At 42.8% G+C, this 230,686-nt stretch carries 209 protein-coding genes, 1 tRNA gene, 7 pseudogenes and 1 riboswitch (2 of these 218 only partly in view); of the genes and pseudogenes, 101 read left to right on the forward strand and 116 right to left on the reverse strand.

Going from position 1 to position 230,686, the window contains the following annotated elements:
• Positions 1-109: the final stretch of a winged helix-turn-helix transcriptional regulator gene (locus F941_RS07305; RefSeq protein WP_005009612.1), read on the forward strand. The gene continues 374 nt to the left of window position 1, outside the view; only the last 109 of its 483 coding nucleotides appear in the window; its start codon lies off the left edge, out of view; the stop codon is at positions 107-109.
• Between the two features lie 31 nt (positions 110-140).
• Here F941_RS07305 and F941_RS07310 read toward each other — a convergent pair whose 3' ends face one another.
• From F941_RS07310 to tusD, 4 genes are read right to left on the reverse strand one after another with little or no spacing between them, the layout of a single operon-like run.
• Complete coding sequence (locus F941_RS07310) at positions 141-452, reverse strand: TusE/DsrC/DsvC family sulfur relay protein (protein WP_005009615.1); 312 nt, start codon at positions 450-452, stop codon at positions 141-143.
• Between the two features lie 20 nt (positions 453-472).
• Positions 473-769: a hypothetical protein gene (locus tag F941_RS07315; protein WP_005009616.1), complete on the reverse strand. Its 297-nt coding sequence runs from the start codon at positions 767-769 to the stop codon at positions 473-475.
• Positions 770-781: 12 nt separating this feature from the next.
• Positions 782-1,132: a hypothetical protein gene (locus F941_RS07320; protein ID WP_005009618.1), complete on the reverse strand. Its 351-nt coding sequence runs from the start codon at positions 1,130-1,132 to the stop codon at positions 782-784.
• Positions 1,133-1,176: 44 nt separating this feature from the next.
• The gene (gene tusD, locus F941_RS07325; RefSeq protein ID WP_005009619.1) at positions 1,177-1,545 is read right to left on the reverse strand and encodes a sulfurtransferase complex subunit TusD; all 369 of its coding nucleotides are present in this window, start codon (positions 1,543-1,545) and stop codon (positions 1,177-1,179) included.
• An 840-nt stretch (positions 1,546-2,385) separates the two neighbouring features.
• Between tusD and F941_RS07330 the strand changes: the two genes are divergently transcribed.
• Positions 2,386-3,276 (forward strand): alpha/beta hydrolase, encoded by an 891-nt coding sequence (locus tag F941_RS07330; RefSeq protein WP_005009620.1) that lies wholly within the window; start codon positions 2,386-2,388, stop codon positions 3,274-3,276.
• A 48-nt stretch (positions 3,277-3,324) separates the two neighbouring features.
• Here F941_RS07330 and F941_RS07335 read toward each other — a convergent pair whose 3' ends face one another.
• Entirely contained in the window at positions 3,325-3,666 is a 342-nt protein-coding gene (locus F941_RS07335) for a hypothetical protein (RefSeq protein ID WP_005009621.1), read from the reverse strand.
• Positions 3,667-4,052: 386 nt separating this feature from the next.
• Between F941_RS07335 and F941_RS16210 the strand changes: the two genes are divergently transcribed.
• The 6 genes from F941_RS16210 to F941_RS07360 all read left to right on the forward strand — a co-directional run bounded on the left by F941_RS16210 (position 4,053) and on the right by F941_RS07360 (position 8,422).
• Entirely contained in the window at positions 4,053-4,340 is a 288-nt protein-coding gene (locus F941_RS16210) for a hypothetical protein (protein ID WP_081400537.1), read from the forward strand.
• A 98-nt stretch (positions 4,341-4,438) separates the two neighbouring features.
• Positions 4,439-4,515: transfer RNA gene (locus tag F941_RS07340), tRNA-Met, on the forward strand.
• Positions 4,516-5,216: 701 nt separating this feature from the next.
• Complete coding sequence (locus F941_RS16825) at positions 5,217-5,339, forward strand: hypothetical protein (RefSeq protein ID WP_018572489.1); 123 nt, start codon at positions 5,217-5,219, stop codon at positions 5,337-5,339.
• Between the two features lie 556 nt (positions 5,340-5,895).
• Positions 5,896-6,909 carry a 3-oxoacyl-[acyl-carrier-protein] synthase III C-terminal domain-containing protein gene (locus F941_RS07350; protein WP_005009626.1) on the forward strand — a complete coding sequence of 338 codons (1,014 nt, stop codon included), beginning with the start codon at positions 5,896-5,898 and terminating at the stop codon, positions 6,907-6,909.
• Between the two features lie 101 nt (positions 6,910-7,010).
• A complete protein-coding gene (locus F941_RS07355) occupies positions 7,011-7,454 on the forward strand; it encodes an Sbal_3080 family lipoprotein (protein WP_005009628.1) in 444 nt (147 codons plus the stop codon).
• Between the two features lie 608 nt (positions 7,455-8,062).
• On the forward strand, positions 8,063-8,422 hold the full coding sequence (locus F941_RS07360) for a NirD/YgiW/YdeI family stress tolerance protein (protein ID WP_005009631.1): 360 nt from the start codon (positions 8,063-8,065) through the stop codon (positions 8,420-8,422).
• Between the two features lie 121 nt (positions 8,423-8,543).
• Here F941_RS07360 and F941_RS07365 read toward each other — a convergent pair whose 3' ends face one another.
• Together F941_RS07365 and F941_RS07370 are read right to left on the reverse strand one after the other, a co-directional pair.
• Complete coding sequence (locus F941_RS07365; RefSeq protein ID WP_005009632.1) at positions 8,544-9,746, reverse strand: alpha/beta hydrolase family protein; 1,203 nt, start codon at positions 9,744-9,746, stop codon at positions 8,544-8,546.
• A gap of 504 nt (positions 9,747-10,250) precedes the next feature.
• Positions 10,251-11,126, reverse strand: a complete 876-nt coding sequence (locus F941_RS07370) for a YncE family protein (protein WP_005009634.1) — start codon at positions 11,124-11,126, stop codon at positions 10,251-10,253.
• A 622-nt stretch (positions 11,127-11,748) separates the two neighbouring features.
• Between F941_RS07370 and F941_RS07375 the strand changes: the two genes are divergently transcribed.
• From F941_RS07375 to F941_RS07410, 7 genes are all read left to right on the forward strand, one after another.
• Complete coding sequence (locus F941_RS07375; protein ID WP_005009640.1) at positions 11,749-12,162, forward strand: hypothetical protein; 414 nt, start codon at positions 11,749-11,751, stop codon at positions 12,160-12,162.
• 502 nt (positions 12,163-12,664) lie between these two features.
• On the forward strand, positions 12,665-14,635 hold the full coding sequence (locus F941_RS07380; protein ID WP_005009642.1) for a BCCT family transporter: 1,971 nt from the start codon (positions 12,665-12,667) through the stop codon (positions 14,633-14,635).
• A gap of 280 nt (positions 14,636-14,915) precedes the next feature.
• Entirely contained in the window at positions 14,916-15,923 is a 1,008-nt protein-coding gene (locus F941_RS07385) for an NAD-dependent epimerase/dehydratase family protein (protein ID WP_005009644.1), read from the forward strand.
• Positions 15,924-16,269: 346 nt separating this feature from the next.
• The gene (fumC, locus tag F941_RS07390) at positions 16,270-17,664 is read left to right on the forward strand and encodes a class II fumarate hydratase (RefSeq protein ID WP_005009645.1); all 1,395 of its coding nucleotides are present in this window, start codon (positions 16,270-16,272) and stop codon (positions 17,662-17,664) included.
• Positions 17,665-18,019: 355 nt separating this feature from the next.
• Positions 18,020-18,946, forward strand: a complete 927-nt coding sequence (locus F941_RS07400; protein WP_005009647.1) for a phosphotransferase family protein — start codon at positions 18,020-18,022, stop codon at positions 18,944-18,946.
• A gap of 268 nt (positions 18,947-19,214) precedes the next feature.
• Complete coding sequence (locus tag F941_RS07405) at positions 19,215-19,706, forward strand: hypothetical protein (RefSeq protein ID WP_005009648.1); 492 nt, start codon at positions 19,215-19,217, stop codon at positions 19,704-19,706.
• A gap of 336 nt (positions 19,707-20,042) precedes the next feature.
• A complete protein-coding gene (locus F941_RS07410) occupies positions 20,043-20,645 on the forward strand; it encodes a nitroreductase family protein (protein ID WP_005009651.1) in 603 nt (200 codons plus the stop codon).
• A gap of 159 nt (positions 20,646-20,804) precedes the next feature.
• Here F941_RS07410 and F941_RS07415 read toward each other — a convergent pair whose 3' ends face one another.
• The 4 genes from F941_RS07415 to F941_RS07430 form a co-directional block, all read right to left on the reverse strand.
• Positions 20,805-22,004, reverse strand: coding sequence for an MFS transporter (locus F941_RS07415; protein WP_005009653.1), 1,200 nt, complete (start codon positions 22,002-22,004; stop codon positions 20,805-20,807).
• Positions 21,997-22,407 carry a MarR family winged helix-turn-helix transcriptional regulator gene (locus F941_RS07420; RefSeq protein WP_005009655.1) on the reverse strand — a complete coding sequence of 137 codons (411 nt, stop codon included), beginning with the start codon at positions 22,405-22,407 and terminating at the stop codon, positions 21,997-21,999. The genes F941_RS07415 and F941_RS07420 overlap by 8 nt, the downstream gene beginning before the upstream one ends.
• A gap of 312 nt (positions 22,408-22,719) precedes the next feature.
• Positions 22,720-23,274 (reverse strand): thermonuclease family protein, encoded by a 555-nt coding sequence (locus F941_RS07425; protein ID WP_005009658.1) that lies wholly within the window; start codon positions 23,272-23,274, stop codon positions 22,720-22,722.
• A 233-nt stretch (positions 23,275-23,507) separates the two neighbouring features.
• Positions 23,508-24,425 carry a LysR family transcriptional regulator gene (locus F941_RS07430; RefSeq protein ID WP_005009660.1) on the reverse strand — a complete coding sequence of 306 codons (918 nt, stop codon included), beginning with the start codon at positions 24,423-24,425 and terminating at the stop codon, positions 23,508-23,510.
• 99 nt (positions 24,426-24,524) lie between these two features.
• On the opposite strand from F941_RS07430, the gene F941_RS07435 reads away from it, so the two are divergent.
• The 5 genes from F941_RS07435 to F941_RS07455 all read left to right on the forward strand — a co-directional run bounded on the left by F941_RS07435 (position 24,525) and on the right by F941_RS07455 (position 29,509).
• Entirely contained in the window at positions 24,525-25,766 is a 1,242-nt protein-coding gene (locus F941_RS07435; protein WP_005009662.1) for an acyl-CoA dehydrogenase family protein, read from the forward strand.
• Between the two features lie 178 nt (positions 25,767-25,944).
• Entirely contained in the window at positions 25,945-27,066 is a 1,122-nt protein-coding gene (locus F941_RS07440) for a phosphotransferase family protein (protein ID WP_005009663.1), read from the forward strand.
• Positions 27,063-27,761: a histidine phosphatase family protein gene (locus F941_RS07445; protein ID WP_005009664.1), complete on the forward strand. Its 699-nt coding sequence runs from the start codon at positions 27,063-27,065 to the stop codon at positions 27,759-27,761. The genes F941_RS07440 and F941_RS07445 overlap by 4 nt, the downstream gene beginning before the upstream one ends.
• Positions 27,762-27,783: 22 nt before the next feature.
• The gene (locus F941_RS07450; protein ID WP_005009665.1) at positions 27,784-28,527 is read left to right on the forward strand and encodes an SDR family oxidoreductase; all 744 of its coding nucleotides are present in this window, start codon (positions 27,784-27,786) and stop codon (positions 28,525-28,527) included.
• Between the two features lie 139 nt (positions 28,528-28,666).
• Positions 28,667-29,509, forward strand: coding sequence for a bifunctional transcriptional activator/DNA repair enzyme AdaA (locus F941_RS07455; RefSeq protein WP_026253331.1), 843 nt, complete (start codon positions 28,667-28,669; stop codon positions 29,507-29,509).
• Positions 29,510-29,594: 85 nt separating this feature from the next.
• On the opposite strand, the gene F941_RS07460 is transcribed toward F941_RS07455, so the two are convergent.
• The gene (locus F941_RS07460; RefSeq protein ID WP_005009667.1) at positions 29,595-30,344 is read right to left on the reverse strand and encodes a hypothetical protein; all 750 of its coding nucleotides are present in this window, start codon (positions 30,342-30,344) and stop codon (positions 29,595-29,597) included.
• A 266-nt stretch (positions 30,345-30,610) separates the two neighbouring features.
• On the opposite strand from F941_RS07460, the pseudogene F941_RS07465 reads away from it, so the two are divergent.
• Positions 30,611-31,321 (forward strand): annotated as a pseudogene (locus tag F941_RS07465) (SGNH/GDSL hydrolase family protein).
• A gap of 666 nt (positions 31,322-31,987) precedes the next feature.
• Positions 31,988-33,292, forward strand: a complete 1,305-nt coding sequence (locus F941_RS07470) for an NAD(P)/FAD-dependent oxidoreductase (protein WP_005009670.1) — start codon at positions 31,988-31,990, stop codon at positions 33,290-33,292.
• 210 nt (positions 33,293-33,502) lie between these two features.
• Here F941_RS07470 and F941_RS07475 read toward each other — a convergent pair whose 3' ends face one another.
• Positions 33,503-34,474 carry a hypothetical protein gene (locus F941_RS07475; RefSeq protein WP_005009673.1) on the reverse strand — a complete coding sequence of 324 codons (972 nt, stop codon included), beginning with the start codon at positions 34,472-34,474 and terminating at the stop codon, positions 33,503-33,505.
• 617 nt (positions 34,475-35,091) lie between these two features.
• On the opposite strand from F941_RS07475, the gene F941_RS07480 reads away from it, so the two are divergent.
• The gene (locus F941_RS07480) at positions 35,092-35,676 is read left to right on the forward strand and encodes a uracil-DNA glycosylase family protein (RefSeq protein ID WP_005009675.1); all 585 of its coding nucleotides are present in this window, start codon (positions 35,092-35,094) and stop codon (positions 35,674-35,676) included.
• Between the two features lie 19 nt (positions 35,677-35,695).
• Here F941_RS07480 and F941_RS07485 read toward each other — a convergent pair whose 3' ends face one another.
• Together F941_RS07485 and F941_RS07490 are read right to left on the reverse strand one after the other, a co-directional pair.
• A complete protein-coding gene (locus F941_RS07485; protein WP_005009677.1) occupies positions 35,696-36,181 on the reverse strand; it encodes a pyridoxamine 5'-phosphate oxidase family protein in 486 nt (161 codons plus the stop codon).
• Positions 36,182-36,341: 160 nt separating this feature from the next.
• Complete coding sequence (locus F941_RS07490; protein ID WP_005009680.1) at positions 36,342-37,205, reverse strand: DMT family transporter; 864 nt, start codon at positions 37,203-37,205, stop codon at positions 36,342-36,344.
• Positions 37,206-37,476: 271 nt separating this feature from the next.
• Here F941_RS07490 and F941_RS07495 point away from each other — a divergent pair, with 271 nt between their 5' ends.
• Positions 37,477-38,868 (forward strand): aminotransferase-like domain-containing protein, encoded by a 1,392-nt coding sequence (locus F941_RS07495; RefSeq protein WP_005009681.1) that lies wholly within the window; start codon positions 37,477-37,479, stop codon positions 38,866-38,868.
• 21 nt (positions 38,869-38,889) lie between these two features.
• Here F941_RS07495 and F941_RS07500 read toward each other — a convergent pair whose 3' ends face one another.
• Entirely contained in the window at positions 38,890-39,327 is a 438-nt protein-coding gene (locus F941_RS07500) for a hypothetical protein (RefSeq protein WP_005009682.1), read from the reverse strand.
• Between the two features lie 132 nt (positions 39,328-39,459).
• On the opposite strand from F941_RS07500, the gene F941_RS07505 reads away from it, so the two are divergent.
• The gene (locus tag F941_RS07505; protein WP_005009683.1) at positions 39,460-40,098 is read left to right on the forward strand and encodes a class I SAM-dependent methyltransferase; all 639 of its coding nucleotides are present in this window, start codon (positions 39,460-39,462) and stop codon (positions 40,096-40,098) included.
• A 4-nt stretch (positions 40,099-40,102) separates the two neighbouring features.
• Here the strand turns inward: F941_RS07505 and F941_RS07510 are convergent, their stop codons facing one another.
• Complete coding sequence (locus tag F941_RS07510; RefSeq protein WP_018572502.1) at positions 40,103-41,656, reverse strand: phospholipase D family protein; 1,554 nt, start codon at positions 41,654-41,656, stop codon at positions 40,103-40,105.
• Between the two features lie 129 nt (positions 41,657-41,785).
• Here F941_RS07510 and F941_RS07515 point away from each other — a divergent pair, with 129 nt between their 5' ends.
• From F941_RS07515 to F941_RS07525, 3 genes are all read left to right on the forward strand, one after another.
• Complete coding sequence (locus F941_RS07515) at positions 41,786-42,907, forward strand: S-(hydroxymethyl)glutathione dehydrogenase/class III alcohol dehydrogenase (RefSeq protein WP_005009685.1); 1,122 nt, start codon at positions 41,786-41,788, stop codon at positions 42,905-42,907.
• Positions 42,908-43,175: 268 nt separating this feature from the next.
• Complete coding sequence (locus tag F941_RS07520; protein ID WP_005009687.1) at positions 43,176-44,198, forward strand: flavin reductase family protein; 1,023 nt, start codon at positions 43,176-43,178, stop codon at positions 44,196-44,198.
• 22 nt (positions 44,199-44,220) lie between these two features.
• Positions 44,221-45,390, forward strand: a complete 1,170-nt coding sequence (locus F941_RS07525; protein WP_005009688.1) for a fatty acid desaturase family protein — start codon at positions 44,221-44,223, stop codon at positions 45,388-45,390.
• A 94-nt stretch (positions 45,391-45,484) separates the two neighbouring features.
• On the opposite strand, the gene F941_RS07530 is transcribed toward F941_RS07525, so the two are convergent.
• Positions 45,485-47,083, reverse strand: a complete 1,599-nt coding sequence (locus tag F941_RS07530) for an ATP-binding cassette domain-containing protein (RefSeq protein WP_005009691.1) — start codon at positions 47,081-47,083, stop codon at positions 45,485-45,487.
• Between the two features lie 700 nt (positions 47,084-47,783).
• Here F941_RS07530 and F941_RS07535 point away from each other — a divergent pair.
• Complete coding sequence (locus F941_RS07535) at positions 47,784-48,839, forward strand: 3-deoxy-7-phosphoheptulonate synthase (protein WP_005009693.1); 1,056 nt, start codon at positions 47,784-47,786, stop codon at positions 48,837-48,839.
• Positions 48,840-49,102: 263 nt separating this feature from the next.
• Positions 49,103-50,290: a PilT/PilU family type 4a pilus ATPase gene (locus F941_RS07540; protein WP_005009695.1), complete on the forward strand. Its 1,188-nt coding sequence runs from the start codon at positions 49,103-49,105 to the stop codon at positions 50,288-50,290.
• 110 nt (positions 50,291-50,400) lie between these two features.
• Here F941_RS07540 and F941_RS07545 read toward each other — a convergent pair whose 3' ends face one another.
• Positions 50,401-51,579: an MFS transporter gene (locus F941_RS07545; RefSeq protein ID WP_005009697.1), complete on the reverse strand. Its 1,179-nt coding sequence runs from the start codon at positions 51,577-51,579 to the stop codon at positions 50,401-50,403.
• Between the two features lie 288 nt (positions 51,580-51,867).
• On the opposite strand from F941_RS07545, the gene ygiD reads away from it, so the two are divergent.
• Positions 51,868-52,725, forward strand: a complete 858-nt coding sequence (ygiD, locus tag F941_RS07550) for a 4,5-DOPA-extradiol-dioxygenase (RefSeq protein ID WP_005009700.1) — start codon at positions 51,868-51,870, stop codon at positions 52,723-52,725.
• A 74-nt stretch (positions 52,726-52,799) separates the two neighbouring features.
• Here the strand turns inward: ygiD and gcvH are convergent, their stop codons facing one another.
• The 4 genes from gcvH to F941_RS07570 form a co-directional block, all read right to left on the reverse strand.
• Entirely contained in the window at positions 52,800-53,174 is a 375-nt protein-coding gene (gene gcvH / locus F941_RS07555) for a glycine cleavage system protein GcvH (protein ID WP_005009703.1), read from the reverse strand.
• Positions 53,175-53,259: 85 nt separating this feature from the next.
• Positions 53,260-54,288, reverse strand: coding sequence for a helix-turn-helix transcriptional regulator (locus F941_RS07560; protein WP_005009705.1), 1,029 nt, complete (start codon positions 54,286-54,288; stop codon positions 53,260-53,262).
• A 174-nt stretch (positions 54,289-54,462) separates the two neighbouring features.
• Positions 54,463-54,912, reverse strand: a complete 450-nt coding sequence (locus tag F941_RS07565) for a MaoC family dehydratase (RefSeq protein WP_005009707.1) — start codon at positions 54,910-54,912, stop codon at positions 54,463-54,465.
• A gap of 1 nt (position 54,913) precedes the next feature.
• Entirely contained in the window at positions 54,914-56,770 is a 1,857-nt protein-coding gene (locus tag F941_RS07570) for an ABC transporter ATP-binding protein (RefSeq protein ID WP_005009709.1), read from the reverse strand.
• 178 nt (positions 56,771-56,948) lie between these two features.
• Here F941_RS07570 and F941_RS16070 point away from each other — a divergent pair, with 178 nt between their 5' ends.
• The gene (locus tag F941_RS16070; RefSeq protein WP_005009710.1) at positions 56,949-57,155 is read left to right on the forward strand and encodes a hypothetical protein; all 207 of its coding nucleotides are present in this window, start codon (positions 56,949-56,951) and stop codon (positions 57,153-57,155) included.
• 448 nt (positions 57,156-57,603) lie between these two features.
• Positions 57,604-57,849, forward strand: a complete 246-nt coding sequence (locus F941_RS16075; RefSeq protein WP_026253333.1) for a hypothetical protein — start codon at positions 57,604-57,606, stop codon at positions 57,847-57,849.
• Between the two features lie 125 nt (positions 57,850-57,974).
• On the opposite strand, the gene F941_RS07580 is transcribed toward F941_RS16075, so the two are convergent.
• Together F941_RS07580 and F941_RS07585 are read right to left on the reverse strand one after the other, a co-directional pair.
• Entirely contained in the window at positions 57,975-58,238 is a 264-nt protein-coding gene (locus F941_RS07580) for a Txe/YoeB family addiction module toxin (protein WP_018572507.1), read from the reverse strand.
• Positions 58,222-58,485: a type II toxin-antitoxin system Phd/YefM family antitoxin gene (locus F941_RS07585; RefSeq protein ID WP_005009713.1), complete on the reverse strand. Its 264-nt coding sequence runs from the start codon at positions 58,483-58,485 to the stop codon at positions 58,222-58,224. The genes F941_RS07580 and F941_RS07585 overlap by 17 nt, the downstream gene beginning before the upstream one ends.
• A gap of 361 nt (positions 58,486-58,846) precedes the next feature.
• On the opposite strand from F941_RS07585, the gene F941_RS07590 reads away from it, so the two are divergent.
• A complete protein-coding gene (locus F941_RS07590) occupies positions 58,847-59,077 on the forward strand; it encodes a hypothetical protein (protein WP_005009726.1) in 231 nt (76 codons plus the stop codon).
• Between the two features lie 3 nt (positions 59,078-59,080).
• Positions 59,081-59,326, forward strand: a pseudogene (locus F941_RS16885) (hypothetical protein); the annotation flags it as partial.
• 275 nt (positions 59,327-59,601) lie between these two features.
• On the opposite strand, the gene F941_RS07595 reads toward F941_RS16885, so the two are convergent.
• Together F941_RS07595 and F941_RS07600 are read right to left on the reverse strand one after the other, a co-directional pair.
• Positions 59,602-60,057, reverse strand: coding sequence for a GNAT family N-acetyltransferase (locus F941_RS07595; RefSeq protein WP_005009727.1), 456 nt, complete (start codon positions 60,055-60,057; stop codon positions 59,602-59,604).
• Between the two features lie 197 nt (positions 60,058-60,254).
• The gene (locus F941_RS07600) at positions 60,255-61,457 is read right to left on the reverse strand and encodes a benzoate/H(+) symporter BenE family transporter (RefSeq protein ID WP_005009730.1); all 1,203 of its coding nucleotides are present in this window, start codon (positions 61,455-61,457) and stop codon (positions 60,255-60,257) included.
• A 109-nt stretch (positions 61,458-61,566) separates the two neighbouring features.
• On the opposite strand from F941_RS07600, the gene pdxR reads away from it, so the two are divergent.
• From pdxR to F941_RS07620, 5 genes and pseudogenes are all read left to right on the forward strand, one after another.
• Entirely contained in the window at positions 61,567-63,048 is a 1,482-nt protein-coding gene (gene pdxR, locus F941_RS07605) for a MocR-like pyridoxine biosynthesis transcription factor PdxR (RefSeq protein ID WP_005009732.1), read from the forward strand.
• A 102-nt stretch (positions 63,049-63,150) separates the two neighbouring features.
• On the forward strand, positions 63,151-63,321 hold the full coding sequence (locus F941_RS16715) for a hypothetical protein (protein WP_228128312.1): 171 nt from the start codon (positions 63,151-63,153) through the stop codon (positions 63,319-63,321).
• Between the two features lie 67 nt (positions 63,322-63,388).
• Positions 63,389-63,592, forward strand: a complete 204-nt coding sequence (locus F941_RS16720) for a hypothetical protein (RefSeq protein ID WP_026253334.1) — start codon at positions 63,389-63,391, stop codon at positions 63,590-63,592.
• Positions 63,586-63,900 (forward strand): annotated as a pseudogene (locus tag F941_RS07615) (hypothetical protein); the annotation flags it as partial. The gene F941_RS16720 and the pseudogene F941_RS07615, both read left to right, overlap by 7 nt.
• Before the next feature lie 616 nt (positions 63,901-64,516).
• Complete coding sequence (locus F941_RS07620; RefSeq protein WP_005009735.1) at positions 64,517-64,786, forward strand: hypothetical protein; 270 nt, start codon at positions 64,517-64,519, stop codon at positions 64,784-64,786.
• A 143-nt stretch (positions 64,787-64,929) separates the two neighbouring features.
• Here the strand turns inward: F941_RS07620 and F941_RS07625 are convergent, their stop codons facing one another.
• The 5 genes from F941_RS07625 to F941_RS07645 all read right to left on the reverse strand — a co-directional run bounded on the left by F941_RS07625 (position 64,930) and on the right by F941_RS07645 (position 69,879).
• Positions 64,930-65,466 carry a DUF2058 domain-containing protein gene (locus tag F941_RS07625; RefSeq protein WP_005009737.1) on the reverse strand — a complete coding sequence of 179 codons (537 nt, stop codon included), beginning with the start codon at positions 65,464-65,466 and terminating at the stop codon, positions 64,930-64,932.
• Between the two features lie 14 nt (positions 65,467-65,480).
• On the reverse strand, positions 65,481-66,155 hold the full coding sequence (locus tag F941_RS07630) for a YoaK family protein (protein ID WP_005009739.1): 675 nt from the start codon (positions 66,153-66,155) through the stop codon (positions 65,481-65,483).
• Positions 66,156-66,191: 36 nt separating this feature from the next.
• Positions 66,192-67,388 carry a serine/threonine transporter SstT gene (gene sstT / locus F941_RS07635; protein WP_005009740.1) on the reverse strand — a complete coding sequence of 399 codons (1,197 nt, stop codon included), beginning with the start codon at positions 67,386-67,388 and terminating at the stop codon, positions 66,192-66,194.
• Between the two features lie 176 nt (positions 67,389-67,564).
• Complete coding sequence (locus F941_RS07640) at positions 67,565-69,301, reverse strand: SulP family inorganic anion transporter (RefSeq protein ID WP_005009741.1); 1,737 nt, start codon at positions 69,299-69,301, stop codon at positions 67,565-67,567.
• A gap of 254 nt (positions 69,302-69,555) precedes the next feature.
• Positions 69,556-69,879 (reverse strand): ArsR/SmtB family transcription factor, encoded by a 324-nt coding sequence (locus tag F941_RS07645; RefSeq protein ID WP_005009742.1) that lies wholly within the window; start codon positions 69,877-69,879, stop codon positions 69,556-69,558.
• A 287-nt stretch (positions 69,880-70,166) separates the two neighbouring features.
• Here F941_RS07645 and cysK point away from each other — a divergent pair, with 287 nt between their 5' ends.
• The 4 genes from cysK to F941_RS07665 all read left to right on the forward strand — a co-directional run bounded on the left by cysK (position 70,167) and on the right by F941_RS07665 (position 74,714).
• The gene (gene cysK / locus F941_RS07650; RefSeq protein ID WP_005009743.1) at positions 70,167-71,165 is read left to right on the forward strand and encodes a cysteine synthase A; all 999 of its coding nucleotides are present in this window, start codon (positions 70,167-70,169) and stop codon (positions 71,163-71,165) included.
• Positions 71,166-71,319: 154 nt separating this feature from the next.
• The gene (locus F941_RS07655) at positions 71,320-74,001 is read left to right on the forward strand and encodes a heavy metal translocating P-type ATPase (RefSeq protein ID WP_005009745.1); all 2,682 of its coding nucleotides are present in this window, start codon (positions 71,320-71,322) and stop codon (positions 73,999-74,001) included.
• A gap of 1 nt (position 74,002) precedes the next feature.
• The gene (gene cueR / locus F941_RS07660; RefSeq protein ID WP_005009747.1) at positions 74,003-74,413 is read left to right on the forward strand and encodes a Cu(I)-responsive transcriptional regulator; all 411 of its coding nucleotides are present in this window, start codon (positions 74,003-74,005) and stop codon (positions 74,411-74,413) included.
• 106 nt (positions 74,414-74,519) lie between these two features.
• Entirely contained in the window at positions 74,520-74,714 is a 195-nt protein-coding gene (locus tag F941_RS07665; RefSeq protein ID WP_005009750.1) for a heavy-metal-associated domain-containing protein, read from the forward strand.
• Between the two features lie 124 nt (positions 74,715-74,838).
• On the opposite strand, the gene F941_RS07670 is transcribed toward F941_RS07665, so the two are convergent.
• Complete coding sequence (locus F941_RS07670; RefSeq protein ID WP_005009752.1) at positions 74,839-75,447, reverse strand: TetR/AcrR family transcriptional regulator; 609 nt, start codon at positions 75,445-75,447, stop codon at positions 74,839-74,841.
• 596 nt (positions 75,448-76,043) lie between these two features.
• Between F941_RS07670 and F941_RS07675 the strand changes: the two genes are divergently transcribed.
• From F941_RS07675 to F941_RS07690, 4 genes are all read left to right on the forward strand, one after another.
• Positions 76,044-77,822 carry an acyl-CoA dehydrogenase C-terminal domain-containing protein gene (locus F941_RS07675; RefSeq protein WP_005009754.1) on the forward strand — a complete coding sequence of 593 codons (1,779 nt, stop codon included), beginning with the start codon at positions 76,044-76,046 and terminating at the stop codon, positions 77,820-77,822.
• 96 nt (positions 77,823-77,918) lie between these two features.
• Positions 77,919-79,088 (forward strand): thiolase family protein, encoded by a 1,170-nt coding sequence (locus F941_RS07680; protein ID WP_005009756.1) that lies wholly within the window; start codon positions 77,919-77,921, stop codon positions 79,086-79,088.
• Positions 79,089-79,198: 110 nt separating this feature from the next.
• The gene (locus tag F941_RS07685; protein WP_005009757.1) at positions 79,199-80,698 is read left to right on the forward strand and encodes a succinate CoA transferase; all 1,500 of its coding nucleotides are present in this window, start codon (positions 79,199-79,201) and stop codon (positions 80,696-80,698) included.
• A 280-nt stretch (positions 80,699-80,978) separates the two neighbouring features.
• Complete coding sequence (locus F941_RS07690) at positions 80,979-81,323, forward strand: hypothetical protein (protein WP_005009758.1); 345 nt, start codon at positions 80,979-80,981, stop codon at positions 81,321-81,323.
• Between the two features lie 104 nt (positions 81,324-81,427).
• Here the strand turns inward: F941_RS07690 and F941_RS07695 are convergent, their stop codons facing one another.
• A complete protein-coding gene (locus tag F941_RS07695) occupies positions 81,428-82,141 on the reverse strand; it encodes an HAD family hydrolase (protein WP_005009759.1) in 714 nt (237 codons plus the stop codon).
• 260 nt (positions 82,142-82,401) lie between these two features.
• On the opposite strand from F941_RS07695, the gene F941_RS07700 reads away from it, so the two are divergent.
• The 4 genes from F941_RS07700 (at position 82,402) to uca (ending at position 88,693) form a co-directional block, all read left to right on the forward strand.
• A complete protein-coding gene (locus tag F941_RS07700) occupies positions 82,402-83,295 on the forward strand; it encodes a LysR family transcriptional regulator (protein ID WP_005009761.1) in 894 nt (297 codons plus the stop codon).
• A 223-nt stretch (positions 83,296-83,518) separates the two neighbouring features.
• A riboswitch (guanidine-I (ykkC/yxkD leader) is annotated at positions 83,519-83,628 on the forward strand.
• A gap of 31 nt (positions 83,629-83,659) precedes the next feature.
• Complete coding sequence (locus F941_RS07705; RefSeq protein WP_005009762.1) at positions 83,660-84,394, forward strand: urea amidolyase associated protein UAAP1; 735 nt, start codon at positions 83,660-83,662, stop codon at positions 84,392-84,394.
• A 15-nt stretch (positions 84,395-84,409) separates the two neighbouring features.
• Positions 84,410-85,078, forward strand: coding sequence for an urea amidolyase associated protein UAAP2 (locus F941_RS07710; protein WP_005009764.1), 669 nt, complete (start codon positions 84,410-84,412; stop codon positions 85,076-85,078).
• Positions 85,079-85,081: 3 nt separating this feature from the next.
• Complete coding sequence (gene uca, locus F941_RS07715; RefSeq protein WP_005009766.1) at positions 85,082-88,693, forward strand: urea carboxylase; 3,612 nt, start codon at positions 85,082-85,084, stop codon at positions 88,691-88,693.
• A gap of 40 nt (positions 88,694-88,733) precedes the next feature.
• Here uca and F941_RS07720 read toward each other — a convergent pair whose 3' ends face one another.
• On the reverse strand, positions 88,734-89,882 hold the full coding sequence (locus F941_RS07720) for a HEPN/Toprim-associated domain-containing protein (protein WP_005009768.1): 1,149 nt from the start codon (positions 89,880-89,882) through the stop codon (positions 88,734-88,736).
• A 130-nt stretch (positions 89,883-90,012) separates the two neighbouring features.
• On the opposite strand from F941_RS07720, the pseudogene F941_RS16725 reads away from it, so the two are divergent.
• A pseudogene (locus F941_RS16725) lies at positions 90,013-90,286 on the forward strand (type II toxin-antitoxin system Phd/YefM family antitoxin).
• A gap of 9 nt (positions 90,287-90,295) precedes the next feature.
• Here the strand turns inward: F941_RS16725 and F941_RS07725 are convergent.
• Positions 90,296-92,242, reverse strand: a complete 1,947-nt coding sequence (locus F941_RS07725; RefSeq protein ID WP_005009771.1) for an esterase/lipase family protein — start codon at positions 92,240-92,242, stop codon at positions 90,296-90,298.
• 135 nt (positions 92,243-92,377) lie between these two features.
• Positions 92,378-93,469, reverse strand: a complete 1,092-nt coding sequence (locus F941_RS07730; protein WP_026253337.1) for a zinc-binding metallopeptidase family protein — start codon at positions 93,467-93,469, stop codon at positions 92,378-92,380.
• Between the two features lie 429 nt (positions 93,470-93,898).
• On the opposite strand from F941_RS07730, the gene F941_RS07735 reads away from it, so the two are divergent.
• The 4 genes from F941_RS07735 to F941_RS07750 all read left to right on the forward strand — a co-directional run bounded on the left by F941_RS07735 (position 93,899) and on the right by F941_RS07750 (position 98,844).
• Positions 93,899-94,354, forward strand: coding sequence for a CopG family ribbon-helix-helix protein (locus F941_RS07735; protein WP_005009784.1), 456 nt, complete (start codon positions 93,899-93,901; stop codon positions 94,352-94,354).
• Entirely contained in the window at positions 94,351-96,162 is a 1,812-nt protein-coding gene (atzF, locus tag F941_RS07740; protein WP_005009787.1) for an allophanate hydrolase, read from the forward strand. Before F941_RS07735 ends, atzF begins: the two co-directional genes overlap by 4 nt.
• Positions 96,159-97,181, forward strand: coding sequence for an ABC transporter substrate-binding protein (locus tag F941_RS07745; protein ID WP_005009789.1), 1,023 nt, complete (start codon positions 96,159-96,161; stop codon positions 97,179-97,181). The genes atzF and F941_RS07745 overlap by 4 nt, the downstream gene beginning before the upstream one ends.
• 268 nt (positions 97,182-97,449) lie before the next feature.
• Entirely contained in the window at positions 97,450-98,844 is a 1,395-nt protein-coding gene (locus F941_RS07750; protein WP_005009792.1) for a methylenetetrahydrofolate reductase C-terminal domain-containing protein, read from the forward strand.
• A 10-nt stretch (positions 98,845-98,854) separates the two neighbouring features.
• Here F941_RS07750 and F941_RS07755 read toward each other — a convergent pair whose 3' ends face one another.
• Both F941_RS07755 and F941_RS07760 read right to left on the reverse strand, forming a co-directional pair.
• Positions 98,855-99,523, reverse strand: a complete 669-nt coding sequence (locus tag F941_RS07755; protein ID WP_026253338.1) for an epoxyqueuosine reductase QueH — start codon at positions 99,521-99,523, stop codon at positions 98,855-98,857.
• A 148-nt stretch (positions 99,524-99,671) separates the two neighbouring features.
• Positions 99,672-100,112, reverse strand: coding sequence for an Rrf2 family transcriptional regulator (locus F941_RS07760; RefSeq protein WP_005009797.1), 441 nt, complete (start codon positions 100,110-100,112; stop codon positions 99,672-99,674).
• Between the two features lie 108 nt (positions 100,113-100,220).
• Here F941_RS07760 and F941_RS07765 point away from each other — a divergent pair, with 108 nt between their 5' ends.
• Positions 100,221-101,108 carry an NAD(P)/FAD-dependent oxidoreductase gene (locus tag F941_RS07765; protein WP_026253339.1) on the forward strand — a complete coding sequence of 296 codons (888 nt, stop codon included), beginning with the start codon at positions 100,221-100,223 and terminating at the stop codon, positions 101,106-101,108.
• A 129-nt stretch (positions 101,109-101,237) separates the two neighbouring features.
• On the opposite strand, the gene F941_RS07770 is transcribed toward F941_RS07765, so the two are convergent.
• The 5 genes from F941_RS07770 to F941_RS07790 all read right to left on the reverse strand — a co-directional run bounded on the left by F941_RS07770 (position 101,238) and on the right by F941_RS07790 (position 105,382).
• On the reverse strand, positions 101,238-101,567 hold the full coding sequence (locus F941_RS07770; RefSeq protein ID WP_005009806.1) for a DMT family transporter: 330 nt from the start codon (positions 101,565-101,567) through the stop codon (positions 101,238-101,240).
• 59 nt (positions 101,568-101,626) lie between these two features.
• Positions 101,627-102,508 (reverse strand): ABC transporter ATP-binding protein, encoded by an 882-nt coding sequence (locus tag F941_RS07775; RefSeq protein ID WP_005009808.1) that lies wholly within the window; start codon positions 102,506-102,508, stop codon positions 101,627-101,629.
• A complete protein-coding gene (locus tag F941_RS07780; protein ID WP_005009809.1) occupies positions 102,508-103,452 on the reverse strand; it encodes an ABC transporter permease in 945 nt (314 codons plus the stop codon). The genes F941_RS07775 and F941_RS07780 overlap by 1 nt, the downstream gene beginning before the upstream one ends.
• Before the next feature lie 187 nt (positions 103,453-103,639).
• A complete protein-coding gene (locus tag F941_RS07785; protein WP_018572517.1) occupies positions 103,640-104,341 on the reverse strand; it encodes an SIR2 family NAD-dependent protein deacylase in 702 nt (233 codons plus the stop codon).
• A 105-nt stretch (positions 104,342-104,446) separates the two neighbouring features.
• Positions 104,447-105,382, reverse strand: a complete 936-nt coding sequence (locus F941_RS07790; protein WP_005009813.1) for a LysR substrate-binding domain-containing protein — start codon at positions 105,380-105,382, stop codon at positions 104,447-104,449.
• A gap of 245 nt (positions 105,383-105,627) precedes the next feature.
• Here F941_RS07790 and F941_RS07795 point away from each other — a divergent pair, with 245 nt between their 5' ends.
• The 3 genes from F941_RS07795 to F941_RS07805 all read left to right on the forward strand — a co-directional run bounded on the left by F941_RS07795 (position 105,628) and on the right by F941_RS07805 (position 109,790).
• Positions 105,628-106,848 carry an acyl-CoA dehydrogenase gene (locus tag F941_RS07795; protein WP_005009817.1) on the forward strand — a complete coding sequence of 407 codons (1,221 nt, stop codon included), beginning with the start codon at positions 105,628-105,630 and terminating at the stop codon, positions 106,846-106,848.
• A 242-nt stretch (positions 106,849-107,090) separates the two neighbouring features.
• Positions 107,091-108,506 carry an MFS transporter gene (locus F941_RS07800; protein WP_005009819.1) on the forward strand — a complete coding sequence of 472 codons (1,416 nt, stop codon included), beginning with the start codon at positions 107,091-107,093 and terminating at the stop codon, positions 108,504-108,506.
• A gap of 54 nt (positions 108,507-108,560) precedes the next feature.
• The gene (locus F941_RS07805; RefSeq protein WP_005009820.1) at positions 108,561-109,790 is read left to right on the forward strand and encodes a CaiB/BaiF CoA transferase family protein; all 1,230 of its coding nucleotides are present in this window, start codon (positions 108,561-108,563) and stop codon (positions 109,788-109,790) included.
• Between the two features lie 91 nt (positions 109,791-109,881).
• On the opposite strand, the gene F941_RS07810 is transcribed toward F941_RS07805, so the two are convergent.
• The 13 genes from F941_RS07810 to F941_RS07870 form a co-directional block, all read right to left on the reverse strand.
• Positions 109,882-110,271, reverse strand: a complete 390-nt coding sequence (locus tag F941_RS07810; RefSeq protein WP_005009821.1) for a hypothetical protein — start codon at positions 110,269-110,271, stop codon at positions 109,882-109,884.
• A 124-nt stretch (positions 110,272-110,395) separates the two neighbouring features.
• Entirely contained in the window at positions 110,396-111,175 is a 780-nt protein-coding gene (pcaD, locus tag F941_RS07815; protein ID WP_005009822.1) for a 3-oxoadipate enol-lactonase, read from the reverse strand.
• 67 nt (positions 111,176-111,242) lie between these two features.
• Positions 111,243-112,448: a 3-oxoadipyl-CoA thiolase gene (pcaF, locus tag F941_RS07820; protein ID WP_005009823.1), complete on the reverse strand. Its 1,206-nt coding sequence runs from the start codon at positions 112,446-112,448 to the stop codon at positions 111,243-111,245.
• A 207-nt stretch (positions 112,449-112,655) separates the two neighbouring features.
• A complete protein-coding gene (locus F941_RS07825; RefSeq protein WP_005009824.1) occupies positions 112,656-113,306 on the reverse strand; it encodes a 3-oxoacid CoA-transferase subunit B in 651 nt (216 codons plus the stop codon).
• Positions 113,307-113,324: 18 nt separating this feature from the next.
• Entirely contained in the window at positions 113,325-114,011 is a 687-nt protein-coding gene (locus F941_RS07830) for a 3-oxoacid CoA-transferase subunit A (RefSeq protein ID WP_005009825.1), read from the reverse strand.
• A 19-nt stretch (positions 114,012-114,030) separates the two neighbouring features.
• Positions 114,031-115,260 (reverse strand): benzoate/H(+) symporter BenE, encoded by a 1,230-nt coding sequence (gene benE / locus F941_RS07835; protein ID WP_005009826.1) that lies wholly within the window; start codon positions 115,258-115,260, stop codon positions 114,031-114,033.
• Between the two features lie 54 nt (positions 115,261-115,314).
• Entirely contained in the window at positions 115,315-116,100 is a 786-nt protein-coding gene (gene benD / locus F941_RS07840; protein WP_005009827.1) for a benzoate diol dehydrogenase BenD, read from the reverse strand.
• 18 nt (positions 116,101-116,118) lie between these two features.
• Positions 116,119-117,135 (reverse strand): benzoate 1,2-dioxygenase electron transfer component BenC, encoded by a 1,017-nt coding sequence (benC, locus tag F941_RS07845; protein ID WP_005009828.1) that lies wholly within the window; start codon positions 117,133-117,135, stop codon positions 116,119-116,121.
• 90 nt (positions 117,136-117,225) lie between these two features.
• A complete protein-coding gene (gene benB, locus F941_RS07850) occupies positions 117,226-117,735 on the reverse strand; it encodes a benzoate 1,2-dioxygenase small subunit (RefSeq protein ID WP_005009830.1) in 510 nt (169 codons plus the stop codon).
• A complete protein-coding gene (gene benA / locus F941_RS07855; RefSeq protein WP_005009833.1) occupies positions 117,732-119,129 on the reverse strand; it encodes a benzoate 1,2-dioxygenase large subunit in 1,398 nt (465 codons plus the stop codon). Before benA ends, benB begins: the two co-directional genes overlap by 4 nt.
• An 81-nt stretch (positions 119,130-119,210) precedes the next feature.
• On the reverse strand, positions 119,211-120,131 hold the full coding sequence (catA, locus tag F941_RS07860; RefSeq protein WP_005009835.1) for a catechol 1,2-dioxygenase: 921 nt from the start codon (positions 120,129-120,131) through the stop codon (positions 119,211-119,213).
• A gap of 125 nt (positions 120,132-120,256) precedes the next feature.
• Positions 120,257-120,547: a muconolactone Delta-isomerase gene (gene catC / locus F941_RS07865; RefSeq protein ID WP_005009837.1), complete on the reverse strand. Its 291-nt coding sequence runs from the start codon at positions 120,545-120,547 to the stop codon at positions 120,257-120,259.
• Positions 120,548-120,573: 26 nt separating this feature from the next.
• A complete protein-coding gene (locus F941_RS07870; RefSeq protein WP_005009839.1) occupies positions 120,574-121,683 on the reverse strand; it encodes a muconate/chloromuconate family cycloisomerase in 1,110 nt (369 codons plus the stop codon).
• Between the two features lie 113 nt (positions 121,684-121,796).
• Between F941_RS07870 and F941_RS07875 the strand changes: the two genes are divergently transcribed.
• The 3 genes from F941_RS07875 to F941_RS07885 all read left to right on the forward strand — a co-directional run bounded on the left by F941_RS07875 (position 121,797) and on the right by F941_RS07885 (position 125,903).
• The gene (locus tag F941_RS07875) at positions 121,797-122,720 is read left to right on the forward strand and encodes a LysR family transcriptional regulator (RefSeq protein WP_005009840.1); all 924 of its coding nucleotides are present in this window, start codon (positions 121,797-121,799) and stop codon (positions 122,718-122,720) included.
• Positions 122,721-123,091: 371 nt separating this feature from the next.
• Entirely contained in the window at positions 123,092-124,465 is a 1,374-nt protein-coding gene (locus tag F941_RS07880) for an MFS transporter (protein WP_005009841.1), read from the forward strand.
• 130 nt (positions 124,466-124,595) lie between these two features.
• A complete protein-coding gene (locus F941_RS07885; protein ID WP_005009842.1) occupies positions 124,596-125,903 on the forward strand; it encodes a DcaP family trimeric outer membrane transporter in 1,308 nt (435 codons plus the stop codon).
• A 126-nt stretch (positions 125,904-126,029) separates the two neighbouring features.
• On the opposite strand, the pseudogene F941_RS16220 reads toward F941_RS07885, so the two are convergent.
• Positions 126,030-126,638, reverse strand: a pseudogene (locus tag F941_RS16220) (GntR family transcriptional regulator); the annotation flags it as partial.
• 202 nt (positions 126,639-126,840) lie between these two features.
• On the opposite strand from F941_RS16220, the gene F941_RS16515 reads away from it, so the two are divergent.
• The 5 genes from F941_RS16515 to F941_RS07910 all read left to right on the forward strand — a co-directional run bounded on the left by F941_RS16515 (position 126,841) and on the right by F941_RS07910 (position 135,018).
• Positions 126,841-127,002 carry a hypothetical protein gene (locus F941_RS16515; protein ID WP_167571628.1) on the forward strand — a complete coding sequence of 54 codons (162 nt, stop codon included), beginning with the start codon at positions 126,841-126,843 and terminating at the stop codon, positions 127,000-127,002.
• 344 nt (positions 127,003-127,346) lie between these two features.
• Positions 127,347-128,975 carry a long-chain-fatty-acid--CoA ligase gene (locus tag F941_RS07895; RefSeq protein ID WP_005009851.1) on the forward strand — a complete coding sequence of 543 codons (1,629 nt, stop codon included), beginning with the start codon at positions 127,347-127,349 and terminating at the stop codon, positions 128,973-128,975.
• A 217-nt stretch (positions 128,976-129,192) separates the two neighbouring features.
• The gene (locus tag F941_RS07900; RefSeq protein ID WP_005009852.1) at positions 129,193-130,080 is read left to right on the forward strand and encodes a DMT family transporter; all 888 of its coding nucleotides are present in this window, start codon (positions 129,193-129,195) and stop codon (positions 130,078-130,080) included.
• Positions 130,081-130,271: 191 nt separating this feature from the next.
• Positions 130,272-132,440, forward strand: coding sequence for a glycerol-3-phosphate 1-O-acyltransferase PlsB (gene plsB, locus F941_RS07905; protein WP_005009854.1), 2,169 nt, complete (start codon positions 130,272-130,274; stop codon positions 132,438-132,440).
• Between the two features lie 376 nt (positions 132,441-132,816).
• Complete coding sequence (locus F941_RS07910; protein ID WP_005009862.1) at positions 132,817-135,018, forward strand: OsmC domain/YcaO domain-containing protein; 2,202 nt, start codon at positions 132,817-132,819, stop codon at positions 135,016-135,018.
• Positions 135,019-135,098: 80 nt separating this feature from the next.
• Here F941_RS07910 and F941_RS07915 read toward each other — a convergent pair whose 3' ends face one another.
• Entirely contained in the window at positions 135,099-135,731 is a 633-nt protein-coding gene (locus tag F941_RS07915; RefSeq protein ID WP_005009867.1) for a TetR/AcrR family transcriptional regulator, read from the reverse strand.
• A 114-nt stretch (positions 135,732-135,845) separates the two neighbouring features.
• On the opposite strand from F941_RS07915, the gene F941_RS07920 reads away from it, so the two are divergent.
• From F941_RS07920 to F941_RS07935, 4 genes are read left to right on the forward strand one after another with little or no spacing between them, the layout of a single operon-like run.
• Positions 135,846-136,850, forward strand: coding sequence for an HlyD family secretion protein (locus F941_RS07920; RefSeq protein WP_005009869.1), 1,005 nt, complete (start codon positions 135,846-135,848; stop codon positions 136,848-136,850).
• A 6-nt stretch (positions 136,851-136,856) separates the two neighbouring features.
• Positions 136,857-138,632: an ATP-binding cassette domain-containing protein gene (locus F941_RS07925; RefSeq protein WP_005009871.1), complete on the forward strand. Its 1,776-nt coding sequence runs from the start codon at positions 136,857-136,859 to the stop codon at positions 138,630-138,632.
• 1 nt (position 138,633) lies between these two features.
• Positions 138,634-139,761, forward strand: coding sequence for an ABC transporter permease (locus F941_RS07930; RefSeq protein ID WP_005009874.1), 1,128 nt, complete (start codon positions 138,634-138,636; stop codon positions 139,759-139,761).
• Positions 139,762-139,767: 6 nt separating this feature from the next.
• A complete protein-coding gene (locus tag F941_RS07935) occupies positions 139,768-140,883 on the forward strand; it encodes an ABC transporter permease (RefSeq protein WP_005009890.1) in 1,116 nt (371 codons plus the stop codon).
• Between the two features lie 153 nt (positions 140,884-141,036).
• On the opposite strand, the gene F941_RS07940 is transcribed toward F941_RS07935, so the two are convergent.
• A complete protein-coding gene (locus tag F941_RS07940; protein WP_005009892.1) occupies positions 141,037-141,735 on the reverse strand; it encodes a DUF1826 domain-containing protein in 699 nt (232 codons plus the stop codon).
• A 530-nt stretch (positions 141,736-142,265) separates the two neighbouring features.
• On the opposite strand from F941_RS07940, the gene F941_RS07945 reads away from it, so the two are divergent.
• The 3 genes from F941_RS07945 to F941_RS07955 all read left to right on the forward strand — a co-directional run bounded on the left by F941_RS07945 (position 142,266) and on the right by F941_RS07955 (position 147,150).
• On the forward strand, positions 142,266-143,429 hold the full coding sequence (locus tag F941_RS07945; RefSeq protein WP_212749848.1) for an efflux RND transporter periplasmic adaptor subunit: 1,164 nt from the start codon (positions 142,266-142,268) through the stop codon (positions 143,427-143,429).
• Positions 143,426-146,530, forward strand: coding sequence for a multidrug efflux RND transporter permease subunit (locus F941_RS07950; protein ID WP_026253342.1), 3,105 nt, complete (start codon positions 143,426-143,428; stop codon positions 146,528-146,530). The genes F941_RS07945 and F941_RS07950 overlap by 4 nt, the downstream gene beginning before the upstream one ends.
• A 77-nt stretch (positions 146,531-146,607) precedes the next feature.
• Positions 146,608-147,150: a GNAT family N-acetyltransferase gene (locus F941_RS07955; RefSeq protein ID WP_005009898.1), complete on the forward strand. Its 543-nt coding sequence runs from the start codon at positions 146,608-146,610 to the stop codon at positions 147,148-147,150.
• Between the two features lie 40 nt (positions 147,151-147,190).
• Here the strand turns inward: F941_RS07955 and adeS are convergent, their stop codons facing one another.
• The 15 genes from adeS to F941_RS08035 form a co-directional block, all read right to left on the reverse strand.
• The gene (adeS, locus tag F941_RS07960) at positions 147,191-148,297 is read right to left on the reverse strand and encodes a two-component sensor histidine kinase AdeS (protein ID WP_018572520.1); all 1,107 of its coding nucleotides are present in this window, start codon (positions 148,295-148,297) and stop codon (positions 147,191-147,193) included.
• Entirely contained in the window at positions 148,287-149,015 is a 729-nt protein-coding gene (gene adeR / locus F941_RS07965) for an efflux system response regulator transcription factor AdeR (RefSeq protein WP_005009903.1), read from the reverse strand. Before adeR ends, adeS begins: the two co-directional genes overlap by 11 nt.
• A 953-nt stretch (positions 149,016-149,968) precedes the next feature.
• Positions 149,969-150,610 carry an ATP-binding cassette domain-containing protein gene (locus F941_RS07975; protein ID WP_005009906.1) on the reverse strand — a complete coding sequence of 214 codons (642 nt, stop codon included), beginning with the start codon at positions 150,608-150,610 and terminating at the stop codon, positions 149,969-149,971.
• Between the two features lie 4 nt (positions 150,611-150,614).
• Entirely contained in the window at positions 150,615-151,298 is a 684-nt protein-coding gene (gene modB / locus F941_RS07980; RefSeq protein ID WP_005009911.1) for a molybdate ABC transporter permease subunit, read from the reverse strand.
• A 45-nt stretch (positions 151,299-151,343) separates the two neighbouring features.
• The gene (gene modA, locus F941_RS07985; RefSeq protein WP_005009912.1) at positions 151,344-152,105 is read right to left on the reverse strand and encodes a molybdate ABC transporter substrate-binding protein; all 762 of its coding nucleotides are present in this window, start codon (positions 152,103-152,105) and stop codon (positions 151,344-151,346) included.
• A gap of 44 nt (positions 152,106-152,149) precedes the next feature.
• Positions 152,150-153,376: a molybdopterin molybdotransferase MoeA gene (locus F941_RS07990; protein WP_005009913.1), complete on the reverse strand. Its 1,227-nt coding sequence runs from the start codon at positions 153,374-153,376 to the stop codon at positions 152,150-152,152.
• Positions 153,376-154,299, reverse strand: coding sequence for a bifunctional molybdenum cofactor biosynthesis protein MoaC/MoaB (moaCB, locus tag F941_RS07995; RefSeq protein WP_005009914.1), 924 nt, complete (start codon positions 154,297-154,299; stop codon positions 153,376-153,378). The genes F941_RS07990 and moaCB overlap by 1 nt, the downstream gene beginning before the upstream one ends.
• A gap of 60 nt (positions 154,300-154,359) precedes the next feature.
• Positions 154,360-154,902: a molybdenum cofactor biosynthesis protein MoaE gene (locus tag F941_RS08000; protein WP_005009915.1), complete on the reverse strand. Its 543-nt coding sequence runs from the start codon at positions 154,900-154,902 to the stop codon at positions 154,360-154,362.
• A 4-nt stretch (positions 154,903-154,906) separates the two neighbouring features.
• Positions 154,907-155,173, reverse strand: coding sequence for a MoaD/ThiS family protein (locus tag F941_RS08005; protein ID WP_005009916.1), 267 nt, complete (start codon positions 155,171-155,173; stop codon positions 154,907-154,909).
• Position 155,174: 1 nt separating this feature from the next.
• Positions 155,175-156,227, reverse strand: coding sequence for a GTP 3',8-cyclase MoaA (moaA, locus tag F941_RS08010; RefSeq protein ID WP_005009917.1), 1,053 nt, complete (start codon positions 156,225-156,227; stop codon positions 155,175-155,177).
• 226 nt (positions 156,228-156,453) lie between these two features.
• The gene (mobA, locus tag F941_RS08015; protein WP_005009918.1) at positions 156,454-157,080 is read right to left on the reverse strand and encodes a molybdenum cofactor guanylyltransferase; all 627 of its coding nucleotides are present in this window, start codon (positions 157,078-157,080) and stop codon (positions 156,454-156,456) included.
• Entirely contained in the window at positions 157,077-159,869 is a 2,793-nt protein-coding gene (locus F941_RS08020) for a nitrate reductase (protein ID WP_005009919.1), read from the reverse strand. The genes mobA and F941_RS08020 overlap by 4 nt, the downstream gene beginning before the upstream one ends.
• A gap of 236 nt (positions 159,870-160,105) precedes the next feature.
• The gene (gene nirD / locus F941_RS08025) at positions 160,106-161,734 is read right to left on the reverse strand and encodes a nitrite reductase small subunit NirD (RefSeq protein WP_005009920.1); all 1,629 of its coding nucleotides are present in this window, start codon (positions 161,732-161,734) and stop codon (positions 160,106-160,108) included.
• Between the two features lie 138 nt (positions 161,735-161,872).
• On the reverse strand, positions 161,873-164,419 hold the full coding sequence (nirB, locus tag F941_RS08030; RefSeq protein WP_005009921.1) for a nitrite reductase large subunit NirB: 2,547 nt from the start codon (positions 164,417-164,419) through the stop codon (positions 161,873-161,875).
• Between the two features lie 47 nt (positions 164,420-164,466).
• Positions 164,467-165,846, reverse strand: coding sequence for an MFS transporter (locus tag F941_RS08035; protein WP_005009923.1), 1,380 nt, complete (start codon positions 165,844-165,846; stop codon positions 164,467-164,469).
• A 437-nt stretch (positions 165,847-166,283) separates the two neighbouring features.
• Between F941_RS08035 and F941_RS08040 the strand changes: the two genes are divergently transcribed.
• Both F941_RS08040 and F941_RS08045 read left to right on the forward strand, forming a co-directional pair.
• Complete coding sequence (locus F941_RS08040; protein ID WP_005009924.1) at positions 166,284-166,871, forward strand: ANTAR domain-containing response regulator; 588 nt, start codon at positions 166,284-166,286, stop codon at positions 166,869-166,871.
• A 3-nt stretch (positions 166,872-166,874) separates the two neighbouring features.
• On the forward strand, positions 166,875-167,864 hold the full coding sequence (locus tag F941_RS08045; RefSeq protein ID WP_005009925.1) for an ABC transporter substrate-binding protein: 990 nt from the start codon (positions 166,875-166,877) through the stop codon (positions 167,862-167,864).
• A gap of 80 nt (positions 167,865-167,944) precedes the next feature.
• Here F941_RS08045 and F941_RS08050 read toward each other — a convergent pair whose 3' ends face one another.
• From F941_RS08050 to F941_RS08105, 12 genes are all read right to left on the reverse strand, one after another.
• The gene (locus F941_RS08050; RefSeq protein WP_005009926.1) at positions 167,945-168,790 is read right to left on the reverse strand and encodes a DUF4116 domain-containing protein; all 846 of its coding nucleotides are present in this window, start codon (positions 168,788-168,790) and stop codon (positions 167,945-167,947) included.
• Positions 168,791-168,860: 70 nt separating this feature from the next.
• Positions 168,861-169,889, reverse strand: a complete 1,029-nt coding sequence (dmpG, locus tag F941_RS08055; protein WP_005009928.1) for a 4-hydroxy-2-oxovalerate aldolase — start codon at positions 169,887-169,889, stop codon at positions 168,861-168,863.
• Position 169,890: 1 nt separating this feature from the next.
• Positions 169,891-170,859 (reverse strand): acetaldehyde dehydrogenase (acetylating), encoded by a 969-nt coding sequence (locus F941_RS08060; RefSeq protein WP_005009935.1) that lies wholly within the window; start codon positions 170,857-170,859, stop codon positions 169,891-169,893.
• A gap of 11 nt (positions 170,860-170,870) precedes the next feature.
• Positions 170,871-171,665, reverse strand: coding sequence for a 2-keto-4-pentenoate hydratase (locus F941_RS08065; RefSeq protein ID WP_005009936.1), 795 nt, complete (start codon positions 171,663-171,665; stop codon positions 170,871-170,873).
• A 164-nt stretch (positions 171,666-171,829) separates the two neighbouring features.
• Positions 171,830-172,366 (reverse strand): VOC family protein, encoded by a 537-nt coding sequence (locus F941_RS08070; protein WP_005009937.1) that lies wholly within the window; start codon positions 172,364-172,366, stop codon positions 171,830-171,832.
• Between the two features lie 11 nt (positions 172,367-172,377).
• Entirely contained in the window at positions 172,378-172,593 is a 216-nt protein-coding gene (locus F941_RS08075; RefSeq protein ID WP_005009939.1) for a ferredoxin, read from the reverse strand.
• A 36-nt stretch (positions 172,594-172,629) separates the two neighbouring features.
• A complete protein-coding gene (locus F941_RS08080) occupies positions 172,630-173,127 on the reverse strand; it encodes an aromatic-ring-hydroxylating dioxygenase subunit beta (protein ID WP_005009942.1) in 498 nt (165 codons plus the stop codon).
• Positions 173,128-174,534, reverse strand: a complete 1,407-nt coding sequence (locus F941_RS08085; protein WP_005009944.1) for an aromatic ring-hydroxylating oxygenase subunit alpha — start codon at positions 174,532-174,534, stop codon at positions 173,128-173,130.
• Between the two features lie 100 nt (positions 174,535-174,634).
• Positions 174,635-175,579, reverse strand: coding sequence for a VOC family protein (locus F941_RS08090; protein ID WP_005009945.1), 945 nt, complete (start codon positions 175,577-175,579; stop codon positions 174,635-174,637).
• Between the two features lie 157 nt (positions 175,580-175,736).
• Entirely contained in the window at positions 175,737-177,230 is a 1,494-nt protein-coding gene (locus tag F941_RS08095) for an NAD-dependent succinate-semialdehyde dehydrogenase (protein WP_005009946.1), read from the reverse strand.
• Between the two features lie 24 nt (positions 177,231-177,254).
• Complete coding sequence (locus F941_RS08100; RefSeq protein ID WP_005009947.1) at positions 177,255-178,274, reverse strand: dihydrodipicolinate synthase family protein; 1,020 nt, start codon at positions 178,272-178,274, stop codon at positions 177,255-177,257.
• A gap of 105 nt (positions 178,275-178,379) precedes the next feature.
• On the reverse strand, positions 178,380-179,381 hold the full coding sequence (locus tag F941_RS08105; protein ID WP_005009954.1) for an ornithine cyclodeaminase family protein: 1,002 nt from the start codon (positions 179,379-179,381) through the stop codon (positions 178,380-178,382).
• A 231-nt stretch (positions 179,382-179,612) separates the two neighbouring features.
• Here F941_RS08105 and F941_RS08110 point away from each other — a divergent pair, with 231 nt between their 5' ends.
• The 4 genes and pseudogenes from F941_RS08110 to F941_RS16895 all read left to right on the forward strand — a co-directional run bounded on the left by F941_RS08110 (position 179,613) and on the right by F941_RS16895 (position 181,996).
• Positions 179,613-180,533, forward strand: a complete 921-nt coding sequence (locus F941_RS08110; protein ID WP_005009956.1) for a DUF4747 family protein — start codon at positions 179,613-179,615, stop codon at positions 180,531-180,533.
• A 1-nt stretch (position 180,534) separates the two neighbouring features.
• Complete coding sequence (locus F941_RS08115) at positions 180,535-181,335, forward strand: hypothetical protein (RefSeq protein WP_005009958.1); 801 nt, start codon at positions 180,535-180,537, stop codon at positions 181,333-181,335.
• A gap of 432 nt (positions 181,336-181,767) precedes the next feature.
• Positions 181,768-181,884, forward strand: a pseudogene (locus F941_RS16890) (hypothetical protein); the annotation flags it as partial.
• A 22-nt stretch (positions 181,885-181,906) separates the two neighbouring features.
• A complete protein-coding gene (locus F941_RS16895) occupies positions 181,907-181,996 on the forward strand; it encodes a hypothetical protein (RefSeq protein WP_154649290.1) in 90 nt (29 codons plus the stop codon).
• A gap of 86 nt (positions 181,997-182,082) precedes the next feature.
• Here the strand turns inward: F941_RS16895 and F941_RS08125 are convergent, their stop codons facing one another.
• From F941_RS08125 to F941_RS08135, 3 genes are all read right to left on the reverse strand, one after another.
• A complete protein-coding gene (locus F941_RS08125) occupies positions 182,083-183,000 on the reverse strand; it encodes a LysR family transcriptional regulator (RefSeq protein WP_005009960.1) in 918 nt (305 codons plus the stop codon).
• A 68-nt stretch (positions 183,001-183,068) separates the two neighbouring features.
• A complete protein-coding gene (locus F941_RS08130; protein WP_005009961.1) occupies positions 183,069-184,298 on the reverse strand; it encodes an NAD(P)/FAD-dependent oxidoreductase in 1,230 nt (409 codons plus the stop codon).
• Positions 184,295-185,101, reverse strand: a complete 807-nt coding sequence (locus F941_RS08135; RefSeq protein WP_005009963.1) for an alpha/beta fold hydrolase — start codon at positions 185,099-185,101, stop codon at positions 184,295-184,297. Before F941_RS08135 ends, F941_RS08130 begins: the two co-directional genes overlap by 4 nt.
• A 198-nt stretch (positions 185,102-185,299) precedes the next feature.
• On the opposite strand from F941_RS08135, the gene F941_RS08140 reads away from it, so the two are divergent.
• From F941_RS08140 to F941_RS08170, 7 genes are all read left to right on the forward strand, one after another.
• Positions 185,300-186,277: a VOC family protein gene (locus tag F941_RS08140; RefSeq protein ID WP_005009965.1), complete on the forward strand. Its 978-nt coding sequence runs from the start codon at positions 185,300-185,302 to the stop codon at positions 186,275-186,277.
• Between the two features lie 41 nt (positions 186,278-186,318).
• Entirely contained in the window at positions 186,319-187,293 is a 975-nt protein-coding gene (locus F941_RS08145) for an alpha/beta fold hydrolase (protein ID WP_005009967.1), read from the forward strand.
• 13 nt (positions 187,294-187,306) lie between these two features.
• Positions 187,307-187,735 (forward strand): lipocalin-like domain-containing protein, encoded by a 429-nt coding sequence (locus F941_RS08150; RefSeq protein WP_005009969.1) that lies wholly within the window; start codon positions 187,307-187,309, stop codon positions 187,733-187,735.
• Positions 187,736-187,849: 114 nt separating this feature from the next.
• Positions 187,850-188,680 carry an alpha/beta fold hydrolase gene (locus tag F941_RS08155; protein WP_005009970.1) on the forward strand — a complete coding sequence of 277 codons (831 nt, stop codon included), beginning with the start codon at positions 187,850-187,852 and terminating at the stop codon, positions 188,678-188,680.
• Between the two features lie 16 nt (positions 188,681-188,696).
• Complete coding sequence (locus F941_RS08160; protein WP_005009973.1) at positions 188,697-189,839, forward strand: FAD-dependent monooxygenase; 1,143 nt, start codon at positions 188,697-188,699, stop codon at positions 189,837-189,839.
• 97 nt (positions 189,840-189,936) lie between these two features.
• Complete coding sequence (locus tag F941_RS08165; protein WP_005009974.1) at positions 189,937-191,136, forward strand: MFS transporter; 1,200 nt, start codon at positions 189,937-189,939, stop codon at positions 191,134-191,136.
• Between the two features lie 378 nt (positions 191,137-191,514).
• Positions 191,515-191,946, forward strand: coding sequence for a DUF2147 domain-containing protein (locus tag F941_RS08170; RefSeq protein WP_005009977.1), 432 nt, complete (start codon positions 191,515-191,517; stop codon positions 191,944-191,946).
• 56 nt (positions 191,947-192,002) lie between these two features.
• Here F941_RS08170 and F941_RS08175 read toward each other — a convergent pair whose 3' ends face one another.
• From F941_RS08175 to F941_RS08195, 6 genes and pseudogenes are all read right to left on the reverse strand, one after another.
• Positions 192,003-193,127, reverse strand: a complete 1,125-nt coding sequence (locus F941_RS08175; RefSeq protein WP_005009982.1) for an FAD-dependent monooxygenase — start codon at positions 193,125-193,127, stop codon at positions 192,003-192,005.
• 152 nt (positions 193,128-193,279) lie between these two features.
• Positions 193,280-194,101 carry an MFS transporter gene (locus F941_RS08180; RefSeq protein WP_409360573.1) on the reverse strand — a complete coding sequence of 274 codons (822 nt, stop codon included), beginning with the start codon at positions 194,099-194,101 and terminating at the stop codon, positions 193,280-193,282.
• A pseudogene (locus F941_RS16675) lies at positions 194,101-194,385 on the reverse strand (MFS transporter); the annotation flags it as partial. The pseudogene F941_RS16675 and the gene F941_RS08180, both read right to left, overlap by 1 nt.
• Before the next feature lie 204 nt (positions 194,386-194,589).
• Entirely contained in the window at positions 194,590-195,810 is a 1,221-nt protein-coding gene (locus F941_RS08185) for a multidrug effflux MFS transporter (protein ID WP_005009985.1), read from the reverse strand.
• Between the two features lie 92 nt (positions 195,811-195,902).
• Positions 195,903-196,706 carry an SDR family oxidoreductase gene (locus F941_RS08190; protein WP_005009988.1) on the reverse strand — a complete coding sequence of 268 codons (804 nt, stop codon included), beginning with the start codon at positions 196,704-196,706 and terminating at the stop codon, positions 195,903-195,905.
• A 73-nt stretch (positions 196,707-196,779) separates the two neighbouring features.
• A complete protein-coding gene (locus F941_RS08195) occupies positions 196,780-197,754 on the reverse strand; it encodes a SphA family protein (protein WP_005009991.1) in 975 nt (324 codons plus the stop codon).
• 291 nt (positions 197,755-198,045) lie between these two features.
• Here F941_RS08195 and F941_RS08200 point away from each other — a divergent pair, with 291 nt between their 5' ends.
• Positions 198,046-199,482 (forward strand): amidase, encoded by a 1,437-nt coding sequence (locus F941_RS08200; RefSeq protein WP_005009993.1) that lies wholly within the window; start codon positions 198,046-198,048, stop codon positions 199,480-199,482.
• Positions 199,483-199,590: 108 nt separating this feature from the next.
• Here the strand turns inward: F941_RS08200 and F941_RS08205 are convergent, their stop codons facing one another.
• From F941_RS08205 to F941_RS08255, 11 genes are all read right to left on the reverse strand, one after another.
• Positions 199,591-200,361, reverse strand: coding sequence for an OmpA family protein (locus tag F941_RS08205; protein WP_005009994.1), 771 nt, complete (start codon positions 200,359-200,361; stop codon positions 199,591-199,593).
• Between the two features lie 2 nt (positions 200,362-200,363).
• Positions 200,364-201,323, reverse strand: coding sequence for a type VI secretion system-associated protein TagF (tagF, locus tag F941_RS08210; protein ID WP_005009999.1), 960 nt, complete (start codon positions 201,321-201,323; stop codon positions 200,364-200,366).
• Between the two features lie 40 nt (positions 201,324-201,363).
• The gene (tssM, locus tag F941_RS08215; protein ID WP_005010000.1) at positions 201,364-205,224 is read right to left on the reverse strand and encodes a type VI secretion system membrane subunit TssM; all 3,861 of its coding nucleotides are present in this window, start codon (positions 205,222-205,224) and stop codon (positions 201,364-201,366) included.
• A 21-nt stretch (positions 205,225-205,245) separates the two neighbouring features.
• Complete coding sequence (locus F941_RS08220) at positions 205,246-206,481, reverse strand: hypothetical protein (RefSeq protein ID WP_228128313.1); 1,236 nt, start codon at positions 206,479-206,481, stop codon at positions 205,246-205,248.
• Between the two features lie 209 nt (positions 206,482-206,690).
• A complete protein-coding gene (tssG, locus tag F941_RS08225) occupies positions 206,691-207,686 on the reverse strand; it encodes a type VI secretion system baseplate subunit TssG (RefSeq protein WP_005010004.1) in 996 nt (331 codons plus the stop codon).
• Positions 207,650-209,458, reverse strand: coding sequence for a type VI secretion system baseplate subunit TssF (gene tssF, locus F941_RS08230; RefSeq protein ID WP_005010011.1), 1,809 nt, complete (start codon positions 209,456-209,458; stop codon positions 207,650-207,652). Before tssF ends, tssG begins: the two co-directional genes overlap by 37 nt.
• A gap of 11 nt (positions 209,459-209,469) precedes the next feature.
• A complete protein-coding gene (gene tssE / locus F941_RS08235) occupies positions 209,470-209,946 on the reverse strand; it encodes a type VI secretion system baseplate subunit TssE (RefSeq protein ID WP_005010013.1) in 477 nt (158 codons plus the stop codon).
• Positions 209,947-210,015: 69 nt separating this feature from the next.
• The gene (locus F941_RS08240; protein ID WP_005010014.1) at positions 210,016-210,519 is read right to left on the reverse strand and encodes an Hcp family type VI secretion system effector; all 504 of its coding nucleotides are present in this window, start codon (positions 210,517-210,519) and stop codon (positions 210,016-210,018) included.
• Positions 210,520-210,570: 51 nt separating this feature from the next.
• Entirely contained in the window at positions 210,571-212,055 is a 1,485-nt protein-coding gene (gene tssC / locus F941_RS08245) for a type VI secretion system contractile sheath large subunit (RefSeq protein WP_005010015.1), read from the reverse strand.
• The gene (tssB, locus tag F941_RS08250) at positions 212,048-212,551 is read right to left on the reverse strand and encodes a type VI secretion system contractile sheath small subunit (RefSeq protein WP_005010018.1); all 504 of its coding nucleotides are present in this window, start codon (positions 212,549-212,551) and stop codon (positions 212,048-212,050) included. Before tssB ends, tssC begins: the two co-directional genes overlap by 8 nt.
• Positions 212,552-212,564: 13 nt before the next feature.
• Positions 212,565-213,257, reverse strand: a complete 693-nt coding sequence (locus F941_RS08255) for a hypothetical protein (RefSeq protein WP_005010020.1) — start codon at positions 213,255-213,257, stop codon at positions 212,565-212,567.
• A gap of 358 nt (positions 213,258-213,615) precedes the next feature.
• On the opposite strand from F941_RS08255, the gene tssH reads away from it, so the two are divergent.
• From tssH to F941_RS08285, 6 genes are all read left to right on the forward strand, one after another.
• Entirely contained in the window at positions 213,616-216,288 is a 2,673-nt protein-coding gene (gene tssH / locus F941_RS08260; protein WP_005010023.1) for a type VI secretion system ATPase TssH, read from the forward strand.
• A gap of 21 nt (positions 216,289-216,309) precedes the next feature.
• The gene (tssA, locus tag F941_RS08265) at positions 216,310-217,434 is read left to right on the forward strand and encodes a type VI secretion system protein TssA (protein ID WP_005010025.1); all 1,125 of its coding nucleotides are present in this window, start codon (positions 216,310-216,312) and stop codon (positions 217,432-217,434) included.
• A gap of 5 nt (positions 217,435-217,439) precedes the next feature.
• Complete coding sequence (gene tssK, locus F941_RS08270; protein ID WP_005010028.1) at positions 217,440-218,804, forward strand: type VI secretion system baseplate subunit TssK; 1,365 nt, start codon at positions 217,440-217,442, stop codon at positions 218,802-218,804.
• A gap of 6 nt (positions 218,805-218,810) precedes the next feature.
• The gene (gene icmH / locus F941_RS08275; protein WP_005010030.1) at positions 218,811-219,617 is read left to right on the forward strand and encodes a type IVB secretion system protein IcmH/DotU; all 807 of its coding nucleotides are present in this window, start codon (positions 218,811-218,813) and stop codon (positions 219,615-219,617) included.
• Positions 219,618-219,794: 177 nt separating this feature from the next.
• Entirely contained in the window at positions 219,795-220,244 is a 450-nt protein-coding gene (locus F941_RS08280; protein WP_228128314.1) for a hypothetical protein, read from the forward strand.
• Positions 220,241-221,218 (forward strand): M15 family metallopeptidase, encoded by a 978-nt coding sequence (locus F941_RS08285; RefSeq protein WP_005010037.1) that lies wholly within the window; start codon positions 220,241-220,243, stop codon positions 221,216-221,218. The genes F941_RS08280 and F941_RS08285 overlap by 4 nt, the downstream gene beginning before the upstream one ends.
• Before the next feature lie 27 nt (positions 221,219-221,245).
• Here the strand turns inward: F941_RS08285 and F941_RS08290 are convergent, their stop codons facing one another.
• The 8 genes from F941_RS08290 to F941_RS08325 form a co-directional block, all read right to left on the reverse strand.
• A complete protein-coding gene (locus F941_RS08290; RefSeq protein WP_005010048.1) occupies positions 221,246-222,010 on the reverse strand; it encodes an alpha/beta fold hydrolase in 765 nt (254 codons plus the stop codon).
• 147 nt (positions 222,011-222,157) lie between these two features.
• A complete protein-coding gene (locus tag F941_RS08295; RefSeq protein ID WP_005010052.1) occupies positions 222,158-223,030 on the reverse strand; it encodes an MBL fold metallo-hydrolase in 873 nt (290 codons plus the stop codon).
• Complete coding sequence (locus F941_RS08300) at positions 223,030-223,452, reverse strand: DUF6691 family protein (protein WP_005010053.1); 423 nt, start codon at positions 223,450-223,452, stop codon at positions 223,030-223,032. The genes F941_RS08295 and F941_RS08300 overlap by 1 nt, the downstream gene beginning before the upstream one ends.
• On the reverse strand, positions 223,449-223,868 hold the full coding sequence (locus F941_RS08305; protein ID WP_005010054.1) for a YeeE/YedE family protein: 420 nt from the start codon (positions 223,866-223,868) through the stop codon (positions 223,449-223,451). Before F941_RS08305 ends, F941_RS08300 begins: the two co-directional genes overlap by 4 nt.
• A 328-nt stretch (positions 223,869-224,196) precedes the next feature.
• Entirely contained in the window at positions 224,197-224,925 is a 729-nt protein-coding gene (locus F941_RS08310) for an ATPase (protein WP_018572534.1), read from the reverse strand.
• 41 nt (positions 224,926-224,966) lie between these two features.
• On the reverse strand, positions 224,967-225,212 hold the full coding sequence (locus tag F941_RS08315; RefSeq protein WP_005010070.1) for a hypothetical protein: 246 nt from the start codon (positions 225,210-225,212) through the stop codon (positions 224,967-224,969).
• 368 nt (positions 225,213-225,580) lie between these two features.
• Positions 225,581-225,943 (reverse strand): hypothetical protein, encoded by a 363-nt coding sequence (locus F941_RS08320; protein ID WP_005010071.1) that lies wholly within the window; start codon positions 225,941-225,943, stop codon positions 225,581-225,583.
• On the reverse strand, positions 225,933-226,274 hold the full coding sequence (locus tag F941_RS08325) for an immunity protein Imm33 domain-containing protein (protein WP_005010072.1): 342 nt from the start codon (positions 226,272-226,274) through the stop codon (positions 225,933-225,935). Before F941_RS08325 ends, F941_RS08320 begins: the two co-directional genes overlap by 11 nt.
• 241 nt (positions 226,275-226,515) lie before the next feature.
• Between F941_RS08325 and F941_RS08330 the strand changes: the two genes are divergently transcribed.
• Positions 226,516-227,112 carry a LexA family protein gene (locus F941_RS08330; protein WP_005010073.1) on the forward strand — a complete coding sequence of 199 codons (597 nt, stop codon included), beginning with the start codon at positions 226,516-226,518 and terminating at the stop codon, positions 227,110-227,112.
• 112 nt (positions 227,113-227,224) lie between these two features.
• Here F941_RS08330 and F941_RS08335 read toward each other — a convergent pair whose 3' ends face one another.
• Positions 227,225-227,710, reverse strand: a complete 486-nt coding sequence (locus F941_RS08335; RefSeq protein WP_005010079.1) for a hypothetical protein — start codon at positions 227,708-227,710, stop codon at positions 227,225-227,227.
• 377 nt (positions 227,711-228,087) lie between these two features.
• On the opposite strand from F941_RS08335, the gene F941_RS08340 reads away from it, so the two are divergent.
• The 4 genes from F941_RS08340 to accC form a co-directional block, all read left to right on the forward strand.
• The gene (locus tag F941_RS08340; RefSeq protein ID WP_005010081.1) at positions 228,088-229,374 is read left to right on the forward strand and encodes a Y-family DNA polymerase; all 1,287 of its coding nucleotides are present in this window, start codon (positions 228,088-228,090) and stop codon (positions 229,372-229,374) included.
• A gap of 261 nt (positions 229,375-229,635) precedes the next feature.
• Positions 229,636-230,091, forward strand: coding sequence for a type II 3-dehydroquinate dehydratase (aroQ, locus tag F941_RS08345; protein WP_005010082.1), 456 nt, complete (start codon positions 229,636-229,638; stop codon positions 230,089-230,091).
• A gap of 18 nt (positions 230,092-230,109) precedes the next feature.
• Complete coding sequence (gene accB / locus F941_RS08350) at positions 230,110-230,529, forward strand: acetyl-CoA carboxylase biotin carboxyl carrier protein (RefSeq protein WP_005010083.1); 420 nt, start codon at positions 230,110-230,112, stop codon at positions 230,527-230,529.
• A 17-nt stretch (positions 230,530-230,546) separates the two neighbouring features.
• Positions 230,547-230,686 carry the beginning of an acetyl-CoA carboxylase biotin carboxylase subunit gene (gene accC / locus F941_RS08355; protein ID WP_005010084.1) on the forward strand. The gene runs 1,225 nt beyond the window's last position, so 140 of the gene's 1,365 nt are visible here — the first part of the coding sequence; the start codon lies at positions 230,547-230,549; the stop codon falls past the right edge of the window.

The following is a 230,686-nucleotide window of genomic DNA, read 5'->3' on the forward strand; positions in this document are numbered from 1 at the left end:
GGTTATGGTCTGTTCCGAATGCCGGGAAGAGGTCCATGCCAAACAGGTTAAGCCGGTTTTTACCCGAAGCTATTACAATCTGATAAATTCTGAGCAAAAACAGGCTTAGCTTGAAATATTTAAATACCTAAGTGGATGCTTTATAAGCAATTTGCAGGTTTTGGAACACCTGCCAAACGGCTGAGATGGCGTGCGACTAAGCCTGTTTTAAATTTATCCTGCAGAAGGGCATTGTCTATTTCAGGGCTGACCGTTTTCATTAAAAACTTAATCAGCGGGCGGGTGGCGGGTGAATGGCCAAATTGCTGATAAAACTGACGGACGGCCTGCAGCACTTCAAAATGCCAAGACGTCAGCTCCAACTCTAAAGTTTTTGCCAGTTCTTGCGCAACAGCTTCATTCCAAATGGTGTAATCGACTAAATGACCATCTTGGTCGAGTTCTAAGTTCATTTCTAAAACCGATATTTAATTTATTTAATAGAAATACAGCGGGTAAACTGCAGGCACAGCGCTGCGAATTGTTCATAATTAATCAGCTGAATATTCTCTGGAGCTAAATTCAGCAGCGGCTGTTCACATTCCAGCACGTAGCAGTGTTGCAATGCCTGAATCGCCTCATGCGCTGCATGCATGACCGATTCGCCCATGAGAACGACCTGATTGCCGCTGGTATAGAGTTGCTGCAATTTAGAAAGCGCCAATGGAGCAGCAGCATAGCTGGCTTGTATAAGATATAAAGTATTTTCTGAGGGCTTTTTGCCGGACATATATTTCACCGCTTACCAGAACAGAACATGGTCAAATTGTTGAATGAGCGCGGCATTAAACTCCGTGAACTCAAGCTCTTGTGCTGAATGTTGAACAAAGGGATTGTCTTTATGCTGTTCTTCAATCAGCACAGGCGTCAGATCATAGAATTCAAAACTGTCGACCATATTCGATGCGATCTTAAATGCATGTTTCAATTGATTAAATTCAAGCTCAGATGCCAGCAGGCTTAATGCGCCATCTTGCAGTAAAACCTTGACCTCACAGCCAAATGTCGCCAGCACCATTGTGGCAGACAAGCTTTCATGCACCTGCAGGCTGGATAAGTTCGGCTGGGTTAAGATAACAAGTACAGTATTCACACAATCAACCTTTTAAATGCTGCAAATTTTAGGAAATATAGATCTTAAAATTGAATTAAACGCTGCGAGGATTGAACCGCATCGGCCAGTTCACCAAGGCCAACCAGCTCAAAGCCTTCGGCAAGATTATGCTGTTGAATATTGTGCCGCTGGGCATTTTCCTGATCCGTAATTCCGCGGGCCAATGCCGCGCTGACGCAAACCGGCAAACGAATAGCAAGTTTCTGCCATTCTGAAGTCAGTTGGCGCTGATCATCCGGCACCCATTGCAGGGCATTGGCTGTAGCAACAGCATCTTGGTAGAAGAATACACGGAACTCTTCTTCCCTGTTTTGCAAAGCCTGAGCTAGACCTAAAGCATGCCAGGCATGAATAGAAGTAGGTGAGGAGGTTATCAGTAATAAAGTGCTCATTTGAAATTCACTGCGGAAACTGGCAATTGCAGTTGTCTTGTCCAGATTTCATAAGAAAAAGGCATTATACAATGATTTTGGGCGGCATCTAAATAATTCGGTGCTTTATGTGGGAATTGGTTTTTAAATAAGTATTTAAAAACAATAAATTATAATATTTTTTAAATTAAAGAACTCCTTTTTTATCTGCACAGAATTCTCTAGGTTTTCTTTCATTTTCTACTTTATTGATCAACTAAAATACAGTCTGCACCTAACTGCGGCACATTTTTGCTGCCGGTGAGATACAGGCAAGATAACTTACTTTTATGGCCATGAGGATTGGGTTATTTAAATTATTTTTGTACTTTTGATTTATATTCGGCAAAAGAAAGCCATGCAACAGTAGGGCTGATTGATAAATACAGACCCTAATTTAGTGGACTCCGTTCCAAAAATAAAACCCTATATAAAATAGGGTGAGATAGGTGTTACTTAGTTATTGCAGGTTTGCTTAGCCTGCAAACCTTAGACACAGCATAGCTGGATAAGATGACAGAATCGTTAAAAGATAGATGAGCAGGGCTATTTTTTCTTTGTATAAAAAATTATAAGCAGGACAATGATCAGTAAAATGATGGCTGTAATGAATGTATATTCAAGCATAAATTACTCCAATAAAAATTGCCTATAAATAATATGGTACTCGCCCGAGTAAATGATGAATAGAAGAAAATGGTTACGCTTTGATATTGAGGTAAAGTTATTAATTATCATTTGATAATGATAATTAATAACTTGTAGTATGTGGCAACTGACTTAGAAATTAACTGAACAATGACTCTTTGCTTAAAAAATATAATGGCCTATTCATTGGCTGCCGTTTTTGCCATGGGGATGAATGTTGCGACACATGCAAAACCGGAAATCAAACCGCTTGGCGCCAATATTGCAGAATTGGGCTCCGAATATTACAGTTTCAAAGTCAAAGAGTTTGCATCAAACGATAAGCAGCGGATATACAAAGTTTGGCTAGGTATCCCCAAGACCAATCAAAATATTCAACAAAAGTTGCCTGCTGTATTCATGCTGGATGGCAACGCAGTGATGTCTCATCTGAATGATCCACTACTGAAAGCCTTAACTGAAAATGATTCGCCTGTGTTGGTTGCTATAGGCTATAAGACAAACTTGCCGTTTGAATCTGCTTCGAGATCCTTAGACTACACGCCAGCAGATATGGCTGCAGGTAAACCGGAACCTGATCCGCGAAGCCCTGAGCGCATGAGCGGCGGCAGTGCGGAATTTAGAAAGGTGCTTTTAAATAACATTGCACCGTGGGTAGAGCAAAACGTTAAATTGGATGCCAATAAAAGAGCTGTATGGGGTCATTCATATGGTGGCCTATTTGTATTGGACAGCTTGCTGGCAGGGGATTATTTCAGTCATTATTTTGCAGCAAGTCCATCACTGTCATGGGCCGATAATAGAATGATGGATAAAATTCATGCTGTTAAAATTAAAGCGCCGACTGAGAAGCATGTATTGCTGATGGAAGGCGATGTTTCAATGAATGATGGCGAAAAGCAAAGTTCAAATTTTGATATGAACGGCATTGATAAAAACAGAAAAATACTATCGAATTTTGATGAGCAGGGTATTGATGCAAAATTTTTGATTTATCCCAACTTAAAGCATGGCCAAGTATTCAAAGCATCCCTTATGGATGTGCTGCTGAATAAATTGCATTAATCTTTAAAAACGAGAAATTCTCGGTTTTTTTATCAAGTGAATTAACCTTTAACTGCAGCCGATGTTTAATTTTTCTTTGTAGTAGTTCACTGCCATATCCAGGTCATTCAGTAGCTTTGTTTCTGTGTAGTCATGAGGCTGCAGCTGCAACAAAGCAGGCATATAATAGTTTTTATATTCTGCAGGGTAATCTTTGCAGATTATATTGATTTGCTCTGCTTTAGGTGTGTTTGGGTTATCGAGCCTATCCAGATAGTTGCCGATAATCACATCTGATTTTTCGAATTGGGTTTTAGCGGTGCGATTTTCTGCGGGATTCTCAGCCTGTTGCTTTTGGCAGCCGGTGATTGTCAAAGTAATGAGCAGAGTGCTGAGTATTTTTATTTTCATGGTTTTGTCTTGCTGTTATTGATGAATGAATTATAAAGACAAATAGGTAAAAAACCTACATAGAGTGGATTTTGTTTGGAATGCAGCATTAAAGCCGCTGTATATATTCTCCAGGCCTTCTATTATAAAGCGAGGCTGGCTATCTCCAACTTGAGTCATAATAATGTTAAGTAAAATTGCTTTATAGAGACATTCTCGATTCATAATATCTGGATCATTGGTTTTTAAATCAACCTTTCTGCGAATAACTCTATCTTCAGGCTAAAATTCAAACGATCTTGAATAAGGCTGACGTGATTGTCAGCAGCGCCTCGCCCCGCGAAGCTTTTGAGCTTTTTAACTGATTAAAATGGTATAATGGGCTTGTCGTTCAAGTACCTTATTCTATGTCTGAAATCTATAAATACCTATGTACTCAAATGAGTACATTTGGGTCATTGCCAACACATAAAGTTTTTGTAAGCAGCGTGGGCAGGAAGACAAAATTAGTTTTCGCCGATAATACGTTTGTGTATGGCACCGTTTCTGATTGGGCTTTAAGCCACTCTGGCCTTGATTCAAGAAAGTCGGTATGGTCGGAAGAGCCTAAATTATTTTTGGAAAATGAAAAAAGAAGATTGAGTTCATACAAAGCTTTACATCCAAGCTTTATAACAGAAGCGGGAGTTGGTTAATTTTAAGACACTTTTTATTTAATTTATGCCGTAAATGGCTATATTTCAAATAAAGTTTGCTTTGTTCGTGCGAAGGGCGTATAAAGGCACCTCGTTGATGCGGGATGGAGCAGTCTGGTAGCTCGTCGGGCTCATAACCCGAAGGTCGTTGGTTCAAATCCAGCTCCCGCTACCAACGAAAAAAATTTAAAGTTTATATACCCGTCTTCCCATAAGATGGGTATTTTTTTGCCTGCTGTTTTTACCCTTTAATCGGTTTAAAAATGAATTCGGCTGGCCCCAGATTCAAATTCCCTCGAATTTGATGCCTTTAAAAAAGTGAAATTAACCCTATTAATTATTTAGGGAGGCTAGATAGCCCATCTAATGATAATTCCTCTCATATCCCATAATCGAGATTAAGGAGAAAGCTATGATCTATTTCCTTCGTAAATTATTTTGCATTCATGAATATGAATTTGATTACGATCCTGACTGCGGATATATACAAATATGCCGTAAATGTGGAAAAAATGATTAATTAGATTAATTAAAAAGTTCTCCAGTTTGCCGGACGTATTACGGCACAAAGACCCTGCTTAAATCTAGATATTGGCGGGGTTTTTCTTTTTCAGGTTAATGGTGATTGTCATAAATTATGAAAAAAATTAGGAATTTATTATATGGAAGTGGTGGAGATGATTTGATATATTTAAGATTCAAAAAATATAAATAAAACGACTTATAATATTATGAAATATTTATATAAAAAAAATATTCTTTGTGGGATAGTCATCATTTTTTGTTTAGTCTCAATCTTTGAATATATTTCTGCTAGAGTCCATTCTAATCGAATTGATAGTGTGCTTTTTTATGATCAAAGTTTGGAATCCGAATATGGAAAAATACGAAGGTATAAAATCAAAAAATGGTCGCGCACTTTTGATGATTTTGGTACACATTGGCTGCATTATCAGCTTTATCTATATGGCGATAAAAGGAATGGCCAAGTATGGCTAACCATGGAAAAAAAGCCTGATCAATCAAAATTTACTTATAAGATTGAGTGATTTCTGAATAGAACCGCCTTCGGGGCGTTTTTTTAATGGGCGCAATTCATGAATAAAAATGATTATTTTTGGGAAAACCAACAAACAAGCCATTGCCAACAGCCAAAAAAATACTTAGAAGCCGAAGAAATCTTATTGCAGCAATAAGACAAATATTTAAATGGCCATGAAGGTAAATTTCAATTCAAATCTACAGCATCAGAAGAAGGTCCGCGATAAGCTTGGGCGCAAGTTGGATGACGCGTCTAGGTTCATTTATGTGGCGCATTTCAGTTTGACGGCATTCAACGTCATTGTCTGAGCCCGATCCTATCATCCAGCAGCGATGCCATTGCACGGCAGCATCAATTTATATTTTAAACTGTACAAGGCGCCGTGCGAATTGCATATTTTTTTGAGTGTATTTTTATACTGGGTCATCTGTATGAGATTGGTTTTTAATACTTGAAAATTACTCTAAATTCGATATAAATAAATCTCAATTAATCAGAACCATAAGAAGTAAAATGAATATTATTTATGAAACTAAAGGGGGAGAAAAACCCTCTCTGAATATTGCTGCAGTGGATATTTATCATCCTGAAATGATCCGTGATAATGACTACTATCTTGAACGATTCAAAGAAAATGAGAAGATGCCGGAATTATTAAAAAAAGTGGGCCGGGATAAGAGATATGTAATAGGCGATGCTGAAGAAAATGCGCTTACCATGGCAATTAGCGCTGCAGAAAAAGTATTGAAAAAGCATAATATTCAGAATGGCGATATTGATATTATTATTTTCGCATCAACAACGCTGGAATACTTATCTCCAACCAATGCATTGTGGCTGCATTCAGCTTTAAAAATCAAAAAAGATTGTGTGTGTTTTGATGTCAATGCGAACTGTTTGGGTATGTTTCTAGCTTTAGAGCAGGCGTCAGTTTTACTTCAGTCTAAAGAGGCTTATAAGCGTGCTTTAGTGGTCGGTGCTGACCAATTGAGCAAGATTGGCAGTGAGGATACGCCAATCCCTTCAAGTATCGTCGGTGATGCTGCTGCTGCGCTTATTTTGGAAAAAACAGCAGATGAATCTGGATCAGGCATGATCGATCGCACCTATCAAACAGACAGCAGTTTCAAAGATACTATTGTTTGGCCTCCGAAGGGCTTTTCTTGCGGTGAGAGTGCAAATGAAAAAATTCATTGGGCTGCATTTAGCGGAATCGAAAGTGTAGAGTTTGCGGCCGAAGCGCTTGATGAATTATTAGATAAGCACAATCTGCAGCTGGAAGATATTTCATGCTTTTTGCTTTCTCAGTTTACAAAGATGAATATTGATATTCTTCAAGAGAAAAAGAATATCCCTTGGGAGAAAATTGAATATGTTGGGGATCAGTATGGGTATACAGGGGCGAATAGCCTATTTATAGCTTATGCAAGCAGGCTGAATAAGGGAATGCTTAAAAAAGGGGATCTTATTGTTTTGTGGACACTGGGTGCTGGATACCAAGCTGGGCTTATGCTGTGGAAGCTGTGATTCATAATATATTAAAAGCGCCTTAGGGTGCTTTTTCTGTTAGCTATATATACTTTTAATCATAAAATAAGTATTTTATCGCCTTGTTTTAAGGGGGTAACATGAAAAAATTATTAACATCAGGCGCACTTGCCATTGCGGTCACTGGCTGCACATCAATCCAAGTAAATAACAGTGAAGGCTTTCAACCTCAAAAGATTAAACAGATTTGCGTAATCACAAATCCTAAAGTCACTATAGACGGGTTTGATCAGTCTGTAGCGCGCAGTTTTGCTCGATATAAGATTAATGCGCGCTTCTATCCTGAAAACTCAAAACCGGCTTTCTGTGAAACAACAATGAATTATACAGCTTTGCGCTCTTGGGATTTTGTGACTTATATGAGCTACGCTAAGTTTACATTGATGAATGAAGGCCGAATTGTATCGGAAGCTGAATTCGCACTGAAAGGAAAAGGCGGCTTGGCTTTAAATAAATGGCGCAGCACCGATACTAAAATTGATGAACTGGTTGATCAGCTTGTTGGACAAAGGAAGCCGAGCTGATTCTAAAGAACTGACCGCCCGAGTGGCGGTTTTTTATTGCCTGCAGGAAAGTGATATGACCACACAAACCAGCCGTTAGTCATCGAAAGTGATTCGCGGAATGCTGCAGTATTAAATGTCATATGAAAGCATTTGTACGCGGTTATAGCGGCGCTGCTTATGCAAAGAAGAGTTGCAGTATAAAATTGGTGAATGCTTATAAAAGACTTTCAACTAAAAATTTGAATTATCTGGTTCGAGCTAAAAAGTATTCAATAATAAATTTTGCATAAATCCAACACATGAAAAATCCTGTTTTGATAGTGTAGAGTTTTAATTAAACATAGGCCTAAATATGAAAGCACTCGCGATTAAGTAAAGTAGCAGCAATTGAATTATCAGCGTGTCAAAAAAATGATCGCAATGATGAAAATAAGGAAGAAACGATAATACCTCATACCCTAGATAAAGATTGATATAAGCCTGCAATATGGGCTTTATATATGAAACCTTTTAAATTAATGCATTTTCTACACTTGAAAATGCGAGATAAAGTACCTAAGTATCAATTAAGCAATGAGTTGACTTATAAATTATTAATTTGAGAAGCCTAAAATGGAGTCGAATAAATGAAAAAATTACTTTTAGCTGCAATTACTGGTATTTCTTTATTGAGTGGTGCCGCATATGCGAAGTCAGATGCAGTAATTTTAAAAGAAGCTGAAAAAAATGTGGTCACCATTGCCCAAGCAAAAAAATTAGCTGATGAAACTGGCGTGACTTTAAAAGGAACAATCTCAAAACATATTTCAGGTGATGATTTTGAGCTTAAAGACTCAACAGGTACGATCATCTTAGATGTAGATGACGATCTATGGCGCCCTTTAAAATTAAAAGCTGGTGATCGTGTTCATGTTGTTGGTGAGGTTGATACTCATCGAGTAAAGCCTACAGATATTGATGTCATCCATATCGAACGAGTTAAGTAGATTTTATCTGAGCAATTTAAAGTCCAATTGATAAGCTGATGTATGAATCAAAGCCATTCTAGGTTTTTTAAGACTAGAATGGCTTTATTCTTGAGGGTTGCTAATCCTTCAATTTACAGCCTCATTTAGCGCTGCAGGTATTTACAGGTTTGCCTTGCTCAACGGAGTTGATAAAGTCCCCAATCAGGAATTCACTTTGTCTTAAAGAGTCACGATGATCTCCATTCTTGACAGGGTGAAACGCCATCGGCTTTCGCTCTTTACATACTTGTTGATAGTAAGCATAGGTTCCGCGGTAATCGACTAGCTGATCTTTATCGCCTTGTACAAGTAAAAGAGGCACATTGGGTGTCATATTATCAATAGACTGTTTTTTTAAATAATTTGTCAAAGGCGTCAAATTAGCATTAGATTTGAAAACAGTTTTAGGCGCTTCTTTTAGATCAGATTGCAATTCAGATAAGCAGCGTTTACGGGCATAGTCCAGGACTTTTTCCATTTCTGGGCTAACTAAATTTGTCGGTGTGATAGAGGGATCTGCCGCTTCGGCACCAAGAAGAACGATAGGAAAAAATGCCGCAACACTTGGATCAATTTTAGTTTGGGTTGCCACATATTCAGCAATTCCTTCATATTGATAGCCGCCTGGAGCCAGCGCAATTGCACCGCGCAGATTCAGCTCAGGAGCATCTTTCGGGCCAAATGCTGCAACAGCAAGAGATGCTGCACCACCTTGGCTATGGCCCATGACATACCAATTTTTACTGAATTGATAAGGCTTTAAAAGGTGGGTTGCGCGGACAGCATCCACTACAGTATGCAACTGGCTTTGTGCATTCATATAAGGATGCCCGCCAGGAGTGCCTAAGCCTTGATAATCAGGTGCAACAACGGCATAACCGCGCGCCAGCCACGCATTTAGCGCTTTGGCAGCTATTTGCTGATAGACATGAACGGGTCCGCCGGCAAAGTCATTAGAAGGCGCACAAGTATCTGCTACACCGGTTGTTCCATGAGCCCAAGCGAGGACTGGCCAGCCGCCCTTAGGCGCTTTTCCTTTAGGCAGTAAAATAAATCCTGAAGCCACGATTGGTTCAGACTGTACGCCGCGGCTGCGGTAATTGATTAAGAATCGCTGTGAGGCATTGGTAAATAAATCAGTATCTTGTGCTTGTATAGATAAGATTGTACCTGGCGCTTTAGCGGGAAGATCTAAGATTTGATTTGTACTGTTATTGGAGAGTGCAGGTGAGGCAATTGCGTATGTTGAACCTAAAAATATGCAGCTCACTGCTAATTTGAGAATAAAATGCTTAGTTTTCATCGTTGGCATTGACTCCTTTTTTATGTAATTTTAATGTATCAGCTTTATGCAGGTGCCTTAAATTAATTGCGAATAAAATTTGTAAATTAAATAAAAATAGATGCATAGCGTATTGTCTTTGCCTTAGGTTCTGCCAAATTTATAAATTGTATTTTGAACATTAGAACCTGGTTGGTGATTTTCCTGATTTTATATCAATGCATACAATCGTATTTTTTTTCTTCTTCTTCGCATACTTCTGATTAACCTCTAGCAGTACACAGTTTTATGCAAGAGCATTATTAACTCGGTTTAAAATTTTCAATCGAATAAATGTGCATAAACCGTATTTTTCATTTCAGGAGTTACGGCGTGAAAATGATTCAATTATTGGGAGCTTCTGCATGGTGATGATCTGGCCGTCAATTTGAACTGTATTTTAGAGCTAGACGTTCGTTCTAAGTGGTCTTTTAATAAAAAGTGGTTTAGAAATAAGGGTTTCTAAACCACACTCATCAAAATGTATTAATAAATAACCATACCTGTAAGTGATTCTCCGCCAGAATAAATCACATCTTTTTTAAGAGTATCTAAATTGATGCGATATACGCAGCCAGAAAGGTCCGAAACAAAAATATGAGAGTCCTTTAATACTAAGCCGATAGCTTCTTTGAAACCATTTGCCAGTATTTTATGATTTTCTAATCCTTCATCTGTAATGTTTGCACAATTTAAAGTGTTGCCATTGGGTTCACTGCCTCTGTCCGTCCAGTACAGAATTCGGTTTGCTCTATCTATCTCTAAATCAATTGGCTCTGGCAAATCAGAAAGCAATGTCAAAATATCACTGCGGTTTAAAGCATTTTCACCTAAAGGGATATTGAGGCCAGCCCGGAAAATCCTGCCTTTACCGCCTTTTTTAGGCCCTTTTTGTGTCCAATAAATATGGTCACGGTCTTTATCAATGGCTATGCCGACACACTGGTCGTGGCTATTCTTTGGATAGTTGGGGGAATCATCGCGTTCAACCAGTTTCTCCAGCTGGCTGCCATCGGTTTTTGCACGGCAGACGTTGGCGCCTTCACGGTCGCACCAGTATAAATACTGTGTTTTTAGGTCAAGTCGTAATTGTTTTGGAGTATATATTTGTCCATTGCCGATCAGCAGTTCTCTTGCACTGCCATCCAGATTTGAACGGTAGATTGCACCGTCAGGGTGGGAGAAGTCTTCGCCATTGCGGTTCGGCCCCATATCCGTCCAATACAAGTATCCATTGGCTTTATCCATCTGCAAGCCATCCGCATGGCCAGCTTGTTCAATGGTATATTCTATTTCACCACTGGAAGTATGAATGAAAATAATTTTTTGCTGAAGAATATCTAATACTGCCAGTTTTCCCACGTCTATTCCATTGTAAATATTTGTATATTATAAATTTAGCACTATATTGATGGTTTTCAAAACCATGAGATGGACCATGTAAAATGCTCTGAGTCATAGCTTCTGAGTTAAATTGGAAGTCTGCTGAATAAGTAAAAGCATATAGGCTATAAACATTTCATCATATTCTTTGCCCGAACCCCAATTGTAAAAGAATTCCGCAAATGGGTACGCGATGTACGTTTAAAATAAGTCCTGTAACAGCAAATCGATGCATGTGCAAAGCTCAATTCAGAGTAGCAAGCCTGATTTCTCAAAGAAATCATCTGACCGGCATTGTAAGACATACTATGTTTTGCCAAACATGGCGCAGAATACATAGCTCAGCATTCACGAAACTGAATCCTTAACTGATTTATATGCTGCACGGCCATATGCTCGAATTAAAAATACCTCCGCATAAACGATACAGATTGCTGAAGTAAAAATAGACCGCCTTTAGATGGTTCTTTAGTAAGTCGATAACAAATGAATATGGAAAAAGAGCCTAATACTAAATACGATATGAATAATAAATCGTTGATGAAATTTATAATTTCAGGTGATTTTTAAATATATATTAGGTTGAGAAAGGCAATCAGAGATGAAAAAAATAACTTTAGTGGGTTCAATAATCTTGGCTTTGTCTACAGCCGCGCTGAGTGCATTTGCCGCGCCTGTCAAACCCATTCAATTTGCGAAAGGCGCTATTGGCACTACCGTTGCAGGCTCATTTAAGGGTTATGATGATGTTCAGTACAGTTTGCGGGCTAAGGCGGGGCAGACTTTAAATTATAAGCTTACAAGTAATGGTAATCTTGCTCAAATTAACATATATGCTCCGGGTGATAAACCAGGTGCAGCAGAAGCTTTAGTGATTGGATCTGCAACAGGTACAGCAGGACAGCTCAAATTGCCAGAATCCGGCAATTATTTGATTCAGATCTATCAAATGCGAAATACTGCACGCAATAATAGAACAGTAAACTATAAATTGCATATGGGGGTAGACCGTTAAATCGGTCTGCGAAGAAGGAATGAGAAAAAACAGCTCAAGCTTGACTTGATCAACAGGCTAAGGCGATCCAGCTTGCTAGAAAAGGCCACCTTCGGGTGGTTTTTTTACAACTGTGCATTTAGAAAAATTTAGAAAAAATCATCAAATATCTGATAAAAATCACAATAAGATTTCAGAAAACACGTATGAATGTAAGATATTGATAAATAAAATAAAAATATAGATTTTATCTTGCTTTGATATGATCCTTAATTTGATTTATTGCTTAAAATTAAATTATGTATCTAAAAATATGATAACATGTACAGATTCTAAGCAGTGGCTTTGATTGAGTCAGGCTCACTTTTTTCATTTTATCTAGGCGAATATTTTAAATATTTGTCTAAAAATGAGAATAAAAGCGATAGCACTCATCACGACAAGCCTGTTTCTGTCCGCATCTAGCGGATATCTTTTTGATCAATTTAGATCTGTCTTACAAATAAAACGGAATAGGGAAGGTATGTCTTCATTGAAACCGTCATGGTATTCCAATGTGAATCCAAATGTATTTATCAGCACTGTTGTTATTATTGGTATTTTTATTGCCATTGTATTCTTGGCTCCCAATGCTTTTGACTTAATAACAAAACAGCTGAATCAATGGGTTACAGACTCATTTAGCTGGTTCTACGTATTATCCGTAGCAATCTTTTTAATTGTGCTTATTTATATTGCCTGTTCAAACATGGGCAAAATTAAACTGGGTTTAGATCATAGTCAGCCCAAATACAGCAACAGTTCATGGTTCGCCATGCTGTTTACTGCGGGTATGGGCATCGGTTTAATGTTTTTTGGCGTTGCAGAGCCAGTCATGCATTACGCTTCACCGCCTACAGGCGATCCTGAAACGATTCAATCTGCACAGCAAGCCATGCGCGTGACATTTTTCCATTGGGGCTTACATGCCTGGGCTATCTATACAATCGTTGGTTTAGCATTAGCTTACTTTGCCTATAGACACAATTTGCCTTTAAAAGTCCGTTCCGCTTTATATCCTTTAATTGGAAAAAGAATTTATGGCCCGATTGGTGATGGCGTAGATACCTTTGCGACGATTGGAACAGTATTTGGTGTTGCAACGACATTAGGCTTTGGCGTGACACAAATTAACTCAGGCCTTAATTATCTGTTTGGTATTGAATATTCGCTGACCACGCAGCTTATTTTAATTGTCATTGTCACAGGTATGGCTTCATTGTCCGTTTTTATGGGCCTGGATAAAGGCATTAAGCGGCTATCAGAAATTAACTTGGGATTAGCCTTAATCCTGCTGCTGTTTGTATTTTTTGCTGGCTCAACCATCTTTATATTGCAAACCACCATACAAAATGCAGGTCAATATTTTTCAAATTTGTTCAATATGACCTTTAACTTATATGCCTATCAATCGAATGGCTGGATTGGCGGCTGGACCATTATGTACTGGGCGTGGTGGATTTCATGGTCGCCATTTGTGGGCATGTTCATTGCACGAGTCTCTGAAGGCCGCACGATCCGCGAGTTTATTGTGGGGGTTTTACTCATTCCGACCGGCTTTACCCTTATCTGGATGGGGGTTATGGGGAATGCCGCGCTATACAGCATTTTAAATGAAGCAAATACCTCACTGATTACTGCAGTACAGCGAGACTCGTCTGTTGCTCTCTTTGAGTTTTTAAATACATTACCCTTCTCTGGCGTCATGAGTTTTGTGGCGACTATTTTGGTCATGCTCTTCTTCGTGACATCTGCAGACTCGGGCGCTTTAGTCACAGATTATTTAACGGCTAAATCGGAAAACTCTCCAGCATGGCAGCGGCTTTTTTGGACATGCTTAATGGCTGTGCTCGCCATTGTTCTGTTATTTGCAGGCGGTTTAGGCGCACTGCAATCAGCAACAATGCTAAGCGCATTGCCATTTACCTTTGTAATGTTGCTGATTTGCTGGGGTTTGGTGAAAGCCTTGCACTTAGACGCGACTAAAATGCAGGCCTTGCAAGAAGCGCGCATTACCCCAAGAGCAATCCAAAACCCGAGAAGCTGGCAGCAGCGTTTAGGGCTTATCATGCATTATCCGCATACGCGTGAAGAGGTTGAACAGTATATTGATCAAACTGTAAGGCAAGCATTTTCAAATTTGCAGAAAGAGTTTAAACGCCGCCATTTAGATGTATCTATTCATAATATTGATGCTGGCTTGCAGCTGAGAGTCAATCATAAGGATGAAATGAACTTTATTTATCAAGTAGTTGCGCAGGAAAAGAAGACACCAAGCTTCATGATGGATCCGAAAGAAATACTGCATGATTATCAGGCCGAGGTATTCTTAAGAGAAGGCGGCCAGAATTACGATATTATTGATTGGACACAAGAAGACCTCTTGCAAGATATCATTGATCAATACGAGAGGCATCTCCACTTTTTAAATTTAGTCCGGACAAAGAATGCATAAGCTTTCTTGAGCGGCATCAAAAAACCGCCATATGGCGGTTTTTTGATGCCGAAATCAAAGTATTTTTTGTCATAAACAAAATACAGTTGATAACCATAACTGCACACAGGCGATATTCTAAAGCTATAAGATGAAACTATAACGCTCTTGCGTATTGGCCGACTCAAGATAAATTATGAGCCGGTTTTTTGCTTTTAATATCTGTAGATAAGTAGGGGGTAACGCAAAATTTACACCAATTGGATGTAAATACTTGATAAATATAAGGAGTACCTAAACAATGATTTTAGTGACTGGTGGATTAGGCTTTTTAGGCTCGCACATTGCTTTAAATCTGTTGGCACAAGGACAAGAAGTCATTATTGTCGATAATTTATCAAATTCTAATTTGCAGATTTTAGAACGCCTTGAATACATTTCTGGCATGTATGTGCCATTTGTTAAAATTGATATCCGCAATACGCCTGCATTAAACAAAGTGTTCGAGCAGTATTCAATCCGTGCCGTCGTACACGCAGCAGGGTTTAAATCACTAGAAGAGTCGGTGCTGAAACCGCTGGAATATTATAATGATAATGTCAGCTGTATTATGAGCTTAATGCGCGCCATGCAGCGTACAGGAGTGCGGAATTTGGTGAACCTGTCCAGTTTAGCCGTATATGGACAGTCTTCAGCGGATCTCAAAGAAGATATGCCATTTCATTATGCCTATCCAAATCCCTATGTTAAATCACAGCAGATGGTTGAGGAAATTATCCAGGATACAGCGCGTACAGACAATGAATGGAAAATTGCTATTTTGCGCTTAAGCAATATTGCTGGCGCATTTGAACATGGTGTTTTAGGGGAGTTCATTGCGCCTCTGCCAAAAAATATTGTACCTCTAGCCATGCAGGTGGGGGCGCTGCAGCGCGAATTTATAGAATTGCGCAAGCAGGCCAACACGGCAGACCATACCGCAGAGCGCAGTTTTTTGCATGTTTTGGATGCCTGTAAGGCTGTTTTATTGGCGCTGAATTGGCTAGATACCCAAGAGCATACCTGTGAAGCGTTTAATATTTCCGGTGAATTGATTTCGATTCAAAAACTCTTGGACCTCATTGCTGAAGTCACTTACAGTCCGATTAAAACTATTGATGCGCCATATTACCCTTATGCTGAATTTGACCAGCTGGGAAGCCATTCGGAAAAAGCGAAAGAAATACTGAATTGGGCGCCAGAGCATAGTTTGAAAAAAACTTTAGAAGATGAATGGCGGTTTTATCAAATGACTTTACGCGGGCAATAAGCTGTTACGGCGTTCAGGGCATATTATTGGCTTATTTGCGTTTAATCAAAAATTTACAGAAGCGGCATGAAGAGGCCGGCTGCAGGTGGATATGGGTAACATGACTCTGAAGCGGCCGGTTTTTGCAAAATATAAATAGTGCTATGGCTGGATAAATCCTCAGAAAAAGCATAAAAAGATAAGTACAGCTGATTCAAAAGATGAATAAGCGTCATTTGAATTCACAGTATTTATTGAAAATAATTATCATTTACAATTGTTTCAATCTTGCATAAACTGCAGGAAATAGCCAAAGCAAGCTGTTTTTGCCAGAGCCAGGTCTTAAACAAGGAAATGAGGTTGCAACATGCAAACACGTATTGAACACGACACAATGGGTGAAGTGGAAGTGCCAAGCGAAGCAATGTGGGGCGCACAAACACAGCGCAGTCTGCAAAATTTTAAGATTGGCGGTGAACGGCTGCCGCGCCCTATGATCCGCGCAATGGGGCTGGTAAAAAAAGCGGCCGCGATGACCAACGCAGAATTAAATCAGATTCCTCAAGAATTATCGCAGTATATTGTGGGCGCTGCTGAAGAAGTAATTTCAGGGCAATGGGATTCACAGTTTCCACTCGTGGTTTGGCAAACGGGTTCAGGTACGCAAAGCAATATGAACTGCAATGAAGTGATTGCCAATATTGCCAACCAAAAGCTGGGCAATCCGCTCGGTTCGCAAAAGCCCGTACATCCTAATGACCATGTAAACCGTGCGCAATCGACAAACGATTCATTTCCAACGGCTATTCATGTGGCGGCCAGCCTGCAAATCAATGAATTACTGATTCCTGCAGTAGAACAGCTGCGCAATACTTTGGATGCAAAATCTAAAGCGTTTTCAGATATTGTCAAAATTGGCCGTACCCATTTGCAAGATGCAACGCCTTTAACCTTAGGGCAAGAATTCAGCGGCTATGTTTCTCAGTTAGATCATGGCTTAAAGCGATTGCACCAAGCCTTGTCAGGCCTTTATGAGTTGCCGCTCGGCGGTACGGCTGTCGGTACAGGTTTAAATGCGCATCCTGATTATGCAGTAAAAGCTGCAGAGCAGCTTGGCAGTTTGACAGGTCTGCCATTTGTGACTGCGCCAAATAAATTTGAAGCTTTGGCGGGCCGGGATGCTGCTGTGTTTGCTTCTGGCGCGCTAAAAACATTGGCGGCCAGCTTAAATAAAATAGCCAATGATATCCGCTGGCTGGCTAGCGGACCGCGCTGCGGTTTTGGCGAACTGCGCATTCCTGAAAATGAACCGGGTTCGAGCATTATGCCGGGCAAGGTCAATCCAACGCAGAGTGAAGCCATGACAATGGTGGTTGCGCAAGTGATGGGCAATGATACAACCATCAATATCGCAGGCGCTTCGGGCAATTTTGAATTAAACGTATTTATGCCTGTAATTGCCTTTAACCTGCTGCAGTCTATCCAATTGTTAGGTGATGCATGCAATAGCTTTAATGATCATTGCGCTATAGGCATTGAGCCGAACCGTGAAAAAATTGATCATTTCCTGCATGATTCTTTAATGCTGGTGACCGCATTAAACCCTGTAATTGGCTATGAAAATGCAGCCAAGGTGGCAAAGACGGCCTATAAAGAAGGCAAGACTTTAAAACAAGTTGCGGTAGAGCTTGGACTGGTGACTGAGCAGCAATTTGATGAAGTGGTCCGCCCAGAACAAATGGTTTCAGCAAATGCGAAATAAAAAGGTGCAAATAATATCGGATGAAGTCCAATGTGAATATCTTTTGATTTGATATATTGGCTTTAATGGATGTTCGATCATCATATTGAAGAAAAGACATTATCTCCAAGCTTTATTAACGTACTTTTTTCCGTATTCTATTATTGGGTAATAAAATATCAAATACTAAAAAACTGGCTTAGAAATAAGCCGGTTTTTTAGTATTTCTTGAAGCTGGAGGAATTTTACAACGATTTGAATTTGATTTTTGCATAACGGCTCATACGTGAAATGTAAAAATAAAATATTCATAAATATAGGAAGTTGTATTGCTTTAGAATAGTTTTTATTAACAGTATTGAACTCATTGGGAAGCATGAAAGATTTATCTGATTTAAAGAATAGGATTCAGACAACAGAATTAAAGCTAGTCACACAAAGAAATGGATCTTCTGTATATGAAGGGTATTCCCCTCAAGGAAAAGTCTTTATCAAGATAACTGAAAACAAGACTGCTAATGACCGTTACTTTGAAATATTAGAAGCCCTCACAGATTTTCCGCTAACCCCAAATGTATTGGATCAATTTGAATGGAAAGGCTTGTCTGTGATTAGCATGACTGCTATTGAAGGCATGCAAGCTGATCAAGCATTGCAAAATTGCACGCAGGCGCAAAAAAATGCTTTATTTTATGACATAGGTTTAGCTCTTGGCGATCTTCATCATAAAATCCCGCAAACTGATTTATTGAATATGAAATTTTGGAAAGATCGAGATGGCCTATCAACGCATTCCGCATTATGGAATAAACAGTTAGATTTAATGATCTCAAAATGGGTCACTCGTATTAATCCATTATCATCTGATTATCAAGAATTTAGTTCCCAACTGGATGAATTGTGCCAATATGATACAGCCTTGTGTGAGCCAGCACAGCTTACTTTACTGCACTGTGACTATATCGGGCGCAACATTCTTGTGGGCAATGATAATCGAATTTCAGGGGTTATCGACTTTGAAGCAGCCCGCATAGGGGACCCTATCTATGATTTAGCGAAAATCGTTTGGGTAAACATTGATTTTTCTGAACTAGGCTTGAGAAATGCCGTTTTAGAGGGCTGGGAATGTACATATAAGCAGACAGTGCCTAAACGAAAATTTTTATACTATGTTGGTATTCAATGCCTTGCCGCAATTGCTTGGACGGATACCCATTGTTCTTCTGATGGTACTGATCCTATTTTTCGCACTTCAGCGATTCGGACATTAAAGATGGTGCTGAATGAACTACATGCGCTGTAATTTAGCGCTAGTCAGTGTTGTTTAAAACCGAAAAGCAAAATATATAGAGGTGAGAGAAAAAAAATTGTGGGCGGAATTGATGTTGTAAGGCTCAGTTGGTTATAGTTTATATCCACATAATTTTTTATATTTCAAGTGGCTTTGAATAAACTGTCAAAATTGTTAGAATACATTTCTCCCACTGTTTCGATTTTGGTTTTATTTTGCATTCATTATGCGAGGTAAATAATAAAACGATACAAAACAGTATTTTATATAAGGTTTTTCAATGTTCGAAATTTATTTAACAGATGTTCAAAAGAAAGTTCAATTTAAGGATTATCCGGGTGAACATCCTGTTAAATTTGTCTTAAATTTTAAGAAAATTTTTCCAAGCGTTATGGAGCTGATGCTTCCAGTGCTGCCAGAGAATGAAAACTTGGAAGAAATGACTTGGGAATCGACCACCAAGGATTTTGAAGTTTTCAAATTGCTGCTCAGCGGATGGGGCGTAATTGAATTGCGTTTAAATGCGATTGCGCAGTACAAAGACCGAAAATATGCTGACAATTTAGTGAAGCAGGCGCAGCAAAAGCGTAAAGATTTTTCTAAAATGCATTCGATGCTGTCTACGGTAGATTTAGATTATTTATTTATGCACGAAGTGCATGGCTTGATTGATGCAGAATTGGTCGAACTTGGCGAGAAATTCTATTTGCCGGTGCTGCGTGATCTGTGGAAAGGCAAAGTGTCTGCGAAAGTGCTGCAGGCAACGTTCTAATTGATTGAACTTCAGTTCGCATATCCAATGCAGCATTTGGAATCTCTCTGCTTTTTTTAGTGAAGCATTGGATTAAAAAATGTCCTGATCAAATCCTCCAATATCTGGGGGATTTTTTATATCGTTTATGCTGATATTGCATAAGCTTAGTGGAAAATATGCTTTAAAAATTTATCAAATGGTTAAGAATCCTTCTTTTTCAGCTGGAATCTGGAATTGATATTGCATAAGGTTAAGTGTTTTATCAGCGGCCTTGCTGCGCAATCTCAATATTTAATCAGATGTGCAGTTTAGAGAGCCGCTTTCATTATGAATGGCAATGCCCAGGAAATATTTATGTCAAATCAGTTTTTAGATCAAATTACACAGCGCCGTACAATTTATGCCATTGGCAAAAATGCAGCGCACACACCGGAACATTTAACTGATTTGATTCAAACTGCAATTAAGCAAAGCCCTTCTTCATTTAACTCTCAGTCATCCCGTGCGGTCATTTTATTTAATGGCGAAAGCGAAAAGTTCTGGGGCTTGGTTGCAGATAAATTAAAATCTTATGCCAAAGATGAAGAAAGCGCCGCAAAAACCACTGCGAAAATGGCAAGCTTTGCGGCCGGTGTAGGCACTGTATTGTTCTTTGAAGATATGGATGTGGTGAAAGGTTTGCAGGAACAGTTTCCATCATATGCAGAAAACTTCCCTGTTTGGGCAGAACATTCAACGGCAATTGCTCAATTCGCTGTATGGACAGCCCTGCATACAGAGGGTTTAGGCGCTTCGCTGCAGCATTACAACCCAATTGTAGATGCTGAAGTACATGCAGAATGGGATATTCCGGCAAACTGGAAATTACGTGCTCAGCTGGTCTTTGGCTCTGTAGAAGGTGAAGCCAAAGCCAAAACTTATATGGATGATGCTGCGCGTTTTAAAGTATTTAAGTAATACTAAAAAAACAGGATCATCATCAGCGCTTTCAATTTGAATATTGGTGCGCGTGATGTATTCGTTCCGCCGATTTTTTCACAAAAAAATGGGCTTATCCCGTTAGAATACCGCCGGCATTTTAGCCGGCGGTATTCGGTGAAAAGACGCTAAGACAGCTTAAGCACTTGGTTTTACATGACGTCCATGCAGCAGGAAATACACCGCAATACAAGCAAAGGCGGCAAGAGCGCTGTATAGATACAGTTCTGAATAGCCAATATAATCTAAAGATTTGCCAATAAAGTAGGGGCCAAAGCCTAGGCCAGCATCTAAGAAAATAAAGAACGTTGAAGTCGCAAAGCCCATGCGCTCGATACTGGTGCTTTTAACAGCAATGGTTTGGCAAACCGATTGAATATTGCCATAGCCGAAGCCCAGTAACGCTGCGCAAAGTAAAAGCCCCCAAGCGCTGTTCGCTGTGCTGAGTAAAATCAGAGCGATGCCCATAAGCACGAATGCAGGATACATAATGATATTGGCGCCTTTGCGGTCCATGAGCGGGCCAGTAATTGGGCGGGAAATCAAGATTGCAATTGCATAGGTCAGAAAGAAAAAAGAGGCCGTTTCAACCAAGTCAATTTTTTTGGCGTAAAAGTTAATGAACGACAATACACCTGAATAACAGATGGAAGCCAGCAGCATAATAATGGAAATAGGCAACGCATTGGGTTCTATAAAGCGAGACATTAAGCTGGTTTTTGCCCGTTGGACAGCATCTTCTTTGACTGGCGCTGCTTCAGTTTGCGGCAAATTCGGTATTTGAATCAATAAGGCAACAATCAGGCAGCTGGCAGCAATAATACTGGACACAATGAAGATTGCATTATAGCCAATGTGCAGCATCATCCAGATTGCAAGAAATGGACCAATAGCCGTTCCCAGCGTGCTGCTCATGCTGTAATAGCCAATGCCTTCACCGCGCCGCGCTGGCGGTAAAATTTGTGCAATGATGGTGCCCAAGACAGAAGACGCGATACCCATCATAAAGCCATGCATAAACCGTACAAGCAGCAGCATGCCTACGTCAAAATGAATGAAATACATGAAAGAAAAAACTAAGAAGCCGATCAGGCCTGCAACTAAGGTAGTTTTTCGGCCAAAATGCTCTAGAAATTGGCCAACCAGCAGACGGCCGACCAATGTGCCGACAATAAATAAGCCGGAAATAAGGCCTGCCTGAGCCGTTGTTGCTTCTAATTCAGCAACGGCATAACCGACAATAACCACAACCAAAAGATAAAATATTAATACCAATTGGAAGTTAATCGAACTGACCAGAACAAAATTTCTTGTCCACAGCGGGGCTTGATCATTCATGGTTTGTACCCGCTTTAGAAGCCTCAAGCGCATTGCTGATTTGGTGAAGAACCTGCACGCTGCGTAAAATTTCCTGCTGATTTAAATGCTGAATCAGCTGCTGTTCAAATTGATCTATTTCTGCTGCGCATTGCAAATACATTTTTTGTCCCGAAGGGCTGAGAACCAGCTTTTTCTGGCGTCTATCTTCAGTTTGCACCTGAGATACAATGTTTAGCTGAGCCAGTATCTGCGTGCGTTTTGCAATAGAAGGCTTAGATACATTCAAGTATTCAGCGATTTCTATGGACGTGCAGCCTTGCTTTTCCTGAATGACAAACATGACTTGCCACAGGGAATAATTAAGCTGGTAAGGGAGCAATATGGTATTCACTTCATCGCTGAACATGCGCGCGCAGCGCATGAGGGAAGCGCGGAAGCCTAATCTTGAATTCATTGTAGTTAACTAGGGTAACTAATTTATTGAAACTGTACGCTGATTAAAAATAATATTCAAGATAATAAAAGGGGATTGCAGTACTAAAAATACATTAAATATTAAAAAATCGATGTAGCTGTTTCAGCAGAACGACAATGCAAGCGTACAGAAGCTGATGCAGCCGAAATGATAAAAATGCTGCAAACGTGACGGGCTAAATTAATCAGGCTGGGTGAAAATGTCCTGATAAAAATAGCCCGAAATGCATGGCAGGCGGGCTGTAAGGCTTTGCAGCTTTTACTTATTCAATTTCCGATATTCTTTAGGGCGCATTGGACGGCTATCTTTCCACAGGCCTTTCTTTTGCTTTTTGGCTGTATCCTGCAAGGACTTCATGTGCTGCAGCTGTTTTTTATCGCGAATATATTCTTCATAGACCCATGCAGCGCCGCGTTTGACCATTTCTTCATTTACATTGCGCCGATAGCGGTAAATCACGCCGACACATCGTCCATAACGGTCAATATCAGTAATTTTCACCCTCACCAGCTTTTTATACACCATAGTTTTAACGACACGCTGTGATTCTTTGCCATAACTTTGTGTTGATTCAGGGGCATCCACATAGGCAAAACGCAGTTTCGTTTGCGATCTGCGGACATTCAGCCGTGTGCAGGTCAGGGTATCGCCATCACTGACTGCGATGACGCGGCACCAGTAAGATTTGCCTTTTTTGAATGGACGGAAAAGCTCAGTCAGGAAAACGTAAAGTTTATGAAATAGAAATAGAGCGATGAGGCACAGTGCGATGCCTAGGCCAATAAGCCAGCCGGGTGATAAATTTTCGAGCATAAAAAAAGCTGCTGAATTTATTGATCCGTATCAAATAAATTCAGCAAAAGTTGGAGCTGTTAAGAAACATTATTGTAAAGGAAACGTGATGCATTGATGGGCTAAATAAACAGCTAACGATTTAAAATTAAATATTAATCAATGTTTTGGTTGAATTTTATCCGGGAGGCTGATTTTAAAACTGACAGGAATCAAATAGCCTAAGCAATCCTTAATCATGCAATTAAAATAGCCTAAGCAAAAATTTTTATAATTTCGCTTCGCAAAAAATGATGACGCTCATTTTTCTCAATATCATTATGCCAATAAATACCCATCGTAATTTTCGGAAGTTCAACGGGAACTTCAAAAATATTTAAGCAATCGGCAACTTGTAAATTCGCTAAAAGATTTTTGGGGATGGTCAAAACAGCGCTGGGCTGCTGAACTAAAATTTGCAAAGCGGTTGAATAATGCTGGCAGCGCAAAATAACTTGCCGCGACAGCTGTTTGCGGTGAAGGAAAATATCTTCTACCAATACGCCTGTACGCCGTGATGAAACGCCAATATGCTTGGAAGAAAGATAGAGGGCTTCATTCATTTCTGACTGCTGAGAACAAACAACAAAATAATCTTGCTGCAATTTTTGAAATTGAATTTTTTCACCAAAGTTTTGTTCTAAATCAATGACAAAATCAATTTGCTGGGAGGCCAGATCGGCTGCAATATTTTTACGGTCCAATTTGATGCTGGACAGCTGAATATTGAATTGGCTTTGCTGAAAATGTTCAACAAGCTTGGGAAAAATCAGCGGTTCAATTTCATCATGCAGGGCAATTTTTAGGCTTTGCACCATGCTGGGATCAAAGCTTTGATTTTGCATCGAGACGTTTTGAATGGCGTACAAGGCGTCTTTAATCGAAAAGTAAATCTGTTCAGAGAAAGGCGTTGGAAGCATTTTGCTGCCTGCACGGACGAACAGATCATCCTGCAAGTGCTGCCGCAGGCGCTGCAACGCATGGCTGGCTGCAGATTGCGTAATGCAGAGGATTTGAGCTGCTTTAGAAATGCTTTTCTGTTCATAAACAGCAATGAACAGCGGGTATAAATTGATGTCGATACGGTGAAAAACACCCAGATCCATTTGGTTCTTGCTATGAATTGTATTCATATTGAATTATAAAATTAAATCATTTTATTCATAATAGTTTTCAGGTTATGGTGTTGTAAATAGCGAATTACACAATATTTAAAATAAAAGGATCATGCCATGTTTGAGTTATCAGCACGCGCACAGGATTATATTGAAAGAACCAAGGCATTCATTAAAAATGAAATTGAACCTGTTGAAACAGATTTCTGGCATAAAGTCCATGAACTGAATCAAGGCGGAGACTGGACCAAGTGGCAATGGCCCGCAGAGCTTGAAGTATTAAAAGCCAAAGCCAAAGCTGCCGGCCTTTGGAATATGTTTTTGCCGTGCCCTGAACTGGGTCAAGGCTTATCTGTTCAAGAATATGCGCATATTGCTGAACTTTCTGGACGCAGCTTGATTGCGCCTACAGTGTTTAACTGCAATGCACCGGACAGCGGCAATATGGAAGTAATTTGGCGCTACGGCACAGAAGCTCAAAAAGAGCAGTGGCTGAAACCGCTTTTGGACGGGAAAATCCGTTCCGTATTCTGTATGACAGAACCTGCTGTGGCTTCTTCAGATGCAACAAATATGGAAGCAACGGCAGTTGTCGACGGTGATGAAATTGTTTTGAATGGCCGTAAATGGTGGTCTTCTGGTTTAGGCGATCCTAATGCCAAAATCATCATCTTTATGGCGCATACGCCAGATGAAACCAAAGACCGTCATCATCAGCATTCTATGGTGCTGGTTCCTGTCGATACTGCAGGTGTGAAAATTGAACGCATGCTGCCGGTATTTGGCGATTACGATGCGCCGCATGGTCACGGCGAAATCAGTTTTAACAATGTCCGTGTGCCAGTGGCAAACTTTATTGGCGGTGCAGGCCAAGGTTTTGAAATTGCTCAAGGACGCTTGGGCCCAGGCCGTATTCATCATTGCATGCGCTGTATTGGCGCGGCGGAAAAGTCACTAGAATTGATGATTGACCGGGGCATGAGCCGCACTGCATTTGGTAAAGAAATTTTGAAATTAGGCGGTAATTTGGAACGGGTTGCCGAAGCGCGTGTCGCTATTGACCAAGCGCGTCTTTTAACGCTGTACGCTGCCTATAAAATGGATACTTTGGGAAATATGGCAGCGTTGACAGAAATCTCTGCCATTAAAGTGGTTGCGCCAAGCGTGTTGGAAAAAGTCGTGGATATGGCGATTCAAATTCACGGCGGTGCAGGCGTTTCCCGTGATACGCCATTAACCGGTTTCTTTGCGCAGGCGCGTTCACTGCGTTTGGCTGATGGTCCGGATGAAGTGCATAAAGGCATGATTGCTAAACTTGAACTTGCCAAACGCGGCTACAGTTCACGCCGCAAGAAATAGCGATTGCGTATTTAAGGAATAGCATGGCTCATCATGCACAGTCATGCTATAACAAGCTGTATGCTTTTTTAACAATATATTTTTTACAATGAACAAATGAATTGCTCATAGATCAACAGTGCACAGTTGAAGTCCGCAATTCAAATCATAGAAATTCAGGTTTTAGGGAAATAAAAGAATGTCAGTCATTGATGTAGGCGGATCAGTTCGAGAGGGTGAAGAATTAGATATCCGCGCAGTGAGCAACTGGCTCATTGAAAATGGTTCAGATATTGCTGGGCCAGTTGAAGTGACTCAATATTCTGGCGGCGCATCGAATTGGACCTACCGGCTCAAGTATGAAAACGCAGACCTGATTTTACGCCGGCCGCCGAAAGGCACAAAAGCAAAGTCTGCACATGATATGGCGCGTGAGTACAACGTTCAGAAAAATTTGAAACCGTTTTACCCGGTTTTGCCTGAAATGGTGGCGTTGTGTCAGGACGAATCGGTTATTGGCTGCGACTTCTATGTGATGGAGCGTGTGGAAGGCATTATCCCGCGTGCAAACTTACCCAAAGAACTGAACTTTAATGAAGCGCAAGTCCGCGAGCTGTGTATCAATGTTATTGATAAATTGATTGAATTGCATCAGGTGCCCTATAAGGGAACAGCGCTTGAGAAATTAGGCAAAGGTGAAGGTTACTGCCGCCGTCAGGTTGAGGGATGGGATGCCCGCTATGAAAAAGCCAAGACTTTAAATGTGCCGTCATTCAAATATGTGCGCAATTGGTTAAAAGAAAATATTCCTGAAGATACCAATACCTGCATAATTCATAACGATTGGCGCTTTGATAATGTCATTTTAGACCCGGAAAACCCGACACAGGTGATCGGTGTGCTGGATTGGGAAATGGCGACATTGGGTGACCCGCTGATGGATTTGGGCTCGGCTTTAGCCTATTGGGTTGAAGATAAAGACAATGCGATTTTCAAGGCCACCCGCCGCCAGCCAACCAACTTAAAAGGCATGTTTACCCGCAAAGAAGTTGTAGAATACTATTTGGAAAAAACAGGTTTGCACACAGACAACTGGACCTTTTATGAAGTGTTCGGCATTTTCCGCTTAGCTGTCATTGCGCAGCAAATTTACTACCGGTTTTACCATAAGCAAACCAACAATCCAGCCTTTAAGGATTTCTGGATTGTCATTCATGCCTTGCACATCCGTGCGTTAAAATTGATTGGCCTGCAAAAAATTGAAGCCAATGAAATTGCGCATAAATACATTGAAAAGATGAAGGATATTTTAGGGAAATGACCACGATTTATTTAGTTCGTCACGGTCAGGCTTCATTTGGCGCCGAAAGCTATGACAAGCTTTCGCCGAATGGCGAGCTTCAGGCAAAAGTGCTGGGTCAGTATTTTGATCAGATTTTGAAAGAAGCGCCTTATGCTGTTGCAGGATCTATGCAGCGCCATCAGCAAACCGCCAGCCTCGCGCTGGAAAAATGCTTTCCAGAAAGTGAAATTGTAACGGACAGCGCTTGGAATGAATTTAATCATCAGCAGGTTTTTGCGCAGTATGAACCGCGTTTTAATGAACCGCATTTGCTGAAAGAAGATGTTTCTAAAGAAGCCAATCCGCGTGCGTATTTAGCCAAAATTTTTGAAGGCGCCATTGAACGCTGGACCGGCGGCGAATACCACCATGAATATGATGAATCTTGGCCGCATTTTAAAAGCCGTGTAGAAACTGCCTTGCAACATTTGTGTGATGAACTGGCGCAGACCAGGCCGCGCTATGCTGTGGTGTTTACTTCCGGCGGTGTCATTTCGGTGGCTGTTGGCAAAATTTTAGGCCTTAGCCCTGAAAAAACTTTTGCGCTGAATTGGGCAATTGCGAATACCAGCATCACTACACTGCGCTTAGTGGGCAATGAGCCGCAATTGTTAAGTTTGAATGAGCATCATTTTATTAAAGCTGCCAATCCAAATTTATTGACATGGATTTGATTAAAAAATTAAGGAAAAAGTCATGGCGAAAACAATTTTAATTACAGGCGCAAGTTCAGGTATTGGCGCTGGGATGGCCCGTGAATTTGCGCAAAAAGGCTATAACCTTGCAATTTGCGCCCGCCGTTTGGAGCGGTTGGAAATCTTAAAGCAGGAACTGGAAAGTCAATACGGCGTAAAAGTAATCGCTAAAACTTTAGACGTGACCCATTATGATCAGGTCTTTGAAGTTTTCCGCGCTTTTAAAGCAGAGTTCGGCACGATTGACCGTGTGATTGTAAATGCCGGTGTCGGTGATGGCCGCCGCATTGGTAAAGGCAATTTTGATATTAACCGCGCCACAGTAGAAACCAACTTTATTTCTGCTTTGGCACAGTGTGAAGCTGCGGTTGAAATTTTCCGTGAGCAAAATGCAGGGCATTTGGTGGTGATTTCATCCATGAGCGCAGTGCGCGGCATGCCAAAACACTTGACTGCTTACGGCGCAAGCAAGGCCGGTGTTGCACACTTGGCGGAAGGCATTCGTGCAGAATTGATCAATACGCCGATTAAGGTCTCGACGATCTTTCCAGGGTATATCCGCACAGAAATTAATGAAGGCGCAAAAAAACTGCCTTTTGAGGTGGATGAAAAAACCGGTTCACGCTTGTTGGCCGCTGAAATTGAAAAAGAGCCAGTTAAAGCGTATGTGCCAAAATGGCCTTGGCTGCCGCTAGGCACAGTAATGAAAGTATTGCCTTTAAAATTAGTAATGAAACTCGGCTAGGCCATCTTAAAAAAAAAGCTCCTTATGGAGCTTTTTTTTTACATGACATATATAAAACACAAGTTTCGGATTTTTTCTGCGGATGCATGTTTTTATACTGAGAGAAATAGTGGAGGCTGCACCTATGAAAAATGCTGAAATGTGCAAACAGAATCAATATGACCGAATTGCAGATGCAATTGCATATATTCATCAGAACTTTAAACAGCAGCCAAGTTTAGAGGAAATCGCTGCGTCTGTTCACCTCAGCCCAGTGCATTTTCAAAAACAGTTTAAAGACTGGGTGGGCGTCAGCCCCAAAAAGTTTCTGCAATATATCAGTGCGGAATATGCTAAAAAGATTTTGGCGAATAACACTAACTTTTCAATGTCGGATGCAGTCTATGAAACTGGATTTTCCAGCCCAAGCCGCTTGCACGATCTTTTTATTCAGATTGAAGGCATGACGCCTGCTGAATTTAAGAATCAGGGCAAAAACTTGGCAATTTCATACAGTTTTGCAGATACACCTTTTGGTGAGGTGATTATAGCGTCCACACACAAAGGGATTTGCCATATGGCTTTTGAAGATGACCGAGCATTGGCCTGCCGGCAACTGCTTGATGCTTTTCCGCAGGCACAATTCACAGAGCAAACAGACGCTTTTCAACAAAGCGCTTTGCGTATATTTGCTGATGCAGAATCACTGCCAAGAGTTAAACTGCACTTAAAAGGCACGCCATTTCAGCTGAAAATCTGGCAAAGCCTGCTGAAAATACCGATGGGTCAGCTCAAAACCTATGGCGATATTGCGCAGGATATTAAAAGTCCGCAAGCGAACAGGGCAGTAGGCACGGCTATAGGCCGCAATCCTGTTGCGTTTTTAATTCCATGCCATCGCGTTATCCGTTCAACAGGCATTATGGGCGGTTACAAATGGGGAGTTCCGCGTAAAACGGCCATGATTGGCTGGGAAGGCGTGAAGGCGCATGAACCTGTCTGATTTTTAAATGCGCAGATATTGAAACAGCCCGTATTTAAAAACATTCTGCCTTGTTATTTTTCAAATATCCTGTGGTTCAATGGCTTTAATTCATGAGCTTTCCAGTCTGATTCAGAATGATTTTATTCCGCTGTTTTACCCGCAATATCACTTCAGGTACTGTATTTTCACCCATCACAATGCGTTCAACCGTATAGATATTTGAACCGCTTTTAAAGGTGTAATAATGGTTGCCGCCGCTGCCATCAAATGTTACTGAACCTTGATTTAAGATTAAGGATGGCTTTGCCGCTTGCTTTTGATTGGCCTTCCAAGCAGCGTAGCGGTATTGGCCATTGTTCAGCTCATCAATGCGCACCATAAAACTTTGGGTGTTAAAACTGAAAACGGGCGCTTTGAACTTCTGCAATGATGGATGCAGCTGCTGTTTCTGCTGTGCAATTAAATTTTGTTTATATTGCTGTTCAGCCTTGCTGCTGTAATTGACCGCTGTAATTTTTCCGCCGTCCAGCCAAACTTTACCATTATCCAACATCAGGCCGCGCCAGCCCATGGAACTCCACTGACTGAGCTGAGAGTTGGCAATGTCCTGTTTCAGCTGAGCATCAAAGACTTGATTAAAACGTTTTTCCATCTCTGCGGTATTTTGAATAGCAGGAATTGGAGCTTCCCGCTGCAATGGATATTGAATGCTAAGCGCAATCTTTTGCGGATGGTTCTGCTTAAACAGCATAACCAGATGATCCACCTGCTTTTGTTCTGCGTCCGTCAGGGCAAATGCTGATGCGCTGCTTATGATAGCCATCACGAAAGTGAGGGTGATTTTATTGATCATGCAATCTAGCCTGCTTGATTTGATATTCAATACACTCTGTTTATCAGATAAGTATGGATAATGCATGCAGTATTTACTTCAAAATGCATGATCCGCCTCTGCAATAATATTGCGTACTTATCTGCCTCTCAATGACCGAGCTTTGAGCAACTCAATAATTCGTCCAAGTAAAGATGTAATTTCACTTAGATATTTTGCTTACAGTTAATGCAGATAGATATTGAATCCTTTAAACTTTCCGCATCCATCTTTTGTGTAATCCCTTCATGTTTTTAAAAGCAGCAACGATTGCCTTAATTCCAGCTTTGGTCATTCAAGGAAGCCGCGTTAAAAAAAATACGCCGCGTTTGCCCGAACCTGAAGGTGCACGTATTGGCCAAACTGGCGCAGGAAAACCGCTGTCTATTTTAATTGTTGGTGATTCTGCCGCAGCGGGTGTTGGCGTCACGTCTCAGGAAGATGCTTTGCTTGGCGCCGTGATTAATGAATTAAAAATGGATTATGCGCTGGATTGGAAACTGCATGCCAAGTCAGGAGATAATAGCCATCAAATCATTAAAAACGTAAATACCTTAGAAAGCCGTCATTATGACGCGGTGCTGACCTCTGTCGGTGTCAATGATGTCACAAAACTCATGTCGGCTCGGCAATGGATCAAAAAACAGCATGAGCTGTACAATTTAATTCAGCAGAAGTTCGCCCCTAAGCTTATTATTGCCGCAGGCGTTCCCCCAATGCATATGTTTCCTGCGCTGCCAAATCCTTTAGGCTGGCTGTTTGGACAGTATGCCAAGCAAATGAATGCTGAATTAGAAAAATTCATACAAGCGCATGAGCATATGCAATGGATTGAATATGATTTGCAAAAGTATTAGGCGCTGAACTTAGAAATGGCTGAAGATGGCTTTCATCCAAGTAAAGAGATTTACCAAATTTGGGCAAAAGAGGTTGCGGATAAAATCCGTCAGGTTTTATAAGTTTAGAACTCATCCAGGTTTTAACTAAGATTTTAGCTATTTTTTGATGAATTGAGTTTCTTGCATAATTGCGAAAACTGCTGTTATTTTCTTCCAAAATAGCTTCAAAAACTGCCATTTTTACCTACTTTTATTATTCAAGAAGGAGAATTTAAACAGTCAAAGCAAAATAAAGATAAAAAGTATTGATGCATTTAAAATTACTATGTCACTTTAAGTTTTAACATATATCTATAACTAGATTGCATCTATGAAATATCACTAAAGTTTAGTCGGCTGATATTCTCCGGAAATCGCGGCTTTTAAAAAGTTTTGAAAGGTTGAACAGCCAAATAAAAAAGAAAGAGCGAATATTCCGCAGTATTAGTCCAATAGCATTCCTAAACAGTTGTCATAAAAACTGGATTCAATCGGATCTGGAGGCCGCAGATAAGGCAGCGCCGCGTGATCAATACTTCAGCAGTTAGAACAGGCTAAAGTCCAGACTTCTTAAATGTATTATTTAGTCAATGAACTGGTGCAGAACGTGAATAATCACAAAAAAGCCGTTTCAGTGCGCTGAAGGCTAGAACGGTTAAAAGTAAAAGAATGATTTGGAAAGAATAAATTAAAGTGTTTGATATAAGGTGTATTATCTTAACTTTAATGAGGAATTATAGGAAATTTATGCAAAATAATAGTGATATTAATTTACCAATTCTTATTATTGGCGCAGGGATAGCTGGAATAGCATGTGCAAAAAAACTGCAAGAAAATGGTAAAAAAGTTATCGTATTAGAAGCTAAATCCAGTATTGGCGGGCGCATAAACTCTAGAAAAATTGATTCGGATATCTTTGATTTGGGTGCATCATGGATTCATGGAATTGATGATAATCCTATATGGGCTATTACCCAAGAAAATAATATAGGAACGACTATTTTTAATTATGATAATTCACAATATTTTCATAAAAATGGAAAATTCTTTTCAGAAAAAGAAGCGCAAGAGTTTGAGTTTTTTATAGATAAAATAGAAAAATCACTTTCTCAAACACACAAAAAATCTGCTCTTGAAGCCATTAAAGAAATAATATTTTCTTTAAATTATTCAGGTAATACATTTTCAGAAAACTACCTTAAAAAATTATTATTAAGCTTCTTTGAACGAATAGCAAATGATCCATTTGCTGCAAATCTAGATCTGCTTTCTTCAAATTATCAAAATCATGAGGGATACTTCCAAGGTAATGAGGTTGTATTTACCAAGGGCTACTGTCAGGTTATTGAAAGTATTTCAAAAAATATAGAATTTAAATTAAATATAGATGTTAAAACAATTAATTATGAGGATGAGTGTGTCAAGCTTATCGATTCCAATGATAATGTTTACATAGGTTCGCGCGTAGTGGTTACCGTGCCACTTGGCATTCTGAAAAAAAATCACATAGAGTTTCACCCGCCATTATCTCGTGATTATATTCACTCTATTCAAGAAATCGGGTTTGGATCTTTCAATAAAGTATTTTTTGAATTAGAGCAACCGCTTCCATTTCGGTTGGAAGGTTCAGTGGAGAAGATTAGTGATTTTTATTGGAATGACACCGATTGCTTTAACATTTTAGATTTATCTAAAATTTATCAAAAACCAACTTATTTAATGCTATTTGGAGGGGATAAATCAAAGTTTATAGACAATTCAACGGATAGTGAAGTATCTGATTTTGTCTTTAGCAGCTTACAAAAACAATTTCATGGAATTCCCAATAAACCTAAAAAAATAATAGTTACACGTTGGGGAGTGGACCCTTATAGCTGCGGTTCTTTTAGTTTTCCGTCACTAAATCACACTGATGATCTTATTAAGATATTACATCAGCCAATTAGAAAGCTTATTTTCTTTGCAGGTGAACATTGCAGTTTGAAATATGCGGGTACTGTGCATGGCGCATACCTCAGCGGTTGTGAAGCGGCTGAAAAAATCTTAAAGTAAATCGAACTTTTACCGCTGGAAAGAGAACTTACAGCATAGTTTATGACAAAGCAAAAATCGCATTAAAGCCTAAAAAAGGCTTTGGATGTTGAATGGGATGATTGATCAATGGGTGTGGGGTATGAGGTGATTGATTTCAGCGATCAAAATTGAAAGCTGCAAATTTTGGAGAGTATAAAAAGGCGGGAAAACCCGCCTTTTTATATGTTATTACCAAGGATTCGTTGGTAGATCTCTAAACGCTAAATGTAGCCCGTAAGCAGCTTTTTGATCGAAAGCTGAACATAAACCGGATTTAAGTGAAGGATCAATATATTTGCTTAAATCTACTTTTTCGTCAGAGGTGTAGTCGCCAAAATATAATTTTCCATTTAATTCCGCTACGACCATTTGGTAGTCATCTGAAACCTCACCATCAGCTTTTTTTACATATGCAACATTCTTATTTGCCCACTGTTCTGTAATAACATTTAAACCTTGAGTTTTTTTCTCTTTTACCCAAGCTGAATATGTTTTATTGACTAAGTTGGTTTTATCAAATTCAATAGTAGAGTGCGAAAGTTGGGTGCTTAAAAACTGGTAACATTCAGCTCCCTCAGGAAAAGTTTGAGCAGATTTGAAAAAGGCAAGTCTAAGCTTTAAAAATTCAGTAGGTTCTGAATTGAGATTTTCAGAAGCGAAAATAGAGTTTATGACTTCCGATGAGTTCATTTTCTTTTTAGACAGACTCAGCGTCTTAAATGTAATGGTTTGCGTTAGGCCACCTTTGTGCTGGTCATGCGAAATTACTACAGAACCTTGCCCATTTCTTTCTAAATATAGAGGCAGGCTATAACCATTAGATTCGTATAATTTATCTTTAGTAAGAGTGAAATCATATTCTGTAAAAGGATTTTCTGCCGTAGCGTAGTTTTGAGCAAAATCAACTTGTGTTCTAGTGGTTAGAAAAACATCATTGTCGCGTAATATGAGTGATTCACTAAATATTTTATATAATTCCATTCCTATAGAATCATTTCTTTCACCTATTAATTCGTAAGTATGCATTGGAAATTTAATTGACGTTTTAGCGGTACTATTATTGTAGCTGTCACCTGTGCCATCTCCACCACATGCAGAGATAGTTAAGCCTATGAGAGAAATAAAACTTAGTTTTGAAAATTTTGAAGTTAATAATTGCATTATTGGACTACTCGAATTTTAAATTAGTTTAAAGTATGTATTTAAAAATAATAAAAATTTAGCAAATGTTGTGCTAAAAATTAAAGGAATTCTATATCAATTCAGAAGTCTTTTCTTTATTTATTTTTAACAAAAATTAAAAAGCAGTTACACTTTCTTGATTGGAACACTCCAAAAACTGCACTGCGCTGGAGTGTCAAAATAACCCTAATAATCTTCTGATAAGGGCTATTTTCATGGCTGATACAGCTCGAAAAACCATGGCTAAATGAAATTATCCACAATGGTATTACAGTACTTACAGTCCGCCAGCTGATCCGTAGAGAAAAGGATTACATGGAAGCTCATTGCGCAAATTTAGAATGCTCATAATTCAATAGATATTGAGAAAATAGCATCATATTTTTATGATTCTCTTTCGTCATAATGGTCAGTACTTTCTATATTTTCGACCATGGTTTTGCAGAAATTTTGCAGGTGTTAATCAAGAACACACTTAGCAGAGTAGGTGACATCGCTGTAAAATCAGATATTATGCTAAGATCTAGGAAGATAACTCTATGGCGCACAATCAAAACCACCCTTGCAAATTCAACCTAACCTATTGATTATAAATAATGTCTGAAATAGAAACCCACCCCCTAAAGCCATTTTTGCCTGAAAATGGCAAGCTTTTGATGCTCGGCAGTTTCCCGCCGCCAAAGGCACGCTGGAAAATGGATTTTTATTATCCAAATTACCAAAACGATATGTGGAAAATCTTTGGCTTATGCTTTTTTCAAGACAAAAATTATTTCTTAAATCTCGATGCGAAAACATTCAAAGAACAGTACATCCGGGATTTTCTCAATGAAAAGGGCATTGGCATTTTTGATACGGCGTATCAGGTCATTCGCCTCAAAGGCAATGCATCAGACAAATTTTTGCAGATTTACCAGCCCACAGATATTGCCATGCTGCTGAAACAGATGCCTGCCTGCCGCAGCATAATGACCACAGGCGATAAAGCAACCGATACGCTGATGCTGTCGATGCCAGCAGCGGCAGAAAAACCACAAATCGGCTATTCGGTCAAAAACACTTTTGCAGGCCGAGAATTGACACTGTATCGAATGCCGTCTTCCTCGCGTGCTTATCCGCTGGCGTTAGAAAAAAAAGCGGAAGCCTATCATTCTTTATTTTCAGAAATAGGCTTACTTTAAGTTATATTAGTGGTGCCGTTCAATGATCCGGCATCATATGGGGATATTTGACCCATTTATAATCATGCACATTAAAATCACGAACCAGCTTAAAGTCGTTCCAAATCAGCTGACTGCCTTTGGTCCAGCTTAATGCTTTAATTCTCTGATTGACCAGAGCCATTTCAGCAGCGCTTGCGGGCCTCAAATCTCCAATCTCAGCATAAAGCCGGACACCGGGAAAATCCTGAAATTGGCCTTGTACTAATGCGCGAAGCCAAAACAGCTTGCTGCTGTTAATAAATTGTATGCAGCCCTTAGGATTCTGAGGCAAATTTTCTTGCAGCGCTTCAGAATAGGTATCAAAAAAGAAGCCTGAAAAAGTAGCTTCATGCAGAAATAGGGTGCCGATGGGTGTAATGGTTGGCTGTAAATTTTGATCGACCGTTGCAATAGAGCAGTGCATAGAGGACTGCTGTGCAGCTGCCGCAATTTTTTGGATGTGCTTCCAGTCCTGCAAATTCATGATGGGGCCTTTTTTATTCTAGTTTTGAGCTGTTAATATAGCAGTTCTCTGCTGTTATCAGTTGCAAACAGGCCTAAATGAACTGGTCATTCAGGCCATTGGTTATTTACCCGCTGTTTGATTGATATCAGATGAAGCTTTGATAAAGTCCAGCTTAGGCTTAAGCATATTTCCTGGCCATTACAACGCAGGCAGCAACTGCCAAAGAAACAGCAATCATCAGCAGTGTGACATGTTCATTGAGTATTAGGGCGCAAAGAATCAGGCCAATAAATGGCTGTATCAGCTGTATTTGTCCGACCTTTGCAATACCGCCAAGCGCTAAGCCTTTGTACCAAAAAAAGAATCCAATCAGCATGCTGAACAGTGATACATAAGCCAATCCTAAGTAGGCTGATGGCGGTACTGCAGAAAAATCTTGCGGAAAATAAATCCAGCTGATCAGCAACATGGCCGGAAATGCAATCACTAAAGCCCAGCAGATCACTTGCCAGCCGCCTAATTCACGCGACAGTACGCCACCTTCTGCATAGCCTAATCCGCACAGCAAAACTGCAGCAGCCATATAGCCATCGCCAGCAGCACTGAGATGCAATCCAGATTGATTCAGCATGAAAAGAATCACTAAGCTGCTGCCGATGCAGGTATAGATCCAAAACGCACGTTTAGGTGCTTCCTTTGCGCGAAGCACCGCAAAAAAAGCGGTGGCTAGTGGCAGCAAGGCAATGAAAATCAAAGAATGCGCAGCTGTAGCTGTTTGCAAAGCCAGTGCTGTGAATAGCGGAAAGCCGATAACAACACCTGCGGATATAATGAATAAAGCTTTTATTTGCTGTGGGGATGGCCTTGGCTGCTTTAGGGCAATCAGCAAGATTAAAGCCAAAACAGCAGCGATGCAGGCACGTGCGCCAGTCAGAAATTCCGGGCTGAAACCATGCACCGCGATCCGTGTAGCGGGCATAGAACCTGCAAAAATCACTACGCCGATTAATCCGTACAGCCAGCCTTGGTGAAGTGCTTTCATTTTTAGTATTCCTGCTCATGTATTGCCGCAAATGATGCTCAGAAATTTAAGCCAAGGCTGGCGTGTTAAACAGATACAGTGCAATACAATTTAAAAGAACTGTTATGGCATAAATACCCATACAATTTGCTTTTTAAAGACGGTTTTTATAAGCTGAATCATAGTTCATGCAGTGATATGAAATCTTCTGCCTCACCGCAAACGGCTCATTGAGCTGTACGGCTTTTTCCCTTCTAAAATAGAAAAGGTCAGCTAAACAGGAAAATAAGAAATGACAAAAATTGAAGGAGTGATGCAGCAAATCAAAGCGCAAATTTTACAGCGTCAGCTCACTGCAGGGGCGCGCATACCCTCTGTGCGCCAATATGCACTGCAGCATGGCTGTTCAGTATCGACTGTTGTAGAAGCTTATGCGCGCTTGGTCAGTGCTGGAATTTTAGAATCTAGAATTGGCGCCGGCTATTTTATTTGCCCGCCCTCAATTGCATCGGCCTTATTGTCAGAGCATACAATTGAATATCGCCGTGAAGTCGATCCGCTGTGGATTTCCCGCCAGTCTTTAGATGCTCCAGCGCATATGTTAAAGCCAGGCTGCGGCTGGCTGCCGAAAGAGTGGATGCCGGAACAGGCATTGCGAAAAGCATTGAAGATGGCCGCAAAAGCAGACAGCAGTTTGCTGCTGGATTATTCTATTCCGCATGGGCATGTTGAATTAAGGCGCTATATTGCGCGAAAGCGGGAAGTCTGCGATATCATGCTGACTTTGAAGCAAATTTTAGTCAGTGATTCAGCTACGCAATCCATTGACTTGATTTTCCGGCATTTATTAAAAGCAGGCGATACCGTCATTATTGATGACCCGTGCTATTTTAATTTTAGGGCGTTAATTCAGGCGCACGGGCTCAATTGCATTGCAGTGCCATTTGGTAAAAATGGCCCAGAGATCGAGGCATTTAAGCAGGCAATGCACTATCAGCCTAAACTGTATCTGACGAATTCAGGTATTCATAATCCGACAGGCGCCGTACTTTCGATGCAAACTGCCTTTGAAATTGCCAAAATTGCGGAAAAAAATGGGCTGTACATTATCGAAGATGAGATCTTTAGCGACTTTGAATATGTTCCCGCACCGCGCTATCTGACATTGCTGGGATTGAAACAGGTGATTCAAATCGGCAGCTTTACAAAAACACTGTCGGCGGCTATCCGATGCGGTTACATTATTGCGCAAGAAGAGATGATTGATCAATTAATCGATCTGAATATTGCGACACACTTTAATACCAGCCACTTAAATGCAGAAATTATTTACCAGGCGCTGATTGACAGCAGTTATTTGCGCCATATTGAATGGCTGAAAAAACAGCTGCAAAAAACTATGTCTGAGACGGTGAAAAAACTGGCCGTATTGGGTATCTACCCTGTCATTTTGCCGAAAGCAGGAATTTTTTTATGGTGTCAATTGCCCGTGCATATTGATGCGGCCAAGCTGTCGCAGCTGTGTTTGGATAAAGGCATTATTCTGGCGCCGGGAAATTCTTTCAGCCAATCCAAAAATGCTGCGCAGTTTATCCGTTTTAATGCCGCACAGTGCATAGACAAAAAAGTTTTTGATGTTTTAGCAGCCGCTTTAAATGAGCTGCATCTGCGCGCAGCCGTTTAAACGCCGTCACTGATGTCAGCATTAACCATCATATTCCACATAATCCCATAAATTTAAACGCGCTTTAATTTCCTTGCGGAGATTTGGCAGCAGGGGCAGCAATGTTCCATCAATCCAAAGGCTCAGCGCTTGCGATGACAGCGTTTGATTTTCGGCATCGACCAATTGAGCGCCTTTCACCAAAACCAATGTTTCTGCAGCGGCATCAGTTTCCACACCTTTGAATAAAACCTGCAGTTCATGCCCCGTATCTCTAATCAGCCATTCCAGTTCAATCTGAATATTCTGATTGGACTTTAGCACCGCTTGACCCTCTAGAAATTCATTGTCAGTTAAGCAGTCATGTTCTACACGGACTTTGGCCAAGATCCATTCTTGCTGGCCTAAGTCTTCTAAAGTCTTATAAGGGATTAAAATATCATTAATATTAAAATGACGGCTTAAATCAAAAAATTGCATTGAGAGACCACAAAACAGGAGAAAAAGCAAAGACGCAATTTTAAAGCAATGAAAAACAGCTGTAAAACCTTTGCATGGATTGATCTTTTTTAAGTATAAATAGTCATGAATCATTGATAAGAAGATAAAGATATGCAGCCGGAAGATGTGCACAGTCCAATTGATCTCAAAAACGCGGCGGATGCACTGCAATGGGCCAATGAAGTCAATGTGAAACGGCCATGGCGCTATAAAATTTTTGATTACTATGCAGAAGAAATTCTGAAGCACGCGCCCGAAGGTCATATTCTTGAACTCGGTGCTGGGCCGGGTTATCTGGCAGAACACTTGATTCGGCAATGTCCCGATATTCAATACACTGCTTTTGATTTTTCGGATGCAATGCACGCGCTTGCAAAGCACAAGTTAATACCTTCTGAGTTGGAGCGATGCCGGTTTATTACAGGCGATTTTAAACAGCCACAATGGGAGGAGGCCCTGCAAAGTCAGAGTTCATATAAACCTTTTGATGTGATTATTATTCATCAGGCGCTTCATGAATTAAGGCATAAGCGCCATGCACCGTTATTCCATCAAGCAGTTAAAAAAATGATGAATCCAGATGGCCGCTATTTGGTCTGTGATCATTTATATGCACCAGACGCAATGCAAAACAATGAACTGTACATGTCTGTCGCTGAGCATGTGAAAGCTTTTCAAGATGCAAAATTTAAAAACTGTACAATCTCATTAGAAATAAAAGGCTTATGTGTATTTAAATGTAATGACTAAGTCATTACATCATCCATTCAATAGGCAAATATGAAACTGCTTTCATGCTGAACCTCTGAAACCGTGTGGTTCCGGGGTCAATTTTAAATTCATGGATAGAACCATCGGGGCGCTGATCTGTCCAGATGATTTCATTGTTTGCATTTAGCTTAAGTTGATAGGCAATTTGCGGTAAGTATTGATTCAGTATTTTTGAAATGTCATTTTGCAATGCATCCGACTCTATCACCAAGCCAACTTCAGTGTTTAGGTTCACTGAACGGGGGTCAAAATTAAAAGAACCAATGAAGACAATACCATCAATATCGAAAAATTTTGCATGCAAGCTAGAAGCGCTTTTTCCTTTTGCAGGAATTACATTTCCCGTCATTACTTCATACCATGTTCTTTTTTTGCGCTCTAAATAGGGCTTAAACTCATACAATTGCACGCCATTTTTTAGTAATTCATGGCGGTATTTGTTATAAAAAGCATGTACAACGGCCACATCATTGGCAGCAAAAGAATTGGTTAAAACACGGACCTCAATATTATTTTTCGACAATTTTGAAAGATAGTCTGCTCCGCGCTGGGTTGGGACAAAATAAGCCGAAACCAACTCCATGTGCTTTTTAGGCTCACCCATCAGATGATGCATTTGATTGTAAATGAGCTGATTTCCGCTGGCTTGTCCGCGAATTTTATTTGGACTATCTGCAACAAAATGTGCCGGCGCCCAGTTGAAAGAACGCTGTTTTAGGTCTTTATCTAATTGTTTTTGTACAAATTCAATTTTGTTTTCAACTTGGTTTTTTTGCGTCGCATCCAGTTCATATTGATGACGCAATTTTTTTAGCTCGGATTCTGAGCTAGTTCCTAATAATTGTGATGCGCTATAACTTAAATCATCATTCCAAAAATCTGAAAAGACTTCATTCGCATGTTTGACAGCAGTGCCATAAAATAAAATATCTAAGTCGGTAAATTGAAAGTTATCACTGGCATCAAAATATTCACGGCTAATATTGCGGCCGCCTGTGACGGCAATAGCGCCGTCTGCAATAATGAGCTTATTATGCATGCGGTGATTAATATATTTGAAGCGAAAAGCGTAATCGACAATGCGCAGTTTTCTAAATTTATACGGGTTGAATATTTTAACTTCAAAGTTAGGATGCAAGGCCAACGGTTTCAAGACTTTGTCCAGCTGTGTGCCATTCTGATCATCAATCAGCAATCGGACTTTCACGCCGCGATCTGCAGCTTTTAAAAGTTCCTGCAGCATCATGTGGCCAATATAGTCGTCTTTCCAAATGTAATATTGCAAATCAATTGTATGCTGCGCTTTTCGAATTAAATGCACGCGTGAGGCAATGCTCATAAATGCTTCATCCAGTGCTAAATATGCAGTTAAACCTTGTGACAAATGCTGTTCTACACCGGGTTCATTCAGCCAATGCTGCGTATGCATATAAATAGGCGCATCAGGTTTAGATTCATTCATTGGCAAACTGCACCCTGTAAGTGAAAAAATGATTAAAGAAAAGAAACCAGCCTGAAAAGCTAAACAAATCTGCATATTTATTTTTTAGGGCACCTTAATGTTATACGTTCATATTATCATCATGTTAAAGGTTGAATCATTGAATAAAAAGCGGTTACTGTAGATCATCTGTTAATCTAGCCATTATAAAAGGATATCCATTCGATGAAATCTCGTGCAGCTGTTGCGTTTGGGCCAGGTCAACCTTTAGAGATTGTTGAAATTGATGTTGCGCCGCCAAAAGCAGGCGAAGTGCTGGTTAAAATCAGCCACACAGGCGTTTGCCATACAGACGCTTTTACATTATCAGGTGATGATCCTGAGGGTGTATTTCCTGCGGTATTGGGCCATGAAGGCGCAGGTGTTGTCATAGAAGTTGGTGAAGGCGTCACCAGTGTTAAACCTGGCGATCATGTGATTCCATTGTATACGGCGGAATGCGGTGAGTGCTTATTCTGTAAGTCGGGTAAAACCAATCTTTGCGTAGCTGTGCGCGCAACGCAAGGCAAAGGCGTGATGCCGGACGGCACAACACGGTTCTCCTATAATGGCCAGCCAATTTATCATTATATGGGCTGCTCAACGTTCTCTGAATATACTGTTGTGGCAGAAGTTTCACTGGCAAAAATTAATCCTAAAGCGAACCATGAGCACGTTTGCTTGCTGGGCTGCGGCGTGACGACTGGTTTGGGCGCAGTCAAAAATACAGCCAAAGTGCAGGAAGGCGATACTGTCGCTGTATTTGGTCTGGGCGGCATTGGTTTGGCAGTCGTGCAAGGCGCTCAAAAAGCCAAAGCCAGCCGCATTATTGCGGTAGATACCAATCCAGAAAAATATACATTGGCCAAAGAATTTGGCGCAACTGATTTTGTGAATCCTAAAGATCATGACCGCCCTGTGCAGGAAGTGATTGTCGAAATGACAGGCTGGGGCGTTGATCATTCTTTTGAATGTATCGGCAATACCAATGTCATGCGTTCTGCACTGGAATGCGCGCACCGCGGCTGGGGGCAATCGGTCATTATTGGTGTGGCAGGCGCAGGCCAGGAAATTTCAACACGCCCGTTCCAGTTGGTCACTGGCCGCACATGGAAAGGCACCGCTTTTGGTGGTGTGAAGGGGCGTTCACAGCTGCCGGGCATGGTGGAAGAAGCCATGAAAGGTGACATCCGGCTTGAGCCATTTGTCACGCATACCATGGGCTTAGACAAAATCAACGAGGCTTTTGATCTGATGCATGAAGGAAAATCAATCCGTTCTGTCGTGCATTTTGAAAATTTAGCATAAATCAGCCGCGTGAAAAAAACCAAGCTTCGGCTTGGTTTTTTTGGCTCCTAAAATGCTGATTTGGCACTTTCTGCAGAATCCTTATTTGGATGCCAGCATTTCTCACCTCTCAAATTGGCAAAATATGACACATTGTCTGACAGAAAATGCAAATAAACTGTAAATGGCCGATTATGTCCTGAATTGATATAGAACAAATAATAGGCGCGTAATATTGTGGCATCACAATAATGAACACTTGTATATTATTCAACTAGACGAGGGCCGCATGCATACACGCGCAGAATATAAGCCGGAATGGATCCGCGAAGATTTTGTTGATTTCATAGCAGAAAAAATCGACTCAATTTGGGCATGGAAGAAAATTAAAGCTGAAATCATCAGTGTTAAACCATTAAGCACCGACTTTATTCAGCTGCAGCTGCGCCCTAACAAAAACTTTAATTTCCAAGCCTATCAGGCAGGGCAAAGTGTGCTCGTTACTGCAATTATTGGCGGTGTGCGCCAGCAGCGCAGCTATTCAGTCGTGCAAGTTTCGCCGCAAGGCCTGCTGAGTATTGCCGTTAAAAAGCAAGGCGCGGTTTCAAATGCACTGACATCATTAGCTTTGGGCGGAATTGTAGAAATTTCTCAGCCGCAGGGCGATTTTGTACTCAAGCCGACTGAACGCGCCAATTTAATGATTGCTTCAGGAAGCGGCATTACCGCCATTTATGCCTTGCTGAACAGTCATCTGCTGAGCAGTTCAAAACCAGTCGATCTGCTATATTTTAGCCGGGACAATGCTTATGCAACTGAACTGCAAGCTTTAGCAGAACATTATCCGCAATTTAAATTGCATTTAATTAATACCGCGCAGCAGAAACAGCATTTAGACCAAGCGCTTCTGGAACAGTTGGTCGATGGTTTTATGCAGCGTGAATGCTATGCGTGCGGCGCATCATCCATGATGCAAAGTGTGCAGCAAATTTATCTGCATGCGGGATTAACGGCTCAATTGCACACAGAATATTTTCAGATTCCTGCCGATGAAACATTGGCAGAACAGCCTGTAAAATTTTTGCGTTCTCAGCAAGCGTTTCAAGCCAAAAGCAATCTTTTGGAAAGCGCAGAACAGGCGGGATTAAGGCCCGCGCATGGCTGCCGTATGGGAATTTGCAATACCTGTTCATGCACTAAAGTGCAGGGTAGCGTCAAGAATATTTTGACGGGTGAAATTGACAGTCAGAACAATTCACAAATTAAATTATGCATTTCACAAGCCATCAGCCCAGTCACAATTAATCTATAAGCATGAAAAGGGGAAGAGAAAAATGAATAAGCCCATTAATTTTAGTGAAAAAAGTAAATCACAGTATTTGAGTACCGCTCAGGTTGAAGCGTTTGGCGCCAAAGTGGAAGCGATCCGCCGTGAAATTATGGATAGTTTAGGAGAGCATGACGCTAAATATATCTACAAAATCCGCAATTTTGTCCGTTACAGTGAAATTGCATCGCGCGGCATGCTGATGTTTGCTGGCTGGCTGCCGCCTGTATGGCTGCTGGGTACTGGCTTGCTGGGCGTGTCTAAAATTGTAGAAAATATGGAATTGGGCCACAACGTCATGCATGGTCAGTTTGACTGGCTGAATGACCCGAGCTTAAACGGCGCAAATTATGACTGGGACACCATGGCGACAGGCCCTGACTGGAAGTATACGCATAATTATATCCACCACACGTATACCAATATTGTTGGCATGGATCATGATGTCGGTTATGGCTTGATCCGGGTCAGCGAGTCGCAAAAATGGGAACCGCGCTTTTTGCTGAATATTCCATTGGCTGCTCAATTGATGCTGTTTTTTGAATGGTATGTGGGTGTGCAGAATCTGCATATTGAAGATGTGATTGCCTATAAAACCAAAACTTGGGCGCAGGTCTGGGAAGAAGCGGCTCCTGTGCGCAAAAAAATGAAGCGCCAGATTATGAAGGATTATGTCTTTTTTCCACTCATTGCAGGCCCGAACGCTATTCCAGTATTTTCAGGCAATGCAGTGGCCAATGTCATCCGCAGCCTATGGGCGTCAGCCGTTATTTTTAATGGCCATTTTACGGAAGATGCTGAAAATTTTGAGATGGACAATACTGACAATGAAACCCGTGCAGAATGGTATTTGCGTCAAATCCGCGGCTCGAGCAACTTTTCAGGCACGGCTTGGCTGCATATTTTAAGCGGCAATTTAAGCCATCAAATTGAGCATCACCTGTTTCCAGATATGCCAGCGAACCGCTATGCTGAAGCTGCGCCTAAGATCAAAGCGCTGTGTGCTGAATATGGCATTCATTATAATGAAGCGAGCTTTATGACGCAGTTTTCCAGTGTCTGGGTGCGTATTGCCAAGTGCTCATTGCCAAATGACTGGAAAAGTGAAGCAAAACATTATGCGGAACACGCAAAGCAGCGTGCATTTGGCTTGCTGTCTAGCAAACTGAAATTCTAAGCCTGAAGATTAACAGCCGTTCAACTTCATTGCTCATGCACCAATACTCAGCTGCATACTTGGTGCATGAGGGGCTTAAATTTGAATCAGCGCATTAATTTGATTCTATATCCCAATGCATATCAATACCGCATTGCGCTACAAAATCAGCATCGTGCGACACCAAAATGACTGCGCCAGTATATTGCGCAATGGCCTGCGCCAGCAGTTCCCGAGATTCAATATCCAAATGATTTTCAGGTTCATCCAACAGCAGCAGCTCAATATTTTCAGGCCAGAAATTCAAGCCAAGCAGTGCAGTTTTCAGCTTCTCGCCGCCGCTCAAGCGTGATAGCGGCTGCTCAGGTCGATCTCCTCGGATTCTCAGCTGCCCCAATTGATTGCGCCATTCTGACGCCGTTAGTTTAGGGTTAAATAGCGATAGGTTGTCTAGAACACTATGCTCAGGCTGTAAGTTACTGAAATTTTGATCCAAATAAATAGGCTTTACCGCCAAATAAACATGCGGATTGGCTGCCTGCGCCTGCTGTTTCAATAATTTAAGAAGCGTCGATTTACCAGATCCATTGCGTCCTTGCAGATGAATCTTATCACCCGCTTTTAAGGAAAAACACAGCGGGATTCCCGTTCCAAATGGCAGCGGCAAATGATCAATCCTCAAGATTTCGCCGGTTTTAACCGCATGATGCTGAAATTTAAACTGCTGCTGTTTAAAGTGCTCTAACTGGTTTTGAGCGGCATTTAATAGCGTTTGTTTTTCCTCCATCTGTTTTTGCTGCTGTTTCTGCACACCAGACAAGCTCTGGCCCGCTTGTTCTTTCTTAAAGTCCAGTAAAATAGGCGCTTGCGAGCTGGAAGACCGCAGCTGCTTGCCGCTGTGTTGACGCTTTTGTGCTTTCATTAATGTTTCATGCTGTTTGGCTTTCAGCTGCTTAAGTTCGCGCTTTTGCTGGACGGTTTGGCGTTCCAGCGCCCCATATTGCAGCTCATGCTGCTGAATATAATCATCATAATTGCCTGAGACATGCTGTAACCCATATTCATTCAGCGCATAGATATGCTGAGCCTGATTCAGTAATGCCCGGTCATGGCTGATGATGAACGCGCCAGCAGGATGTGTCTTTAAGCTGTTTATTAGCCATGTTCTAGATTCAGAATCTAAATGATTGCTGGGTTCATCCAAAAGCAGATAATGATCAGGCTTTAAAAATAAAGCGCATAGCGCAAGCTTGGTTTTTTGCCCTTCACTTAGCAGTTCAACAGGAAAATTTAAATTATCCGGCAATTTCGCCTGTGTTAATTGCGCGCTCCACTGCGCCGGCAAATGCCATTGATTTTCTGTTAAATCGAAGTCCTTAAGACTGGCTGTTCCAGCCTCAATACGCATGAACGCCTGGTGCATCTCGGTTATGCCTAAAGCTCCGGCGATGGTGTTTTCATCTACACGCTTCAATTGCGCTAAATATGCATGCGGCAATTGCCATAGAATTTCACCGCTATAAGGCAGCATTGAAGTACGCTGAAAATGCAAAACTTGCATCAGCAGTGATTTCCCTAAGCCATTTCTGCCTGTGCATGCTGAAATTTGCTGTTGCGTTAAATTGAACTGCAGCTTTTGGAATATTGATTGATTGGGTGTTTTATTCAGGAAGTCTAAGTTGAGCTGAGAAACAGCACATGCTAGTGGGGTCATTAATGCACCTCGCAGTGACAAAAATGCGCAAAATAGTTAAATATTTTTAATGATTTATATTTTTCAGTTCGTATTGTAAGCTGAATGAAAGGCACTATTTTGCACATCAAAAAAGAAGAAGATTCGGTTTTTGATAATGAAACAGCGCTTACTTCATTGGCAGATACTCAAATAGCGGAAAATTGAAAAGTGCATGGGGATAGATTGCAAAAGCATTTTAAGCAAAGGTGAAGATTTAATCAATATATAAATAAATAGTGCGTAGGGATGGTCTTTATATTTATTGGACAATTCTGATGGAAATTATAAAAAACTATTGTCAAAGCAGTCAATACAGCGTATTTTAAGTTTCAGACAAGCACCTTTTTTTGATGAATTCAAAATGTTAAAGCAGCCAGTTCTTTCAAACGCATCGTATTATTTTTGGCAATTTAGATAATTGCCTGAATATATTCGGGCAAAGAAAATGGTTGCCCACCAAGTTTATACCTGATCGGCAACCCTGATCAGGTTTTTTTATGTCTTGATTTTTATAAATTTTTTGGAGATTTTCTCATGATGACTTTTAACTATTCATATTTTAGCAGTTCATATTGGTTTTATTTTAGTCAGTTTATGACGCATTGTCAGAAATCCATTCGCCCCATAACGCTCAAATAAAAGATCGGACTGTAAAAAGGCAGTCCCAAGGAAAAAATCAATGAACGCTTTAAACACTGCATTACAAGAAACAGCCGCTCAAGAAACAGTTTTAAGCCTGCCCAAGCAATTGAAGGCGCAATTGCCTTTATCTTATGCGCATGCTCAGCAAATTGCTGAACAGCGTAAAATTATACAAAATATCTTAGAAGGCAAAGATAAACGCTTAATGGTGATTACCGGCCCGTGTTCCATTCATGACACGGCATCAGCCTTAGACTATGCAGAAAAATTAAAACAGATTCAAACACAAGTTTCAGACCAAATTTTCCTTGTGATGCGCGCATACATTGAAAAGCCGCGCACGACAGTCGGCTGGAAAGGCTTTCTTTATGATCCAAATTTAGACGGATCAGCAGATATGCAATTGGGATTGGAAAAATCCCGTGAACTTTATCTGCAAATTATAGAAATGGGCTTGCCAATTGCATCAGAAATTTTGAGCCCGATGGCTACTGCTTATTTTGATGATCTCCTTGCATGGGGCGCAATTGGCGCACGCACCAGCGAATCTCAGATTCACCGTGAAATTTCGAGTTTGATGCCTTACAGCATTGGCTTCAAGAACGGAACGGACGGCTCAATTCAAATTGCTTTAGATGCCATTCAATCTGCTGTAAATCCGCATCAATTCATGGGCATGAGCCAATCAGGCCTGCCAGGTATGCTGTCATCTAAGGGCAACCCTAAAGCGCATTTAATTTTGCGCGGTTCAAATACCGGCCCTAACTACCAGCTGGCAGAAATTGAAAAAATTAAAGCCAAGGTAAAAGGCGAATTTCCTGCTTTGGTGATTGACTGCAGCCACGGCAACAGCAGTAAGAACCCGCTGATGCAGCCCGAAGTGCTGCATACAATTGTGCAAGAACGTCAGTTCAGCAACGTACGCGGCGTTATGCTTGAAAGTCATCTGGTGGATGGCGCGCAGAAAGTCAGCTGCAATATGACTTATGGCCAGTCGGTGACGGATGGTTGCTTAGGATGGGATAAAACCCAACAGCTGTTGTTGGAAACTGCAGAACTTTTACAAGCAGCACAGTTGCAGCGCAGCGCATAAGCATTGTTCGCTTAAATCATTGTTTCAGCTCATGCAGCAGAATGCTCTTCACTTTGAAGGGCATTTTTATTGAAAACATAATCCATCAAGCTTTCAGCTTTTTCTTTGAAATACTGCACAGTATTTTTTAAAAATATTATTTAAATTAATGATTTATATTTGTGACTCTGCCTGATTTTATGCACAATAAATGAATACAAAAACAAAAACTGTGATGAAACAGTAATTTTGTATTGCTGAATTGAATTTTTGGGAAAATTTTTATGTACACTGCCGAATTACTGGAAGAAGCGCGCCGTTTAATGTTCCATATGCTCAGTAAAGTGGTTGAATATGGCGGTTCAGATTTGTTTATTACGGCAGATTTTCCACCAAGCATTAAGCATCAGGGTTTAATGAAGCCTTTTGGACAGCAGGAACTGACAGCCGATAAAACCAAACTCTTTGCCTATAGCTTAATGAATGAGAAACAGCGTAAAGAATTTGAAACTGAACTGGAATGCAACTTTGCTATTAGTGTGCCTAATGTATCCAGATTCCGTGTCAATGTATTTCAGCAGCAGCTGAATGTCGGCATGGTCATTCGAACCATTACCAATGAAATTCCAAATTTTGAAAAACTTCAGCTGCCAGAATCACTGAAAAACGTGATTATGGAAAAACGCGGTCTGGTGCTCGTCGTGGGCGGTACGGGTTCTGGCAAATCTACGTCTTTGGCCGCGATGATCGATTATAGAAATGAACACAGTGCAGGGCATATTATTACGGTTGAAGATCCTGTTGAATATGTGCATAAGCATAAAAAATCGATGATTACCCATCGTGAAGTCGGTGTAGATTGCCATTCTTGGCACAATGCTCTAAAAAATACGCTGCGTCAGGCGCCAGATGTCATTTTGATTGGTGAGATCCGGGATACAGAAACCATGGAGCATGCGATTGCCTTTGCTGAAACAGGCCATTTATGTTTAGGGACTCTGCATTCAAATAATGCCAATCAAACTTTAGACCGGATCATTAATTTCTTCCCGGAAGAGCGCCGGAATCAATTGCTTATGGATTTATCTTCAAATATGAAAGCGATTATTTCACAGCGCTTAATTCGGACTGAAGATGGGAAAGGGCGGCGCGCCGCAGTGGAAATTATGCTGAATACACCGTTAGTTTCAGACTTAATTTTAAAAGGTGAATTCCACGAGCTGAAAGCGATTATGGGCAAGTCGCGTGAGCTGGGCATGCAGACGTTTGATCAAGCTTTATTTGATTTGTATAACGATGGCGCAATTTCATATGAAGAGGCGCTGCGAAATGCAGACTCAATGAATGAGCTGCGTTTGCAGATTAAACTGAAAAGCCCGCGGGCAAACCCTGCGATGCAAAATACAGCGGCCGAATTCAGTATGCAGGCTGAAGAAAAAGCTGAAAGTGACGACGCGCAGCAGGCATCCTAATCCAGTTTTGCATATGCAATAGTCAATGAAATGATTATGCAAGGCGCTTGCCGCGCTATACATAATCATTTCGCTTAAAGATACGCTGAGTCTGATGATGCTGTCATTGGTTAAGATGCAGGTTGGCGGGCAACCATAAATTTATAATATATTAGGCTGATTAAGACCAAAACGGCGCATATGCTGTAGGCGACCGCATAGCTGGTATCTGCAATGATCATGCCCAGTACAATTGAGCCAATGGCAATGCCAAGATCATAAAATGTAAAATAAGTTGAAGTGGCATGGCCAATGCGGTTTTTAGGCGAACGCTGAATAGAAATAGTCTGCAGGCAAGGCTGCGCTGAACCAAAACCCATGCCAATCAAGACAGCTGAAAATAAAAGGCCAGCTACACTGTCGATAAACGCTAAAACTGCCAAGCCAATTGAAAATAAAATTAATGCCGGATAAACCACAGCATTCGGGCCTTTGCGGTCATATATTTTTCCTGTAATTGGACGCAGGCTCATCATTGAAATAGCAAATACGGCAAAGAACAAGCTGGCATAAGCGAGCATGTGTTTTGATTCGGCAAAAGTCGCGATAAACGACATAATGCTGGCATAGCAAAACGAAATCATCATGGCCATTAAAGCCACTGGCAAAGCTTTAAATTCAATAAAGTCATGAATGCTGAGCCGTTTTTTGGGAGTCTCCATAGCTGTTTTCTGATGACTTGGCAGCGGGATCAAAAAGCAAAAGATAAAGCCCAGTACGACAAAAGCGGCCAAAATGCCTGCAACTGCAGTATATGACATGCTCTGTATAAAGGTCAGCCCAATCAGCGGGCCCAGTACAATACCTAAGTTGATGGACATCAGGAAATATCCCATGCCTTCGCCTTTGCGCTTTGCCGGAATGAAATCGTTAACGATGGGTACAGTCACAGTTGTCAAAATGCTGAACCAAATGCCATGCAGAAAACGGATGATCATTAAAATTGTAAGGTTGTCTGCGAAGACATAAGTAAGGCTGAATAAACAGAATAAGGTTTCAGAAATATACAGCGCTTTTTTAGTGCCCAGTTTTTCTATAATTAAGCCGCTGAAGGGGCGCACGGCAATTGCAGACACCATGAATAAAGTCATGGCTAAGCCTGCCTGAGACAAGCTGCCGCCTAGTTCATTCAGGATATAAATGGGCAGGATAGTGGTTTGTGCGAAATAAAAGATGAATAAAAACAGATTATTCAACAAACATAGAATAAACGGCTTATTCCATAAATGTTGTGCATTTACAGCGTTCATAAGTGACCTGAATGTATGAAATTGAACAGGCGGCTTGGCTCTTTATATATTTTTTATACGAGCGCAGATGAGACAAACCGTCAGAAATTAAGGTTTATTATAGAAGCATATAGATGAAAAGTATAGTTATTGTAATATTTCATTGAAAAATACTCGCATAAATTCAAAATAATTTCATTAAATTATCTTTATGTGATTATTTGTATGATTATTTAAGTTTACAATTTAAATCGCATTCTGTTGCGGATTCAGATTAATCTAAAGACATCATTGGTTTTGAGGGCAATTATGATGAACTCAGATGAGCAATTGCTTTCCGCTGCACGGCCCAATACTGAATTGCCCGTGACTGCACCGATGCCTGTGCTGTTTCTGGGGCATGGCTCTCCAATGAATGCAATTAGCGATACTGTTTTTTCGAAAACTTGGCATAAAATAGGAGAAAATCTTCAGCCAAGACCCGCTGCAATTCTGTGCATTTCTGCACATTGGCTTACACAGGGCTTCAGTGCGGTCACTGCCGCGGCGCATCCTGCGACTATTCATGATTTTGGCGGTTTTCCGCAAGCACTGTTTGATGTGCAGTATCCTGCGCAAGGCTCTCAAGCCTTGGTCAATGCCGTGAAGCATTGCGTCAGTATGGTGTCCATTGCTGAAGATGCAGAACGCGGCATTGATCACGGCGCTTGGAGTGTGCTTGTGCATCTCTATCCGCAGGCCGATATTCCTGTTGTGCAGCTGAGTATTGACTACAGCCAGCCAGCCGCATTTCATTATCAGTTTGGCCATCAGCTGCGGGCGCTAAGGCGTTTAGGGGTATTGATCATTGCCAGCGGCAATTTGGTGCATAATTTAATGAAAGTTGCTTGGGATAAGCTGAATGAGCCGGTATTTGGCTATGAATGGGCGCTGGAAGCAGATGCTAAAATGAAAAATTGGCTTTTGGAAAAACGCCATCAGCAACTGATTGAATGGGACAGGCAAGGAGAAGCCTTCAAACTGTCTATACCGACGCCGGATCATTATTACCCAATGCTGTATGCGCTGGGGCTGCAAGAAGATCCAGATGAATTGTCGCTTTTTAATGAGGCTGCAGTTGGCGGCTCGCTCAGCATGACCTCATTCCGTCTGGACTATCGAATTTGAGTGCTGTTTTATTTTTCAGACATAAAAAATCAGCCTTTGCGGCCGATTTTTTTGCTAAATAAACACGCTGCGGATTACAGGCCTGCTTCGTAATCGCTGCTGGAAAGCAATTTTTCAACATCCGCCATATTGTCTGGCTTAATTTTATAAATCCAGCCTTTGCCATAAGGCTCATCATTCACAAAATCAGGATCATCTTCTAATGCGGCATTCACTTCTATGACTGTGCCTGAGACAGGCGCATGAATATCTGATGCTGTTTTTACAGATTCGACGACACCGGCTTGCATGCCAGCAGTAACATGTGTGCCTGCTTCTGGCGCTTCAACGTAAACCAAGTCGCCCAATGCATCTTGTGCATGGTCAGAAATGCCAGTTACGACAAGATCACCTTCAATACGCACCCATTCATGCGTGCTTGCATATTTCAAATCAGAAGGATGATTCATGGCTAACTCCTTAAAACTATTAAAATCATTTTTGGCATGATTTATACATGCTTTTAGCGAAAAACAAAAGAATTATCAGAATGAATTAAAGATAAGGGTCTTTACGCCAGTTGCTTGGGCTGCGTCCGCTCCAGCGTTTAAATGCGCGGCTGAAATTGGCTACATCACTGTAGCCTAACTCATCGGCAATTTGTTCAAGTGTAAAGTCTGTCCGTGACAGCAGAGAAGTGGCGTGGCGGTAACGGACTTCATCGACCATCGTCGAAAAGGATGTTCCCTCAGCGGCCAGCTGGCGTTTTAAAGTACGGTCAGACATATGCAGGCGTTCGGCTACCGCCTCAATACTTAAATAATGCTGCTCAGAGTTTGTTAACAGGTCACGTACCCGCATTGCCAAACGGTGACGCTCGCCTAAAGCTGACAGTTCAGCCTCGCACTGGTTAATGGCGATTTGGCTGGCTATCGGGTCTGCATGCACAAGCTTATTGCCTAAATAATGCTTATCAAAACTTAGAATTAAATGAGGCTGTTCAAAGCGGAAATTATGGCGTGGAAATTTTGCCATAAAGCGCTCAAATCCTTCGGGTTTGGGAAAATCAAAGTCAATGTCGCCAGACCCGTAATCTGTGCCTGTAATGGCTTTGCCCATGCTGATAATGCCGAAAATTAAAGCAATGGAAATTTCAGTGCGTAACGGTTCTAAAGTGATGTCTGTTTGCAGCTGTACTGTGGCTTTGCTATCAAAAGTCGAAAAAAACAGCTGCAGAAAAGGCATGCGCAGTTGAATAAAGCGGTTGGCTAGAATCAGCGCATCCGTAATGTCATGCGCTGTCATAATGGCATAGCCAATAAAGCCATGAATGGAAATACGCATTTGCGTACCCAAATGAAAGCCTAAAGTCGGTTCGCCGGTTAAACGCAGGGCATGCTGCATTAGTTCATTCGCAACAGCAGTCGGTATGCGGTAATTAGGATCAGCCAGCTGCTCACTGTTTAAACCGAAAGGCTCAAATAATGTATGGTCATTGTAGCCCCAGCGGGATACAACATCTAAAAGCAATAATCCATAAACACCAGGAATACCTTGGTCTTGACGTAAAGAAGGTGTTTTCATTTGCTATCCGTTGCAGTTTTTATCTTTTTCTATTTTTCCAAAGCTATATTGGCATGAAAAAATGCGAAGGACTATTAAAATTGTTGGACAATTTAACTGTCCAGCCCGCAGTGAATCTGCGGGGCTGGCTGTGCTATAAAATTGTTTGCAGGACATGCAGCCAATACTGTTGTTCTATCCCGCAAGCGGTTCTTTTTTAAAGACAATAATCTTTGTGGTTGAAATAAAAAGAACATCGCCATGCTGATTGAGCGCCTGCGTCACATAAGTGACAATGGCACGGTCTGTTTTGCTTTTCGATGGCGCAATCGCTGTAATTTCAACTTCTACATGGAGTAAATCGCCAGGCCGCGTAGGGCGCGGCCACCTTAAGCTGGACTCTGAACCCACTAAGCCATTGGCAACGGGAAAACATTCTGTCCATAACCGCATAGTCACTGCGGCGGTATGCCATCCGCTGGCTGCTAGACCTTGGAAAATCGGGTGATTTTTTGCCTGATCTTCATCTAAGTGAAAGACTTGCGGATCATAAGCTTGGGCAAATTGCTTGATTTCCTCCAGCGTCATTTCATATTCACGGCTAATAAAGCGGTCGCCCACTTTTATATCTTCCAAATACAGCATGCTATTCCGTTCCTTTCTGTTCTTTGTTGCTTTCTTGCTCTATTAAAAAACCGCCTGTCTGCCGCTGCCATAAGTGCGCATAAATACCATTCATGGCTACCAGCTCTTCATGTGTGCCTTGCTCTGCAATTTTTCCTTGATCCAGAACAATTAAGCGGTCCATTTGCGCAATCGTCGACAGGCGGTGCGCAATGGCGATGACCGTTTTGCCGTGCATCAAGTCATTTAAACTGGATTGAATGGCTGCTTCTACTTCAGAATCCAGAGCGCTGGTTGCTTCATCTAAGATGAGGATTGGTGCATCTTTTAAGAACACGCGGGCAATGGCAATACGCTGCCGCTGTCCTCCGGACAGTTTTACGCCTCGCTCACCGACATAGGCGTCATAGCCGGTTTTGCCCCGCAAATCGACCAGCTGAGGAATGAACTCATCAGCTTTGGCTTTTTGCACCGCTTGATACATCTCTTGATCGGTCGCATCTGGACGGCCATATTTAATGTTTTCTTCCACAGTTCGGTGCAATAAGGACGTATCTTGTGTCACCAGAGCAATATTGCGCCTTAAGCTGTCTTGGGTAACATCTTCTATATTTTGACCGTCTATTAAAATACGGCCTTGGTCGATGGTGTAAAAACGCAACAAGAGCTGAATGAGGGTTGATTTGCCTGCGCCTGAACGGCCTACAATACCGATTTTCTCCCCAGGCTTGATGGTGATATTCAGCTGATCAAATACATTTTTAGTGCTGTAGGCAAAACTGACGTTTTCAAATTTAATTTCACCTTTGCTGACCTGAAGCTCTTTGGCATCAGGCTTGTCCTGAATGCTGATTGGGCGGCCAAGGGTTTTCATGCCATCTTGAATCGTACCGATATTTTCAAAGAGTGCGGAAGTCTGCCACATAATGAATTCAGCAATACTGCTCAATTTTAAAATCATGGCCGTAGCAGCCGCGATCACGCCTAATTCGACTTGGCCTTGCATCCACAAATATACGGCCATGCCGATCACGCCGCCATACAGCACTATATTCAGAACGCTGATGCTGATGGAGTAGCGTGCGCCAAAGCGCATTTGTTTAAACACCGTGGCCATAAACTGCTGCATTGAACTTTTTGCATACTGGCTTTCACGTCCTGCATGCGCAAATAGCTTTACGGTTTGAATATTGGTGTAGGCATCGGTGACGCGGCCAGTCATGACCGCCCGGGCATCCGCCTGTTCATTGGAAATGCTGCTGAGCTTTGGAATAAAGTAGGAGGCGGAACAAATGAAAAGCGCCAGCCAGAGCATCAGCGGAATAATCAGCATTGGAGAAATAGAGGCTAGAACAAAACTGACCGTAATAAAATAAATGAAGACGTAAGCCAGCATGTCTCCTAAAATGATCCAGAATTCACGCACGGCTAAGGCGGTTTGCATGACTTTGGCGGAAAGGCGGCCAGCAAAATCGTTATGAAAAAAGTCTAAGCTTTGCTGCAGCAGTAAATTATGAAAGCGCCAGCGCAGCCGCATTGGAAAACTGCTGTACAGCATTTGATGCTTTACAATAGTTTGCAAACTGGAAAAAAATACATTGGCCAATAAAATACAGGTTAGAACAGTCAGGTTTTGGCTATGATTTTGCAAAAATGTCTCTGGCTGGCTTTGGCTTAGCCAATTTACAAGATCGCCAATTTTTGCATAAAGAAATGCTTCAAAACTTGCAGCTCCAGCTGTACAAAGCACCAGCAGCAATAAATAGCGTTTTACGCCGTTGGCCGCTTGCCAGACAAAGGGGAAGAATGTTTTCGGAAGCGGTTCATTCAAGCCTTTTTCGGGGTAAGGATCTACAAGCTTTTCAAACCATTTTAACATAGGTTTTACCTTTCTTCTCCAATGCGGCGCTATATAAGCGTCTCATAAATTTTCAATAATTTACAAAGTCTTAGTGTTCATGAAAATAACACGTAAACACATGCAAACAGCAATAAACACATGCGAACAAACTTATATTTACTTACGCCATAATAAAAAATGTTTAAGGCGTAAATATATGGGCACTATTTCTAAAAGAACTCTATCTGACGGTACTTTGAGATATAGAGCAAAGACCCGTATTAGCCGTAAAGAGTATCCAGTTTACAAGGAAAGTAAAACCTTTAGCACAAATAAACTTGCTGAAAAGTGGTTAAAGAAAAGAGAACTTGAGATTGAAGTTAATCCAAATGTTTACATTCAAAAAAAGCCAACACTCCATTAATACTGTCTAATGCAATAGATCTCTATCTTGAGGAAGTTGGCGGGGCGTACACTAAATCCAAAGTAAATACGCTAAAATTAATAAAACGATTTCCGATTGGAAAAAAAGCTTTCTCTCTTGTGTGCCACAGATTTATCGGATCATGTTGTTCTAAGAAATACATATTGCCCCAAAGTAAAAGTTAGGCCTATATCGCCATCAACCATTTTGCAGGAGCTATTCCAAATAAGAACGGTGATAACACATGCATCAATCATGTGGGATGCTGAAGTAAATATCCAAGCTTTTGACAAGGCAACTGCGCAATTGAGAAAGACTCGAAAAATTTCTGCTAGTTTATCAAGAGATAGGTTGCCAAATAATGATGAGCTAAAACATCTGATACTATTCTTTTATGATAAATGGACGTTAAAAAAATATACACGATACCCCAATGCATTTGATTTGTATGTTGGCAATAACATCGTGCCGTCGTCAAGCTGAAATTACACGTCTTGAGTTTAGGGATTTTGATAAAGAATTTAATACATGGCAACTTCGGGATATTAAAAATCCAAATGGTTCCAAGGGGAATTATAAGTCTTTTATCGTATCTGAGGATTGCCAGAAAGTTATTGATCTACTGATGCAACCAGATGTTAGAAAGCGGTTCAAGTCAAAAACAGAGGGGGATTTGATGCCTTTAAGATCTTAAACTCTTGCTGCATTTCAGCACAAGCTTGAGATGATTGAGGCGGGGGAGCCTGTAGAGGAAGATAATGATGAGATTATGATCATAAAAGAATAAAAGCCCTTACTCAAAAAAGTAAGGGCCTGTATTCATTCGTAGTGATATCGACAAGCAATTATCGTTATCTCTGCGTCTGTTGCTGCATAAACTAGCCTATGCTGTTCATCTATCCTTCTGCTCCAAAATCCCGATAAATCACCGAGTAGAGCTTCAGGTTTTCCAATACCTTCAAAAGGTGTGCGTTGGCATTCCTTTATGAGGCTATTGATTCGCTTGAGCGTTTTTTTGTCTTGGCTTTGCCAATATACATAATCATCCCAAGCTGAAGGGGTAAAGCTAGTCTTCCGTTTCATCTAAAAGTTCTCTTTCGATTGCTTTAGATGCACGAAACTCTGCAATTGAGTTTGCAAGGTGTGCTGCATTCTTTGGCGAAGATATCAAATGTAATGTTTCCATTACGCTGTTGTAGTGGTCTTGACCCATGACAACCGCATGTTGACCTTCTTTGCGAGTAATAACGGCTACATCCGCATCATCAATAACTTTGTCTAAAACGGATTTTAGATTGTTACGTGCATCTGTATATGTAAATACTTGCATGAAAAACTCCATATATCTGCTAAGCGAGAGTTTTAGTAGGTGTACAGAAAGCTGTACATGTTGAATTGTACAGCTTTCTGTACATACAGTAAAGCATCATATCAGGGGTGCTATTTTGGGGGATGCAAGATAGAGAATTGGGAGCCTGAAGAAGATGATTCACTGGAATTGAAGGCTGAGGCTCATGGATAATGCCCGACAATCGCCTTATGTAAAAATAGGGTGATTTTTTATGTCAAATTCTTCAAGTGGTTTGCAATATGACGATCTTGGTTTTCTGATTGGCTTAAAATAGACTGGCCGCGATGTAGCAAAGATCGATAAAAAAGTAGAGCAGATAATCAGCCTGCTGGAGCAGGCATTGGATGCCAAGGCAATTCAATATGCACGCATCGCTCAGCCTAAGCTGAGCGCTTTGGCGCAGGCTTTGCAGGATGCACAGCGGCAGCCCGTGAGTATTGAAAGCTTGATGAAGGAGCAACAGCAGGCCACTACTGCGATGAATCAAGTGCTTGAGACGGTTGAAGACATTGTGGCTCAAGCGGCTAAGCCAGCAGACAGTAAAACCAAGCCTAAATTTCCCGCTATTTAAAAAGATCCTACAGTCGATGCCATGAATGAAGTGGAAATTGTACTTTCATCTGTTAAACGTTTTGCTGGCTTTATGCTGCGTCCGCTATCTGGTTTGATGAAGAGCTGCAAACGCAGTGAGCCATTGCTGAAGGAAGAGAGTGAACATAATAAGAAGTAGACTAAGATGCTGCAGCGGATTGCAGACAATCTATCATCTAAGGGTGGCCTACTGGGCAAAGGCGGTAAGTTTAGGAAAAAATTATTAAATTTGGTGAAGGCATACCGGTTTTACTGCTTCAATTTTGAATTCTTCAGGGTATCGTTTACTGCTCATAAGCACCTCGTTAATTAGCCATTTTATCTAACTAAAAGGTGTCTACAAAATCGGGGGCTATTCAGGATGTCGAATTGGGGGATAGCTCAATTGGTGTCAGGGGATATGGCCGGGTTTATCAGGTAATTGACTTCAGTGATTTAGAACAAACTTAAAATTGCTTTAAAAAAAATGAGTCCACAATAGCCAATTGATGGACTCACGTAGCATTATTCTAAAGACATACGATATTCAATTACTCCTGGTTTTTCAGCAACCCAGTCATATAATTTTTGGGCAGTATGATTGATTTCCTGTGTATGCCAATATAAACGCTCACACTGTTGAGCTATTGCTTGTTTTTGTACATATTCGATCAGGCTTTTACCAATATGCTGCCCTCGAGTTGCGGGGCACACATATAAATCTTCCAGGTAACAATAATTCTGTGTTGCCCAAGTAGAACGGTGAATTACATAATGTACAAAACCTAAAATTTTATCCCCTTGTTTAGCAACTGCACAATAAATCGGTTCGGCCTCATCAAAAAAGCGTTGCCATGTGCTTTGATTCACAGCACTGGATAAATTGACATTATAAAATTCTTGATAGGCAAGCCAAAAAGGCAGCCACTGCTGATAATCTTGTTGTTGAACTGGAATGACCAGAAGGTCTTGATTTTGCATTTTGACACATCCCTTTAGCTGTTTGAAAAGATAGAGGCGCCAAGCATAATTTTTGTATGGTACTTTAATAAGATACAGTTTTAATCTTTTGTACAGTACCAGTTTTATTGTAATAGCGAATCTTTAGTACTTAACCAAAAATAGCATACTGCGAACAGTATGCTATTGATTAGTGATAACTTTAATTCTCGATAAAATCATGGGGAAGAAATAATTTTAAATTGTTTGTTAAGCACAAGATAAGCAATTAAGCCTAATACTAGGCCCCAAAATGCACCGCCAATCCCAAATAGCGTAATATTGGCTGCTGTGGCAAGAAAGGTAATTAAAGCTGCCTCACGGCTATCACTGTCACTCATGGCATTAGTAAGGCTTCCTGCAATCGTACCTAATAAGGCAAGTCCTGCTAATGAGCTGATAAATGCAGCTGGAAAAGCTGCAAATACTGCTGCAAGCGTTACTCCAAATATTCCTACCAAAATATAGAATACACCAGCGGAAATTCCTGCCACCCAGCGTTTTGATGGGTCTTCATGGGACTCTTTGCCGGTACAGATTGCTGCTGTAATCGCAGCAAGATTAAATGCATGTGAACCAAATGGTGCCATCAAGAAGGAGCCTAAACCTGTCACAGCGAGAATAGGTTTGGCATTGGTTTTAAAACCATCATTTTTTAAAATCAGTAAACCAGGCATATATTGTCCAGTTAATGTAATTAAAAATAATGGCAGGGCGATACTTAATGCCGAATTGATGGAAAAAGCTGGGGCTGTAAAAATAGGTGATGCTAACTTTAATTCAAACCCCGCTAAATCAATTTGTGACTGAAGTAGCAGGAACATAAAACCAAAAAACAATACACTAACAATGGCATATCTTGCAGAAAAACGTTTGGTGATGAGATAAATTAAAAATAATGAAATTGCCAGAAATGGGTCAATGGTCATATTGGTAAAGGCAGCAATCCCGAACTGCAATAAAATTCCTGCTAATAAACCTGATGCAATCCCAATTGGTATCAGACGAATCAGTTTCTCGAAATAGCCAGTAATTCCCAAAATCACAAATGCCAAAGCAGATAGTAAATAGGCTCCAATCGCTTCAGCATATGGTACGGTAACCAGAGCAGTTATTAGAAACGCAGCTGCAGGTGTAGACCACGCAGTAATAATAGGTTCTTTTGTATACCAACTTAATAATATTCCTGTGATACCAACACCGATAGATATTGACCATACCCATGAGGCCGTAAGTTCTGGACTAAGACCAGCCATCTGTGCAGCTTGGAAGATTAAAATAAATGTCCCTCCATAATTGACAATCACCGAGATTAAGCCTGCCATTATGGGAGGCAGTAGATCATGAGATAGACGATGAAAAGATGAGTGCCGAACAGACATAAATTTATCCCCCTAAAATATTTCAACAATGAAAGGGGTAGAGTGTATTTTTAATAATGGTATGGTCGTAAGATACACTTTTGATATTTTATAAAGTACCAGTTTGCCTATGAAAACAGCTTCTTCCGCTTATTTTCCGCATTTAATTTTGCCAAAAGGACAGCAGATTAAGGAAGGTTTGTATTGTGTTTTACGGGATGCGATTTTAGCGGGGCATTTGCCTTCTGGCGCAAAACTGCCTTCAAGCCGGGCTTTGGCAGAAATGATGTCGATTTCCCGTAATTCGGTATTAGCAGCGTTGGAACGTCTATTAGATGAAGGCTATTTGGTTACTAAACCTAGTTCAGGCACTTATGTAGCGGATGTTATTCCTGATCAATTGATTCAAATTCAAAATGATATACACCATGCTGTACATCAATCGATGCAAACGCTCAACATTAATCCACATATCGGCAGTTTATTGCCGCATTGGCACAAGCAGAATTTATCTAACCAAGAAAAGAAAATATTTCATGTGGGGGTAGGCTGTGTAGATTTATTTCCGCATCAACTTTGGGGGAAATTATTGGGGCGAGCTTGGCGACAATCCTATTATCAATTAGGACAATTCCACGATCCACGAGGTTATCTGCCTTTGCGTCAGACAATTTGCCAATATGTTCAATCTACCAGAGGATTAAATTGTACTGAACAGCAAATTTTAATCGTCAATGGGACACAACAGGCTATTCATTTGGCGGCGTATGCGCTGTTAGAGCCCCGAGATCAAGTATGTTTAGATGAGCCGGGTTATGATGCTGCTTTAAATATATTTCGCAGTTTTGGGGTAACCGTACAGCCGATTGAAAGTGATAATGAAGGCATGAAAATCCCTGACATTATTCAGCATTATGCAGACAGTAAACTGATTTATACGGCACCTTCACATCAATTCCCACTTGGTGGCACACTAAGCCTTGCTCGGCGTTTGGCTTTACTGGACTGGGCAACACAGCAGCAAAAATGGATTTTTGAAGATGACTATAACAGCGAGTTTCGTTATGGAACACACCCCATTCAAGCACTGCAAGGTTTAGACCAACAGCAGCGTGTAATTTATTCAGGGACATTCTCCAAAATGATGTTTCCTGAGTTTAGGCTCGGGTTCATGGTCGTTCCTGAAGCCTTAATTGATGTGTTTAGTCTGGCAAAATATTATACCGATACGCGCAGTTCTTATCTTGAGCAAGTCGCACTGGCAACATTTATACAGGAAGGACATTATGCTCGGCATGTTCGTAAAGTCCGTAAAGCATGTTATGAGCGTCTAAAGGCATTAATTTCGGCTATTGAATACTTTCTTTCCGATGTATTAACTGTAGAACCTACTGACTCAGGTATTCATTTGGTATGTTGGCTTAAAGGAAATTGGACAGAGAAAAATTTTATTGATGAATGCACAAAAGTAGGTCTCTCTGTACAGCCCTTGTCACGATATTGTCAGTCCTCATCTCAAAAAGCAGCCGTGCTTATAGGTTACGCGGCGCATTCAGTTAATGAAATTAAGGAAAATATTGAAAGATTAGCAAACTCTATTAAAAGAATTTAATTTTATGAGCCAGTAATTCAGGGGAGTATTGGAACACTGTAAAAACTGCTCTGCACTGACTTGCCAAAATAGCCCTAATCATCTACTTATTGGGGCTTTTTAATGGCTGATACAGCTCGAAAAACCAGAAAAATTAAATACAATTTGTTTGAGCACGGCCGCCTGCATTCAGGTAGAAACCGCGCCAATGTTGATATGAAAGAAATGATCAATCAGATCAACAGTCCAAAAGTTCAGGAAATGATAAAGATCGGTACAAAGTGGCGTATTTAGACGCTGCATTCAGAACCATTGAATCCTATGCCGATAAAATGGCGATGTAACTCATGTAGAAGAATTTTTGGATAATGCAGCAGGAGAATATACGCGCAAGCAGTATCTTTCCCGTGCCGGCGGCTTCAGCTCTGCACAGGATTACTGCCGTTCTGGGCTGGGTTTAATGCCGAATTTCTATGGTTATGACTATGTCATGCAGCCGAACTATACAACAAACGTAGGCGATGGCCAGCTGTTTGATGGATTGGCTGTACCTGAGCAGCAATAAAGTCCTGTCCAAGCCGACTCATGGATGATTCCGAATCGATGCTGGCTGAGTACCGCAAAAGCCAAAATGCGGATGTCTCCGGCGGCGCTACGGCGTTTATGCCCATTATGCTGACGGCTACGGCATTGATTGATCAGCCGCCCGATGTCAGCCAATTACCACCAGTACAAAGTGCGGTACTGGCGGTAATTGACGAAAAGTATGTAAAGATCCGCTTAGTTGCTAAAACAGTCCAAGCGCAATCGGCTTTCTATGCGACTAATTCACATGATGCGCGGTCTGTCTGTGATCAGTTCTGCACCTACATGCAGGATGGTTTTACGGCATCGTAAAATTGTCTTTGCCAAAGCGCAAGCCTGAATGCGAAATGAAAAGACTGCTAGCCAGCAATAAATCAAAAACGGCTGAACCGCCTAGTCTCAAGTATGAATATCAGTATAACCGCATTTGCGGAACATGAAATATGTGCTGCGGCGGCTATTGTGCAGAGTTAATGCCGCTCCATTGGCATTAAGCGTGCTGTCTCAGTCAGTTTTCTTTTCTTAAATATTGTTTTAACGCAGAATATCACTTATTTTAACTCATAATTGAATTACTGTTATATGGTGATTAAGGATAAGTTATAAATAAAAAATATAATCAGATATATATAGTTTATTCTAATATTATCAGTACCGTTTTAATCTATAGAATCTTGATTTTTGGCAAGTTAGGCTATTGACATGTTTTGATAAGCAGGAGGTTTTGTTTTTTATTAAAGATTTGTTTTGTATGGCTTAATTATGGAAAGGCTGAATGGGATATCGTACTGAAGCGATAAAAAATCAATGATTTTTATAATACATATAAATATTTCATTCATAAAATACTTAATTTTTCATGTATATTGGAGATCCATTCTTATTAAAGAATTCGGAGGGTAAAATGAAAACATTAAATTCACTATTAATTATTGAACAAATATATAATTTCGTACTTGAAAAGCCATATTTTCAATCCAAAAGCCAGTATATGCAATTACATATTTTATTTAAGGAATTGCATGAGGGAGATAATATTAATTTCGAGTCAATTAAACCTCATACATTTAAAGGGGTATTTAATGGCATTGATAAAGTGATTTCTACACATACAGCGCCTGCAATAGCAGAAAAGCATGCATTCATAGGGTGGCTGGCTAAGCAGCTGGAGTAAGGCGGCTAGATGCTCGAGCATGCATAAAAAAAGCCGCAATTGATTGCGGCTTTTTAATTTTATTTACACCTTGGGCTCAGGGCTGTAATTCATAACCCGCAATGCCCATGCTTAGATGCCGGGCTTTTAAAGATTTTAGCTTTTTACCACATTAGATCATCAGGGATCACATAGGCTGCGTATGGATCATCTTCATCGGTCGTTTGTTCATTCTGTTCTGAATTGTTGACAATAATAAAGCCTTCCAGTTTTGCATTAATGCGTTCAGCCAGCGCCTTAGGTAAAAAAGCATAGCTGTCGTTTTCTTTGGCAATAACTAAGCTTCCTGCAACAAGCGCATTATAAATTTGCTGATTGATGTAAACCTTTTTAATTTTAGAATCATCGATAAATTGGTAGCTGGCGTCGCCATCAGTATTGCGGATTTTATGCTGATTGATCATTTGAACAATGGAAGCCTTTAGCTCTTTTTCATGCCGGACAGCTTTTTTCTCTTGTTCTATCGCTTGATCACGTGCCTGCTTCTGCTGCTGATCCTGAGCAATTTTCGCTTTAATTTCAGCTTCATTGCTGAGGCCAGCGCGCTGTTCATGCACAGCCTGTTTAGACAATTTTTTGGCCTTTTTGTTATCGACTAAACCCGCTTTGAGCAGTTGAGCCTGTAATGCATTTTTAACCATAAGATGTTCCAAACTTAATTTTGATGATGTCGATAACGTAAATAAATGCCCCAGTATAAGATGCTGAGCGTCAGGCTCAGTCCGGCTGGGACAAGAAATGAGTTTAATTTTAATAAAGGATAAATCAAGCTGGCAAGAAGCCCGCCAATAAAAAATCCAATTAATATTAAAAGATGCAAAATAATTCTTTTCGGTTCCGCTTCTAAGCCCCGCACTCGGTAGCCTAAAGCCAGCCCTAAATCCGTCAGCACACCTGATAGATGTGTAGTACGGATAATGGTTCCTTTGTAGTGGCTGACCATGGCATTTTGCACCCCCATGGCAACGCAGGCCCAAAGCAAGGCATAACGCGGGAAATAGGGCAGCAGCAGCCAGCATAGAAAAATGAGCAAAGCGACTAGGCTGAGGGGAATGCCATAGAGGCGGCTAAAACTGAATTGGCTATTGCCTAAAATCAGCCCGCTATAAAATGAACCAATCACATAAGACAGCGTTACAAGAAAGAGATAGAGAATTGCGGCAGGCTGCCACTGAATAACAGCCATTGCCAGCATGCTGACATTGCCCGTCATATGGGAGACGGACTGGTGCAAAACAGTCACCAGTCCGAGAACGTTGATCATGCCCGCATTAATTGCGAGAAAGAAAGCACCCAGTTGAACCCAAAGGGGCAATGTATAAAAAGGCATAGCGCATTGAGTGATTAATATACGTTTATCAGTATATTATCTTAAACCACGGTCTACTGCAGCTGTAAATAATACATCAGTCGAAGAGTTCAGAGCGGTTTCTGTAGAGTCCTGCAACACGCTGATGACCATGCCGATCGCCACAACCTGCATCGCAATATCGGATGAAATGCCAAACAAACCGCAGGCTACAGGAATCAGCAATAATGAACCGCCAGCAACACCAGACGCGCCGCAAGCGGAAATCGTCGCAACAACAGATAAAATCAGCATTGTGGTGAAATCAACAGAAATGCCTAAAGTATGTACCGTCGCCAAAGTCAGTACGGTAATAGTGACTGAAGCGCCTGCCATGTTGATAGTGGCGCCTAATGGAATGGCAACGCTGGCGGTAGACTCTGGAACACCAAGGCGCTTGGCTAAGTCTAAGTTGACAGGAATGTTGGCTGCTGAACTGCGGGTGAAGAATGCAGTGATACCGCTTTCACGCAAGCATTGAAATACCAGCGGATAGGGGTTTTGACGGGTCATGAAAGCAACCATGATTGGGTTGATGACAAGCGCTACAAACAGCATAGTCCCCAGCAGTACAGCCAATAAGTGCGCATAGCTGGCTAAAGTGCTTAAGCCGGCTTCTGCAAAAGTGACAGCAACCAAGCCAAAAATACCAAATGGCGCAAAACTAATGACTAAGCGGATTACTTTATTAACAGCATCTGCTGCATCAGACAAAAAGGTTTTGGTTTGGTCTGATGCATGGCGGAATGAGATGCCCAAAGCAACAGCCCACGCGAGGATGCCGATAAAATTAGCTTCGCTAATAGCCGTTACAGGATTAGCGACAAAACTGAGCAGCAGATTCTTTAAGATTTCTGCCAAACTGCCAGGAGGAGTCAGCTCGCCTTGCGCAGGCACATCCAAAAATAACGTACTTGGAAAAATCACACTGCTAATTACAGCGCTAAAAGCGGCCAATAGCATGCCTAGCGCATACATCAGTATAATTGGCTTGATATAAGCATTGCTGCTGCCGACTTTAAAATTCGCAATTGATGACAAAACTAGAACAAATACGAGAATAGGAGCAACAGACTTAAGTGCTTTAATGAACAGATCACCAAGCAGGCTTAAATACGGCGCAGCATTTGGAAAAAGTAAAGCAGCCAATATGCCTAAAATGATGGCAATAATAATTCGGGTTACTAAACTCAAACGCGTAAAAGCAGAGAACATAGGAGAGCCTTGTCAGAATTACGGTGACAAAATATTGAAAATAAGGCGAACATTTTATACCGAAATTCTTTCGGGCTTGGGAAAAAATTAAATATAAAAAATAAGTGCTTATTTTTACGGTTGATATTCTATAAATTTGCAGCCTATTTTTATTAAAAAAATAAGGCTTAACCTGTTTATATCTGATATTCAAATACTTTCGGCGACAAACTTTGAATGGCTTTGTAGTGAGTTAAATAAATCTCTCCGCTTAAATGCTTCAGCAGCTTGGATTGCTGCAGCTTATCCATGACAGGGCCTTTGACTTCCGAAAAGTGCAGCCGGATGTGCAGCTTGCTTAACTCATTATTAATGTCTTCCAGCATTTCCAGCGCGCTATAGTCAATGCTGCTGACACTGGAGCAGTTGAGGATGACATGCTGCAGCTGAGGGTGCTGGCTGATTTCATTAATTAAAAAACCTTTTAATGCATTGGCATTTAAAAAGGTCAGGTTTTCATCAATACGGATGGACAAGATTTCCGGCGCTGTCACCACATGATGGCGCTGGATATTGCGGAAATGCTGTGTGCCTTCGACTAGGCCAATGACGGCCATATGCGGACGGCTGATGCGCCAAAGCATTAAAATGAAGGTGGAGATGATGCCAATAATTAAACCTGTCGAAATATCGATAAAAAGCACACCGAGGAATGTGACCCACATGGCAATGCCGTCAGCTTTAGAATAGCGCCAGGTATCTATAAACGGCTTGAAATCGACCAGTTTCCATATGGATACAATGATGGTGGCTGCCAAAATGACCAATGGCAAATCTTTAAAGAAACCTGTGAAAAACAGGGTCACAACAACAATCAGTATGGATGACAAAACGCCGGCCATTGGCGTTTTTGCGCCTGCATCTGCATTGACTACCGTGCGGGATAGGCTGCCGGTTACAGGGAAAGCAGACGTTAAGCCGGCGCTGATATTGGCAATGCCTAAAGCGATCAGCTCCTGATTGCTGTTTAGATTGCTTCTTTGCTGCAGAGCGGTTGCCTGCGCAATAGATAATGACTCGACAAAGCTGATCATGGCAATCATTGCCGCGCCCGGCATCAGCTTCAGGACTAAGTCCCAGTTCCAGTGCGGAATCCGAACAGGCGGAAAACCGGAAGGAATCTCACCGACCGTCTTGATGCCAATCTCTTTCAGGTCAAGCCCAACAGTCAGTGCAATGGAAATGATGACTAAAATTAAGGGCACAGCTTTAATAATGAAGTTTGTCGAACCTATTTTGCTTCTTACTGATTGGCTATTCAGCAGTTTTGGAAAATAAATCAGAAATAATATTGATGCAATGCCAAATACAAGGGATGCGGCATGAGTTAAAGATAAATATTGCCAAACACTGAGCGCAAACTCTGGAATGCTGTTGCCGTTGAGCGGAACATCAACCAGAAATTTCAGCTGGCCTAAAGCAATTAATAAGGCTGAGGCAATAATAAAGCTTTTAATGACGGGATGGCTGATCAGCTGTATTAAAAAACCAAAGCGAAGCATGCCTAACAGCACTGAAATAATGCCGACCATTAAAGCCAAAAGCATGGCAGCTTCAATATAAACTGGGGAGCCTGCTTCAAAAAGCGGATTCAATGTGGCAAAAGTCATCATGGATATGATGGCTACAGGGCCAATCGACAGCGTCGTGCTTCCGCCCAGTATGGCATACATGATCATTGGAAGCATGCTGGCATATAATCCCATGATGGGCGGTAAGCCTGCCAGCATGGCATAAGCCATTCCTTGCGGCACCAGCATTGCGATGACAATAAGCGATGCCAGCAAATCGGATTTAAATTTACCAGAGCTGTAGTCCTTGAGCCATTGCCATGCAGGAATAAGCTGAACAATACGCGGTTTAAAATCTGGCATAAAAAAGTCTAAATCACAATTTAATATATATTATGCATAAAAAATGCTAAGAAGTCTCGGTTGACGGAAATTTGATTGATGCGCCGCTGAAAATACAAACAGTATCAGGGAGAGCAGAAGGCAAGTAAAATAAGAAATAATGCTAAAATTTTTAGATGGTTAAGATAAACAAAGAGGTGTGATGAATAAGAAGAATGAAGAGCTGTCAGCGTTTAATTATAAGTTTCTGCTGTCAGCATATCGTCCGTAAGTAGTTAAACGGTCTCGAATGCTTTACCGCAATATAGGTTATACAAGGTTTGCAAAACCGTAATTAAATTCGGGTCTTTAATCGAATAATAAATCTGCTTGCCATCACGCCGGGTGGTCACTACATTGCTTTTACGCAGCATCATAAGCTGCTGAGACAGCGTAGGCTGATTAATTTGCGTAATCTGCTCAATTTGAGAGACATTTAATTCCTTTTGAGCCAAATGACATAAAATCATTAACCGATCGGTGTTGGCCAGTGACTTTAAAACGCCAACGACTAAATCTGCGGAATTGCGCATGCTGGTGATTTCTATATCACTATTCATTAAAGAGCTCCATTCTGCGGGTACAAGGCGTTTAGTATACGGTTATCACACTTGAATACATGGAATAAATGTAAGAATTTCTATGGTTTTTAGTGAACATAATTATTATTTTTATTGATATATGTCGCAATCATACATCAAATATTCTTATTGCGCATTCTTGGTGCAAAAAATGCTAAAAATTGAGCAGCGCTGAAATTTCAAATACTAAATTTTACACCCGAATAATGAAATAAATGTATGATGTTCAATGTACTTTTTGATGTAAAAATATCAAGGAAAGACTCATGACAACAGATTCAGCATTTCCAGCGCCTGCAAATTTAGGCATTGCCGTATATAGCAACAATGCAGAGGCGATTGGCAACACGCCTTTAGTGCGTATTAACCGTTCCATTACTGGCGGTGCAGCTGTTTTGGCGAAAATAGAAAGCCGCAATCCAGCTTTTTCTGTGAAATGCCGTGTCGGCGCTGCTTTGATTGCAGATGCAGAAGAAAAAGGTTTGCTCAAGCCTGGCATGCATATTGTTGAACCAACCAGCGGCAATACAGGCATTGCTTTAGCATTTGTAGCAGCCGCGAAAGGTTATGATATTACATTGACCATGCCAGCGAGCATGAGTATTGAACGGCGGAAAGTCTTAAAATCCTTTGGCGCCAATTTAGTATTGACTGAGCCGGCAAAAGGCATGAAAGGCGCTGTTGATGAAGCCGTTCGTCTAGTGCAGGAACACCCTGAGACCTATTATCTGCCGCAGCAGTTTGAAAACCCGGCAAATCCTAAAATTCATGAGCTGACCACAGGCCCTGAAATCTGGGAAGCAACCGGCGGTAAAGTGGATATATTGGTTTCTGGGGTTGGCACTGGCGGCACAATTTCCGGCATTTCTAGTTATTTTAAAAAAGTAAAAAAACAGCCGATTTATTCAGTCGCTGTAGAACCTGCAGAATCTCCAATTATCGGACAGGCAAAACGCGGTGAAACTTTGACACCGGGACCGCATAAAATTCAAGGCATTGGCGCTAACTTTATTCCTCAAAACTTAGATTTAGAGTTAGTCGATGAAGTGGTTGCGGTTGAAAGCGCAGAAGCAATTGAATGGGCGCGTAAGACTGCGACTCATGAAGGCATTTTGGTTGGCATTTCCAGCGGCGCAGCGATGGCGGCCGCGGCGAAATTAGCCGCCCGTCCAGAAAATACGGGCAAAACCATTGTGGTAATTTTACCGGACAGCGGTGAACGCTATTTATCTTCAGTCTTATTTGAAGATATTTCTGCGGATTAAGCGTGATTGCGCAATTGCAAGGCTGCTGTGCGCAAAGATAAAAAAACAGGCTATTAAAATAGCCTGTTTTTTTATTGGAAAATGACTTGACCTTACCAAGGTTGGAATGTTTAAGCTGTAAGCTGAACATAAGACGAAGCACGGGGAGCAAATAATGATGTCAGTCTTATCAGAAGATAAATCGACAGTAAAAAATCAGCTCAGTTTTGATGTAGAAGGCATGACCTGCGCTTCGTGCGTAGCCCGTGTCGAAAAAGCGCTGCTGAAAGTAGACGGTATTCAGTCTGCAGCGGTAAATTTAGCCACTGAAAAAGCAACCGTCAGCAGCGCGCTGCCAATTGATGCGCAAGCCGTGATTCAAGCGGTAGAAAAAACGGGCTATACCGTGCCAGTAAAAACCTTGGAATGGCAGATAGAGGGCATGACCTGCGCATCTTGTGTTGCGCGGGTAGAAAAAGCATTAAAGAAAACAGCCGGTGTGGTCGATGCTTCAGTTAATCTGGCCACAGAAAAAGCTACGGTAAAAGTTTTAGATTCAACTGATATTGCGGCAGTAAAAAAAGAAGTAGAAAAAGCGGGATTTTCGATAGCCGCGCAAAATATAGAATTGGATATTAACGGCATGACCTGCGCATCTTGCGTGGCCCGGGTAGAAAAAGCACTGAAGCAAGTGAATGGAGTGCAATCTGCATCTGTAAATTTGGCTGCAGAAAAAGCATACGTGCAAGGCGGTCAATTAACCGACCTGATTGCCGCAGTCAAAAAAGCAGGTTATGACGCACGGCTGGCTCAATCATCCAATCAGACACATGCTGAAAAAAAACAGCTGGAACAGGACGTCTTAAAGCGGGATTTAATCATTGCTTTAGTCCTTGCAGTTCCTGTGTTTGTGCTGGAAATGGGGGGACACATGGTTCCTGCGTTCCATCATTTTATTCACAGCAGTATTGGCATGCAGAACAGCTGGTATATTCAGTTTGCACTGACAACGATGATTTTACTGCTGCCGGGCCGCCGTTTCTATGTGCATGGTGTGCCAGCTTTGCTGCGCGCCGCGCCAGATATGAATTCATTGGTCGCTGTGGGGACTTTCTCGGCTTATGCATTTTCCTGTGTGGCGACGTTTATGCCGCAACTGCTGCCTGCCGGCACAGTACATGTTTATTATGAAGCCGCTGCCGTTATTATTGCCTTAATTTTATTGGGGCGCTATTTAGAGGCCAAAGCGAAAGGCCGCACCTCGCAAGCCATTCAGTATTTAGTTGGCATGCAGCCGAAAACGGCGCGTGTAGAACAAAACGGGCAGTATATAGAGCTGGACATCGATCAGGTTCAGGCCGGCATGCTGCTGGAAATACGCCCTGGTGAACGTGTTCCTGTAGATGGCGAAGTCATTGCTGGCGCAAGCTATATCGATGAGTCGATGATCAGCGGTGAGCCAGTTCCTGTTGAAAAAACTGCAGGGCAGCCGGTGGTTGGCGGAACTGTCAACCAAAATGGCAGCCTGACTGTACGCGCAACGGCAGTCGGTCAAGATTCAGTGCTGTCGCAGATTATTCAGCTGGTTGAACAGGCGCAGGGCGCTAAACTGCCCATCCAAACCTTGGTTGATAAAGTGACCTTATGGTTTGTGCCTATTGTGATGCTGCTGGCGGCACTGACTTTTGTTGTCTGGTATTTCATTGGCCCAGAACCAAGTCTCACATACGCCTTGGTGAATGCCGTGGCTGTACTGATTATTGCCTGTCCTTGCGCGATGGGCTTAGCGACACCGACATCGATTATGGTGGGTACAGGGCGCGGTGCTGAGCTGGGCGTGCTGTTTCGAAAAGGTGAGGCTTTGCAGCTGCTGAAAGAAACTAAAGTGGTTGCAGTAGATAAAACGGGCACCTTGACTGAAGGTAAACCCAAACTGACCGATTTTCAGGTTACAGAGCGGTTTAATGAACATCAAGTTTTAAGCCTTACCGCATCTGTGGAAGCGAAATCTGAACATCCCATAGCGCATGCCATTGTTCAAGCGGCTCAGGAATTGGGTTTGGACTTCTTAGACGTTTCAGAATTTGACTCTATTACCGGTGCGGGAATTAAAGCACGGGTAAACGGCCAGCAAGTGCATATTGGCGCTGCGCGCTTAATGCTGGAGCTGGGGCTGAATACCGATGCATTTGCCGTTGCAGCCGCTGCTTTAGGTGAGCAAGGCAAAACGCCGCTGTATGTATCCATAGATCAGCAATTGGCCGCCATCATTGCCGTTGCCGATCCAATTAAAGAAACCACATTCAGCGCCATTCAAGCTTTGCATGATCAGGGGCTGAAAGTTGCGATGATCACGGGTGATAATCTGCATACAGCGCAGGCAATTGCAAAACAGCTGCATATTGATGAAGTGATTGCCGAAGTCCTGCCTGATGAAAAAGTGACAGCGGTGAAAAAACTGCAGCAGGAATTTGGCTGCACCGCTTTTGTCGGCGATGGCATTAATGATGCGCCTGCTTTGGCGCAGGCTGATGTCGGGCTTGCCATTGGCACAGGAACAGATGTGGCGATTGAAGCGGCAGATGTGGTGCTGATGTCTGGAAATCTGCAGGCTGTGCCAACTGCTATTGGGCTGAGCACCGCGACCATTAATAATATCCGTCAAAACCTGTTTTGGGCTTTTGTGTATAACGCCGCGTTAATTCCTGTGGCGGCTGGCGCACTGTATCCGATGTTTGGCATATTGCTGTCACCTATTTTTGCTGCGGCTGCCATGGCGCTTTCATCAGTCTTTGTCATCAGCAATGCATTGCGCTTAAAACGCTATCAGCCGACGTGGATGGCGCAGGAGGGTTAAGATGAATATCGGGCAAGCGGCAAAGCAATCCGGCATCTCTGCTAAAATGATCCGCTATTATGAGGATATTGGCTTGCTGCCTGCGTCCAAGCGGACTGATGCGGGATACCGCATGTACAGTGAAGAGGATATTAAAACGCTGAAATTCATTCAGCATTCGCGCGAATTGGGTTTTTCGACTGAACAGATGAAAGAGCTGATGAGCTTATGGAAAAATGAAGGCCGACAAAGCGCTGAAGTCAAAGAGCTGACGCAAAAACATATTGATGCGCTGAATAAAAAGATTGCCGATTTGCAGGCCATGGTCAGCGCACTGCAGCAGTCTGTAGATTGCTGTGCCGGAAATCAGCAGGCGGAATGTGAAATTTTAAATCAAATTGAACAGGGCGCTGTTCATGAAACTCTGAAGTAAGCGGCGCGCAATTAAATGATGATGAACCCAGTAATGAACAGGCTTGACCTTAACATCATGGGAAGCTTTATAGTCTATTCATAGTGCAATAAAAGGAAAATACCGTATGAAATTACGTATAGATGCGATGACTTGCGGCGGCTGCGCGCGCAGTGTGACAGCAACGATTAAAGACGTAGATCCGAATGCAAAAGTTGATATTGATGTTGCAGCTAAATTGGTTGAAGTTGAATCTTCTGAAGAACAGCAAAAGATTTTAGAGGCTTTAGCGGAAGATGGCTTTCCTGCGGTTCAGCTGTAAGTTTCGGTTTAGCAATGAAGAAAAAGCCTAGATGATTCTAGGCTTTTTCTTGTGAATTCAGCGTATTCATCATTTTGATTGAGTTTAAAGATGAAGATCGGTGGCGGAGTGAATCACTATAAAACTAATTGTGCGTCGAAATTTTATCCGGTGTCATCAGCGCCTGATTCACATAAAGCTTAATCAGGCGTTCACGGGAACCAATCGACTTCTGATAGTGCGTCGAGTTGAGCAGCAGGGATGCGCCATAGGTCACGGTCCAAATATACGACAGATAATCGCGGATGGACATGATGCTGTTTGACGCTTTTAAATAATCTGCAAATAAATCTTTAATTTCTAAAATCCGCTGTTCACGGATAGCATAAAGCTCCTCAAACCATTCTTTCAATTTGCGCTCATTATTGGTTAAGCGCTCTTCAATGACATGCAGCAGAATTGTCCGATTCGAGTTGAGCATGTTGTACAGCATGTATTGCGAGACATAGGTTTTAATATCGTGATTGTACTGTTTAGAAATTTCCAATAAGCGTTGTTCATTCAAAATAATCAATTCTAAATACAGCTGGTTTTTACTTTTAAAATGCTTGTAAATGGTGCCTTTAGCAATATCCAATTCGCTGGCCAATTCACTTAATGTAATATCCTGATGGTTATCAAGCAACAATGTTTCTGCCATCGCTAAAATTTTCTCTTTGCGGATTAGAAAATTTTGTTGGCGTACTGTAGTCATCTTTATAGTTCCAAATACATCAATGGAGAACGTAATTTTAGATTACGGCTTTTCTATCCCATCTAAAATAACACTAAGGTCGAGCAATATGCTCAAATTTGATTTAAAAATAAACACTCGAAAGTTATTGGAATTTTACTGTTTTTCATAAGTGATGCTGCAAAGTCAAGAAAAGTGAACCCTAGAGGTCATTTCCAGCAAATAAAATTCCATTTTTAAATTTTTTATTCTATTGTCAATGCGCACAAAAACAGCGGTTATGTCCAAGAATTCATCATTTTGAATGCGGCAGACAGGTCTTTTGATCAAGGTTTCAGGTTTTATATGTACGGTTCTATGCAAAATCAATTTGTCAGCTTAATCCGCTTTATCCAATTTTTATCTGCCCGACCGCAGTTCTAAAAAGTCGGGGACTAAATACCGAATTTCGGTCTTTTTCAATGTTTTTTGGGTCATTTATGACGGACATTGAACACAAAATCTCACATATTTTATTCAGTTGAAATCACCTCGCAGGTTTCATTTGGGATACTTTTATCTTTTAAAAATGCTGGCTTCATTTACCAGCCAGCATTCAATGTATAAGGGAAGCAACTATGCCAATTTATAACGCGCCGCTCAAAGACATGGACTTTATTTTAAATGATGTGTTTAAGGCAGATGAATTCTGGCAAGCCAATGAAAATCTGGCACACGTTGATATGGCGACGGCCAATGCAATTTTAGAAGAAATGGCGAAGTTTTCTAAAAATGTCATTTTGGATTTGAACCGCAGCGCAGATGAAGCGGGCGGTGCAGAATTCCATCAGGGTGAAGTTAAAACGCCAGCAGGCTTTAAAGAAGCCTTCAAGCAGTTTGCTGAAGGCGGCTGGGTGGGTTTAGGCGCTTCTGAAGAGTTCGGCGGCCAAGGCATGCCAAAAATGTTGACCGTTTTGGCAGATGAAATGATTTGGAGTACCAATCCGTCGTTTATGCTGTACCCGCTGTTGACCGTTGGCGCAGGCATGGCTATCAATGACCGCGCATCGCAAGAGCAAAAAGAAACGTACCTGCCAAAATTTTATACAGGGGAATGGTCTGGCACCATGTGCCTGACAGAGCCGCATTCAGGAACTGATTTAGGCCTTATTAAAACCAAAGCTGAACCGAATGCAGATGGCTCATTCAACATTAGCGGCACGAAGATTTTTATCACCAGCGGTGAACATGACTTAAGTGAAAATATTATTCATTTAGTGCTGGCAAAAACGCCAAACGCGCCTGCGGGTTCACGCGGTATTTCACTGTTTATTGTGCCAAAATTTAATGTCAATGCAGACGGTTCAATCGGCGAACACAATGCCGTAGCAGCCGGCTCAATTGAACATAAGATGGGCATTAAAGGTTCTGCAACCTGCGTGATGAACTTTGATGGCGCGAAAGGCTTTATCGTAGGCAAAGAAAACGAAGGTCTAGCCGCCATGTTTGTAATGATGAACTATGAACGCCTGTCTATGGGCATTCAGGGCATTGGCGCTGCAGAATTTGCTTATCAGAATGCCGCGCAATACGCCACAGACCGCTTGCAAGGCCGTTCAGCCACAGGCGTTCAATCACCTGAAAAGCCAGCCGATTCTATTTTAGTGCATGGTGATGTGCGCCGCATGCTGCTGAATATCCGCGCCAATAATGAAGCATCACGCGCATTTGCCGTGTATGTGGGCCAGCAGCTGGACATTACCAAATTCTCTACAGATGAAGAGGCTGTACGTAAAGCCAATGACCGGGTTGCGTTGCTGACGCCTATTGCTAAAGCTTATTTAACGGATAAAGCGCTGGATTCTGCGCTGGAAGCGCAAATGTGCTTTGGCGGCCATGGCTATATCCGTGAATGGGGCATGGAGCAATGCATCCGTGACTTGCGCATTTCCCAGATTTACGAAGGCACCAACGGCGTTCAGGCGATTGACTTGATTGGCCGCAAAACCACGAAATGCAGCGGCGCATTTATTGCTGAATATATTGCTGACATCCGTGAATTTGCAGCTTCAATGGCAGATTCTAAAGTGAAAGCCGCTACGATTCAGGTATGCAATGATGTTGAAGGCTTAACTCAATTTATTGTTGAACAGTCTAAAACAGCGCCTGATTTCAGCAATGCCGTCGCCGTAGATTACCTGCATGCAGTGGGCCTGCTCAGCTTTGTGTATATGTTTGCACGCATCAGCCAAGCGGCAGCATCTAAGCCGGAACCGTTCTACCAAAATAAACTGGTGCTGGCAGATTATTACGTAGCCAAAGTGCTGCCGGATTTAGCTGCGCGCGCGCAGCGCATTAAAGCAGGCTCTGCATTGATCATGCAGCTGCCGGAAGAGTATTTTACCGCTCAATCTTAATGTTTGAGCACATGTTTTAAATCTTGATGGAAAAGCCCTAAGAAGTGCTTATGCTTCTTGGGGCATACAAAATGTATAAAGAGGATGACATAAGAAATGATCGTAATTTTAGATGGTGTTCGCACAGCGATGGGCGGTTTTCAGGGTTCACTTTCATCATGTACTGCGCCTGATTTAGGTGCGGCTGCAATTAAGGCGGCTGTTGAGCGCGCTGGCTTGCAGCCTGCAGATATTGATGAAGTGATTTTTGGCTGTGTGCTGCCTGCTGGCCTAAAGCAAGGCCCAGCGCGTCAGGCCATGCGTCAGGCAGGTTTGCCGGATTCAACTGGCGCAACAACGATTAACAAAATTTGCGGCTCTGGCATGAAAGCCGTGATGCAGGCAGCCGATGCCATTAAAGCGGGGTCTGCAGAAATTGTGGTGGCTGGCGGCATGGAATCAATGTCCAATGCGCCGTATTTGCTGGAAAAAGCCCGTGCAGGCTACCGCATGGGGCATGGAAAAACCACGGATCATATGTTCCAGGAAGGCTTGGAAGATGCCGAAACGGGCCTTTCTATGGGTATTCTTGCGCAGGAAATGGCAGATCAAAAAGGCTATACCCGCGAACAGCAGGACGCTTTTGCCATCAATTCATTAAATAAAGCGGTTGCTGCTATTCAAGGCGGATTCTTTAAAGAAGAAATCACGCCTGTAACCGTAAAAAACCGTAAAGGCGAAGCAGTTGTCGATACTGATGAACAGCCTTTGAGCGCGAAACCGGAGAAAATTCCAACACTGCGCCCTGCATTTAAAAAAGACGGCACCATTACTGCAGCCAATGCCAGCTCAATTTCTGACGGCGCTTCTGCTTTGGTGATTACATCCGAAGAAATCGCAAATCAACGCGGCCTGAAACCGCTGGCAAAAGTGGCAGCTTATGCGACAAATTCACAGCATCCTTCAGAATTTACCATTGCACCGGTAGGCGCAATTGAAAAAGTGCTGCAAAAAACCGGCTGGGATGCACAGGATGTCGATCTTTGGGAAGTGAATGAAGCCTTTGCTATGGTGACGATGCTGGCTATTGATGGCTTTAACTTAGACGAAGCCAAAGTCAATGTAAACGGCGGCGCATGTTCATTGGGCCATCCATTGGGCTCATCTGGTTCACGCATTATTGTGACGCTGATTCATGCATTAAAGCGCACAGGCGGTAAAAAAGGCATTGCGGCTCTGTGCATCGGCGGCGGCGAGGCGACAGCAATTGCGGTCGAGCTAATCTAATACAGGTTCAGGCTTATTGGGCCTGAGCAGTTTTTTCGTGAAGCAATAATAAAACGGTGATTTCAGCCCGCTGGGATCACTACGATAAATATTTGATTTTGAGATTTTTTATGAACGGTTTAGATCGCATTCGCTTGGTCTCTCTGCGTGACAAAGTTATGTCTGCGCAGCAGGCAATTAAATTAATTAAAGATGGTTCGGTTGTTGGCTTAAGCGGTTTTGGCGGCGCAGGCGAAGCAAAAACAGTACCGCTGGCCTTGGCGGATTATGCAAAAGAACATCCGCTGAAAATCACCTTGGCTACGGGCGCTAGTTTGGGCAACCGTATTGATGGGCGCTTGAATGAGGCGCACGCCATTGAGCGCCGCTATCCTTATCAGGCCGATCCCGGTTTGCGGAAGTCCATCAACGCGGGTGAAGTCATGTACATCGACCAGCACTTGTCTGAAATGGCAGATAACATCCGTCATCATAATTTGCCGCGCATTAATGTTGCGGTAATTGCCGCCACGGCAATTACCGAAGATGGGCAAATCATTCCGACAGGCTCATGCGGCAACTCAGCTAATTTTATTGAAATGGCTGATCATGTAATTGTGGAAATTGACAATACCATTAACCCGGTGCTGGAAGGCGTGCATGATATTTATGTGCCGAAGGCGCGTCCGCACCGTGATCCTATTCCGCTGACTCAGGCCGGTGACCGCATTGGCACCATTGGCATTAACGTCAGCTCAGAAAAAATTTCTGCCATTGTCTTGAATGATGTGCCGGATACCTCTTTTAAAATGGATGAGCCGGATGCGGAAACTTTAGCGATTGCGCAGCATTTGATTACCTTCTTTGAAGGTGAAGTGGCAGCAGGGCGCTTGCCTGAAAACTTAGGCCCGCTGCAGTCAGGTGTCGGCTCTATTGCGAATGCCGTATTTTCAGGCTTTGAACATTCCAATTTTCATGATCTGGAAATGTACTCAGAAGTGCTGCAGGATTGCACTTTCCAGCTGATTGACTCAGGCAAGATGGCATTTGCTTCCGGCTGTTCCATGACGTTGTCTGAACCTTGCGCTGCGCAGGTTATGAAGAATTTTGATCAATACAAAGATAAAATCATGCTGCGTCCGCAGGAGCTGTCCAATAATCCTGAAATCATCCGCCGTTTGGGAATTATAGCCATCAATACTGCGCTGGAATTTGATATTTACGGAAACGTGAATTCAACCCATGTTACAGGCACTAAAATGATGAACGGCATTGGCGGTTCAGGTGACTTCACCCGCCATGCGCATATCGCCATTTTTGTCACCAAGTCGGTGGCTAAAGGCGGCGCAATTTCATCTGTTGTGCCTATGGTCAGCCATACCGATCATACTGATCATGATGTGGATATTGTGGTGACCGAGCAGGGCTTGGTTGATTTACGCGGACTTGCGCCGCGCGAACGCGCCCGTAAAGTGATTGAAGTCTGCGCACATCCGGATTACCGTGCCGAACTGTTCAGCTATTTCGAACGCGCATGTGAAAAAGGCGGCCAGACTCCGCATATTCTTGCAGAAGCCTTGTCATGGCATGCAAAATTTGAAGAAACAGGGACGATGAGCAGAACGGCATAAGCTCGAAACTGCTCTTCATCTCTTTAGCTCCAGTCAGCATGGCAGCTGACTGGCATTCGATGTTGCTGAGGCCTAAGATAAGAAATTCGATTCAGCATTTCGTATTGTCAGAATCAACCCATTTGCTGATTTAAAAAGTCACAAAAGAAAAAGAGAAGCTGCGAAAGTAAAACCAAACCTCATGCTGCTGAAACGCGGGAACAACAAGAAGCTGCTTAAGCGCAAACCATTCATTCCTATAATGACCGCATCGCAATATTTATGATTTAAGGCCAGCATTTTGAAATTGATTCAATATTTTTCAGGTATTACACTTCTGCTGCTGTTAACTGCGTGTACGAAAGCGCCAGCGCCCGATTATCAAGGCACGTGGAAAAATACTTTAGAAGATCCTAAACTTGAAAACGCATTGGTTATTGCCAAAAATGGCGAAAATTATTTAATTACCAATACATTAAAAGATAAGCAAACCGGAAAGACTGAAAAGAAAAATCCTGTGCCTGCATCTGTGGGGCAAACCGGTTTGCTGCAAGTCCATGCTGGCTCTACTTCCGTTGATTTTGCCATTGATGAGAAAAATGGAAACTTGATCGGTTCAGGCTCAATCTATACCAAAGCAAAATAATGTTATGTATACGGGCATGAATACATAAAAAGATGCCGCGCATTGTCATGGCATCTTTTCCGCGGCTCAATATTCTAATTTCGCATCCGCTACGTTAAAAAGATTTATCTTAAAAAACTGAGCAAAGCCGCATAATCCTGCACAAAATAATCCGCCTTGGCTTTAATTTCAGGCATTTCATGCGCTGAATATTGGTCATAAATGGCAGCAACTTCGATGCCTGCCTGGTGAGCAGCCTCTATGCCAATCAGTGAATCCTCAATAATTAAACACTCTTCCGGCTGTACATTAAAATGCTGGATGGCTTTTAAATATACTTCTGGGTGCGGTTTGATATTCTGCACATGTTCACGGGTCAAAATTAAGTCAAAGTCTTTTTCAAATTTCAGCCTACTGTTAATGCGGGTGTTGTTCTGCTGATAGCGCTGAATATTGCTCAAGCTGGTTGTGGTTGTAATTGCAGTGTGTATACTTTGCTGAAGCAGCTGCTGCACAAAAATTTCGGCTTGCGGTTTAAGCTGAATTTCATGATCTAGAAAATGATGAGAAATGCTGTAGCGTCTGGTTTTGATTTCGTCTTTACTTAAGTGCGCAATGCCATATCTTTCTTTTAGATAGCCACAATATTCTAGATAGGGATCTGCGCAATGTTTCAATTTTTTCAGCTGTGCATCACGCTGCTGCTGGATAACATTTAAATCTTCCAGTTGGCCCGACAAATCTTTAATCAGTCTGGCATCGACTTGATTCCAAATGCCAACTGAATCAATCAGCGTGCCGTCTAAATCGAAACAAACTAATTTTTTATTGTGCAACATATATCAATGTCCAGCCAGAATTCAGGTCAATTATGCGTTGCTGCGCCATTTAAATAAAGCTGGCCTGCTCATAGCTGTAAAGATAGTGATTTTCAAGTTGCACAGCAAGCGCATAAAAAATGGCTGAATAGGCGGAACTAGAATAACTGCTCTAGAAAATTTGGACCTTTCGCAGTACTATTTAAGCCTAGGACGTGTTTATCTATTGCCATTTAATGGATTAATTGCCTTAATATTTGAAAAATAGGAAATTATCTTTCGTGTTTGAACTGGACTGTAAATTACTCAGTATCTTTTTTTACGTATATAAATTTAAAAGCGTGTCTGCAGCGGCAGATCACTTAAAAATGAGCCAGCCGACGGTCAGCAATATCCTGAATAAAATTCGTCAGCATTATAACGACCCGCTTTTTTTACGCATCGGCAATGAAATGGTGCCGACAGAATTGTCCAAGCAATTATTTCCGCTGGTCAGTGAAGCGCTGAGCAAAGTCGAAATTATCAATAATTTCACGATTGATTTTGATCAGGCTATTTCCCATCAGCAGTTCACTTTGGCCATGACCGATGTTTCTCATTTGGTGCTGCTGCCAAAAATTACTCAATATTTGAAAGCCAATGCGCCGCATGTCCGCTTAAATGTACGGCCAATCACGACAGAAACCAGCTATCAAATGGCGAATGGTGAAATTGATTTGGCGCTGGGTTTCTTGCCGCATTTAGAAAATGGCTTTTACCAGCAGAAGCTGTTTGAGCAGTATTATGTGGTGATCGCGGCGAAGGATCATCCGCGGTTAACTGGCGATACCATTAGCAAAGAGCAGTATCTGAGTGAGTTGCATATTGATATTGATGCTGGCATGGGGCATTACCATATAGAAAATGAGCTGCTTAATCTTGAGTTAAAACGCGATATTTTAATGCGTTTGCCCAGCTATTTAGGCGTTGGGCTGGTTGTACAGGATACCGATGCCATTGCCACGGTTCCTTATTATCTCAGTGAAGTTCTGCTTTCACGTGGCAATTTAAAAATTTTTGAAGCGCCCATTGCATTTCCAACTTATGGTGTAAAACAGTATTGGCACATGTCTTGCCATCATAAAACCAGCCATCAGTGGCTGCGCCATATGTTTCATGAAATTTTAGTGAAATAGCCGTTTTTGCAAGATGCAGCGCATACTTTCTATCTGAAAGTGGAACTCATCATTCTGCTTGATTCAATCCCAGCATTTGCTGGGATTTTTTAATTTTGGTGCAGTTTTATTTGTGCAGTTTTAATTTGCACTGAATTTGCACAATAAAAATCAATTTTTAGTATTACAAATGCACAAAATCGTAATACTAAGCTGGCACGCCATTTGCATTTACCTATCCAGATATAAAGTGATCTAGGGTTCCGGCAGTATTGTCATTTTAAACATACTGCGGCTGTGACCGAGAGTTCACGGCTCAATTGAGCTACACGGAGGGATAAAAGCCCGGGAGGTTGAAAACTTAACCTTAGAGAGGTCATATAGCATGGGCGGCTTTCATAATAATCAAATACTGTGGACTGAGCTTTTGCCGGGCGGGCATCATTGGTCTGGGCGGATTCAAAAAGGCGCAGTGTTACAGCTTAAAGCGCTAAGTGAAAATGCCAATGTTTCACTGTTCTGTGTCAATGCTGAAGATAAATTAGAACGCTACAACATGCCTGACAGTTTAAAAGGTCAGCATACTGCCTATCTCACGGCAGGCAATGTGCTGTATTCAGACTTGGGCCGGGCAATGGCATCGATTGTTCAAGATGATCATGCTTGGAGCGATACGTTCTGCGGTGCCAGCCGGCCTGAGCAAATTGCAAAACAATTTGGCATATGCGCTTTTCAGGATGCGCGCAATGAGATGTATCAAAGCGGCCTGGATGGCCTGTTAGTTGAAATGGCGAAATTCGCACTCAGCCGAACCGATTTAAGTGCAACCGTAAATTTATTTTCCAAAGTGACGCCCAATGATGCAGGCGAACTCTCTTATGTCTTATCAGACAATACAGATCAAGTGATTGAACTGCGCTTTGAGATGGATTGTTTAGTATTCCTGTCTGCAGCGCCGCATGGCCTAGATTGCAGTGATGCTTATACGCCATCGGATATTCAATTGTCTTTATTCAAAGCCAATGCTTTAGGTGAAAGCGACATCTGCCGTGATTCTTGTCCGCAAAATCAGCGCGCATTTCAAAACAATGCCCGTTACTACGCACTTTCAAATATCTAAGGCAGGAACAAGATCATGACAGTTTTAACCCATATTTTAAAAAATCAGTTTGAAACAGCCGTATTGAACGAAGTATGTCCTGCTGGCGAGTCTTGGATGTGCGAAGTAAAAAAAGGCCAGTACTTCCGCATTATTGACCTTGAAGGCAATCAGGCCGTCGATACCTTATTTATCTCCGCTTCAAACCCAGATGAGCGTTACAGCGCAACAGATACATTGGCCATCAATCAGCAAATTTACCTTGAAAAAGGCACGATGCTGTACAGCAACTTTGGTCAGCCGATTGCCCTGATTAATGATGACAACTGCGGCCGTCACGACACTTTAGGCGGTGCATGTTCATGTGAAAGCAATACGGTCCGCTATGCGCAGGACAAGTACCCGATGCACAGCTGCCGCAACAATTTTATGTATGCTTTGGCAAAAAATCCTGTCGCACAAAAACATGGGCTAAATGTGCGCCATATCGGTCCAAATATTAATTTTTTTATGAATGTGCCTGTTACAGCAGAAGGCGCTTTAAAGTTTGATGACGGCATTTCTGCACCGGGTAAATTTGTTGAAATTCAAGCCGAAATGGATCTGATTGTATTGATCTCAAATTGTCCGCAACTGAATAATCCATGCAGCGGCTATAACCCGACACCGATTCAGTTGGTGGTGCATGAAGGCGTGGAGGCATAAGCAATGACAGCATTAACCAAAGTTTTAATTGCCAACCGCGGCGCAATTGCCTGCCGTGTCATTCGTAGCCTAAAAAAATTGGGTATTCAATCTGTCGCTGTGTATTCGGAAGCGGATCGTGATTCGCTGCATGTTACTTTGGCCGATGAAGCGGTTTATATAGGCGAAGCGCCTGCCAGCCAAAGCTATTTAAATGTAGAGAAAATCTTAGCTGTTGCCAAACAAACTGGCGCGCAAGCGATTCATCCGGGTTATGGTTTCTTATCTGAAAATGCAGAATTCTGTGATCTGTGCGATGCGCGAGGCATTGCTTTTATTGGCCCAAACTCGAAACAAATGCGTGAATTTGGCTTAAAACATACGGCGCGCGAGCTGGCCATTCAAGCTGATGTACCGTTGCTGCCAGGCAGCGGTTTATTGGCGGATGAAGCTGAAGCATTGATCGAAGCCTCCCGTATTGGCTACCCAGTCATGCTGAAAAGCACTGCAGGCGGCGGCGGCATTGGCATGCGATTGGTGTGGAATGAAACGGAGCTGAAAGATGCCTATGCCACGGTATCGTATTTGGCGCAAGCCAACTTCAAAGACGCTGGCTTGTACTTGGAAAAATTTGTGCAGAATGCGCGCCATATTGAAGTGCAAATTTTTGGTGATGGCAATGGTTTAGTATTGGCACTTGGCGAGCGGGATTGTTCAGTACAGCGCCGCAATCAAAAAGTCATTGAGGAAACTCCTGCACCGCATTTAGACGCTGCACAGCGTGAATATATCCAAAGCATTGCCATTCAGCTGATGCAATCAGTGAACTACCGTTCGGCAGGGACTGTTGAATTTGTCATGGATACCGACACGCAAGAATTCTACTTCTTGGAAGTGAACACCCGCCTGCAAGTTGAGCATGGCGTGACGGAGCAAGTGTACGGTGTCGATCTGGTTGAATGGATGGTGACTTTGGCAGCAGGCGTATGGACTGCACCGAAAGAAGAGTTGGTTTCGAAAGGCCATTCCATTCAAGTACGTTTATATGCTGAAGACCCGATTAAAAACTTTCAGCCAAGTGCCGGTTTGCTTACCTTTGTTGAGTTTGATGGCAATGCGAGGAATGAAACGTGGGTAGAAACCGGCTCAAATGTATCGTCATTTTATGACCCGATGATTGCCAAAATCATTGTCACAGCGGATGATCGTCAATCAGCGATTCAAGCCATGGCGGATGCATTGGCGAAAACCCAAGTGGCAGGGATTGAAACCAATCTTGAATATCTGCAAAACATTATCGACTGTGATGTGTTTAAAGCGGGTATGCAAACCACACTTTTTTTAAATACTTTCGAGTGGAGAACCCAAAAGATTGAAGTCTTGCAAGCAGGCATTCAAACGGCCGTGCAAGATGTGACAGGCCGTTTGGGCTACTGGGATGTCGGTGTACCGCCATCCGGCGCAATTGATCCATTGTCACTCAATACGGCGAATCAGCTTTTAGGCAATGCTCCAAATACCGCAGGCCTCGAATGTACGCTGCAAGGGCCAAGCTTGAAATTCCATTGTGGCAGTCAAATTGTACTGGCTGGCGGTGATATGCCTTCGACCTTGGATGGTGTGCCTGTACCGATGTGGCAAACACTGAATGTACGCAAAGGTCAAATTTTAAAATGCGGCAAAATCACCACAGGCTGCCGTACCTATATTGTGATTAAAGGCGGCTTAAACGTGCCTGAATATTTAGGCTCACAAGCAACCTTTACTCTAGGCCAGTTTGGCGGTCATGCAGGGCGTAACTTGCTGATTGGAGATATGCTTCCCATTACGGCTTTTACATCGGATGACGTCAAAATACTTGCACGTGAACAAGTGCCATCATTCAGCCATGAATGGGAAATTGCAGTGATGTATGGCCCGCATGGCGCGCCTGATTTCTTTACCAAAAACGACATCGATGCTTTCTTTGCAAATACTTTTGAGATTCACTTTAACTCAAGCCGCACAGGTATTCGCCTGATTGGCCCTAAACCGGAATGGGCGCGTATTGACGGCGGTGAAGCAGGGCTGCATCCCTCCAATATTCATGACAATGCCTATGCGATTGGCGCAATTGATTTTACAGGTGATATGCCCATTATTCTCGGGCCAGATGGCCCAAGCTTAGGCGGTTTTGTCTGTCCTGCGGTGGTGATTCATTCTGAACTTTGGAAACTCGGCCAGCTGAAAGCAGGCGATAAAGTTAAATTTATTCCAGTGAGTTACAGCCAAGCGAAAATATTGAATGAAAAATATCATGCCATGCTGGGTGCGGCTGATTGTTCAAATGTCAAATTTGATGAAGCATTTACGGCTGAAACGTCAACGCTTGAAAATGCAGTGTTAGATACCTTGAAAGGTTTAAATGGCGCGCCGGATGTGGTGTACCGTCCTGCCGGCAACAACTACATGCTGGTGGAATATGGAGAGCTGGTGCTTGACTTAAACTTGCGTTTCCGTATTCATGCCTTAATGCAGTGGATGAAAGAACAAAACATTCAAGGCATCATTGACCTGACGCCGGGTATCCGCTCTTTGCAAATTCATTTTGATTCGACCCAGCTTGATCAATTGGATTTATTGCGTCTGCTGCAAGTCGCTGAAGAACGCTTGCCTGATGTGACGGAAATGCAAGTGCCTTCACGTACCGTCTATTTACCGCTGGCTTGGGAAGACTCTCAAACACAGCTTGCGACCGAACGCTATATGCAAACGGTACGCCCTGATGCGCCATGGTGTCCGGACAATATCGAGTTTATCTGCCGTATCAATGGCTTAAAAGACAAACAAGCCGTGAAAGATGTGGTCTATGACGCAAGTTATTTGGTCATGGGCTTGGGCGATGTGTATTTGGGTGCGCCTGTAGCGACACCGCTGGATCCGCGTCAGCGTTTAGTGACCACAAAATATAACCCTGCACGGACATGGACACCTGAAAATGCGGTCGGCATTGGCGGCGCCTATATGTGCGTGTATGGCATGGAAGGTCCAGGCGGTTATCAGTTTGTGGGCCGTACTACACAAATGTGGAGCCGCTACCGCAAAAACCCTGATTTTGAACAAGGCATGCCGTGGTTGCTGCATTTCTTTGATCAAATTAAGTTTTATGAAGTGTCTGAAACTGAACTGATGCAGATGCGTGAGGACTTTAAAGCAGGCCGCTTAAAACTGCGTATTGAAGAAGGTGTACTGAATCTTAAAGAATACAATGATTTCCTCACTGAAAATGCAGAATCTATTTCGGCATTTAAGGTGGTTCAACAAGCCAATTTTGATGCAGAACGCCGCCGCTGGCATGAAGCCGGATTGGCTGAATATATGTCTGAAAGTTTGGATGCTGTAACAGATGATAGCGATATTCAAATTCCTGACGGTGGCTGTACAGTAGAATCACACATGCCGGGTTCAATTTGGAAAATTGAATGCGCTTCAGGCGATATTGTGGAAGAAGGTGCAACGCTTGCAGTCATTGAAGCGATGAAAATTGAGATTCCAATTATTGCGCCTGAACGTATGCGTGTAGATGCCATTACCATTGAAAAAGGGCAAACGGTGAAAACGGGGCAGGTGTTGTTTACGTTAGCGCCAGTGGCTTGATGAGATAGAAATAAAAAGACCGTCCGTAAGGACGGTTTTTTTAATCATCAAGTAAATTATCGATAATCTGATAATCAATATTTTTTATAAAATTCGATATACATATTAGGCATATTTCCAAAGATTCAGTAGTTATCTGAATTTGATCACCAGATAGAGTTCTACCATTCCTATGAACAATATCATGACGCTGAGAAATAATTCTTCGTAATTCATTAATGTCATTATTTTCAAAGCTACAACAAAGTATGTTTTTATATAAGCCTTTGACTAAATCTATATTATGAAAAGATAATCTATCTATTTCATTTGAAATTTTTTCGTCAAGATTATCTAGAAAATTAAACAAATTTTCAGGTTTTATATTTGCTTTATTATTAAAATTATCGTAAACCTCTACATACCGTCTTTTAATACTTTCTTTGTCTATTACCTGTCTTTTAAAAGTATCAAAGAGATAAGCTTCCATCGCTGAAACAGCATTACCTAAAAGCATATTGTTAAAAATTGAATTATTTATTTGTAAATTTTTTAGCTTATATAAATCTAAAATTGATTGTTCAAAGGTTTCATAAACATAAGTTTTCTGTTTTTGTACTTGAGCTATATCAAAAAAGTCATCCATTCGCTCGTCCAAGTATAGTTCTGTTAGATCCGCTTCACAAAACCCGATACTATTCTCAATATGAATTAATACAATTGCCAAGTTTTCTGTACTTATCGTGGGGAACAATGTTGATAGACTCTCAACAAATGCTCCATCGAAATATGTAATTATTTCTTTAAATGGAAGTGCTAACTCATGATCAACAATCTCACTATTGTTTATTAGTATAGGAATAAGATTTAACAACGAATCGAAGTTTATTTTGTCGAGTATTTGGAGTTGACTATTAGCAACTTTGATCCGTTCTAAATCATCATTATTTTTTATGAACTCTCTAAAATACTCTCTCCATTCTTTTATTAAACATTCTAATTCTTTTTCAGCTGAATAAATATTATAACCAGCTAACTCCAATCTATTTTTAAGCGTTTGCAAATCTACTCTGTATCCAATAAAGCTAATTTCGCCATTGTCATCAACTATACGAATCCTATCATTCTTATGAAAAAACCATTCATCAAAATAATTTTTAGACCATGTAACTTCATAGTTGTTGATTTTGGTGGAGACGTAAGCTCCCATATCTAAATTTTCTTAATTGAGTTAAGTTTTTATTAATTAACTATAAACCTTATTTCGCAATATATCAAAAGACCAAATGAAAGCTCTTTAAATTGGTTATCATTTGACTATTGTTTACATATCTAGAACATTGAACAATATTATCCATACACGCTGTGTCGCAAGCGTTTCCGACCTCAAAAAGAATCCAATGGAAGTGGTAAATAACGGCTTTGGTGAAGCAGTTGCCATCCTCAACTGTAATAACCCAGCATTCTATTGTGTTCCTGAGGATATGTATGAACGCAATGAATCTGATTGAAGACAAGGAACTACTGAAACTTGCCGACGAAACAGAGACTGAAGAAACTGTAAAGGTAAGACTAAATGACCTACGACCTCGAGTTTACAAAAAACGCGCTTAAAAAGTTCGACTATTTATTTAAATGCGCTCTCAGAATCCGTCTCAATTCTAAAATAGCATCTGGAGACTCATGGATTGAATGTCCACCATGGAAAACCTTTTTAGACACCGCACCCTCTAAATGAGAACTTGTATAGGGAACAATACCATCTGACATTTGGCTTAGATCTGTACTTTTAGTTTGATTTCCCATAATTGAATGATAAGGGATGCTTTGACTTGGCATGATATTCGACGTCAGCAGCATAAACCGGGATTTTTGACTTAAATCCGCTGGGCCAGATTTAACCAAACCTGCTGTAGAATTTTTAGCATTCGGAATATGGACATTGACATCATTTAAAAAGCTTAAAGGCAGGACCACAACTTTTTTTGCCAAATTGGTAAACCAGCGGTCGGCATAGTCCGTGCCATGATGTGGCGCTGCAATGAAAATTACACGGCTTATTGGCTGTAAAGGCTTAAAAATAAAGCGTTCACGAATAATAGGATTTCGCTGCAGCTGCGTATTTTGCTCATAGTTCATCAATGGAATGGCTTGTGCAGAAATATCAGCATCGCTCACCAGCAGGCGGCTGATAATACCGCCCATACTGTGGCCAATTAAAACAGCATCCCGTGCAGAGGGTGTATTGGGCTGTACTTGCTTAAATGCTTGTTTTAATAGTGCATTGATTTGAAAACGGCTTTCTGCAATAGGCATATTCGTCGAATAGAATACCTGCCAGACTTGATAGTGCTCACGCAGTTTTGAATCGCCCATAATATTATTGGTTAATGAAATCCATGTTTCTGGGCTGCTTGCCAAACCGTGAATCATCACAATAACTTTTTTATTCGGCTGATAAGGCTCAAGCATAAAAACATGCGGCATGCGCAGATTTTCATCTTTATTCAATAAGGTCCAGTAACCGGACTGACCTAATTTATTTTCGGACAGCCACAGCCCATATGGTGCAGAATAATTAGCAGTCAAGGTATAAGGGCGGGATTCAATTTCAGCAGTTTTGTACTGATTTGGGTTGTATAGCTGAATTTGAATAGGCGCTTGCGCAGACAAAATGTCAGCGATGCTGCTTTGCGGGCTAGGCACTGCAATAGCGCTCACTGAAAGGTATCGCGCAGGATGAATATTGGGATTGGGCTTATGCTTAAAATATTGTTCAGGGTCTAAAATAAAGGATTGCGAACTTAAAGTATCGCTTCGTTTTTTAACGACAGCAAATTCTGAACCAATGCCTTCCTGACGGTTAATGGCAGTTAAGCCAGAAAAATGATCATTATAGCTGGAACGCAGTTTTTCAATTTCAGCATGTTCGAGCGCTGGATAGTGCTGAAAGTTGATGCTGTACATGGATGAGCCTAGCATAAGCTGTTCAGGAAACTCATTAAAATTGAAACGCCTATGCGCAGTCGTAATTAAGCGCGAAAGGGCTACATTATAAAAAGTTCGGACTTGTCCCTGACGCAAGTCAAATAAGCGCGATTCTGGCGCTTGCGGCATTTTAAATAAATAAACATAACTGTAGCGCAGGCTTAAATCAAAATCAGACAGCTGCTGGTCTAAACAGGCTTTAATCTTGATGGCATCTCTTTTACTTTTGTTCAGTGTTAACTCTTGCGCGCAGGGCTTATTTCTATCTGCGTTTAAAGCCCGCGCCATATACAGCTCACTGGCAGCCGCATAAACTTGGTCTTCATCTAAAGTTTCATTGCTGCGCAGTTTTAAAATACAGCTGTCTAACTGTTGAAGGCAGCTTTGGCTGTTTTCGTTCACGAGCTGCAGTAATTGCAAGCTGGATGAACTGAGCCGCTGATCAGTTAGAATATTGTCCGTTTTATTATGCAAAGAAGAGCTGAGTTTATTTTCTTTTAATTTGACCAGCTGGCAGCCTGAAAGCACACTGAGGCTAAAAAATGCAATCAGGCCTAGGCGGGTTTGTACAGAAGTCAGCATAAAACAGGCTCATCAATCTTTGGACTATTTTAATCAATTATAAAATAAATGCTTCAGCTGATTTGAATGAATGATGAAGTTGTATGTATAAATGGCTGTGAGTTAAATCCTTCAAGCTCAGCTTTTGTTTATACGCTAAACAGTATGGATGGTCTGCTGATGATTAAAGGCAATATGCAGCAATTTATGATGAATAAATCTAAGTTTTTCTAATACAGGAGCAGATAAGGTAAAAGGATAGGCGTCTTCTAAGCCCATACTGCGGTTTAATGCATTTAAGTTAAATGTCAGTGTCAACCAATGCTGCAGCAGCAAATCAAAATCCTGAGCGCCAATTGGATTTTCATTCAGTTCTAAATTATTTAAACCCATTTTATCGGTTTTAATCACCAAGCCTGCATGATATGCCGTTTCCAGGGTATCCATCATGTGCAGATAATGCGCCCATGTTTCCGCCCAGTCTTCCCAAGGATGCGTGCTGGCATAAGAGCTGACAAAGGATTCATCCCAATTGCGCGGCGCGCCATCTTCATAATGTCGTTTCAGCGCTTCATTGTAGTCTTGGCGTTCATCCCCAAAAAGAGCACGGAATTCATCAATCAATTCAGGATGTGCATCTTTCATCAGGTCAAAATAATAATGCCCGCTTTCATGGCGGAAATGACCGAGCAGCGTGCGGTAGTTTTCACCCATCTTAATGCGGGTCGTTTCACGGTAAATGACATCAGCTTCACTGGCATTCAGCGTAATTACACCGTTGGCATGGCCTGTCATTACCGGAGTGTTTTCTGTGGGCATTAAAAAGTCAAAGCGCAGTCCCAAACGGTCATCATCGCTGCGTTTAGGGCGAGGCATAATATTCAGCCGCTGCATTAAATAGAGAAACCGCCGCTTTGCGTGCTCTAAGCGTGCCCAGTACACCACATGATCTGGATTGTCTAAGTTGGGAATGGTGTGGGTCAGCAAGCACGATTCACAGTATATTTCGTGACTGTTTGCAGGAACCATCCAATTGCACACTTGATGATGCTGATAGTTATAGCAGGGCTTATAGCGTTTGTCTTGCAGCTCATGATTTAAAGCGAGCCACAAGGTGTCGCTGTGCTTTGTAAAGCAGCCCATGTCTTTTTCAGAGGCAATGTAGCCCAGTGCTGTTTGGCATTTCACGCAGTGTGAATTGGCAAAAAACACTTGATTCGAGCATACGGCGCATCTGAAATATTTCATAAGCGGCAAAATGGCAGGGAAACTTTTCATCAGTATAAATGATGTTTTCGTTATGCTGTATGCGCAAAGCGTTTCACTTGGTTATCCGGCGCAGTTTATTTTTCATCGTGACAGTCTTTAGCGCTATTTTATAAAAATGCCTCCTTGGTGCAGCGTGCCCGTTCATGTGCAGCTGCATGCACACCTTTTGCTCAAATTTATTCCAAATACGCATGAACCCAGCTGAAAGATCAGTTTTCAGATTGGCACAGATTCTGCATTTCTATTGATATTACTAAACCAACATTTTGTATTACTCAATCGTGAGATGCATATGAACCATGCTAATTCAGCAAAAATCCTGCAATTGTTTAAGGCTTTTTTTATTGAACTGCTGAGCGCCCGCGCTGGCTTATATATCAAACAAGAGAGCAAAAAAGGATAAGCGCCATGCCTAAGCAAAAATTGGCGCGGATCAGCATTACCGTGCCGGAAGCAACAGTCGATGCGCTGGATCAGAAGATTGTCGATCAGCATTACGAAAGCCGTTCGCAGGCGATTGTTGACATGATCAATAAGCATTTGATTGCTGATCAGGAACAGCGCAACGCAGTGATGGTGGGCACTTTTACTTTGCTGTATGACGCCAGCGTTACAGCGCTGCGTATCCAGCTTTTAGATTTGCAGCAGCAATTTTTAGAACAAGTGGTGAGTTCGCTGCACATTCAGCTGGATGATCAAAAAATTTTAGAGGTCATGATCTTGCAAGGGCTCAGTTCAGAGCTGAAAGCCATCAGCCAGCACTTTATAGCCTTAAAAGGTGTGACCAAAGGGCATTTGGAATTGATGAATGCCGTCATGCCGCCAATTCCGCAAAACGAAGCATTGAAGGAGCAGAAGTTGTGAAAGACCTTTGGACGATACAAGACTGGAAACAGGCTTATGCTTCAGGCAGCATTCAGCTGCAAGACTTAAAAGCCTATGCCGCATCCATTCAAAACGATGACCATGCTTGGATTGAAATTGCAGATGAAGCGCAGCTACAGGCGCAGTTTGAGGCTTTAGCAGAAAAGCCTTCTGCAGATTTGCCTTTATACGGCGTGCCTTTTGCAGTCAAAGACAATATTGATGTCGCAGGTTTTCACACCACCGCTGCCTGTAAAGAAGCCGCGTATTTAGCGGAAACAGATGCAGCTGTTGTAGCCAAGCTCAAAGCAGCTGGGGCCATTGTTTTAGGCAAAACCAATTTAGACCAGTTTGCAACAGGGCTTGTTGGTGTGCGTTCACCATACGGCGCAGTGAAAAACAGTTTTAATCCTGAATATATCAGCGGCGGTTCAAGCTCAGGTTCTTCAGTGGCTGTTGCAAACGGTGTGGTGCCGTTTAGTTTGGGAACGGATACTGCAGGCTCAGGCCGAGTGCCGGCAGGACACAACAATATTGTGGGTTTAAAGCCAACCAAAGGCTGGTTTTCAACTGCGGGGTTAATTCCAGCTTGCCGGACGATTGATGTGATTTCGATTTTTGCTTTAACAGTAGACGATGCATGGCAAGCAGCGCAAGTCATGCAAGGTTTTGATGCGGCGGATGAATATTCACGTCCGCATCCAGCGAATGTGCCAACACAATTCTCTAAAGGCAAAATTGCCATACCTGCGCAGCTGGAATTTTATGGCGATGCTGAAACTGAAAAGGCATTTGCAGCTGCTGTAGAGCGTATAAAAGTATTAGGTTACAGTGTAGAAGCCATTGATTTTAGGGTCTTTAATCAATTGGCTTCAGCCTTATACAGCAAGTCCTGGGTAGCCGAGCGCACCGCTGCTGTTGAAAGCCTAGTGACGCGTGAACACTGCCATTCCGTGATTGCAAAAATCATTGCACAGGCGGATCAGTTCAGTGCTGTCGATGCTATGCAGGCCGAATATGAGCGTGCAGATTTGGCCCGAAAAATTAACCTTGCGCTGGAGCCTTTTGATGCCTTAGTGGTGCCGACGGCGCCGACGATTTATACCATCGCGGAGGTTGAAGCTGACCCGATAGCGAAAAACAGCCACATGGGCGCTTATACCAATTTTGTGAATTTTGCTGATTTATCTGCTATTGCGCTGCCAAATGCCATTCGGGCGGATGGCTTGCCGACAGGGGTGACATTTATAGCGCCTGCATGGATGGATCAGGCTTTAGCAAGTTTTGCGCAAACTTGGCAGAAAGCGGTGAATTTACCGTTAGGCACTTCTAGCCAAAGCTATGAAAAATCAATAGGCATAAGCTCACAGCACTCAGTTAAATTAGCCGTTGTCGGCGCGCATTTGTCAGGCATGCCATTAAATTTCCAGTTAAGCACACGCTGCGGCACCTTGCTCAAAGCCACTAAAACAGCACCAAATTACAAATTATATGCCTTGAAAAGCACTGCACCGCCAAAACCGGGCCTGCAGTACGCCAGCAAAGGCGGTCAAGCCATTGATGTGGAAGTTTGGGAGATTCCTTTCGCCAATTTCGGTCACATTGTGGCGGAAGTTCCAGCACCCTTAGGGATCGGCAATGTGCAGCTGGCTGACGGCAGCTGGGTCAAAGGCTTTATTTGCGAAGGTTATGCTTTAGAAGGTGCCGTAGAGATCAGCCATTTTGGCGGCTGGCGCGCGTATATCCAATCTATTCAATCGACCAATACCAAATTCAAATGCTCTGGCATAGGGGAAATAGCGTCATGATTAAAAAAGCAATTTTATCTTCATCAATCGTTACTGCTATATTTCTAAGTGGCTGTGACAATACAGCCAAAATACCCGAGCCAAATATTAACACTGAAAACACAGCAGCCTCAAAGCCAATTACGATTGGCTATAGTGATTGGCCTGGATGGGTGGCATGGCAAGTAGCCATTGAAAAAGGCTGGTTAAAGGAAGCTGGCTTAAATGTCGATTTTAAATGGTTTGACTACTCAGCATCGCTGTCTGCATTTGCTGCGAATCAGTTAGATGCAGTTCTTGTGAGTAATGGTGATAACCTCGTTACTGCTTCTGGCGGTACAAAAGGTGTCATGATTATGGCCACTGACTATTCTGCGGGTAATGATGTCATTATTGCTAAACAAGGCATTAACAGTGTTGGTGATCTAAAAGGAAAAAGCATAGCCGTTGAAAAAGGACTGGTTGATCATTTGCTGCTGTCTGCAGCGCTTGCAGATGCGAAGATTGCTGCAAAGGATGTGAAAATTGTAAATACAATGACTAATGAGCTGCCGCAAGTATTTGCAAGCCCCGATGTTGCTGCTATTGCGGTCTGGCAGCCTGTGGCAAATCAGGCACTGAAAGCCGTAGCAGGTTCAAAAATTATTTATAGTTCAAAAGATAAACCTGGATTGATTTATGACACGCTTACAGTAAATATGACGCATTTAGCCGCCAATAAAGAAGAATGGAAAAAGGTCATTCAAGTTTGGGATAAAACCGTTCATTACATTAATGATCCAGCAACACATGCAGATGCAGTAAAAATTATGTCCGCACGTGTTGGGGTCGATCCAGCACAATATGAACAGTTTATAGGCGGTACATATTTGCTGGATTTAGCAGCCAATAAACAGGTTTTTAAAAAAGGAATTGGTTTGGACTCAATCTATGGATCAAGTTATCGCGTCAATAAATTTAATGTTGAAAATGGCATTTATAAAACAGAAATGGACGTAGACGGCGCTATATATCCTGTTTTAGTTGAAGAAGTGAAATAAATTTTATGAAGCTCGAAAATAGAAATATCTCTCTATGCATATAGGGCTTTTCTATTTTTGAGCGGGTGAACTTCAGTTATATTTAAAATTGGTGCTGTAAATAGTGTAATTGGGCACTGTATTTTTATGATCTTGCTCAGCAGAATTTGTTAACGCAAATAAAAATGATCAGTGCAGTATTAAAATATAAAAAAGCAATATGAATGTATGCGGGGCTGGTTCTATAATAATTGGCCTCTAGAAACTTATATTAGATTTTTACCGCTTTATGTCGTTGCTATCTTCCTATTTTCAGCAAAACCAATTCTGTATTTTGGTTGAATATCTCACTTCATTGAACGAGATTTTTCCAGCAAAAACGCAATTTGCAGGTTATCCTGCAGTGATGACTTTAGCTGACCGTGTACATTCAGACCATGATATGGCGCCACTTGAAGCCAGTAAGCGATATCCATTAGAAGTAGAAAAAGTTCTGCATTTTGCCGGTAAAGGCAGAGATATTCAGGATTTTGAAATTTTTTTAAAACAAACACGTGCTGCCAATATCCGAAATCTGCTATTGCTGACAGGTGATAAGCTCAAAGAGCATCAGAATGGGGAAAATACAGCAGAACGCAGCCGCTATTTAGAGTCTGTGAATGCCGTCATGGCCGCGAAAAAAGCAGGCGGTTTCTGTATTGGTGTAGCATTTAATCCATTTAAATATGCCGAAGCTGAACGTGATGCACAGTATTTAAAACTGCATAAAAAAATTAAAGCTGGCGCAGATTTTATCATTACCCAATTGGGCTATGACATTGAGGCGCTCAAGCAGGCTCAGGCATTTTTAACACAGCATCACTATGCTCAGAAAATCCTCGCATGCGTGATGCCGCTTAGTTTGGCTCGCGCTAAATTTATGTTGAAGCATAAAGTGGCGGGTATAGTCATTACGCCGCATATGCTGAATGTCTTAGAAGAAGAAAAGCGGGCAGGACTTTCTGAGCGTGTGTATCTACGCTGTGCTTTGCAGATATTAATCTGCAAACAGCTGGGGTTTGCTGGTATTGATTTATCTGCCTGTCATAAGCCAGAAGAGCAGGCCTTGCTGGAAAGTTATGTAGAGCAATATCGCAATTTGGATTTGAATGCGCTCGAAAAACTGTGGAAGGCGTTATGGCGGGTAGAAAGCGGCAAGGAGTTCCAGCCTGAATTGAGCTTTTTTTCACGCCCGCCATCGCCCAGTCAACTCATTAAATATCATCATCTGCATTTCATGCATGATGCATTGTTTGATTCAAAGTTTGCTAAAGGCATCGGACGATTTATTTTCAACTCACCATTTTGGGAGCGCAGGCCGGCTGCCAAAACTTTACTGAAAACCGAATATATCAGTAAGCATGGTGTTGTAGGCTGTGAAAGCTGCGGACAGTGCCGTTTGGGCGATACCTTATATATTTGTCCAGAAACATGCCCCAAAGGTTTAGCCAATGGACCATGCGGCGGTACAAGCCTGGACCGCTGTGAATTTGGTGACCGTGAATGCATTCATTCCGTAAAAGCGCGGATTGCCAAAGCGGTAGAGCAAACACAGGTGTTAAAAGAAAAGCTGATTCCAGCTGTACCTATTGAGGTGCGCGGTACCAGCTCTTGGAAAAATTGGTATTTGGCGACAGAAGCTTAAGTGAACGGGATTAATCTTCCTCATCCATCGCATTGGAATAAAACTTTACGCCAAGTTTGATACGGTCACGGCCTTGGCTCATGCGCCAGCGGTTAGTATCACGCAGTGAATACACACAGCCGCAGTATTCCTGCTGATAAAATTCTTCTTTTTTACTGATCTCCAGCATGCGCACCGCACCGCCATTTTTACGCCAGTTATAGTCCCAATAGCTAATTCCCTCATAATGTGAAGCTGAACGATGACCGCAGTCATTAATCTGTTTCATATTTTTCCAGCGTGAAATACCCAATGAACTGCTAATTAGGCTAAAGCCATGTTCTGCTGCATACAGTGCCGTACGCTCAAAGCGCATATCAAAACACATGGTGCAGCGGATGCCTTTTTCAGGTTCATTTTCCATGCCTTTAGCACGTTCAAACCAGTTGTCTGTGTCGTAGTCACAGTCTATAAACGGAATATTATGCTTTTCTGCAAAGCGGATATTTTCCTCTTTGCGGATTTCATATTCTTTAACAGGATGGATATTGGGATTATAAAAAAAGATTGAAAAATCAATACCAGATTCAATTAACGTTTCCATCACTTCGCCAGAACAGGGCGCACAGCAAGAGTGTAGTAAAAGCTTATCATGACCTGCTGGGAGAGTCAGTTTCTGACGTTCAAGTTTGTTAGACATCATAATCGTAAGGTTTAAATCTAAACCTTATATTTTAGCAATTCATAGACATTTCAAAGCTCGAATATGCTGATTTTTTCTAAGTTTGAGCTGAGTTAGATTCAGTACAGCGGCTTAAAATTGAAACAAATTTGCAGATATATTTATTTTATTTCACGTTCATCTGCTGATTCCATTCAATTTGAAAATCATGTGCCAATTGATTTAATTGTGTGGCTTTGAGATTCTTGATAAGCACCTCTTGTGCCTCAAAAAAGGCTTGATCAAGCGCTCGATTGACCACCAGTTCTACCAGACAGTCTGGCTGCATATTTTCATTGCCAATGGCGAAAATAGAAGGTTCACCGACAGCAAGGTAAATGTCATACAGCGAAATATCATGCAGGGGTTTAATCAAACTCCAGCCGCCACCTGGGCCTTTTTCAGAATCAACAAATCCATGTTTTTTTAAGCCAGACATGGTTCTACGCACTACAACAGGGTTTGTTTCCAGCATTTCGGCAATCTGATCTGAAGTGAAAGGCTTATTTTCACGTGCCATATGCAGCAGGACATGCAGCATTCGTGAAAGTTTACTGTCTTTGCGCATGAGGAAATAGATTATTGGGGGAATTGATAGATTGTAACACTAAAAGTTTCTTATACGCATATTAAATGATATGGTAACTTCAAAAGTTACATATAGGCCATTATGAATATGAATTATGAAGTTGTGATTATTGGCGGCAGTTATGCTGGGCTTTCTGCTGCTTTACCTTTAGCACGTGCACGCCGCCGTGTTTTAATTATTGATGCAGGGCAGCGCCGTAACCGTTTTGCTGAACATTCACATAATTTTTTGACGCAAGATGGCCGATCACCCAGCGCAATCGCAAAAGATGCTAGGGCGCAGCTAGAAAAGTATTCAACGATTTCATGGCTTGCTGAAACTGTTACTGATGTAAAGGCGGTTGATGGAAAATATTCAGTTATCGCAGGTGATCAGCACATTCAAGCTGAAAAAATGATTATTGCAACTGGCGTACGTGACGAATTGCCTCAAGTTGATGGTTTGGCCGAACGTTGGGGGCAATCTGTTTATCACTGCCCATATTGTGATGGCTATGAACTGAATTTAGGTGAAATCGGCATGTTGGTTTCGGGTATGTATTCGTTGCATATGGCATTGATGCTGCCGGATTGGGGCAATACAACGCTGTTTTTAAATGATGCAATCAGTGCAGATCAATTGGATGATGAGCTATTGGCGAAACTTTCAAAACGTCAAATTCAGATTGAAACGCGTAAAATTGACCATATTGAGGGTCATTGTGATGTTGTACTTACAGATGGTGAACGAATTCAATTAGATGGCTTATTTGTTTCTACAGTCACTCGTTTGCAATCGAACTGGATTCAGCATTTAGGTTTAGAGATAGACTGCAATGAATACGGCGAGGCCATTAAAACTTCGCCAGCCAAGGAAACAAATGTTAAAGGGATCTATGCTTGCGGTGATGAGACCCGTTCAGGCGGTTCAGTTGCATTATCTGTAGGTGATGGCGCGATGACAGGGATTGTGGCGCATAAATCTTTTATTTTTTAAATATCAGTTTAAATTTGCAGCTATAACCATTTTTACGCATTACGCGCACACATAATATTTTAAAACGATAGCTTTGTGAGCAAAGCTATCGTTTGATTACATGTTAAGGTGAATAGCTGATGACTAAATTTAAAGCTCTGTGCTTTCAGAAAAAATATTAATAATTACAATACCCAATACAATAAATACTAAACCGATTAGGGCTGGTAGATCTAAGTTTTGTTTAAACACAATCCAGCCCACACATGAAATTAAAACAATGCCGGCAGCTGACCACATGGCATAGGCCAATCCCATAGGAATAGTTTTAAAAGTTAAACCTAAAAAGAATAGCGCAATGGCATAGCCTAATACGGTAAAAATAATCGGCACAAGTTCAGTAAAGCCGTTGCTGGCTTTTAAAGCGGCAGTCGCTAAAACTTCTGCAATAACCGCAACCGTCAGATATAAAAAAGCCATGTTGCCTCTATTCAGTAAAGATTTTGTCGCGCTTTACATTCCAAAAGAAATGAACCAATTTATTTATGCGTACTGACTTGGGTCATGCGCGGAATTTTCGGTAAATTCTCAAGTGCTGGATCTAGCTCGTCTTCCTGTGCATGCACCAAGAAATCCACCCGTTCACGCAGGCGTTTAAATTCAGGCGTCAGCATCAGTTCGGGATTGCGAGGACGGGGCAAATCGACCTCAATAATTTCTTTAATTTCACCGGGATTGGCTTTGAGCGCCACAATGCGATCTGCCAATAAAATGGCTTCATCCATGTCGTGTGTCACAAAAATAATGGTGATATCAATGTTTTGCCAAAGATCCATTAAATGTTTTTGCATTTTTTGACGGGTATGCGGATCAAGCGCGCCAAATGGTTCATCCATCAGCAAAATTTTAGGTTCATTGACCAATGCGCGGGCAATCGCAACGCGCTGTTTCATCCCGCCAGAAAGCTGATGCGGGTATTGATCTTGATATTTTTCTAGACCAATAATATCAATCCATTCACGGGCGCTAGATTCAGCTGAAGCATTGCTGGCGCCTTTCATTAACGGGCCGAACATCACATTTTCTTTAACGGTTTTCCATGGAAAAAGCGTGTAGCCTTGAAAGACCATGCCGCGCTCAGGGCTTGGGCCTTCAATGGCTTGGCCATCGACCAGTAATTCACCGCTGCTGTATGGGTCAAGCCCAGCTACAATTCGGCTAAATGTCGATTTACCGCAGCCTGAGGGGCCAATCACGCAGATAAATTCACGTTTATGAATCTTTAGATCCAGCTGATTTAGAATGGTGCGTTCAGTTTTACCGTGCTTAAAACTTTGCGTCAGTTTTTTCGCTTCTAAAATGACAGGGCGCGCATAAATTGCATCGAAATAGGTTTTGGCATTAAATTCTATGCTGTTCATTATTTTGCTCCTGCTTTCCATTTAAATAGATGTTGGCCTAGTTTCATCAGCACCACATCGCACACCAAACCAATCACCCCAATGATTAGGATCGCAGCATAAACATTGTCAAAGTTTTGGTAACGCGCTTGTTGGGTAATAAACCATGTAATCCCAGAAGTCGTGCCGATTAGTTCAGACACGATCAGATAAGTCCAAGCCCAGCCCAGCAAGACACGCAGGTCGCGGTAAATGTCGGGTAGCGCTGCTGGAATCACCACATGAAACAGGCTTTTCAGTTTATTGGTGCCGAGCGTAAAACCGGCCTCTATCAAGCCGCGGTCAACCATACGCGTGGTATTGGCAATAATCAGAATCTGCTGAAACAGCGTACCAATCACGATAATGGCAATTTTAGGTGCATCATTAATGCCTAAAATAGCCACTGCCAATGCGCCAAAAGCAGGTGCGGGCAAGTAGCGGAAAAACTCCACAAAAGGTTCGGTCAGTTGTGATATTTTTTGTGAAAAGCCGCAAAGAATGCCAAGCGGAATACCAATGAGTGAGGCAATAAAAAAAGCGCTGAACACAATTTTAATACTGTGCCATAAGCTTTGATGAAACCATGGGGCATCCGGCTGCGCGGGCGGGGTAATAAATGCGGTCACTAATGCCTTTGCAACTTCATGAGGCGCAGGTAGATAGATTGGATTGACCAGTTTGCCTTGCGGTGGTTCTGCGCCTGCATTGACCGCAGATTGCGCTTCGGCATAAAACACCGCTTTGTCTACACGGCTATCAACCTGAAAATACGGTACACTGCCAGACTGAGTAATTTGCACCTGCGGATGCCATAAAAATGGCGAATAACTCACTGCACACCAAATGAGCACAGGAATTAAAAATGATCCTAAGCCAAGCAATAGCTTGCTTTTTGGACTGAGCTCTTTTGCGACATAACCCATACTGACCAAGCCCCAATATTACTTTTTTAATAAAACGTAATACTGTTAAGCAATTTGAATGCCAAACGTGTGTATGCCGTGATTTATCGGCTATGTGCAAAGTTAGACAGGCTGTAAACAGCAAAAAGCCTGCAAAAGAAGCAGGCGATATCGTTTTTTTGATCAACACTGATGCTGAAATGTGCTTTTATGGCGCAATCAATTGCTGAAAAAGCATTTTCATGCCTTCACTGGCGCCTGCTTTAATCAGCTGATACTGTTCAGGTACGCGCTGATAATCTGCTTTCGGATCGATATAAAATGCACGGCAGTTGGCAGGGATTTCGTGAATCAATCCAGCCACAGGATAGACAGCTAGACTCGTGCCAATCACAATAAAAATATCTGCCGTTTGCACACTCACACTGGCATCTTCATATGCAGGAACTGCTTCGCCAAACCAGATCACATGCGGCCGTAAAGGATAACCATCAGGGCACTTATCGGTGTCTAAGTTTAAATCTGAACCTTCAATGGGAAACAATTCCTGCGTGTATTGTGCCTGAGGGCCAGAGCTTTTAGCGAAGCGGATATTGCCATGCAGGTGCAGGACATTTTGACTGCCGGCGCGCTCATGCAGGTCATCAATATTTTGGGTAATGACTTGAACATTAAAAAAATCGTCTAGCTCGGCAATCAGGTGATGCGCCTCATTTGGCACTGCGGCTAATATATGTTTACGGCGCTCATTATAAAAACGCTGCACCAGTTCAGGGTCGCGCGTCCAAGCTTCAGGTGTGGCCACATCTTCAATACGATGCTGTTCCCACAGCCCATCACTGTCACGAAAAGTATTGATGCCACTTTCCGCGCTCATGCCGGCGCCTGAAAACACCACAATTTTTTGCATAGTCATTTAAGCCTTATATTTTAATTTATGAGTCCATTGCGTACGGCTGCATGTGTTGAATGGATAATTCAGCGACTTCACTGTACTGAATATGAATTGTCATCTTCAAGCGGACTGATGCAGTTCCTGCAGTACCCAATCGACAAATTTTTGAATTTGCGGAGAAATGTCCTGACTGGAGTGGACCAAGTAGTATTTGCGGCTGCCTTGCAATTTCTTGCTGGAAGCAATCACCAGTTCCTTTTTGTTCAGCTCAGATTCAATCAGCATTTGCGGAATCAGCGCCATGCCCATGCCATGACTGGCCGCTACAGAAAGCATGGAAAATAATTCATGGCGCTGCCCATCAAATGGTTTGGGATGCTGAATCTGATGCGCCTGAAACCATTCTTGCCAAATACTGGGGCGGGTGGTTTGCTGCAGCAGCGGCATTAAAAGCAGTTCTTCATCACTTAGGTCATAGCTGTGTTCATTTTGCATGACTGCTTCTGGCAAACGGTTTTGAATGAGTGCAGGCGAACAGACGGGAACCACTTCTTCATCCATGAGGTAATGTGCCTGAATGCCGGGCCAATGTTCTATCTGCTGTTGGGTTCCTGCAAAAATAGCCGCATCAAACACATTTTCATTGAATAAAAAAGGCTTGGTGCTGGTTTCTAAATGTACGGTAATTTCAGGGTGCTGCGTATTCAATTTATGCAGTTTCGGCAGCAGCCAGCGTGTTGCGAAAGTCGGGACTACACCAAGTTTTAAAGTCCCGCCTAGGCCTTTATGCGTCATGATGTCTGCCGTGCTTTTTTCGATTCCCTGCAAATAAGGCTTAATGCCTTTTGCATATTGCTTGCCGGCTTCGGTCAATTCTACGCCGTGGCGTGTCCTACTGAACAGATTGACGCCCAAGTATTCTTCCAGCTGCTGAATTTGCCTTGAAACAGCGCTTTGCGTAATAAACAGTTCCTGTGAGGCATGGGTATAACTGGAATGCTTGGCAGCGGATTCAAAGCAAATCAGGCTTTGCAAAGATGGAATATTACGCCGCATAGATAAAGTCCTTTTTATCGATAGGTATCACAAAATGTCATATACACATAAATTGAATATCACACCATCATCTAAACATAGTGCATTGCGGGGCATAACGGAGTGGCTAAAATGCTTAACTTGGGTTTTGCAGTTTAAGTTATGCGGTAACCGCATAACTGCATGCAAATTAATCGTTTGAAAGGAGTGCTTTTCACACATAGCATCAGTGAAAACAAACAAAGCCTGATTAAGCAGAGGAAGCGATGAATCAAATGGTTAATGTAAAAAAAGCAAAAGTTCAATTCAACTGGCAAGATCCGTTTTTATTAGAGCAGCAATTAACAGAAGAAGAACGCATGATCCGTGATACAGCGCATGCATATTGTCAAGACCGCTTGCAGCCGCGTGTGCTGGAGCAGTTCCGGCATGAGCAGACCGATCCTGCCATTTTCCGTGAAATGGGGGAGCTCGGCTTACTTGGGCCAACCATTCCAGAGCAGTACGGCGGTGCCGGTCTTAACTATGTCAGCTATGGCCTGGTGGCGCGTGAAATTGAATATGTCGACTCTGGCTACCGCTCAATGGCCAGTGTGCAAAGTTCCTTGGTGATGGTGCCAATTAATGAATTTGGTTCAGAAGAGCAAAAGCAGAAATACCTGCCAAAATTGGCAACGGGTGAATACATTGGCTGTTTCGGCCTGACTGAGCCTGACCACGGTTCAGACCCAGGCAGCTTGATTACCCGCGCCAAAAAAGTGGATGGCGGCTACCGCTTAAGCGGGGCGAAAATGTGGATTACCAACAGTCCAATTGCCGATGTGTTTGTGGTGTGGGCAAAAGAAGTTTCATCAGAAGGCAATGTCGGAGACATCCGCGGCTTTATTCTGGAAAAAGGCTGGGAAGGGCTTTCAGCACCGGCAATTCATGGCAAAGTAGGCCTGCGTGCATCAATTACAGGTGAAATTGTGATGGACAATGTCTTTGTTCCTGAAGGGAATGCTTTTCCTGAAGTACGCGGTTTAAAAGGGCCTTTCACGTGCTTGAACAGCGCGCGTTATGGTATTGCCTGGGGTGCGATGGGCGCAGCGGAATTCTGCTGGCATACAGCACATCAATACACCATGGACCGTAAACAGTTTGGCCGTCCATTGGCTGCTAATCAGTTGATTCAAAAGAAACTGGCTGATATGCAAACTGAAATTGCATTAGGTTTACAAGCAGCTTTACGTTTTGGCCGTATGAAGGATGAAGGCATTGCTGCGGTTGAAGGCACATCCCTGATTAAGCGCAATAACTGCGGCAAGGCTCTAGATATTGCCCGTGTAGCCCGTGACATGCTGGGCGGAAACGGCATTTCAGATGAATTCGGCGTGGCGCGCCATCTGGTTAACCTTGAAGTGGTAAATACCTACGAAGGTACACATGATGTGCATGCACTGATTTTAGGCCGTGCGCAAACGGGCATCGCGGCATTCGGCAACTAACTTAAATTAAGTCATTCAGATGCTCTTTCGGGAGCATCCTTAGGGTCTTTGTGCAAAAAATTAACCGTAAATACATGAATAACAGTCAATACATAAAGGATTCATCGTGAAATACTCTTGTAAATCTGCATTTTGGCTGAACTGAATTTAGGTGTGAAACCATAAAAAGAAGAAAAATATCAGGCAGAAGCAGAGACATAGGAATGTCGATGACTCATTTGGGAAAATGAGGTAAATGGATAATGAACAATGAAATGCAAAACAGCGCAGGAGCGCTGAAACTGCCAAACAATGTCGGCACAATGCACCGCATTAACAGCAATACATGGAAAATGGCGTTTATTTTCGCTTTTGTGTCGCTGGTGATTGATGGTGTAGATATTATGCTGCTGTCATTTAGCTTAACCAGTTTAAAAGCAGAATTTGGCCTATCGTCATTTCAGGCTGGCATGCTCGGCAGTGCTTCTTTGGCTGGCATGGCGCTAGGCGGCATATCCGGCGGGTGGGCCTGCGACAAGTTTGGCCGTGTTAAAACCATTGCATGGTCAGTGGTATTTTTTTCCGTTATGACCTGCATTTTAGGCATGACCCAAAGCTATGAACAGTTTCTGATTTTACGCTTTGTCGGCGCGTTTGGCCTGGGTTCGCTTTATATGGCGTGCAACACCTTAATGGCAGAATATGTGCCGACCAAATACCGTACAACGGTGTTGGGCACCCTGCAAACGGGACAAACCGTAGGCTACATTGTTGCAACCTTATTGGCCGGTTCAATTATCCCGGATCACGGCTGGCGCATGCTGTTTTATGTAACTATTGTTCCTGCTGCTTTTGCATTGATATTCATGCGTTTTGTTCCAGAACCTGCCTCTTGGCAGGAAGCTAAAATTGAACAGATCAAACGCCGTGAATTGAATTTAGAACCAGTTCTGCAAATGGCTGTTGCTGAAAAAGCGCCATCGGAAAGTATTTATAAACGTATTTTTGGGCACAGTAATCACCGCAAAATGTTCCTGCTTTGGATGAGCACAGCCGCTTTTCTGCAGTTCGGCTATTACGGCGTCAATAACTGGATGCCGACTTATTTGGAAACAGAACTGGGCATGAACTTTAAAGCCATGACTGGCTATATGGTTGGCGCTTATACCGCAATGATTCTAGGTAAAATTTTATCAGGCTATGCGGCTGACAAGCTGGGACGCCGAGTCACTTTTGTCTTTGGAACGGTCGCTACAGCTGCATTTTTGCCAGTGATTATTTTCTATAATACGCCAGCCAACATTGCTTATTTACTTGTAACTTTTGGCTTTTTATACGGTATTCCGTATGGCGTGAATGCAACGTATATGGCAGAAAGCTTTTCTACTGATGTACGCGGTACAGCGATTGGCGGAGCCTACAACATGGGCCGTTTAGGCGCAGCCATTGCTCCTGCAACCATTGGCATGATTGCCGCAGGCGGATCATTCACTATGGCCTTTATTGTGATGGGTGCCGCTTACTTTATTGCGGGTGTTATTCCAGGCCTGTTTATTCGAGAGCGTCAGTATGACCCTCAGCAAGCCGCTGTTGCAGCAGAACAGCAAAAACTTGCGAAATTGGATACACATACATCTGATGAAAGCAAAGCGATTTCCAAACCAGCCACAGCAAAATAAAAAGATCGGCCATGGGCACAATCCAACCGTGTTCATGGTCAAAGGAGTAAATAGATGGGCGCATTGCAAGGCATTCGAGTTTTAGATTTAAGCCGTGTATTGGCTGGACCATGGTGCGGCCAAATTCTGGCGGACTTAGGCGCTGAGGTAATTAAAATTGAACGGCCGCAGGCGGGTGATGACACGCGCATGTGGGGGCCGCCTTGGATGCCGGATCAGCACGGCAAGCCAACACGTGAATCAGGCTACTTCCAATGTACGAACCGCAACAAATACTCAGTGGCAATTGATATTGCTAGTACAGAAGGGCAAGTGCTTATTTATGAAATTGCCAAAACTGCAGATGTTGTGATTGAAAACTACAAAGCAGGTTCACTTGCCAAATACGGTTTAGACTATGCGTCATTGAGCGCTTTAAACCCCAATATCGTGTACTGCTCAATCACCGGTTTTGGTCAAGATGGCCCGCGTGCGGAAGAGCCGGGCTATGACTTTATTATTCAAGGCATGTCTGGTCTGATGAGCATTACCGGTGAAGCAGATGATTTGGCTGGTGGCGGGGCGCAGAAAGTCGGTGTGGCCGTGGTGGATATTCAAACTGGACTGTATTCAACCATTGCCATTCAGGCAGCCTTATTGGCTCGGCAGCATACAGGACGCGGTCAATATATTGATATGTCTTTACTGGATGTACAGGTGGCAGCTTTGGCAAATCAAGGCATGAACTATCTGACATCGGGCAAAGCGCCGCAGCGTATGGGCAATAAGCACCCAAATATTGTGCCTTATCAAACTTTTAAGGCAAAAGATAAAGAGTTTATTATCGCTTGCGGCAATGACAAGCAATTTAAAGACTTGTGTCTAGCTATTGGCTATACCGAATTATTGGATGATGCACAATTTATGCGCAACCAAGACCGCGTAAAAAATCGTGATGTGCTCATTCCTTTATTGTCAGCTTATTTCTTGGAAAAAACAGCTGGAGAATGGGTCAATGCGATTCATGCGGTTAAAGTGCCTGTCGGTGTGATTAATACAATTGAAGATGCTCTGAATGAACCGCAAATTCAGCACCGCAACATGGTGGTGAATATTCCCCATAAGCTGAACAATGATTTTAAAGTCATTGGGTCACCTATGAAATTCTCCGATACACCTGTGGAATACCGGCACGCGCCGCCGCAATTGGGTGAGCACACGATGCAGATTTTATCGTGTTTTAAGACGGCAGATGAACTGAAGGCCTTAAAAGCGCAGGGCATTATTGATGGAGACGTAGCCTAGTAAAAACATAATGATTGATTAAGTTTTTACGTTCCTGTTTTGGCCGAAGGACTCCAATACTTCGGCCTTTTTTACTCAATTGAATATTCGTTTAGCGAATACTTTCAATTTTAATTTTCTTTATAAAGAATAATTCTTCATCAGCGCTTGGACCTGCAATACGGTCACGATTTTGTTCGTATGAAAGAGAAGCCCATACTTTTGCGCCTTGGTATTTTTTCTTTAAGCTATAACCATCAGATTCTGGATTATACACAAACCAGTTTCCGCAATGCTGCACGCAATAGGCATTTATATCCCGGTTTTTAACGTCTTTCAATTGCACAGAAAGATCATCGATACCGCCTCCACTGACTAGAGTATAGGCCTTTATATCGGCAGTACGTTGAGTTGTGACATCTGCGCTAGAAATAGCAGGACTAAAGCCGATTGCTAAACTAAAAAGCAGCATTGATCCGTTTTTTGGATATTGATGAATCATTCTTTTAATTGTCCATTTATTTTTAGAGTGGCTATTAAATCAAAGCCTTCAAACGAAATAAAGCCCTACACAATGGTAAGGCTTTATTTTAAAAGATCATACTACATTGAATTTTTTCAGTTGCTTATTGCTGTAAAAAGCTTTGAATAGCCTGATTAAAGGCTTTCGGCTGTTCAATGTTTGAAATATGCGATGCATTGATCTCAAACAATGAGCTGCTGCGGACATTATTGATAATGTATTGTGCATCCGCCACAGTAGTGACAGGGTCTTTTTGACCGGCAACCACCAGTGTTGGTACCGTAATATTTTTAAGCTGTTCCCGCACATCCGCTTTAGCCAAAGCTTCACAGCAGCTTGCATAACCTTCTGGGCTGCCAGCACCAAGATCGTTACTCAAAGATTCTACAATTGCTGTGTTGCTTCGGATAAAGGGTTCGGTAAACCAACGCGATGCTGCAGTCTCTGCAATTGGCTTGAGGCCTTGCTCACGAACAAGTTGTGCACGGTCGTTCCATGCCTGCTCTTGACCAATTTTTGCTGCAGTGTTGCAGACAATCACATGGTTAAAACGTTCAGGGTGATGAATGGCCAGCCATTGACCTGTAAGTCCACCCATAGAAATGCCACAGAAGCTAGCTTTTTGAATATTCAGATGATCGAGTAGATTGACGACATCTGTTCCCAGCTGTTCTATGCTGTATGGTCCTTGCGGTGCGGTGGATGCACCGTGACCTCGGGTGTCATAGCAGACAATAAAATAGTCTTTTTTAAAGAAATTTATCTGCGGCTGCCACATTTGATAATTTGTTCCCAGAGAATTGGAAAAAATAATCGCAGGTTTGCGGGCATCACCAAAAGTTGCGTAATTGATCGCTGCATCATTGGATATAAATGTAGGCATGTTTTGAATCCTTAATTTTATAAATCCCCCTAAATCCCCCTTTGATAAGGGGGACTTTTATTGAGGATTAAACACGTTCAATAATCAAAGCGATGCCTTGACCGACACCAATACACATTGAGCATAGGCCGTATTTACCGCCTGTTTGTTCAAGTTGGTTCAGTGCAGTGGTGACTAATCTTGCGCCTGAAGCACCAAGGGGATGACCCAGTGCGATAGCACCACCGTTCGGATTGACTTTTTCTGAGCCATCTTCAAGGCCTAGATCACGTGTCACAGCAAGCGCCTGGGCTGCAAAGGCTTCATTCAGCTCAATCACATCCATTTGCGCTAAAGTCAAACCGGTTTGAGCCAGTAACTTTTTAATTGCAGGTGCAGGGCCAAATCCCATGATGCGTGGTTCTACACCGACCATCGTAGCCGCGATAATTTTGGCACGGGCCTTTAAGCCAAATTTGGCTACTGCATCATCTGATGCAATCAATAATGCAGCTGCACCATCGTTAATGCCTGAGGCATTGCCTGCGGTGACAGTACCATCAGCTTTAACAACTGGTTTGAGTTTGGTTAAGGCTTCCAGTGTGGTTGAGGCACGCGGGTGCTCATCGGTATTAATAACGATCGGTTCGCCTTTACGCTGCGGAATGACGACAGGAATAATTTCATTGGCAAAGAAACCGCGTGCTTGAGCAGCAGCAGTACGCTGTTGGCTCGTTAAAGCGAATTGGTCCTGATCTACACGGTTAATATTGAATTGTTCCGCGACATTTTCTGCTGTTTGAGGCATCGTTTCCACGCCATACAGCTCTTTCAGTTTAGGGTTGATAAAACGCCAACCCATAGTGGTATCTTCAATTTTTTGACTGCGGCCATAAGCACTGTCTGATTTACCCATCACAAAAGGTGCACGTGACATGCTTTCTACGCCGCCTGCGATAATTAAGTCCGCTTCACCGGATTTAATTGCGCGTGCAGCCATAGCGACCGCATCCAGTGACGAACCACAGAGACGGTTTACCGTGGTTGCAGGCACTTGGTAGGGAACACCAGCGAGTAGCGAAGACATACGTCCGACGTTACGGTTGTCTTCACCGGCCTGGTTGGCGCAGCCATAGATCACGTCATCCATTTGTTCCCAGTTCACGGAAGGATTACGCTCCATCAAGGATTTAATCGGTAGGGCGCCTAAGTCATCTGCACGCACTGGCGCGAGACCGCCTGCATAACGGCCAAAGGGTGTGCGGATTGCATCAATAATGTATGCGTTTTTCATGTTTAATATCTTCTTCGCAAAGTTCCTCTCCTTTGAAGGATGAGGAATATAATTTCGCAAGAGGGAGAGGGTTTTTTAACCCCCTCATCCTAGCCTTCTCCCTGAGGGAGAAGGAACTTTCTTTATCAATTCAATGTTGTTTAAACTTTCACTCAGTCATTTTGTAATGAAAGTTTCCCTCCTTTTAGGAGGGACTAAGGGAGGTCTTTAAACTGTAGCATCAACCAATTTTGCACCCGTCATCGACTGCAATTCCTCAAAAGAAAGGCCTTCAACTTTTTCAAGAACTTTCATACCATCTGCTGTGACATCGATGACACACAGATCGGTATAAATACGGTCGACACATTTCAGGCCTGTAGCTGGATAAGCCAGTTCAGCCACGATCTTCGGTTCGCCTTTTTTGGTGACATGGTCTGTAGTAATAAAGACTTTTTTAGCGCCTACGGCCAAGTCCATGGCACCGCCTACCGCAGGAATGGCATCAGGCGCACCGGTATGCCAGTTGGCGAGGTCACCATTTTCAGCCACTTGGAATGCACCCAATACTGCGATATCTAGGTGGCCGCCGCGCATCATGGCAAAGGAGTCACCATGATGGAAGAATGCACCACCGGTCAGCATGGTGACGTATTCTTTACCTGCATTGATCAATTCAGGATCACGGTCTTCTTCAGCAGGCGGGGGGCCAAAAGCCAGCAGACCATTTTCAGAATGCAGAAACACATCTTTATCTGAAGGCAAATAGCTGGCAATTTTAGTCGGCAGGCCAATGCCTAAATTGACATAGGCACCGTCAGGAATATCTTGTGCAACACGTGCAGCAATTTGATCACGTGTTAATTTGGTATAGCTCATTGTTTTGTCCTCACGTGATTAAGCAGACTGCTTAAGTTGTTTTGTACCGACAGCAACCACGTGCTGTACAAAAATCCCCGGAGTAATAATATGCTCTGGATCGAGTGCGCCAAGTTCCACTACTTCTGCAACTTGGGCAATAGTGACATCCGCTGCCATAGCCATAATTGGACCAAAGTTTCGTGCTGATTTGTTGTAAACCAAGTTGCCCCAACGGTCGCCTTGATGGGCTTTAATTAAGGCAAAATCGGCCTTAATCGGGTTTTCAAGCACGTAGTCTTTGCCTTCATAGTTCAGGGTAGGTTTACCTTCAGCAAGTAATGTACCAAAGCCTGTAGGCGTATAGATTGGACCCAAGCCCATGCCCGCAGCTTGAATACGGCAAGCCAGATTGCCTTGCGGCACGAGTTCCAGTTCGATCTTGCCTGCACGATAAAGTTCATCAAATACCCAAGAGTCAGACTGGCGCGGGAAAGAGCAGATGATTTTACGGACAGCACCAGCCTTTAACAGTTTAGCCAAGCCATAGTCACCGTTGCCGGCATTGTTATTCACAATGACCAGATCCTTGATGCCAAGCTCAATCAGGCCATCGATCAGTTCAGCAGGCTGACCCGCCGTACCAAAACCGCCAATCATAATGGTCGAACCATCTTTAATTTGTGAGAGCGCTTCTTTAAGGGAAGCTGAGCTTTTATCAATCATAGTCGTTCCTATGGCAAAATTATTTTGATTCGGTCTGAGAAAGAGAAATGGAGTTCGGTACAGCAGGTTCAGGTTTAGGCTTGCTCAATAACAAATGTGCAATAATCCCGATACAAATGCCCCAAAACACCGAACTCAAACCTAAAAAGTGCATGCCGGATGCGGTTGCTAAAAAGGTGATCAGCGCAGCATCACGTTCAGATTCATCTTTCATCGCGACAGATACATTGGTGCCAATGGCGCCAAGCAGCGCAAGGCCAGCAAGGGCAGCAACCAGTTCTTTGGGCAACAAGCTAAACAGCATGACGATACTGCCTGCAAATAAACCGCCAAGGATGTAAAACAGTCCGTTGGCAATACCTGCGATATAGCGCTTATCTTTCAATTCATGCGCATCTTTGCCCATGCACAGCGCGGCAGTAATCGAAGCCAACACAATGGTAATGCCGCCCACACAAGCAACAGCAAGGGAGGCAATACTGGTTGCAGTAATAATCGGTTTGGCCGGGGTGTCATAACCGCTGAGTTTCATAATCGCCATGCCCGGTAAAAACTGTCCGGTTAAGCTGACTAAAATCAGCGGAATCGCGAAGTTCAGCATGCCATTGATGGACCACTCAGGACTGATCCACTGCGGGATTGCCAGACTAAAATCAACCGTGACAGGGTTCATTTTGCCGAGCAATACACTGAGCAGCACCCCGCTCAGCAATACCCAAACCATGCTGTAGCGAGGGCTAACACGTTTTGAGATCAGGAATACCAGCACCATGCCAAATACAATCAGCGGCATACTGTCGGTTGCAGTAAAAAGTCCCAATCCAAATTGAAATAAAATCCCTGCCATCATGGCTGCCGCAATCGACTGAGGAATCCATTTCAACAGTTTGTCGAAATAACCGCTGAGTCCAATCAACAGAATGACCAAAGCGGCGGTGATATAAGCCGCGACAGCTTCATTCAGTGAAATATTCGGAAATAAAGTCACCAATAATGCAGTACCCGGTGCAGACCAGGCGGTGATGACTGGGGTCTTGTATTTAATCGAGAGAAAAATACCGGCAACAGCAGCACCAATAGAAATGCCCCAAATCCATGAAATCATCATATTGGGTGCAACATTGGCCTTTTGTGCCGCCTGAAAAAAGATAATCAGCGGGCCAGAGTAGGAAATCAGCACTGCTAAAAATCCTGCAACAGTGGCTGATAAAGACCAATCATCTTTTAGGGTTTTTAACAGGGTCGTCATTGCTCTTGCCTCCATGCTGATACATCAATGATCCTGTGCCGCTTTCAATCAGGTTTAACCCTGATCGCCGCCGCCAACGGGTACAACTGTGCCCGTCATATATGAAGATTCATCAGAAGCAAGGAATACAATGGCATTCACTTGTTCCTGAATGGTTCCGTATCGGCCGAGGAAGGTACGGTCGATGGTTTGATCTACCACTTCTTGCATCCATTGTTTTTCAGATTCAGTCAGTGGATTGGCATTACGTGGAACTTTGCGAGGCGGTGCTTCTGTACCGCCAGTCGCGATTGCATTGACACGAATACCGTCTTTGGCATGCTCAAAGGCAAGCGAAGCCGTTAAGCCGTTGACGCCGCCTTTAGATGCTGAATAAGGCACACGGTTAATGCCACGCGTTGCAATAGATGAAACGTTTACGATGGTGCCTTTTTGATTTTTAATCATTTCTGGCAGCACTGCGCGGCAGCACCACAGCGTTGGAAACAATGAACGGTTCACTTCTTTGATGATTTCTTCTTCAGCAAACTCCTGAAAAGGTTTCATCCAGATGGCACCGCCAACGTTGTTGATTAATGCATCGACTCGGCCATAGGTTTCTATGGCTTGATCGACTACAGATTGAGCACCTGCAAAGGTTTCCAGATTGGCTTTAACGAAAATCGCATCGCCATCTTTGGCTTCAATTTCAGCAAGCGTTTCCTCGACATAGTCAGAGAGATCAGCTAAAACCACTTGAGCACCTTCAGCTGCAACTTGCAGGGCAACACCACGACCAATGCCTTGCGCGGCACCAGTCACAATCACCACTTTATTTAAAAATCTTTGACGATCCGACATAGAAAAATTTCCTTTCAATTAGTTTGCAGAGAATTTTTCAAACAGGAAGTTTGCAGGTTTTACGCCTTCAGCGTCTAACCAGCCGCGAACCGCTTCTACCATTGGCACAGGACCGCATAAATAGACATCCACATCGCCGCCATTCAGCCATTCGTTTTCAATATGACTTGTCACATAACCTTTACGCGCATGTGCAGATTCTGGGTTCGCAATGACAGTACGGTATTCAAACCAAGGGAACTTGTCTTGCAGTTCATTCAGTTTTTCAATTGCTACCAAGTCAAAGTCATTGGTTACACCAAATACAAGGCGTACAGGCTGTTCAGAGCCTTTTTCTTCCAGCACTTGCAGCATCGACATAAATGGGGCAATGCCTGTACCGCCAGCCAGCATCACTACCGGGCGCACCACATTGCGCAGATAGAAGCTGCCGAATGGACCTTTGAATGTCATCACATCGCCAGCTTTGGCATCGGCGCTCAGGAATGAGCTCATTTTGCCTTCAGGCACATTGCGCACGACAAAGCCTGTTAAGCGGTTGCCCGGTTTAGAGCTGAAAGAGTAAGAACGGGTTTCATCCGTACCAGGAATACCCACATTTACGTATTGGCCAGCTAAGAAGTTAATTTCTGGCTGTCCATCATCCAGCTGAATATCAAAGGTGATTGTCGAATCAGATAAATTTTCTACGCGGGCTAATGTGCCTTTAAATTCATGAATTTCTGTTTTGCAGACATCTGATGATGCTTGAATCTGGAAGACTGCGTCTGAGGTCGGTTTGCATTGGCAAGCCAAAATATAACCTTCGGCAGCTTCTTCTGGCGTTAATGCATCTTCAATATACATTTCTTCAGGCATATCAAACGAACCTGATTCACAAAATGCGCGGCATGTGCCGCAAGCACCGTCTCGGCAGTCCAAAGGAATATTGATCTTTTGGCGATATGCTGCGTCGGATAAGCTTTCACCTTGTGCAACAGAAATAAAACGTGTTACGCCATCTTCAAATTGAAGCGCTACATTGTGGTTTGACATGGCTGAATATCCTATATAAATCTTTAAATCTCATCCTTTCAGCCAACGTTCCATCTGACTGAAAGGTTTTACCTTGCTGTATAAACAGTCTTAGAGGTGATAAATATCAATAACTTGGTTGATATAATCGTTTTTGAGGACAACATATTTGCTGAGAATTTTTGGCTGATCGCCAGAAAAATCAATTTCATAGCGCGACATGCCAAAGTAGCTGTAGTTGGTTTTGTAACGGAAACTTAAAGTGTTCCAATTAAAACGCACGGTGACTTTATTGCCGTCACGCTCCACCACTTCAATGTTGCAAATGTTGTGGCTGGTGCGGGTATCCGGCATGGTGGCAGAAGAACGTTCAGTCTTGATGCGGAATACACGGTCTTCCAAACCTTGACGGTCCGGGTAGTAGATCAGTGAAATTTCTGACTGCGGGTCTTCGGTCAATTTGTCATCGTCATCCCAAGCAGGCATCCAGAACGATGCGGAAGGGGCATAACAATTTAACCAGTCATCCCATTGTTCATCATCCAAAAATCGCGCTTCGCGGTAGAGGAACTGAGCAATGCTTTCAAGCGAAATGGTGTCTTGTTGAACTACAGCATTCATGCGCTTTCTCCCATTGCAGCGGCTTCTACCTCAGCCAGTTCCTTTTCAGATTGGATGGCTTGTTTCATCATTTTCAGCCAGTATTGGTGCTGCGCTAAATACAAACCTTCATCTTCAGTTTTAATGCCGCTTAACACAGGTTTTAAACCGATTTCATTGGCAGCATCATCTGGGCCTTGGATCCAGTGTTTTGAACCGCGGCACATGTCATTCCATTCCAGCTCAATACCAGCATAGCCCGCTTGGCATGCGCGGAATTCTTCAAGATCATCTGGGGTTGCCATGCCTGAGGCATTAAAGAAATCTTCATATTGACGGATACGGCGGGTACGCGCTTCCGGCTCTTCACCGACAGGCGCAATACAGTAAATCGTCACTTCAGTTTTGTTGACTGAAAGCGGGCGCAATACACGGATTTGTGAACCGAACTGATCCATTAAATACACATTTGGATACAGGCACAGATTGCGTGAGCGCTCAATCATCCATTTCGACATTGGCGCGCCAAACTTCTCGGTATATTCATCCGCTTTCACAAAGTTTGGACGGTCTTCCGGGTTTGCCCATTGGGTCCATAGCAGCATATGGCCATTTTCAAAACCGTATGAGCCGCCGCCTTGCTTGCCCCAAGAGCCAGCGCTCATTGCGCGGATGTTGTCAGCCGCCTGCGCTTCTTTACGGTGCTGTGTCGTTGCTGCATAGTTCCAGTGCACGGCGGAAACGTGGTAGCCGTCTGCGCCATTTTCTGCGGTCAGTTTCCAGTTGCCTTCGTAAGTATAAGTTGATGAACCGCGAAGCACTTCAAGGCCTTGATCTGACTGGCCGACAATCATGTCGATGATTTTTGCGGTTTCACCTAAGAATTCTTCAAGTGATGGCACATCTGGATTTAAGCTGCCGAATAAGAAGCCTTTATAGCTTTCAAAACGCGCAACTTTCTTCAAATCATGAGAACCGTCTTGGTTAAAGCAGTCTGAATAGCCCGCTTCTGAAGGGTCTTTAACTTTCAGCAGTTTGCCTGAGTTATTGAATGTCCAGCCGTGAAATGGGCAGGTATACGTTGCTTTGTTGCCTTTTTTATGACGGCAAAGCTGTGCGCCGCGGTGCGAACAGGCATTGATCATGGCATTCAGTTCACCTTGCCGGTTACGCGCAATGATGATGGGCTGACGGCCAATATGAGTCGTGTAGAAATCGTTATTATTTGGAATCTGGCTTTCGTGCGCCAAGTAAACCCAGTTGCCTTCAAAGATGTATTTCATCTCTAAATCAAAAAGGGATTGATCTGTAAATACAGAACGATGAAGCTTAAATTCACCGCTTTCAAAATCGTCAACTAAAAGTTCGTCAATGCGATCAAGATGGCTGGTGTTAATAACTGGGATACGAGGCATGTCCGTTCTCCGACTTTCCAATTCTTTTGGGGAAGTCACCCAGATGTCATGAAACTGACATCTGGGTTTCCTATGATGGTCTTAAGCGCTAGCGCGGCGGCGGTCAACTTCAGTTGACGGCGCTGCAGTTTGGTCTTTCACCAGCTCAACATTAAAAGTAATGTGCTTGAATGCTTCTGTTTGGCCACGGCGCGCAATTTCAGCTGCATCCGTCACATCAACAGCAGTTGCAACCAAACCGTCACGCGTTGCAAATGCAAAGTCGTCCCACAGGTATTTGTCGCCTTCAATGTTGAATTGCGTTGTCAGCTTGCGGTAACCCGGTGCAGAGATGAAATAATGCACATGAGACGGGCGGTTGCCGTGACGGCCAAGTTTGTTCAGAACAAACTGCGTAGTGCCTTCTGGAGGGCAGCCGTAACCGACAGGCATAGTTGTTTGCGCCGTATAAGAGCCTTCCGCATTGCTTAAAATGGTGCGGCGAAGGTTGAAGTCAGACTGAGACTTGTCAAAGAAAGAGTAGTTGCCTAGGCTGTTGGCATGCCAAATTTCAACTTTAGCGCCTTCAATAAGATTGCCTTCAGTATCAGTTACTGTGCCTTCAATGAACAGCGTAGGAATTTTGCCTGCTTCAGAACCATCATCCATACGTGCAAAGCCCACTGTTTCAGGCGCACCTGCAACGTATAATGGTCCTTCAATGGTACGAGGTGTTCCGCCTGTAATGCCTGCTTTGGCATCAGCTTCGTCAGCACGTAAGTCCAAGTAGTGTTCCAGACCTAAACCAGCAGCCAAAAGGCCTAATTCATTCGCCTGGCCTGCATCTGTGAAATACTCAAGACCTTTCCAAAGTTCTGTTTGAGAAATATCTAAGTCTTCAATGGCTTGGAATAAATCACCCAGCAAACGGACAACAATTTGTTGAACACGCGGGTCTACAGGACCAATGGCTGTGTCAACGTTCATTTGTTTTACGAGTGCATCAATTTCTTGGCGGTTCATACTAATGCTCCTTAAGTATGCAATATGTTTTGGTGGCTGGAGTGATGCTTTTTTTCACTTAGCTGCCACAGTCCTTGTTTCATTAACTTTTGCTTTTGCGGAAAACAGACATTCTGTATTTCAAATCAACTGTCGTTATCACGTATTGAGGATGGGTGGCGGTTTAGCGCCATCACTTCAATATTCATGTAGGGGTACAACGGAAGTCCTTGCAAAATATTGTGCAGCTCTTCATTGCTCTCGACATCAAAAATACTGATGTTTGAGTACTGGCCGGTGATACGCCAGATATGGCGCCATTTGCCTTGGCGCTGTAATTCCTGTGAATAGGCTTTTTCGACGACCTTAATCTCATTAGCTTTTTCCGCTGGCATATCCAGTGGAATATTCACGTCCATACGTACTTGAAAAAGCATGTGAAACTCCTTGTTAATTCTTGGATTTACTTGCGGCGCAAGCAGTCAATCTTGTCTTCATCCAGTTCAATACCTAAACCTGCTGTTTTCGGAACAGTCAGTTCAAAGTTCTGGTATTGAAGCGGTGTTTTTAAAATTTCTTCGGTGAGCAGCAGCGGGCCAAATAACTCTGTGCCGTAGGCTAAATTTTCAAAGGTAGAGAAAGCGTGCGCTGAAGCAATGGTGCCCACAGGCCCTTCCAGCATGGTGCCGCCGTATAGGTCTATCCCTGCCAATTTGGCAATTTTGGCCACTTCACAGCCTTCAGTTAAGCCGCCAGACTGTGCAATTTTGACAGCAAAGACAGAAGATGCATTGCGTTTTGCCAAGTGATAAGCACTGTGCGGACCCATCAGCGATTCATCCGCCATGATGGCAATCTCGAATCTGCGGGTGAGGCGCTCCATGGCGTCAATATTGTCAATGGCGCAAGGCTGCTCAATCAGGTCAACACCGCCGTCTTGCAGTAATTGAATGCCTTTAACGGCTTCAAGTTCTGACCAGGCGCGGTTGACATCGACACGAATTGAAATATCTGAACCTAGCGCTTTTTTAATCGTTAAAACATGCTCAACATCTGCTTCGACTGCGCGGGAGCCAATTTTTAGTTTGAAAATGTTATGGCGTTTTGCTTCAATCATTTTCTGCGCTTCAGCAATGTCTTTATCCGTATTGCCAGAAGCCAAAACCCAAAGCACTGGGACGCTGTCTCGTAAACGGCCACCCAGCAGTTCACTCATCGGCAAGCCAAGACGCTGTGCCTGAATATCAAGCAATGCGGTTTGAATTGCGCATTTTGCAAAACGGTTGCCGTTAATATTGCGTTTAATCACTTGCATGGTTTTCGCAACATTTAAACCCGGCAGGGATTTCATCAATGGCGCAAAATAAGTTTCGATATTGGTTTTAATGCTTTCCGGGCTTTCTTCGCCATAGCCTAAACCGCCAATTGTGGTTGCTTCGCCCCAACCGATAAATCCATCGTCTGTTGTGACTTTAACCAGAACTAATGTTTGCGTTTGCATTGTCGCAACAGCCATCTTATGCGGACGGATGGTTGGAATTTCGACAAGCAGTGTTTCAATGGATTTATACATCTTGGCTCTTCGCAACCTTGCGTTGTGTACCTGATGTGATATACCTTAAAAGAATAATATTTGACTGTCTAAGATCAAATTTGCATTTTTATATATCCTAAAGGTATGAAAATATGGAACTCAGGCACCTTCGCTATTACGTAGCTGTCGTAGAAGAGCAAAGTTTTACTAAAGCGGCAGAAAAACTTTTTATCGCCCAGCCGCCTTTAAGCCGCCAGATACAGAATCTTGAAGCAGAACTGGGCACTCAACTCTTTGAACGCGGCAGCCGCCCTTTAAAGACCACAGAAGCAGGCTATTTTTTCTATCAGCATGCCGTTAAACTTTTGTCTAATGCCGAAGAAATTAAAGCCATGACACAGCGCATTGGTTTGGTAGAGAAAACCGTCACCATGGGTTTTGTCGGTTCACTTTTATATGGACTGCTGCCTAAAATTGTTTATTTGTTCCGCCAGCAGCATCCATATTTAAAAATTGAATTGATTGAAATGAGTACAAAAGACCAAATTATCGCTTTAAAAGAAGGGCGCATAGATGTTGGTTTTGGGCGGCTTCGCATATCGGACCCAGCTGTTCGCCGGGTTCTTTTACGTGAAGAACCGCTTATGGTTGCTGTTCATGCAAGTCATCCCTTGGCTCAGCAAAAAGAACAACAAGAAGGAGTGTATTTAGCTGATATTGTTGATGAAAATCATTTTTTATATCCTAGCCATCCAAAACCTAATTTTTCAACACAGGTTCGGCATCTATTTTCTGAACATGGATTAGACCCTAAAAACCTAAAAGAAGTGAGAGAAATCCAGCTGGCGCTGGGCCTTGTGGCAGCGGGTGAGGGGATTTGTATTGTGCCTGAAAGTGCAAGAACGATTCAGTTTCCGCATTTGCATTACATTCCAGTTTTAGACGATTCTGCTAAAAGTCCTATTTTTCTGGCTATCCGCTGTATGGATGAGAGTGATCATATCCGGTCATTATTTGACTGCATCTATCAAGTTTATGATCTGGAAGCGATACAATATGACCGTGCTGTAATCTAATGAAAATGCATTCACCGCGGCTAGATATGGCGTACAAAAGAAAATAGAAAATGCCCGGAAAAAAGATTTTCTGTCTCAAATAAAACGTGAAAAATACAATATAAATAAGCAAATGGCGAATTTAAGATTAAAGTCTTAAATTCGCTTTTTTATGGGTTATTCACAACAGTATAGAAGTGAAATCGGTAATATTTTCACCATTCTAATAAATCAATTTTTGAATAAACTAGAAATAACACACTGTTTTATTGTAAATAATTTTTTAATCCGACTAAAAAGGTATAAATGTAGAGCTAATCGGTTTTGGACATAAAAAAACCTTTGCTTCATTGTTTGCGCTAACAAGGAACATCGCAAGCAGGAGGCGAGCAGTGAATACTCAACAGATAAATATCAATTCAGTTATTGATGAAGCAAAATTTACACCTTTCCATTGGGGCGTTTTAATTTGGTGCCTCATAATTATCATTTTTGACGGTTATGATCTTGTTATTTATGGCGTGGCCTTGCCGCTGCTGATGCAGGAGTGGGCGCTCTCTGCCGTTCAGGCCGGCATGCTGGCCAGTACTGCGCTTTTCGGCATGATGTTTGGCGCAATGTCCTTTGGCACATTGTCAGATAAATTGGGCCGTAAAAAAACCATTATGATTTGCGTGGCTATTTTTAGCGGCTTTACCTTTTTAGGCGCATTTGCCACCAATCCTATCGAATTCGGCATTTTGCGCTTCCTTGCCGGTTTAGGCATCGGCGGCGTGATGCCGAACGTCGTAGCCTTAATGACAGAATACGCGCCGAAACGCATCCGCAGCACGTTGGTTGCGCTGATGTTCAGCGGCTATGCCATTGGCGGAATGACTTCAGCATTGCTTGGCGCTTGGCTAGTGGCGGATTATGGCTGGAAAATCATGTTTTATATTGCGGGTATTCCATTCATTGCTTTGCCGCTGATTTGGAAATTTTTGCCTGAATCTTTGATGTTTTTGACCCAAAAAGGAGATACAGAAAAAGTCCGCAGCATCGTACAAAAAATCTCACCTGAACAGCCTGTTTCAGCAGTTGCTGAATTCAGCTTGAATGAGCCGTCAGCTGGTGATGAAGCGCCATTAAAAGCTTTATTTCAGCAAGGGCGCACCTTCAGTACAGTCATGTTCTGGATTGCATTCTTCATGTGCTTGCTGATGGTCTATGCGCTCGGCAGCTGGCTGCCAAAACTGATGATTCAGGCTGGATATTCGCTCGGCGCAAGCATGCTGTTCTTATTTGCATTGAACATTGGCGGCATGGTAGGCGCAATTGGCGGCGGCGTATTGGCAGATAAGTTTCATTTAAAGCCTGTTCTGAGCATTATGTTTACCGTAGGCGCGTTGGCGCTGATTATGCTCGGCTTTAACAGTCCGCAAGCCGTCCTGTATGCCTTAATTGCGGTTGCTGGCGCAGCAACGATTGGTTCTCAAATTTTGCTTTATACCTTTGTCGCGCAATTTTATCCTGCAGCCGTCCGTTCTACAGGCATGGGCTGGGCATCAGGCATAGGCCGTATTGGCGCTATTGTCGGTCCCGTGTTGACTGGCGCATTGCTGACGCTTGAATTGCCGCATCAAATGAACTTTCTGGCAATTGCCATTCCAGGCGCTATCGCTGCCTTGGCGGTCTTCTTGGTTAATTTAAAAGCGTCTGTAGAAGGATCAAAAGAGCAGCAGGCTGTACCAGTAAAAAGCCCTGTGATCAAAAGCGCTGCAAATTAATAATCCATAAATCAATCTTCTTAATTTTTAAAACAACTTCCTCAGCCCTTATGCATGCGCATAAGGGTTCAAGGATCACTGTGTCAAAACACTGTAAAAAAGGAATGGGCTTTGTCCCAAAGAGGTCAGGATGAACACTCAATTTTTTAACTTTATGCTTAAACCTTTAACATTGGCATGTGCAATTGCATTGCCTGTTGCAACGCATGCGGCGCCTGCAACAGAAGCAGAAGTGGAACACCTGCGTGCAGAAGTTAAAGCGCTGAAAGCCATGATGCAGCAATATGCGCAGCAGCAGAATTCATTAAGCAATCATTTGACAGAAATAAAAGCTAAGTCTGCAACCATGGCTGCGCCATCGCCGGCACCTGTTGCTAAAGCTGAAGGTTTAAGCCTGAAAACCAAAGGCGGCGCAGAATTCAGCGTATATGGCAATGTGCGTGCAGATGCGTTATATCAGGCCGAAGGCGGCAGTGCAGCGCGTTTATACAACCAAATTAGTACGGTTCCGCTGGAAGGCAGCGGTGAAAGTTCAGACCGTTTAAAAGCGTCTATGGCCGCTACACGTTTGGGCTTAGATTTTAAAACCGCAACGCAGGCTGGAGATGTCGGCGGAAAAATTGAAGTCGACTTTTTAGGCGCAAATGACAGCTTGCGCATTCGCCATGCATATTTGACCTATGGTGATTGGCTGGTGGGTCAGACATGGTCGAACTTCGCCGTGCCAGATTACATGCCGGAAACGATTGATGCCCTGGGTTATGTCGGCGGCGCAGTGAAACGTACACCGCAAGTGCGCTATAGCTATAAATTTGACCCTGCAACCAATTTGGTTATTGCTGCAGAAGATTCTAAAGACGATAGCTCGAATATGCGTTTGCCCGCTTTAACTGCGAGTTTAAATCATAAATTCAGTGATACCCTGATGGTGAGTGCGCGCGCCATGGGCACAGAAAAGAAAACCGATGCAGATTCTGAAACTGCGTGGGGCGTGGGACTCGGTGCCAAGTTAGACTTAACAGATCAAACCTTCTTAAAAGCTGATTATTATCATGTGAAAGGTGACAGCAGCTTTGTGTCATGGACTAACCAAGGTTTTGTAACCAATGCCAATAAGGACATTATCGCAAGCAATGAATTTGACTCAATTACACTCGGTATTACGCAGCAGTTTAATCCGCAGTGGCGCGGTACTTTGGGCTATGGTTACATGAAGGCAGATAACAATGATGACTATATCAATGCATTTGCAGATAAAACAAAAATCAATAAAGCGCTGTGGCAAGCGTGGGCCAATGTGTTTTATAGTCCAGTCAAACCCATCAGCCTAGGGCTTGAATATGTTTATGGTGAGCGTGAAGCTTTTGGCGCAGCGCCGAACGGCAGCACAAAAGGTGAAGACAACCGTATCAATGCTGTGGCGATGTATAATTTCTAAGACTTTCTTTGCTTAAAAGTAAGGGAAATAAAAGCCTGAGACATTGCATGATGTACTACTCAGGCTTTTAGCTTTAAAAAATGTTCTAAGTGCCATATTCAGCAAAGATATATGTACTCATTACGCGCTTTGATGCAAAAGAATAAAATTACCGGCCTGTGTTAAAGCCTGCAAAGATAAATTCAGAGCATCCAAAGCTCTGATGTAATGACAATGTCATCTGCAGTGCATGACACGCCTTGCAGAATATAGCGGCTGGCAATCAATTTCCGCAGCGACAAGTTGCCGGGCGGCATATTATCGCCGTTTAAATAACTGTTTTTGCGTTTTGCGTGCTGTGCCAGCAGCTGTATGAATTTCTGATTATAAAGCAGTTCTGAATTAGGAAATGCAGAGCCAAAAGGCGCAATTTCTGCAGCTTGTATCGACTTTAAATAATGAAACACCACTGAGTTAATCTGAACATTCTTTTTTAAGCGGACTTCTGGATTTTTATCTTTTAATGCGGTTTCAGCAGCATTGAACTGCTATGGGGGCAACATAAAACCCGGATTTATTTTTAGCATAAACCAGCCCTTGCACTTCCAAAGACTGATAGGCATTCAATACGATAATCAGGCTGAGTCCAGACAACTGTGTCTGTTCCTGCAAAGAAGGCAGTGTCTTATACGCTTGCCAGACACCATTTTCGATCATTTGGCGCAAATGCTGCCCCAGCATCTCAGATTTATACATTGCTTGACCGCTTGCATACAACTGTATCTATATATCGATTCATTACACTATAAGCAGTAGCAAAGTTATAACAGTTTCTTATGCATAGAACCTATCTGTTATATTTTTTCAGTCTATTTCTGTGTCTACACAGACATCTATCTCTTTTTCATAATGTACATAGCGCATAAACAGCAAATAGGTGATTGTGATGAAAGATTCGATGAAAAACGAAGAGCAGGCAAGAAAAGCGCCGCAGTACGCTGATAGCGGTCTTTCTGATAAAGCCTTTAAAAACATGATTATCTGGTTTTCAATCTATGCAGGTCTGTTTTGCATTGGGGTCATTGTTGCCATCAATGCAGATCAAATTAATATGGGTTAAAACGCCGTACTGAGTTTTATGATCGGTATTGAAATCAGTTTAAAATATGAATCAGAGCATCTTAAAAGCCGTCCAGCCTGCAGCTGAATGGCTTTTTTATTTGTTTAGAATAATCATAATTTAAGCATCACTTCGTTTTCTCATTCGCCAATGAATTGCCTAATAAAAAACGAATTTTGCAGTCTAAAGAAAACAGTAGTCAAAGCTGGATTTCTGGGTTAAAACAATTGGACAGGCTTGATGTATGCAGGATTTATACATCGCATAAGTTTAATGAGCTTATAAAAATTACGGCAGAGACGCCGTTTTGGCATAAAAATGGATAAAAGCATAAGGAGTATAGGATGCTTGGCAATATGATGTTTCAGCCTTTATTGATCAGCAGCATGATTGAGCATGCGGGGCGCTATCACTCAGATACTTTGATTATTTCTAAAAATACTGATTTAAGCATCACCGAAACCAATTGGGGTAAAGTTCGGAATAATTCTAAACGCTTTGCGAATGTTTTAAACAGCCTAGGCGCAAAGCTGGGCGACCGCATAGCCACAATTGCATGGAACAATCATCGTCATTTAGAATCTTGGTATGCCATTTCGGGCAGCGGCATGGTCTGCCACACCATTAACCCAAGGTTATTTCCAGAGCAGCTGGTGTTTATCATTAATGATGCAAATGACAAAGTCATTTTATTTGATAAGACCTTTTTACCGCTGATTAAAGCAGTGAAACCCATGCTGAAAAGCGTAGAGCACTTTATTTGTCTGGATGCGCCTGATGCTGCCGTTAAGGAACAGGTGCCTGATGTTCAATTTTATGATGATTTGATTGCGCAGCACTCTGAACAATTTGCATGGCCTGAATTTGATGAACTGACAGCAAGCTCTTTGTGCTATACCTCGGGAACAACAGGCAACCCGAAAGGGGTGCTGTACAGCCACCGTTCTACAGTTTTGCACAGCTATGGCATTTGCATGCCAGATTCGCTGAATATCTCTGCACGCGATATTATGCTGCCTGTTGTGCCTATGTTTCATGTCAATGCATGGGGTACGCCATATGCTGCAGCAATGGTGGGATGCACTATGGTATTGCCAGGGCCGGGATTAGACGGCGTGAGCCTGGCAAACATGATTGATACCTATAAGGTTTCTGTGGCTTTAGGTGTTCCAACCATTTGGCAAGGGCTGATTAATGCCGCCCAGCAGTCGGGAACCAAGCTGGAAAGCCTGAAACGCAATGTTGTCGGGGGCTCGGCTTGCCCGCCAGCCATGATGAAAGTGTTTAAAGAGCAATTTGATTGTGAAACCATTCATGCATGGGGCATGACAGAAACCAGTCCTTTGGGCACGTCTTGCCAGTTTAAAGCGAAGCATCAGCATTTAAGCGATGAAGAAAAGCTGCAAATCCGTTTATCGCAAGGCCGTCCGCCGTTTGGTGTAGACCTGCGTATTACGGATGAAGAAAAAAGCACACATGAGATTGAGCGCGATGGGAAGACCTCAGGCAATCTTCAAATTAAAGGGCATTGGATTATCCAGAATTACTTCGGCAAAGCCGAATCGGCATTAACCGCGGACGGCTGGTTTGATACCGGCGATATTGCCACTTTAAATGAAGACGGCTATTTGAAAATCAGTGACCGTTCCAAAGATTTAATTAAATCCGGCGGTGAATGGATTTCTTCAGTCGAACTGGAAAATATGGCGATGGGCCATCCTAAAATTGCCATGGCAGCAGTAATTGCTGCAATACATCCTAAATGGGATGAACGTCCAGTGCTGATTGCGATTAAAAAACCAGATGCTGACTTATCTGAAATAGAAATTTTAGGTTACTACGCAGATAAAGTGGCGAAATGGCAAATTCCAGATAAAGTCATTTTTGTGGACAGCATTCCTTTAAGCGGCACAGGAAAAATGCTGAAAAAAGATTTGCGTGAACAATATGGAAACGTGCTGCTGAACAGCTGATCTCTCTGGCGAAAATTAAATGACGCATCTGCAAAAGCCCAATCTAAACAGATTGGGTTTTTACTTAAAAGAAGGCGGAGCCATCACACATATAAAAAATCCTTCGCAGAAACATAAAAAAGTTCAAAGGGTTAATCGTGGCGGTTTCCTCGTAATTGCTGCTTAAACGGAGTAGATTAAGGATTCTTGCTTCAATTTTCTGCAGTTTAGGCACTTCATGTTTTCTAGCTGGATTCTATTTACTTTGATGGCCGCTTTTATGCAGTCATGGCGTAATGCTTTTCAAAAGCAATTAAGCGCAACGGTTGATGTGTATGGCGTGACGCTCGCGCGGTTTCTATTTGGTTTTCCATTGGCTGTTTTGTATATCTTCTGGCTGTACCAATCGCATCCTATTCAGCTGCATGCCAGTTTTACCCCCATGTTTTGGGTGTATATTTTGATTGCAGGATGCAGTCAAATTTTGGCTACCATCTTGATGGTGATGCTCTTTAAGCAAAAGAATTATGCAGTGGGCGTGGGACTTGCAAAAAGTGAAGCCATTTTAGCGGCATTAATCGGCGTCATGCTTTTGCAGGAGCATTTAAGCTTGCTTGGCTGGGCCGGGGTGGTGATTGGCGGCGCCGCGGTTTTCTTACTCAGTAAAGGGCATCAGCGGCAAAAGCTGTCTTTATCCACCTTAATGATCGGTGTTGGCAGCGGTTTAAGTTTTGCCATTACATCCCTTTTGGTTCGGGAAGCCAGCCTTGAATTAAGCGCTTTACCCTTTTTACACCGGGCGGCTTGGGTGCTGCTGTGTGTCATTGGTTTTCAATGCATCAGCCTGCTGCTTTATTTGGTCATATTCAGCAGGAAAACACTTAAAGCCATGTGGCAGCGGATTGGCCTAACCTTTAAAGTCAGTGTCTGCAGCTTTATGGCATCCTTGGGCTGGTTTAGCGCCATGAGCATGCAATCGGTTGCGATTGTCAAAACATTAGGGCAGATTGAAGTTCTGTTCAGTTTATTAATTTCGGCGTATTTCTTTAAAGAAAAGCTGGCCCGCAGCGATCATTGGGGGCTGTGTTTAGTGGTCATTGCCGCCATTATGGTGATTTGGGCATAAGCAGGGAAAATGGTGCATTCAGCCGCTATTTTCTTGAAGCGCACCAATGGAGTACACAGGGCCAAAAAGGCAAAAACTGCTTCAAATAATGAAAATACAAGAGAGATAAATAATTTATCTCCATTTTTGCGCTGAGTAGATGTATTATTTCCCACAGAATATACTTTTATAGAAGAACTGCTGAGTACCGCATGGCAACGAATCCTTATCAAAATTTTTATAGAAAATTCACCAAGAAAGTTTTAGATAAAATTGTCAGTCCGCAAGTTCTGGGCGATACGCAAGTTCTAGAAAATAAAATTAACATTGATAACCCCGAGCGGTTTCCAGTCTGCTATGTCATTCAGGACGACTCCACCTCAAATAAAGTCCTCATTGATAATGAAACGGAAAAGCGTCAATTGTCTTCGGCTTTCGCGCCATTGAGCTTAGGCGAGTATCAAGAGGATGATTCTTTTTTAACTTTGGAAGCCAGCAAGAAAAATGCGTCGTCCTTCTATCCAGACAAGCTGATCCGCTTAGTAGAATATTTGCTGAAACATCCTGAAAATGATGTGCTGCTTGTGCCTGTCACTGTTTTATGGGGGCGTTCGCCTGAAAACGAGGACAGCTGGTATAAAGCGTTAATGGCAGATGCATGGACAAAGCCGACAGGCATTAAGCAGGCTTTAAATATCACGCTGTATGGCCGTGAAAACTATATTGAATTTCATCAGCCAGTGTCGCTGCGCGGTCTGATTCAAAAAGCCTTGGAAGTGAGTCCGAATTTTTCACCTGCGCACTACGTTGTGACTGAGCTGAATACGCTGTTCAATCAATATAAAGAAGCGATCCTAGGGCCCGATTTGTCGGATCGCCGCAATGTTATTAATAAACTGATGATGACGGATGCAGTCAAAGAAGCCATTTTGACGGAAAGCATTCATAAGAAAATCAGTGTCAGCCAAGCAGAAAGCTTGGCGAAAAAATATTTAGATGAAATTGTTTCGGACTATTCATATTCAACCATCCGCTTTGCTGATATTGCTTTAACCAAGCTTTGGACACAGCTGTATGACGGAATTGAAGTGCACAATTTTGATATGGTGCGTGAACTGTCCAAAGATTATGAGCTGGTGTATGCGCCGTGCCACCGCAGCCATATTGATTATCTGCTGCTGTCCTTCGTGATTCATAAGCGCGGGTTAATGGTGCCGCATATTGCAGCCGGCATTAACTTGAATATGCCAATTGTTGGGCAGATTATGCGTGGCGCAGGCGCGTATTTCATCCGCAGAAGTTTTAGCGGCAATGCGCTGTATACGGCGGTATTTAAGGAATATGTGCATAGCCTGCTGAGCCGCAATACGCCGCTGGAGTACTTTATTGAAGGCGGCCGTTCACGTACGGGCTTATTATTGCCTGCTAAAAAAGGCATGCTGGCGATGACTATCCAAAGCCATTTGCGCGGCGACAACAAGCCTATTGTGTTTATTCCGACCTATTTTGGTTATGAAAAGCTGCTGGAAGGTTCAACCTATATTAAAGAATTAGGCGGGCAGAAAAAGCAGGCAGAATCCTTATTTGGTTTGCTGAAGTCGATTCAGAAAATTGAAAAAGTGTTTGGCAAAGTGCATGTGAATTTTGGCGAACCGGTCTATTTAGATGATCTGCTGCAGCAGAACCATGCGCCTGAACATGTCGCTTTAGAGGAAGAACTGCCTGATACTGTTAAAAGCGCCGTAAATGCAGTTGCTGAAGATATTTTAGAAAATATCAATAAAGCTGTAGTGATTAATCCTGTAAGTCTAATTTCATTGGTGCTGCTGAATGCGCCGATGCATACTCTGGCTGAACGCGATGTGCTGCTGCGCTTGGAGCAGTTCCGCAATTACTTAAAACAGAACCGCTATGATGAGCGGATGCAAATTACCGAGCTGTCGAATCAGGAAATTATTCAGTATGCAGTGCAATTAAAACAGATAGAGTTTGTTGAGCATGATAATGAGCGCTGGGTAAAAGTATGCGACAAGCAAGACGCGCTGCTGAAATATTTCAGCAACAACATTTTGCATACTTTCATTTTGGCTGCTCTGGCGGCGCATATTCTGAAAGCTCAGTCAGAAAATGGCCAAAACCTTACTGTTGATGATTTATGCGGGCAAATCATTCAAGCTTATCCAGAACTCAAAAAGCAGTTTTTCCTAAAATGGACTGAAGCTGAATTATTGGCGCAAATCAATAATGTCCTTGAGTATTTTGCGTCAGAGCGTTTGATTGACCTCCAAGAGCAGCGCATACAAATTAATGATGCAGATGATTCTTTAAGGTTTCTGTCTGCATTTGCGCACTTATATGAACTGAATCTGCAAAAAGACTAAATTCTGCAGAGGAGCATCATGATTTATTCAAGATCTCTAAAAAAGCCAGACCGTGAAAACGGTTTGGCTTTTTTATTTCATGCAGGCTTCAGAAAATATTGCTGCAATGGCGCTGAATGGCCGCCTGTTCTGTATGCTGTTTCTATTAAATATTCAGTAAAGCCAGACAAAAGTTATCAAATGCGCTAAATCTCTTTATAATACGGCCCATCTTTAAAGAATCGGCGTTTGGGCAGTTGAGAAATTTTCAAACGCATTCGGATTCTTGTCATTTTTTAGTTTTTCAGTCAATTTTTGCTCCGCGATTCAGCTGATTGATACAAATTTTAAGTTTTATGCGCCATACGCAAACGCATAAAAATATTTAGGTGCCTGCATGGAAATCAAAGTCAATTATCTCGACAACCTTCGGCAAGAAGCGAAGTTTGATGACTTCACGGTAATCGCCGATCAGCCGATCCGCTATAAAGGTGATGGCTCAGCGCCTGGCCCATTTGACTATTTCTTAGCATCATCAGCGCTTTGCGCCGCATATTTTGTGAAAGTGTATTGCGCAGCGCGCAGCATCCCGACAGAAAATATCCGGCTTTCACAAAACAACATTGTAGACCCTGAAAACCGCTATAAGCAGATTTTTAAAATTCAGGTGGAACTGCCAGCAGATATTTCTGAAAAAGACCGTCAGGGCATTTTGCGTTCAATTGACCGCTGCACAGTGAAAAAAGTCATTCAAACTGGCCCTGAATTTATCATTGAAGAAGTGGAAAGTATTGATGCGGATGCGCAAGCGTTGCTGATGCCGAGTCCAGCGTCAGAAAGCAGTACATTTATTCCCGGAAAAGATCTGCCTTTGGAGGAAACCATTGCCAATATGTCAGGTATTTTGGCAAATTTAGGCATGAAAATTGAGATTGCGTCATGGCGCAATATCGTGCCGAATGTTTGGTCCCTGCATATCCGCGATGCGCAGTCGCCAATGTGCTTTACCAATGGCAAGGGCTCAACGAAAGAAAGCGCCTTAGCGTCTGCACTGGGCGAGTTCATTGAACGCTTAAACTGCAACTTTTTCTATAATGACCAGTTTTGGGGTGAAGACATTGCCAATGCAGAATTTGTGCATTACCCCGATGAAAAGTGGTTTCAGCCAGGCCCCAATGGCGAGCTTCCTGCAGAAATTTTGGATGGCTATACGCGTGAAATTTATGATCCTGAAAATGAACTTCTAGGCACACATTTATACGACACCAATTCAGGCAATACTGCGCGCGGTATCTGCTCACTGCCTTTTATCCGCCATTCAGATGGTGAAACGGTATATTTCCCATCAAACTTGATTGAAAACTTGTACCTCAGCAATGGCATGAGTGCAGGCAATACCTTAGCTGAAGCGCAAGTGCAGTGCCTATCTGAAATTTTTGAGCGCGCCGTAAAACGTGAAATTTTGGAAGGTGAAATTGCGCTGCCGGATGTTCCAGCGGATGTCTTGGCCAAATATCCAGGCATTGTCGAGGGGATTAAAGGTTTAGAAGAGCAAGGCTTTCCAGTGCTGGTGAAAGATGCGTCTTTGGGCGGTCAATTTCCAGTCATGTGCGTGACCTTGATGAACCCGCGTACTGGGGGTGTTTTTGCCTCATTTGGCGCGCATCCGAAATTAGAAGTGGCTTTAGAGCGCAGCTTAACTGAATTGCTGCAAGGCCGCAGTTTTGAAGGCTTAAATGATTTGCCTAAACCGACCTTCAGCAGTAATGCGGTCACAGAGCCGAACAACTTTGTAGAGCATTTTATTGATTCTAGCGGTTTGGTTTCTTGGAAGTTTTTCAGCGCAAAATCTGATTATGACTTTGTCGAATGGGATTTCACCAGCCAAGGTGAAAATGCCAATGCTGAAGAAGCCCAAGCCATGTTTGACATTCTTGAAGAGATGGGCAAAGAAGTTTATATGGCGGTTTACCAGCATTTAGGTGCGACTGCTTGCCGTATATTGGTGCCTGATTATTCAGAAATTTATTTGGTAGAAGATTTAATTTTGGACAATACCAATAAAGCGCTGGCTTTCCGTGAAGACATCTTAAATATTCACCGTCTAGATGAAGAGCAGCTGGAAATGCTGGTTGAACGTTTAGAAGATGTTGAAGCCGATGACTATACGGATATCGTCACATTAATCGGCATCGAATTTGATGATAATACAGTGTGGGGACAGCTGACAATTCTTGAACTTAAGCTGCTGATTTACCTTGCTTTGCAAGAATTTGAAGAAGCAAAAGAATTGGTTGAAACCTTCCTGCAATACAATACCAATACGGTTGAACGCGGATTGTTCTATCAATGCTTGAATGTCGTTCTGGAAGTAGAACTGGATGATGATCTGGATTTGAACGATTATGAAATCAACTTCCGCCGAATGTTCGGTGATGAACGCATGGATGCGGTGATTGGTTCTATGGACGGCAGCATCCGTTTTTATGGTCTGACTGAAACCAGTATGAAGCTTGAAGGCCTAGACCGCCATTTACGCTTAATTGACAGCTATAAAAAACTGCATGCTGCTCGTGCAAAAGCTGTCGCTCTGAATTGATCACGGGCCTGTTTTCAAAAAAGGCTTTAGATAGATTCTAAGGCCTTTTTTGATGCATAACGCCTTAAGGCATCTTATTGCTAAGATTGGCCGCGTATGGCTGTTAAACCTGCGAGCGAAAAGGTTTTTAAATGCATGGCTAAATCATGTGCATCCATGTTGGAAACACTGTGCAATGGGCTGGAAGGGTTAGAACCTGCCAAAATCAGCATAAAACATGGCGCCAAGACGCTTAATATGCAGGGTAAAAGCTGAGGATGGTCAACAGGAAGGCCCGAAGCGTCACTGATCATTTGGCGCACCAGTATAAATTTGCGCGCGCCATCCTGTTCAATAAACTGATTCAGCTGTGCAGATGACGCCAGCAGCTCACGCATCAGCACTTGGCTATACCATGTATTGCCAGATAGTAATTTCACAACTAATTTTTCAAAGAACATCCCAAGCTTGTCTTCAGGAGAAAGGTTTGAAGCCACTAAATCGATTAAATCCTGTTCATCAAAATATTGCCGATGGGCTTCCGTTAAGATCGCTTGGTATAAGCCGTCACGGCCCTTAAAGTGATAGTTGATGGAGGCTAAATCCACATCTGCCGTTTCGGCAATTGCTTTATTGCTGGTCATAGCAAACCCATGCTGTGCAATTAATTCAGCTGCGCTTTGCAGAATTTTCTTTTTAGTGACATCACCGTCACTGCGCCTTAAGCGATGCATATTTCAATCAAGCTAATTTCATTTCATACACTGGAGTATATATTTTTTTGCCATTTTCATGATAGTTTAAATCTAATTTAAACTAAAAATCATGACAGATCGTTTGGGGGGCTTATGAAAAAGGGAGTGATTGTTGCCATCATTGCGGTTTTATTGATCGTTATCGCTGCTGCCATTTGGTATTTTAATAAAGATCAAAAATCAGACCAAGCCTTGACCCTGTTTGGAAATGTGGATATTCGGCAAGTGTCTTTAGCTTTTGAGCAAAGCGGCCGTATTGAGCAAATGAATGTGCAGGAAGGTGATCACATTCAAAAAGGGGATGTGCTTGCAAAATTGAACACCGATGCCCTGAATATTCAGCTGCAGGAAGCCGAGGCCCAGCTTAAAGTGCAGCAACAAACGGTGATTGAACAAGATGCCGGGACGCGTCCAGAACAGATTGCACAAGCTGAAGCGCAATTGGCTTCTGCGAAAGCGCAATCTGATAAAGCTGAAAAAGACTTAAAGCGCTTACAGGTTTTGTTTCATGATACTGCGGGTCAGGCCATCAGCAAGCAGGAACTGGATTATGCTCAAAGCAATCAAGCAACGGCTGCCGCTGCTGTCAAAGAGAAAACTGCCAATTTGGCCTTGTTGAAAAATGGCGCGCGTTCTGAAGACCGCGAAGCCGCCAAAGCGCAATTTAATGCTGTTAAAGCCAATTTAGATTTAATCCGCTATCAAATTCAGCAAAGTGTTTTAACTGCGCCAGTCAATGCGGTAGTTCGCGCCCGCTTGCAGGAAGTTGGTGATATGACCACAGCGCAAAAACCAGTTTATACATTGGCATTGACCAGCCCGAAATGGGTGCGTGTTTATGCCAATGAAAAAGACCTCAATGCAATTCAAATGGGCGCTGCAGCGCAAGTCATCCGTGATTCACAGCCAAATCAGCCGATTGATGGGAAAATTGGCTATATCTCTTCAGTTGCGGAATTTACGCCAAAAACAGTACAGACTGAAGATATTCGCACCACGCTGGTGTATGAAGTCCGTGTACATGTGAATGACCCGCAAGATGCCTTGAAAATGGGGCAGCCTGTAACCGTTAAAATTGCCAGAACGCATTCAGAGTAAACGCGCATGATAGATACTCAGGAAAACTATGTTGTGGTCGCAAAGCATTTACGCCAAATTTTTCCTGCGGCGGTAAAAAAAAGTCCCGATATCTGTGCGCTTCAAGATTTAAATATAGCCATCAAAGCAGGGCAATTGACGGCCTTGGTTGGGCCTGACGGTGCAGGGAAAACCACTTTTTTGCGTTTAATTGCAGGTTTGTATCAGCCGAGTGCCGGTTCACTTGAAGTGCTGGGTATAGATGTCGCAAAGCACCCGCAGCAGATACAAGACCGTATTAGCTATATGCCGCAGCGCTTTGGCTTATATGAAGACCTGAGTATCCAAGAAAATTTGAATTTATATGCAGATTTGCATGGCGTGCCGAAAAAGGAGCGGAAAGAGCGGTTCGCACGGTTATTGGCCATTACCGATCTAACCCAGTTTACAGCGCGTCCAGCAGGGAAGCTGTCTGGCGGCATGAAACAAAAACTAGGCTTAGCCTGCACGTTGGTGCGTTCCCCTGAATTACTGCTGCTGGATGAACCCAGTGTCGGGGTTGATCCATTATCACGGCGGGATTTGTGGCAGATTATTCAGCAGCTGGTGGCAGAAGAAAATCTTAGCGTCATCATCAGTACCGCGTATATGGATGAAGCGGAACGCTGCGCGGAAGTCTATGTTATGTATGAAGGGCAAATTTTGACACAAGGCAACCCGGAAGCCTTAAGTGAACAGGTGCGCGGGCTGACGTGGCAAGCCAAGCCGCCAAAGGACATGAAAGCCCGACTCTTGCAGTCACACTTATTAGACCTGCCGGCATATATTACAGATGCAGTGCCTAAGGGCGATGTCGTGCGTTTTATCACTACAGCGCAATACCCGCAATTGGCGCCAGAACATTTGCCTGCACAGACACAGGTTGAAGCGCGTCCGCCCGAACTTGAAGATGCATTTATGCTGTTTTTGCATCAAGCGCAGCGTAAAGCAAACAGTGAATCCATGATATCAAACGGCGATGTTGATCCCTTAATTCAAGCCAGTTCTTTAGCAGATCCGGCAAACGCGCAACCCATCATTGCAGTTAAAGATTTAGTCCGCAAGTTTGGTGATTTTACCGCTGTTGCCAGCACTTCATTTGACGTGCAGCGCGGGGAAATTTTTGGCTTGCTGGGGCCCAATGGTGCAGGCAAAACCACGACTTTTCGCATGCTGTGCGGTTTATTGCCTGCCAGTTCTGGCACTTTAGAAGTTGCAGGGGTGAACCTCCGTTACGCGCGTGCTGAAGCGCGGCGGAAAATTGGCTATGTATCGCAAAAGTTTGCGCTGTACAGCAATTTAACGGTACTGGATAACCTTAAATTTTTTGGAGGCGCTTATGGGCTCAGCGGTAAAAAGCTTTCTTTGCAAATAGAAAAAGCACTGCACCAATTTGAACTCAATCCTCATGCCAAAAGCGGCGATTTGCCCAATGGCTTTAAACAGCGGTTATCGATGGCCGCGGCTTTACTGCATCAGCCTGAAATTGTGTTTTTAGATGAACCTACCAGCGGCATTGACCCGCTGGCGCGGCGTGCATTTTGGTATACCATCGGTGAACTTGCCAATCACGGCATGACGATTATTATCACCACGCATTTTATGGAAGAAGCAGAATACTGTGACCGCATTGCGATACAGGATGCAGGCAAAGTTTTAGCATTAGGTACGCCCAAACAAGTCCGCCTGCAGGCAGGCCTAGAACAAGCGCATGACATGAACAGCGCTTTTATTGCCATTGTTGAACAGGCACGGAGGCACTGATATGCATTTCAATGCTTTTTCCCGCCGTTTAGTGGCTCTAATATGCAAGGAAAGCAATCAATTGCTGCGCGATAAAAGCAGCATGGCGATTGGTTTAATTTTGCCAATTATCCTGATTTTATTATTTGGCTATGGTTTGTCATTTGATTTGAGTAATGGCCGAGTTGGCGTGGTTGTACAGCACAGTACGCCGCAAAGCGATCAGCTCATTTCAGGCTTAAATGGCAGCACTTATTTATCCGCTACGCCGTTTACCAGTTTCCATGAGGCTAAAGAAGCAATGGGGCGGGATGAAATTGACGCGATTGTCAATGTGCCTTCCGATTTTGCAGAACAGCGTGAAAATGGCAATGCCAGTATTCAAATTATTACCAATGGCCGTTCCACCAGTATTGCGTCTGCTTTGCAAGGCTATATTTCTGGCGCTTTTGCCACAGCACAGGCTATTCAGGCAGACCGAAGCAATGCAGAAAGCGCTGCTGGAATCATTACCGTTGAACAGCGGATGTGGTTTAACGAGTCGGCAAACAGTACTTGGTTTTTAGTCCCAGGTTTAATTGTTTTAATCTTAACCCTTGTTGGGGCTTTCCTGACAGGGCTGTTGATTGCTCGAGAGCGTGAACGCGGTACGCTGGAAGCCTTATTTGTGACTCCTGTTCGGCCTTTAGAGTTAGTATTGGCCAAGTTAACGCCGTATATTGTGATTGGCATGATTGATATTGTGGTGTGCTTATTGGCCGCATCGCTCAATTTTGATGTGCCTATTCGCGGTTCTCTGCTTTCTATTGTCAGCGCATCTTTTCTCTATCTGATGGTGTCGCTGCTATTGGGTTTAACCATTTCAGGATTTTCATCCAGTCAGTTTCAGGCCAGTCAAATGGCTTTATTGGCCAGTTTTATGCCAGCGATGATGCTATCTGGATTTGTATTTGATACCCGCAACTTGCCTGTTGTGATACAGGTCATTAGTCAAATTTTACCTGCAACCCATTTCATGACCCTCATTAAAACCTTATTTTTAGGTGGCGATGATTGGCGCTTATGGCTAAAAGAATGCGGCATTTTAATGATTTATATTGTAGTGCTGACCACAGCATCGTGTATTTCACTGAAAAAGCGTTTGAGGTAATTCAATATGAGTTCTTTTTTTGCATGGCTGAATTATCTGATGGTGTTGGTTAGAAAAGAGTTTTTGGTGATTTTTAGTGACCCGGCCAATCGGACAATTTTATTTGCACCAGCACTGATTCAGGCCTTATTGTTTGGCTATGCGGCCAGTTATGACGTCAATAAGGTGGATTATGCCGTGCTGGACCAAAGCCATGGGCAAGCTTCGGCGCAATTATTGCAGCATTTGGATGGTTCTGGAATTTTTAAGCGTACAGCGACTTTATACAATAATGATCAGATTCAGCAGGTCATTGATGGGCGTCAGGCTTTAGCGGTGATTACCATTCCCAGCGATTTTGAAAATAAACTGAATCAAGGACAAAGTTCCGCGATTCAAGTCATTTTAGATGGCCGGAACTCTTCAACAGCCAGCATGGCAGGCGCATATATCAACAGTGTAGTTGCAGGGGTGAATCAAGAGCGGGCAGGCACAGTTTCGAATGTAAATATTCAAACCCGCGTTTGGTACAACCCTAACTCAGAATCGCGCTGGAGTTTAATGCCTTCATTGATTGCTGCTTTAAGCATGATGCAGACCTTGCTGTTATCTGCGTTGTCTGTGGCCCGAGAAAGAGAACAAGGTACTTTTGATCAATTGTTAGTCACGCCGTATACGCCATTGCATATTATGATTGGCAAGGCTTTGCCGCCGATCTTTGTTGGCTTGATGCAATCGACCATTATCCTGCTGATCATTTTATTTTGGTTCCAAATTCCTATGAATGGTTCCTTTGGCTTACTGTATTTTGGTTTAGTCTGCTTCAACATTGCGGTTGTGGGCGTTGGCCTGTCTATTTCCGCCGTGTCTTTAAATATGCAGCAAGCGATGCTGTATACCTTTTTTCTGATTATGCCAATGATGCTGCTGTCTGGCTTGCTGACACCTGTACAAAACATGCCACATTTCTTGGAAATTGCAACCTATGCAAACCCGTTAAGATTTGGCTTAGATTTAATTCAGCGGGTGTATTTAGAAGGTGCGACATTAGACCAAGTGAAGTGGGATTTTGTCCCGATGTTTGTTTTAGCCGTGCTGACCTTGCCTTTAGCCGCGTGGCTGTTTAGAAACAGACTATCTTGACGAAAAGCATCGCCAAATCAGGGTTGCAGGCCTGTTCTAGATAATATTTATGAGCACTTCATACTGCAATAAAAGCTGTGGCCGGATGAAACCTGCAAGGCTGTTTACTGGTTTTAGTGCGCTCGACTTTTCCACGAGAGGTTGAATAGATCTTTAACAAATCAAGAGAAGCCGATATTCGCCATCAGTTTCAACTGGCGCTCTATGCACACAGGGTAAAACTTTCTGAGTTGGATGATCGACTGCGAGCCGCCAAAGATGTCCTAAACCTAAATTTACCGGTTGTGCATTGGGTTTGAGTTGATAATGTAAATCAAAGAAATATTCTTCTAAAAAGTTTTCAAATTCAGCTTCTGGGCCATCATGCAGCTGTTTAAGCTTTTCACGAATTTCTGGAATCAAAATCTTTTGTTCGACTTGATCATTAGATACAAGATCACTGGCGGCACCATGATAAGTACATAAAAAAGTATCGGTTTCGATAGGTGAACGATCTACATGAAATGAATAGACATCAGTCGCAAAGAAATCTAACTCATCATCGCGTTCATAGTTTTTGAGCAAATTCAGGGAAGGCGAAGCGCCAAAATCGGCCAATAGCTGCATATCATTTAGGATTGTTTCCCTAGCTAAATTGCCTTGCTTTGTAAGCTGTAATGCTAAAAGCTCTTCCGTAGAAACTTCTGTAATGTTTTCAACTAAATGAAGCTTAGCCACAATTTCTTTAAAATCTCCAGTCAAATTCCGATGCCAGCAAACCGCATTAACCTCGCCGTGAAAATGCAAGTTGATAAGTTCAGAAAAGTTAGAAACGGTGCTGATTTGACCGTTGTTAGAAAAATGATGCTTCATATATAAGCTAAATAAAAACTACATCCAATTATAACATCAGCCTGATAGAAATGAGGTGAATCCCTCGAATTTTTCTAAAGGCCCAATCAGCAGGGTGACTGGTTGTAAAATTAAATAATGCTGATGTCTGTATCGAATATGAGTATTCAACGCGAAAAAGGGCTTAGAAATACGAACGCTCTAGTTTATTTATTAATGGTTAATACGATGCATTTTTGCAGATTCACGATGTCGAGCTGTAGCACCAACTGAGGTTGCGTAGGCTACAGTCTTGGATATGCTATTTAACTTATGTTTATTTAAAGTTCACTTCATAATTATTCAAATAAACTATCTATTTTATTTTCAATTATTTAATAAAATATTGATCTAAATTTATAGTACTTAAAGTACATGAACTATGAATGAAAACTAAAATAGGATCAAAAAATATAAATTTTATTTCTCCACACAATCTCCACACAACATCAGCAATTCATAAACACTGCTATTTAAAAATTGTAGCGTCTAAAAACTCCCTTTGAACAAAAATGCAAACAAGTCATCACTTAATAGGTTCAATACTTATTACAACTGTACTTTTAATGGGCTGCTCAGAATCTGAAAATACTGAACAGTCCAAAGTAGAAATGCCGCCGGCTGTTGTCAGTACCATCACTGTATTACCTCAATCCATGAATTTAATTGAAAATCTTCCTGGCCGTGTTATAGCTTACCGTATTGCTGAAATTCGTCCGCAAGTGGGTGGAATTGTCGATAAAGTGCTTTTCAAACAAGGCTCTTATGTGCAAGCGGGTCAACCGCTTTTTAAATTAAATGCTGAAATCTTTCAGGCAGATGTAAAAAGCAATCAGGCGACTTTAAACCGTGCACAGGCTGAAGTGACACGTTTGCAGGTACTGTTAAAACGCTATACTGAATTAGTAAAAGTAAATGCAGTTAGCCAGCAGGAATACAACAATACGGAAGCAGATTATCAAAAAGCAAAAGCCGATGTGGCGCAAATGCAAGCCATGTTAAGCAGACAACAGCTTAATCTTAAATATGCGACTGTTACAGCCCCTATCTCGGGAACGATTGGTGAAATCTTAGTGACTGAAGGTGCATTAGTTGGTCAAGGTGATACTAATGCGATGGCTGTGATACAACAAATTAATAAAGTCTACGTCGATGTGAAGCAATCAATTAGTGATTATGAAAAACTACAGGAAGCTTTACAGCAAGGTGATGTGTCAAACACCACACATACGGTTGAAATCCTGAATAGTCAGGGTAAACCTTATCATGTTACAGGTGAAATCCTATTTTCGGATACTAAAGTTGATCCTGATACTGGTGATGTCACGATTCGAATTTTAGCCAATAATGAAAATCAAAAACTTTTGCCAGGCATGTATGTTCGAGTCAATATGAGCCGAGCTCAAGTTGAAAATGCGCTCCTAGTACCTGAACAAGCGATTCAACATGATATTAGCGGCAAAGCCAATGTTACGATTGTTAATCAAAAAGGTTTAGCGCAAAGCAAGCCTATTCAGCTTGGACAACGTTATCAAAACAGTTATGTGGTGACACAAGGGTTGCAAGCAGGTGAAAAAGTCATTGTTGAAGGGGCTGATCGTATACAGCCTAAGCAAAAACTAAAAATTAAGCAGTGGCAACCTACAAATGCTCAGGAAAATGGAGGACAGCCATAATGTCCCAATTTTTCATTAGGCGTCCTATTTTTGCATGGGTGATTGCCTTATTTATTATCTTGTTAGGTGTACTCAGCATACCTAAGCTGCCTATTGCACGATTCCCAAGTGTTGCGCCGCCACAGATCAGTATTACGGCAATCTATCCGGGTGCAACGCCAAAAACATTGAATGATAGTGTTGTGACCTTGATTGAGCGGGAAATGTCAGGTGTCAAGAACTTACTGTATTACAGTTCAAGTTCAGATAGTTCTGGAACAGCAACAATCACCGCAACCTTTAAGCCAGGTACAGATGTAGAACTGGCACAAGTTGATGTGCAAAACAAAATTAAAGCCATTGAGTCGCGCTTGCCCCAGACAGTTCGGCAACAAGGACTGATGGTCGATGCTGCATCATCTGGTTTTTTAATGATGGTGGGTTTAAGTTCACCGAATGGCAAATATAGTGAAATTGATGTCAGTGACTACATGACACGCTATGTGATTGAAGAATTAAAGCGGGTTGAAGGTGTTGGTAAAGTCCAAAATTTTGGTGCTGAGAAAGCTATGCGAATCTGGGTAAATCCTGATCGTTTGGTCTCTTATGGCTTGAGTATTCAAGATGTGAATACAGCCATCCAAAATCAAAACTTGCCGATATCACCGGGCCGTATTGGTGATGTTCCTGCTTTGACGGGGCAACAAATTACGATTCCTTTAACGGCTCAAGGTCAATTAGAAACTGTAGAGCAATTCAAAAATATTAGTCTACGTGCTCAGCAAAATGGCGCCAATGTTCGACTGTCGGATGTCGCTCGTGTCGAAATCGGGGCACAGATGTATAACTTTGCGATTTTAGAAAATGGCAAAGCCTCTACGGCTGTAGCGATACAAATGAGCCCTGGTGCCAATGCTGTTAAGACTGCAGAGGGTGTCAAAGCTAAAATTGAACAGTTAGGTTCAGCATTGCCTGATGGTATGAAATTCTCTATACCTTACGACACTGCGCCTTTTGTAAAAGTCTCGATTGAAAAAGTAATCATGACATTGCTTGAAGCTATGGTATTAGTTTTTATTGTCATGTTTATCTTCTTACACAATGTTCGTTATACCTTGATTCCGGCTATTGTTGCACCAATCGCATTGCTTGGCACATTCTCAGTCATGCTGCTTGCTGGTTTTTCGATTAATGTGCTGACCATGTTCGGTATGGTGCTTGCGATCGGGATTATTGTCGATGATGCGATTGTGGTCATTGAGAATGTTGAACGCATTATGGCGACAGAAGGCTTATCTCCAGTTGAAGCCACATCTAAAGCCATGAAGGAAATTACCAGTCCGATTATTGGCATCACCTTAGTGTTAGCCGCTGTATTTTTACCGATGGCTTTGGCAGCAGGCTCGGTGGGGATTATCTATCGCCAATTCACCATTACCATGTCGGTTTCAATTTTATTCTCAGCATTCCTTGCACTGACATTAACCCCAGCTTTATGTGCAACGATGTTAAAGCCGATTAATCAAGATCATCAGAAAAAAGGTGTTTTTGCTTGGTTTGATCGCAGTTTTGAGAAGCTGAACAATTGCTATGAACGCAGTTTATTTAAAGTGATTAAACATAAAACCATCGCAATGTTGTGTTTCTTAGGCATTGTTATTGTGCTGATTTTTAGCTTTAAACAAGTACCGACTGCGTTTATGCCTGAAGAAGATCAGGGGTGGTTTATGACCTCGATTCAGCTGCCTGCGGATGCAACACAAGAACGTACCCGTAAAGTCGTTGCTGAATTTCAAAATCACCTAGACCAAGAGACGGGTATTAAAGACAACATGGCTGTATTGGGCTTTGGCTTTAGTGGTTCTGGTCAAAATACAGCGATGTATTTTACCAATCTATTGCCATTTGAAGAGCGTACGATTACTGCACAAGAAGTCGTGAATAATGCCAATATGGCGATGGCTGAAAGTTCAGAAGGTCAGACCATGTCTGTGTTACCGCCAGCCATTGATGAATTGGGTAACTCATCTGGTTTTTCACTGCGATTATTAGATCGTGGCAATATTGGTATGCCTGCTTTAAGAGAGGCGCAAGATCAGCTTTTAGCGCTAGCAGCACAAAGTAAAATCGTGGCGGAGGTCTATCCTGAGGGTTTGCCTGATGGCAGTTCTGTAGAGCTTAAAATTGATCGCGATAAATTGCAGGCATTAGGTGTTAATTTCAGTGATGTTACCGATATTATTTCGACCTCAATGGGTTCGATGTATATCAATGACTTTCCAAATCAAGACCGTATGCAGCAAGTCATTGTGCAGCTTGATGCCAAATCACGTATGAGTATTGAGGATATTCTTCAGATTAAGGTGAACAGTCAAAGCGGTAAATTGGTTTCCATGTCTGAAATTATTACCCCAATTTGGCAACATTCACCGCAGCAATACAATCGTTATAACGGTCGTCCATCACTAAGTATTACTGGCAGTCCAGCAGCAGGTATGTCTTCAGGACAAGCCATGAGCGAAATGGAAAATCTGATTAAACAACTTCCGAAAGGCGTGGGCTATGAGTGGACGGGGATTTCTCTAGAAGAAAAACAGTCTGAATCACAAACCTTGTTTTTATTACTGTTATCGATGTTAGTCGTCTTTCTTGTCTTGGCAGCGCTTTATGAAAGCTGGTCAATTCCACTCTCTGTGATGTTGGTTGTACCTTTAGGGTTGATTGGTGCCTTTGTTGCAGTCATGATTCGAGGTATGCCAAATGATATTTTCTTTAAGGTCGGCATGATCACGATTATTGGACTATCTGCGAAGAATGCCATTTTGATTGTTGAGTTTGCAAAAGCATTAAGAGAGGAAGGGATGGGCTTAGTTGAGGCAACAGTTGCTGCAGCTAAATTGCGCTTACGTCCAATCTTAATGACGTCTCTGGCATTTACCTGTGGCGTTATTCCTTTAGTCATTGCCAGTGGCGCCAGCTCTGAAACTCAAAAAGCGATTGGTACAGGCGTCTTTGGCGGCATGATCAGCGCAACAGTTTTGGCTGTTATTTTTGTACCGATTTTCTTTATCGTAGTCATGAGCATGGTTGAGAAATTCTCAAAACGCAAAGCTGCGCATTAACGCACTAAATCGGTGAGCTGAACATAATATATTTCAGCTCATCCCCAAATTTAATGATGAATCATGTGAGATTGAATATGACAATTCGAATCGAAACCCCTCGTTTAATTTTGAGAACATTTGAAGAACGAGATGCGTCAGGATTATTAGAATATTTATCAAAGCCAATCACCAATTGTTTTGCCTCTGATACAACAACGACGATTGAAGATGCACTGACTAAAATTCACAAAAGGCAAAAAGACAATGACTGTATTGCAGTCTGCCTAAAAGATTCTGATCAACTCATTGGCGAGATTTTCTTTATCAAAGAAGAATCAGATACATATTCAATTGGCTGGAATTTTAATGAGAAATTTCATGGCAAAGGTTATGCCAAAGAAAGTGCTTATATGTTTATAGATTATCTATTTAATCAATTAAATACGAGACGAATCTATGCCTATGTTGAAGATTATAATAGCGCTTCACAAAAACTTTGCGAGCGTTTAGGCTTTCGTAAAGAGGGACATTTTATAGAATTTATCTCATTTATTAAAAATCCAGATGGTTCACCAAAATATGAAAATACCATGCAATATGCCATCCTAAAGAAAGAGTGGGTTGCCAATAAAGTTTGATTTTGAAAAGAATTATGATGCTGGTTTGAGTAATTTAAACTTAAATACTCAAATCAGCTTGGACTTTTAACTGTATTGTAAAACAGCTGCCGCCTAAGTTTTTGGATTTAGAATAATAAATATGACCTTGGTGTGCTTCAATAATCGCATCAATCACCGCCAAGCCTAATCCAGTACCGCCATCTAAACGGGATCTAGAGTCTTCCAAACGATAGAAGGGTTTGAACAAGTGTTCGATATGCGATTCATCAATACCCGGACCTTCATCTTCAAGCGTTAATACCCAATGTTCTGCTGTGGTCACGGTTGTAATATTGATTTGTCCGGCATTCGAATATCTTAAAAAATTAGAGAATAATGCAATAAAGATTTGTTCCATGCGCCGTATATCGACATGCACAGTGTCATCCGTCAAGCTAATCAAAACATTTAGTTTTTTAAATTGAAACCGCTCATTAAACATCTGCAGACATTTTTCAATACTGTCTTTTAAATTCGTCTGCTCAAGTTCTAATCGTAATTGTTTATTTTCAATCAGTGTCAGTGTCCGTAAATCTTCCACAAGGTAAGATAGGCCTTCGATTTGGTTCAATAAACTTTGATGTAAAGCTTGATCAGCAACAAATACACCATCGACAATGCCTTGCAAGCGGCCTTGTAATATTGTCACAGGTGTTCGTAATTCATGTGCAATAGCTGCATTCCAAACGGTTGAATTCTTAACAGACACTTCAAGCTGGCTTGCCATGGCATTGAAGTTCTCAATGAGTGACTTGATTTCATGCGGAATATCATGATGCGGCTGTTTAATTCTAAGTGATAAATTGCCTTGTTGAATTTGCTGTATGACATTGGCTAAATCACTGATCGGCTGTGTGTAGCGTTTACCATACTTAAAGGCGAGGAGGGTAGAAAGAAAGAAGCCCGTTAATAAAACTAAAAACAGCCAGATAAAGTCGACGGATGTAATAGAAAATTCACTTGAATTAACGACTTGCGTATCTAAAATACCTGCTTTTATTGCCCAGCTATAAACAAAATAGCCAATCATGAAAGATAACAGGGTAATGCCTAAATTGAGTAGGCTCATCATGATGATAAACTGGAAGTTAATTCCAACTGAATTTTTTAAAAAGTTAAATTTCATGATTTTGATCTAAGCGATAACCCACGCCACGGACATTTATCAATAAGCCATTTACATCATTTTCTTCAAGCTTTTTTCTTAACTTACTGATATGGCTATCTACAGTACGATCCAAAGCATCACTTTCAGGCATACAGTTTTGGATCAATTCATTGCGTGTAAAGACTTTATTCGGTGTTTTTGCCATTAAAGCCAGTATTTTATACTCAGTTAAAGTAAGGTTGATCAGCTGATTTTTTTGACCATTTGAAATGTAAACTTGATGATGAACAGGGTTGATTTCAATATTTTTATAGCGAATAACATGATGAATTTCAGTATTTTGGATTACACTTCGCCTAAGTACAGCTTGTATTCGTGCAATCACTTCATTAGGGTTAAATGGTTTAATAATAAAGTCATCAGCACCCATTTTTAGCCCCATAATCTTATTCACTTGATCATCCAATGCAGTCAGCATAATCACAGGTAAATTACTTGTTTGACGGATGATTTGTAGAATTTCCCAGCCATTTAGTTTGGGTAATTTAATATCAAGGAGAATCAGGTCGATGGAGTAGGTTTTCAGGCACTCTAAAGCTTGCTGTCCATCCAAGGCACGGATGACCTGCATGTTTTCATTTTTTATGTATTTTTCAAGAATGTCACCAATATCATAATCATCTTCAACAACAAGAATGACGCTGTTTTCGAAGCTGTGCTGTAGATTTGGAAACATATGTTTTATCTTAGATGAAGCTAGCCATGCATTTTAACATTTAATTGTGTAATGGATATGATTAGACGAGTAGTAATTTAGGTGTGATATAGAATAAAATTCATCATATATCAGCATTAATGAACCAAATAGCAAATGTTATCTATTTAACATAATAGTTACATAGTTACGTTATTCGACATCAAGTGCTTGGCATTTTATTACATAAAAGTTTAGCTAGGATAAGTTTTTCCTGGCTAACAATAATTACATAAAAACAATAATTTAGTTATTTTCAGCCAAAAAACAAGATTGGCAAACTGTATCAAAAGAGAAAGTCTTAAGTGGCCATTTTTTATAATTCTAATAGTCAGGATCTCAGGATCTGTAAAAATTATTAGTTTTTAAATCTTAAGTTTTCATCTTGGTCAATGCCGATTTTATTGATCTTCAAGAAATCTGATTGGTACTCAATCTTTTTTTAATTAGACTGGATTTCGTATTTATGATCAACAAGCACATATACAAGCCTGTCAGCTATGATCGAAAAAAGGGCGTTTTAACCAAAGACGATTACGTGTATATGCGCGATCTGCTGGAGACAGTACTGCAGGAATCAGATTTAGATCACGACGAAGAAATCACAAAGTTAAAAATATTGTTCATTCGATTAGATCATCACATAGATCGGCTACACGCGTAGATTTAGGCATAACGTATATTATGTTCATTAGGATACTCGGCATCGTGAATGACAATTTTACAGATTCACGATGCTGAGCTGTGGCAACAACTGAGGTTGCGCAGGCCACAGTCTTGGATATTCTATTTAACATAATATACATTATACGAAATACTGTATATCTAAGTATTTGACTTGGTTGGTTGCTCTACGATTTGAATTCCAACTTCTTTTACTTAGCTTATAGTACATTTATTAAGAATTTGCTTAATACTAAAAACTTTTAGAACCCTTAACCATAATCAATATAACCATGTTCAATCCGTAACATCGTACCCTGTAAATATTCAATTTCATCTACATGATGTGTTACATAAATCATGGGCAGCTGAGTCTGTTCCTTAACCGTGTTTAAAAATGGTAGGATTTGATCCTTTAGCCTGCGGTCCAGCCCAGTCAATGGCTCATCTAGCAATAATAAATTCGGTGAGGATAATAACGCCCGGCCTATAGAAACACGCTGCGCTTCACCGCCTGAAAGCTGATGCGCTTTGCGTTGAATTAAAGGTTTTAATTCTAATAAATCAATAATGTGTTCAAAATTAAATTTACGTTCATTTTCAATGACTAACTTCTCAGCATATAGCAAATTTTGCTGTACATTCATATGTGGAAACAACAATGCATTTTGAAAAATAAGCGCTATTTTTCGTTGATGCATAGGAACATGGATATGCTGTTTTGAGTCGAATAGCGTCTGATTTTGAAACTCAATAACGCCTTGTTGCGGTTGTAATAAACCGACTAAGCATTTTAAAAATGTACTTTTCCCACTGCCTGATGCGCCCACAATTCCCAAGAGTTGATCTTGCATTTTCAATTGCATATTGAGTTGAAAATCTAAAGTTTGATACTGAAAATCGCAAGATAACATGGGCTTATCCTTTTAATTTTTGTTGATATTTTTGCAGGATAAAATAATTTGCAATTAAAGCCCCAAATGCCAAAACTAAGGATAAGGCAACCAAACGCATTGCCATTTGTTCGCCATCTGGTTGCTGTAAAAAGGAATAAATGGCAATGGGAATAGTTCGAGTTTCATCTGGAATATTTCCCACAAAGGTAATGGTTGCACCAAATTCGCCCAAACTACGGCTAAAACACAGAATGCTTCCAATCACGATACCCGGCAAAGCCAAAGGCAAACTGATGCTACAAAATACTTTAAATGGATTGGCACCCAATGAGCCTGCAATTTGTTCAAGTTGCTGATTAATCAATTGAAAAGACAATCGGATCGGTTGCACCATCAATGGAAATGCCACAATCATTGAAGCGAGCACTGCCCCTTTCCAATTAAATGCCAGTTCAATGCCGATTTGGCTGAGATATTGCCCAATCCAGCCTTTATTGCCAAATAATACCAAGAGCAAATAACCGAGAACTACGGGTGGCAATACCATTGGCAATTGTAGAATCGCTTCCACTAAAAACTTAAGCCGAAACTCATAACGTGCCAAATACCAAGCCAATGCGACTGCAAAAGGCAAGCACATCAGCGTTGCAAATAGAGCAACCTTAGCGGATAAGTATAAGGCACTTAACTCTTCTGGGCTAAACATCGTCCTCTTCTTATTATCCTTTGCCAATTAAGGTATCAATAACATTTATCGACCAATGCTAAAACCATATTTTTTAAATACAGCTTTGGCTTGCGGATTGCTTTCTACAAAATTTTTGAATTGCACCGCTTCAGCGTTTTGTTCACCCTGTTTGGTTAAAGCGATCGGATACACAATAGGATGGTGCGAGTTTTCTGGAAAAGCCCCGATAATTCTGACTTTCTGACTAATCAAAGCATCGGTTTTATACACAATTCCGACTTCACATTCGCCTCGTTCAACAAAAGCCAAGGCAGAACGCACATCATCTGTACCGACAATACGCCCTTTTAGACTGTCTAACCAATTGAGTTTAATCAAACTTTGTTTGGCATATTTGCCTGCAGGGACAGATTCCATTTGTCCTGTACATAAATGCCCATGAAAGGCTTTAGCAAAATTAAAATTGCGGTCTGCTTTAAAGGGGACATTTAAATTTTTAGGGCTAATCAGTACCAATTGGTTGTATAGAATTGGTTTGGCTTGATTAGCATTGACGATTTGCTTTTGAATCAGGTAGTTCATCCAATCCAAATCTGCTGAAAAAAATACATCACTTTTGGCACCAGCTTCCATCTGTTTCGCCAATGCAGACGATGCGCCGTATACGGCAACCACATCCGTTTTAGGCTGTTGTTTTTCATAAATTTGAACAATATCATTCATAGCATTGGTCAGGCTGGCCGCCGCATAAATTTTGACGGTTTCTGCATGACTGAAACTGACTGCTGTCAATAATGCGACACTAAAAATCATTCTTTTAATCATTGGCCTATCCCGAATATCAGTTGAATAACTTGAATACATGGTTGTTAAATAAAAATACCTTGAACAATTTGTCCAGCTTCAATCTTATCTCCTGCTGGAATGCGCACTAAGCAATTGGCTTGCATTAAATTACTCAGCATATGCGATTGCTGCTTTGCCAAGCTTTGAACTTTTAACTTTGCCTGATCAAATTGCACTGACATTCTCAAAAAACGCTCCCTTGCATCAGCTTTCAAATCATGGCTCAGTTCGGCGCTAAACCATTGCAAAGACGATGCTTGACCTTGGAATGCGTCCAATAAAGTTGAGGTATAGATTTGCATACCGACATAAACCGCAGCTGGATTCCCTGGCAAACCCAGTAAGTAACAGCTGGTTTGATCCGTTTTTTGAAGCTCGGCAAAAAACATCGGTTTACCCGGTTTCTGTTTAACTTTCCAAAAAATTTGCTCAAAACCTAAATCTAAAGCCACAGGGCGAATAAAGTCATAATCGCCAACAGACACACCGCCTGTGGTAAGAATCAATTGATAATTTTGACTCAAATCAGCTAATAATGTTTTTACGGCTTGTTCTGTATCAGCAACATGGAAAATATCCACCGTTTGATTACGCTGCTTAAACCATGCTTGAATCAAAGGTGCATTGGCATCGAAAATCTTACCCGAAGCAAAATCTTCAACTGTTTCCGCGACTTCATCCCCAGTAATCACCACGGCAACTTTTGGATATTGAAAAACCTGAATTTGTTGAATGCCTGCCATACTCAATGCAGCAATTGCGCCAACAGTCAGCTGTTGCCCTTTCTCCGCAAGACATTGTCCAACTGAAATTTCTTCACCAATATCACGGATATCCGCATGTGATTTTAAAGTCTCTGAGATTTGAATCGTTTGGTTTTCAAGTGTTTTAACTATTTCCTGTCTGGCAACGGTGGTCGTTCCATTAGGAATCTGAGCGCCTGTAAATATTCGAACGGCTTGACCGTGTTTTAATTCAAACTCAGCGGATTGCCCTGCTCTAATTTCACCGATCAATGCAAAAGTTGCATCAGCTTGAATCACATCATCCGCATGTATGGCATAACCATCGACTGCGCTTTGTGAAAACATCGGCAGATTAATATTCGAATAAACATTTTCCGCCAAATAACGATGTAATGCTGAATTTAAATCAATGATTTCAACACCCAAAACTTGGGTCCGTTGTTGAATCAATGACAATGCTTGATCAATTGAAATCAAGCCAGGTTCTGCGCCACACGCTGACATTATTGATACCCGCCTGCATGAGGAATATTGTTTTGCACATCAAAAAGATGAACCAAAGCTGGCAAAATTGCGGTTAACGATTCTTTTGCACCTTGGCGGCTGCCCGGCAACGTAATCACCAAACTGTTGTCAATATAGCCTGCCACACCGCGGCTGAGCGCGGCATAAGGCGTGCGTTTTTGCCCAAAGCTGCGTGAAGCCTCCATTAATCCAGGAATTTCGCGCTTCAATAGCGGCTGAATCGTTTCCACAGTTAAATCTTTAGGGCCCAAGCCCGTGCCGCCCACCGTTAATATCAGTGGATAATGATTTTTCTGCTGCTCAATCAGCGCCAATAACTGCTCTGGGCTGTCTGGAATCACTTTATAATCAATGTTTGTGAAGTTTGCGTCCTGTAAAATTTCTAAAACATTGTGCCCCGCTGTATCTGGTTTTTTACCTGCTGCGACAGTATCTGAAAGCACAATCACCGATGCTGGCATGGCTTCTTTCAGTACGCGGGTGAAGTGCGATTTACCGCCTTTTTTCTTCTGCAGCTTCACTTGGTCTAGGCATAAATCTTCCGGCTCACAATGCGGTTTCAGCATATCGTACAGAGTTAAACCCGCAAGGCTGACGGCTGTTAAAGCTTCCATTTCTACCCCTGTTGGGCCAATGGTTTCAACAACGGCAATAATTTCCACATGCGCATCAAACAATTCGTATTCGACATCTGCACGGTAAATCGGCAATGGATGGCATAAAGGAATCAGTTCATCGGTACGTTTTGCCCCTAATATGCCTGCTATGCGCGCAGTTTTCAGCGCATCCCCTTTTTCAGTATTGCCGTTGCGCAGCAGTTCAATGCAATGAGGCGGAGCATGCAATATGCCTGTTGCTACTGCTGTGCGGTAACTTTCCGCTTTCATCCCTACATTTTTCATTGCGCTCTTCCTGCTTTGTTTTGGCCATTTTGCTTAGATTGATTATTGAAGTCACATAAATTACAGATGCCACTGGTAAATATTGACATTGAGCTGCTCGGTGCGCTGTATAAGCAGATCATTATGATCATGGCTGCAATGCTGATGTGATGAGTACTCATCATGATCTTTACGGATACAGCAGCCTTCTACATATTGGCTGGAACCATCCATATAAAACTCTTCTTTCCAGACAGGCACTTCATGCTTTACCCGCTCTACGGCTTCTTCGCAAGCAGCAAATGCTTCGCGGCGGTGCGGTGCATAAGCTACCGCAATAATGGCGGTATCACCAATTTCTAAAGCGCCAATACGGTGCACAACCCGCACATATGAAACAGCGTGTTTAAGCTGGATGTCCTGTTCTATTTGGCGGATCATTTTTTCCGCTACGGGCGCATAAGCTGTATATTTCAGCGCTTTAACGGCCTTTCCTTCATGATGATTGCGCACAGTGCCAATAAAAATACCGATGCCGCCGCATTCTGGATAGCAATCAATGCCATCAAAAATCTCTTGCCCGAAAGCATGCGCCTGCACGCGTGAAAACTGCTTCAACTCCATATCATCAGCCCCCTGCAACTGGCGACAGCAAGACCAATGTGCTGTCTGAGGTTAAAACGGCATTGCGGTGAACAATGTCTTCACCCACTGCACAGGCGCAACGTTCCAGTAAGCTTTGGGCTGATGGATATTGCTGAATAATTTGATGCAATACCTCTGAAACAAAGCTATCTGTTTCGCACTGCACATTGAGGTCATGCGGCAATTGGCGTTCAATGGCGCCATAAGATTCAATTTTGACTGTTATAGGGTTAATGAATTGTTCTTCCATATTAACCTCCGATCATATGCATGCTGATTTTTTTGGAATTTTGGCTCAGGTTTTGATGGCTGTTTTGCTTTTCCTGAATGGCATGAAAGCCTCGCTCTTTGGACCAAATATAGCTGTTCAATACTGTTTTCAGCTCAGTATCTGAGCGAATTCCTCCTTTCATCAGCTGTTGGAGATGCTGTTTTAATGGCATGCCTTGAGTTGAAAATAAGCAATTAAAAAATTCACCCTGCGCATTTAAGCGCAAGCGGTCACAGGTTCCGCAAAATGAATTGGTAATGGTTGAAATGATGCCTATGGGCATGCCATCAACCGTATATGTACGCGCTGGATGAGCCCCTTGCCCTTGCAGTGTGTTCACTTCAAAAACTGAAGCCAGCTCATCCAATATTTCTTGTTCACTTACAATGCTGTCTTTAGTCCAATTTTGATCGCCGTCCAAAGGCATAAACTCGATAAACCGCAGCTCTACATTTACGGTTTTTGCCCAATAACTTAAGGGCAAAATTTGCTTTTCATTGAAGCCTTTGATGAGAACGGCATTGATTTTAATTTTAAAACCGGCCTGCTGAGCCGCTTGAATGCCTTCTAAAACGGGCTCTAAATGTTTCTTGGTCAGCTCAAAAAACTGCACTGGGTCTAAACTGTCTAGGCTGATATTTACATCATCCAACCCTGCCTGTTTTAAAGCACTGGCGTATTGTTTTAGATAATGCCCATTAGTGGTCATGGAAATCCGCTTTAAGCCATAAGCGCGCAACACCTGCAATTGCGCCACAAAATGCACGACACCGCAGCGCATTAATGGTTCACCGCCAGTTATGCGGATTTGCTCAATGCCATGTTTCACCATAAATTCACAAAAACTGAAAAGTTCTTCAAAACTCAATAAATCATGTTTTTTCATCCATTCCGGATGCTCAGGCATACAGTAAACACATTTAAAATTACAGCGGTCAGTCACGGAAATGCGCAGCTTGCGCTTTTCCCGCCCAAACTGGTCTTGGAAAGCCGGGAACAGATTATCTCGCTGTAAAGTTGTCATGCTGTTCATGTCAATGGTCCATAGCTTCTGCGCTGTCTTTGCGCATTGCGAAACTGCTTCAATACAAAATGTACGATTCGATGATCAATAAATTGCAAAAAATGTTCCAACTTTGCGCATCTTTCACGCCTTTTATATATTTTTTTAAATCTTCTAAATTATTGTGATTTTTTAATGCATAAACTCTATTCAGATACGCTGTACGCTGTGCATTCCATTTTTAGGCCTGTGGAATTTAAAGCAACTGAAGCTGTTTGTGCTGCTGCAGTTCATCTAAAGAGTTAATGCTGTGAAAAAACAGTGCATTATTTTTAAAACGTGCCACTTGCGGGTGCAAATCTGCAAAACACTGCCTTAAACTGCGCTGATTTTGCTCAAGGTGCTGAATTAATGTCGGCAAACTGCTCCGTTTTAATAAACAAAATGGATACAGCGCACGGTCATTGATTTCAACAATAGCGACCCCGCAGTTAGGGTCTTGCTGCATGGCCTGATGCAGCCGTGAAAATACCTTTTTAGGAATAAAGGTCACATCACAGGGCACGAACAGCACATAATCCGATTGCACATGCGTCCACGCACTTTTTATTCCCATCAGCGGCCCTTGAAAGCCTGTTGCCTCATCTTCAAAAAAGCCAATCGACGGAATCAGCCGCTCATAAATAGAATGATCTCGATGGCTGTTGACCCATACCTTGGTTGCGCGTGATTTTAACTGCTGGTGAATTTTAATCAGTTGAATTTGATCATCAAATTTTTGCAGCAATTTATTGATGCCATTCATGCGGCGCGCCTGGCCGCCCGCCAAAATCACGACTTCGGTTTCTGGATAAGTCACAGGTTTGAATATTGTTCTTTTCATTCAATAGCCTCCGCTTGACATGCTTTGATCAAACCACGAATTTCAGGCAAACATGAACCGCAATTTCCGCCCGCTTTTAGACATGCGGTGACTTGTTTTTCATTGCTGATATTTTTTTCTTTAATAGTGTCAATAATTCGATTTTTACCCACTTTGAAACAGCTGCACACCAATGGCCCTTCACTATTCCCCATTGACATCGCTTGTCCGGCAAGCAACGCTTTTCGGTGCATGGCACTCAATCGTTCACGTTTAAACAGACTGGCTACCCAATCACGATCAGGCAATAAAGCCTTCGGAGCAATATACAAACTCGCAATCAATTGGCCATCTTGCAACACCACACTATGGCTGATATGCGCAGTTTGATCTTCAAGATTGAGCCATTCAAAACTCTCATCTTCAAAAGGTAGCAGTTCTTTTAAGTGCTCTGTCGTTTGAGTAAAACGGCGGCGGTCTGCCAACTCATAGCGCACCGCTTTGGCGGTTTGAATCTTTGTCCACCACACGGTATTTTCAATCGGTTCTTTAACGATATGCTCAAAGCCTTCACGCACATAGAACACCCCCTGCCATTGGGTATAAAAAGGATGAATCATCACAGGAGTATGTTTAAATTCAGGTTCGCCTGAAATTGCGTCCACTACAGGATTGACCACTTTGCCAATCCGCGCATCAGAAGCGAATTGATCATTCCAGTGAATCGGCGCAAAAATCTGTCCACGGCGAATATTATCGCTAACAACTGCACGCAGTACACAGTTGCCCCATGCGGATTTAATTTCAACCAATTCACCGTCTTTTAAACCATATTTCAAGGCATCATTAGGGTGAGTTTCACAGTACGGTTCAGCTTTATGCGTACTTAAATTGGCCGATAAGCCTGTACGGGTCATGGTATGCCACTGATCACGAATCCGCCCTGTATTGAGAATAAGAGGATATTCACGATCAGTTGGATGCACAGGATCTATTGCCGTCGTTGCAATGAATTTTGCCTTGCCATCAGCATGGCTAAACTGCCCTTGTGCAAACAGTTGCGCATAAGCGCTTTCACTTTGCCCTTTTTGAATGAGTGGCCATTGCACAGGTTCAAGATCGTGATACTCAGACTCTGAAAGATCAGTTAAACCACTGAGATTGAAATAGCGGAAGTTTTCCACTTCAGAACGTTTTGAAATGTCTGCATTTTGGAAAGCAGAGAGCTGCGCATGTTCTTTGAAAATATTATGGCTATTTTCAAACTCAAAACCGCTAAAACCAAGCTTTTTCGCGACTTGAGATACCGCCCACCAATCGGCTTTGGCCAGTTCAGGCTCCGCTAAAAAAGCACGCTGTCTTGAAATACGGCGTTCAGAATTGGTTACTGTGCCGTCTTTTTCACCCCAACCAAGTGCGGGTAACAAAACGTCCGCATATTGCGTGGTGTCGGTATCCTTGCAAATATCTGAAACCACGACAAATTCACATTTATCTAGGGCACGTTTGACCTGATCTGCATTGGGCAAACTCACCACGGGATTGGTTGCCATAATCCAAATGGCTTTAATCTTGCCACTTTCAACTGCTTCAAAAAGATCCACTGCTTTTAGACCAGCTCGTGTGGCAATGGTTGGGCTGTGCCAAAAACTTTTCACCAGCGCTTGATGTTTTGAATTATCCAAATCCATATGCGCTGCCAGCATATTGGCTAAACCGCCGACTTCACGTCCGCCCATGGCATTGGGTTGACCTGTCATGGAAAATGGCGCAGCACCCAATTTACCAATTTTCCCTGTGAGGAGATGAGCATTGATAATGCTATTGGCTTTATCCACACCACGAGAGGACTGATTCACCCCCATGGAAAATAGTGTCATCACCTTCTCAGTTTGGGCAAATTTCTCAAAGAAAAGGTGCAGTTTTTCCAGCGAAATACCTGTTTTCGCAGCAACTGCTTCAATGTCTGATTCAGGCTGAGAACTTTCTAATAAAGCATCCAAACCTTGAGTATGGCTTTGAACAAAAGATTGGTCGGCATGACTATTTTGATATAAATACTGTAGCAAACCATTGAATAATGGGACATCTTGACCAATCAAAATTGGCAAATGCAAATCGGCAGCTTCACAGGTTGCAGTAAAACGCGGGTCGATCACCACCACGAATAGATCTCTTTCTTCTTTGGCTTTCATAATGCGTTGATACAGCACAGGATGACACCAAGCGGTATTTGAACCAACCAAGACCACCATGTTAGTGTGTTCAAAATCATTATAACTAGCAGGAACGAGGTCTTCCCCAAAGGCACGTTTATGCGCTGCTACCGCAGAAGACATACACAGCCGCGAGTTAGTATCAATATTTGCAGTGCCTAAGTAGCCTTTGACGAATTTATTCACCACATAATAATCTTCAGTCAATAATTGCCCTGAGACATAAAAGGCAATGCTGTCACGACCATATTGCTCAATACATTGTTGAAATTTATTGGCGATGAGATCCGTTGCGGTATCCCAATCTGTTGCTTGGCGAGTATCTAATGCTTGTGTTTTACGCCCCAGCATTGGCTGCAAGATACGCGTTTCTAAGCCCACGGTATCTGCTAAATTACTGCCTTTGATACAAAGTTTGCCGTAATTGGATGGATGATTGACATCACCAACCACCGTTACTTTTTGCCCGAGTACAGTTTCTTCTACTGTTGCAGTGACACCACAACCTACACCACAGTAAGGACAGGTGGTTTGAGTCACTTTGACTTTATTTTCTGTGGAGCTGTGCAGTTCCATTACAGGGATACTATTCATTGTCTGCTGTGCTCCTTATTCCAAATCTAACGAGGTGTTGCTCTAATTTTCAATAATATTGATTAAATGCCACAAACTTTTAATCCTCCCTAACCCTCCTTTGAGAAAGGAGGGAACTTCAATACCTAAATTATTTTAGGATGAGGATATTCCTCTCTTTAAAAAGAGGGGGAATAGAGCTCCTCCCTTTTCCAAAGGGAGGTTGGGTGGGATTTACCTAAAAAATAAAGATTTCCTCACCCTGCTTTCTTTAAAGCAAAATCCTTACCAAAGAGCAATTTATTACGAATACTACCAATAGCAGTTTGATCCGAAATCAATTCTGCATACCAAGCTCCATCCTCAGTGTCGCCAAACAACACCGCACCAACGACCTTATCTTTTTGAATAATAATGCGTTTATAGATTTGACGCTTTTCATCATTTAGAATGATATCTTCAAAGTCTTCAGCAGGTTCAGCACTTTCTAAGTCAATACGGCCCGCAGAAAACACATCGCAACCGCTCACCTTCAGTTGCGTCGGTACAGTAGGCGCTTTGAACGTTAAACTGCCGTGCTCGGCCAAGTGCGAAGCACAAATAAAAGCTTGTCCCCACAACGGCTCAACCAATCCAAAGGTTTGGTTACGATGTTCAATACATTCCCCCACAGCATAAATACTTGGGTCATAGGTTTGCATGGTGTCATTGACCAACACACCACGGTTACAGCGCAAGCCTGCACTTTGCGCCAATGCCATATTTGGACGAATACCTACGGCAAAAACCACAAGATCTGCATCTAATACTGTGCCATCTTTCAAGCGAACTTGTTTGACATGCCCATTGTCATCGGCAAGCAAAGCTTCAGTATTGGCTTCAGTAATAATTGAAATGCCTTTTTGCTCAATGCTATGACGCAGCATTTGGCTCGCTTTGGCATCCAACTGACGCTCCATGATGCGATCCATCAAATGCAACACGGTGACATTCATGCCACGTTGTTTTAAACCATAAGCCGCTTCTAAACCGAGTAGTCCGCCACCAATCACCACAGCATTTTGCTTGGCTTTGCAGTAATCCAGCATTTTATTGACATCATAAATGTCACGGAAGCTAATGACACCGTCAAGATTTGCCCCATTGACAGGTGGAATGAACGGTTTAGAACCCGTCGCCAAAATAAGGCGGTCATAATCCACCATTAAGCCTTTTTCGGTATAAACTTGCTTACGTGGACGATCAATACGCACAGCTGGATCACCCGCAATAAAACGAATATTTTTATCGCTATACCATGCATGCGGATGCAGCATAATATCATCGATGGTTTTATCGCCTGACAGGACTGGCGAAAGCATAATGCGGTTGTAGTTGCCCCATGGCTCTTCACCAATCACCGTTACGTCATAACGATCAGGCGCCATGTCCAATAGATCTTCTAAACAACGCATTCCTGCCAAACCATTGCCCACCAAGACCAATTTCATTTTTTCAGTAGATGGCGCATTATTGGTAATATAGGTTTTTTGCGGTGTCGGGCTGATAAAAACGCGACCATTTTCAATCTTGCTTGGGAAAACCAAAAGCTTTTGATCTTTATCTTCTAAGCAACGCCCTGTCGCCAAGCTGAAATGCTGCTTATAAATTGGAGACGCAACTACACGTTCGCCTTGTAAATCTCCGATAATGCCACGTGACATCACAAAAGCTCTGCTAAACGGGTCTTGGTTGCTCAGCGCATACACTCGTTTTTCTGAACCGACACGGAAAATTGCAATTTGCTGTTCATCGATCAAAGTCCCCACGCCTGTATTTGGCGTAATATCATCTAATGCACACACATCTAACCAATTTAAATCATTCATATCTTTAAAAACTGTCATCTTTATTATCCTTTTCCAACTTCTTTTATTCATTCTTACCCTCATTCGGTTTCTCCCTGAGCTTGGTTTTAAGCACTGCTTTAAAACCAAGCGTAAGAGAAAAAGTGGAGGAGAATAAAAAGTTTTACCTTTATAAAATTACGCCTCAACCACTGGGATGCGACTCACATCGCGCTCAGCTTCTGTTTTTGGGCGAATTTGCCCACGAACCTCAGCAAATTGAATATGCGGATCTTGCTGCTGTTCTGCTTTGGCATTGATAAATGTCACGAAGCGTTTGCGAACTTCAGGATCTTCAACCGCCGTGCGCCATTCATCTTGGTAAGTGCCAACGACATGGCTCATACGGCGCTCAAGTTCTTCAGCCACACCTAAAGAATCATGTACGACAACATCTTTGAGATAATCTAAGCCGCCTTCCATGTTGTCACGCCATACCGAAGTACGCTGTAGGCGGTCTGCCGTTTGGATATAGAACATAAAGAAACGGTCGATATATTTGATTAAGGTTTGCGTATCTAAGTCAGAAGCGAGAAGCTCTGCATGGCGCGGCTTCATCCCGCCATTACCGCACACGTATAAGTTCCAGCCTTTTTCTGTTGCAATCACGCCGACATCTTTACTTTGCGCTTCTGCACATTCACGGGTACAGCCTGAAACTGCCATTTTCAATTTATGCGGTGAGCGTAAGCCTTTGTAACGGTTCTCGAGGAAAATGGCTAAACCCACTGAATCATCTACACCATAACGGCACCATGTGCTGCCGACGCATGATTTCACCGTACGCAAAGATTTACCGTAAGCATGCCCTGACTCAAAACCAGCATTGATCAGTTTTTCCCAAATTTCAGGAAGCTGATGCAGTTGCGCACCAAACATATCAACTCGTTGACCACCTGTCAGTTTTGTGTACAAACCATACTCTTTGGCAATTTGACCGACAGCAATTAAGCCGTCTGGTGTGACTTCACCGCCTGCCATACGAGGTACGACGGAATAAGTGCCATCTTTTTGAATATTGCCCAGATAGTAATCATTGCTGTCTTGTAAGCCTGCGTGACTTGGTTTTAGTACAAAGTCATTCCAGCACGATGCCAAAATATTGGCAGCTGTCGGTTTACAGATATCACAGCCTAAGCCATGGCCATGCTGTTGAATGAGATCATCAAAAGTTTTGATTTCATTCACACGAACCAAGTGATATAGCTCTTGGCGTGAGTACGCAAAGTGCTCGCAAATATGGTTATTGACTGTCACACCTTGACGCTGCAATTCAGATTTGAGCACTTGTGTAACCAACGCCGCACAACCGCCACAGGCCGTTGCCGCTTTTGTGCATTTTTTCAGTGCACCGAGAGAAGTTGAACCCTCTTGAATTGCCGAACAAATATCGGCTTTAGACACGTTGTTGCATGAACAAATCGTTGCACTGTCAGGAAGTAAATCCACACCGCTGCCACCCGATTTTACACCTGATTGTGCAAAGCCTGGCATGATGAGGCTTTCAGGATTCTCAGGAATGTCCAATCCATTCAGCATCATTTGCAATAAGTCATTGTACTCTTTGGCACACCCCACCAAGACTGCGCCAAGCAATTTGGTTTTTTCTGCATTCACCACGATCTTTTTATAGATCATGGCATCTTCATCAGCAAAGAAATAACTCAAAGAATCAGGTGTCATCGCATGCGCATCACCGACTGATGCCACATCCACACCCATAAGTTTCAACTTGGTGCTCATGTCTGCACCAGCAAACTCAGTACAGCTTTGCTCAAGGACATGCTTGGCAGCAATACGCGCCATGTCATAACCCGGAGCCACTAAACCGTAAATTTTATTTTGCCATAATGCGCATTCACCAATCGCGTAAATGTCAGCATCAGACGTTTGGCAATAATCATTGATCGCAATACCGCCACGCTCACCAATGGCTAAACCGCTTTGACGCGCCAATTCATCGCGCGGGCGAATCCCAGCAGAAAATAGAACAATATCGGTTTCAAGTTCAGAACCATCCCCAAACTTCATCACATGTGTGGCATTGACGCCGTCTTCAATACATGATGTTGCTTTTTGGGTATGGACTTTCACCCCTAGATTTTCAATTTTAGAGCGTAAAACTTTACCGCCTAAATCATCAATTTGAACTGCCATTAAACGTGGCGCAAATTCAACCACATGCGTTTCCAAATCTAAATCTCGTAATGCTTTTGCAGCCTCCAGCCCCAGCAAACCGCCGCCAATCACCACACCCGTTTTGGCATTTAAACTTGCCGCATGGATTGCATCCAAGTCTTCAATAGTGCGGTAAACAAAGCAGTTTTGACGGTCATTGCCCGGAATTGGCGGAACAAAAGCATACGAACCTGTCGCGAGAACCAATTTATCGTATGCAATGACTTCGCCATGATTAGTGGTGATCAATTTATTCACTGTATCAATTTCAGTGGCTTTGGTGCTGAGGCGCAGATCGATTCCGTAAGCATCGGCAAAGTCTGTGCGGCATAGCGTCAAATCCTTTGCCGATTTACCTGTGAAATATTCTGTTAAATGCACACGGTCATAAGCAAGGCGAGGTTCTTCTGCCAAAATCGTGATTTCAACCTCATCACCTGCATGTTCCAAAACTGATTCAATGAATTTGTGGCCGACCATACCATGACCAATCATGACTAATTTCATTGCAAATCTCCTCAATCTTATATTTTGCTTATCTTTCAAATAACGGCTTATGCGATGTTGTTGTGTTGAACACTGGCGGCTGCACCTTGCTCAAGGCGGTGACGCTCTTGAATGGCTTCTTCATACAGTTTTTGTTCTTTCTCTTTATGCTCTACTGAAAAGCGGATCATCAGGACGAAACTCGCTGCAATCACCACCAAGCCGCCTAAAATCATCAATGTGGTTTGAATATCCAGCATCCCCTTGAGAAGGAAACCTGCTGCTACCGCGCCGACGTTACCGCCTGCACCGATAATGCCTGCCACACCGCCTAAAGCGTCACGGTCAATGAACGGAACCAACGCATAAGTCGCACCGCATGCCATGTGAGTACACAGTGCAAATACTGTCATTGCGAGAATGGCATACATCGGCGCATTCATTTGCGAGAATACGATCAGGAAGAAGCCTTCCATTAAGATCATGAGGAACAAAACTTTTGTACGGCCATCCAGGCCTTTCTTAGTTGCGACTTTATCTGACACAATGCCGCCCAAAGCTCGGGCAAACAGTGCCAATAAGCCGAAGATCCCTGCCGCCATTCCCGCTTCTTTTAAACCGAAATTAAAGTGGTCGACGTAGTACATCGCAATAATGTTATGAATGAAGATTTCAATCCCGAAACATGCTGCATAAGCGCCGAACAAAATCCATACCCGGTAGTTGCGCGCTGCAGTCATTAAAATCGCCATGCCGCCTTTTTTATCTGAACCTACGGATACACCCTGTGCACGAAGCTCTTTAAAGTTGCCTTGCGGCGCATCTTGGGTAAATTTCCAGTACATGCAACCCACGATGATCATCATGATGCCGGGAACCAGCAAAGCAATTCTCCACCCCAGTGTTTTTTCAACACCAAACATAACGATCGCGCCCAGCAATAAAGGCATTAAGGCTTGAGTTGCGCCGCCGCCTGCATTTCCCCAGCCTGCTGTGGTTGCATTGGCAGTACCCACCACATTCGGTGCAAACATGATGCTGGTATGATATTGCGTGATGACAAAGCTTGCGCCGATTGCGCCAATCAATAAACGGAAGAATAAGAAGGATTCATAACTGTTGGCAGACGCTACGCCAAATACAGGAATTGCGCCAAGGATCAATAATGCCGTATAGGTTTTACGCGGACCGTATTTGTCACACAAAGGGCCGACGATCAGTCTGACGATAATGGTGATTGCCACTGCGGCAATGTTAATGTTGGCGATTTGATCTTTGGTTAAATGAAACTCACCTGCAATGACCGGCATTAACGGTGCGCAGGCAAACCAAGCGAAGAAGCAGACAAAAAATGCGAGCCAACTCATGTGGAAGGCCCGCATTGCTGCTGAAGTAAAATTAAATAGACTTATTTTTGTCGCTTTATTAGCATTTAAATTTGAAGACATAACCTTCTCCTGACTGAACTGAACGCATGTAGTACTCTGCTATGCCGCTAATGCATATCAGAGCCGATCAGAACGGACGTCGTTGGCCGTCTTTCAAATTTTGCAAGTCTTCTTTGACTTGCTGGTAATAAAGCATTGTTCATGCCAACTTTTAAAAATTAATGGATTTTTTTAGTTTTGCAGTATTTTAAAGTACAGTTTTAATGAATTTCCCTGCCTAAAGAGATGGGAAACATCAGATCTGCAGCTTTCTTTCTGCTGCGCGGCCTGTTTTGATTGAAAACTGCATAGCAACGATGCAAGACGCATCAAGATGGTGCAATGAGATGAAAATACGCTCAGTACAGCCCTTAAAGTGACTGTATCTATGATTGTAAGTTGGCATCTAAATTGCTTGCATGCGCATAGTATATGTCAGGATAGACCTGAGTCTTTGCATGCCAAAACTAAAAATCGCCTTAATCGATGATGATATTGAACGGGCCTCTTTTATAAAAGAATCATTAATCGAGCATGGCTTCGAGGTTACAGCCTGCCTGTTAATTGATCATTTAAACAGTACCGATCTGCAACAGCTGCATGCAGATGTCATTTTGCTGGATATGGATCATCCGCATCGCGATATTATTGAAAGCTGCGTCAGCCAGTTTGATCTGCCGACGGTGCTGTTTACCAAAAATTCGCATAAAGACACCATTAAAAACGCCATAGAAGCGGGTGTCACTGCCTACATTGTGGATGGGATAGACCCAGAGAAACTGGAAAGCATTTTAGAAATTTCAATTGAGCAATTTAAAAAGCATAAAAAACTTCTGAAAGACCTCAACGAAACCAAATGCAAATTGGCAGACCGCAAAGATATTGAAAAAGCCAAAGTACTGCTGATGCAGATGCATAAGATTGAAGAAGAACAAGCCTTTACCTTATTAAGAAAAAATGCGATGAGCCACCGTATGACTATGGGTGAAATGGCCAGGCGGCTGATTGATGCCCAAGCCCTGCTGCAGTCACAATTTAAGGAATAACGCATGAATACGCTGGAAAAAACCGACATTCAATTAGGGTATATTCCTTTACTGGACTGTGCCGCAATTCTCTGGGCGCAGCATCAGGGCTATTTCAAAGCGCAAGGCCTGAATGTCACTTTAGTTAAAGAAGCGTCTTGGGCTAGCCTGCGCGACCGCTTAGCCTTTGGAATTTTAGACGCTGCGCATTGCCTGTCTGCAATGCTTCCCGCGGCTGCAACCGGCGATGACCAGTTAGGAATTCCATTGCAGACCTCTTTAGTGCTCAGCACCAATAAAGCCTTTATCAGCCTAAGTCAAAAACGGTGCTATGAACTGCAGATTTCTGAACAAGATACGCCCAAAGAGTCTGCACAAAAAGTTGCCGAAGCGGTCAACAGTGGCGCAAAAATACAGCTGGCGCATGTCTTTAAGCAATCCATTCATCATTATTGCCTGCGTGAGTGGCTGGCTTTAGCTGATGCGGAGCTGGCTAGAAATTATCATTTAGCTACCCTGCCGCCGCCGTATATGGTCGATGCCATTTCTGCGCAGCTGATTGATGGATTTTGTGTCGGTGAACCTTGGAATATTCAAGCGCAAATTCAAGGCTACAGCCAAGTTATTGCAGACAGTAAACAGATTATTCCTGAAGTGGCGGATAAAGTTTTAGCCACAACTCAGGAGTGGGCAAAACAGCATCCAAATACCTTAAAAGCTATTGAAACTGCTATTCAGTTGGCGCAGCAGGATTTGCAAACCCTGCAATCATTGGATGACGTGTGGCAGATGCTGGTATGCAGCGACGTTATCCGGTTTAACTGCTCGCCTTGGGTGCATGTTGATAAATTTTATAAAATACAGAAAATTATCCGTTCATTTGGTGTGCAGGATGCCGTAAAGTCCAGTGATTTTGAATGGATTATGCAGCAAATGCGCAAATGGGATGACTTGGAGCTTGGGTCTGATCAGATCAAAATAATTGCAGCGCAATGTACAGGTAATATGATTTAGCGCTGCATAAAATCAGATTTACCAAGTGAAGGGCTGAATGCTGAATAAAGGCGGCATGATTATCTTCAGCTTTTTTCATTTTAAGGCAAATACCTTTTATTCTTCTCATCGAGCTGTAAAGCCAGTGCGCAGATGCTTTGCGTTTTAAACCTGTGCGGAATATATTTAAAGCTCAGTGGATTTGTCCGCAATGCAGCCTGCAGCAATGTTTCAGAATAATAATCCAAAAACTGAATAACATTGGGTTTATGCATGATGGCTTCCAACCAAAGCGCTTCATCTGCATGTTTCAGATATTGAATGGCATAAGGCCGAATCTGCACAGCTAAGCTGCACAAGGCTTTGCTGGGCTGTTCAATAAATTGAATCACCATAGGATTCAGTTCTACGGCAATCATCTTCATAAGATCATTTGGCGCTTTAATATTTTGGATTGCCAACCCATTTTTCTTAATGGCTTTCACACATAATTCATTGGTTTGCTGCTTCACATATTTTATGGCAAGCGGATGAGCCCGTATGGCCGCCTCACAAATTTCCAGGCTTTGATTTTTGACATATTGTAAAGCAAAACCATTTTGCCTGACGGCCGTCAAGCAGATTTCAGCATTTGGAAACAGGACATGCTTCAATGCCAAGCCTTCATTTTTTACAGCTTGCAGAATAATTTCTGCAGAGGGTTCACGGATGTATTGCAGCAAATCGCCATTTTGTTTCACAGCCAGTAAGCAAATTTCCGGAGTTTGCTTGTTGACGAATTTAATTGCCCGCGGATTCTGACGCACCGCAGCTAAACACAGTACTTCAGTCTGTTTTTCTATATATTGCAGATATAAACCGTTTTCTCTTACCGCTTCAAAATTATTTTCATCCGATGGGTAATAAAGCGCACGTAATTCCATTTCAATACCGCTTTTATCAATCATATTTCTCTGAATAAGATGTCTTTCAGCCATAGAAAGACGGCAGAGATGCAAAAGTATCTCTGCCAGCTCATTATGCAGTTGGTTTCTCTTTCAGCATATTCAGCGCGACATCTACAATCATGTCTTCCTGACCGCCAACCATACGGCGTTTGCCCAATTCCACTAATATATTGAATACTGATAAACCGTATTTCTGCGCAGCGGTTTCGGTATGGCGTAAGAAGCTTGAATACACCCCTGCATAACCAAGCGCTAAGGTTTCACGGTCTACGCGGACTGGCCGTTCCTGCAATGGGCGGACAATATCTTCGGCAGCATCAATCAACTTTTTCACATCACAGCCATGGTTTAATCCCATACGCTGCACCGCGGCGATAAATACTTCCAGCGGCGCATTGCCTGCTCCTGCGCCCATGCCGGTCAGGCTGGCATCAATGCGGTTGCAGCCATGCTCGAGCGCCACAATACTGTTGGCAACACCTAAGCTTAAATTGTGATGCGCATGCATACCGGTTTCAGTTTCTGGCTTCAACACATCTTTCATGGCCTTAAAACGCTCAGCAATATCATACATATTCATTGCGCCGCCTGAGTCCACCACGTAGATGCACTCTGCGCCATAGCTTTCCATCAGCTTGCCCTGCTGCGCTAAGCCTTCTGGCGTGTTCATGTGGCTCATCATCAAGAAACCAACCGTGTCCATGCCCAATTCACGCGCATATTCAATGTGCTGCCTAGATACATCTGCTTCGGTACAATGTGTTGCCACACGCACTACGCGCGCGCCTGCATCATAAGCCGCTTTTAAGTCATGAATGGTGCCAATGCCAGGTAATAGCAATGTCGCCACTTTGGCATGCTTGACTTCACTGGCTACCGCTTCTATCCACTCTAGGTCGGTATGTGCGCCAAAGCCGTAGTTAAAGCTGGAGCCTTGCAGGCCATCTCCATGCGCCACTTCAATGCTGTCGACACCTGCCTCGTCTAAAGCGCGTGCAATTTGATGGACTTGGTCTAATGAATATTGATGACGGATGGCATGCATGCCGTCACGCAAGGTCACATCAGAAACATAAATTTTACGCTGCGGATCAATCATTTTATGCTCCTTCTGCTGTTATGGAGTTTGAATTTAATTGTTGATTAAGATGGGTTTCAGCGAAGCGTTCAGCTGCCGCCAGCGCTGCACTGGTCATAATGTCCAAATTGCCTGCATAAGCAGGTAAGTAATGCGCTGCGCCTTCGACTTCTAGGAAGATTGACACTTTTAAACCTGTGAGTTTGCCTAGCCCTGAGATATTCAAAGGACGGTCTGCACCAAATTCTTCAAACTGAACTTCCTGCTTTAAACGGTAACCCGGTACATAAGCATGTACCGCATCTGCCATTTCTTTGACTGATTGACGGATCGCCTCTTGATCTGCTCCCAATTCTGCAAGGCAATACACCGTATCACGCATGATTAAAGGCGGTTCTGCAGGGTTCATAATGATGATGGCTTTACCTTTTTGCGCACCGCCGACTTCTTCAATCGCTTTAGATGTAGTTTCGGTAAATTCATCAATATTGGCACGCGTACCTGGCCCTGCAGATTTACTCGCGATTGAGGCAATGATTTCGGCATAGTGCACTTTGGCAATACGGGAAACGGCTTTCACCATTGGAATAGTCGCCTGCCCACCGCAAGTCACCATATTGATATTCGGCGCATCCATGTGCTCATCTAGATTGACTACAGGCACCACATAAGGGCCAATCGCAGCTGGAGTCAGGTCAATCACCTGAATGCCATGCTGCTGCAACACGGCATTATGATGTGCATGCGCGCCTGCAGAGGTCGCATCAAAGACAATCTTAATATCTTTAAAGCATGGCAGTTTCAGTAAGCCTTCTACACTTTCTGCGGTGGTTTCAAAGCCGAAACGCGCTGCGCGGGCCAAGCCGTCAGAGTTTGGATCAACCCCGACCATCGCGCCCATTTCCACAAATTTGGCATTGCGCATGATTTTAATCATCAGATCCGTGCCAATATTGCCTGAACCGATGATGGCGCTTTTAATTTTTGACATGTTGTTTTTCCTTATACATTCGACGGCGCAAAGACAGCCGTGACTGAACCAAAGCCGTCTATCTGCACCTGAAATTCATCACCTGGATGTGCCGCAACCATAGGCCCTAAAGCGCCCGTCAGCACCAGATCCCCTTTTTGCAAAGGACGGCCACGCTTGACCATTTCATCCGCCAGCCAGACTGCAGCATTTAAAGGATTGGCTAAGCAGGCTTTGCCTATGCCTTCCGATACCACTTCTCCCGCGCGGGTCATCTGCATTTTGCAATTGACCAAGTCCACATCTGCAAGAGATACAGGCTGTGAACTGAGTACATAAGCCGCTGATGATGCATTGTCTGCAACCGTGTCTAAAAGCGAGATTTTCCAGTTTTCAATGCGGCTATCCACCACTTCAATGGCCGCCAAAGCATAGTCAGTGGCGCTGATAATGTCGGCATAAGTATGCTGGGCTTGTGTCAAATCAGCTTTCAGCACCAAAGCAATTTCCGCCTCAACCTTTGGCTGAATCAGTTTGCCTGCAGGAATCGCTTCGCCATCTCCATAAGCCATGTCGGCGAACAGCATGCCAAAATCTGGAGAATCCACACCCAGCTGTTTCTGTACAGCCACTGAAGTCAGGCCGATTTTTCGGCCCACTAAACGGCGTCCGCTGTTTAAAGAACGCTCGGTATTGAGGTCTTGAATCGCATAGGCATCATCCACCGAAGCTTCTTCGCCCAGTTCTGCTCGGATCGGAGCAATGGCTTGTCTGGATTGCTCGGCATCAAATAGTGCCTGTGCAAAATGTTCCGCAGCTTGTGGCATGGTGATCATCCTTATTCTTTATGCGCTTGGCAAAATTTAGGCAACGTGAACCCCTAAGCAGTTAACGCTTATTTCATTATTGATTGGGTTATTGCCGCAGTTTGACCGCGTTTGAGATTTTAAAAATTCCAGCCGCTGAGGACAGCTGGAATCCTAAAACTGTTTTAGTCGGTAATGCTGACGTTTTTACCGCTTTTTAATTCAGCCATGCGGTCGTTCAATTCGCCATCCACATAATAAAGCTCTGTGAAACAGCCGATTTGATCACGGGTATCAAAATAGGCCCAGCGGCAATTGCCGAATGGCCCTTCAAAGAAGCCTGCCATGGCTTTTTTGATGCCTAAATCAGTGTAATGCTGTTCAGCCTGCGCATATTCTTTGGCGTCTTTTTGACGGAAGCCGATGTGATGCGGGCCTTTGCCTTTATCATCCAGCCAGTCTTTATACACGCTTTGACCGCCATCATGGCGCGCCAGCTCAATTAAAGTCTCACCGGCAAAGCCATAAGCGCAACTGAACTGAAAGTCACCCGGTTGGCCGTAGTACTCTTTTTCCTTTTGCGTTTGCGATAAACCTTCCGCAACGTTCCACACTTCCACGCCATTGGTTTTACTGAAAAAATCCATGGCCTGCTGCAAGTCTTCCACCACAAAACAGATTTGATCAAAACGCTTGCTGAGCATTGCATTGACTTGTGACATTTAAATGCTCCTTATGCCGTTTCTAAAATGCGAAAACTGATCGCTTGAGCTGGACAAGCACTGGCCAGTTCTTTAATTTCATCTTCACGGTCTAAATCCACCATATGCAGCTTAAGCTGTGCCACTTGACTGCCTTGCGGAATTTCAAAAATATCCTCAGACATTAGGCACATACCGTAACCTTGGCATTGTTTACTGTCTAAAATGACTTCAATTTTCTGTGTCATGAGATTTCATCCTTAAATCAAATACGGTGTTGTTTTTTATAAAAATACGCCAAGGTTGGGTGTACGCAGCACCGCTTCAGTCAATACCGCTTTGCGCTTCAGCAAACGCGCGCCTTGATCTGTGATTTTTAAAGTATCCACGCGGCGGTAAGGAATGATATCGCCCTGCTCGTCATGGCCGCGCTGGCGGTACATAATGGTTGCGCTATGCACATTCACCACATCTGCTTGCTCAGTCGGTTCGATCATCACACTGCCGATAACACGCAGCGTTCGTGATGGCGGAACTTCCGCCCATGCCTGACCAGACGCCATGCGGTCAATACGCACTTTGATGTGCGCCTTTGTATCTAATATGCGGTACGCATTCCCTGGGAATTCGTCTTTATAATGAAGTGAGCTGATGCGCAGCGGCACTTCATAGACAATTTCATCATCCAAAAGCGCAAACCATTCGTCAAAACGGCGCTCATCCAACAATAGCGCTTCTTGCGCTAAAAAGTTATGTACAGTTTCGCGAGTTGTAAAATCCATTTATGCCACTCCTTTTTGCTGCGCATTTTCATCCGCTAGGCAAGTTTCTTTGGCTTTTTTGCCTTCACGCATTTCTTTTAACCAGCGGCGCCAGAAGCCAATTTGGCAGTATTCGCCATAAATTGATGGATGGAATTCACCTGGGCCTTTCCACTCAGGGTCTTTCCCCAATTGCTTTTGGCTATAGTGCAAATTTACTTGCTCTTTACGCATCCACGGGCTTTGCGCGCCTTTGGCAATACCTTCCCAAACTGCGGTGTCATCTGCTTCAAAAATACCGCCTGAACCGAAAGCATATTGCCCAGCTGCATAAGCTTTTTCTGCATAGGCTTCAGGTACAAAGCTGAACTCAAACTCGTAATTCCACAGCTCCATCACACCCGGCGCAACAGGCTGCCACATGCGGATATTGGTAAATGGAATGGGCATTTCACCCGGTGCAGGCGGATGTGGCAGACGCATATAGCTGAAGTTCGGGAAAATCGTGCCAATCGTTGGCGGCACTTCTTTGATCATTTTAATTTGAACTTCATCTAAATTTGAAAGATCAAAATTGGCTTGCAATTCTGGCGGATAACCCCAGTTCGGCAATGGAATACCCACCATGCCAGACAAATCATGTCCAATAAAGCTGTTGCCGTTGCCAAAGTCGTAACCCGAAGCATGTGTGCTCACTTGGTTCACGCTTGGAATAAAGCCTGAACTGGCTGCTGATAAATGGGCTGTACTCACGTGATAAGCATCACCGCAGAAGTTTTCTGCGCCGCTTTTCCAGTCTGCTTTGACTTGGAAGCGTTCAGGCTCTTTCAGCAGACGCACACCGTCTGGATGAATACCGAAAATAGCATCTAAAGCCCAAACGGTATCGCCTAAGTATTCACGTAATGGCGGCACATCTTCATTTAACGATGCAAAGATGAAACCGTAAATGCTTTCGACTTTGGCTGCGCGAAGAAGTCCCCACTCTTTCGCGTCCAGCTTGCCGCCATAAGCATCTTTCATGTGCGGCGCGCCCATCCAGTCGCCGTTGTTTTTATACACCCAGCCATGGTACGGGCATTTGAAGCTAGAGGCATTGCCTTTATCGTTATGACATACTTCTGTACCACGGTGACGGCAATGATTCAGCAGCACATTGATTTTATTTTCGCTGTCACGGGTCACAATGACTTTATCTAAACCTAAGCGGCGCAGTACATAGTCACCCGAATTTGGAATTTCAGTTTCATGTGCAATAAAAATCCAATTGCGGGTATAAATGCGCTCCATTTCTGCACGGAATACCGCATCATCATTAAAGATATCAATCGGCAAAAAGCCTTTATTGATGCTTGCCTCAACGCGATCACATAAATTGTCTACGTAATCTTCATCACTTCCTGCTGTCACTTGAATGTATTTGAACATGTGACTCTCCTTCCATTTTTGTTATGCCTGCCTGGCGGTCAGATCAAAAACTGATCTGACAGTAAATTCGCTTGGTACTTAAAATGTTAAGATAAACCGATCAGCCTGCTTTCTTCGCAGGTCCATTAAATGGCGCCCAGTTCTGCTTGCGGAATTCCAGCAGGTAAGCTTGCGCATTGTCTTCATGCAAGGGCAATTCACGCGGCACCCAGTCGGTATCCAGCTGGTCCATATCAGCATCGTATTCAAAACGGCAGCCGAGCGGGCCATCGAAATACCAGAACCAGTTCGACCCCAAACCGTGACGGCCTGGTCCCCAGAAGCTTTCATGCCCTGCTTTTTGGAAACGCTGGCCTGCCAGCATCAATTCGCTTGGACCTGAAAGATGGAATGAAATGTGTTCTACACCTTTAATATGTTCAGGCGCTTGAATTAAAAACAGGGTGTGGTGGTCTGTTGTGCCGCCAGAACGCAGGAATGGCCCGCCGCCTAAACGGTCACTGACACGGAAACCTAAACGTTTCACATAAAACGCTTCAGCTTTGGCTGCATCGGGTACAAATACCGCTGTGTGTGCAATGGTGCGCGGCTGAATTTCAATAGAATGATCTACACCCAGCACGTTCAAAGCACGTACATGCGTTGCGCCTGGGGCATTGATTTTTTCGGCTGGAAGATTCAATTCACGGCGGATGCTGATTTGAAAACCAATGCTAATGCCTGAATCATCAACTGTCTCTAAAGCGCCATTGTCCAGCACCTTTACTTCACGGTCTGTGCTCAGTTCTGCTTGAATGGCGTCTAAAGTGGCTTGGTCTGCAACGCCATAGACCATTTTGCGCAGCTGGCTCATCGACGGCAGTTTCGCTGGCAATGATGCATGGTCAGCTTCAGCTGCCAAAATACCCGTACCATTCAAGGTTTCGAAATAACGTCCAAAGGCTTGGTTCGGCACTTCGGTTAAGCCAAAGTCCTGCATAAATTTCACTGATGCGGCCAAATCATTTGCACCGTAAATCAGCTGATCAATCCCGATAATATTCATTCCATTACTCCTGTATTCCATTCCTAGGAATACGCGTATTACTTTGATCTTTTTATGTTGCCGTTTGATTGCATCATGCATCGGCTATCGGATGCTCAGCATTGTGTCCAAATGGCTGAACATCCAATAGTAGATATAGTGCTAATTGACTATTGACTTAGCCTGTGAGCAATCCGTCCCAGCACATGTATTTCATTTCCAGAAATTCATCGATACCGTAATGTGATCCTTCACGGCCCAAACCGCTTTGTTTCACACCGCCGAATGGCGCAACTTCATTCGAAATTAAACCCGTATTAATACCGATCATGCCTGCTTCTAAAGCCTCAGAAGTACGCCAAACACGCGCGGCATTCTGACTATAAAGGTATGCAGCCAGTCCAAATTCGGTATCGTTGGCTTGCGCAATCACATCTTCATCTGTACTAAAGCGGATGAGCGGCGCAACTGGACCAAAAGTTTCATCATGCGCAATCACCATGTCTTTGGTGACATTGGTCAGAACGGTCGGTTCAAAGAAGAAACCGCCCAATTCGCTGCGTCGTCCACCGCACACCACCGATGCGCCATGCTCTACTGCATTGGCAATATGCGACTGCACTTTTTCCACCGCGCCAGCATCAATCAACGGGCCTTGTACAACACCTTCTTCCAAGCCATTGCCCACTTTCAGCTCTTTCACTTTTGCCGCTAGGCGCTGTGCAAATTCGTCATAAATCGCGTCTTGCACATAAATACGGTTGGCAGAAATACACGCTTGACCCGTGTTACGGAATTTAGAGGCAATCACGCCATCTACCGCCAAGTTCAAGTCTGCATCATCAAACACAATTGATGGCGCGTTACCGCCGAGCTCCATCGAGCATTTTTTAATGGTGGCTGCTGACTGTTCCAGCAAAGTACGGCCCACTTCTGTGGAACCCGTAAACGTAATTTTACGAACCAGCGGATGCGAGGTCAGAATGCCGCCAATAATGCGTGTATCGTTACCTGTTAGCACACTAAATACACCATCTGGCACACCAGCACGGCGTGCAAGCTCAGCCAAGGCCAAAGCCGTCATCGGCGTTTGGCTGGCAGGTTTCACCACCATGGTACAGCCGGCTGCCAGTGCAGGTCCTGCTTTACGGGTAATCATTGCCGCTGGGAAGTTCCAAGGCGTAATGGCTGCACAGACACCAATGGGCTGTTTTAATACCACAATACGCTGCGTGTCTTTCGGTGCTGGTAATACATCACCGCGGATACGTTTAGCTTCTTCTGCAAACCATTGCAGGAATGAAGATGCATAATCCATTTCACCGCGCGCTTCAGATAAAGGCTTGCCTTCTTCCAAAGTAATGATGGTCGCTAAGTCTTCTTTATTTTCCACCACCAGCTGATACCAGCGGTTGATGATTTCATAACGCTGTTTGGCTGTGGTTTTACGCCATTTTTCAAAAGCTGTTTGCGCTGTTGCAATCGCTGTATTGGTCTCTTCTTCCTTACAGCGCGGCAGTTTCACCAGCTCCAACCCTGTTGCAGGATTATTTAAGCTATACGTGCCATGAGCCGTTTCTTGCAGCCACTGACCATTAATAAATGCGCCTGTTTTCCAAAGGCTTGGATCTTTTAATAAATCCGCAGGATTGATCTGTGCAATGCTGTTCATAATTTAAATCCTTTACTCTTCGCCTTATTCAGGGAAACGGCCTTTCAGGAATTCGCTGTCTGGGTCATTGGTGCATGGCAAACCTGATGCAACAAGTCCTTGGCGCAGCACTTTCATTTGACGGTCTGGAATACGGGCAATCGGTGCGCGTAATGGGCCGCCGTTAAAGCCTGCTAACCAGTCCATGTATTTCCAGTGTGCACGGTTGATGTAGTTTGAACCTGGCATATAAGCGCCTGTCGCCACGCCGACTGCACCGCGTGCAGGCTGCGCTTGCCAGTACAATTTCATCGCTTCATCAAAATTGCCTTCTTTGGCTAGATTAAAGGTTTTTACGAAATGATCACCCATCCACTGTGTATAGCTGGTTCCTGAGAATTGCATATCGGTATAACGAAGCAATGGAATCACGTCACTTTCAATTGGGCAGGTCACTACGATCTGATCGTTAAAGCGCTCGTAGCTGTCGATTAAACCAGCAATGTGCGGGAAGCCTTGCTCTGCTTTAAGTGACACGACATTTGGACAATCGTCGATTAAACGCTGAATCAATTCAGGCGACATGCCTTGCGGATGTACACGTTCAAAGCCCCAAAGCGGAATTGCAAATAGCATTACACCCAAATCCGTTGCATCACAAAATGCTTTGGTATAGTCATAAATGTCTTGTTCAGATGTCGGCCAGAAGTTTGACGGATAAGACAGCAAGACAATATCTGCGCCTGCTTTTTCAGCCAGTTTTACCGCACGAATATTTTCTTCTAATGTGCCAAAACCTGCGTGGAAGAATAAGCCGAGTTTGTCCCCTGCCTGATCTTTTGCCCATGCAGTAAATTGCGCATTTTCTTCAGGCGTAATCGCAACTTCTGTACATAGCAATGTGTAGGTGTAGCCTAAATCGATGACTTTTTGGATATCGTGGCGAATGCCTTTCTCATTTAAACGGCTTAAATCTTGGCTATAGCTTGGAATGGTGACCGATGAACAGCCTTTTAAATGTTCCTTTGCCCACGCGCGTGCATCTTCACGTTTATAATCCGCCATGTTGAAACTCCTTATCCTTTTACTTGCTTAATCAATAATTTTTAAATGAATCACGTTTAAATCTGAATGTTTTCAGTTAAATACTGTGCTGTTCAATGCCGTCTTTTAACGGTCGATGGTGACAATGCTGTCTTGCATTTCTTGGTACAGATCTGCAGTTTTAGCATTGCGCAGCAGCATTTCTGCGGTCACGATGTCTTGCAGTGCAGAACCGACGGATTTGTAAATCACAATGTCTTCTGGCTTTTGGCGTACTTGCACTTGACCTGTCATCACGTCTGACAGCGATACAGTTTTTGCTGCTACATCACAGCCAGCTTCAATAGCCACCAGTGAATCACCTGTTTCGTGCAGCACTTCTTCTGGCATATCTGCGACAATTAAATGCGCAGCTTGCATAGTGGCAACATCCAGTTCGCGCTGTTCTGGCAAAGTTGAACTGACTGATACAATGGTCATGCCCGGCTCTAGCCACGCTGCATCAAAAACTGGCCCGCCGTCACGGCTGCGTGATGCGCACACCACCACATTGGCATGTTTGACCGCTTCTTCTGGGCTTGCGACGGCCTGGATGTCCAATCCATACAGTTCGGCAAATTCTTGTGCCAATTTTTCACGGTTGGCTTGTGTTGGGCTGTATACGCGGACTTTGCCAATACGGCCTGTGGCATTTAAGGCATGTAAATGACTGCGGGCCAAAGCGCTTGAACCGAGTACGGCAATGTCCAGTTTGTCTGCTGCGGCCAAAGCGTTGACTGCTACAGCTGAGCTGGCTGCGGTACGAATGTCTGTAATACGGTTGCCGTCAATCAGTGCAGCAAGGCGCATGGTGTCTTGGTCAAACAGTGAAATGAGGTAGCTGGCTTTTTTGTTTTTTGGGCTTGCAGCAATGAGTTTACAGCCCATATATTCTTTCGATGGCGACACTGCACATAAGCTGCGCAGCCAAAAGCCTTCCCCGCGCGCCATAGTACGCGGCGGTACCATAGCAGCTGATATTGGCTGTTTGTAGGCTTCGCTGAGTGCTTCTATCGCGCTTGGCCAAGTAGCTAATTCTGCGACATTATCATCATTGATAAATAAGGTTGGATGGTGTGCGTGGTTCACTGCTGAACTCCGTTTCAGTCATTTTTTACTAATGTACTGAACCGAGGTATGCGGAGCTAGCATGCAAGGTGTAAAGCAGATATCTATAAAATCAATATCTCAATAAAGCAGCAATAATCATTTATATAACTTAATTATTGACAACGAAACAAAATTTATAACCGCCATACATCATTAAAAAACAATATGTTATTATTAAAAAATTACTTTTAAAAATTTGGGGGAAAATTTATGGGTGTTATTAGTGATTCAAAAGTAAAAACTTATACTTTCGTAGCGTTCAATCTTCGTTTACACCCTCATGAAAACAAAGATATTTATCGTAATTTTTTTAATTTTTTACAAAAATCACAGTTATTTTCTCATACGGGATATAAATATAATGTTATTGGTGTAGATAAACAAAAATTTGAATCATATGATGAGTCACATGAAATTTTTTTAGGACGTTTCATTCGTTATACAAATATTTATGATGCTAAATGGTATAACACTGAGAAAGATGAAGTAGAGCTCAAAGAAGATCTAAAGGATCTAATCCAAGTTCCAAATCATCTAAAATTAGATGGCACGATTTTTGACTTTATTTTTCTTCTAGAACCGCATATCTTGATTGTTCAAATCGATAATGATGAAACAGCCACGACAGCTAACACCATAAATAAATATTTCAATAAAATATTTAAAAATGAAGAATTTATAAAAAAATTCAAAGAAGGAGAGATAACTCCAATTTGTCAATCTAAAGATGTTCAAATCCTTTTAGATAATCCACGCTTAAAATTTATTGAATTTATTATTAGACGACCAAATGCTGATTTATTCGCTGATTTAATTGAAGCTGAAGTATTAGCAGATATGGAAGAAAGTAATTCAGAAGAATATAGATTTCAAATGGAGGCCCAAAATGGTAAATTTCTAAAACTCAGTGAGAGGTCTAAAGAAATTGGAGAAATATCTGCAGACAATGGGGAAATAAATGCTTTAGAAGTACCAAATGATTCTAGTAGATATAAAAAAATTAGTACTAGGGGTATTCCTCTTCAAGAGCCAATTACATTACCAACAGCATTAACTACTAAAGAAAAGTGGAAAAATATTTTATTAAGACTTAAACCTAAAATTAAAAAACTTTCACAGATAACCCCCTAACATGGCTAAAACTTTAAAAAAATATTGGAGCAGTTATGGTGGTTTTAAAGCCTTATTAAAATCACCATTTTTATGGTTATCTTTACTGATGACCATAGTTTCGCACGAGTTTTTTTTAGATAAAAAATGGTTAGATATCCCTATCAGCATGCTACCTAGCTTATTAGGTTTTAATCTCGCAAGTTATTCCGTATGGCTAGCATTTGGAAATCATAAATTAAATAAAATTTTATCAAAGTTAAAAGATGGGCAAATACATTCTAAATATATGGAGGTAAACTCATCATTCATTCATTTCATCTTAGCGCAAATTATTTGCTTAATTTTAGTAGTTTTATTAAAAACCAACTCTCTAAATGAAAGTCTTTATTTAGTCGATTGGGCTTGTTTCAACATATATATAATTATTCTTGAATATGCACAAACATTCATAAATGGATTTATATTTTTCTTATTCTGTTATTGTCTTTTTAGCATGCTAGCTGCTGTTTTAGGGTTTATTGGAATTGCATCAGGGTTGGACATAATATATCGTAATGAAGCAATTGAAGAGGCTAAAGTAAAAAAATTAGCACAGAAAAACATGATTGCGGAGCAAAATGAAAAAGATCTATTAAATCAAAAAATTAAGAATGAAATAGATTTATTAAAAATTAGGCAAACCAAGGAAGAATTAGAGTTATTAATGATCAAAAAAGCTAAGGAAGACTTAGATTTTTTAATTGTTGATAAAACTACTGATAAGAGACAAGTCCAAAAAAAAATGAAAGCAATTTTAAATTTTTTCCATTTTAAATCATAACTTTCTATCTTCCAGCTCTATTCCTCCCCTCATCACCGATTTACAATCATCCCTTTCAAAATCTGCGGTGTCTGCTTCTCAAATTATTGCTGCAGCACCCTTGCGGCCCATGTATTTGGTATGCGTAGCACCACACTACGGTGTAATTCTGGCTCTACAATCAAACTGGCAGACAAACGCTGCTGATTTTTTCAAACCAAACAAACCCGAAGAAATCGCATATCAGCTGTCACAAGTTCATGCTGTAAACAGCTTAACGCTGGTTTGAATTAAATAAACAAAAAAATTATAATGCGCGCTTATTGCCTAAAAATGATAGGTCAGTTGGTTATTCTGGCCCTCATCTATATGAGAATTAGTCTGTTTAGAACCCTTGGCGTTAACCATCATTCAGCACACGCTGAATCAATGTTACATAAAGGTTTTTACGCAATGAACCAGAAAAAATTCATTATCATCACCCAAGTTTTCATTTCAGGAATGATGGCGTTTGTTATGACGCTCTTCTTCTCGATCCTAAACTTAGGTTTGAACTCTTTAATGATTCAAGAATGGTTAAACAAGCTTTGCAATCGCTTGGCCTGTTGCGTTTTTATTCTCCCTTGTGATATCTCCACTCGCTTTCGCAATTAGTGGAAAAATGTTCAATTTTAAACTTTAAGCTTCGAAGTCTAAAATGAACGGCATATAAAAAATGGGAGCAGTTAGCTCCCATTTTTTATACCCTTTTGATTCATGTGCGGTGCATCACCGATTTACAATCATTCCTTTCAAAATCTGCGGCGCCTGCTTCTCAAACCACTGTTGCACCACCCGTGCGGCACGTGTATTCGGTCTGCGTATGGTATGCGCCAGCACTACACTGCGGTGTAACTCAGGCTCTACAATCAAACTTGCAGACAAACGTTGCTGATTTTCTAAGCCAAACAAACCTGAAGAAATCGCATAACCGCCGCCAGCAGCCACCAGCTCATGCTGCAATCGGTTCGAGTCCGCTTCTACAATGCAGCCGAACTTGCATTCCATCTGCCGTGCGAGTAAGTCTAAACGTGCACGTAAAGGATGCGGACGGCTCGGTACAATGAGTGGTAAATCCTGTAAATCCCGTAATTTAATAGTCGGCTGCTGTACCAAAGGATCATTGCTTTGACCCACCAGCATCAGGCCAAATTCCGCAATCACCGCTTCTTCCTGCTTCACCATTTCCCCCTCACGAAGCAGTAAAGCCATATCTATACGGCCTTCCTCAATCATCTCTTCCAAATGCACATTCGAGCCTTCGCTTAAATGCAAATCAATCCGTGGATGGTGTTCTTTTACATAGCGGTATAAAGCGCCCGAAAGCTGACGCACCAAAGCAGGCAATAAACCCACACGCACTTCACCAATCGGCTCACCGCCATAGGTACGGATGTCATCTTCAATCGCACCGCATTCAATGGCTAGGTTAATAATGCGCGGCAGCAGCTCATAGCCCAGCTCGGTCAGCACCACACCGCGCCCTGTACGGTTAAATAGGCGTGTACCGCACTGCTCTTCTAGCTGTGCGATATGACGGCTGATCATGGATTGCGGCACGTTAAAGGCATGCGCAGCCTTAGACAAGCTGCCGAGTTCCGCAACCTTAATAAACACCAGCCACTTCGAATCCAAAATTGATTGCATTGTAATATCCTTATATGACTAAACCAGCCGAGGGCTGGCTGGTTCAGTAATGCGTAGAATCAATTCCGTTAAACAGCGAGTAAGCTCTTTAAATTGGTATTGATATCAGCCGCTTGAATTTTGGAAGGTGTAATCCCTGCTTCCAGCAATTTCCGTGCAATCATATGATCTACAGGTTGGTTCACCGAATCAATAGCCACAAGTTTATCTTTCGCATAATGGAACACAGAAAAACGCCCGCTTTTCATGTCACCGCGAATCACATAATCGCTGGTATCAAAGGACAAACCGGTCATTTGCAGGCGGATATCGCCCTGATCAGTCCAAAACCATGGCACAGTTTTATATTCGGCTTTTTGCGACAAAATCATTTTAGCTACGGTCAAGGCTTGGTCATTGGCATTTTGTACCGACTCAAGTCGGATGCGGCGCTCGCCTGCAAAGGCATTTTGATGATTGGCGCAGTCACCTATGGCATAAATATCATCAAAGTTGGTTTGCATCGAAGTGTTCACCACAATGCCATTTTCACATTGAATGCCTGCTTGTTCCGCCAGTTCCGTATTTGGAATCGCACCAACGCCAACTAGCACTAGCTCGGCTGGAATCACGCCATGCGCGCATTTCACACCTGAAACTTTGCCATTTTCCCCAACAAATTCATTAATGAATACGCCAGTTTCTATTTTAATGCCGTTTTCACGGTGAATATTGGCAATATAATCCGACACCAATGGCGCCACCGAACGGCCTAAAACGCGCGGTGTATGCTCTAAAACGGTGACATCTTTACCCAAAGTGCGTGCCGTTGACGCCAATTCGAGGCCAATAAACCCGCCACCGATGATGACTACATTTTTCACTTTTGACAGTGAGTCACGCAATTTTCGTGCATCCTGCAGTGTACGCAGGCTCATCACGCCGTCCAGCTCTAAACCCGGTAAAGGCAGTTGGCGCGGGCGTGTTCCTGTGGCTAAAACCAAATAATCATAATGCAGCATGTCGCCATGATAGAGCTTGACCAGTTTTTCCTCTGGGTCAATCTCGCTGACGGCAGTATTCAGTCTTAAATCAATTTGATATTTTTCATAAAAATTCTCAGGCTGTAAGCACAGCTTGGACAGTTCCATTTCCGCTTCATCTTTAATAAAGCTTTTTGACAATGGCGGACGGTGGTATGGCAGTTCTGACTCATTGCTGATTAAAACAATTTCACCATTAAATTGTTCATGGCGCAGCGCTTTGGCGCAGCTGCAGCCGGCGTGTCCTCCGCCTATAATTACGACTCGTTTCATCATGCGCTTTTCACTCCTTGAATCGCATCAGCTTTAAAAAATTGTTTGAGGTGCTGAGATACTTGTTCTGGGGCTTCAAAATTACAAATATGCCCGCTGTTTTGAATCATTTTCATTTCTGCATTTGGCAATTGTTCTGCCATTTTCTGCATATCTTCGACTGGGCCGCCGCCATGATCATGCTCTGCCGCCAGTAGTAAAACTGGCGTTTGAATGTTGCCCAGTTGCTGTGAAAAATCCATTTCAATAAAAGCATTTACATAAGCGCAGTAACCTTCGACCGACGTGCGTTTGATCATGGCACGCAACTGCGCATCAACATCCGGATGTGCTGCTCTGAATTCTTCGCTTAACCAGCGGTCTACCGTGACATCACCGAGTTTTTCCAAACCGTTGGCGCGCGCTTTCGCACAGCGGTCACGCCAAAACTCATGGCGGTCATCCGGCTGGCGCGGACGGCAGCAGCAGGCCACAATTTGGCTCACGCGCTCTGGATATTTCAGCCCAATAGATAAAGACACCGAACCGCCAAAACCAAGACCTACCACACCGCTTTGCTGAATTCCCAGATGATCCCATAGTGCAATCACGCCATCGACCACATCTTGAAAGCTGCAATTTTCCGGCGGTTCTGGGCTGAGGTTATGTCCCCACGGATCAAAAGTAAGCACCTGAAAATGCGCTGCTAAAATTTCTGTGTGCGCTGCCCAAAAGCTTAAGTCATTGCCAATACCCGGTATAAAGGTAATCCAGTCTGCGCCAGATTTACCCTGTGTTTGATAATGAAATAGCGGAAGTGACCTCATGTCGAATTGCTCCAAATCTTTATATTTTGGCTACCTTACGCAATTTCCCGACATCCCTGCTAGGTTTTAAAATCTAAAGCAGTTATCTAAATAATGCATAACTGCTTTATGAGTTAAATGCTTTTTTAACATGCCGTTGCTCTCTAAAGTGATTCTCATGGATGAATAACTTGATGGTTTTCGAATAGGGAGTAGATGATGTCTACAGAAAAAGATTTTCATATTAAAGGTTTAGACTGCTTACGTTTTGGCGTAGAAAATCTGCAGGACGCGCTGCGTTTTGCCGATGACTGGGGCCTAAAGCAGGTTCAGGCCCTTCAGGACAACAGCTATCTGTTTGAAACCACCGACGGTTCACAAGTTGAAATTTTCCAAGCAGATGCTTCAAACCCGTTGCGCACTCCTATTGGCAGCCCAAGCGGCATGTGTGAAATGGTGTGGGGCGTGGCTGATCAAGCAGGTTTGGATGCCCTTGCCGCAGAACTGCGTACAGACCGTGAAGTAACAATCGATGCCGACGGCACGGTGCACAGCCAAGATGACTTGGGTATCCGCCTTGCTTTCCGTTTGGCTAAACGCAGCTATATTCCATTTAACGAAACACAGTTTAATTCGCCAAGTCAGCCTAAACGAGTCAACAGCCGTGCGCCGCGTTATGAAAAAGCGCAGCCCTATGAAATCAGCCACTTGGCGATTGGCGTAGACAATGCTGGCGATGCGGTGAAGTTCTATTTAAACCGCTTAGGCTTCCGTGTCTCAGACCGCTATGCAGACCGCGGTGTATTTATCCGCTGCTCCGCAGAAGGCAACCATCACCACCTGTTCTTTATGAATGGCAAACAGCCAGGTACACGCTTCAACCATTTGGCCTTTAAAGTCCGCGATATTCATGAAGTGATTTTTGGCGGTCAGCATATCGATTCACAAGGCTGGACAACTTTTGCAGGCCCAGGCCGTCACCGTGTTTCATCTGCTTGCTTCTGGTACTTCCTCACGCCATTTGGCGGTGCTTGGGAATATGCAGCCGATGAAGACATCGTCACTGAAGATTGGGAATCGACCGACTTTGCTGCAGAAGCGCACATCTTCACTGAATGGACTTTTGGTCTAGAAAAATCGGATGGCACCCTGAAAGGCCCGATCTCACAGAGCAAAGCTGAAACGCTGAACGACTAAGCACTTGATCATGATGATTTGATTGAGAGAAGGATTTTAAGATGAATGCCAGCGTTCAAAGCACAGCACAAAGCAATGTACAAAGCGATTTACAAAACGCTGCTGAAAACAGCGTTCTGCCCGTAGAACACTATTGGGTACAGCTGATCCACAGCGATATCCGCATCATTCAGGGCAAGTACCGCACCCGTATTTTAGAAGCAGGAAATCCAGCTGCGCCCGCACTGTTCCTGCTGCATGGCACAGGCGGACATTTGGAAAATTACGCCCGTAACATTCCTGCATTGGCAGAGCACTTTCATGTCATTGCCATGGATTTTTTATGGCATGGCCGTTCACAAACTGAAGGCTTTGAGCATGCCGTCATTCCCCTGCTGATTGACCAAATTTTAGATGTGATGAATGTACTGAATATCCCTTCTGCACATTTTGAAGGTCAATCCATGGGCGGCTGGGTGGCAATGCAATTGGCGATTCAGCACCCTGAAAAAGTCGACCGTTTGGTACTGACCACCACTATGGGCTACAAGCCAAATGAAGGCGCCATTGCAGGTTATGTCGAACCGATTTGGGCGAGTAATTTAGCCAGTTCAATTGAAGTTTTGGAACAGCCGACGTTTGACAATGTCCGCACCCGCATGGCGCGTATTTTAGCCAAACCTGAACGCTTGACTGATGAAGCTATTCAAGTGCGCCAAGCACTATATCAGCAGCCACAACTTGCCAAAGTGCAAAAGCAGTTTATTACCGAATATCTATCGGGCAGCACCATTCAGCAGCATGCCATAACGGATGCTTTAGCTGCACAAATTTCACAGCCGACTTTGGTGTATTGGGGTGATGCTAACCGCACACCGCCAGCTTTGGGTCAGCACATCGCAACGCAAGTGCAGCAAGGTCAGTTCTTCTGCGCGAAGGACACCGGTCACTGGGCGCAATTTGAAAGCCCTGAAGTGCATAACACCATGGTCACGCAATTTCTGCTCGGACAAGACCTGCAAACAAATGATGAATAAATAGGAAATACACATGACACAGCCAAATTTAACCGGCCGCTGGGAACTGGTGACTTTCGAACAAAATTATGACGATGGCCGCGTGGTTTTCCCCATGGGTGAAGGCCCGCAAGGCGTGATCCAATATACCGAAGACGGCTATATGAGCTGCCAAATCACCAAAGCCAACCGCGGCAACTTCATCACAGGCGGTCAATGGAACGCCTCTGATGCAGAAAAGGCTGGCGCCTATAACAGCATGCTGTCTTATGCAGGCCGTTACAGCTTAGAAGATGGCGTGGTCACTCATTTGGTGGATTTGAGTCTATTTCCAAACTGGGTGGGCGGTCAGCAAAAACGCCAGTTCAAATTTGACGAACACGGCCAGCTCAGCCTGACCGCGCGTCTTGAAGAAAATACATCAGAAGCCCGTACGGCACTGCTGATGTGGAAACGCGCTTAAATTTTCAAAGGTGCTTCTTTCACTTTTTAATACCCTCTTTTTTATTTCTCCCAAAAGGAGAAAAACATAAAGCAAATGAAAGAAGCCAATTTTACAAATTTTCAAGGAATGAATATGAACACAATGACAAACCCTGAAATTGGCCACAGCATTCAATGCGGCGACATCCTCACTAACTACCATGATGTCGGCCAAGGCGAGCCCGTTTTACTGTTGCACGGTTCTGGCCCAGGCGTCAGCGCATGGGCCAACTGGCGTCTGACTATTCAAGCGCTGCAAAACTATTTCCGTTTAATTGCACCTGATTTTGCAGGTTTTGGCTACAGCAAATTTCCAGAAGAGATGACTTTTAACCGTGAAAATTGGCTCAAGCAAATCGTGTCATTTATGGATGCCCTAGGCTTAGACAAAGTCAATGTCATTGGCAACTCATTTGGCGGTTCAATGGCTTTGGCACTGGCGATTTATCACCCTGAACGCGTGAATAAACTGATTCTCATGGGCAGTGTCGGCGTACCGTTTGAACTGACGGCTGGACTGGATGCAGTTTGGGGCTACACGCCTTCATTTCAAAATATGCAGGCAATCATGAAAATTTTTGCTTACAACCAAAATTTGGTTGGCGATGATTTAGTGCAAATGCGTTATATCGCCAGTACAAAGGAAGATACTCGTGCAGCCTATGAGCGCATGTTCCCTGCACCGCGTCAGCAATGGGTGGAAGCGATGTCACATGCAGAAAGTGATATCCGCAAAATTCAGCAACCGACTTTGATGGTACATGGCCGCGATGACAAAGTCATTCCGCTCTCTACCTCAATGACCATGTTGAACTGGATTGAAAACAGTCAATTGCACATTTTCAGCCAGTGCGGCCATTGGACGCAAATTGAGCATGCAAAAAGCTTTACTCAGCTCGTGGCTAATTTTTTGAAATCCGAATGAATCAAGGAAGACTCAGATGACTCAACAATCCGCATCTGCCGGTAAAAAAGTACTGATTATCGGCGCAGGCACAGCTGGCATGGCTGCTGCCATTACCCTTTCACGCATTGGCTTGAAAGTGGATTTAATCGACATCAACCCCAATTGGGGCGCATTAGGCGCAGGTCTGACCATTACTGGCCCAACTTTACGCGCGCTGAAACAGCTTGGTGTTTATGATGAAGTGACCAATCAAGCCTATGTGGGCGAAGGCATTCAAGTCTGTGACCCGCAAGGCAACCCGCTGCGCATTTTACCGACACCCATGCTGGAAGATGCTGACACGGCAGGCAGCGGCGGCATCATGCGCCCGACCATGCATTCAATTATGCATAAATATGTCAAAGATGCGGGCATTGAAATGCGCCTAGGCATTACTGCTGACGCTTTTGATCAAGGCGAGCATGCCGTAACGGTTGCTTTCAGCGACGGCACTTCGGGCCGCTATGACTTTGTTTTAGGCTCAGATGGCGTATTGTCTAAAACCCGTCAAATGCTGTTCCCAGATGCGCCAAAAGCGGAATATACAGGTCAAAGCTGCTGGCGTTTGTTTTTAAAGCGCCCTGCATCGGTGGAGCGCCGCACCTATTTCTTGGGCGGCCCAGTTAAAGTCGGCTTTACCCCTGTATCAAAAGATCATATGTATATGTTCTTACTTGAACGCTGTGAACAGCGCTGGCAAGAACCTGAAGACAACTACAAAAACTTAAAGCAATTGCTTGAAGGCTATGACGGTATTTTGGCAGACATCCGCGAATCGCTGACTGAAGCAGATAACCCGAATATCAATTTCCGCCCGCTCGAATGCTTTGACTTACCGGGACCTTGGTATAAAGGCCGCATCTTGCTGATTGGTGATTCGGCCCATCCAACCACGCCACAACTGGCGTCTGGCGCAGGCATGGGGATTGAAGATGCGCTGGTTTTGGCTGAAATCTTTGCAGAAGAAGCCAATGTTGAAAAAGCCTTTGCGCAGTTCATGCAGCGGCGTGAACAGCGCTGCCGCCTAGTCACGCAAAGCTCTATGGAGATAGGCCGTTTAGAACAGCAGCGCGCGCCTGTCGAAGCGCAAACAGCTGTCGTCAGCAAAGCCTTAGAACTGTTAAAAGAAGCGATTTAATCCGAAGCCCCTGCATCATTTGCGGGGGCTTATTTTTTGAATACAAAAAAAAGCTCAGTGACGAGCCTGAAATGGAAAATACCCACGGAGATAGGACATGGTAAAAATCGAAAGCAAACGCGGCATGTTCGCGCTGATGCTGGCACATTGCGCAGGGATGGTTGATTTGGTTGCACTGCCAGTATGGGTCGGTACACTCATTGCTCACTATCACTTTGACCCACAGCAAGCTGGGGGCTTAGCCACTTTATTTTTAATCGGTGCGGCAGGCGCCAGTATTTTCTTTGCGCCGCGCTTTCATAAAATTCAAGTTAAAGTTTCAGCAATTCTAGGCTTTGCCATTGCAGCATTGGCCTTTGTCTTATCTGCAATGAATACCTCCTTCCCGATACTTGCAGGGCTTCATTTGGTTGGCGGTATGGCAGCAGGCACAGCATTGAGTGTGACCCACGGCACTATGGGACATGCGGTTAACCCCCACCGCGTTTTTGGTATTGCAGGCTTAGCCATCGGTATTTTTGGGGTGGTATTTCTGGGCGGCACACCGGGCGTTATTCAGCAGTTTGGCGGCCAAAGTATGTTCTATGTTTTGGCTGCAGTCATGCTTATTGCCTCTGCTGCATGTTTATTCTTTTTCCCAAAACCGACACGTGCTGTCGATTTTGACAATTATGAGCAGATTAAAAACCTGCCGCCGCTTGGCAAGCCCGTTTGGTTCTGCATGATTGGCGTGGCTTTGCTTGCCATGACTCAAGCCATGACTTTAAGCTTTTATGAGCGGATTGGATTAGAGCGAGGTTTCAGCCGAGATATGGTCACCATGGCCTTGGTCATTTACGGTATTGTCACGATTTTCCCAGCGCCATTGGCGGCATTGCTGGAAAAGCGCGTCAGCATCACGGCCATTATAGCTTTCGGTCCAATATTTCAGGCTATTTTTTCTCTATTGACTACGCACACTCATCAATACGCTGTCTTTGCTCTCGCGGGTCCCTTTATGGCCTTTACCATACTCTTTGTGCATACCTTTGCCTTTGGCTTACTGGCGCGTTTAGATCCAACCGGCCGCGCGGTTGCCGGCACACCAGCCATGCTGATGGTCGGCGCTGCCGTCGCTCCATTTATCAGCGGAACCATTGTTAAATTTATCAGCTTTGAGGCCATTGGCTATGCCTGCTGTATTGTTGTTGCCGTTCAAGTCTATTTATTCAGCAAAACCCGGAAAGCGGTATTGGCTGGTGAAACAAATATTCCTGCGGCAGTCAAAAATGGCAATGAAACTCAGCCAGCCAATTAACATGGTTTGATCTGTCGACTGCATTTTCTCTTCTGAACAATGCGTAAATCATTTAAGTTTTGACCAGTCTGCCCCTAAATAGCAGGCTGGTTTTTTTATGCTTTTAGGGCTGAATAGATTGCCTAAGCGCAACCCTCAAACAGTAGAAGCCAAGTCTTTCAAATACACACCAAGAAAGTATTTGAAATCCATCCGCTTTAGATATAACTGATATCTTAAATTCCTGCTTATATTTGACAAACCAGCCCTTGTTTCATGATTTTACGAGCTCTATAGTCTATCTTTTAATCAAATCAAGTCTTTATTTTTTAACCTTTTTATAATTTTAAATGCTTGTGATTAAGAAGCTTTTGAATAATTTAACTGTTGAGACAACAAATGATGCTTAAAAGGATTTTTGGCCTGCTATTTACATTCGCCATGACACAAACTCTCATTGCCGGCGATGTGACGAATTTATCTGGAGAATGGAAAGTGATTGATGATAAAAGTGGTTTTACATTAGTCAAAGTAAAAGTCACAGAACCCCAACCTCATCTTTATCAAGGTCATATTATTGAAGCATTTAACCCGCCTAATCAGCCTGTGCGGGATTTAAGCCATTTAAAAGGCTTTCATCTGCTTCAAGGGCTTAAACAAGACCTAAAAGATCCTTACAAGCTTACTATTGGAGAAGTCGTTGACCCCGCAATTAATCAACGCTATCAAGTCAATGGTAAACTGACTAAAAGAGGTCATATGATGGTTTTACGCAGCCCTTCAGATTCCAATAAAGCCAGCCGTAAACTGTCATGGGTACGCATTCGATAAATCAATTAAAATAAAAAAGCCTGCATTTGCAGGCTTTTTTATTTATCTATTTTTTTTTATAGATATGCAGTCGTCACCTGCTCAAAGCCTTTAGCCAGCAGCATGCTGCGCGCCATCATCGACTCGCCTGCGATTTCCATACGGCCAATTTCACCTGACGTTTCCACAACAAACAAGGCGCGTTCAAGCCGTTTTTGCATAAAAACAGTGAATACTTTTTCCAAGTTATTGCCAAACTGATCAATCACTTGCGAAAGCACAATTGCATCTTCAACTGCTAGGCCTGCGCCTGAACCTAAATGCGGCGTGGTTGCATGTACGGCATCACCAATCAGAAGCGCAGCCCCGCGATGCCAATCGCCATTGACCATAACCCGTTCTAAAGGACGGTAAATAATCGGGGTTTCTGCATTAATGCTGTCGATATATGGCTTTAATACCGGCTCAAATTCCTGCAGCAGCAGCTTGGCAATTCGCGGCAAATCTTCAGGTTCACGCCATACTTTTTCCTTAGGCACACATTCCATCATATACATATACATTTGCGTTGGGCTGCAGGGGTTAAAGCCCACTTTCATTGTTTCAGACTGGAACATACGGCCGCGTACAATATCCGCAGGACGGTCAAATTGCAGGCGCCAGCAGGCTTGCCCTGTATATTCAGGGGCAGCCTGTTCAGGCATCAGCAGCTGACGCAATTTAGAAAATACACCGTCCGCGCCTACCACTAAGTCATAGTGCTGTTCACGGCCACTTTCAAATTTCACAAAATTGCCGTGCTCTAAACTGCTGCGGATCTCCGATACACTGTCGCCCAGAAAAACGGGAATATCCTGTTCCTGCACTTTTTTAGATAAAATATCATGCAGTACAGGGCGTAAAATTGCGCCTTCAGATGGGAAGTCATCCGCAATGACGCGTTTAGATAAAACGGTGCGGATAAAATTGCCCTGCTGATCATAAATATCAACCCCATCATGCACAAAGCCTTGCGCGGCAATTTCATCCTGCAACCCAAGGTCGCAAAGCGCGCGCAGTGTCAATACTGACAATGTCAGGCCTGTACCCAAGGCTTTCCAATCTTCTGACTTTTCCACCAGTTCAACGGCATGCCCTGCCTGTTTCAGCTTAATGGCTGCGGCCATTCCGCCTATGCCGCCGCCAAGTACCAATATTTTCATGGTTAATCCTTTAATTTCCAGTCCTAATTTAAACGCATTTATTTCTAACCGATTTGAGCTTAATCAAATTTTAAAGCGCGCTGTATCCAAATACCCACAAAGCAGTTATGCAAAATTGCGATAGCAAAACAAAGTTCAGTGTCTATTTTTGCTTATTCTGCATCCTGCTGTGATAATGAAAAACGAGCAGAATCACGCGCGGCTTCATACATATTTTTTATGAGCATGCAGAGCGTCATGACTGCAGCAGGTATGGCCAAGATCGTAAAAATTTGACTCCAGCCAATATTGTTATTGACCAAATACCCCATGCACATTGTGCCTGCAACTGCACCAAAGCGGCCTATGCCGCACATCCAGGAAACCCCAGTAGTACGAACAGCGGTAGGATAAAACTTGGCAGCCAATACAGGCAAAGATGACTGCGCCGTATTTTGCAGTGTGCCTGCACAAATCATCAGGATAATGAAAAATGTTAATGATAGATGGAGGGCTGGACCAATCAGCGCAACGCAAATTGCAGTAAAAAAAGTACAGACAGCAATCACATAATTGCCGTTAAAATGATCCATCAGCCAGCCATTCAGCATGGCCCCTACACCGCCTAGGGCAAATAGGCCTGAAACTACAGGACCTAAATGCGGCGGCATATCCGCCTCTTTAAACAGTACCGGCATCCAGTTCATGATGCCATAAAAAATCATCAAGCCACAGAAAAAGCATAGCCACAGGCTCAAGGTTCCTGCAAGATATTGACTGGAAAAAACCATCCGCATAGATTGCAATGCAGACAGCTGGCGACTTTGCGCTTCTAAGCGAAAATTTTGCTGCAGTGCTAGTGCATTTATTTTTTGCAAAATATTCTGTATCTGTGATTGGTCTGCACCATTCAGCAGTAAATACCGCACAGATTCAGGCAGCAGCCATGCCATCAGCATTGCCAGCAGTAAAGGTAAAGCACCGCTCAGCAGCAGCATGCAAAAATAAATACTGAAAATAAAAGTAATGTTTTACGGCCAAATTGATCGGCCAAAGGCCCGAGAACAATTGCCCCAATTGCTGCGCCGATTAAAGCGGCACTGAGTACAGGCACGAGATCAGCTTTACTGATCTGCCAATCCCGAATCAGATCTGGCGCAATATAGCCAATTACCGCTGTATCCATGCCATCAAAAAAGGCCACAAAAAACATCATCACAAAAATAAGCCATTGAAAATTTGACCAGCCATGCTGATCTAAAAAAGCTTGAATATGCATGTGCTCATCCTTGTCGATGCATCGGAAATATGTGATTTTTTCAGCATAGCGCAGTGCACCCCAAGCAATGTTCTATGAAGCTGGATATTAGATATTGCAGAAATAGATAGCGCTTAACTCTATAATGTTGGCACAAAAAAAAGCCGCTCTTTCGAGCGGCAACCAAGGAAAAGCTTGCTGCAGTTTTTATTGTTTATGATGGTTTTATTTCGCAAAAATGACCTGTGATTTTAAATAGCGCTGCGTCAGTGCAATAGCTGCATTAGAGCAAATGACAAAGATCAGCATTGAAAGCGACATGTTGACTTGCGCACTCCACAGCAGGACATTCAGCAATATCCCGCTAAGCAGGCCAAAGCCAAATTGCAAACTGCCCATCAAAGCGCTGGCAGATCCCGCCTGACGGCCTTGCTGTGACATGGCTAAAGCTGTAGAGTTCGGTGCGGTTAATCCAATACCCGCAACAGCTAAAAACAAACCGGCCAGCATTAAGGGCAGCTCAAATACAGAAAAGATAAAAGCAATTAATAATACAAATACGCCAAAGGCCTGCACTGCTCCGCCCAATGTCAACCGCTGCGCTACGCTATATTTTTTTTCCAGCTTATGGTTCATAGATGACAGCAATACAGTCCCTATCGCATTGAATCCAAATACATATGCAAACTGCTGCTGGCTGAAATGATATTGGTCCATGAATACTGCAGATGCCGCATTGATATAGCAAAACAAAATACCAAAGCTGAAACAGCCAGCCAGCATGGGATATAAAAAACTGCGGTCTTGCGCAATACGTACATACAATTGACCTGCTTGCATAAAAGACAGCTTTAAACGGCGCTCAGCTGGCAAAGTTTCTTTAAATTGCAAAAGCACCCAAATTAGACTGACAACCCCCAATGCTGTTAAGGCCACAAAAATAGACTGCCATCTAAAAAAGATCAGCAGCCATGCGCCAAGTGTCGGGGCAATGACAGGTGCAATCCCCATGACAATCATCATGCTTGCAAAGGCTTTGGCGGCATGGGCCGTGTCTAAAACATCACGAATTGCCGCTCGCGCCAGCACCAATCCTACACAGCTGCCAAGCGCCTGCAGCACACGGACGATCAGCAGTGTGCTTAAGCTGTCTGCATAAATACATAAGATGCTGGCAACCATGTGCAGGCTTAAGCCAAAAATCAGCGGTGTTCTACGGCCAATTCTGTCACTGATGGGGCCATAAATTAATTGACCAATGGCTAAACCTAAAAAGTAAGCCGGTAGTGAGTTGGATACCAAAAGCGTCGATGTGCCGAAATCACTCGCCATTTCTGGCAGTGCAGGCAAATACATGTCTGTCGATAATGGCGCAATCGCAGTCAATACAGCCAGTAGAAGAATCCAGCCCGTACGGTAATGGCTTGGTGATGCATTCATCTGCATAGTCCATTTTCCCTATTTTTAAGCGCAGGGCCCTCTGCAGCCTGAAAAGTTTTAGGCCAGCGCCGCTTTATGTTTGATTATTAAATGCTGATTTAATGCGCTTGAGTTAAAACCGCCCGATTCAGCAAACCTTGATCCGCCACGATGGTTTGCCCCGTCATGACTTTATTGTGCTGTGAGGCCAAAAAGGCATAAATTGCCCCATAATCTTCTGCATCCGGCAAATCCTGCAGCAGGCTGATGGACTGGAATAGATTTAAAAAAGCATCTTTTGGAATATCCGACTGTTTTTGATGATCCAAATTCAAGGCTTTCGGGCCTTTTAATTGACTGTTGCCAATCGCAGCTGGCGCTACGCCATTGACACGGATCTCGGGTGCAAACTCGAAAGCCAATTGCTGAATCAAACTACGGATTGCGCCTTTAGTCGCCGTATAGACCGCACCGCCGCCATCCGCGGCATAAGCGGCTGTAGAGGTGGTAAAAACCAATGCCCCGTTGCTGGCTTTCAGTAAACTGGCAAAAATATGCGCTGTCAGCAAATATCCCTTCACATTGACATGGAACATTTCATCAAAGAGTTGATCCAAATGCTCTGCTGTCATGCTTTGAATCGGCAGATTGCCATCAAAGATCCCCTGGGCGCCAATCACTGCATCCAATTTTGAATATTTCGCCTGAATGGCTGATTTACATGCGTATAAATCAGCAATCTGAGTAACGTCACAGCGTAGCAATAAATCCTGCTCATCAAACGCTGAAGCGATCAGCTGCAATTTATCTTGATCAATATCCGTCACAATGACTTGAGCGCCTTGAGCCTTACAGTATTTGGCAATGCCCAGCCCCAAGCCTGAGCCCGCGCCAGTGATCAATATCGTGTGATTTTGCAGCATATTGCTTCTTCCTTGATGAGTGTGTGATCAGAGAGCCTTTTATTTTAGGCCCTCAGTTTCCACATTATTTTAATTACAGCTCTGACGACACATTTGCAGGTTTTGGTTTGTGTTTCATATATACAGGAACTGAAATATTCAAAGCAAAACGCCCATCATTGCTGACCGCATTCTTAGTTTCAATATCTTTAGACCAGCTGAGGCCGACAAATAAGCCGCGGCCAAAATCTTTAAGCACTTGAACGCCTAATCCAATCTGGCGCGCTTTGCCATTTGTGGTGCCGTAATACGCCGTGCCATTATTTTCATCACTGGTCACCTGCTCACGCACATAGCCAATGGGGCCAATTTGTAAGCCCTGATGGATTGAATCCAGTTTTTTCAGCACAGTGGCGTCAAAGAAGAATTCATCGCCAGAATCGTATTTTGTATCGTCATTTTCAAAGTTATAAAAATAATGTGATTCTAGGGAAATGTTCCAATTCTGATTCATTAAGCTATAGCCAACACGCGGGTTAAGCGACCAATATTCACCGCTGGTATTTGTCCCCCCAAGTTTCCATGAACCCGTCGTGGTAATGGCGCCTAAACCTGCACTGACAAACTGTCCAGGATTCAATGTCCATGCAATATCGGCAAAATGCACATCAATATTGGCGATATTGTTATTTGAATGCTTGCCAACATTGCCAAGCATTGGATTGCTGATATCTTCTTCCGCCATAATAAATGGAATCGCCACCCAAGCACGGTAATCACCGCCTAATAGTTGCAGCCCAGGCGTATAAATAAAAATTGATGTCGATGCGGGCGCATTCAGTTTCAGCCCCATATTATCGCCATTGTCATCCTTGAGCTGGCCATTAAGGTGTTTCGTCGAGCTTGTATAGTACAGGCCTGGCGGTAACGGCGCGCTGAGCGGAATACCCATGGTATTGCCTGCCGGCGCTTGCGGCGATGCCCCCGGCTCTAAAGCCCAAACCGTATGAGTAATAGAAATACTCAGAAGACTGAAAGCAAATACCTGCTTCACTTGTTGTTTTAACATTGCTGACTCCATAGCCATGTTTAATTTTCAACTCAACGTTATTGAAAATACGTGTCTATAGTCAGCCAAAAAACCACAAAGCAGATATCTATGTATTAGATAGAAATATCATCAACAGCCATTGAATCTATGCATAAGTTCGACTGGACGTATGACCATTTGCAGCAGCCCTTTCACCTGCATGGACATTTCCTCTATGGTCCGATTCTAAATATAAAATTTGACAATTAGTGTTGTCAAAATATATCTTATCAATTTTCATTTCATTAAAAGAAAAATCAGGATTAAATCATGGAAGTACAGCGCGGCTCACGTGTACATAGTTTCACCAATGATGCTTTAGAAGATTTTGATGCAGTAAAAATTTCACAGCTCATTCAAAATAAAGAGATTTCGGCTCAAGAAGCTGTTCAAGCCGCCATTAAACGCGCTGAAACAGTCAATCCTGTATTGAATGCGATTCAATTTGAACAATTTGAAAAAGCGCTGCAAAACAGCCAGCTGCCCAATAAAGGCATTTTTTCAGGTGTGCCTTTTTTTATGAAGGACAATACCGATTTAGCTGGGCTACCGACCCACCATGGTTCTCGGGCCATTCATACACCGCCCATTGCGCAAACGCCTCAATTTAGCCAGCAGCTGGCCGATCAGGGCTTTATCTTTCTAGGCAAAAGCACCATGCCTGAATTTGGCTTAAATGCCACAACTGAATATAAAGACGGTTCTGCAACACTGAATCCGTGGCATACCGCATTTTCCAGCGGCGCATCTTCAGGCGGTTCAGCCGCTTTGGTGGCTGCCGGCGTCGTCCCTATTGCGCATGCCAATGATGGCGGCGGTTCAATCCGCATTCCTGCCGCCTGCTGCGGTTTAATTGGCCTCAAGCCAACCCGGGGACGGACGTATGACAGTGAGGCGGCTGCTAAACTGCCCATCAATATTATTTCAGAAGGCATTCTAAGCCGCAGTGTGCGTGATACTGCACACTTTATTGCGGGCATGGAGCGCAGTTTTTATAATGTGAATTTGCCGAAAATTGGATTGATTGAACATGCATCAAACCGCAAATTGCGCATCGGCGTGGCGCAGCGCTCAATTACTGGCACTGTAGATGCCGAAACCAGCGCCACTCTTGAAAAAACAGCAAAACTGCTGGAAAGTTTGGGGCACGATGTCGAGTATTTCCAGCTGCCTTTTTCACAAAATTTTGTCGATGACTTCAGCCAGTACTGGGGGTTTCTCTCTTTTCTGCTGCAAACATTTGGCAAACAGCTGTTTGGTTCAAATTTTCAGCCTGGAGAATTGGACCACTTAACGGTCGGGCTATCAAAACTATATAAAAAGAATTTTTATAAAACGCCGTTGTTTTTACACCGTTTGAAGCAGATCCGTCATGAATATCAGCAGATCTTCACCCAGTTTGATGTCCTGCTGTCTCCTGTACTGGCGCACACTACGCCAAAACTGGGCTATATCTCACCGCAGCTGCCTTTTGATGAACTATTTGCACGAATTCAAAATTATGTCACCTTCACGCCGATACAGAATATTGCCGGCGCGCCCGCAATTTCTCTGCCGATGGGATCAACTACAGCCCATGGCCTACCTATAGGCATGCAATTGTCCGCAAATTTAGGGGATGAACGGACGCTTTTAGAACTGGCATTTGAATTGGAAGAAGCGCAGCCATGGACTAAAATTAATGCGCAGCAGGTGGGCTCGGAATAATTTCCGGCCCCTATCATCACAGCGTATGTTTATTGCAATTACATTTGATTGACTTTATACAGCTCCTTCAATTAAAAAACCGCTTAAAGCGGTTTTTTAATTGATCTTTTACAGCACTTCAAATTCTATTCTGCGGTTCTTTTTACGGCCATCAGGCGTCGCATTATCCGCGACAGGCCTATTTGAGCCTAATCCCTCAGCACTCATACTGTCAGCGGCGATGCTCTTGCTCACTAAATAATTTTTAACCGCTGCCGCCCGTTCCTGACTCAAGGCTAAATTTTTAGCGCCGTCACCTGAACTGTCGGTGTGGCCAATAATTTTGACTTTTTTACCGCCAACCTTATTTAAAGCGACCGCCATTTCATTCAAGATCTGTATGCCGGATGGCGCTAAAACGGCACTGCCGGATTCAAACTCAATGATACGGTTTTTTAACGCGGCATCAATGATCTGCTGTTCTGCAGCATTTACAGTTAACTGTGTATTCACTTTAAAGTTTGATGGCACAAGGCTTTGCATTCTTGCCGATGTCTGCTGTATCTCCTGAGGATTGGTGATTTTCCCGGTTAAATTCACCTGTGTACCGCGAACTGACAACTGTCCCTGCTGCACTTTTTTCAAATCATCGCCAATCATATTGCTGACATTGCTGCTCCAGCCATTTGGCGCTGCCACCGTCCGCACCTGTATTTTATCTACCACATTTTCATGCCCATACGTCATATACGCTTTGTTTAAAATTTCCTGCTTTGCTGCTTCATTCGGCACCGCGCCTTCGATCACAACAGGCTTCTGCGCATAAGACAAAACACTGACTATAGGCAAAACAATGAGCAAGAATTTACTCAACCCACTATTTTTTTTATATTTATTCATCGTTATTCATCTATAAAAGTTTGTCGGAACAGTTTAATTGCCTGTGTCAGGCTGATTTGTCGCTCGCTTAATGCCTGTTCTAAGGCTGCAAGCCCGGCATTCAGCTCTAAATATGGATCAATCCATTGTGCATCAATGAGTGATACCCAATGATCATTGCTGATATCTTGAGTGAAAATGCTGCTGAGCGCCCTAATATCAGCGCCTTGAAAGCCAATCAGCAGTTTTGGAGACTCACTGTGCAGGATGCCGATCAGCAGCTCTGCATTTTGACTTTCGATGAACCGGCTGATTAAGTTGACCCAAAATGCGGCAATTTCATAGCAATAGCTGATATTGCTGATGGGTAAAATCAGTATTTTATTTAAGCGTGAGGTGCCGTGCCGAATAATCGGCTGCAGCAGCAGCCCTAAGCCAATCATGCTTTGCGCCAATTGATAAGGCGTTAAATTCATCATTTTGGCAAAAGAATGCACAGTATGATGCTCATAAAAAGACGCGGTTTCTTCAGTGCCGAAAATCTGAATTTCGTCTGAAAGCTTGCTCAGCTTATCCAGTAAAATATCAGGATCACGGATTGACCGCATTATTCGGTTGCGCTGATACAAATCGATTAAAGTCAGCTTATATCGGTATGGCGCAAATATAATGTTGTCAAAAGGGTCATCCAATTCGAGCAGATGGCACAGAACCATCGGAAACTGCCGCCCTGAACTGTCCTCACTGCTGATTAAATTCGCGGCCAAAAACCGTTTATCTTGCGGACTGGCAATAAAAAAATCTAAAGACGGCAGTTTGGAATAAGCCTCTTGGAAATACTCCGAACGCATTGCTATTTCCAGCGCTTCAGTCACCCATTGATCAATCAGTTGAATCAAAGCGTACTGCCCGCGTGACTTTAAAAAATCACCGCGCGCTGGACATTTTCCATAATAAAGCGGCGTCGTTTTTATGTCATACATGAGCATTTCTCCGGTATGCCCCTATAAATCTTCAATGCTTTCATGGTGCAGTTCCTCCTGTTTGTCCAGCTTGGAGCGACGCTGTTAAACCAGCTGCAGCGGCTGATGCAGGAGCCGGCATCGAACCAGCAGGCATTTCCTGCGCTGCAACAACCCGAACCGCTTTATTCATGACCACTTGACTAGCCAGCGCCATGCCTCTATAGCCTGGGTTTGAACCAATATTGCCGGCATTGTTGCCGCTCACTAAGCGGAAGTTTACTTTGACAAATACATTGGCATCTTGCTTGCTACGCCACACCATTTCAAAAGAGGCGCCCTTTTGTGTGCGTTCCGCACCTTCGACTAGACGGTTAATGCCATATTCGCCAGGCTCATCGAAAATCGTATGGGTTTTCCCTTCCAAATCAATTGCGGTAATTCTCGCTCCGGGTATTGCCCCTTTATTTGGCCATACAAAATTCACCCATTGCTGTACACCATTTTCAAACACCATTCTTTGTCCATCAATATCAATGGTATAAGACAGAAGCTTTTGATTTTCCAATGGATAGAACTGGAAATTTGACTGATTGGAAGGTGCGGCAACAGCTGCAGGCTGATTCAATTCACCTGTAGCCATTCCATTGCTGGGCGACACGTAATTTTGGAAATTGGCCGCAAATTGTGGGTTAATGCCAATGCCTAGATCCTGCCAAGTTTTTGACGTTAAGGTATAGCCGCGGCGGATGACAAAGGGATCCAGATATTCTTTGACAAAACGCGCAATGCTGCCGCTTTCACCAAAAATCTGATTGATTTCATTGCTGGTCGCCTGCAAAGTTGCGCTCGGATTGAATGGATATTTTGTGAGTAAATTAGTTGAAAAGGGCTGATAAGCCTGCAGCATCCACAGCTTGTTCATTTCATCCTGCGCTGGTGTTAACAGTGTCTCAAAGGACTGCGTCAACGGCGTTATCAGCAGTTTATGCAACAGCTGCTGATCAGATTCTTTTAACCCAACAGCCATTTTTTCATCGACATACTTTTGAGTGCTGTTGAATACCGAATTTTGATCGTTGATCGTCTGCTTAGCCAAAGTCATGCTGGCTGGGCCAAAATCGCCCGCACTGCGCAAATCGTTCAGTTTGCTGCGCACCTGTCCCATCGACAGCATATATTCATCCAGCAATGATTTATTTTGCTGATCGTCACGCTTGCGGACAATTTGATAGAACATTTGAAATTCTTTTGCGATCACACCTTGAACAGCGGCTGACATATTCTGCTGCGCCAGTTTGGCATCATCGCGGTTAAGCACTTTACGCTTAAACCAAGCCGCAAATCCTGTTTTAGGCGCCGCTAATTCAGCCTGTACCGCAGGATTATCCCAGCTGGTTTCTTTAGCAGTACGTTCCAGTACTGCACGGATTGGGGAGTTTTCAGGCTCGCCCCAGATATCCATATGCTTTGCCTGCTGTTTAAAGTCCGCATTTTTAGCATAATGAATTCCATTTAAAAATTTCCGCCATTCTGCAATATATTCCTGCTTATACAGCTCGGTCAGCTGCTTGCGGATTTGCTCAGGACTGCCGCTGAAAGTCAAATCATCCGACTGGGTCATATTCAGCACCCAATCTTTGCTGTCCGTTGGACTGTCGGCTGCCTGTTCTATGGCCTCTTTTACATAGCCGTTCCAAGCCTGATAACTGAATATCCCTGGCAATGCATAGCTGCCGAGCATACTGTTTTGACTTGATTCACCAACAATCTGCTTAATCGTCAGTGCTGGAAACCGTACAGATCCGCGCATTTTAATTTCATTGTAAACCCGGTCGCGCGCCGGTATGCCTGTGCTAATTGAAGTTAAAATTTGACGGGTTTGGTCCACAAGATTTGCATCAGATTCCAAACGTGGAAACTTAGGATCATTGGCCAGCGTCATCGCGTAAGATAAAACTTGTTCCGCCTTCAAAATCATTTCATTGCGCGGCAATGAACCGCGGTTCGCATCCAGCCATGAACGCCAGAAGCGTGTGACCTGATCGCTTAAATGGCTCGATTCCATATATTGCGGATTGCTGAGCATTAAATATGCTTTTAAAGCATTATATGCATCTTGCGGATTCGTATCCGCTGGCTCTGAAAAAGGCTGATTCGTGCGGACGGCTTGATTCAGCTGGACATTAATATGATTTTCTTTCAGCACGGATTCATTGGCCTTCACACGCTGCAGATATTGCCCCATATTTTGCTGTGCAGGCATCAAGACAATCTGCTGAATACCTTTTAAATACTCCGTTTTCAGCTTTTCCCGGATATTATTGCCCTGATATAAGCCAAAACTGTATTTTAAAGGGCGTTCTTGTTCAAAATGATCCAGCTGCTGCAGATGCCCCTGTAAAATCAGCAAGGCATCCAGCTGTGTAGACAGCTCACTGCCTGAACGCGCCTCCATTTGAACGACTTTCGCCAAATCCGCATTGGCCTCAGCAATTAATTGCTGATTATTCCGATATGACCAGACCCATAAACTTAAAAGAATAGCGACTGCGCATAAAGCGCCAATAAATAATAAAAACCGCTGGCGCTTGCGTGCAGGATTGATATGCTGCTTGACTAAATTTTTATCTTTTAAAATAACACTGGAAAACAGCCCTTTTAAAAAATAGCCGTGATCTTGGGATATTGAATTAGTCGGTACGCCATAATCACTGTCATCCCCCTTAATTAGATGAAAATCTTCAGCAATTTGTTCAGTCATTGGACTTTCTATCATGCCCTCCTGCAAAGCGCTGGTAAAATAAAAGCCGCGGAATACGGGTTTGAACTGATAGGGATTTTCCTGAAACAGCGTTCCGATAAACGTTTTCAATACAGGTTTTAAGCTTTTAAATTCTAAAGGAAAGGTCATTACGCTTGGGGAAATGTTCTGCGAATGCCTGCGGCTCAAATGTGTCGTGCTGACACTTTTTAAGCCGTCATATAAAATGCTGTAATGCTTTTCAAACAGCTCTACAGAATTTTCTGAAGAATTTGGATCGTACGGCAGAGTGGCGCCCCAAACTTGGTCAAACTCATCGCTGTCATAGCAGTCAAAGAACTCCGTAAATCCAGCAATCAAATCCATTTTTGAGAACACTAAATAGACTGGCGCAAAAATTTCCAGTCGGTCGGTTAAGTCTTGAATTCTAGCGCGTAAATTTTTAGCCAATTTAATCGATTTTTCAGGGCTTTGGCTGACCAGCTCCGCCACACTGACAATTACAATCAAGCCATTAATCGGCGCTTTAGTGCGGTTTTTCTTTAAAATATTGAGAAATCCCAGCCATTCCGAGTGATCTTCTGCATAAACGGAATAGCGTCCCGCCGTATCCAGCAGAACACCTTCGGTAGAAAAGAACCAGTCACAATTTCGTGTCCCGCTTAACCCGGCGGAGACCATTTTTTGATGTGTTTCTTCAAATGGAAACCGTAATCCGGAGTTATAAATGGCTGAACTTTTGCCTGCTGCCGGATTGCCAATCACCATATACCAAGGCAATTCATACAGTGCAGCGCTGCCTTTTTTATCCCCTAATTTCGATTTCCGAATGAGCTGTATCGAATCCTTCATTTGCTGATTAATCAGCTGCAATTCCTCTTTATTTTTAATTTTTCCGTATTCTGCTTCTGTATCTTTAGAAATCGCTTCAGACAGTATTTCGCCTTGCTTGCCATGGCGGTAATGCTGAACCAGCTCGTAAATGCCCCAAATGATCAGACTGAAAATATAGACAGTTACAATAATCCAAAACACTTTATCCGGTACGGCATTATGCATGGCTAAAATGGCCACAAAAAATGAAAGCGCCATAATTGCTTTAGGATTGGTCACATACTGCCAGACATAGCCCAGCAAGGTATAAAATAATGTATTCACGTGTTTCTCTTATTGGTTTTATTATGATGAATGAAGCAATTCTTTATCAGTTTGTTCTTCTTGATACGCTTCAAAAAATGAATATGCGTGATCTAGCTCGATGCTGAAAACCATGCTGATTAACTCTTCAGCCAAATGCATGCCCAGCATGAAGCTGAAAATTTTTGCCAGCTGCTGAGTATTCCCAAGACTGGAGTGCGTATATAAAAAATGGTGCGGTTCAATCAAAGAATTGGCAAATTTCCGCTGCAGCTGCTTTGAGGTTTTGATATTCAGCGCATCATCTAAAATCAGCATGAAAGGTTCGTCCTGCTGGTACTGCTGATGGCTTTGAAGCTTGTTTTTCAGCAAGAAGCTTTCAATACTGGCTTCATCCAGCATAATTTTGAGCGTTTTTTGCGGCATCAAGCCGCTGATTTCAGTATTTAAACCGGCAATACACCAGCTGGACGCATATTCAGTGGCAATATACTGTTCCGATTGCCAATACTTTTCATCCAGCCAATCCTGATCTATCTCAGAGTCAGCGCTAATAATAAGATTGAAAACATATTCCTGCTGTGCGATTTGTTCTAAAAGCGTTAACCATTCAATATAGGAAGTCTGATGACTGACAAAGTGCTGTTTAATTTCAATTTGCGCAAGCAAAATAGAAAACTGCTCTGCCAGCAAATGCTGCATACTTAAGCATGATTCATCATTCCAATGATGAATCATGCTTTCAGGCAGCAGTATATGAATGCAAAGCTTATTCAATCTAGAAATGGGTTCAGCCATTCTTCCTGCATCTTCCTCAAAATCATCCTCTGCCCGATGCTCTCCAGTCCATGCGGGATGCATCCGGTATTGATATGCCATTTCATTGTCATAAAACATGGCGGAGTTTTTCAAATGTTCGGCTGCGGCAGATAGCGTATCTGCATGCTGTTCCAGTTGATGCATAATCAGCTGGCGGATTCTTTTCTCCCGCCGGGATAACTGGATGGAATCATCATCTTCCGCTTCAACTGCATCATCTAAATCTTGAATTCTTAAAGATAAAACGGGCAAGCCATAAGCATTAAGCAAATCCGCATCAAGTTCAGGACTTTTAAATTGCTTATACTGTTCAAGAATCGATTCATTTTCACCAAAACTATGCCGTGCAGCTGATGAATAAATATTGAGAGCAAACTGTCTGCTTTGAGTGGCTTTTTCCTTTTGTTCCCCGCTGATATTTTCAGCAGGCCGATGTTCAAAATCAGCAGCTTGCTGCAATTTCTCTTCTTTCTTTGCTTTGTAGCACTGAATCGCCTTAAAGATAAAATAAGGTGATAGAACAAGTGCAGTGATAAGCATCGGTAAAATTACGAGATAGCTTATTAAATCTGAATTGGCCGGATCAAAAGCGGTATCGCGCCAGTAATAAATAACACATGTATTAATGACAAGAGCTAAGCCAGCAAAAGCCGTTATTATTATTTTAATCATTGTATATCCCCTATTAATGCATAACAGGTTTCAGCATTGTCCATGGATGAATTTGGGCTCAGGAATGTTCCCTGTGCTAAGCCAGCTGCAGTGTTCAAGCCTAAACAGGCAGGCAGAATATGGTCTTTTTTTAAGATCAGGCGCACATCAACTTTCAGCGTAGGGCTGCACCATGTGCTGATGATTTGTTTCAGTTTTTCACTCATCGGACGCCGCGGCAGAAAGCTTAAATAATCCTGCTGGCTTAACGGGCCAATCGTCAGTTCGATCTTGTCGTCTATTTGACGCACAGTTTCACCGCAAAAAGTATTGATGCCCAAACAGCTTGAGATTGCCCCGCCCAGCATGGTTTTTTGTTCATCAGCTAAACTGAATTTGACGGGAATATATTCTTGGACTTCAAAATTTGCATCAAAAACACAGCTTAAAATCGTTTTCAGCGCATACACCGCATTGGTTTGCCCCTGCATCAGCCCTGAAAATTCCGCAAAATAATCTTCCAGCCCTGTTTGCCCATGATGGCCTTTAATATAGCCACTTAAAGCATGAATAACATCTAAGTAATTATTTTCATTATCAATTTCATAACGCACAGGCAGATTGTAATTGAGGCTGGCGTCAATATATTGCGCGGTCAGTTTATGATTGAATAAATTTAAGAATTGATGCGCCTCAGCAGTCTGCTGGCGGCTGCTTAATTTAATTTTATTGGTATAACTGTATGGCAAAGAACCTTGCATGCCTGTTAGCCCGACCACCAGATTGGTCATATGCACTTGTTCACCATCAATATGCAGCGCTTCAATTTCACTTTGCGGAAAATTCAGTGTCAGTGAGCTGTTAAACCGGAAATCTGACGCCCAATGCCGGTCTTTCTCTAAATATGGCATATGCCTCAATAAACGGGCCGCTTGAATAAACTCAAATGATGCCGGATTGTTCAGCAAATCTTCAATTACAGAAGCATTTTGCCACCAACGTTCTGCACGCATTGGTATAGCTCCTGCTGAGATTGAATATCATAAACAGCTACATCCACATAGCTGTTCATTTGCACTTTTAAATTAAAGACTTGCGCCAATAACTGGCTGAAAATATAGAGGCTGTGGCCGCGGAAGACCTCAGACTGAATGCCGATTTTGACTTTGACGCCGCGGACAAATAATGGATAAGGCTGACTATTCACCAGTTTTTGCGTCAACTCAAAATCCAGCGCTTGAATCGCATCTATAATGATTTGATTTTCACGTGATTTTGGCAAGTTGTATAATTCAAGCAATTCTTTAAGATGAGCAACAGCATCCCCTTTCATCAATGACAGGGTATTCAGTGACAAATGAGAAATAATGCGCCACTGTTCTTGCTTATTCTGCTCAAAATAATAGGGCTTATTTGGCCTTTTCAGCATCACTGCCCGGCGCGCCAAACTGCTGTCGTTTAAGGTCAAAATATTGTGCTCTTTATTGTAGCTTTCATAAGGCAAATCCCCATTCGAGCAAAGCAGTTCAATACTGATAAAATCAGACTGTGTGCGGTGAGGTTCTAAATGTTTTGAAAGCACTGAATAAGATAATTCCTGGCGCTTATTCTTATGCAATGACCCATTCAAGCTATAAAAGAAATTCACCTGTTCCTGATGGTAATGACTCATTGCAAAAAAAGGCAAAATAGGATGAAGCACCTGATCTTGACTGCTTTTTTCACGGATCATGTTCATGCTTAAAATGGAATATGCCTGATAATATTCAGGATAGTGAACATCCGTAATTAAGGGATACTCCATGCGCTTATGGTCAATTTTTTGCGGTTCAGCCTGCTTTTTAAATAGATTCACAATGGGTGTGCAGAATAATTTGAAATTTGCCGTGCTTAATTCCGCATAGTTCCGCAAGACCGCTTGATCATTTAAATTAAGCTTAAAGTGCATCTGCACTTCAAACGCGCTTTGAGAAGCATTTAAAAACTGCAAAAAATCTAAATTTAATGTTAAAAAACTGTATTTTTCCGGACAGCAAAAATATTCCATCAATAGCCGGTAAGCCTGATGGGTATGCTGATCAATAGGCAGAATGCTTTCCTGCTCTTGAAAGCCGCCTAATGTAAACGGATTTGCAATGTCAAAAGTTTGCTGACCGGCTTTAATTGAAAAGATCGTGGTTTTTTGAAAAATGCTGTCCAATACCTGTAAGGGGAAATTAGAAATTGCATCCAAAAAGATCGGAATTTTTTCCGTCTTCAGTAGCGCATGTTTTTGGTTGAAGACTTCAAAACTTAAACTGATCGTTGCATTTTGGTTTAAGTGCATATGCGCTGTGGGATGCGCTTTAAACTGCAGCTGTTTAATTGCAATAGGCAGCAGACGGACGTCCTGCACTGACGAAAACTCAGATTGAACACCGCGGATGTTTTTAGCTTTTAAGGCTGTCCTGCGAGGAATATGATGTACTTCCGTCAGCTGTTTGATTTTGCTGCTGTCCTCAAATGAAATGATCGAACTGGCTGGAAAAGGTTTGAGATACTGAGGAAACATGACCTCAAAAATTGAACGCGTAAACAGGTCATAGCTGTCTGTCAATTTTTTATCAATTCTTGCAGCAATTAATGCAAAGGCCTGTATCAGCCTTTCAATATGCGGGTCATCAATCTGCTCTTGGTTTAACGATAAACGCTGCGCAATTTTTGGATACTTATGCGCAAATTCACGAGATTGCTGGCCAAATTCCTGCAGTTGCTTTTCATAATACGGTAACAGCTCTTCAATCACAGCAAACCCACTTAAGTTCTAGTCGAAATAACATATTGTTGTGTTGTCGGTTTTAATAAGGCATCAAAAATGACGGGTTCATATAAAGGGTGAATATTTAAAAAAGCCTGAATGCTTAAGCACAGCGCGCCCATATTATGACCTTCCATCAGCATTTCGACTTTAATCTGTTTCAGTCTGGGCTCATGCGCAGCAATAGACTGTTCAATGGACTGGCAGATCTTGTCCCGGTCTGACGGATTTGATGTCGATAAACCGACAAAATCAATAATGCCAAACTGTAAAATAGACTGTTTTGCTAATGGAAAATCATCAATTTCAGGACTTAATTTAGCGGTACGGCTATTCAGCAAATCTTCCAAATCCAACGCTACCGATTCGCGTAGTTGCTGCAGAGATAAGCCTTGCTGCCCGTACAGTTCATTCGGCAGCAGGCGGTCAAATAAAGTGGTTTTAAAGCCATAAGGATAAAGCTGGTCTAAGTTCATATTTTTATTTTTAATATTTTAAATCAAAGAATAGAGGCCAAAGAGGATCAGCCTCCATCTCAATTTTAATTATGCAGCGTAAGAAGCGGTATTATTTGAAAGCGACCATTTCTTCGTTACAGCGCCTTTTTGCGTGCCGTTAATATCCTGCTGATTGTATGTCCATTCAACAGCGGCATATTTCAGGCCAAATGCCTCATGCGGCACGCCTTCATCATTTACATTCGGCGTTACGCTTGAAACCAAAACATGCTTCAGTTTAATTTGAAGATATTTTATGCGCTTGTCGCCATTTGCGCGGTAAAAGTCAATCTGCACTTCATCAAATGTATAGCCTGCAGAACATGCTTCCCAAAGCTTTGGACTGGTAGCATCCAAATCTTTTACAAAAATCATATCTGAATGTTCAACACGCTCTGCCGTATGGCCGCCGACGCTTGAAGATGTTGCTGATTTAGGCTGGCGGATATTATGTGACCAAGAATTTACTTCCAGCCAATTTTTATGTTCAGAATCCCGAGATTCGCCATCGACTTTATATTTTCCGCGAAACTGTACGTATATATCTTTCATTGTTATATTTTTCCTGATTTTAATTTCAAGTTATTATTATGTTGCCTCAAATTAATTTGAGGACTGAGGCAGCTCAGTAACAAGTCTCAAAGACACTGATAACTCATCCAACTGGAAATGCGGCCTTAAAAAGACCACAGACTTGTAGTGTCCAGGCGCTGCTGGGTTTTCTACAACTTTTACAGACGCTTCACGCAGCGGATATTGAGCTTTAGCTTCCTGCGAAGCGCCGTCATCCAGCAGTACATATTGAGAAAGCCAGTTATTCAGAAAAGCTTCGACATTTCCCGCAGATGCAAAACTTCCTACTTTATCGCGCATCATCGCTTTTAAATAATGCGCAATGCGCGAAACAGCCATGATGTATTGGATTTGACTGGATAAAGCTGAGTTGGCATTGGCCGTATCGCTGTCATATTTTTTAGCTTTCTGTGCAGATTGCGCGCCAAAAAATGCTGCATAATCAGTATTTTTACAATGCACCAAGGGCACAAAACCTAAGTCGCTCAGTTCCTTTTCACGACGGTCTGTAATGGCAATTTCTGTCGGACATTTAAAGACAACTTCGCCATCATGGGTTTTAAATGTATGCACAGGCAAGCCTTCCACTAAGCCGCCGCCTTCAACACCGCGAATTGCCGCACACCAGCCGTGCATATCAAACGCATTGGTCAAACGGGTCGAAAAAGCATATGCCGCATTCATCCATAAATATTCATTATGGTTTTCTCCTGAGACTTCTTCTACATAGTTAAAGCCTTCAGTCGCCGTGCCTTCTTTAGGGTGATAAGGCAAACGCCCTAGCACGCGCGGCATGGTTAATGCCACATAGCGCGCATCATCGCTTTCGCGGAAAGACCGCCATTGCACATATTCAGCCGTTTCAAAAATTTTTGAGACATCACGCGGACGGTCTATATCCGTAAATGTCTCTAAACCGAACATTTCTGGGCTGGCTGCTGAAATAAATGGCGCATGCGCAGCAGCGGCCACATGTGAAATTTGCTCCAGCAGATACATATCTGCAGGCGTCCGGTCAAATTCAAAATCACCAATGAGCGTTGCATAGGGCGCACCGCCAAATGAGCCATACTCTTCTTCATAAATCTTCTTGAACAGAGTGCTTTGGTCAAAATCTGCCGCACCTTGGAAATCTTTAATCAATTCTTTTTTAGTTGTATTGAGCATCCGGATTTTAATTAAAGAATTAGAGGGCGTTTCTTGGCAAAAATAATATAAACCGCGCCATGTTGATTCTACTTTTTGAAAATCCGCATGATGCATGATTTGGCTCAGCTGCTTTGAAATCAGCGCATCAATCTCTGCAATACGCTTATCGATAGATAAAGCCATATTTTCAGAAACGGTAATGGTCCCTGCCATGACTTCTTTCGCCAGCTCGCCGATGAGGCTTTTCGCACGGTCATGTTCATCGTCTGTACGCGCTATGCGGCTTTGCTCAACGATTGAGTCCAGCAACGTATAATCTTCTTTCACTGCAAGATTGGATGCGGCAGCCAAATTTGAATTACTCATTTTCAGCCTCCAAACTCAATTTACGCACTTGATCAGTATTCTGCAGTACATCATCCAGCAGATCTTCCAGACGTTCGTTATTGGAAATTTTATTGCGCAAATCAGTCAAGCGTTCACGCGCGGCAACCAGTTTTTTTAACGGATCAACCTGCTGCACGACATGTTCGGGGCGGAAATCGTCCATTGATTTAAACGTTAAATCGACTGATATTTTCCCGCCGTCTTCCGTCAATGTGTTATCAACTTGAAAATTTGCCCGCGGCGCTAAAGATTCAATCACTTCATCAATATTATCCAAATCAACATTAATGAACTTTTTATCTTTCAGTTTGGTTTTTTCTAATTCAGAGGCCGCGGAAAAGTCTCCCAAAACCCCTACAACAAATGGCAACTCTTTGATCTCTCTGCCATCTCCTACTTCAACATCATAAGTCAGCTGCACTCGCGGAGGTCTGATCCGCTGCAATTTTTTCTGTACACTTTCACGCTTGGCCATCTTTTTTTCCTTTTTATTTTTTATTGAATGTTTCAAATGGTGATGAATTTGAAGCTTTTTCGGCAGATTCTTTCACCGCAGGTGCTGTTGTTCTATTGGTTTTAGGCGCCTTAGCTGCTGCGCTTTTCGGAGCTTCCGCTTTGGTTTTTTTTACTGCTGCTATTTTCGGTGGCGCTTTTTTATTTGATTTCTTTTTATTATAGGCATTTTCTGAAAACGCAGTTTCTCTGTTTTGCGCCACAGGCTGGGCAAAACGGATTGTATCAACTAATATTTTTGCCGGCTGATACGCTTCTTCAGATAATGAACGAAGCTCTACTGTGCGCATATGATTTAATGCATTTTGCGAAATTGCCGTCCCGGCTAAAAATTCAGCATCTGTCATTTCTGGCGTACTGATATTTTGATTACGCAATTGAGCAACAGCTTGAAGGGCTTTTAAATTATAGCCTTGTGCTTGATATTTCTGCGCTATCTGAATCTGCAGCCCTGAAAGCAGCGCTTGATTCTTTCTATTAGTTTTATCACACATTTGAGTATAGAGACTGATTAAATCAGCATCTGTATCTCCAGCCGCCAACGGATACAACTTGACGCAGGATTTATTCAATTCAAGTGAATCTTCTTTCTTGGCATAGCTTACTTGTGCAATACAGACAGCAGTAATCAACGGCACGAAAAGCATGCCTTTGGTCAAAATACGCATTTATTATTCTCTAAATTTAGTCGTTATCAGCAAGGTTCATCACTTATTATTAATTTGTGATTCTTCCTTTTTCTAATCATTTTTAGTTTTACGGAGCAGATTTAACAAAAAACAGTCACTAAAAGTCAATACAAAATTTTATTTATCTAACAAAAAGTGTCATTTTTTGATTTTTTTTGGAAAAAAGTGCAAATTAATTTTTCTTTTTTTTAAAAATATGTAGAATAGGCCGACCGCTTTATTATAAAAAACAACTTAAAGCATTGATTTAAAAAATAATATTATTATTTAATTAAAATTAGCCCGTAAATAGACTTATTGAAATAAGCTGCGTGTTATTAAAAAGACAGAGATATCTATGAATAATTTAAAAATTTTAATTACAAAATTATCAGCACAATCACGCTTATCACTTGAAAAATCAGCCAATACCTGCATATCACAGCAAAATTATGAAATTGAAATTGAACATTTTTTATTAGAGCTGCTGTTGCAAAAAAACGGCAATGACATTCAAATTTTAATCAATAAATATAATATTCCAAAAGATGACCTCGTCCGCGACTTAACGGAAAGCATCGCCCTATTGCCAAAAGGCAATACCCGGACACCAATTTTTGCCAAGTCGATTGTCCGATTGCTGGAACAAGCCTGGCTGCTGGCATCCGCTGAACAGGATCCAATAATACGCAGTGGCCATTTAATCACAGCCCTGCTGACGGCTCAGGACTTATATCAAATTGCTGCCCGCGCATCATCGCTTTTTGATCTGTTCCCCATTGATACCATAAAGCACACATTTATAGATTTATGTCAAAGCAGCAGTGAAAACCAGCATCAGCCGCAGCAGCAAAAAAAAGGGCCTTCCACAGCCGAAGCCGATCCTGATGCCGCCACTGCCGTCAAAACGCCAGCTTTAGATCAATACACTATTAATTTAACTGAAAAAGCTAAAAATGGCAGCATAGATCCAGTCATTGGCCGTGAATTTGAAATCCGCTTAATGCTGGATATTTTAATGCGCCGCCGCCAAAATAATCCTATTTTAACGGGTGATCCTGGTGTCGGCAAAACTGCCGTTGTCGAAGGCTTGGCCCTTAAAATTTCTCAAAATCAAGTGCCCGATGCGCTTAAAAATGTTCAGCTGCATGCATTGGACATGGGGCTGCTGCAGGCCGGCGCCAGCGTTAAAGGTGAATTTGAAAATCGTTTAAAACAAGTGATTCAGGAGGTTCAATCCTCAAGCCATCCCATTATATTATTTATTGATGAAGCGCATACTCTGATCGGCGCAGGCGGTCAAGCTGGACAAAATGATGCAGCCAATTTGCTGAAACCCGCTTTAGCGCGGGGTGAATTGCGCACCATTGCCGCGACCACTTGGGCAGAATATAAACAATATTTTGAAAAAGATGCAGCCTTGAGCCGCCGTTTTGAGGTCGTAAAAGTTGAAGAGCCAACTGAAGCAGTCGCCATAGATATGCTGCGCGCGATGATTCCCGTCATGGCAGATCATTTTAATCTGTACATTGATGATGAAGCGATTGTCAATGCTGTGCATGCTTCACACCGCTATATTACTGGCCGGCAACTGCCTGATAAAGCCATCAGTGTTTTGGATACTGCAGCAGCCCGCGTTGCGCTGACGCAAAATGCAGCTCCTGTTCAGCTGGATCAGCTTTACGCGCAGCTGCATAACCTGAAACTGCAGCAAAACATTTTAATTCAAGAACACAAAAATATGCCGATTCATCATGAACGTTTAGACAAATTGGCAAAAACCATCACCAGCTTAAATGAAGAAATTACCCAAACGGAACTTAAATGGAAGCAAGAGCTGGGTTTAGTCCAGCAAATTCATCGTTTGCAGCAAGATTCCGAACAGAACCATAATGGCGAAGTCACTGTATTGCGCCAGCAGCTGGCTGATTTGCAAGGCCAATCCCCTTTAGTTTTTGAACGGGTAAATGCGCACATTATTAATGAGATTATCTCGGACTGGACTGGTATTCCTGTCGGGAAAATGGTTAACGATGAAATTAAGCACATTCTCTGTTTAGAAGAAAAGCTTGGCCAGCGTGTCATGGGACAGAAGTATGCCTTGCATCAATTGGCGCAAGGCATAAAAACCTCAAAAGCCAAATTAGAAGACCCCAATAAACCGCAGGGAGTGTTTATGCTGGCAGGCCCGAGCGGCGTCGGTAAAACTGAAACTGCCTTGGCATTGGCTAATGAATTGTATGGCGGTGAATCCCACTTAATCACAGTCAACATGTCTGAGTATCAAGAGGCGCATACCGTATCTTCATTAAAAGGGGCTCCCCCTGGCTATGTGGGCTATGGGCAAGGCGGGGTTTTAACTGAAGCGGTACGCCGCAATCCATACAGTGTTGTACTTTTAGATGAAATTGAAAAAGCCCACAATGATGTGCAGGAACTGTTCTATCAAGTTTTTGATAAAGGCGTATTGGAGGATGGTGAAGGACGCCTGATCGATTTTAAAAACACCACGATTCTTTTGACCTCGAATGCGGGTTCAGGATCTATTATGCAGGCTTGCCTGAATACGCCAGTTGATAAATGGCCAGCTGCGGAAGAACTGATTGATCAGCTTAAACCCGCATTGTACAAGCAGTTTAAACCGGCTTTTTTAGGACGCATGCGCATTGTGCCTTATTTCCCGCTCCATGATGATTTACTGATTCGAATTATTCAGCAAAAATTGGGCAAAATTACCGCCCGAATTAAAAAACAATATCAAACCGAAATTATTTACAAAGATGACCTCATTGAATTGCTGCTGAAACGCTGTACTGAAATAGACAGTGGCGCCAGAAATGTTGATAACATTTTAAACTCATCTGTTCTTCCAGCGCTGGCGACAGAAATTTTAATGGCGATGAGTGAGCAAAAAGTTCCGCGTTTGATTGAAATCAGTGTCAAAAATGATGAAATTCATTATGCGCTTGATCCTAAAAATCAAATGGCTAAAAAGCAGAAAACAAAAAAATCAAAAGCATTAGAAACTTAATTTTAACAAGAAAGGCAGAATATGAGTTTAGAACTCGACCATTTATTGCAGCCCATTTCAGAGAGCCGCCCCTGCGGCATAGATTGCTCTTTTTCCAATGAGTTTCATGCGATTAAAAAAGCGAAAACTCAAGATGACCCTTTACTCGAACAAGGCGACTGGATTTCTGAGCCAAAGCAGGCCGATTGGGCTTTTATTCATGCCAAATCAACAGAATTATTGACCGAGAAAACCAAAGATCTCCGCCTGTTGACCTGGCTTTTGGAAGCGTGGCCCCATCTGTATGGCTTTGATGGCATTGCCAAAGCGCTTGAACTGACGCATCGGAGCTTGAATGCGTATTGGGACCTATTGCATCCTGAAATTGAAGAAAATGATTTAGATCAGCGTATCGGCTTGCTTCAAGGATTTATCAATCTGCTGCCGGCTTTATTGAAAGGCATTCCTGTTGTCAGCACGCCAGCAGCATATACCCTTTCAGATTATGACAGTATGCGGCATCAGCAAAATCAAAGACTGAAAATGAATGCTAAGGATGGTCTCAATGAAGAAACTGCAAATTATCTAGAGCAATTTGAGCAGGCTTTGTTCAATACTTCTAAATCGGTTCAATATCAGAATTTTCAGCAGTTTTTGGACATTATCAGTCAATGGCAGCTGCTGAAAGAGACGTTGGACAGCTTAATGGGGCTAGATGCGCCAAGTTTTGCATCCATCGATTCTCAAATTGAAACAATCCATATGACTATAAAGAAAATTTATAAAGCGGATGCTTTTTACAGTTCATCTGCTGAATCTGCCAACACAGCACCGGAGCCAGTGAATCATGCTGAATTTTCTGCAAATCACACTGTCCAGCATATGAATCATCAGCAGTCCTTTCAGCCGCAGCTGCAAAATCATTTGGCAAACCGTGCACAGGCCATGCTCGTGCTGCAGGAAATTGCAGACTATTTTCAAGCCAATGAACCGCACAGCCCTGTGAGCTATCTGCTGCAAAAAACCATTAAGTGGAGCCATATGCCGCTGCATGAATGGCTGGCTCAGGTTTTAAAAAATGAAAAGCCTTTAGAAAGCGTACATGAACTTTTGGGTGTGCAGGCAAATACCCATGACTCAAATAATGAAACAGACAGTAATTGGTAATTGAAATGTTTAAAGCAGAGAAAATATTATGGGGCGAAGGCCTATTCTTGCGTCCGCAGCATTTTCAGCTGCAGGATGCCTATCATGAACAGCGGTTAAACCAAACGGTTCGCGCAACTATTCCTTTTGCTTACGGCATCCGGTCTTTTCAATTTGATGAATCTCAGCTTGACACCCATATTTTAGCTTTAAGCCAAATCGAAATGATTTGGCAAGATGGGGAAATTTACCAAGCGCCAGCCCAAGATTTGCTGCCTGAGCCGATTATGCTGGATGTGCTGAACCTAAAAGGCGAAATGCATATTTACTTAGCTTTACCTATCTTGCAGCCAAATAGAAAGAACGTCAGCTTTGAGTCTGAAAATAGCCAATCCAGCAGATATCATTCACATTTAATTGAAACGCATGATTTATTTACCGATGCGAGCAGCGCTGAAATTACAATGCTGCGGCGCCGTGCTGAATTCAAGCTTTTTGAACTGAATCATGAGCCGCATCAGCTGGATGGCTTTTTGTATCTGCCTATTGGACGGATTAAGCGCCAAAGTTCAGGCAGTTTTGTACTGGATACCAAATTTATTCCGCCTATCCTGCATATCGAATCCAGCGAGTCGCTCATTTCCAGCCTGAAACGCACATTAAATGTCATTAAAGCTAAGATTAAAGCCATTCAGGCAAACAATCGAGAAAACGAGCAGAAACTGATTGAATTTCGCTCAGGTGATATCGTTTCTTTTTGGCTGGTGAATGCCCTGAATACAGCCCATGCGGCCTTAAACCATTTACTGCAGTATCCGCATATTCATCCTGAACGGCTTTTTTTTGAATTGCTCCGTTTGAGCGGTTCTTTACTGACCTTTTCAACCGCCTATGAAGTAGATCAATTGCCGCAGTATCAGCATGATCACTTAGAAGAAAGCTTCAGCAGTTTAGACCTGATTCTACGTGATTTGCTGGATACCATTATTTCCAACCGCTACATCAGCATTGCCTTAAAAGAAGCTCGCCCATCCTATTGGATTGGCAGTTTGGAATCAGACAAAATCACCCGCGATACCCGTTTTTATCTGGCAGTTTCCAGCGGTGTAATGCCGGCACATGATCTCATTTCCTATGTTCCATTGCGTTTTAAAGTCGGCAATACCGTTGATGTTGAACAGCGTGTTGTTGCCGCGCTGCCTGCCATTCCATTACAGCATTTAATGCAAGTGCCGACGGCAATTCCCGTCCGATCCGGGGTCAGCTATTTTGAGATAGAGCCAAACAATGATCTGTACCAGCGGATGCTGGATTCAGAAACTATCTGTGTCTATATTCCGAGCGGCTTCCAAGATATTTCAATTGAATTAATTGCAGCCATGAATGGGTAATTTACGATGAATATACAGAATAATGCACCTTCATTGTTTGATGACGGCCACATTGGCATCGGGATGGCCCCCGCTGCGATTGAAACAAAAATAGCCAGCACAGCCAATCTGGTCGATTTAATGCATGACGGTTTTTATATTGTTTTTTTGCTAAAAAATCAGTATGTGCCATCCAATGCTGACAGTTTCCGAGACAAAATTTTAACTTTGCTGCACCGTTTTGAAAGTCAGGCGCGCAAATTGCAATTCAGCAATGAGGATATTCAGGATGCTAAATATGCATATTGCGCCTTATTGGATGAAACTATTGTAACGCAGCAGAATGCCCGTTTTTTTGACTTGCAGAACAACTGGATGATGTGCCCTTTGCAGCTGAGCTTATTCGGTTCACAGCTTGCAGGATACCGTTTTTTTGAAAAAATGGATGAGATACGCAGTAAAGGAAAAGAGCGTCTGGCCGCGCTTGAAGCCTATCACTATTGCATGCTGTTAGGATTTCATGGCAAATACCGCTTAGAGTCGATTGAAAGCCTAAATCTCCTTGCTTCACGTGTAGGTGATGAAATTGACTATTTGAAAGGCAAAAAAGCTTCATTCTCACCATTTGCCGCGCTGCCCGATCAAATCAAGCATATTATTCACCGTGAACTGCCATTTTTCTGGATTCTAATTTTTTGGCTGATTTTTGCATTCAGCTCTTTTGCCGCGCTGCATTTTATGCTTTCCAGCCAAGGGAATCAGTCTTTTGCAAAGTTCCAAAATGTGATTACAGCGCCAGCAGAACCAGCTTATATCATCATTCATTTACCATAAGAACAATATAAAATGGCAAACGAGAAAAAAAATAATCTACGCATACTGCAGTCTACTCAAAAGAAACCGCTTCATCCTGCTATTTATGCTGTTTGCGGCTTCTTTGCCGGCATGGCTCTTATTAGCGCCACGGGGCTGATGTTTATAAATTTTAATCATAAAACCAATGATGCGCTTATGTCTCAGGAAAACTTTCCGCAAGAAGAACCAATCACTCAGCGTCATCCCTCTATTTCTTCACAAAGTCATAAACTTGCACAAGAAAATCCGCATTCAGATGAAGCTGGAGAAGAAGAAACTAGCCAAACTTATGACGGTGATTTACTGAATGCATTTAAGCATGAAAAACCCGCAGTTCAGCATCATTCCCCCTTTGCACAAGCAAAGCTTCACCCGCCTCAGGCCGCTAAAGCTGTTCAGAAAGTGAAGCCGGCAATAAAATCCAATGCTTTACCCGCAGTAAAAAGCAAGTTGATGGCAAAAGCACCGCCGCCAGAAAAAAATACACCGGCACCCGCAAAGCAAGCGGTATCCAGTGACCCCGAAATTCCCAGCCCTCGCGGCTCGCTTCAAATGACAGTAACAAAAACACTTTCGCCGGTGAAAGAGCAAGCAGCAGCGCAATGATTGCTCTTATCGCCTGCAGTTTTTTTATGCTGACCTTTACCATGGCGCTATTGATATCTTACGAATTCAGGCATTGGCTTTTTCAAGCCTTTAGCAATGTCTTTTTAGCCAGCAAAAATAAACTGTTTAATGCAAAAAAAATTGCACATCAGCTGAATGCAGCCGCATCGCCAGACCAAATTCAGTCTCACTGGCATTTGCAGCAATGGTGGATTTTAATAGCAGGACTCTTTTTGTTTTCCAGTATTTTACTGTATGCATTTACTCGGCCCATTACCGCTTCTACCATTGAAGCCGACTATTTAAAGGAAGCAGATCCGCAAATCTATGCCATGCTGGATGGTCAAATGCTGGACATTCCGCCAGAAGTTGATGATGCCTTGGTGCAAGAAGCTGTAAATAATGCGATTGCATTAGAAAATAGCACTGCTGTTATTTCAGCATCTCAGATTGCCCCATCTGCTGCAATGAATCCAGCTGATGAAAACCTATTTGAATATCATCATACAGATTTTGCCTCTGCCGACCGCAAGTGGAATAAAATTAATCCACGCTATAAGCAGCGGCTGCTGATGGTCTTTAAAATTATGCGGGAACAGCATGGCTACGACATGGTTCTTTTAGAAGGTTACCGCAGCCCCGACCGTCAGAATTCACTCGCATTGAATATCAACACCACACGCGCACGCGGATATCAAAGCTATCATCAATTTGGCTTAGCCGCAGATGCCGCATTTAAACGCAATGGAAAAGTGGTTATTTCAGAGCGGGATCCTTGGGCGATGCGCGGTTATCAATTGTATGGACAAGTCGCAGAATCCGTTGGCTTGACTTGGGGCGGACGCTGGAAATCCATTCAAGATTATGGACACACGGAATACCGTATGCCTGGCTTAAAGAAAACTAGGGAAATGGCCGAGCAGCTGACATCAGAAGGTCAGCTGCAGGCCAGCAGCTTTTCAACTGCGCCGTAAACAGATAATTTAAGTAATTAATCCTTTTCAGTTATTTATATACCGCTGCAGCTGATCCAGAACTTCTGCCGTTTTTTCCGCATGCAGCCAATGCCCTGCACCTTCAATACCTTTAACTTCCGCCAAAGGAAATTGACGCGCAATTGCATCCAGATATTCAGCTTTTCCGATATACGGAGATGCTATTCCGCGTAAAAATAATGCGGGTTTTGACCACGAAGACTGTTCGTTCCAGCTTAAAATATCGGCATAATGCGCATATAAAGCGGGAACATTAAACAGCCATTTGCCTTTAGAAAAAGATTTCAATAAAAACTGAATGACCATGTCTTCAGATACAAACTGTTTCATGATTTCAATGGCTTGATGGCGTGTCTGAATGTCAGCCCGCTCTACTGCGAAAAGTGCTTTAAAAATTTGTTCATGGTGGTTCTGCTGATAGGCAAATGGCGCAATATCCAAAACGGCTAAATGCGCAATACGGTCAGGATCAAAACTGGCGGTGCGCATGGCAATTTTACCGCCCATTGAATGACCGACTAAGCTGACCCGCTGCAGGCCAGCTGCATTGATTGTTTCAATCACGTCCTGCGCCATCAGGTCATAGTTCATTTCTGAAGAATGTCCTGAGTTTCCATGATTGCGCACATCCAGCTGAATGACCGTATGAGTTTGCATAAATGCGCGCGCCAGCATGCCAAGGTTGCTTAAGCTGCCAAATAAGCCGTGAATGAATACGATGGGATTTTTTTCTGAAACTGTATTTTGATGCAGTTCATAATTAAGAATCATACTGGTTTTGGGTACTTTTAAAGATGATTTATGATGATTCTAAGATGGAATTTAATCAATTGCCTTTTTATTTAATTTATAAATTTGCTTAGGCTATTTTTATGGGATGGCAAAAGCTCAATCATATGGACTCAGCTTTTGCTTATTTTATGAATGAAAATAGTTGAGCGGCAGCTTCAAATAAGCGATGCCATTTCCTTCAGGTCTTGGCATACGGCCTGCATCCATATTAATTTGAATCGCTGGCAATATTAATTTTGGCATGCTTAAGGACGCGTCACGGCGGTTGCGCATTTCGATGAATTCTTGCTTTTGAATGCCTTCATGAATATGAATATTGCCTTGTTTTTGCGCCTGAATAGTTGTTTCACAATGGAATTCTTTCCGCCCTTCCGGCAAATAATCATGGCATAAAAATACTCTCATTTGCTCTGGCAGCGTATACAGCTGATGTACGGAATCGAATAAAACCGATGCGCTCCCCTTGGGAAAGTCACATCGTGCAGTCCCATAATCAGGCATAAATAAAGTATCTCCGACAAATACGGCGTCACCAATCACATAGCTTAGGCATGCGGGCGTATGTCCTGGTGTTGGCATGTTATAAGCCTCCATCCCGCCTATTTTAAAAGCTTCATGATCTTCAAATAGATGATCAAAAATCTGATTTGAATTAAAGTACTTCATGTCGAAATTATAAATAGCGCTAAACGTCTGCTGCACCAATGCAATATTATGGCTGATGGCAGTCTTCCCGCCTGTTTGCGCTTTGATATATTGAGCAGCAGTTAAATGATCAGCATGCACATGCGTTTCTAAAATCCATTCTACGCTTAGGCTATTTTTCTGAATAAATGCCAGTATTTGCTCGGCCTGTTCAGTTGAAGTTGTTGCCGATGCGGCATCATAGCCCAGCACACTATCGATTACGGCGCATTTCCGAGTTTCCGGATCTGTCACTACATAGCTGTAGGTATTGCTCTTGTCATCAAAAAAGGCTTGTACCCAAGGCTTTGCCATTATTTACGTCCTCCAGCCCAAATGCGGTGTAGCCAAACGCCAGCAAACATGGCACCGATAAAATACAGCGCCTGATAATGACCTAAGCCAATTAACGTAAAACTTGGCGCAGGACAGATTCCAGCGATGCCCCATCCAATACCAAATAAGCAGCTGCCTGCAATCAGCTTAGCATCTAAATGGGTGTTTTGAGGCAATTCAATATTTTCGCCATAGACTGTTTTTATTTCAGGATGCCGTACAGCGCGCTGAAATGGAATAAATGCCACACAGATTGCACCAGCCATCACAAAGGCCAAGCTGGGGTCCCATTGGCCAGCAATATCTAAAAAGTTCAAAACTTTTTCAGGATTCGCCATGCCGGACACCATCAGACCTACGGCAAATAAGCCGCCGAATAGAAATGCCAGAAAATTTCTCATGCTGAAACTCCAAGTACATGGCGCATCACAAAAACAGTCATCATGCCTGCCGCCATAAATACGGCTGTTGCAACCCAAGAGCGTTTAGAAAGCCGGCTGATCCCGCAAATGCCGTGACCGCTGGTGCAGCCAGACCCTAAGCGCGTGCCAAAACCAACCAGCACGCCTGCAATGATCATCATCCATGGGCTAGCGTTGAGGGTAATTTCTGGCTGCACAAAAAATTCATAGATAAACGGCACAGTAAACAGTCCCAATAAGAACCAGACTGCTGGACGCTGCATCAACTGGCCAACATTAAACAGCTGCCCAATTAAACCGCTGATTCCAGCAATTCGCCCATGCACATATAAGTATCCCACTGCAGATGCACCCAATAGCGTGCCACCTATAAAGGCTAAAATGAAATCATGCACAGCCCACTTCCCATAAAACAATATATGTTTTTATAATATGTTATCTTCAGCTTAATTCAAGCATTTTTTCTTTTTTATTTATCGCTTTTTAGCTTACTCACTATCCATATCCGTACAAAAAAACGCTGCCATCTCTTTCAAATACAGCATTAACATGCTGAAAAATCAGATACGGACAGCGCCTTAAAAGAAAGATTATTTAAATAAACTAATTATTTAAAAATTAGCCTGAATAAAAGCCCGAAGATTTTTAGACTTTTACTTTTTCCATTAAGATTTACTTAAGTATTAAAATTTTAATTAACCTTCTCTATCCTTGATCGCGAGTCTAGGCTTCAAAATCTTTCAAAACTTTTTCTGCAAACCATTTAGGAAGAATTTTTAGGCTTTGATTCATCTTGAGAATTTCTGCAGATTCGATCTCTGCAATAAAGGATGCAATCTGACCATCTGCAGAATTATCAAAAATATAAGTACGGTCTGCAGCTTCTACAGCCTGCATCAGCAAGTCCATACTGCGCTGGTAGCGTTCTATAATTTTCTGTTCAGGAACGCCATGTCCGCCTGTTTGAACTCGGTATTTTACGCGGGCAATATTGATCATCGGGTCAACGGTAGACACAAAATACAAATACGTCCGGTAACCTTTACGCTTGGCTTCTTGTAAAAACTCAACTTTAGAAATATGCGACATCACCGTTTCAAAGGTAAAACTGACCTTCAAATCCAAAAATGTCAGCCGGATATAGTCAATAATTCTGGCGCAGAGATAGGAATCGATTTCACTGGCATCAAACTGAATGTTCCATTCATCCAGCATAACAGGTTCTTTAGAAAGCAGCGGCTTATATTCACCTGCTTTCGGACGCTTTTTCTGCTTTAAAAAATCCAGCAGGGAAAGCGCTTTCAATGAGGGATGGTAAGCCATTAAATCAATGCGCTGCGTTTGGTGAAGCTGCTGTTCCAGCTCATCCGCATTTAAATATGCCCCAATATGATGGGGCAATAAATATTCTTTTACAGTGCTTTTTCCGGAACCATTTGGGCCCGCAAACATCCTGATGCGAGGCTGTCGAGGCATACGCTATATTGTTCTCTCTAATTTTTTTTCCGCTTAAGCACCTTAGGCAAATGATCCGCAGCGACATAAGCTTGTGACAAATCCTTTACAGCTGTTTCTTGCCCGTTCTGTGCACGGCGCATGAGTTGCTGATTCTTAGCATATACCACTTCAGATGATGCGCACGCGCGCTCAAAAGCATGGCGGAATGCATGTATTGCAAGTTTAGGGATCATATCATCCTCATACTTGCCTGCTTTGATGACTGAAGTATAAGCTGTCATTCAACAACTCCTGAAATTAAACACATGGTGCTGGTATCATCTTAGCATACTGGCTTAATTTGTCTATTTCTTCAACAGCATGCTTAGATCAAAAACATCAGCAACCCTGCTATTAGATTATGCTTCGATATAGCCATGAAATTTAACTCAACACAGCTGAAATTACAGCGCAGGCTTATTATTCGAGCAAAAAAAAGCCACTTTTCAGTGGCTACCAAGGAACGACATTAACCTGATGTATTAAAGAAAAAATGCTCAGCCAGGGATACCGGACTATTTTCTCTAACAATAACCATATTAATGCGAACCACTTATCATTTCTCTCCAAATTCTTGTCATTTCCTGACAATTTGAATTTTCAAAAGGATTTATTGCTTAATTTTTCCCGCACAAAATACTTCTGCTGTCATGCCTGAACCGCCTAAACGCGCTTTTTGCTTGTCTAAAAAGCTTTGCGATGCCATCAGCATAATCGAAGCCATTTCTAAATTGGCATTGTCTTTCGATAATTTTGCAATCTGCTCATAAGCATTCAAGCGGTCGCAAAAAGCTTGGCTTTGCTGGTTAGCATCCGCTTTAGAATTCGGTTCATCTAAAACAGCTTTTGTTTGCTGAATGATCTGCATGTGGTGCTGAATTTGCTGATCATAATCTGTCTGCGTCAGCACTTCTGCATGAGCAAGGCTCATCATCACGCTGCAGAAGAGGAAAACGCTCCGCTTAAGCTTCATCGCCTTCTTTCCAAACATCTTCATAATCATCCGCATCAATCATAAAACGGTAGCCTGTATCCAGCGCTAAATATGGAAGTGCATCGGGAAATTCTTTTTCCAATTCTTTTACGCTGATAATTTCAAAGAACTCTTCACCATCGCCCAGCTCACCGCCATAAATAAACCAAGACACTTTATTTTCATCCGGCAATTTACGCAAACCGACAATCGGCTCTTTCTTTAAGGTTTGCAGCGCAATGGCAACAACATCCGTTTCTTTAACAGGCAGATATGCAGAGCCAAATTCTTCGCATACCAGTTTTTGTTCTTCAATCAGCTCTTTATCCATAGTTTTCAGGCTTTCATCTTTGCTTTGAAAAATGCATTGTATCCGATCAATATGTCAGATAGTTATTTTCGGTGTGAAAACAGACGCTATTTTTCACTCAGCAGAATCAATCTCTGCCTGCAGCTGGATGATATTCAGCGAATAGAACATAAAGCGCTTTCTATACACTGTGTATTCTGCTAAATTTTGAAAAAGTAACAATTTCAAAAAATACCCCTCCCATTTACTACAGAGCAATTTAATGAAAGATTCTACACAGGAAAATCGGGGCGGAAAACGCACAAATGCAGGGCGCAAAGCTCACTATCAGGAAAAAACGGTGGTGATGCGCGTACCTGAGTCTAAAGTTATTGCCATCAAAGAATGGCTCAAGCCTGTGCCTGCCGATGACCGCAGTCCTCAAGCCGAATTCATGCCGATTCAATTCCGCACGGCGCTGCAAATTCCATCACCTTTGGAGTCGGTAGCGGCCGGCTTTCCCTCTCCGGCTCAGGACTATGCGGAAGAATCAATCGACCTGAATGAATATCTGGTACATAACCCCGCAACGACTTTTGTATTGCGGGTCAATTCATTTTCCATGAAGAATGCCGGCATTGATGCGGAAGATAAAATCCTAATTGACCGCAGTTTGACGGCCGAGCATGGCGATATTGTTTTAGCGCTGATTAATAATGAGTTTACGGTAAAGCGATTAATGAAAGAAAAACAGGATGATGGCTCAGAGAATATATGGCTTAAGGCCGAAAACCCTGAATACCCAGATATCCACTTTCAAAGTGAAGAGCAGTTTCTGGTTTGGGGTGTAGTCACCTGCGTGCTGAAAAAACTGCGCTAAACTTTCAGTGGCTATGCATATACACGCCTAAATCTGAGCCGCAATAAAAAAGCACCAGATATTCTGGCGCTTAAATCACGCTATTTGAGTCAAAATATAAATAAGCTATAGCTTATGACGCTGAATATACTTGCTTAAACTGCTGAAAAAGCAATGATTCTTGACCATTTTTCAGCACATAGCGGGTAATGGTGCCTTTGTCTGTTTCCAAACTCATGGTAATAGACTGATCTTGTTTTTGACCTTTCACTTTTAAATCAGCCATCAGCTTAACTGGAACAGTCACTTCAGCGCGTGAACGGTACATGCCGAGAATCATTTCCTGTTCTGTCGCAGCAACTGGGTCAAAGCCTAATGTTTTCTGACCATTGCTGAAGCTGACATGCTTGATTGCATAGTAATGGCTGACGCTATTCAGGCTGATTTTCATATCCAGAACATCTTTTTTCTGCTCATTCCAGCTCACCAGCACTGCAGGGCATATTTCATTCGCTTCACACAGAAGCAGCCCGCGGGTTCCTACATTTTCACTTTCTGGAAGCGCTGCGCAGCCAGATATCAGCATTGCGCTAAGGGCTAAGCCCATTATCTTTTTCATCTTACCCTCTTATACGATGTAATCTGTTTGCGTTCTCATGAACTGTTCTTTAACGCTTCTTTCAGTGTTTACTATACCGTGATCCGAAGAAAAATCATTATTTTACACAGCAGCAGCCGGAATTTATTGCTTCCCCCTTTTGACATGCCTGTTTTTTCGACAGATTTAACATCCCCTGCCAGCAGAATGAATGCTGTTTCCCGCCTTTTAATAAAGCGGATATGTACCCACTCACTTAAATATCCCACCTGCAATTCAAGGCACAATATTCACAGAATTTTCACCTTTCATCTGATTTCTTACAGACTGTTTGATCTCAGATAAAAATCCATTTAAGCTTTATTTTGAATTTGTAACTTTTTCAAAACTACTGCAATATGTCTGACGAAATTTTCGCTTTAATTGACATCAACAACTGCTATGTCAGCTGTGAGCGGGTTTTCAACCCTTCACTCAATGGAAAGCCTGTCGTCGTTTTATCCAATAATGACGGCTGTGTAGTGTCGCGCAGCAATGAAGCCAAGGCGCTGAACATCGGCATGGCAATGCCTTGGCATGAGGTCAAAAAAGACGCATTACAGGCCGGTGTACAGGTTTTTTCCAGCAACTATGCGCTCTACGCAGATATGTCCCGCCGTTTTTTTATGATTTTGGAACAGCATTTCAACCCCGATGACTTAGAACCTTACTCTATCGATGAATGCTTTATCCGCTTAACCAGTTACAGCAGCCTTTTTGAACTGGAGCATTATTGCCGCGGACTAATCCAAACCATTCAGCAAGGGCTTGGGCTGCCCTGCTGCATCGGCATTGGCAGCAGTAAAACGCAAGCCAAACTTGCCAATCATTTTGCCAAGATGTATTCCGGATTTGAGTCAGTCTGCAACCTGACTGAAATGGATTTATGCAGTGTCGAAAGTTTAATGATGGAAACACCAGTATCTGAAATCTGGGGAATTGGACGTAAAATCAGCAAAAAACTCGACAGCTATAACATTCACAGCTGCTACGATTTAACTTTTGCCAATGAACACCACCTGGCGAAACAGTTTTCAGTCCTGATAGCCCGCACCATTCGTGAGCTAAAAGGTCAATCCTGCATTGCCTTAGATGCCCCCGGCATTCCATCTAAACAAATTCTTTCTTCGCGGAGTTTCGCTAAACCCTTAACAGATAAAGAGATCATTAAACAAGCAGTAATCTTTCACGTGGGCCGAGCGCACAGCAGGCTGTCCAAACAGCAGCAGCTTTGCGCTTCACTGCATGTGTCCCTCTACGAAAAAATCCCTTATCCGCCTTATAAAAAGAGTATTTCCCACGCAGTTGGCCTAGAGTATGCCACAGATGACCTGCTCATGATTAACCACGCATGCTTGCATCAAATTGATGTTTTATTTAAGGAAAATACCCAATATGTAAAGGTTGCCGTCATGTTTGGCGCATTGCATGAAAAAAAGCATCACATTTATGATCTATGGCAGCCATTAGCAAAAATTCAGCAGCGGGATCAACTGATGCATACTCTATTGAAAATGCGAAATAGATATGGTTCGGACTGCATTCAAACGGGATATTCCTCTGCAATGCAAACATGGAGAATGAAGCAAGAGCACCGTTCACCGCGGTATACAACCTGCTGGAAAGAACTTTTAAGTGTCGGATGACCTGCTTCCTTTACACAAATGATATGAACAGTTTTCGCCAATTCAGTTTACAATAAAAAAAAACAGATAATTCTAAAAAATGTAATCTTTTAACATTGCCAATTCTTTGCAAAGTTCTCATTATACTGTTCAATTCTGGCAGATGCTTTCTACGTCAATTCAAAGAAATTATAAAAGAAATGTGGAATTTCATGCCATAATAAGCAAACTTTGCAGATATCTTGCAAAGTATTTTTGCAACTTTCAATTGGAGCAAGCTGAATGAGTTCGACCATATTGGTCATTCACGGACCGAATCTAAATTTGCTGGGAAAGCGAGAACCAGAAGTTTATGGCTATCTCACCCTTGAGGATATAAATCAGCAGCTCATTGCACAAGCGCAAAATGCATCAATTTCACTCGATACGTTCCAGAGCAACTGGGAAGGTGCAATTGTCGACCGTATTCATCAAGCACAGATCGACGGCGTGCAATTCATCATTATTAATCCAGCAGCATTGACACACACTTCTGTGGCAGTCCGGGATGCCCTGCTGGGTGTAGCCATCCCGTTTATTGAAATTCACTTATCCAATGTGCATGCGCGCGAAGCATTCCGCCATCATTCATATTTGTCGGATAAAGCCGTTGGCGTAATTTGCGGTTTAGGTGCAAAAGGCTATGCAGCCGCACTTGACTATGCTATCGACAAAATCCAGCCATCTTTACAATCTTAAAATTAGGAATACTGTCTCATGGATATCCGTAAAATCAAGAAACTCATCGATTTGATGATTGAATCTGACTTACAGGCGATAGAAGTTAAAGAAGGCGACCAATCGATTGCTTTGACTCGTCGCAGTCCAGTTGTAGCGGCAGCAGTTCCTGCAATGCCCGCGCCTGCAGCTGCGGCAGCGCCTGCTGCCAAAACACCTCGCGGTGCAGTAGAAACTTCACCAATGGTGGGTGTGTTCTATGCTGCGCCAAGCCCAGGTGAAGCAACCTTTGTTAAAGTAGGTCAAACAGTTTCAGCTGGTGAAACACTTGGCATTATTGAAGCAATGAAAATCATGAACCCAATTGAAGCAACTCAAAGCGGTGTGGTTGAAGAAATTTTAGTGAAAAACGGTGATGTCATCCAATTCGGTCAACCATTGTTCCGCTACCGCGCCTAAGACCTCGGGGAAAAATAATGTTGCAAAAAGTTTTAATTGCAAACCGTGGTGAAATCGCGCTGCGTATCACTCGGGCCTGCAAAACTTTAGGAATAAAAACCGTAGGGATTTATTCCGATGCAGATAAAGACCTGATGCATTTGCGCTTCTGCGATGA

Source organism: Acinetobacter bouvetii DSM 14964 = CIP 107468 (genome assembly GCF_000368865.1).
GTDB classification, from domain to species: domain Bacteria; phylum Pseudomonadota; class Gammaproteobacteria; order Pseudomonadales; family Moraxellaceae; genus Acinetobacter; species Acinetobacter bouvetii.

Bases quoted from the DNA above. Each gene is read 5' to 3' on its own strand.
- F941_RS07350 (WP_005009626.1), top strand. From the start codon at position 5,896: ATGAATATTATTTATGAAACTAAAGGGGGAGAAAAACCCTCTCTGAAT.
- F941_RS07455 (WP_026253331.1), top strand. From the start codon at position 28,667: ATGTGCAAACAGAATCAATATGACCGAATTGCAGATGCAATTGCATAT.
- F941_RS07795 (WP_005009817.1), top strand. From the start codon at position 105,628: ATGAATCAAATGGTTAATGTAAAAAAAGCAAAAGTTCAATTCAACTGG.
- F941_RS07520 (WP_005009687.1), top strand. From the start codon at position 43,176: ATGCATACACGCGCAGAATATAAGCCGGAATGGATCCGCGAAGATTTT.
- F941_RS07530 (WP_005009691.1), bottom strand. From the start codon at position 47,083: ATGACCCCACTAGCATGTGCTGTTTCTCAGCTCAACTTAGACTTCCTG.
- tssB (WP_005010018.1), bottom strand. From the start codon at position 212,551: ATGGCCAAGCGTGAAAGTGTACAGAAAAAATTGCAGCGGATCAGACCT.
- F941_RS07560 (WP_005009705.1), bottom strand. From the start codon at position 54,288: ATGAAAACACCTTCTTTACGTCAAGACCAAGGTATTCCTGGTGTTTAT.
- tssC (WP_005010015.1), bottom strand. From the start codon at position 212,055: ATGAGTAATTCAAATTTGGCTGCCGCATCCAATCTTGCAGTGAAAGAA.
- F941_RS07600 (WP_005009730.1), bottom strand. From the start codon at position 61,457: ATGTCTGTTCGGCACTCATCTTTTCATCGTCTATCTCATGATCTACTG.
- F941_RS08145 (WP_005009967.1), top strand. From the start codon at position 186,319: ATGAATGCCAGCGTTCAAAGCACAGCACAAAGCAATGTACAAAGCGAT.
- nirD (WP_005009920.1), bottom strand. From the start codon at position 161,734: ATGACAGTTTTTAAAGATATGAATGATTTAAATTGGTTAGATGTGTGT.
- F941_RS07415 (WP_005009653.1), bottom strand. From the start codon at position 22,004: ATGAATGATCAAGCCCCGCTGTGGACAAGAAATTTTGTTCTGGTCAGT.
- F941_RS07445 (WP_005009664.1), top strand. From the start codon at position 27,063: ATGACCACGATTTATTTAGTTCGTCACGGTCAGGCTTCATTTGGCGCC.
- F941_RS07640 (WP_005009741.1), bottom strand. From the start codon at position 69,301: ATGCCAGATTTTAAACCGCGTATTGTTCAGCTTATTCCTGCATGGCAA.
- F941_RS08165 (WP_005009974.1), top strand. From the start codon at position 189,937: ATGGTAAAAATCGAAAGCAAACGCGGCATGTTCGCGCTGATGCTGGCA.
- adeR (WP_005009903.1), bottom strand. From the start codon at position 149,015: ATGTTTCCAAATCTACAGCACAGCTTCGAAAACAGCGTCATTCTTGTT.
- F941_RS08115 (WP_005009958.1), top strand. From the start codon at position 180,535: ATGGCTAAAACTTTAAAAAAATATTGGAGCAGTTATGGTGGTTTTAAA.
- F941_RS07675 (WP_005009754.1), top strand. From the start codon at position 76,044: ATGCCAATTTATAACGCGCCGCTCAAAGACATGGACTTTATTTTAAAT.
- F941_RS07630 (WP_005009739.1), bottom strand. From the start codon at position 66,155: ATGCCTTTTTATACATTGCCCCTTTGGGTTCAACTGGGTGCTTTCTTT.
- F941_RS07685 (WP_005009757.1), top strand. From the start codon at position 79,199: ATGAACGGTTTAGATCGCATTCGCTTGGTCTCTCTGCGTGACAAAGTT.
- F941_RS08195 (WP_005009991.1), bottom strand. From the start codon at position 197,754: ATGTTAAAACAACAAGTGAAGCAGGTATTTGCTTTCAGTCTTCTGAGT.
- F941_RS16075 (WP_026253333.1), top strand. From the start codon at position 57,604: ATGTTGGCAATAACATCGTGCCGTCGTCAAGCTGAAATTACACGTCTT.
- catA (WP_005009835.1), bottom strand. From the start codon at position 120,131: ATGAACCGCCAAGAAATTGATGCACTCGTAAAACAAATGAACGTTGAC.
- adeS (WP_018572520.1), bottom strand. From the start codon at position 148,297: ATGAAATTTAACTTTTTAAAAAATTCAGTTGGAATTAACTTCCAGTTT.
- F941_RS07695 (WP_005009759.1), bottom strand. From the start codon at position 82,141: ATGTTGCACAATAAAAAATTAGTTTGTTTCGATTTAGACGGCACGCTG.
- F941_RS08295 (WP_005010052.1), bottom strand. From the start codon at position 223,030: ATGGCAAAGCCTTGGGTACAAGCCTTTTTTGATGACAAGAGCAATACC.
- F941_RS08185 (WP_005009985.1), bottom strand. From the start codon at position 195,810: ATGCAGATGAATGCATCACCAAGCCATTACCGTACGGGCTGGATTCTT.
- F941_RS08300 (WP_005010053.1), bottom strand. From the start codon at position 223,452: ATGAGAAATTTTCTGGCATTTCTATTCGGCGGCTTATTTGCCGTAGGT.
- F941_RS07750 (WP_005009792.1), top strand. From the start codon at position 97,450: ATGTCGTTGCTATCTTCCTATTTTCAGCAAAACCAATTCTGTATTTTG.
- F941_RS07595 (WP_005009727.1), bottom strand. From the start codon at position 60,057: ATGCAAAATCAAGACCTTCTGGTCATTCCAGTTCAACAACAAGATTAT.
- F941_RS07945 (WP_212749848.1), top strand. From the start codon at position 142,266: ATGCAAACAAGTCATCACTTAATAGGTTCAATACTTATTACAACTGTA.
- F941_RS07410 (WP_005009651.1), top strand. From the start codon at position 20,043: ATGTCAAATCAGTTTTTAGATCAAATTACACAGCGCCGTACAATTTAT.
- F941_RS08255 (WP_005010020.1), bottom strand. From the start codon at position 213,257: ATGCGTATTTTGACCAAAGGCATGCTTTTCGTGCCGTTGATTACTGCT.
- F941_RS08065 (WP_005009936.1), bottom strand. From the start codon at position 171,665: ATGCCACAAGCTGCGGAACATTTTGCACAGGCACTATTTGATGCCGAG.
- F941_RS07655 (WP_005009745.1), top strand. From the start codon at position 71,320: ATGATGTCAGTCTTATCAGAAGATAAATCGACAGTAAAAAATCAGCTC.
- F941_RS16715 (WP_228128312.1), top strand. From the start codon at position 63,151: ATGGCTGATACAGCTCGAAAAACCAGAAAAATTAAATACAATTTGTTT.
- icmH (WP_005010030.1), top strand. From the start codon at position 218,811: ATGAATATACAGAATAATGCACCTTCATTGTTTGATGACGGCCACATT.
- F941_RS07510 (WP_018572502.1), bottom strand. From the start codon at position 41,656: ATGCAGATTTGTTTAGCTTTTCAGGCTGGTTTCTTTTCTTTAATCATT.
- F941_RS07785 (WP_018572517.1), bottom strand. From the start codon at position 104,341: ATGCAAAAAATTGTGGTGTTTTCAGGCGCCGGCATGAGCGCGGAAAGT.
- F941_RS08280 (WP_228128314.1), top strand. From the start codon at position 219,795: ATGTCTCAGGAAAACTTTCCGCAAGAAGAACCAATCACTCAGCGTCAT.
- F941_RS07580 (WP_018572507.1), bottom strand. From the start codon at position 58,238: ATGAAACGGAAGACTAGCTTTACCCCTTCAGCTTGGGATGATTATGTA.
- F941_RS08075 (WP_005009939.1), bottom strand. From the start codon at position 172,593: ATGACACAGAAAATTGAAGTCATTTTAGACAGTAAACAATGCCAAGGT.
- F941_RS07665 (WP_005009750.1), top strand. From the start codon at position 74,520: ATGAAATTACGTATAGATGCGATGACTTGCGGCGGCTGCGCGCGCAGT.
- tssG (WP_005010004.1), bottom strand. From the start codon at position 207,686: ATGCGTGCAGAACGTTGGTGGCAAAATGCTTCTGTAATTGAAGATTTG.
- F941_RS07755 (WP_026253338.1), bottom strand. From the start codon at position 99,523: ATGTCTAACAAACTTGAACGTCAGAAACTGACTCTCCCAGCAGGTCAT.
- F941_RS07480 (WP_005009675.1), top strand. From the start codon at position 35,092: ATGTCTGAAATAGAAACCCACCCCCTAAAGCCATTTTTGCCTGAAAAT.
- benB (WP_005009830.1), bottom strand. From the start codon at position 117,735: ATGAATGCTGTAGTTCAACAAGACACCATTTCGCTTGAAAGCATTGCT.
- dmpG (WP_005009928.1), bottom strand. From the start codon at position 169,889: ATGATTGATCCGCAGCGTAAAATTTATGTTTCTGATGTGACCTTGCGT.
- F941_RS07450 (WP_005009665.1), top strand. From the start codon at position 27,784: ATGGCGAAAACAATTTTAATTACAGGCGCAAGTTCAGGTATTGGCGCT.
- F941_RS07710 (WP_005009764.1), top strand. From the start codon at position 84,410: ATGACAGTTTTAACCCATATTTTAAAAAATCAGTTTGAAACAGCCGTA.
- F941_RS07730 (WP_026253337.1), bottom strand. From the start codon at position 93,469: ATGAAATATTTCAGATGCGCCGTATGCTCGAATCAAGTGTTTTTTGCC.
- modB (WP_005009911.1), bottom strand. From the start codon at position 151,298: ATGTTTAGCCCAGAAGAGTTAAGTGCCTTATACTTATCCGCTAAGGTT.
- cueR (WP_005009747.1), top strand. From the start codon at position 74,003: ATGAATATCGGGCAAGCGGCAAAGCAATCCGGCATCTCTGCTAAAATG.
- F941_RS07440 (WP_005009663.1), top strand. From the start codon at position 25,945: ATGTCAGTCATTGATGTAGGCGGATCAGTTCGAGAGGGTGAAGAATTA.
- F941_RS08335 (WP_005010079.1), bottom strand. From the start codon at position 227,710: ATGAAAAAGATAATGGGCTTAGCCCTTAGCGCAATGCTGATATCTGGC.
- modA (WP_005009912.1), bottom strand. From the start codon at position 152,105: ATGATTAAAAGAATGATTTTTAGTGTCGCATTATTGACAGCAGTCAGT.
- F941_RS07780 (WP_005009809.1), bottom strand. From the start codon at position 103,452: ATGGGTTATGTCGCAAAAGAGCTCAGTCCAAAAAGCAAGCTATTGCTT.
- F941_RS07380 (WP_005009642.1), top strand. From the start codon at position 12,665: ATGTCTTCATTGAAACCGTCATGGTATTCCAATGTGAATCCAAATGTA.
- F941_RS07475 (WP_005009673.1), bottom strand. From the start codon at position 34,474: ATGCAATTATTAACTTCAAAATTTTCAAAACTAAGTTTTATTTCTCTC.
- F941_RS08000 (WP_005009915.1), bottom strand. From the start codon at position 154,902: ATGGAGTTGAAGCAGTTTTCACGCGTGCAGGCGCATGCTTTCGGGCAA.
- F941_RS07770 (WP_005009806.1), bottom strand. From the start codon at position 101,567: ATGGCTTTTTTATATCTGACGGTTGCGGTTATTGCAGAAGTTTTAGCG.
- F941_RS07825 (WP_005009824.1), bottom strand. From the start codon at position 113,306: ATGAGCTATACCAAATTAACACGTGATCAAATTGCTGCACGTGTTGCA.
- F941_RS08035 (WP_005009923.1), bottom strand. From the start codon at position 165,846: ATGTCTTCAAATTTAAATGCTAATAAAGCGACAAAAATAAGTCTATTT.
- F941_RS07725 (WP_005009771.1), bottom strand. From the start codon at position 92,242: ATGCTGACTTCTGTACAAACCCGCCTAGGCCTGATTGCATTTTTTAGC.
- F941_RS08155 (WP_005009970.1), top strand. From the start codon at position 187,850: ATGAACACAATGACAAACCCTGAAATTGGCCACAGCATTCAATGCGGC.
- F941_RS08175 (WP_005009982.1), bottom strand. From the start codon at position 193,127: ATGAAAATATTGGTACTTGGCGGCGGCATAGGCGGAATGGCCGCAGCC.
- F941_RS07420 (WP_005009655.1), bottom strand. From the start codon at position 22,407: ATGCGCTGCGCGCGCATGTTCAGCGATGAAGTGAATACCATATTGCTC.
- F941_RS07800 (WP_005009819.1), top strand. From the start codon at position 107,091: ATGAACAATGAAATGCAAAACAGCGCAGGAGCGCTGAAACTGCCAAAC.
- F941_RS16070 (WP_005009710.1), top strand. From the start codon at position 56,949: ATGGGCACTATTTCTAAAAGAACTCTATCTGACGGTACTTTGAGATAT.
- F941_RS08320 (WP_005010071.1), bottom strand. From the start codon at position 225,943: ATGAAGCTTAAGCGGAGCGTTTTCCTCTTCTGCAGCGTGATGATGAGC.
- F941_RS07930 (WP_005009874.1), top strand. From the start codon at position 138,634: ATGCATTTCAATGCTTTTTCCCGCCGTTTAGTGGCTCTAATATGCAAG.
- F941_RS07910 (WP_005009862.1), top strand. From the start codon at position 132,817: ATGGAAATCAAAGTCAATTATCTCGACAACCTTCGGCAAGAAGCGAAG.
- F941_RS08060 (WP_005009935.1), bottom strand. From the start codon at position 170,859: ATGTCAAAAATTAAAAGCGCCATCATCGGTTCAGGCAATATTGGCACG.
- uca (WP_005009766.1), top strand. From the start codon at position 85,082: ATGACAGCATTAACCAAAGTTTTAATTGCCAACCGCGGCGCAATTGCC.
- F941_RS07735 (WP_005009784.1), top strand. From the start codon at position 93,899: ATGCCTAAGCAAAAATTGGCGCGGATCAGCATTACCGTGCCGGAAGCA.
- F941_RS08050 (WP_005009926.1), bottom strand. From the start codon at position 168,790: ATGATTGATAAAAGCGGTATTGAAATGGAATTACGTGCGCTTTATTAC.
- F941_RS07545 (WP_005009697.1), bottom strand. From the start codon at position 51,579: ATGAACGCTGTAAATGCACAACATTTATGGAATAAGCCGTTTATTCTA.
- tagF (WP_005009999.1), bottom strand. From the start codon at position 201,323: ATGTATGACATAAAAACGACGCCGCTTTATTATGGAAAATGTCCAGCG.
- F941_RS07775 (WP_005009808.1), bottom strand. From the start codon at position 102,508: ATGAACAGCATAGAATTTAATGCCAAAACCTATTTCGATGCAATTTAT.
- F941_RS07895 (WP_005009851.1), top strand. From the start codon at position 127,347: ATGCTTGGCAATATGATGTTTCAGCCTTTATTGATCAGCAGCATGATT.
- F941_RS07790 (WP_005009813.1), bottom strand. From the start codon at position 105,382: ATGCGGCGTAATATTCCATCTTTGCAAAGCCTGATTTGCTTTGAATCC.
- F941_RS08150 (WP_005009969.1), top strand. From the start codon at position 187,307: ATGACACAGCCAAATTTAACCGGCCGCTGGGAACTGGTGACTTTCGAA.
- F941_RS07540 (WP_005009695.1), top strand. From the start codon at position 49,103: ATGTACACTGCCGAATTACTGGAAGAAGCGCGCCGTTTAATGTTCCAT.
- F941_RS07760 (WP_005009797.1), bottom strand. From the start codon at position 100,112: ATGCGCAAAGACAGTAAACTTTCACGAATGCTGCATGTCCTGCTGCAT.
- F941_RS08160 (WP_005009973.1), top strand. From the start codon at position 188,697: ATGACTCAACAATCCGCATCTGCCGGTAAAAAAGTACTGATTATCGGC.
- F941_RS08205 (WP_005009994.1), bottom strand. From the start codon at position 200,361: ATGAATAAATATAAAAAAAATAGTGGGTTGAGTAAATTCTTGCTCATT.
- F941_RS08005 (WP_005009916.1), bottom strand. From the start codon at position 155,173: ATGGAAGAACAATTCATTAACCCTATAACAGTCAAAATTGAATCTTAT.
- F941_RS08040 (WP_005009924.1), top strand. From the start codon at position 166,284: ATGCCAAAACTAAAAATCGCCTTAATCGATGATGATATTGAACGGGCC.
- F941_RS07470 (WP_005009670.1), top strand. From the start codon at position 31,988: ATGCAAAATAATAGTGATATTAATTTACCAATTCTTATTATTGGCGCA.
- F941_RS07515 (WP_005009685.1), top strand. From the start codon at position 41,786: ATGAAATCTCGTGCAGCTGTTGCGTTTGGGCCAGGTCAACCTTTAGAG.
- F941_RS07430 (WP_005009660.1), bottom strand. From the start codon at position 24,425: ATGAATACAATTCATAGCAAGAACCAAATGGATCTGGGTGTTTTTCAC.
- F941_RS07955 (WP_005009898.1), top strand. From the start codon at position 146,608: ATGACAATTCGAATCGAAACCCCTCGTTTAATTTTGAGAACATTTGAA.
- F941_RS08340 (WP_005010081.1), top strand. From the start codon at position 228,088: ATGTCTGACGAAATTTTCGCTTTAATTGACATCAACAACTGCTATGTC.
- F941_RS07315 (WP_005009616.1), bottom strand. From the start codon at position 769: ATGTCCGGCAAAAAGCCCTCAGAAAATACTTTATATCTTATACAAGCC.
- pdxR (WP_005009732.1), top strand. From the start codon at position 61,567: ATGAAAACAGCTTCTTCCGCTTATTTTCCGCATTTAATTTTGCCAAAA.
- plsB (WP_005009854.1), top strand. From the start codon at position 130,272: ATGGCAACGAATCCTTATCAAAATTTTTATAGAAAATTCACCAAGAAA.
- F941_RS08135 (WP_005009963.1), bottom strand. From the start codon at position 185,101: ATGAGGTCACTTCCGCTATTTCATTATCAAACACAGGGTAAATCTGGC.
- F941_RS07500 (WP_005009682.1), bottom strand. From the start codon at position 39,327: ATGCAATTTTTTGATTTAAGCCGTCATTTTAATATTAATGATATTTTA.
- F941_RS16825 (WP_018572489.1), top strand. From the start codon at position 5,217: ATGGAAAAATACGAAGGTATAAAATCAAAAAATGGTCGCGCACTTTTG.
- F941_RS08140 (WP_005009965.1), top strand. From the start codon at position 185,300: ATGTCTACAGAAAAAGATTTTCATATTAAAGGTTTAGACTGCTTACGT.
- fumC (WP_005009645.1), top strand. From the start codon at position 16,270: ATGCAAACACGTATTGAACACGACACAATGGGTGAAGTGGAAGTGCCA.
- tssK (WP_005010028.1), top strand. From the start codon at position 217,440: ATGTTTAAAGCAGAGAAAATATTATGGGGCGAAGGCCTATTCTTGCGT.
- F941_RS07975 (WP_005009906.1), bottom strand. From the start codon at position 150,610: ATGTTATCTTGCGATTTTCAGTATCAAACTTTAGATTTTCAACTCAAT.
- F941_RS07920 (WP_005009869.1), top strand. From the start codon at position 135,846: ATGAAAAAGGGAGTGATTGTTGCCATCATTGCGGTTTTATTGATCGTT.
- F941_RS07460 (WP_005009667.1), bottom strand. From the start codon at position 30,344: ATGATCAATAAAATCACCCTCACTTTCGTGATGGCTATCATAAGCAGC.
- F941_RS08290 (WP_005010048.1), bottom strand. From the start codon at position 222,010: ATGATTCTTAATTATGAACTGCATCAAAATACAGTTTCAGAAAAAAAT.
- F941_RS08020 (WP_005009919.1), bottom strand. From the start codon at position 159,869: ATGAATAGTATCCCTGTAATGGAACTGCACAGCTCCACAGAAAATAAA.
- F941_RS07400 (WP_005009647.1), top strand. From the start codon at position 18,020: ATGAAAGATTTATCTGATTTAAAGAATAGGATTCAGACAACAGAATTA.
- F941_RS07505 (WP_005009683.1), top strand. From the start codon at position 39,460: ATGCAGCCGGAAGATGTGCACAGTCCAATTGATCTCAAAAACGCGGCG.
- F941_RS08080 (WP_005009942.1), bottom strand. From the start codon at position 173,127: ATGGATTTTACAACTCGCGAAACTGTACATAACTTTTTAGCGCAAGAA.
- gcvH (WP_005009703.1), bottom strand. From the start codon at position 53,174: ATGAATCATCCTTCTGATTTGAAATATGCAAGCACGCATGAATGGGTG.
- F941_RS08200 (WP_005009993.1), top strand. From the start codon at position 198,046: ATGGAAGTACAGCGCGGCTCACGTGTACATAGTTTCACCAATGATGCT.
- F941_RS07625 (WP_005009737.1), bottom strand. From the start codon at position 65,466: ATGGTTAAAAATGCATTACAGGCTCAACTGCTCAAAGCGGGTTTAGTC.
- F941_RS07525 (WP_005009688.1), top strand. From the start codon at position 44,221: ATGAATAAGCCCATTAATTTTAGTGAAAAAAGTAAATCACAGTATTTG.
- tssA (WP_005010025.1), top strand. From the start codon at position 216,310: ATGAGTTTAGAACTCGACCATTTATTGCAGCCCATTTCAGAGAGCCGC.
- F941_RS08190 (WP_005009988.1), bottom strand. From the start codon at position 196,706: ATGCTGCAAAATCACACGATATTGATCACTGGCGCGGGCTCAGGCTTG.
- F941_RS07830 (WP_005009825.1), bottom strand. From the start codon at position 114,011: ATGATTGATAAAAGCTCAGCTTCCCTTAAAGAAGCGCTCTCACAAATT.
- benC (WP_005009828.1), bottom strand. From the start codon at position 117,135: ATGTCAAACCACAATGTAGCGCTTCAATTTGAAGATGGCGTAACACGT.
- moaCB (WP_005009914.1), bottom strand. From the start codon at position 154,299: ATGAAAAATGTAGGGATGAAAGCGGAAAGTTACCGCACAGCAGTAGCA.
- F941_RS08285 (WP_005010037.1), top strand. From the start codon at position 220,241: ATGATTGCTCTTATCGCCTGCAGTTTTTTTATGCTGACCTTTACCATG.
- moaA (WP_005009917.1), bottom strand. From the start codon at position 156,227: ATGAACAGCATGACAACTTTACAGCGAGATAATCTGTTCCCGGCTTTC.
- F941_RS07870 (WP_005009839.1), bottom strand. From the start codon at position 121,683: ATGTATAAATCCATTGAAACACTGCTTGTCGAAATTCCAACCATCCGT.
- F941_RS08240 (WP_005010014.1), bottom strand. From the start codon at position 210,519: ATGAAAGATATATACGTACAGTTTCGCGGAAAATATAAAGTCGATGGC.
- tssH (WP_005010023.1), top strand. From the start codon at position 213,616: ATGAATAATTTAAAAATTTTAATTACAAAATTATCAGCACAATCACGC.
- F941_RS07335 (WP_005009621.1), bottom strand. From the start codon at position 3,666: ATGAAAATAAAAATACTCAGCACTCTGCTCATTACTTTGACAATCACC.
- F941_RS08330 (WP_005010073.1), top strand. From the start codon at position 226,516: ATGAAAGATTCTACACAGGAAAATCGGGGCGGAAAACGCACAAATGCA.
- tssE (WP_005010013.1), bottom strand. From the start codon at position 209,946: ATGAACTTAGACCAGCTTTATCCTTATGGCTTTAAAACCACTTTATTT.
- F941_RS07805 (WP_005009820.1), top strand. From the start codon at position 108,561: ATGGGCGCATTGCAAGGCATTCGAGTTTTAGATTTAAGCCGTGTATTG.
- F941_RS07535 (WP_005009693.1), top strand. From the start codon at position 47,784: ATGAACGCTTTAAACACTGCATTACAAGAAACAGCCGCTCAAGAAACA.
- F941_RS07495 (WP_005009681.1), top strand. From the start codon at position 37,477: ATGACAAAAATTGAAGGAGTGATGCAGCAAATCAAAGCGCAAATTTTA.
- F941_RS08045 (WP_005009925.1), top strand. From the start codon at position 166,875: ATGAATACGCTGGAAAAAACCGACATTCAATTAGGGTATATTCCTTTA.
- F941_RS07745 (WP_005009789.1), top strand. From the start codon at position 96,159: ATGATTAAAAAAGCAATTTTATCTTCATCAATCGTTACTGCTATATTT.
- F941_RS07940 (WP_005009892.1), bottom strand. From the start codon at position 141,735: ATGAAGCATCATTTTTCTAACAACGGTCAAATCAGCACCGTTTCTAAC.
- F941_RS07360 (WP_005009631.1), top strand. From the start codon at position 8,063: ATGAAAAAATTACTTTTAGCTGCAATTACTGGTATTTCTTTATTGAGT.
- benD (WP_005009827.1), bottom strand. From the start codon at position 116,100: ATGTCGGATCGTCAAAGATTTTTAAATAAAGTGGTGATTGTGACTGGT.
- sstT (WP_005009740.1), bottom strand. From the start codon at position 67,388: ATGTTCTCTGCTTTTACGCGTTTGAGTTTAGTAACCCGAATTATTATT.
- F941_RS07885 (WP_005009842.1), top strand. From the start codon at position 124,596: ATGAACACTCAATTTTTTAACTTTATGCTTAAACCTTTAACATTGGCA.
- F941_RS07620 (WP_005009735.1), top strand. From the start codon at position 64,517: ATGAAAACATTAAATTCACTATTAATTATTGAACAAATATATAATTTC.
- F941_RS07670 (WP_005009752.1), bottom strand. From the start codon at position 75,447: ATGACTACAGTACGCCAACAAAATTTTCTAATCCGCAAAGAGAAAATT.
- accB (WP_005010083.1), top strand. From the start codon at position 230,110: ATGGATATCCGTAAAATCAAGAAACTCATCGATTTGATGATTGAATCT.
- F941_RS07330 (WP_005009620.1), top strand. From the start codon at position 2,386: ATGGCCTATTCATTGGCTGCCGTTTTTGCCATGGGGATGAATGTTGCG.
- F941_RS08085 (WP_005009944.1), bottom strand. From the start codon at position 174,534: ATGTTCAAATACATTCAAGTGACAGCAGGAAGTGATGAAGATTACGTA.
- F941_RS08325 (WP_005010072.1), bottom strand. From the start codon at position 226,274: ATGGATAAAGAGCTGATTGAAGAACAAAAACTGGTATGCGAAGAATTT.
- tusD (WP_005009619.1), bottom strand. From the start codon at position 1,545: ATGAGCACTTTATTACTGATAACCTCCTCACCTACTTCTATTCATGCC.
- F941_RS07705 (WP_005009762.1), top strand. From the start codon at position 83,660: ATGGGCGGCTTTCATAATAATCAAATACTGTGGACTGAGCTTTTGCCG.
- aroQ (WP_005010082.1), top strand. From the start codon at position 229,636: ATGAGTTCGACCATATTGGTCATTCACGGACCGAATCTAAATTTGCTG.
- F941_RS08310 (WP_018572534.1), bottom strand. From the start codon at position 224,925: ATGTTTGCGGGCCCAAATGGTTCCGGAAAAAGCACTGTAAAAGAATAT.
- F941_RS08100 (WP_005009947.1), bottom strand. From the start codon at position 178,274: ATGGCGGATTATAAACGTGAAGATGCACGCGCGTGGGCAAAGGAACAT.
- nirB (WP_005009921.1), bottom strand. From the start codon at position 164,419: ATGAAATTAGTCATGATTGGTCATGGTATGGTCGGCCACAAATTCATT.
- F941_RS07405 (WP_005009648.1), top strand. From the start codon at position 19,215: ATGTTCGAAATTTATTTAACAGATGTTCAAAAGAAAGTTCAATTTAAG.
- F941_RS07365 (WP_005009632.1), bottom strand. From the start codon at position 9,746: ATGAAAACTAAGCATTTTATTCTCAAATTAGCAGTGAGCTGCATATTT.
- pcaF (WP_005009823.1), bottom strand. From the start codon at position 112,448: ATGAAAAACGCATACATTATTGATGCAATCCGCACACCCTTTGGCCGT.
- F941_RS07645 (WP_005009742.1), bottom strand. From the start codon at position 69,879: ATGAATAGTGATATAGAAATCACCAGCATGCGCAATTCCGCAGATTTA.
- F941_RS08315 (WP_005010070.1), bottom strand. From the start codon at position 225,212: ATGACAGCTTATACTTCAGTCATCAAAGCAGGCAAGTATGAGGATGAT.
- F941_RS07925 (WP_005009871.1), top strand. From the start codon at position 136,857: ATGATAGATACTCAGGAAAACTATGTTGTGGTCGCAAAGCATTTACGC.
- F941_RS07680 (WP_005009756.1), top strand. From the start codon at position 77,919: ATGATCGTAATTTTAGATGGTGTTCGCACAGCGATGGGCGGTTTTCAG.
- F941_RS07565 (WP_005009707.1), bottom strand. From the start codon at position 54,912: ATGCTGTATTTGGAAGATATAAAAGTGGGCGACCGCTTTATTAGCCGT.
- F941_RS16515 (WP_167571628.1), top strand. From the start codon at position 126,841: ATGAAAAACGAAGAGCAGGCAAGAAAAGCGCCGCAGTACGCTGATAGC.
- ygiD (WP_005009700.1), top strand. From the start codon at position 51,868: ATGATGAACTCAGATGAGCAATTGCTTTCCGCTGCACGGCCCAATACT.
- F941_RS07375 (WP_005009640.1), top strand. From the start codon at position 11,749: ATGAAAAAAATAACTTTAGTGGGTTCAATAATCTTGGCTTTGTCTACA.
- F941_RS07485 (WP_005009677.1), bottom strand. From the start codon at position 36,181: ATGAATTTGCAGGACTGGAAGCACATCCAAAAAATTGCGGCAGCTGCA.
- F941_RS07915 (WP_005009867.1), bottom strand. From the start codon at position 135,731: ATGCATCGCTTAAGGCGCAGTGACGGTGATGTCACTAAAAAGAAAATT.
- F941_RS07765 (WP_026253339.1), top strand. From the start codon at position 100,221: ATGAATTATGAAGTTGTGATTATTGGCGGCAGTTATGCTGGGCTTTCT.
- mobA (WP_005009918.1), bottom strand. From the start codon at position 157,080: ATGAAAAGAACAATATTCAAACCTGTGACTTATCCAGAAACCGAAGTC.
- cysK (WP_005009743.1), top strand. From the start codon at position 70,167: ATGACAACAGATTCAGCATTTCCAGCGCCTGCAAATTTAGGCATTGCC.
- F941_RS07900 (WP_005009852.1), top strand. From the start codon at position 129,193: ATGTTTTCTAGCTGGATTCTATTTACTTTGATGGCCGCTTTTATGCAG.
- F941_RS08170 (WP_005009977.1), top strand. From the start codon at position 191,515: ATGATGCTTAAAAGGATTTTTGGCCTGCTATTTACATTCGCCATGACA.
- F941_RS07935 (WP_005009890.1), top strand. From the start codon at position 139,768: ATGAGTTCTTTTTTTGCATGGCTGAATTATCTGATGGTGTTGGTTAGA.
- benA (WP_005009833.1), bottom strand. From the start codon at position 119,129: ATGCCTCGTATCCCAGTTATTAACACCAGCCATCTTGATCGCATTGAC.
- F941_RS07425 (WP_005009658.1), bottom strand. From the start codon at position 23,274: ATGCTCGAAAATTTATCACCCGGCTGGCTTATTGGCCTAGGCATCGCA.
- F941_RS07585 (WP_005009713.1), bottom strand. From the start codon at position 58,485: ATGCAAGTATTTACATATACAGATGCACGTAACAATCTAAAATCCGTT.
- F941_RS07310 (WP_005009615.1), bottom strand. From the start codon at position 452: ATGAACTTAGAACTCGACCAAGATGGTCATTTAGTCGATTACACCATT.
- F941_RS07875 (WP_005009840.1), top strand. From the start codon at position 121,797: ATGGAACTCAGGCACCTTCGCTATTACGTAGCTGTCGTAGAAGAGCAA.
- F941_RS07720 (WP_005009768.1), bottom strand. From the start codon at position 89,882: ATGGGAGCTTACGTCTCCACCAAAATCAACAACTATGAAGTTACATGG.
- F941_RS07990 (WP_005009913.1), bottom strand. From the start codon at position 153,376: ATGTCAGCGTGTGGCGCAGAACCTGGCTTGATTTCAATTGATCAAGCA.
- F941_RS07355 (WP_005009628.1), top strand. From the start codon at position 7,011: ATGAAAAAATTATTAACATCAGGCGCACTTGCCATTGCGGTCACTGGC.
- F941_RS07385 (WP_005009644.1), top strand. From the start codon at position 14,916: ATGATTTTAGTGACTGGTGGATTAGGCTTTTTAGGCTCGCACATTGCT.
- F941_RS07570 (WP_005009709.1), bottom strand. From the start codon at position 56,770: ATGTTAAAATGGTTTGAAAAGCTTGTAGATCCTTACCCCGAAAAAGGC.
- F941_RS07490 (WP_005009680.1), bottom strand. From the start codon at position 37,205: ATGAAAGCACTTCACCAAGGCTGGCTGTACGGATTAATCGGCGTAGTG.
- catC (WP_005009837.1), bottom strand. From the start codon at position 120,547: ATGCTTTTTCAAGTACGTATGGACGTGAATATTCCACTGGATATGCCA.
- F941_RS08130 (WP_005009961.1), bottom strand. From the start codon at position 184,298: ATGATGAAACGAGTCGTAATTATAGGCGGAGGACACGCCGGCTGCAGC.
- F941_RS08090 (WP_005009945.1), bottom strand. From the start codon at position 175,579: ATGAATATTATCGGGATTGATCAGCTGATTTACGGTGCAAATGATTTG.
- F941_RS08070 (WP_005009937.1), bottom strand. From the start codon at position 172,366: ATGTCACAAGTCAATGCAATGCTCAGCAAGCGTTTTGATCAAATCTGT.
- benE (WP_005009826.1), bottom strand. From the start codon at position 115,260: ATGACGACCCTGTTAAAAACCCTAAAAGATGATTGGTCTTTATCAGCC.
- F941_RS08110 (WP_005009956.1), top strand. From the start codon at position 179,613: ATGGGTGTTATTAGTGATTCAAAAGTAAAAACTTATACTTTCGTAGCG.
- F941_RS07810 (WP_005009821.1), bottom strand. From the start codon at position 110,271: ATGATTCATCAATATCCAAAAAACGGATCAATGCTGCTTTTTAGTTTA.
- F941_RS07435 (WP_005009662.1), top strand. From the start codon at position 24,525: ATGTTTGAGTTATCAGCACGCGCACAGGATTATATTGAAAGAACCAAG.
- F941_RS16210 (WP_081400537.1), top strand. From the start codon at position 4,053: ATGTCTGAAATCTATAAATACCTATGTACTCAAATGAGTACATTTGGG.
- F941_RS08125 (WP_005009960.1), bottom strand. From the start codon at position 183,000: ATGCAATCAATTTTGGATTCGAAGTGGCTGGTGTTTATTAAGGTTGCG.
- F941_RS08095 (WP_005009946.1), bottom strand. From the start codon at position 177,230: ATGAACAGCATTGCACAGATCAATCCTGCGGATTTATTAAAAGATCCA.
- pcaD (WP_005009822.1), bottom strand. From the start codon at position 111,175: ATGCCTACATTTATATCCAATGATGCAGCGATCAATTACGCAACTTTT.